165 protein-coding genes and 3 tRNA genes (1 of these 168 cut by a window edge) are annotated in these 165388 nt (G+C 65.7%); 89 read left to right on the forward strand and 79 right to left on the reverse strand.

Going from position 1 to position 165388, the window contains the following annotated elements; genetic code table 11:
• The 11 genes from pheA to rfaD form a co-directional block, all read left to right on the forward strand.
• Positions 1-999, forward strand: the 3' portion of a protein-coding gene (gene pheA / locus KHP16_RS16785; RefSeq protein WP_115952920.1) for a prephenate dehydratase. 162 nt of this gene lie to the left of the window's left edge; 999 of the gene's 1161 nt are visible here — the last part of the coding sequence; its start codon lies off the left edge, out of view; it ends in the stop codon at positions 997-999.
• A 10-nt stretch (positions 1000-1009) separates the two neighbouring features.
• Entirely contained in the window at positions 1010-1912 is a 903-nt protein-coding gene (locus tag KHP16_RS16790) for a prephenate dehydrogenase (RefSeq protein WP_109582585.1), read from the forward strand.
• Positions 1913-1961: 49 nt separating this feature from the next.
• The gene (gene aroA / locus KHP16_RS16795; protein WP_211960707.1) at positions 1962-3275 is read left to right on the forward strand and encodes a 3-phosphoshikimate 1-carboxyvinyltransferase; all 1314 of its coding nucleotides are present in this window, start codon (positions 1962-1964) and stop codon (positions 3273-3275) included.
• A 62-nt stretch (positions 3276-3337) separates the two neighbouring features.
• On the forward strand, positions 3338-3997 hold the full coding sequence (gene cmk, locus KHP16_RS16800; protein WP_109580386.1) for a (d)CMP kinase: 660 nt from the start codon (positions 3338-3340) through the stop codon (positions 3995-3997).
• Positions 3998-4164: 167 nt separating this feature from the next.
• Positions 4165-5859 (forward strand): 30S ribosomal protein S1, encoded by a 1695-nt coding sequence (gene rpsA, locus KHP16_RS16805; protein WP_109580387.1) that lies wholly within the window; start codon positions 4165-4167, stop codon positions 5857-5859.
• Positions 5860-5892: 33 nt separating this feature from the next.
• Positions 5893-6321 (forward strand): integration host factor subunit beta, encoded by a 429-nt coding sequence (locus tag KHP16_RS16810; RefSeq protein WP_109580388.1) that lies wholly within the window; start codon positions 5893-5895, stop codon positions 6319-6321.
• A 215-nt stretch (positions 6322-6536) separates the two neighbouring features.
• Positions 6537-6893 carry a LapA family protein gene (locus tag KHP16_RS16815; protein ID WP_115952661.1) on the forward strand — a complete coding sequence of 119 codons (357 nt, stop codon included), beginning with the start codon at positions 6537-6539 and terminating at the stop codon, positions 6891-6893.
• Positions 6894-6896: 3 nt separating this feature from the next.
• Positions 6897-8141, forward strand: coding sequence for a lipopolysaccharide assembly protein LapB (gene lapB, locus KHP16_RS16820; protein ID WP_211960708.1), 1245 nt, complete (start codon positions 6897-6899; stop codon positions 8139-8141).
• 42 nt (positions 8142-8183) lie between these two features.
• Positions 8184-9557 (forward strand): UDP-glucose dehydrogenase family protein, encoded by a 1374-nt coding sequence (locus tag KHP16_RS16825; RefSeq protein ID WP_211960709.1) that lies wholly within the window; start codon positions 8184-8186, stop codon positions 9555-9557.
• A gap of 14 nt (positions 9558-9571) precedes the next feature.
• Positions 9572-10510, forward strand: a complete 939-nt coding sequence (gene rfaE1 / locus KHP16_RS16830; RefSeq protein ID WP_109580392.1) for a D-glycero-beta-D-manno-heptose-7-phosphate kinase — start codon at positions 9572-9574, stop codon at positions 10508-10510.
• Positions 10511-10541: 31 nt separating this feature from the next.
• A complete protein-coding gene (rfaD, locus tag KHP16_RS16835; protein WP_109580393.1) occupies positions 10542-11549 on the forward strand; it encodes an ADP-glyceromanno-heptose 6-epimerase in 1008 nt (335 codons plus the stop codon).
• A gap of 18 nt (positions 11550-11567) precedes the next feature.
• On the opposite strand, the gene KHP16_RS16840 is transcribed toward rfaD, so the two are convergent.
• The 8 genes from KHP16_RS16840 to KHP16_RS16875 all read right to left on the reverse strand — a co-directional run bounded on the left by KHP16_RS16840 (position 11568) and on the right by KHP16_RS16875 (position 19864).
• Positions 11568-12200: a helix-turn-helix domain-containing protein gene (locus KHP16_RS16840; protein ID WP_373561884.1), complete on the reverse strand. Its 633-nt coding sequence runs from the start codon at positions 12198-12200 to the stop codon at positions 11568-11570.
• 91 nt (positions 12201-12291) lie between these two features.
• A complete protein-coding gene (locus KHP16_RS16845; RefSeq protein WP_121490605.1) occupies positions 12292-13593 on the reverse strand; it encodes a M20 family metallo-hydrolase in 1302 nt (433 codons plus the stop codon).
• A gap of 103 nt (positions 13594-13696) precedes the next feature.
• On the reverse strand, positions 13697-14995 hold the full coding sequence (locus tag KHP16_RS16850) for an amidase (protein ID WP_211960710.1): 1299 nt from the start codon (positions 14993-14995) through the stop codon (positions 13697-13699).
• Between the two features lie 37 nt (positions 14996-15032).
• On the reverse strand, positions 15033-15740 hold the full coding sequence (locus KHP16_RS16855) for an ABC transporter ATP-binding protein (protein ID WP_121490607.1): 708 nt from the start codon (positions 15738-15740) through the stop codon (positions 15033-15035).
• Positions 15737-16531, reverse strand: a complete 795-nt coding sequence (locus tag KHP16_RS16860; protein WP_121490608.1) for an ABC transporter ATP-binding protein — start codon at positions 16529-16531, stop codon at positions 15737-15739. Before KHP16_RS16860 ends, KHP16_RS16855 begins: the two co-directional genes overlap by 4 nt.
• A complete protein-coding gene (locus KHP16_RS16865; RefSeq protein ID WP_109580399.1) occupies positions 16528-17697 on the reverse strand; it encodes a branched-chain amino acid ABC transporter permease in 1170 nt (389 codons plus the stop codon). The genes KHP16_RS16860 and KHP16_RS16865 overlap by 4 nt, the downstream gene beginning before the upstream one ends.
• Before the next feature lie 4 nt (positions 17698-17701).
• Complete coding sequence (locus tag KHP16_RS16870; RefSeq protein ID WP_115952653.1) at positions 17702-18631, reverse strand: branched-chain amino acid ABC transporter permease; 930 nt, start codon at positions 18629-18631, stop codon at positions 17702-17704.
• A gap of 96 nt (positions 18632-18727) precedes the next feature.
• Positions 18728-19864 carry a branched-chain amino acid ABC transporter substrate-binding protein gene (locus KHP16_RS16875; protein WP_109580401.1) on the reverse strand — a complete coding sequence of 379 codons (1137 nt, stop codon included), beginning with the start codon at positions 19862-19864 and terminating at the stop codon, positions 18728-18730.
• Between the two features lie 339 nt (positions 19865-20203).
• Between KHP16_RS16875 and KHP16_RS16880 the strand changes: the two genes are divergently transcribed.
• The 3 genes from KHP16_RS16880 (at position 20204) to cysM (ending at position 23060) form a co-directional block, all read left to right on the forward strand.
• Positions 20204-20602, forward strand: coding sequence for a ComEA family DNA-binding protein (locus KHP16_RS16880; RefSeq protein ID WP_211960711.1), 399 nt, complete (start codon positions 20204-20206; stop codon positions 20600-20602).
• Between the two features lie 144 nt (positions 20603-20746).
• The gene (locus KHP16_RS16885; RefSeq protein WP_109580403.1) at positions 20747-22075 is read left to right on the forward strand and encodes a solute carrier family 23 protein; all 1329 of its coding nucleotides are present in this window, start codon (positions 20747-20749) and stop codon (positions 22073-22075) included.
• An 82-nt stretch (positions 22076-22157) separates the two neighbouring features.
• Positions 22158-23060, forward strand: coding sequence for a cysteine synthase CysM (gene cysM / locus KHP16_RS16890; protein WP_109582586.1), 903 nt, complete (start codon positions 22158-22160; stop codon positions 23058-23060).
• A 7-nt stretch (positions 23061-23067) separates the two neighbouring features.
• On the opposite strand, the gene mltB is transcribed toward cysM, so the two are convergent.
• The gene (gene mltB / locus KHP16_RS16895) at positions 23068-24186 is read right to left on the reverse strand and encodes a lytic murein transglycosylase B (RefSeq protein WP_109580404.1); all 1119 of its coding nucleotides are present in this window, start codon (positions 24184-24186) and stop codon (positions 23068-23070) included.
• A 94-nt stretch (positions 24187-24280) separates the two neighbouring features.
• Here mltB and KHP16_RS16900 point away from each other — a divergent pair, with 94 nt between their 5' ends.
• The 7 genes from KHP16_RS16900 to KHP16_RS16930 all read left to right on the forward strand — a co-directional run bounded on the left by KHP16_RS16900 (position 24281) and on the right by KHP16_RS16930 (position 31727).
• On the forward strand, positions 24281-25204 hold the full coding sequence (locus tag KHP16_RS16900) for a histone deacetylase family protein (protein WP_211960712.1): 924 nt from the start codon (positions 24281-24283) through the stop codon (positions 25202-25204).
• Between the two features lie 181 nt (positions 25205-25385).
• A complete protein-coding gene (locus KHP16_RS16905) occupies positions 25386-26420 on the forward strand; it encodes a methionine ABC transporter ATP-binding protein (protein WP_109580406.1) in 1035 nt (344 codons plus the stop codon).
• Positions 26410-27066 carry a methionine ABC transporter permease gene (locus KHP16_RS16910; protein ID WP_109580407.1) on the forward strand — a complete coding sequence of 219 codons (657 nt, stop codon included), beginning with the start codon at positions 26410-26412 and terminating at the stop codon, positions 27064-27066. The genes KHP16_RS16905 and KHP16_RS16910 overlap by 11 nt, the downstream gene beginning before the upstream one ends.
• 63 nt (positions 27067-27129) lie before the next feature.
• On the forward strand, positions 27130-27924 hold the full coding sequence (locus tag KHP16_RS16915) for a MetQ/NlpA family ABC transporter substrate-binding protein (protein WP_211960713.1): 795 nt from the start codon (positions 27130-27132) through the stop codon (positions 27922-27924).
• A 240-nt stretch (positions 27925-28164) separates the two neighbouring features.
• Positions 28165-28914 (forward strand): electron transfer flavoprotein subunit beta/FixA family protein, encoded by a 750-nt coding sequence (locus tag KHP16_RS16920; RefSeq protein WP_109580409.1) that lies wholly within the window; start codon positions 28165-28167, stop codon positions 28912-28914.
• A 17-nt stretch (positions 28915-28931) separates the two neighbouring features.
• Positions 28932-29867 (forward strand): electron transfer flavoprotein subunit alpha/FixB family protein, encoded by a 936-nt coding sequence (locus KHP16_RS16925; protein WP_109580410.1) that lies wholly within the window; start codon positions 28932-28934, stop codon positions 29865-29867.
• 90 nt (positions 29868-29957) lie between these two features.
• Positions 29958-31727 (forward strand): acyl-CoA dehydrogenase, encoded by a 1770-nt coding sequence (locus tag KHP16_RS16930; protein WP_211960714.1) that lies wholly within the window; start codon positions 29958-29960, stop codon positions 31725-31727.
• Positions 31728-31787: 60 nt separating this feature from the next.
• On the opposite strand, the gene KHP16_RS16935 is transcribed toward KHP16_RS16930, so the two are convergent.
• Positions 31788-33092, reverse strand: a complete 1305-nt coding sequence (locus KHP16_RS16935) for a D-amino acid dehydrogenase (RefSeq protein WP_211960715.1) — start codon at positions 33090-33092, stop codon at positions 31788-31790.
• A 117-nt stretch (positions 33093-33209) separates the two neighbouring features.
• Here KHP16_RS16935 and KHP16_RS16940 point away from each other — a divergent pair, with 117 nt between their 5' ends.
• Positions 33210-33713, forward strand: coding sequence for an Lrp/AsnC ligand binding domain-containing protein (locus tag KHP16_RS16940; protein ID WP_109580413.1), 504 nt, complete (start codon positions 33210-33212; stop codon positions 33711-33713).
• Positions 33714-33792: 79 nt separating this feature from the next.
• Positions 33793-34974: a PA0069 family radical SAM protein gene (locus tag KHP16_RS16945; RefSeq protein WP_211960716.1), complete on the forward strand. Its 1182-nt coding sequence runs from the start codon at positions 33793-33795 to the stop codon at positions 34972-34974.
• Positions 34975-34990: 16 nt separating this feature from the next.
• Here KHP16_RS16945 and KHP16_RS16950 read toward each other — a convergent pair whose 3' ends face one another.
• Both KHP16_RS16950 and KHP16_RS16955 read right to left on the reverse strand, forming a co-directional pair.
• The gene (locus tag KHP16_RS16950) at positions 34991-35473 is read right to left on the reverse strand and encodes an NINE protein (protein WP_115952919.1); all 483 of its coding nucleotides are present in this window, start codon (positions 35471-35473) and stop codon (positions 34991-34993) included.
• A gap of 143 nt (positions 35474-35616) precedes the next feature.
• Positions 35617-36030 (reverse strand): hypothetical protein, encoded by a 414-nt coding sequence (locus tag KHP16_RS16955; protein WP_211960717.1) that lies wholly within the window; start codon positions 36028-36030, stop codon positions 35617-35619.
• 329 nt (positions 36031-36359) lie between these two features.
• Here KHP16_RS16955 and rpsP point away from each other — a divergent pair, with 329 nt between their 5' ends.
• The 5 genes from rpsP (at position 36360) to KHP16_RS16980 (ending at position 39450) form a co-directional block, all read left to right on the forward strand.
• Entirely contained in the window at positions 36360-36620 is a 261-nt protein-coding gene (gene rpsP / locus KHP16_RS16960) for a 30S ribosomal protein S16 (protein WP_109580415.1), read from the forward strand.
• 18 nt (positions 36621-36638) lie between these two features.
• Positions 36639-37331 (forward strand): ribosome maturation factor RimM, encoded by a 693-nt coding sequence (gene rimM, locus KHP16_RS16965; RefSeq protein ID WP_211960718.1) that lies wholly within the window; start codon positions 36639-36641, stop codon positions 37329-37331.
• 48 nt (positions 37332-37379) lie between these two features.
• Positions 37380-38162 carry a tRNA (guanosine(37)-N1)-methyltransferase TrmD gene (gene trmD / locus KHP16_RS16970; protein ID WP_115952647.1) on the forward strand — a complete coding sequence of 261 codons (783 nt, stop codon included), beginning with the start codon at positions 37380-37382 and terminating at the stop codon, positions 38160-38162.
• A 73-nt stretch (positions 38163-38235) separates the two neighbouring features.
• Positions 38236-38631: a 50S ribosomal protein L19 gene (rplS, locus tag KHP16_RS16975; RefSeq protein WP_109580418.1), complete on the forward strand. Its 396-nt coding sequence runs from the start codon at positions 38236-38238 to the stop codon at positions 38629-38631.
• A 135-nt stretch (positions 38632-38766) separates the two neighbouring features.
• Entirely contained in the window at positions 38767-39450 is a 684-nt protein-coding gene (locus tag KHP16_RS16980; protein WP_211960719.1) for a CoA pyrophosphatase, read from the forward strand.
• A gap of 25 nt (positions 39451-39475) precedes the next feature.
• Here KHP16_RS16980 and KHP16_RS16985 read toward each other — a convergent pair whose 3' ends face one another.
• Positions 39476-40315, reverse strand: coding sequence for a sulfurtransferase (locus tag KHP16_RS16985; protein ID WP_109580420.1), 840 nt, complete (start codon positions 40313-40315; stop codon positions 39476-39478).
• Positions 40316-40478: 163 nt separating this feature from the next.
• Between KHP16_RS16985 and dnaE the strand changes: the two genes are divergently transcribed.
• On the forward strand, positions 40479-44003 hold the full coding sequence (dnaE, locus tag KHP16_RS16990) for a DNA polymerase III subunit alpha (RefSeq protein WP_121490616.1): 3525 nt from the start codon (positions 40479-40481) through the stop codon (positions 44001-44003).
• Positions 43996-45234: a glycosyltransferase gene (locus tag KHP16_RS16995; RefSeq protein WP_211960720.1), complete on the forward strand. Its 1239-nt coding sequence runs from the start codon at positions 43996-43998 to the stop codon at positions 45232-45234. The genes dnaE and KHP16_RS16995 overlap by 8 nt, the downstream gene beginning before the upstream one ends.
• On the opposite strand, the gene KHP16_RS17000 is transcribed toward KHP16_RS16995, so the two are convergent.
• Positions 45164-45949 (reverse strand): glycosyltransferase family 2 protein, encoded by a 786-nt coding sequence (locus tag KHP16_RS17000; protein WP_211960721.1) that lies wholly within the window; start codon positions 45947-45949, stop codon positions 45164-45166. The two genes, KHP16_RS16995 and KHP16_RS17000, sit on opposite strands and share 71 nt — an antisense overlap.
• Positions 45950-45962: 13 nt before the next feature.
• Between KHP16_RS17000 and msbA the strand changes: the two genes are divergently transcribed.
• Both msbA and KHP16_RS17010 read left to right on the forward strand, forming a co-directional pair.
• Positions 45963-47897 carry a lipid A export permease/ATP-binding protein MsbA gene (gene msbA / locus KHP16_RS17005; RefSeq protein ID WP_407935141.1) on the forward strand — a complete coding sequence of 645 codons (1935 nt, stop codon included), beginning with the start codon at positions 45963-45965 and terminating at the stop codon, positions 47895-47897.
• A 72-nt stretch (positions 47898-47969) separates the two neighbouring features.
• On the forward strand, positions 47970-48587 hold the full coding sequence (locus tag KHP16_RS17010) for a peroxidase-related enzyme (RefSeq protein WP_109580424.1): 618 nt from the start codon (positions 47970-47972) through the stop codon (positions 48585-48587).
• Positions 48588-48593: 6 nt separating this feature from the next.
• Here KHP16_RS17010 and KHP16_RS17015 read toward each other — a convergent pair whose 3' ends face one another.
• The 8 genes from KHP16_RS17015 to phnG form a co-directional block, all read right to left on the reverse strand.
• Entirely contained in the window at positions 48594-49109 is a 516-nt protein-coding gene (locus tag KHP16_RS17015; protein ID WP_109580425.1) for a hypothetical protein, read from the reverse strand.
• A 153-nt stretch (positions 49110-49262) separates the two neighbouring features.
• On the reverse strand, positions 49263-50495 hold the full coding sequence (locus KHP16_RS17020) for an alpha-D-ribose 1-methylphosphonate 5-triphosphate diphosphatase (RefSeq protein WP_211960722.1): 1233 nt from the start codon (positions 50493-50495) through the stop codon (positions 49263-49265).
• 25 nt (positions 50496-50520) lie between these two features.
• Complete coding sequence (gene phnL, locus KHP16_RS17025; protein WP_109580427.1) at positions 50521-51255, reverse strand: phosphonate C-P lyase system protein PhnL; 735 nt, start codon at positions 51253-51255, stop codon at positions 50521-50523.
• Positions 51256-51260: 5 nt separating this feature from the next.
• Positions 51261-52037, reverse strand: coding sequence for a phosphonate C-P lyase system protein PhnK (gene phnK / locus KHP16_RS17030; RefSeq protein ID WP_109580428.1), 777 nt, complete (start codon positions 52035-52037; stop codon positions 51261-51263).
• Entirely contained in the window at positions 52034-52975 is a 942-nt protein-coding gene (locus KHP16_RS17035; RefSeq protein ID WP_280528136.1) for an alpha-D-ribose 1-methylphosphonate 5-phosphate C-P-lyase PhnJ, read from the reverse strand. Before KHP16_RS17035 ends, phnK begins: the two co-directional genes overlap by 4 nt.
• Complete coding sequence (locus KHP16_RS17040) at positions 52972-54162, reverse strand: carbon-phosphorus lyase complex subunit (RefSeq protein ID WP_109580430.1); 1191 nt, start codon at positions 54160-54162, stop codon at positions 52972-52974. The genes KHP16_RS17035 and KHP16_RS17040 overlap by 4 nt, the downstream gene beginning before the upstream one ends.
• Before the next feature lies 1 nt (position 54163).
• Complete coding sequence (gene phnH / locus KHP16_RS17045) at positions 54164-54802, reverse strand: phosphonate C-P lyase system protein PhnH (RefSeq protein WP_109582590.1); 639 nt, start codon at positions 54800-54802, stop codon at positions 54164-54166.
• Positions 54803-54845: 43 nt separating this feature from the next.
• Positions 54846-55361, reverse strand: a complete 516-nt coding sequence (phnG, locus tag KHP16_RS17050; protein WP_373561885.1) for a phosphonate C-P lyase system protein PhnG — start codon at positions 55359-55361, stop codon at positions 54846-54848.
• Between the two features lie 201 nt (positions 55362-55562).
• Here phnG and phnF point away from each other — a divergent pair, with 201 nt between their 5' ends.
• The 4 genes from phnF to phnN all read left to right on the forward strand — a co-directional run bounded on the left by phnF (position 55563) and on the right by phnN (position 58983).
• Positions 55563-56297 carry a phosphonate metabolism transcriptional regulator PhnF gene (gene phnF / locus KHP16_RS17055; protein ID WP_109580431.1) on the forward strand — a complete coding sequence of 245 codons (735 nt, stop codon included), beginning with the start codon at positions 55563-55565 and terminating at the stop codon, positions 56295-56297.
• Between the two features lie 101 nt (positions 56298-56398).
• Positions 56399-57610 (forward strand): alpha-D-ribose 1-methylphosphonate 5-triphosphate diphosphatase, encoded by a 1212-nt coding sequence (locus tag KHP16_RS17060; protein ID WP_121490622.1) that lies wholly within the window; start codon positions 56399-56401, stop codon positions 57608-57610.
• Between the two features lie 12 nt (positions 57611-57622).
• Positions 57623-58366, forward strand: coding sequence for a DUF1045 domain-containing protein (locus tag KHP16_RS17065; RefSeq protein ID WP_211960723.1), 744 nt, complete (start codon positions 57623-57625; stop codon positions 58364-58366).
• Between the two features lie 95 nt (positions 58367-58461).
• Positions 58462-58983: a phosphonate metabolism protein/1,5-bisphosphokinase (PRPP-forming) PhnN gene (gene phnN / locus KHP16_RS17070; protein ID WP_244214529.1), complete on the forward strand. Its 522-nt coding sequence runs from the start codon at positions 58462-58464 to the stop codon at positions 58981-58983.
• Between the two features lie 52 nt (positions 58984-59035).
• Here the strand turns inward: phnN and KHP16_RS17075 are convergent, their stop codons facing one another.
• The 12 genes from KHP16_RS17075 to KHP16_RS17130 all read right to left on the reverse strand — a co-directional run bounded on the left by KHP16_RS17075 (position 59036) and on the right by KHP16_RS17130 (position 69905).
• The gene (locus KHP16_RS17075) at positions 59036-59593 is read right to left on the reverse strand and encodes a phosphonate degradation HD-domain oxygenase (protein WP_211960724.1); all 558 of its coding nucleotides are present in this window, start codon (positions 59591-59593) and stop codon (positions 59036-59038) included.
• A 31-nt stretch (positions 59594-59624) separates the two neighbouring features.
• Complete coding sequence (gene phnE, locus KHP16_RS17080; RefSeq protein WP_109580435.1) at positions 59625-60425, reverse strand: phosphonate ABC transporter, permease protein PhnE; 801 nt, start codon at positions 60423-60425, stop codon at positions 59625-59627.
• A gap of 146 nt (positions 60426-60571) precedes the next feature.
• The gene (gene phnD / locus KHP16_RS17085) at positions 60572-61573 is read right to left on the reverse strand and encodes a phosphonate ABC transporter substrate-binding protein (RefSeq protein WP_109580436.1); all 1002 of its coding nucleotides are present in this window, start codon (positions 61571-61573) and stop codon (positions 60572-60574) included.
• Positions 61574-61638: 65 nt separating this feature from the next.
• Entirely contained in the window at positions 61639-62493 is an 855-nt protein-coding gene (gene phnC / locus KHP16_RS17090) for a phosphonate ABC transporter ATP-binding protein (RefSeq protein WP_211960725.1), read from the reverse strand.
• A 61-nt stretch (positions 62494-62554) separates the two neighbouring features.
• Positions 62555-64018, reverse strand: a complete 1464-nt coding sequence (gene rng / locus KHP16_RS17095) for a ribonuclease G (protein WP_109580438.1) — start codon at positions 64016-64018, stop codon at positions 62555-62557.
• 16 nt (positions 64019-64034) lie between these two features.
• Positions 64035-64649, reverse strand: a complete 615-nt coding sequence (locus tag KHP16_RS17100; protein ID WP_109582593.1) for a Maf family protein — start codon at positions 64647-64649, stop codon at positions 64035-64037.
• A 44-nt stretch (positions 64650-64693) separates the two neighbouring features.
• Positions 64694-65170, reverse strand: coding sequence for a 23S rRNA (pseudouridine(1915)-N(3))-methyltransferase RlmH (gene rlmH / locus KHP16_RS17105; protein ID WP_109580439.1), 477 nt, complete (start codon positions 65168-65170; stop codon positions 64694-64696).
• Between the two features lie 38 nt (positions 65171-65208).
• Positions 65209-65982 (reverse strand): ribosome silencing factor, encoded by a 774-nt coding sequence (gene rsfS, locus KHP16_RS17110; RefSeq protein ID WP_211960726.1) that lies wholly within the window; start codon positions 65980-65982, stop codon positions 65209-65211.
• Positions 65983-65995: 13 nt separating this feature from the next.
• On the reverse strand, positions 65996-66733 hold the full coding sequence (locus KHP16_RS17115) for a nicotinate-nucleotide adenylyltransferase (protein ID WP_211960727.1): 738 nt from the start codon (positions 66731-66733) through the stop codon (positions 65996-65998).
• Positions 66730-67668 (reverse strand): oxygen-dependent coproporphyrinogen oxidase, encoded by a 939-nt coding sequence (hemF, locus tag KHP16_RS17120; protein WP_109580441.1) that lies wholly within the window; start codon positions 67666-67668, stop codon positions 66730-66732. Before hemF ends, KHP16_RS17115 begins: the two co-directional genes overlap by 4 nt.
• 164 nt (positions 67669-67832) lie before the next feature.
• Positions 67833-69101: a phosphoribosylamine--glycine ligase gene (gene purD / locus KHP16_RS17125; RefSeq protein ID WP_109580442.1), complete on the reverse strand. Its 1269-nt coding sequence runs from the start codon at positions 69099-69101 to the stop codon at positions 67833-67835.
• A gap of 78 nt (positions 69102-69179) precedes the next feature.
• Positions 69180-69905, reverse strand: a complete 726-nt coding sequence (locus KHP16_RS17130; protein WP_109580443.1) for a YebC/PmpR family DNA-binding transcriptional regulator — start codon at positions 69903-69905, stop codon at positions 69180-69182.
• A 150-nt stretch (positions 69906-70055) separates the two neighbouring features.
• Here KHP16_RS17130 and KHP16_RS17135 point away from each other — a divergent pair, with 150 nt between their 5' ends.
• The gene (locus KHP16_RS17135; RefSeq protein ID WP_115952629.1) at positions 70056-71630 is read left to right on the forward strand and encodes a helicase HerA-like C-terminal domain-containing protein; all 1575 of its coding nucleotides are present in this window, start codon (positions 70056-70058) and stop codon (positions 71628-71630) included.
• 6 nt (positions 71631-71636) lie between these two features.
• Here KHP16_RS17135 and upp read toward each other — a convergent pair whose 3' ends face one another.
• Together upp and KHP16_RS17145 are read right to left on the reverse strand one after the other, a co-directional pair.
• Entirely contained in the window at positions 71637-72287 is a 651-nt protein-coding gene (gene upp / locus KHP16_RS17140) for a uracil phosphoribosyltransferase (RefSeq protein ID WP_109580445.1), read from the reverse strand.
• 196 nt (positions 72288-72483) lie between these two features.
• On the reverse strand, positions 72484-73494 hold the full coding sequence (locus KHP16_RS17145) for a Bug family tripartite tricarboxylate transporter substrate binding protein (RefSeq protein WP_211960728.1): 1011 nt from the start codon (positions 73492-73494) through the stop codon (positions 72484-72486).
• Between the two features lie 191 nt (positions 73495-73685).
• Here KHP16_RS17145 and KHP16_RS17150 point away from each other — a divergent pair, with 191 nt between their 5' ends.
• The 3 genes from KHP16_RS17150 to KHP16_RS17160 are packed head-to-tail and all read left to right on the forward strand — an operon-like array spanning position 73686 to position 75884.
• Positions 73686-74624, forward strand: coding sequence for a DMT family transporter (locus tag KHP16_RS17150; RefSeq protein WP_415831110.1), 939 nt, complete (start codon positions 73686-73688; stop codon positions 74622-74624).
• A 38-nt stretch (positions 74625-74662) separates the two neighbouring features.
• Positions 74663-75451, forward strand: coding sequence for an SDR family oxidoreductase (locus tag KHP16_RS17155; RefSeq protein ID WP_109580448.1), 789 nt, complete (start codon positions 74663-74665; stop codon positions 75449-75451).
• 1 nt (position 75452) lies between these two features.
• Positions 75453-75884, forward strand: coding sequence for a methylglyoxal synthase (locus tag KHP16_RS17160; RefSeq protein WP_244835836.1), 432 nt, complete (start codon positions 75453-75455; stop codon positions 75882-75884).
• Here KHP16_RS17160 and KHP16_RS17165 read toward each other — a convergent pair.
• The 6 genes from KHP16_RS17165 to KHP16_RS17190 all read right to left on the reverse strand — a co-directional run bounded on the left by KHP16_RS17165 (position 75871) and on the right by KHP16_RS17190 (position 82267).
• On the reverse strand, positions 75871-76164 hold the full coding sequence (locus tag KHP16_RS17165) for a YkvA family protein (RefSeq protein ID WP_121490629.1): 294 nt from the start codon (positions 76162-76164) through the stop codon (positions 75871-75873). The two genes, KHP16_RS17160 and KHP16_RS17165, sit on opposite strands and share 14 nt — an antisense overlap.
• Before the next feature lie 118 nt (positions 76165-76282).
• Positions 76283-77425, reverse strand: a complete 1143-nt coding sequence (locus KHP16_RS17170; protein WP_211960729.1) for a BMP family ABC transporter substrate-binding protein — start codon at positions 77423-77425, stop codon at positions 76283-76285.
• Between the two features lie 54 nt (positions 77426-77479).
• On the reverse strand, positions 77480-78400 hold the full coding sequence (locus tag KHP16_RS17175; protein ID WP_109580452.1) for an ABC transporter permease: 921 nt from the start codon (positions 78398-78400) through the stop codon (positions 77480-77482).
• A gap of 14 nt (positions 78401-78414) precedes the next feature.
• Complete coding sequence (locus tag KHP16_RS17180; RefSeq protein WP_109580453.1) at positions 78415-79509, reverse strand: ABC transporter permease; 1095 nt, start codon at positions 79507-79509, stop codon at positions 78415-78417.
• A complete protein-coding gene (locus KHP16_RS17185) occupies positions 79502-81067 on the reverse strand; it encodes an ABC transporter ATP-binding protein (RefSeq protein WP_109580454.1) in 1566 nt (521 codons plus the stop codon). Before KHP16_RS17185 ends, KHP16_RS17180 begins: the two co-directional genes overlap by 8 nt.
• A gap of 261 nt (positions 81068-81328) precedes the next feature.
• Positions 81329-82267, reverse strand: a complete 939-nt coding sequence (locus KHP16_RS17190; protein ID WP_211960730.1) for a pirin family protein — start codon at positions 82265-82267, stop codon at positions 81329-81331.
• A gap of 562 nt (positions 82268-82829) precedes the next feature.
• On the opposite strand from KHP16_RS17190, the gene KHP16_RS17195 reads away from it, so the two are divergent.
• From KHP16_RS17195 to KHP16_RS17210, 4 genes are all read left to right on the forward strand, one after another.
• Positions 82830-83543, forward strand: a complete 714-nt coding sequence (locus KHP16_RS17195) for an ABC transporter permease (RefSeq protein ID WP_109580457.1) — start codon at positions 82830-82832, stop codon at positions 83541-83543.
• Between the two features lie 14 nt (positions 83544-83557).
• A complete protein-coding gene (locus KHP16_RS17200) occupies positions 83558-84532 on the forward strand; it encodes a glycine betaine ABC transporter substrate-binding protein (RefSeq protein WP_211960731.1) in 975 nt (324 codons plus the stop codon).
• A gap of 13 nt (positions 84533-84545) precedes the next feature.
• The gene (locus KHP16_RS17205; RefSeq protein WP_109580459.1) at positions 84546-85196 is read left to right on the forward strand and encodes an ABC transporter permease; all 651 of its coding nucleotides are present in this window, start codon (positions 84546-84548) and stop codon (positions 85194-85196) included.
• 68 nt (positions 85197-85264) lie between these two features.
• A complete protein-coding gene (locus KHP16_RS17210) occupies positions 85265-86413 on the forward strand; it encodes an osmoprotectant ABC transporter ATP-binding protein OsmV (RefSeq protein ID WP_211960762.1) in 1149 nt (382 codons plus the stop codon).
• A gap of 135 nt (positions 86414-86548) precedes the next feature.
• Here KHP16_RS17210 and KHP16_RS17215 read toward each other — a convergent pair whose 3' ends face one another.
• The 3 genes from KHP16_RS17215 to KHP16_RS17225 all read right to left on the reverse strand — a co-directional run bounded on the left by KHP16_RS17215 (position 86549) and on the right by KHP16_RS17225 (position 89374).
• On the reverse strand, positions 86549-88126 hold the full coding sequence (locus KHP16_RS17215) for an aldehyde dehydrogenase (NADP(+)) (RefSeq protein ID WP_109580460.1): 1578 nt from the start codon (positions 88124-88126) through the stop codon (positions 86549-86551).
• Positions 88127-88362: 236 nt separating this feature from the next.
• Positions 88363-89115, reverse strand: a complete 753-nt coding sequence (locus KHP16_RS17220) for a FadR/GntR family transcriptional regulator (protein WP_109580461.1) — start codon at positions 89113-89115, stop codon at positions 88363-88365.
• Between the two features lie 169 nt (positions 89116-89284).
• Positions 89285-89374, reverse strand: a tRNA-Ser gene (locus tag KHP16_RS17225).
• A gap of 226 nt (positions 89375-89600) precedes the next feature.
• Between KHP16_RS17225 and KHP16_RS17230 the strand changes: the two genes are divergently transcribed.
• A complete protein-coding gene (locus tag KHP16_RS17230) occupies positions 89601-90239 on the forward strand; it encodes a glycine zipper 2TM domain-containing protein (protein WP_211960732.1) in 639 nt (212 codons plus the stop codon).
• A 28-nt stretch (positions 90240-90267) separates the two neighbouring features.
• On the opposite strand, the gene hemW is transcribed toward KHP16_RS17230, so the two are convergent.
• From hemW to KHP16_RS17255, 5 genes are all read right to left on the reverse strand, one after another.
• On the reverse strand, positions 90268-91515 hold the full coding sequence (gene hemW / locus KHP16_RS17235; RefSeq protein WP_121490640.1) for a radical SAM family heme chaperone HemW: 1248 nt from the start codon (positions 91513-91515) through the stop codon (positions 90268-90270).
• On the reverse strand, positions 91512-92126 hold the full coding sequence (rdgB, locus tag KHP16_RS17240) for an RdgB/HAM1 family non-canonical purine NTP pyrophosphatase (RefSeq protein ID WP_109580464.1): 615 nt from the start codon (positions 92124-92126) through the stop codon (positions 91512-91514). The genes hemW and rdgB overlap by 4 nt, the downstream gene beginning before the upstream one ends.
• 17 nt (positions 92127-92143) lie before the next feature.
• Positions 92144-92860, reverse strand: a complete 717-nt coding sequence (gene rph / locus KHP16_RS17245) for a ribonuclease PH (RefSeq protein WP_121490641.1) — start codon at positions 92858-92860, stop codon at positions 92144-92146.
• An 84-nt stretch (positions 92861-92944) separates the two neighbouring features.
• Complete coding sequence (locus tag KHP16_RS17250; RefSeq protein ID WP_109580466.1) at positions 92945-93859, reverse strand: PP2C family protein-serine/threonine phosphatase; 915 nt, start codon at positions 93857-93859, stop codon at positions 92945-92947.
• A gap of 63 nt (positions 93860-93922) precedes the next feature.
• Positions 93923-94960, reverse strand: a complete 1038-nt coding sequence (locus KHP16_RS17255; RefSeq protein WP_109580467.1) for a serine/threonine protein kinase — start codon at positions 94958-94960, stop codon at positions 93923-93925.
• A gap of 212 nt (positions 94961-95172) precedes the next feature.
• On the opposite strand from KHP16_RS17255, the gene KHP16_RS17260 reads away from it, so the two are divergent.
• The 4 genes from KHP16_RS17260 to KHP16_RS17275 all read left to right on the forward strand — a co-directional run bounded on the left by KHP16_RS17260 (position 95173) and on the right by KHP16_RS17275 (position 99721).
• On the forward strand, positions 95173-96108 hold the full coding sequence (locus KHP16_RS17260) for a YicC/YloC family endoribonuclease (protein ID WP_109580468.1): 936 nt from the start codon (positions 95173-95175) through the stop codon (positions 96106-96108).
• 53 nt (positions 96109-96161) lie between these two features.
• A complete protein-coding gene (gmk, locus tag KHP16_RS17265; protein ID WP_109580469.1) occupies positions 96162-96812 on the forward strand; it encodes a guanylate kinase in 651 nt (216 codons plus the stop codon).
• Positions 96813-96919: 107 nt separating this feature from the next.
• Positions 96920-97123 (forward strand): DNA-directed RNA polymerase subunit omega, encoded by a 204-nt coding sequence (gene rpoZ, locus KHP16_RS17270; RefSeq protein WP_006578656.1) that lies wholly within the window; start codon positions 96920-96922, stop codon positions 97121-97123.
• A gap of 144 nt (positions 97124-97267) precedes the next feature.
• Positions 97268-99721: a RelA/SpoT family protein gene (locus KHP16_RS17275; RefSeq protein ID WP_109580470.1), complete on the forward strand. Its 2454-nt coding sequence runs from the start codon at positions 97268-97270 to the stop codon at positions 99719-99721.
• 27 nt (positions 99722-99748) lie between these two features.
• Here KHP16_RS17275 and greB read toward each other — a convergent pair whose 3' ends face one another.
• Positions 99749-100312, reverse strand: coding sequence for a transcription elongation factor GreB (greB, locus tag KHP16_RS17280; protein ID WP_109580471.1), 564 nt, complete (start codon positions 100310-100312; stop codon positions 99749-99751).
• Positions 100313-100436: 124 nt separating this feature from the next.
• Between greB and KHP16_RS17285 the strand changes: the two genes are divergently transcribed.
• From KHP16_RS17285 to KHP16_RS17300, 4 genes are all read left to right on the forward strand, one after another.
• Positions 100437-100513 (forward strand) — tRNA-Arg (locus KHP16_RS17285).
• Positions 100514-100687: 174 nt separating this feature from the next.
• Positions 100688-100957, forward strand: a complete 270-nt coding sequence (locus KHP16_RS17290) for a hypothetical protein (RefSeq protein WP_109580472.1) — start codon at positions 100688-100690, stop codon at positions 100955-100957.
• A gap of 158 nt (positions 100958-101115) precedes the next feature.
• Positions 101116-101361 (forward strand): hypothetical protein, encoded by a 246-nt coding sequence (locus KHP16_RS17295; protein WP_179593261.1) that lies wholly within the window; start codon positions 101116-101118, stop codon positions 101359-101361.
• A 64-nt stretch (positions 101362-101425) separates the two neighbouring features.
• Positions 101426-101502, forward strand: a tRNA-Met gene (locus tag KHP16_RS17300).
• A 104-nt stretch (positions 101503-101606) separates the two neighbouring features.
• Here the strand turns inward: KHP16_RS17300 and KHP16_RS17305 are convergent.
• Positions 101607-101864: a hypothetical protein gene (locus KHP16_RS17305; RefSeq protein ID WP_109580474.1), complete on the reverse strand. Its 258-nt coding sequence runs from the start codon at positions 101862-101864 to the stop codon at positions 101607-101609.
• 45 nt (positions 101865-101909) lie between these two features.
• Positions 101910-102209, reverse strand: coding sequence for a hypothetical protein (locus tag KHP16_RS17310; RefSeq protein WP_115952620.1), 300 nt, complete (start codon positions 102207-102209; stop codon positions 101910-101912).
• 325 nt (positions 102210-102534) lie between these two features.
• Here KHP16_RS17310 and KHP16_RS17315 point away from each other — a divergent pair, with 325 nt between their 5' ends.
• Complete coding sequence (locus KHP16_RS17315; RefSeq protein ID WP_109580476.1) at positions 102535-102864, forward strand: hypothetical protein; 330 nt, start codon at positions 102535-102537, stop codon at positions 102862-102864.
• A 149-nt stretch (positions 102865-103013) separates the two neighbouring features.
• On the forward strand, positions 103014-103916 hold the full coding sequence (lpxO, locus tag KHP16_RS17320) for a lipid A hydroxylase LpxO (RefSeq protein ID WP_109580477.1): 903 nt from the start codon (positions 103014-103016) through the stop codon (positions 103914-103916).
• 15 nt (positions 103917-103931) lie between these two features.
• Here the strand turns inward: lpxO and KHP16_RS17325 are convergent, their stop codons facing one another.
• Both KHP16_RS17325 and KHP16_RS17330 read right to left on the reverse strand, forming a co-directional pair.
• Entirely contained in the window at positions 103932-105437 is a 1506-nt protein-coding gene (locus KHP16_RS17325; RefSeq protein ID WP_179593263.1) for a sensor domain-containing diguanylate cyclase, read from the reverse strand.
• 130 nt (positions 105438-105567) lie between these two features.
• Positions 105568-107013, reverse strand: coding sequence for an aminotransferase-like domain-containing protein (locus KHP16_RS17330; RefSeq protein ID WP_211960733.1), 1446 nt, complete (start codon positions 107011-107013; stop codon positions 105568-105570).
• Between KHP16_RS17330 and KHP16_RS17335 the strand changes: the two genes are divergently transcribed.
• Entirely contained in the window at positions 107012-107599 is a 588-nt protein-coding gene (locus KHP16_RS17335) for a hypothetical protein (protein ID WP_211960734.1), read from the forward strand. The two genes, KHP16_RS17330 and KHP16_RS17335, sit on opposite strands and share 2 nt — an antisense overlap.
• The gene (locus KHP16_RS17340) at positions 107559-109178 is read left to right on the forward strand and encodes an NAD(P)/FAD-dependent oxidoreductase (RefSeq protein ID WP_211960735.1); all 1620 of its coding nucleotides are present in this window, start codon (positions 107559-107561) and stop codon (positions 109176-109178) included. Before KHP16_RS17335 ends, KHP16_RS17340 begins: the two co-directional genes overlap by 41 nt.
• Before the next feature lie 122 nt (positions 109179-109300).
• Here KHP16_RS17340 and KHP16_RS17345 read toward each other — a convergent pair whose 3' ends face one another.
• Positions 109301-110581: a TIGR03862 family flavoprotein gene (locus tag KHP16_RS17345; RefSeq protein ID WP_211960763.1), complete on the reverse strand. Its 1281-nt coding sequence runs from the start codon at positions 110579-110581 to the stop codon at positions 109301-109303.
• Positions 110582-110689: 108 nt separating this feature from the next.
• Here KHP16_RS17345 and KHP16_RS17350 point away from each other — a divergent pair, with 108 nt between their 5' ends.
• A complete protein-coding gene (locus KHP16_RS17350; protein ID WP_109580480.1) occupies positions 110690-111277 on the forward strand; it encodes a DUF1415 domain-containing protein in 588 nt (195 codons plus the stop codon).
• Here the strand turns inward: KHP16_RS17350 and KHP16_RS17355 are convergent.
• Positions 111268-112173, reverse strand: a complete 906-nt coding sequence (locus KHP16_RS17355; RefSeq protein ID WP_115952912.1) for a class I SAM-dependent methyltransferase — start codon at positions 112171-112173, stop codon at positions 111268-111270. The two genes, KHP16_RS17350 and KHP16_RS17355, sit on opposite strands and share 10 nt — an antisense overlap.
• Positions 112174-112469: 296 nt before the next feature.
• On the opposite strand from KHP16_RS17355, the gene KHP16_RS17360 reads away from it, so the two are divergent.
• Positions 112470-114080, forward strand: coding sequence for a DUF342 domain-containing protein (locus KHP16_RS17360; protein WP_211960736.1), 1611 nt, complete (start codon positions 112470-112472; stop codon positions 114078-114080).
• A 269-nt stretch (positions 114081-114349) separates the two neighbouring features.
• Positions 114350-114766, forward strand: coding sequence for a response regulator (locus KHP16_RS17365; RefSeq protein WP_179593268.1), 417 nt, complete (start codon positions 114350-114352; stop codon positions 114764-114766).
• A 9-nt stretch (positions 114767-114775) separates the two neighbouring features.
• Here the strand turns inward: KHP16_RS17365 and KHP16_RS17370 are convergent, their stop codons facing one another.
• The 10 genes from KHP16_RS17370 to KHP16_RS17415 all read right to left on the reverse strand — a co-directional run bounded on the left by KHP16_RS17370 (position 114776) and on the right by KHP16_RS17415 (position 123573).
• On the reverse strand, positions 114776-115150 hold the full coding sequence (locus KHP16_RS17370) for a hypothetical protein (protein ID WP_109580483.1): 375 nt from the start codon (positions 115148-115150) through the stop codon (positions 114776-114778).
• Positions 115151-115209: 59 nt separating this feature from the next.
• Positions 115210-115953, reverse strand: a complete 744-nt coding sequence (locus KHP16_RS17375; protein ID WP_167468391.1) for a DUF1120 domain-containing protein — start codon at positions 115951-115953, stop codon at positions 115210-115212.
• 199 nt (positions 115954-116152) lie between these two features.
• Entirely contained in the window at positions 116153-117829 is a 1677-nt protein-coding gene (locus KHP16_RS17380) for an L-lactate permease (RefSeq protein ID WP_109580485.1), read from the reverse strand.
• Positions 117830-118105: 276 nt separating this feature from the next.
• On the reverse strand, positions 118106-118750 hold the full coding sequence (locus tag KHP16_RS17385; protein WP_211960764.1) for a glutathione S-transferase family protein: 645 nt from the start codon (positions 118748-118750) through the stop codon (positions 118106-118108).
• 52 nt (positions 118751-118802) lie between these two features.
• Positions 118803-119990: an aminotransferase-like domain-containing protein gene (locus KHP16_RS17390; protein WP_109580486.1), complete on the reverse strand. Its 1188-nt coding sequence runs from the start codon at positions 119988-119990 to the stop codon at positions 118803-118805.
• Positions 119991-120037: 47 nt separating this feature from the next.
• Positions 120038-120493 carry a RidA family protein gene (locus tag KHP16_RS17395; RefSeq protein ID WP_109580487.1) on the reverse strand — a complete coding sequence of 152 codons (456 nt, stop codon included), beginning with the start codon at positions 120491-120493 and terminating at the stop codon, positions 120038-120040.
• Between the two features lie 10 nt (positions 120494-120503).
• Positions 120504-121487: a DMT family transporter gene (locus KHP16_RS17400; RefSeq protein ID WP_211960737.1), complete on the reverse strand. Its 984-nt coding sequence runs from the start codon at positions 121485-121487 to the stop codon at positions 120504-120506.
• 14 nt (positions 121488-121501) lie between these two features.
• Complete coding sequence (locus KHP16_RS17405) at positions 121502-122140, reverse strand: LysE family translocator (protein WP_109580488.1); 639 nt, start codon at positions 122138-122140, stop codon at positions 121502-121504.
• Positions 122137-122853, reverse strand: a complete 717-nt coding sequence (locus KHP16_RS17410) for an alanyl-tRNA editing protein (protein ID WP_109580489.1) — start codon at positions 122851-122853, stop codon at positions 122137-122139. The genes KHP16_RS17405 and KHP16_RS17410 overlap by 4 nt, the downstream gene beginning before the upstream one ends.
• 33 nt (positions 122854-122886) lie before the next feature.
• On the reverse strand, positions 122887-123573 hold the full coding sequence (locus KHP16_RS17415) for a VOC family protein (RefSeq protein WP_211960738.1): 687 nt from the start codon (positions 123571-123573) through the stop codon (positions 122887-122889).
• Positions 123574-123759: 186 nt separating this feature from the next.
• On the opposite strand from KHP16_RS17415, the gene KHP16_RS17420 reads away from it, so the two are divergent.
• The 6 genes from KHP16_RS17420 (at position 123760) to KHP16_RS17445 (ending at position 130143) form a co-directional block, all read left to right on the forward strand.
• Positions 123760-125184, forward strand: coding sequence for an aminotransferase-like domain-containing protein (locus KHP16_RS17420; protein WP_244214527.1), 1425 nt, complete (start codon positions 123760-123762; stop codon positions 125182-125184).
• Between the two features lie 102 nt (positions 125185-125286).
• Entirely contained in the window at positions 125287-127188 is a 1902-nt protein-coding gene (gene htpG / locus KHP16_RS17425; protein WP_109580492.1) for a molecular chaperone HtpG, read from the forward strand.
• 50 nt (positions 127189-127238) lie between these two features.
• Positions 127239-127739: a DNA-deoxyinosine glycosylase gene (locus tag KHP16_RS17430; protein ID WP_211960739.1), complete on the forward strand. Its 501-nt coding sequence runs from the start codon at positions 127239-127241 to the stop codon at positions 127737-127739.
• A 188-nt stretch (positions 127740-127927) separates the two neighbouring features.
• Positions 127928-128302 (forward strand): hypothetical protein, encoded by a 375-nt coding sequence (locus tag KHP16_RS17435; RefSeq protein ID WP_211960740.1) that lies wholly within the window; start codon positions 127928-127930, stop codon positions 128300-128302.
• A gap of 655 nt (positions 128303-128957) precedes the next feature.
• Complete coding sequence (locus KHP16_RS17440) at positions 128958-129644, forward strand: hypothetical protein (RefSeq protein WP_211960741.1); 687 nt, start codon at positions 128958-128960, stop codon at positions 129642-129644.
• 61 nt (positions 129645-129705) lie between these two features.
• Positions 129706-130143, forward strand: a complete 438-nt coding sequence (locus KHP16_RS17445) for a hypothetical protein (protein ID WP_211960742.1) — start codon at positions 129706-129708, stop codon at positions 130141-130143.
• Between the two features lie 336 nt (positions 130144-130479).
• Here the strand turns inward: KHP16_RS17445 and KHP16_RS28530 are convergent, their stop codons facing one another.
• The 4 genes from KHP16_RS28530 to KHP16_RS17455 all read right to left on the reverse strand — a co-directional run bounded on the left by KHP16_RS28530 (position 130480) and on the right by KHP16_RS17455 (position 132541).
• Positions 130480-131244: an IS3 family transposase gene (locus KHP16_RS28530; RefSeq protein WP_280528137.1), complete on the reverse strand. Its 765-nt coding sequence runs from the start codon at positions 131242-131244 to the stop codon at positions 130480-130482.
• Positions 131245-131319: 75 nt separating this feature from the next.
• On the reverse strand, positions 131320-131487 hold the full coding sequence (locus KHP16_RS28535; RefSeq protein ID WP_280528138.1) for a hypothetical protein: 168 nt from the start codon (positions 131485-131487) through the stop codon (positions 131320-131322).
• Positions 131488-131541: 54 nt separating this feature from the next.
• Complete coding sequence (locus tag KHP16_RS28540) at positions 131542-131709, reverse strand: transposase (protein ID WP_280528139.1); 168 nt, start codon at positions 131707-131709, stop codon at positions 131542-131544.
• 268 nt (positions 131710-131977) lie between these two features.
• Complete coding sequence (locus tag KHP16_RS17455; RefSeq protein ID WP_211960743.1) at positions 131978-132541, reverse strand: YniB family protein; 564 nt, start codon at positions 132539-132541, stop codon at positions 131978-131980.
• 359 nt (positions 132542-132900) lie between these two features.
• Here KHP16_RS17455 and KHP16_RS28695 point away from each other — a divergent pair, with 359 nt between their 5' ends.
• Together KHP16_RS28695 and KHP16_RS17465 are read left to right on the forward strand one after the other, a co-directional pair.
• The gene (locus KHP16_RS28695; protein ID WP_211960744.1) at positions 132901-133149 is read left to right on the forward strand and encodes a uracil-DNA glycosylase family protein; all 249 of its coding nucleotides are present in this window, start codon (positions 132901-132903) and stop codon (positions 133147-133149) included.
• 178 nt (positions 133150-133327) lie between these two features.
• A complete protein-coding gene (locus tag KHP16_RS17465) occupies positions 133328-134068 on the forward strand; it encodes an NYN domain-containing protein (RefSeq protein ID WP_179593275.1) in 741 nt (246 codons plus the stop codon).
• A gap of 176 nt (positions 134069-134244) precedes the next feature.
• On the opposite strand, the gene KHP16_RS17470 is transcribed toward KHP16_RS17465, so the two are convergent.
• Entirely contained in the window at positions 134245-134748 is a 504-nt protein-coding gene (locus KHP16_RS17470; RefSeq protein ID WP_179593276.1) for a hypothetical protein, read from the reverse strand.
• 213 nt (positions 134749-134961) lie between these two features.
• Here KHP16_RS17470 and KHP16_RS17475 point away from each other — a divergent pair, with 213 nt between their 5' ends.
• Both KHP16_RS17475 and KHP16_RS17480 read left to right on the forward strand, forming a co-directional pair.
• Positions 134962-135723, forward strand: a complete 762-nt coding sequence (locus KHP16_RS17475) for a tetratricopeptide repeat protein (RefSeq protein WP_115952611.1) — start codon at positions 134962-134964, stop codon at positions 135721-135723.
• Positions 135724-135759: 36 nt separating this feature from the next.
• The gene (locus tag KHP16_RS17480) at positions 135760-136638 is read left to right on the forward strand and encodes a class I SAM-dependent methyltransferase (protein ID WP_181366070.1); all 879 of its coding nucleotides are present in this window, start codon (positions 135760-135762) and stop codon (positions 136636-136638) included.
• Positions 136639-136671: 33 nt separating this feature from the next.
• Here KHP16_RS17480 and KHP16_RS17485 read toward each other — a convergent pair whose 3' ends face one another.
• Entirely contained in the window at positions 136672-138324 is a 1653-nt protein-coding gene (locus tag KHP16_RS17485; RefSeq protein WP_211960745.1) for an ABC transporter substrate-binding protein, read from the reverse strand.
• A 107-nt stretch (positions 138325-138431) separates the two neighbouring features.
• Between KHP16_RS17485 and trmB the strand changes: the two genes are divergently transcribed.
• A complete protein-coding gene (trmB, locus tag KHP16_RS17490) occupies positions 138432-139136 on the forward strand; it encodes a tRNA (guanine(46)-N(7))-methyltransferase TrmB (RefSeq protein WP_211960746.1) in 705 nt (234 codons plus the stop codon).
• Here trmB and KHP16_RS17495 read toward each other — a convergent pair.
• The 6 genes from KHP16_RS17495 to KHP16_RS17515 all read right to left on the reverse strand — a co-directional run bounded on the left by KHP16_RS17495 (position 139125) and on the right by KHP16_RS17515 (position 146482).
• A complete protein-coding gene (locus KHP16_RS17495) occupies positions 139125-140327 on the reverse strand; it encodes a DUF2863 family protein (protein ID WP_211960747.1) in 1203 nt (400 codons plus the stop codon). The genes trmB and KHP16_RS17495 overlap by 12 nt on opposite strands.
• Positions 140328-140456: 129 nt before the next feature.
• Positions 140457-140591, reverse strand: coding sequence for a hypothetical protein (locus KHP16_RS28545; protein WP_258307836.1), 135 nt, complete (start codon positions 140589-140591; stop codon positions 140457-140459).
• 182 nt (positions 140592-140773) lie between these two features.
• Positions 140774-143479, reverse strand: a complete 2706-nt coding sequence (gene acnA, locus KHP16_RS17500) for an aconitate hydratase AcnA (RefSeq protein WP_211960748.1) — start codon at positions 143477-143479, stop codon at positions 140774-140776.
• 172 nt (positions 143480-143651) lie between these two features.
• Positions 143652-144218, reverse strand: coding sequence for a hypothetical protein (locus KHP16_RS17505; protein ID WP_109580502.1), 567 nt, complete (start codon positions 144216-144218; stop codon positions 143652-143654).
• 187 nt (positions 144219-144405) lie between these two features.
• The gene (locus KHP16_RS17510) at positions 144406-145386 is read right to left on the reverse strand and encodes an HpcH/HpaI aldolase/citrate lyase family protein (protein ID WP_109580503.1); all 981 of its coding nucleotides are present in this window, start codon (positions 145384-145386) and stop codon (positions 144406-144408) included.
• 112 nt (positions 145387-145498) lie between these two features.
• Positions 145499-146482 (reverse strand): malate dehydrogenase, encoded by a 984-nt coding sequence (locus KHP16_RS17515; protein ID WP_109580504.1) that lies wholly within the window; start codon positions 146480-146482, stop codon positions 145499-145501.
• Positions 146483-146756: 274 nt separating this feature from the next.
• Here KHP16_RS17515 and KHP16_RS17520 point away from each other — a divergent pair, with 274 nt between their 5' ends.
• From KHP16_RS17520 to KHP16_RS17605, 18 genes are all read left to right on the forward strand, one after another.
• Positions 146757-147659 carry a GntR family transcriptional regulator gene (locus KHP16_RS17520; RefSeq protein ID WP_179593281.1) on the forward strand — a complete coding sequence of 301 codons (903 nt, stop codon included), beginning with the start codon at positions 146757-146759 and terminating at the stop codon, positions 147657-147659.
• Positions 147660-147997: 338 nt separating this feature from the next.
• Positions 147998-148408, forward strand: coding sequence for a succinate dehydrogenase, cytochrome b556 subunit (gene sdhC, locus KHP16_RS17525; protein WP_109580506.1), 411 nt, complete (start codon positions 147998-148000; stop codon positions 148406-148408).
• A gap of 13 nt (positions 148409-148421) precedes the next feature.
• Complete coding sequence (sdhD, locus tag KHP16_RS17530; RefSeq protein ID WP_109580507.1) at positions 148422-148787, forward strand: succinate dehydrogenase, hydrophobic membrane anchor protein; 366 nt, start codon at positions 148422-148424, stop codon at positions 148785-148787.
• Positions 148788-148790: 3 nt separating this feature from the next.
• Positions 148791-150569: a succinate dehydrogenase flavoprotein subunit gene (gene sdhA, locus KHP16_RS17535; RefSeq protein WP_109580508.1), complete on the forward strand. Its 1779-nt coding sequence runs from the start codon at positions 148791-148793 to the stop codon at positions 150567-150569.
• Between the two features lie 34 nt (positions 150570-150603).
• Positions 150604-151305 carry a succinate dehydrogenase iron-sulfur subunit gene (locus KHP16_RS17540; RefSeq protein WP_109580509.1) on the forward strand — a complete coding sequence of 234 codons (702 nt, stop codon included), beginning with the start codon at positions 150604-150606 and terminating at the stop codon, positions 151303-151305.
• A gap of 182 nt (positions 151306-151487) precedes the next feature.
• Complete coding sequence (locus KHP16_RS17545; RefSeq protein WP_109580510.1) at positions 151488-151769, forward strand: FAD assembly factor SdhE; 282 nt, start codon at positions 151488-151490, stop codon at positions 151767-151769.
• 41 nt (positions 151770-151810) lie between these two features.
• The gene (gltA, locus tag KHP16_RS17550) at positions 151811-153112 is read left to right on the forward strand and encodes a citrate synthase (RefSeq protein ID WP_109580511.1); all 1302 of its coding nucleotides are present in this window, start codon (positions 151811-151813) and stop codon (positions 153110-153112) included.
• A gap of 462 nt (positions 153113-153574) precedes the next feature.
• Positions 153575-154702, forward strand: a complete 1128-nt coding sequence (locus KHP16_RS17555) for a branched-chain amino acid ABC transporter substrate-binding protein (RefSeq protein ID WP_179593282.1) — start codon at positions 153575-153577, stop codon at positions 154700-154702.
• Positions 154703-154786: 84 nt separating this feature from the next.
• Positions 154787-155713, forward strand: a complete 927-nt coding sequence (livH, locus tag KHP16_RS17560; protein WP_211960749.1) for a high-affinity branched-chain amino acid ABC transporter permease LivH — start codon at positions 154787-154789, stop codon at positions 155711-155713.
• Between the two features lie 4 nt (positions 155714-155717).
• Complete coding sequence (locus tag KHP16_RS17565) at positions 155718-156953, forward strand: high-affinity branched-chain amino acid ABC transporter permease LivM (RefSeq protein WP_115952605.1); 1236 nt, start codon at positions 155718-155720, stop codon at positions 156951-156953.
• Entirely contained in the window at positions 156950-157717 is a 768-nt protein-coding gene (gene livG, locus KHP16_RS17570) for a high-affinity branched-chain amino acid ABC transporter ATP-binding protein LivG (RefSeq protein WP_109580515.1), read from the forward strand. The genes KHP16_RS17565 and livG overlap by 4 nt, the downstream gene beginning before the upstream one ends.
• A gap of 1 nt (position 157718) precedes the next feature.
• The gene (locus tag KHP16_RS17575) at positions 157719-158420 is read left to right on the forward strand and encodes an ABC transporter ATP-binding protein (RefSeq protein WP_115952604.1); all 702 of its coding nucleotides are present in this window, start codon (positions 157719-157721) and stop codon (positions 158418-158420) included.
• Positions 158421-158753: 333 nt separating this feature from the next.
• Positions 158754-160163: a 3-isopropylmalate dehydratase large subunit gene (gene leuC / locus KHP16_RS17580; RefSeq protein ID WP_109580517.1), complete on the forward strand. Its 1410-nt coding sequence runs from the start codon at positions 158754-158756 to the stop codon at positions 160161-160163.
• A gap of 48 nt (positions 160164-160211) precedes the next feature.
• Positions 160212-160343: an entericidin A/B family lipoprotein gene (locus tag KHP16_RS17585; RefSeq protein ID WP_109580518.1), complete on the forward strand. Its 132-nt coding sequence runs from the start codon at positions 160212-160214 to the stop codon at positions 160341-160343.
• A 31-nt stretch (positions 160344-160374) separates the two neighbouring features.
• Entirely contained in the window at positions 160375-161025 is a 651-nt protein-coding gene (gene leuD, locus KHP16_RS17590; protein WP_109580519.1) for a 3-isopropylmalate dehydratase small subunit, read from the forward strand.
• Positions 161026-161055: 30 nt separating this feature from the next.
• Positions 161056-162123: a 3-isopropylmalate dehydrogenase gene (leuB, locus tag KHP16_RS17595; RefSeq protein ID WP_109580520.1), complete on the forward strand. Its 1068-nt coding sequence runs from the start codon at positions 161056-161058 to the stop codon at positions 162121-162123.
• Positions 162124-162469: 346 nt separating this feature from the next.
• Positions 162470-163606 carry an aspartate-semialdehyde dehydrogenase gene (gene asd, locus KHP16_RS17600; protein ID WP_211960750.1) on the forward strand — a complete coding sequence of 379 codons (1137 nt, stop codon included), beginning with the start codon at positions 162470-162472 and terminating at the stop codon, positions 163604-163606.
• Positions 163607-163841: 235 nt separating this feature from the next.
• Positions 163842-165388, forward strand: a 1547-nt coding sequence (locus KHP16_RS17605) for a type IV pilus assembly protein FimV (protein WP_280528140.1), incomplete at its 3' end; no start/stop codon positions are given.

The following is a 165388-nucleotide window of genomic DNA, read 5'->3' on the forward strand; positions in this document are numbered from 1 at the left end:
CGCCGCGCGCAACTTGCGCTCGACGTGGGCGAGGTCAAGAAGAAGTACGGCGCGCCGATCTTCCGGCCCGAGCGCGAGCTGCAGGTCGTGCGCAAGGTGCAGGGCGCGAACCCCGGTCCGCTGCTCGGCGAGAGCGTGGGCTCGATCTGGCGCGAGATCATGTCCGCATGCCGCGGCCTCGAGAAGCCGCTGGAGATCGCCTTCCTCGGCCCGGCCGGCACGTTCTCCGAGCAGGCGCTGTACGCGCACTTCGGCCATGAAGTGACTGGCGTGCCGTGCCCGAGCATCGACGAGGTGTTCCGCGCGGTGGAAGCCGGCACGGTGGAATACGGCGTGGTGCCCGTGGAGAATTCCACCGAGGGCGCGGTGTCGCGCACGCTGGACCTGTTCCTGCAGACGTCGCTCAAGATCAGCGGCGAGATCGCGATCAAGGTGCATCATAACCTGATGGCCTCGACGCCGGACATGCAGGGCGTCAAGGCCGTGCGCGCGCATCCGCAGGCGCTCGCGCAATGCCAGCACTGGCTCACCGCGAATTATCCGCACCTCGAGCGGCAAGCCGTCTCGAGCAATGCCGAGGCCGCGCGCATGGCCAGCGAAGATCCGACCGTGTCCGCCATCGCGGCCGAAGCGGCGGCCAATCGCTACCATCTGCATATCGTGCGCTCGCATATCCAGGACGATCCGCACAACCGCACGCGTTTCGCCGTGATCGGCCGCTATGAGACCGAGCCGTCCGGCAGCGACCAGACCTCGCTGATCCTCTCCGTGCCGAACAAGGCCGGCGCGGTGTATCAGCTGCTGGCGCCGCTCGCGCAGAATGGCGTGTCGATGTGCCGCTTCGAATCGCGCCCCGCGCGCAGCGGCGCATGGGAGTACTACTTCTACGTGGACGTGGAAGGCCATCAGCACGATCCGTCCGTGGCGCGCGCGCTCGAGGAGCTGCGCCGCAATGCCGCGTACATGAAGGTGCTCGGCTCGTACCCGTCGAGCCGGTAACGGGGACATGATGGCGAATTCATTGCACTTTCCCCGTGTGGTCATCGTCGGCGTCGGCCTGATTGGCGGCTCGCTGGCCCTGTCGCTGAAGGAGGCCGGCGTGGTCGGCACCGTGGTCGGCGTCGGCCGATCGGCCGCGTCGCTCGAACGCGCGAAGGCGCTGGGCGTGATCGACGAGATCGCGCCGTCGATCGAAGCTGCCGCGCGCGGCGCGAGCGTCATCGTGCTGTGCGCGCCCGTAGCGCAGAACTTCACGCTGCTGCATGCGCTGGAGCCGCACCTCGAACCGGGCACGATCGTGACCGATGCGGGTAGCACAAAGTCCGACGTAATCGTTGCCGCCAAGACCGCGCTCGGCGACAAGGTTGCCCAGTTCGTGCCCGCGCATCCGATCGCGGGCCGCGAGCTCAGCGGCGTGGAAGCGGCGCTCAACGACCTGTATCTGGGCAAGAACGTCATGCTCTGCCCGTTGCAGGAGAACAGCCGTGCCGACGTGGCCGCGGTGCGGGCGATGTGGGAAGCCACGGGCGCGGAGTGCCATGTCATCTCGGCGGTCCAGCACGATGCGGTGTTCGCGTCGGTCAGCCACTTGCCCCACCTGCTCGCGTTCGCGTTCGTCGCACAGATCGCCAATGCCGAGGACGCCGCGATGAAGCTCGACTTCGCGGGCGGCGGCTTTCGGGATTTCACGCGCATCGCTGGCTCGTCGCCGGAGATGTGGCGCGACATCTGCATCGCGAACAAGGATGCGCTGCTGCGCGAGCTCGACACGTATGAATCCGTGCTCGGCCACTTGCGCAAGCAGATCCGCGAAGGCGACGGCGCCGCGCTGGAGCGCGTGTTCAAGCGCGCCAGCGAAGTCCGTCTCAAGTGGGGCGCCGCGCGCGCGGCCGTCCGCAATGTCGAACCTTAAGCCTCAACCCCCTAAGCCTCAACCGATCGAGCCTTCAGGCCTGCACACCATGGAACATCTCACGCTGGGTCCGCTGACCCGCGCCGCCGGCACGGTTCGCCTGCCGGGCTCGAAAAGCATCTCCAACCGCGTGTTGCTGCTGGCCGCGCTCGCCACGGGCGAGACGCGCGTGCGCGACCTGCTGGACTCCGACGACACGCGCGTCATGCTGGACGCACTGCGCGTGCTCGGCGTGACGTGGCGCCGCGAGGGCGGCGACTGCATCGTGACGGGCGTCGGCGGCCATTTTCCGAACAAGTCGGCCGACCTGTTCATGGGCAACGCGGGTACCGCGATCCGCCCGCTTACCGCGGCGCTCGCGCTGCAGGGCGGGCAATACAAGCTCAGCGGCGTGCCGCGCATGCATGAGCGGCCGATCGGCGACCTCGTCGATGGACTGCGCCAGATCGGCGCCAGGATCGACTACCTCGGCACGGAAGGGTATCCGCCGCTGGCGATTGGCGCGGCGCCCTTGAATATCGATGCGCCGATCCGCGTGCGTGGCGACGTGTCGAGCCAGTTCCTGACCGCGCTGCTGATGACGCTGCCGATGGCTGCGGCGCCCGCCGGGCGCATCGAGATTGAAGTCGTGGGCGAACTGATCTCCAAGCCGTATATCGAGATCACGCTGAACCTGCTCGCGCGCTTCGGCATCGATGTCGAGCGCCAGGGGTGGGAGCGCTTCGTGCTGCCGGCCGCCGCACAGTACCGCTCGCCGGGCGAGATCTACGTGGAGGGCGATGCGTCCACCGCGTCGTACTTTCTGGCCGCCGGCGCGATCGGCGGCGGTCCCGTGCGCGTGGAGGGCGTGGGCATCTCCAGCATCCAGGGCGACGTGCGGTTTGCCGACGCGCTGAACCGCATGGGCGCCAATGTGATGGCCGGCGACAACTGGATCGAGGTGCGCGGCACCGAGCGCGACGATGGCCGCCTCAACGGCATCGAACTCGACTGCAACCATATTCCGGACGCCGCGATGACGCTCGCGGTGGCCGCGCTGTTCGCCGAGGGCACGACCACGCTGACGAACATCGCCAGCTGGCGCGTCAAGGAGACCGATCGCATCGCCGCGATGGCCACCGAACTGCGCAAGCTCGGCGCCACGGTGGAAGAGGGCGCGGACTATCTGCGCGTGACGCCGCCGGCCTCCGCCGCGGACTGGCACACGCCGGCCGAGGGCATCGGCACCTACGACGACCACCGCATGGCCATGTGCTTCTCGCTGGCCGCGTTCGGTCCGCTGCCGGTCCGGATCAACGATCCGGGCTGTGTGGCAAAAACGTTCCCCGAGTATTTCTCCGTCTTTGCCGACGTGGCACGGTAGGCATACATTGATTGGGTCGGGGCGCATGAAAGGAGACGCCTCGCTCAAGCCGCTAATAACTAATGACTATTATTGACGTCATCACGATAGACGGACCAACTGCTTCCGGCAAAGGCACGGTCGCCCACCGGGTGGCCGACGCGGTCGGATTCCACCTGCTCGACAGCGGGGCGCTTTACCGGCTTGTGGCGCTCGCGAGCGACCGCGCCGGGGTGGCGCAGGACGATGTGGACGCCCTTGCAAAACTGGCCATGCGCCTCGATGTGAAGTTCGGCCCCAACCGGGTCTGGCTTTCCGGCGAGGAAGTCAGCCATGCGATCCGCGCCGAGGCGATCGGTAACCGCGCCTCCGCGATTGCCGTCTATCAGCCCGTCCGCGACGCGCTGACCCAGCTCCAGCGCGACTTTCGCAAACTTCCGGGCCTCGTGGCCGACGGCCGCGACATGGGCACCGTGATCTTCCCGGACGCCCGCCTCAAGGTGTTCCTGACCGCAAGTGTCGAGGCGCGCGCCCGGAGGCGCTATAAACAATTGATTGATAAGGGAATTTCTGCTAATATCGAAGACCTTTTGCGTGACCTCGAGGCGCGCGACGCGCGGGATCGTTCCCGTGCCGCCGCGCCGCTGCGTCCCGCAGAGGATGCGCGGCTGCTCGATACCTCCGACATGACGGTGGATCAATCGGTCGCGCAGGTGCTGCAGTGGTTCGCGGCTGTACGGTGACCAACTGACAGAAGAACCGCCGGCACCATGGTGTCCGCATACGGGTAGCAATCAGCAAGATTGCGTACGTGCGTGCGGATGTTGTTTCACCTGACCCCGCTGCACCTGGCAGACTGCGCGCGATTCTCGCGCCGGCCGGTGTACTGCGGATTGATAACCTTACGTTTATGTCCGACCTGCAATCCAACGAATCCTTTGCCGCATTGTTCGAGGAATCGATCGCCCGCTCCAACATGAAGGCTGGCGAAGTGATCTCCGCCGAAGTCGTGCGCATCGACCACAACTTCGTGGTCGTGAACGCCGGCCTCAAGTCCGAGGCGTTTGTGCCGGTGGAGGAGTTCCTGAACGACCAGGGCGAACTCGAAGTGCAGGCCGGCGACTATGTCTCCGTAGCCATCGATGCGCTCGAGAACGGCTATGGCGACACCATTCTGTCCCGCGACAAGGCCAAGCGCCTGGCGTCGTGGCTTAACCTCGAGAAGGCGCTGGAAGACGGCGAAATCATCTCGGGTACCGTGACCGGCAAGGTCAAGGGCGGCCTGACCGTGATGGTCAATGGCATCCGCGCGTTCCTGCCGGGCTCGCTCGTCGACGTGCGTCCGATCAAGGACACCACGCCGTACGAAGGCAAGACCCTCGAATTCAAGGTCATCAAGCTCGACCGCAAGCGTAACAACGTCGTGCTGTCGCGTCGCGCCGTGGTGGAAGCCACGCTGGGCGAAGAGCGTCAGAAGCTGATGGAAACGCTGAAGGAAGGCGCGATCGTCAACGGTATCGTCAAGAACATCACCGACTACGGCGCGTTCGTGGACCTCGGCGGTATCGACGGCCTGCTGCACATCACCGACCTGGCATGGCGCCGTGTCCGTCACCCGAGCGAAGTGCTGTCGGTTGGCCAGGAAATCACCGCCAAGATCCTGAAGTTCGACCAGGAGAAGAACCGCGTTTCGCTGGGCGTGAAGCAGCTGGGCGAAGATCCGTGGGTGGGCATCTCGCGTCGCTACCCGCAAGGCACGCGTCTGTTCGGCAAGGTGACCAACCTGACCGACTACGGCGCATTCGTGGAAATCGAAGCCGGTATCGAAGGCCTGGTCCACGTGTCGGAAATGGACTGGACCAACAAGAACGTGGCCCCGTCGAAGGTTGTCCAGCTGGGCGACGAAGTCGAAGTCATGGTTCTGGATATCGACGAAGACAAGCGTCGTATCAGCCTGGGCATGAAGCAGTGCAAGGCCAATCCGTGGGACGATTTCAGCCGCAACCACAAGAAGGGCGACAAGCTGACGGGCCAGATCAAGTCGATCACCGACTTCGGCGTGTTCATCGGTCTGCCTGGCGGCATCGACGGCCTGGTGCACCTGTCCGACCTGTCGTGGCAGGAAGCTGGCGAAGAAGCCGTTCGCAAGTACAAGAAGGGCGACGAAGTGGAAGCCGTGGTGCTGGGCATCGACGTCGACAAGGAACGCATCTCGCTGGGCATCAAGCAACTGTCGGGCGATCCGTTCAACAACTTCATCTCGGCCAACGACAAGGGTTCGCTCGTGCAGGGCACGATCAAGTCGGTGGATGCCAAGGGCGCCGTGGTGCAGCTGGCTGACGACGTGGAAGGTTACCTGCGTGCTTCGGAAATCTCCGCAGACCGCGTGGAAGACGCCCGCAACGTGCTGAAGGAAGGCGAGCAGATCACCGCTCTGGTCGTGAACGTGGACCGCAAGGCCCGCAACATCAACCTGTCGATCAAGGCCAAGGACAGCGCGGAGCAGCAGGAAGCGATGCAAAAGTTCCAGGCCGACACCGGCACGGCTGGTACGACCAACCTCGGCGCACTGCTGAAGGCCAAGCTCGGCCAGGACAACCAGTAATCACCGCAGGTCCGAACCCCGCGCGGAACCGCCATGACCAAGTCCGAGCTCGTCGAAAAACTGGCTGCCCGCTTCCCGCAGTTGTTGCTGCGGGATGCGGACATCTCGGTGAAAACGATTCTCGACGCGATGTCCGAGGCGCTGGCCGATGGCCATCGCATCGAGATTCGCGGCTTCGGCAGCTTCGGTCTGAATCGGCGGCCGCCGCGCGTGGGCCGTAACCCCAAGTCCGGCGAGCGCGTGCTGGTGCCCGAAAAGCGGGTGCCGCACTTCAAGGCCGGCAAGGAGTTGCGGGAACGTGTGGATCGTCCGATGCCGCCGCAGGGTGGCATGGTCAATGGCAAGACGCTTTCGTCGGTGGGTTTGTCCGCCGACAAGGCCGTCGCCCATGGGCCGGGCGGCCCGGCTGCCACGTCGGGTTCGCTCGACGAGGACAGCCAGCTGAACCTGGTGCGGTCCTGATATTCGCCGGACTTAGCCGTCTGCGATGCAGGTTGTCTGTGAAAAGCGCTCCTCCGGGAGCGCTTTTTTATTGGTGCCGCGTGCGCCGACGGACCTGCCGGGCGGAATCCACTGGTTACGATTAGCGAGAGGTGATTCCGCTACAATGCCGGGGTTCGCCGACCGCACCAGCAACCGCAACATCAACCGCACCGCCAACCGCGAGCTGCCACTGCATGAGACTAGTCGCCTGGATCATCCGCATCGTCCTGTTCGCCCTGCTGTTCGTGCTAGCGCTGCGCAATACCGATGACGCCACGCTCCAGCTGTTCTTTGGCGCGGTATGGCATGCGCCGCTGATTCTGATCCTGCTGGCCGCGTTCGGCCTCGGCATCGTCGCGGGACTCGCGGCGATCGCGCCCGGGCTCATGCGCCAGCGCATGGAGGTGGCGCGGCTGCGCCGCGCGCTGAACGACGCGCGGGCGAAGGCGCCCGCGGGCCCGCCGAACCCGGGTGGCCATCCGCCGCCGGAAGCGCAGGTATCGTCCAAAGTTCCTTATAACGTGATTGGCCCGAGCGGCCCGAGAGTCTGATCGATGATGTTCGAAACCTGGTGGCTGCTTGCGCTGCCACTTGTATTCGGCCTGGGGTGGATGGCCGCGCGCTTTGACCTGCGCCAGCTGCTGAGCGAGCAGGGCGCGTTGCCGCGCTCCTATTTCAAGGGCCTCAATTTCCTGCTCAACGAGCAGCCGGACAAGGCGATCGACGCCTTCATCGAGGTGGCGCGCCTGGACCCGGAAACCACCGAACTCCACTTCGCGCTCGGTGCGCTGTTCCGCCGCCGTGGCGAAACCGAGCGTGCGATCCGCGTGCACCAGAACCTGGCCACGCGTCCCGATCTGCCGGAACCCGAGCGTGAGCACGCGCTCTATGAACTGGGGCAGGACTTTCTGCGCGCGGGGCTGCTCGACCGCGCGGAGGAGTCGCTGCGCCGCCTGATGTCGGGCCCGTATGCGGCGTCCGCCAAGCGTGTGCTGCTGGAACTGTACGAGGTCGAGAAGGAATGGCAGAAGGCCATCGACGCGGCACGTGAACTGCAGACGCTCGAGCAGAAGGATTATCGCGTGCAGATCGCGCAGTTCTGCTGCGAACTGGCGCAGGACGCGCTGCAGCGCAAGAAGCCGGACGCCGCGATCGAATGGCTGAATCAGGTGGTGCAGGAGAATCCGGCCAACGTGCGCGCGCCGATGCTGCTCGGCGATGTGGCGCTGGCCGCCGGCGATGCGCGCGGCGCGTTGTCGCATTGGCTCGGCATCGAGAAGCAGGACGCGTCGTTCCTGCCGCTGGTGGCGGATCGTGTGGTCAAGGCGTACGCGACGCTGGGCGAGCAGGGGCAGGCGCTGGCCTGGCTGCGCGAATTGCTCAAGGGCAATCTGGCGGCAGAACTGCTCGACACGGCGTATCGCACCGAACTGGAACTGAACGGTCCTGTGGCGGCCGCCACGCTGATGCGCGAACAGTTGCGCCGTCAGCCGACGCTGCTGGCGCTGACCAAGTATTTCGAGGCCCAGGCCGCGCAGGCCAGTGCCGCAGCGCCCGCCGCGGTCACCGAAGGTGCTGCCGCGTCGGAAGATGCTGGCACGAGCGCCGACGTGGAGGTGAAGGACACCCAGGCGCAGGAAACCGCGGCGATTCGCGACCTGCTGCAGGCGCGCACGCGCAACCTCGCACGCTACACGTGCCGCGAGTGCGGATTCCGCGCGCGGCTGTTCTACTGGCAGTGCCCGGGCTGTAATCGTTGGGAAACTTATGCACCGCGTCGTACCGAAGCCCTCGGCTGAGCGTTATATGCACGTTAGCCATTTGCTTCTGGAGTATCTGTCATGAAAGTCACGATTATCGGTAGCGGTTACGTCGGCCTCGTTACCGGCGCATGCCTTGCCGAGCTCGGCAACTCGGTGTTCTGCCTCGATGTGGACGAACGCAAGATCGCGCTGCTCAATGTGGGCGGCGTGCCGATCTACGAGCCGGGTCTCAAGGAACTGATCGAACGCAACCGCGCGGCGGGACGCCTCACGTTCTCCACCGACGTGGCCGCGAGCGTCGAGCATGCCGACGTGCAGTTCATCGCCGTGGGCACGCCGCCCGACGAGGACGGCTCGGCGGACCTGCAATACGTGCTGGCCGCCGCCCGCAACATCGGCCGCCATATGACGGGCTTCAAGGTGGTGGTGGACAAGTCCACGGTGCCCGTGGGCACGGGCGATCGCGTCGCGGCGGTCATCCGCGAGGAACTGGCCGCGCGCGGGCTCGAAGACCTGCAGTTCTCGGTGGTGTCGAATCCCGAGTTCCTGAAGGAAGGCGCGGCGGTGGAGGACTTCATGCGTCCGGACCGCATCGTGCTCGGCTGCGACGCGAATGCCGCGGGCCGCCACGCGCAGGCGATCATGCGCCAGCTGTACTCGCCGTTCAACCGCAACCACGAGCGGACGTTCTATATGGATGTGCGCTCGGCCGAGTTCACGAAGTACGCGGCCAACTCGATGCTGGCGACGCGTATCTCGTTCATGAACGAACTGGCCAACCTCGCCGACGAAGTCGGTGCGGACATCGAACTCGTGCGGCTTGGCATCGGCTCCGATCCGCGCATCGGGTACAGCTTCCTGTACGCGGGTGCCGGCTACGGCGGCTCGTGCTTCCCGAAAGACGTGCAGGCGCTGATGCGCACCGCGTCGTCGTACGGCAAGCCGATGCGCGTGCTGGAGGCGGTGGAAGCCGTCAACGACAGCCAGAAGCAGGTGCTCGGCACGAAGGTCGTGGCGCGTTTCGGCGAAGACCTGACGGGCCGCACGTTCGCGGTGTGGGGGCTCGCGTTCAAGCCCAATACCGACGACATGCGCGAGGCGCCCTCGCGCGTGCTGGCGCGCGAGCTCGTGTCGCGCGGGGCGTCGCTGCGCGTGCACGACCCCGTCTCGATGGAGGAGGCGCGGCGCGTGCTGGAGGCCGATCTGGCGGATATCCCGGGCGGCATGGCGCGCGTACACTTCTGCCAGCAGCAGATGGATGCGCTCGACGGCGCCGATGCGCTCGTGATCGTGACCGAGTGGAAGGTGTTCCGCAGCCCGGACTTCGCGCAGATCCGCAGCCAGCTCAAGGAACCGGTCATCTTCGACGGCCGCAATCTCTATGAACCCGATGCCATGGTCCAGGCCGGCATCGAATACCACGCGATCGGGCGTCCGACCCTGGCGCGCTGATACGCGGACATCGCATGAGCAGAATCCAAATCCCGCAGGAACAGATTCAGCAGGCACAGGTGCTGGTGGTCGGCGACATGATGCTGGACCGTTACTGGTTCGGCAGCGTGGACCGCATCTCGCCGGAGGCGCCCGTGCCCGTGGTGCAGATCAAGCGCAGCGAGGAGCGCCTTGGTGGCGCGGCGAACGTCGCGCGCAACGCGGCCGCGCTCGGCGCGAGAGTCGGTATGCTGGGCGTGATCGGCGACGACGAGCCGGGCCGCACGCTCGAGGCGCTGCTCGCCGAAAGCCACGTGCAGCCGTATCTGCACCGCGACCCGACGCTCAACACCACGATCAAGCTGCGCGTGGTGGCACATCAGCAGCAGCTGTTGCGCGTCGATTTCGAGAACGCGCCGGCGACGGAAGTGCTCGCTTCGGTACAGGACCGCTATCAAGGCCTGGTCAACGACTATCAGGTGCTGGTGCTGTCCGACTACGGCAAGGGCGGCCTCACGCACGTAGGCCGTATGGTCGAGGCGGGACGCGCCGCTGGCCGGGCCGTGCTCATCGATCCCAAGGGCGACGATTACTCGCGCTATCGCGGCGCCACGCTGATCACCCCGAACCGCGCCGAGATGCGCGCCGTGGTGGGCGCATGGAAGACGGAAGCGGACCTGACCATCCGCGCCCAGAACCTGCGGCGCGCGCTGCAGCTGGAAGCACTGCTGCTCACGCGTTCGGAAGAGGGCATGACGCTGTACACGGAGGCCGAAGTGCTGCACGTGTCGGCGCAGGCGCGCGAAGTCTATGATGTATCCGGTGCGGGCGATACCGTGATTGCCACGCTGGCCACGATGCTCGGCGCGGGCGTGCCGCTCAAGGAAGCCGTGCAGCATGCCAACCGCGCGGGCGGTATCGTCGTCGGCAAGCTCGGCACTGCCGTTGTCACCTACCCCGAGCTGTTCGGTTGAACAGGCGGTTCGGTTCACTCAAGCATTCACCATGACCATCATCGTCACCGGCGCCGCCGGACTGATCGGCAGCAATATCGTCAAGGGTCTGAACGACCGTGGCGAGCACGACATCATCGCCGTCGATAACCTCACGCGCGCCGAGAAATTCAACAATCTCGTGGACTGCGAGATTGCGGACTACGTGGACAAGCAGGATTTCCTCGCGCGCTTCGCCCGCGGCGATTTCGGCAAGGTCCGCGCGGTGTTCCACGAGGGCGCGTGCTCCGACACCATGGAGACCGACGGCCGCTACATGATGGAGAACAACTACCGCTATACGTTGGCGCTGATGGAGAGCTGCCTCGAACAGGCCACGCAGTTCCTGTACGCATCGTCGGCGGCCACGTACGGCGCCTCGACGACGTTCCGCGAGGACCGCGAATTCGAACGTCCGCTCAATGTGTACGGCTACTCCAAGTTCCTGTTCGACCAGGTCGTGCGTCGCCGGCTTGCCTCGGCGCGCGCGTCGGGTATGTCGCAGGTGGTGGGCTTCCGCTACTTCAACGTGTACGGCCCGCGCGAGGCCCACAAGGGCCGCATGGCGTCCGTGGCGTTCCACAACTTCAACCAGTTCCGCTCGGAAGGCATCGTCAAGCTGTTCGGCGAGTACGGCGGCTATGGCCCCGGCATGCACAGCCGGGACTTCGTGTCGGTCGAGGATGTGGTGAAGGTGAACCTGTTCTTCCTCGATCATCCGGGCAAGTCGGGCATCTTCAACCTGGGCACCGGCCGCGCGCAGCCGTTCAACGATATCGCGCAGACCGTGGTGAACACGCTGCGCGAGGCCGACGACAAGCCGCCCCTCTCGCTCGAAGACATGGTGCAGGAAGGCCTCGTCGAGTACATCAAGTTCCCGGATGCGCTGCGCGGCAAGTATCAGTCGTTCACGCAGTCCGACGTGTCGCGCCTGCGCGAGGCGGGGTATGACGCGCCGTTCCTCACCGTGCAGGAAGGCGTTGCACGTTACTGCAAGTGGCTACTGGAACGCGCCGCCTGATAGTTCCGCCGGCAACCGTCAGAAGGTTGCCGGGGAATTGACCCAGAGCACGCGCGCGATGCCCGTGCCCACGTTGCGATAGCCATGCGCGACGTGGCTCGGGAAGTGGAACGCGTCGCCTGCCTCGATCAAATACGTCTCGTCGCCGAGCATCAGCTCGAGCGTGCCCTCCAGCACGTAGCCGACTTCTTCTCCCGCATGCACGATCTGCCCGTCGCTCGCCTCGCCGGGCGACACGATATGGATGTTCGCCTGGAGCAGGCCACCGCGCTGCGGCAGCACGAGCCGCTCCAGCGCGATGCCGCCCGCGCGGATCACGTGGCGCTCGCCCGCGCGGCGGATGGGGCTGTCGAGCGGGGCTTCTTCGCTCGTCAGGGCGGCGATGTTGGTATCGAGCGCCACGGCCAGCCTGTGCAGCATCGCCAGAGATGGCGTGGCCAGTCCGCGCTCGAGCTTCGACAACAGGCTCTCGGAGCAGTCGGCCTTGCGGGCGACTTGCAGCAGCGTGAGGCCCCCGACGAGTCGGGCGTGTTTGAGGCGCAAGCCGAGGGTCGCGGTGGGGCTGGGAGCCGAGGCGGCGGCCGGTGCCGATGGCTTGCGCCGGACCGCGCCCGTGGGCGCTTCCTTTGATGTCACCTTCTTCGATGCCACCTTTTTTGATGCCAACTTCTTCGCTGCCGGCGCGGCGGCGCTTGTAGTGGCGGACTTGGTGGCGGACTTAGTGGCGGACTGAGTGGCAGACTTAGCGGTCGGCATAGGCAAGCGCAGTGACGGTGTACGCAAGGGCCCGCGCGCCAAGCAACAGCGATGGCGCGTCGGTGAACTCTGCCGCATTGTGGCTGATGCCGCCTCGGCTCGGCACGAAGATCATCGCGGTAGGGCAGTGGGCGGCGAGGTACATCGCGTCGTGGAACGCGCCCGACGTTAGCCGAATGGGCGTGCCTAGCCCGCGCTGTTGCAGCGCGCGCGTGCAGGCCGCCTCCACCAGCGCCTGCATCGACGACGGAAAATGTGTCGGCGCCTGCCGGAACAATCCCTCCACCGTGATGTCCTGTCGCGGCGCGCGAACCTCGGCGATCGCCGCATGCAGTGCCTGTTCGAATCGATCGAGCACGGCCTCGTCCACACAACGCGCGTCGATCGTGAACGTGACGCTGCCCGGAATGGTATTGACCGAATTCGGCGCAACCAGCCAGCGCCCGAGCGTGAGCCGGAGCTGCGTCGCAGCCTCCGCGGCCACATAGGCATAGAGCCGATGCGCCAGCGACACTGCACGCGCCATCGCATCGGCGCGCTCGTCCATCGGCGTCGTGCCCGCATGCGCCATCTGTCCCATGCAGGTCACGCGGAACCAGCGCACGCTCTGGATGCCGGTGACCACGCCGAGTGGCACGTTCGCGCGTTCGAGCACGGGACCCTGTTCGATATGGAGCTCCACGCACGACGCCATCGGACGCGCCATCGGCAGCCGGGGCACATCGGGCACGTCGCCGAGCGCGGCGTCGAGCGCGTCGCCGAAGCGCACGCCATCGCCATCGGTCGAAGCGCGGAAGGCCTCGAGCCGCGAGGGTTCGACGAACGCGCTCGACCCCATGCAGCCCGGACCGAAGCGGCTGCCTTCCTCATTGGTCCACGCCACGACCTCGATCGGCCGTTGCGTGCGAATGCCCGCATCGTTGAGCGCGGCGATGACTTCGAGGCCGGCGATCACGCCATAGGCACCGTCGAGCTTGCCACCGACAGGCTGCGTATCGGCATGGCTGCCCGTGAGCACGGGCGGCAGCGTATCGTCGAGTCCCGGCCGGCGGAAGAACAGGTTGGCGCACGCGTCGATGCCGACTTCGCAGCCGAGCGCGCGGGCACGGTCGATCAGGTGACGGCGCGCGGCGAGATCGATCGGCGTCAGCGTCTGGCGCGAGACACCGCCATCGTCGCGCGCGCCGAATGCGGCGAGGTCGGCGATGGCCTGCTGGAGCCGGGCATCATCGACATGGTCCTGCGCGCGCGCGGCGACCGTGTCGTCCGTATCGTCCGTGTCGTCCATATTGTCGGCGTGGGCGTCGTGGGAAGGGGCGGGGAAAGTCAAACCGGAGACTCCATGGATGTCGCGTGGATGTCGGCAATGCGCGCTGGCGTCGCCGATGTCATCAAATTGCGTGGGCGAGGGCGCGTTCGAGCGCATGCGCTGCCGACAACGCGGCCGCATCGCCATACGTGGGGCCAATCACCGTCACGCCGACCGGCATGCCCGCGGCGCCGAGACCCGTCGGCACATGCACGCATGGCACGCCGAGCAGCGTCCACATGCGATTGAACAGCGGGTCGCCGGTGGCGTCGAGGCCGGCCGGCGCTTCGCCGGGCGCGCTCGGGGCGAGGAGCACATCGACATGGGCGAACGTCTCTGACAGCGCGTGGCGCACCCGTGCGGCGTGGGCGCGCGCGGCCGCGTGACGGGTGCCGTCGAGCGCGTTGCCGCTGGCCAGCAGCGAGGCGAATCCCGCGCTGAAACCCTCCGCGCGCGCGTGCGCCTCCGGGGCAAACGCGGCGGCGGCCTCGATGGCCATGATGTCGATCTGCGCCTGCGTAAGGTCGGCGGTGAAGGCGGGGATCGTCACGTCAGTGATGGTTGCGCCAGACCGTTCGAGCGCGCGCGCCGCGGCGTCGAATGCGCCGCCGCCGCTGGCATCGACGCGATCCCAGTGCGGCGTGCGGAACAGGCCCACGCGCAGCGCGCGCGACGCTTCCGGCAGGCTCGGCGTCAGCGGCAGCCGCGCAAGCGTGCCGATGAAGAACGCGGCGTCGTCCACGCCGCGCGCGAGCACGCCTACCGTATCGAGGCTCGGCGCAAGCGGCTTGATGCCCGCGAGCGGCAGCGTGCCATGCGTGGGCTTGTAGCCGACCACGCCGCAGAACGCGGCGGGCCGGATGATGGAGCCGGCGGTCTGCGTGCCGAACGCCAGCGGCACCATGCCCGCCGCGACGGCCGCGGCGGAGCCGCTGGACGAGCCGCCAGGCGTGCGTGGGGCATCGGCGGGCGCGCGGGGATTGCGCGTGGGGCCGGGCTGATAGGTGGCGAACTCGGTGGTCACGGTCTTGCCGAGTACCACCGCGCCCGCCGCCCGCGTTGCGGCGACCACCGCGGCATCGTATGCCGGACGATGGCCCGCATAGATGGGCGAGCCGTATGCCGTCGGCAGATCGGCCGTATCCATCAGGTCCTTCACCCCGATGGGCAGGCCGTGCAGCGCCCCCGTCACGGGGCCGGCATCCAGTTGCCGCGCGGCCGCGAGCGCGCCGTCCGCGTTGACGGCCGTCCATGCGCGAACCGTCGGCTCGAGCGCCTCGATGCGGTCGAGGCAGGCGCGCACGACATCCTCCGCGCGCGCCTCTCGCCGCGCGAGGCGGATGGCAAGCATGCGGGCGGGCAGGGTCAGCAGGTCATCCATGGCGTTTCCTTCGCTGCGGTGCGTCACAAGAACAAGCTCAACCAAAATAAGCGGCGCGCACTTCGTCGTTGCGGGCCAGCGCCTCGCACGTGTCGTGCGCGACCACGCGACCCTGCGACAGCACATAACCGTAGTGCGAGATCGCGAGCGTCTGCCGCGCGTTCTGCTCGACGAGCAGCACCGTGATGCCGAGCTTGTTGATGCGCTCGATTACCTTGAAGTTTTCTTTCACGTACAGCGGCGAGAGCCCGAGCGACGGCTCGTCGATCACGAGCAGGCGAGGCTGCGCCATCAGCCCGCGGCCGATCGACACCATCGCCTGCTCGCCGCCGGACATGGTACCCGCGAGCTGCTTCGCGCGCTCGCGCAGGCGCGGAAAGATCTCGTACACCTGTTCCAGGCGTTCGCGCACGCGTGGGGCGTCTTTCTCGAGGAACGCGCCGAGCGCGAGGTTCTCGGCCACCGTCATGCGCGGGAATACCTTGCGGCCCTCCGGAATGCAGGAGATGCCGCGCGCGATGATGTCGTGCGTGCGGCGGCCGGCGAGGTCCTGGCCATCCCATATCACCTGTCCCGCGCGCGGCGGCGTCAGGCCGAGAATCGCGCGGATCAGCGTGCTCTTGCCGGCGCCATTCGCGCCCAGGATGCAGGTGATCTTGCCCTCGGGCACGTCGATCGACACGTCGTGCAGCACGTTGACCTTATCGTATCCCGTGGTCAGTCCACGGACGTTGAGCGTGCTCATGCGGCATCCTCCCCGAGGTAGGCGGTCTGCACCGCCGGGTCGGCGGTAATCTCCGCGTACGTGCCCTCGGCAATCTTGCGGCCATAGTTGAGCACCACGCAGCGGTCGGTGATGCGTTCGATCACGTTCATCTCGTGCTCGATCAGCACGACGGTGAGGTTGCCGAGCTTCGCGCGCACGTCGAGGATGTCGCCCATGAGCGCATGGGTCTCGTCGTGGGTCATGCCAGCCGACGGCTCGTCCAGCAGCAACAGCCGCGGCTGGCTGATGAGCGCGCGGCACACTTCGATGCGGCGGCGATCGATCATGCTGAACGTTTCCACCGGCTCGAACAATCGCGCTGCCAGCGGCGGGCTGAAGATGCGCAGCAGCTCCAGCACCTTCTCCACGTACATGTCGTACTGCGCGCGAAACGCCTTGCGGCGCAGCAGATTGAACACGAGCCCGTGATCCATGCGCTGATAATCGCCGATGACGATATTGTCGAACACGGTCAGCGGCAGCGACAGGCGCGAACGCTGGAACGTGCGCGCGACGCCAGCGCGATAGACCTCCTGCGGGGTCTTCCCGATGATGTTGCCGCCGTCGTACGTGATGGTGCCGCTGGTGGCCTTGTAGAGGCCCGTCAGCACGTTGAAGAAGGTGGTCTTGCCCGATCCGTTCGGGCCGAGCAGGCCGAGCACCTCGCCGGTGTGGATGGTCATGTTCAGACCATCGAGCGCGGTCAGGCCACCGAAGCGCATCGTGAGGCCGCTGACTTCCGCCAGCACTGGGGACGAAGCTGGAGTCATTTTGCGTCTCCCTGCGGCGCGCGCGCACCGAAAAACAGCCGGGTGCGCCGCGGCAGCAGCCCATCGGGCCGGAACAACAGGATGACGATCACCAGCGCCGCATAGAACAGGAAGCGGTACTCCTGGATGAACTGCAGCTTTTCGGGGAGCACGAGCACGATGATCGCGGCCGGTATCAGGCCCACCGCATTGCCGAGCCCGCCGAGAATCACGATCGACAGCATCAGCAGCGAGTCCGCGAACGTGAAGTTGTTCGGCGCCACGAAGCCCGTGACCATGCCGTACACGCTGCCCGCCACACCTGCGAAGAAGTTGCCGAGCATGAATGCGACGACCTTCCAGCGCGCGATATGCAGGCCGAACGTCGCGGCGGCCGTTTCGTCGGTGCGCACCACATCCATGGCCAGGCCAACCCACGATCGTTCGAGCGACTTCACGAGCGCAAACACGCCCGCGCAGATGCCGAGACTCAGCAGTGCATAGCTGACGTAGAACGAGGCCTCCATGCCGAATAGCGTGAAGCCGTCATTCCACGCATGGCCGAAGGTCGTCATGCCGGGCACCTGCATGCCCTGCGGGCCGCCCAGCACGTCGTTGACCTCGATAAAGGTGCGGAACAGGATGCCGAACGCGATGGTGACGAGCGCCGCGTAGTGGCCACGCGTGCGCAGCACGGGCGTGATCAGCAGCGAGCCGACGAGCGCGGCGAACAGGCCGGAGATCACGATGATGAGCAGTTGCGGCAGACCGGTGTGCGTGGCGAGCACCGCCGTGGCATAACTGCCGATACCGAAGAACGCGGCACCCGCGAAGTTCGCCACGCCCGAGAAGCCGAACTGCAGCGTGAGCCCGAGGCACGCCGTCGTGAAAAGCAGCACCGTGCAAAGCATGAGCAGCGCGAAGTGCGTATCGAAGAACGCGGCGATGAGCGCGAGCGCGCCGCCGATCGCCCACAGCGCGGCGAGTCCGGGGCGCTGCGCGCCGGCCTGCTCGATCGCGGCGATCGCGCCGAAGCGGCGTCCGGCCAGGGTTGCCGCGGCGGCTACCGCGAGCAGCACGCCCACGGCGACCTGCGACTCGGCATGCAGGAACGACCACAGGTAGGCCGTGAGCACGACGCACGCGAGCGCCAGCACGGCCTGGGGGGAGAGAGAGGATGCCCGCATGATGTCAGACCCGTTCACTGGATTTTTCGGCGATGAGGCCCGTAGGCTTCCACGCCATGAGCAGGATGACGGCCGCGAACGCGAACACGTCCTTGTACGCGCTGGGGATGTCCGGCACGATCGCCGGCAGCAGCGCGCTGCCGAAGACCTGTAGCGCCGCGAAGAGAAAGCCGCCGAGGATGGCGCCGTAGATGTTGCCGAGGCCGCCGAGGATCGCCGCGGCAAAGCCGATCACGCCGAGCAGCAGCCCGACGTTGAAGTTGATCTCGTTGTAGTAGAGCCCGTTCATCACGCCGGCCAGCGCGGCCATCGACGAGCCGAGCGCGAAGGTCAGCAGCACGACGGCCTCGAAGTTGATGCCCATCAGCGTCGCGGTTTCGCCATCCTGCGCCACCGCGCGAATGGCCATGCCGAAGCGCGTGCGCGTGATCAGCAGATGCACGCCCGCGATGATGGCGATGCCCGTGCCGAGCAGGATCACGTTGTCCGCGCGTAGTGCAAAGCCACCGAGGTCGATCGACGCGGTGGGCAGCAGCGGCGGAAACGGCTTCGGGTTCGAGCCATCGGGATAGAACAGCCGCACGCATTCGCGCAGCACTGTGCCGAGCATCAGCGTGGCGAGCAGGGTGTTGAGCGGCGGCGCCTTGCGCAGCGGCAGGATCAGGAAGCGCGCGATCACGGCGCCGAGCAGGCCGGTCACGCACACCGCGCACACGACCACGGCCAGCAACTGAAGCCATGGCGCGTCGACATGCAGCATGACCATGCCGGCCGACGCGGCAAGACCCGCGAACGCGCCGACCATCAGCGTGTCGCCGTGCGAAAACTTGATGACGTCGAGCACGCCGAAGAACAGCGTGAAGCCAACGGCGACCATTGCGTAGATCATGCCTAGCATCAGGCCGTTGAAGACGTATTGGGCAATCAGGCTCATTCGGGATTCCGAAGGATGACGTCCACCCGCCGGTGGAAGGATGCGAGGGGGCGGGCACGCGCCGCGGCGCGCGGCGCGTGGCCACCCGACAGGGATTTACAGACCGGCGAGCTTCTTCTTGCCCTTGCCGTAGCTGCTGTCCTCCCAGATCACCCACTTGCCGTCCTCGACGACATACTTGGTGACCAGCGGCACGACGTTCTGGCGATGGTCGTCGAACGTGACCTTGCCGATCACGGTTTCCGCATCGCGCGTGCCGTTGAGCACGTCACGCACCTTCTTGCGGTCCGGGCCGACCTTCTCCACCGCGTCGATGATGAGGTTCGTCGCGGCGAACGCGAATACGCCGTAGGCCTCGGGCGGCTCGCCATACTTCTGTTGCTGATACTTGCCCGTGAAGAACAGGCCGCCGGGCAGCTTCTCCCACGGCGCGCCCTCGATGAACGCGAGCGAGCCTTCGGACAGCTGCTTGCCCGTGCCTTCGATATACGCGTCGGACTTGATGCCCGAGGTACCTTCGAATTGCGCCTTGATGCCGAGCTTCTCCATCTGCGTCCGGATGCGCACGCCGAGCGGCGTCAGCCCGCCGAAGTAGACGACGTCCGGCTTGAGCTCGCGGATCTTCGTCAGTTCGCTGGTGAAGTCCTGCTGGTCCGCGGTGACGCCGAACGTGCCGACGACGGTGCCGCCGTCGCGCTTCAGGAACTCGCTGAAGTATTTGTTGTGGCCTTTGCCGTAGTCGGTGGTGTCATGGATGATCGCCCACTTCTTGTACCCGAGGCCCGTCATGAACTTGGCGGCCACTTCGCTCTGGTTGATCATCGTGCCGTTGACGCGATGAATCTCCTTGAAGTTGTTGCCGTACGTGATGTCCGGCAGCACCGCGCCCCACACCACCACGGGCAGGCCGAAGCGGTTGTACACGCCTACGGTGCCCATCGCCACGGCCGAGCAGAAGTGCGTGACGCCCGCGACGATGCCGCGGTCCGCGCTGATCTTGGTGGCCACCTGCACGCCGACGTTCGGCTTGCATTCGTCGTCCTGCGTGACGAGTTCATAGGTGTACTTTGACTTCGGATCCGCATTGCGCAGCTTGACCGCGAGGTCCGCCGAGTTGCGGCCGCCGAGGCCGATCGACGACACGCCGCCCGTGAGCGGTCCCACGAACGCGATCTTGACGACATCCTTGGCCGACGCCGTCATCGACGCCATGGCCATGGACGTCCCGAGCATTGCCGCTACCACTCCGTACTGAATCTTTCGCACGCTGCTCCCCTTGATCGAGAATGGACTCAAGCGACTTGCGTTGAAGTACAGAGACATTCAAGCCATTCAAGTCACTTGAATGCGAGCATTTGCACGAAACGTGCCACGGGTTTTCGTGTCGTTGTGCACAACGGCGAGGCGTGGATCGACGTGACCGGGCGTCGCCGGGCATGGCGTGCACCGGTCTCGGGCAGACACATGTCCGCATCGCGTGCGTGGCGGCTTGTGTCGGAAGCGTTCGATGGGGACGGGTCGGCGCTATGCTGAGTTGCGCCCCGTTGAACCTAATGAAAGGAGATCTTTCCGATGATCAATGGATGCAAGAGGCGGTTTCGCCAGGGCGTGATGATGGCATTGCTGTGGTGCGCGGGCGCGGTGCTGCCGACGTTCGCGGCGTCTGCCGCGGTGGACGTCAATACCGCTACCGAGGCGGCGCTGACGGAGGTGCGCGGGATCGGCCCGGCGATGGCGCGCCGCATCGTCGAGGCGCGCGCGCAGGGCGGGGCGTTCCGCGATGTCGACGATCTGGCCGATCGCGTTCCCGGCGTCGGGCCCAGGTCCGCGGCGAACCTGCAGGCCGCCGGGCTGACGTTCGGCAAGACGGGCGCCGCGGCGAAAGCGGAGAAAGCGGCGAAAGCGGAGAAAGCGGCCGGGGGCGGGAAGCCCCCGAAGGGCGCGACGCCGGTGGCGGGCGACAAACGTTGATGCGCGCGGCGGCGCGGCGCGGGTACGTGTTGTGCTTCGCTGACGCGCGCCCGCGCGGGCGCGCGGTATCATGCGGGCGCATCGGCCGGGGCGATCCTCCGCGCCGGATCGCATCATCATAGCCAGCGAAGACAGGGAGAGAACATGAGCAATGGCGAGCGCGTAGAGCGTCCAGGGGATAGCGGTTTCCTGCCCACGTGGCGGCTCAAGACCGAGGGCGTGATCGCACCAGACGAGCGCCTGCCCGCGGGGCAGACCATCCTCGCCGGCATCCAGCACGTGGTGGCCATGTTCGGCTCCACCGCGATCGCGCCGATCCTGATGGGCTTTGCGCCCAATATCGCCATCCTGTTCTCGGGCATCGGCACGCTCATCTTCTTCCTGTGCGTGCGCGGCCGCGTGCCCAGCTACCTGGGCTCCAGCTTCGCGTTCATCGCGGTGGTGATCGCGGCGACGGGTTACGGCGGCAGCGGTCCCAACGCGAACATCCCGCTCGCCCTCGGCGGCATCATCGCGGCCGGCGCGTTATATACGGTGATCGGCCTGATCGTGCAGGCCATCGGCTATGGCTGGGTCGAACGCCTGATGCCGCCGGTGGTGACGGGCGCGATCGTCGCGGCCATCGGTCTCAACCTCGCGCCCGTGGCGGTCAAGGCCGTCAGCGCCGCGCCGCTCGACACGTGGATTGGCCTGCTGACCGTGCTGGCCGTGGGTCTGGTCGCGGTGCGCGCCCCAGGCATGGCGGGCCGTCTGCCGGTGCTGCTCGGCGGCCTTGCCGGATACCTCGCGTACTACGTGGCCACGAACCTGATGGGCATGGGCAAGCCGATCGATTTCTCCGGCGTGGCCGCCGCCGCGTGGTTCGGCATGCCGGCGTTCACGGCGCCCGTGTTCGATGCGAGCGCGATGCTGCTGATCGCGCCGGTCGCGGTGGTGCTCGTGGCGGAGAACCTCGGGCACATCAAGGCCATTGGCGTGATGACCGGCCGCAATCTGGACCCGTACATCGGCCGCGCGTTCATCGGCGACGGCATCGCGACCATGCTGTCCGCGAGCGGCGGCGGTACCGGCGTGACGACGTACGCGGAGAACATGGGCGTGATGGCGGTGACGCGCATCTACTCGACGCTGATCTTCATCGTGGCCGCGATCGTGGCGATCCTGCTCGGCTTCTCGCCGAAGTTCGGCGCGCTGATCCTGACGATTCCGGGCGCCGTCATCGGCGGCCTGACGATCGTCGTGTTCGGCCTGATCTCGGCGACGGCGGGCCGCATCTGGGTGCAGAACAACGTGGACTTCTCGAGCTCGCGCAACCTGATTACCGTGGGCGCGACGCTGACCGTGGCGGCCGGCGACCTCACGCTCCGTCTGGGCGGCCTGACGCTCGGCGGCATCGGGACGGCCACGTTCGGCGCGATCCTGCTGTACCACGTGCTCGGCGAAGGCAAGTCGGCGAAGGACGCCGCGCTGTAAGGCACGTGTCCTAAAGCCGCGTCGGCAGCGGGGGCGTCGGTGGTGCATTACAATGGCCGCCGAACCCCCATATCCGCGCATCATGGCCTACAAGACGATTGAAGACACCATTGGCAATACGCCGCTGGTCCGACTGCAACGCATTCCTGGCGCCGCTCTCGAAGCGCGCGGCAATGTGATCCTTGGCAAGCTGGAGGGGAACAATCCCGCAGGCTCGGTCAAGGACCGGCCCGCAGTCTCGATGATCCGCCGCGCCGAAGAGCGCGGCCGCATCAAGCCCGGCGATACGCTGATCGAAGCGACGTCCGGCAATACCGGCATCGCGCTCGCGATGGCCGCCGCGATCCGCGGTTACCGCATGGTCCTGATCATGCCCGAGGACCTGAGCCTCGAGCGCCGTCAGAGCATGGCCGCGTACGGCGCGGAGATCATCCTTACGCCGGTCAAGGGCGGCATGGAATATGCGCGCGACCTCGCCGACGCGATGGAGCGTGAGGGCAAAGGCGTGATCCTCGACCAGTTCGCCAATCCGGACAATCCGCTCGCGCATTACGAGACCACCGGTCCTGAAATCTGGAAGGACACCGAAGGCCGCATCACGCATTTCGTGTCGGCGATGGGGACCACGGGCACCATCACGGGCGTGTCGCGCTATCTGAAGGAAAAGAACACGGCCATCCAGATCGTCGGCGCGCAGCCGGCCGAAGGTTCGCGCATTCCGGGTATTCGCAAGTGGCCGGAAGCGTACCTGCCGAAGATCTACGATCCCACCTTCATCGACCGCACGGAACCCGTGAGCCAGGCCGACGCCGAGCACATGGCCCGCCGCATGGCGCGAGAGGAAGGCATCTTCTGCGGTATCTCCGCCGCGGGCGCCCTGTGCGTGGCGCTGCGTATCGCCGAAGAAGTGGAAAACGCGACGATCGTGTTCGTCGTCTGCGACCGTGGAGACCGTTACCTCTCCACGGGCGTGTTCCCGGCCTGACGCCGCATCAGCCCATCGCCGCCTTCACCGCCTCGCCGAGCTGATACACGGCGAGCGCGTAGAAGAAGCTGCGGTTATAGCGCGTCAGTACATAGAAGTTGCGCAGGCCGATCAGATACTCGGTCGGCTGGTCCGGCGTGGGCAGGTCCACGACCAGCACGCCGGTCTCGCCTTCGCGCGCGACGTCGATCGGTTCATCCACACGCAGCCCCGCGCGCGTGAGCTGATTGAGCGTCCGCGTCGGCCACGGCTCGCCGTCCGCCGCCGCCGTCGCGACGCCTAGGCTTCCCGCATCGCCGGCGATGCGCCACGCCACCGGGCGCCCCTGTTCCCACCCATGCAGCTGCAGAAAGCGGCCGACGCTGCCGATGGCGTCGACCGGACTGTTGCGCAGGTCGATGTGGCCATCGTTGTCGTAGTCGATCGCATACTCGCGCAGGCTCGTCGGCATGAACTGCGGAATGCCGATGGCCCCCGCGTACGAGCCCGTCACGGAAAACACATCGGTGCGCGTGTCGCGGCACCACAGCAGATAGTCGGCCAGCTGGTCGCGGAACAGTTTCGTGCGCGCCTCGCGGTTCGGCGTATCGGGATAGTCGAACGCCAGCGTCGAGAGCGAGTCCATGACGCGGAACGAGCCCATGTCGCGGCCGTAGATCGTCTCCACGCCGATGATGCCCACGATCACGGAGGCCGGTACGCCGAACTCGGCTTCCGCGCGGCGTAGCGTCTCGCGGTTCTGCTGCCAGAAGCGGACGCCCGCGTTGATGCGGATCGGTTCGATAAAGCGGGACCGGTACGCGCGCCAGCTCTTCTTGCCGGGCGTGGTGGGCGGCAGGATGAGCCGCGCGACGGTGGCCGAATACGCGGTCTGCGCGAACCAGTTGTCGAGGTCGGCGCGGGCCAGGCCATGGCGCGAGACCATCTCGTCGATGAAGGCCCGCGCCTGGGGATGATTCTGATAACGGCCGGGATCGATTTCTTCTTCCCGCACGCTGACGCGGCGCTTGCCCGCGGCAAGCAGGGTGGGGGAGATGCCGCAGAGGCCCAACGCGGCAGCGCTGAGTGCGGCGCCCATCAACACGCGTCGGGGCGGACGCCGCAGGGATCGCTGTTTCTCGGTCATGTTGTCCTTTGCCAGTCGCGGACGAGTATAACGGACCCGTCCGACGTCCTGTGCTAACGTAACGTTCGGAGACAAACTTGAACCCACAAACACGATGCCAACGGGCTATTACACTCACCCGGCGTTTCTGTTGCACGAGATGGGGCACTTCCATCCCGAATGCCCGGAGCGGCTGCAGGCGATCGAGGACCATCTGATCTCGCATGCGATCGACGGCCTGCTGGATCGCCGCGAGGCGCCCGCCGCCACCGCCGAACAGATCGAGCGCGTGCACCGGCCCGACTATGTCAGCGGGCTGGCATCGCTGAGCCCCGCCGCGGGCTACCAGCAGATCGACCCCGACACCTCGATGAATGCCCATACGCTGACGGCCGCATCCCATGCGGCCGGCGCGGCCGTGGCGGCTACCGACGCCGTGATCGCGGGCGAGCTCGAGAACGCGTTCTGCTGCGTCCGCCCGCCTGGCCATCATGCCGAGCCCGGACGCGCGATGGGGTTCTGCTTCTACAACAACGTGGCGATCGCCGCGCGCCATGCGCTCGCCGCGCACGGGCTCGATCGCGTCGCGGTCATCGACTTCGACGTGCACCATGGCAACGGCACCGAGGCGGCATTCCGCAACGAGCCCCGCGTGCTGATGTGCAGCTTCTTCCAGCATCCGTTCTATCCGTACAGCGGCACCGATCACGTGGCGCCGAACATGTCGAACATCCCGCTGCCCGCGTACAGCAACGGGCTGGCCGTGCGCGAGGTGGTGGATACGATCTGGCTGCCGCGGCTCCATGACTTCAAGCCGGAGATGATCTTCATCTCGGCGGGGTTCGACGCGCATCGCGAAGACGACCTCGGCCAGATGGGGCTCGTCGAGCAGGACTACGCGTGGATGACGGCGCAGCTGATCGCGGTGGCGCGGACGTATGCGCGGGGGCGCATCGTCAGTTGCCTGGAAGGCGGCTACAACCTGAGCGCGCTGGGCCGCAGCGTGCTGGCGCACCTGAAGGTGTTGCTCGAAACGTAAAGTTATTTTTAACGCACTTTATGGCGTTTTATATGCCATGAGCGCATAAGGCCATCGAAAAAATCTCGTTTGAAGGGGCATGGCGTTCGCATAAAATGCGGACTTCGCCAAATTCCTGCGCGGCAACAGTGCTCGAGCCCGTCTCGCCTGTTGCCGTTTTCATTTCCCGTTTTCCTTTCCTATGATCGAACTGCAAGGACTCTCGCAGCGCTTCCCCGGAGGTTCGGGTGAGGTCCACGCGCTGCGGGACGTCAGCCTCGGCATCGCCGCGGGCGAGATCTTCGGCATCATCGGCCGCAGCGGCGCGGGCAAGAGCACGCTCGTGCGTGCCATCAACCTGCTGAACCGCCCGACCGCGGGACGCGTGATTGTCGACGGCCAGGACCTGACCGCGCTCGATACCGGCGCGCTGCGCGAGGCCCGTCGCGAGATCGGCATGATCTTCCAGCACTTCAACCTGCTGTCGTCGCGCACGGTCTACGACAACGTGGCGCTGCCGCTGGAACTCGCCGGCAAGTCGAAGCAGGAGATTGCCGCGACGGTGCTGCCGCTGCTCGAACTGGTGGGGCTGTCCGCATTGCGCGACCGCTATCCCGCGCAGATCAGCGGCGGGCAGAAGCAGCGAGTGGGCATCGCCCGTGCGCTCGCGAGCAAGCCCAAGGTACTGCTCTCCGACGAAGCCACGTCCGCGCTCGATCCGGAAACGACGCGCGCGATCCTCGAACTGCTGCGCAAGATCAATCGCGAACTCGGCCTGACCATCGTGATGATCACGCACCAGATGGAGGTCATCAAGCAGGTCTGCGACCGTGTGGCCGTGCTCGAAGCCGGCAGCGTGGTCGAGACCGGACGCGTGATCGACGTGTTCCTCCGGCCCCAGCACGCGGTCACGCGCGCGATGATCGGCGATGTGATCGCGCAGGAGCTGCCGCAGAGCGTGCTCAAGCGCGTGGAGTCGCGGCTCGGCAACGGCCGCGATCACGTCTACCGCCTTGCCTTCACGGGAGAGAACGTGGATCAGCCCGTGCTCGCGCAGGCGATCCGGCAGCATGGCCTCGACTTCAATATCCTGCATGGCCATATCGACGAGATCCAGGGCCAGGCCTTCGGTTCGCTGGCGATCATGGCGACCGGCGAACCCGACGACGTGCGGGCGGCGATGGAATACCTGCGCGCGCAGGGCGTCGTAGTGGAGGAGATCGACCATGTGGTCTGAAGAATTGCTGGACCTGTTTCTCGGATCGTTCGGCGAGACCCTGCTGATGGTGGGCATCTCGGGCGTGGTCGGGGCGTTGTTCGGCGTGCCGCTTGGCGTGCTGCTGCACCTGACCAACCGTGGCGGCGTGCTGTCGCATCCGCTGTTCAATCGCACCATCGGCGTGGTGGTCAACGCGGTGCGCTCGATTCCGTTCATCATCCTGCTGGTGGTCGTGATTCCGTTCACGCGCTTCATCGTCGGCTCGTCGATCGGGACCACGGCGGCGGTCGTGCCGCTGACGATCGCGGCGGTGCCGTTCATCGCCCGCCTGGTGGAAGCCGCGCTGCGCGAAGTGGACAAGGGCCTCGTCGAGGCCGCGCAGGCGATGGGGGCGACCACGCGCCAGATCGTCTGGAAGGTCCTGCTGCCTGAAGCGATGCCCGGCATCGTCGCGGGACTGACCATCACCTTCGTAAGCCTCGTCGGCTATTCGGCGATGGCGGGCGCGATCGGCGGCGGCGGTCTCGGCGACCTCGGCATTCGCTACGGTTACCAGCGCTACATCACGGAGGTGATGGTGGCGGTGGTCATCATCCTGATCGTGTTCGTGCAGGCCGTGCAGAGTTTCGGCGACTGGCTGGTCCGCCGGATCAGCCATCGCTGATCGTTACCTGACAACATCAACATTCAACATTCCAGTCACGCTGGAAACGCGAGAGAAATCGACATGCAACGTCGCAACATGCTGAAGACCATTGCCGCGCTGGGCGCGGCGTCGCTGGTGCTGGGCGCCCACGCGCAGGAAAAGCCGATCAAGGTCGGCGTGACCGGCGGCCCGCACGCCCAGATCATGGAGCAGGTAAAGAAGGTCGCCGCGAAGGATGGCCTGAACATCCAGGTGGTCGAGTTCAGCGACTACATCCAGCCGAACGCGGCGCTGCAGGCCGGCGACCTCGACGCCAACAGCTATCAGCATCTGCCGTACCTGGAAGCGCAGATCAAGGACCGTGGCTACAAGTTCAGCAACGTGGGCTTCACCGTGACGTTCCCGATGGGCGTGTACTCGAAGAAGATCAAGTCGCTCGACCAGCTCAAGAACGGCGCACGCGTCGGCGTGCCCAACGACCCGACCAATGGCGGCCGCGGCCTGCTGCTGCTCCAGGCCAAGGGCCTGATCAAGCTGCGTCCGGACGCGGGCCTGAAGGCCACGCCGCTGGACATCATCGAGAACCCGCGCAAGATCAAGATCGTCGAACTGGACGCCGCGCAGCTGCCGCGTTCGCTCGACGACCTCGATGCCGCCGCGATCAACGGCAACTATGCGGAATCCGCCGGCCTCTCGCCGACGCGTGACGCCATCGCCACGGAAGGCCCGAAGGGTCCGTATGCCAACCTGCTGGCAGTACGCACGGCGGACAAGGACAAGCCCTGGGTCGCCAAGCTGGTGAAGGCCTACCACTCGCCGGAAGTGAAGCAGTACATCACGACGACGTTCAAGGAGTCGGTCATCGCCGCCTGGTGATATCCCCGCCACGAGCCTCGGGTTTTCCCTGACGATGACCGAGGTTTTCGTCGAAACGCTGTCCTTGCGCCGGTTCCTGCGGCACAATGGTCGGCAGATTTCGGACTGCCGGGCGATGCCCGGCAATCTTAGGCGAAAAAATAGTACGATCGTTCGTAAAACCGGATCGGCCCAGGGCCGATGGGTATAATGGCGAGCGATTCAAATCTTGGACTATCCAGCAATCAGTGGAGTGAGCGCATGAAAGTACTCGTCGCAGTCAAGCGGGTGGTGGACTACAACGTGAAGGTCCGCGTGAAGTCGGATGGCTCGGGCGTGGACCTGGCCAACGTGAAGATGAGCATGAACCCGTTCGACGAAATCGCTGTGGAAGAGGCGGTGCGTCTGAAGGAAGCGGGCGTCGTGACCGAAGTCATCGCCGTGTCGTGCGGCGTGACGCAGTGCCAGGAAACGCTGCGTACCGCGATGGCCATCGGCGCCGATCGCGGCATCCTGGTGGAATCCGCCGAAGACCTGCAGCCGCTGGCTGTGGCCAAGCTGCTCAAGGCGCTGATCGACAAGGAACAACCCCAGCTGGTGATTCTCGGCAAGCAGGCCATCGACGACGACTCGAACCAGACCGGCCAGATGGTGGCCGCGCTGGCCGGCCTGCCGCAGGCGACGTTCGCCTCGAAGGTCGTGGTCGCGGACGGCAAGGCTTCCGTGACGCGTGAAGTGGACGGCGGTCTGGAAACCGTGTCGGTGACGCTGCCGGCCGTGGTGACTACCGATCTGCGCCTGAACGAGCCGCGCTACGTGACGCTGCCGAACATCATGAAGGCGAAGAAGAAGCCGCTGGAGACGGTCAAGCCGGAAGACCTCGGCGTCGACGTCAAGCCGCGCCTCTCGACCGTGAAAGTCGTGGAGCCGCCGAAGCGCAGCGCGGGCGTGATGGTGCCGGACGTGGCCACGCTGGTGCAAAAGCTGAAGAACGAAGCCAAGGTTATCTGAGCGCGGAGAGAGGAAACATGACTGCACTCGTCATTGCTGAACACGACAATCAATCGATCAAGGCCGCCACGCTCAACGTCGTGACGGCTGCCGCCCAGTGCGGCGGCGACGTTCACGTGATCGTCGCTGGCGCCAATGCCAGGGCCGCCGCCGATGCCGCCGCGAAGATCGCGGGCGTGAGCAAGGTCCTGCTGGCCGACGCGCCGTACTTCGCCGACGGCCTCGCCGAAAACGTGGCCGAGCAGGTGCTGGCCATCGCGAGCGACTATTCGCACATCCTCGCGCCGGCAACGGCCTACGGCAAGAACATCCTGCCGCGCGTGGCCGCCAGGCTCGATGTCGCGCAGCTGTCGGACATCACCAAGGTGGATGCCCCCGACACCTTCGAGCGTCCGATCTACGCGGGCAACGCCATCGCCACCGTGAAGTCGGCCGACAAGATCAAGGTGATCACCGTGCGCGGCACGGCGTTCGACCCGGCTGCCACCGAAGGCGGTTCGGCCAGCGTCGATACGCTGCAGGCCGTGGCCGATGCGGGCATCTCGCAATTCGTGTCGCGCGAAGTCACCAAGAGCGATCGTCCTGAACTGACCGCCGCCAAGATCATCGTGTCCGGTGGCCGTGGCGTGGGTTCGGGCGAGAACTACACCAAGGTGCTGACGCCGCTGGCCGACAAGCTGAACGCGGCGCTGGGCGCCTCGCGCGCGGCCGTGGACGCGGGCTTCGTGCCCAACGACTATCAGGTCGGCCAGACCGGCAAGATCGTCGCGCCGCAGCTGTATATCGCGGTGGGTATCTCGGGCGCGATCCAGCATCTGGCCGGCATGAAGGACTCCAAGGTGATCGTCGCGATCAACAAGGATGCCGAGGCGCCGATCTTCTCGGTGGCCGATTACGGTCTGGTGGGCGACCTGAACACCGTGGTGCCGGAACTGGTGTCCGCACTGGGCTGATCTCCCCGCACAAGAAGAAAAAATCAGCCGTTCCGGGCCTGTCCCGCGAACGGCTTTTTTGTATCGCATACCGAGGACGAGGAGACATCGATGACCTATCGCGCACCGCTCAAGGACATGCTGTTCGTCATGAACGAACTGGCGGGACTCGACGCCGTGAGCCAGCTGCCGGGATACGAGGATGCGACCCCGGATATCGCGCAGGCCGTGCTCGAGGAAGCCGCGCGCTTCAACGAACAGGTGGTGGCGCCGCTCAACCGCATCGGGGATACGGAGCCGAGCAGCTGGAAGGATGGCGAGGTGAAGACCACGCCGGGCTTCCGCGATGCGTTCCGCCAGTTCGGCGAGGGCGGGTGGCAGGGCGTGCTGCATCCGGCCGAGTTCGGCGGGCAGGGTTTGCCGAAGCTGGTGGCCACGCCGTGCAACGAGATGCTCAATACCGCGAACCTGTCGTTCGCGCTGTGCCCGCTGCTGACCGATGGCGCCATCGAGGCGCTGCTGACGGCTGGCACCGACGCGCAGAAATCGACGTACCTGCCCAGGCTGATCTCGGGCGAGTGGACCGGCACGATGAACCTCACGGAGCCGCAGGCCGGTTCCGACCTCGCCGCCGTGCGCACGCGCGCCGAGCCGCAGGGCGACGGTACGTACAAGGTGTTCGGCACCAAGATCTTCATCACGTACGGCGAGCACGACATGGCGAAGAACATCGTGCACCTTGTGCTCGCCCGCACGCCTGACGCGCCGGAGGGCGTCAAGGGTATCTCGCTGTTCATCGTGCCCAAGTTCCTCGTCAACGACGACGGCAGCCTCGGCGCGCGCAACGACGTGCATTGCGTGTCCATCGAACACAAGCTCGGGATCAAGGCGAGCCCGACGGCAGTGCTGCAGTTCGGCGACCACGGCGGTGCGATCGGCACGCTGGTGGGCGAGGAGAATCGCGGCCTCGAGTACATGTTCATCATGATGAATGCCGCCCGCTTCTCGGTGGGCATGCAGGGCATCGCGGTGTCCGAGCGCGCCTATCAGCAGGCCGTGGCCTATGCGCGCGAACGCGTGCAGAGCCGGCCCGTCGATGGTTCGGCGCGCCAGGCCGTGACCATCGTCCATCATCCCGACATCAAGCGCATGCTGATGACCATGCGCGCGCTGACGGAAGGCGCGCGTGCCGTGGCTTATGTGGGCGCCGCGGCGAGCGATGCCGCGCACCATCATCCCGATGCGGACGAGCGCGCGCGCAGCCAGGCGTTCTACGAGTTCCTCGTGCCGGTGATCAAGGGCTGGAGCACGGAGATGTCGATCGACGTGACGAGCCTGGGGGTGCAGGTGCATGGCGGGATGGGCTTCATCGAGGAAACGGGTGCGGCGCAGCATTATCGCGACGCGCGCATCCTGCCCATCTACGAAGGCACGACCGCCATCCAGGCCAATGACCTCGTCGGGCGCAAAACGCTGCGCGACGGCGGGGCCGTGGCCCGCGACATCCTGTCCCGCATCGCCGAAACCGAGGCCGCGCTGAGCGGGCATCCTGCGGTGCGCACCCAACTCGCGCGGGCGCGCGAGGCGCTGGCGGACGTGGTGACGTTCGTAGTGGAGAACGCCAAGACCGACCCCAATGCCGTGTTCGCGGGCAGCGTGCCGTATCTGCGGCTATGCGGCATCGTGTTCTCGGGCTGGCAAATGGCGCGCGCGCTGCTGGCCGCCGAGGCACGTCGTGGCGACGATCCTTCGTTCTACGATGCAAAGATCGCGACGGCGCAGTTCTACGCGCAGCATTTGCTGCCGCAGGCAGCGGCCCTGCGCGATGCGATCGTCGAGGGCGCGGCTTCGGTCAACGCGTTGACCGAAGACCAGTTCTGACGCGCGTTCCCCAAAGACAAAGGGCCCCGCAAGGGGCCCTTTGTCTTTCAGCGGGTCTTGTCAGGCCGGGACCGGGCGCAGATTGCCCTGCGAGCGCGGCACCTTGCGATACCGATCCACCGACAGATCGTCGGCACGGATCGCCGGACGCGTGCCCGACACCAGATCCGACAGCAGCTTGCCCGACCCGCAGGCCATGGTCCACCCCAGCGTGCCATGGCCCGTGTTGAGCCACAGGCCGCGGATACCAGCGGGGCCGACGACCGGCGTGCCGTCCGGCGTCATCGGACGCAGGCCCGTCCAGAACGTCGCGCGGCTCACGTCGCCGGCGCCCGGGAAGAGGTCGGTCACCACATGCTCGAGCGTGCGGCGCTTGGCGGGATCGAGCGAGCGGTCGTAGCCAACAATCTGCGCCATGCCGCCGACGCGGATGCGATCGTCGAAACGCGTGATGGCGACCTTGTACGTTTCATCGAGCACCGTCGACACGGGGCTGCGCGACGCGTCGGTCATCGGCACCGTGATCGAGAAACCCTTGAGCGGATAGACGGGCAGGTTCGACAGACCCGGCAGCACGTGCCGCACGAAGGGCGTCGACCAGCTGCCAAGCGCCACGACGACGGCGTCGGCATGCATCGGCTTGCCTTCGATCAGCGCGCCGGTGATGGCATCGCCTTCGGTCAGCAGGCCGTCGATGGAGCGGTTGTACTGGAACGTGACGCCGATCGACGCGGCCATCGCGGCCAGGCGCTGCGTGAACAGCTGACAGTCGCCGGTCTCGTCGTTCGGCAGGCGCAGGCCGCCGGCGAGCTTGCCATTCACCGCGGCCAGCGCAGGTTCGCAGGCGGCGAGTTGTTCGCGGCTCAGCAGTTCGTAAGGCACGCCCGCTTCTTCGAGCACCGCGATGTCCTTGGCGGCGCCTTCGTATTGTTCGGCCGTGCGGAATAGCTGCAGCGTGCCCTGCTGGCGGCCCTCGTACGAGATGCCCGTTTCCGCGCGCAGCGCGCGGATGCAGTCGCGGCTGTACTCGGCCAGACGCACCATGCGTTCCTTGTTCACGGCGTAGCGGTCCTCGGTGCAGTTACGCAGCATCTGCCACATCCACTGCAGCTGGAACAGCGTGCCGTCCGGCTTGATCGACAGGGGCGCGTGTTCCTGGAACATCCACTTGATGGCCTTGAGCGGGATGCCCGGCGCGGCCCACGGCGACGCATAGCCGGGAGAGATCTGGCCGGCGTTGGCGAAGCTCGTGCCCAGCGCGGGCGCCGCCTCGCGATCGACCACGGTCACCTCGTGACCCGCGCGGGCCAGATACCAGGCGCTCGTCACGCCAATCACACCACTGCCAAGGACCAGAACTCGCATGTTTTCTCTCCCGACCAGGCTGCCAGGGTTTAGGGGTCATAAATAGGAAACATCTCTATGTTATTGAGTTCAATCCAGTTAGAGTTACCGTATTTATCAGGGAAACAGGAATAATTCATGAGAACGAGCCGCCAACCCGTACGGAGCCTCGACAAGCTCGACCGGCGCATCCTTACGCTGCTGCAAGGCGACGGGCGCATGTCCATGAAGGACCTCGCCGAGGCGGTGGGTTTGACGATCACGCCCTGCATCGAACGCGTGAAGCGGCTCGAGCGGGACGGCGTCATTATGGGTTACTACGCGCGGCTCAATCCGACGTTGCTCGGCAGCGGGCTGCTCGTGTTCGTGGAGATTTCTCTGGGCAACAAGGCGGGCAACATGTTCGACAAGTTCCGCCGCGAGGTGCTGCGGATTCCCGAGGTGCTGGAGTGCCATCTGGTCTCTGGCGACTTCGACTACCTGATCAAGGCCCGCATCCGGGAAATCGCGGAGTACCGGCGGTTGCTGGGCGACATCCTGCTGCAGCTGCCCGGCGCGGCGCAGTCCAAGAGCTATGTGGTGATGGAAGAGATCAAGGAGACGCTCGAGATCATGGTGGAAGGGCGTGAGGCGCCACAATAGGCGCCACAATAGGCGCCACAATAGGGGCCAATAACGCGGGGTGCTTGGATACTGTATAAACATACAGTATCATCGGTGCATGGATGGATATGACGACCTTCCCCATACTCCGGGATCGGCGCCTGGTGCGGCACCCTCCGCACCCTCGGCACCCTCGGCACCCTTGTCCGCAAAGAAGGGCAGGGGCGCGGTGACGAACCTGCAAGGCCGCTTCGAGCGCGACGCCCGCGAGCGCTTCGATGACGGCTGGGCGGAGGCGGCACAGGAATCTCAGGACTCGCCGCGGCTGGTCACGCAGGTGTCCATCGAACGCGCGCGCTCGATTCTCACGCATAATGCGTCGCCCGATATCCCGTTCGACACCTCGCTCAATCCCTACCGGGGTTGCGAGCATGGTTGCATCTACTGTTTTGCGCGCCCCACCCATGCGTACCTCGACCTGTCCCCGGGCCTCGACTTCGAATCCCGATTATTCGCCAAGGCCAACGCGGCCGAACGGCTTCGCGAAACACTGGCCAGGCCGTCTTATCGATGCGAGACCATCGCGCTTGGCGTCAACACCGATGCGTATCAGCCGATCGAACGCGAGCATCGCATTACGCGCGGCGTTCTCGAGGTGCTGCACGAGTGCGACCATCCGGTCGCGCTGATCACCAAGTCCTCGCTGATCGAACGCGATATCGATCTGCTGGCGCCGATGGCGCGGAAGCGGCTCGCGGTTGCGGCGCTGACCATCACCACGCTCGATGCCGGCATCGCTCGCACGCTGGAACCGCGCGCGGCCACGCCGAGCCGGCGCCTGCGCGCGATCCGCACGTTGTCCGAGGCTGGCATACCGGTGGGCGTGAGCGTGGCGCCGGTGATTCCGTTCATCACGGAGCCCGACCTCGAACGCATTCTCGAGGCCGCGCGCGAGGCCGGCGCCGTGTATGCGAACTACATCGTGCTGCGGTTGCCATGGGAAGTGGAGCCGCTGTTCCAGCAATGGCTGCAGGCGCATTTCCCCGATCGCGCGGAGCGCGTGATGAACCGCATCCGCGACATGCGCGGCGGCAAGTCCTATGACGCGGACTTTGCCACGCGCATGCGGGGCAGCGGCATCTGGGCGGACCTCATGCGTCAGCGCTTCTACAAGGCGGCGGACAAGCTCGGATTTCGCTACGACCGTTATGGGCTCGATACCACGTTGTTCCGGCCGCCGGCGCGCGCGCCTCGCGCGAAGCCCGGCGCGGCGAACGACACGCAGGGCTCGTTGTTCTAGCTACTGCGACAACGCCTTACTGCGACAACGCCTTGGCCGCTTCCACCTGCGATTCAAAGAAGGTCTGGAAGCTGATGGCCAGGCCGGCCATGAGCAGGCCCGTGCCGATCAGCAGCGACAGGATCACGAGGATCACGACGGGCCAGCCCGAGCGCGTCGGCTTGCCGTGCGGGTTGTAGCGTGCATCCCATTTCTCGTCGGGGCGCAGCCCGAATACGATGGCCGTCAGGAAAGCGCCGATGACGGAAATGCCGCCGGCGACGGCGAACGTCCAATTGAGCGCGGTGTCGCCGGTTTCCAGCAGCAGCGAGGTAAAGCCGATCGCCCCGGCGAGCGTGGCCAGCAGATGTAGCCAGCCAAACTTGTCGCCGAACCCCTTGAGATAAAACCGGTGCGCGCCGAGGCTGCCCGCGACGAACGCGAGCGCGACGGTGATGAGCTTCGATTTGCCGCGCGGGGTGGCGGCGGGCGCAAACGCGGGGGAGGATACGGCGGGCATCGTTGCGTCGGGGAGGAGCGCCGCCAGCGCGGCATTGGCGCACATTGTACGCCCGCGCATGCCGTGATCGAGGGGGTGGCTACAGGCCAGTGTTACAGCGCAGCACTACCGGGTAGCACTACCGGGCAGCACCACGGGCAGCACTACCGGCCACCGTCGCGGCTGCGGGCCTGCCAGCCCGGGCCCATGCCTGTGGGCCGCGGGTCGTTGCCGGCCTGGGCATCGGCCTGCGACGCGCGGTCGGGGTTGCGCGCGGCGCGGCCATCGCCGCGGCCATCGTCGCGGCGGTCCGGATCAGGCCGGCCGCTTAATCGGTCGTCGGCGCGGGCGCGTGCTTCCATGCGTTCGATTTGGGCGCGCACATGGTCGCGGCTTTCCGCGCGGACGCTGGCGACTTCCATGCCGCCGGCCACGCGGGGCCCATGCGCCGAGTTGCCTACGGCGCGAAGGTGCTGCCAAAAGGAAGCTTGCGCATGGCTGGCGGCAATACCGCCGAGCAGCCCGGTGGCGACCAGGCTGCCCGCCACCAATCTGCGCAGGCGAGAGCGGTCAAGCATGCGAAATCCCATAAGCCCGCGTCAAATATCCAAAATGAAAAAATCGGGCGATGGGTTCATGTTACGCATCCGTCCGCGTGACCGCCTATGCCAATCCCGTTACCGGTGTAACGGATTGTTTCCCCCGGTTCACGGGGCGTTTGGCGCCAATGACGCCCGCATGGAGGGCCGTCGTTCCAGCGCGACATCTCCCGATCCGTTGTCGCCTATGCGGCGCATCGGCCGCGGCTGCCGGCGTCCGAGAGGCTATTTGTTTGTTCGGGTTCGGTTAATGGGCTATACTCTTGCGTTTCGTGTTCGCACACCCCGTTTTTTTCGAGGAATAACCCATGGTCGTAATCCGTCTGGCTCGCGGCGGCAGCAAGAAGCGCCCGTTCTTCAACATCGTTGCCGCTGATTCGCGCAACCGTCGTGACGGTCGCTTCATCGAGCGCATCGGCTTCTACAATCCGCTGGCTTCCGACAAGGAAGAAGGCCTGCGCGTCGCGCAAGACCGCCTGACGTACTGGGAAGGCGTTGGCGCGCAACTGTCGCCGACCGTTGCCCGTCTGGTGAAGCAAGCCGCCAAGGCCACCGTCGCTGCTGCCTGATTGGTCTAAGGCGCGTTCGTGTCGGTTTCGGAAAGTGGGCGCCCCGCGCGCAAGCCACTGAACCTGGCGCCCCGGTCTGCCGCGGGCGAGGATCGCGCAAGCGGTCAGCCGAGAGCGTTGCCTCAGGCATTGTTGTACACGGAGCCGTTGCCCGATGATCTGATCGAGGTCGGCTACGTCGCCGCCGCGTATGGCATTCGGGGCTGGATCAAGGTTCAGCCGCACGCGGACGACGCCTCCGCGTTGCTCCATGCGCGTCGCTGGTGGTTGCTGCCGGCCCCCGCGGCCGGAGCGATCGCACCGGCAACCCCCCGTACGGAAGCTGGCGTCCAGGTAGCGTTGAAGATCGCGCAATCGCGCGAGCACAGCGGTACCGTCGTGGCTCAGGCCACGGGCGTCTCGGACCGCAATGTGGCCGAAGCGCTCAAGGGCCGCCGCGTCTGGATCCGGCGGTCGGACTTTCCGGCCCCGGAAGAAGACGAGTTCTACTGGGTCGATCTGATTGGCTGCGCCGTGTCGAACGAACAGGGCGAAGCGCTCGGCCAAGTGTCCGGGCTGATCGACAACGGTGCGCACCAGATCCTGCAGGTCGCTTACGATCTGCCGGAGGGCGGTGCCGGCGAACGTCTGATCCCGTTCGTGGACGTCTACCTGCGCACCGTGGATATCGCTGGCAAGCGGATCGTGGTGGACTGGGGACTCGATTACTGAGGCGTTGCATCGCCGCCAGCCGGCGCGGTGTGAAACTGGGAGGCGCGGATGCAGTTCGATGTGATCACGCTGTTTCCCGAGATGTTTCGTGCGCTGACCGACTGGGGCATTACCAGCCGGGCGGCCAAGCAGCAGCGGTACGCGCTGCGAACGTGGAATCCACGCGACTTTACCGTAGACAACTACCGGACGATCGACGATCGGCCGTATGGTGGCGGTCCCGGGATGGTCATGCTGGCCAGGCCGCTCGAGGACGCGATTGACGCGGCCGGCGCGGCGCAGGCGCAGGCCGGCGTGGACAAGCCCCATGTGGTGCTGATGTCGCCGCAGGGCGCGCCGCTGACGCATGCGAAAGTCATGTCGCTGGCACAACGGCCCGGACTGGTGCTGCTGTGCGGGCGCTACGAGGCGATCGACCAGCGACTGATCGACCGTCGCGTGGACGAGGAAATCAGCCTCGGCGATTTCGTGCTGTCCGGGGGCGAACTGCCCGCGATGGCGCTGATCGACGCGGTGGTGCGGCATCTGCCGGGGGTACTCGGCGATGCGCAGTCGGCCGTGCAGGACAGCTTCGTCAACGGACTGCTGGACTGCCCGCACTACACGCGGCCGGAAGAATACGAAGGCGTGAGGGTGCCCGATATCCTGCTGGGCGGCCATCATGCCGAGATCGAGAAATGGCGGCGCCAGCAGGCGCTGGCCAATACCGCGCGCAAGCGTCCCGATTTGATCGAGGCCGCGCGCGGGCAAGGTTTGCTGACCCGTGCCGACGAGAAATTCCTGTCGGAATGGGCTGCGAAAGAAGGGTGGGAGCCCGCTCCCGCCAAGTAATAACCCCATCCTCTACCGGGGCCCGGCAACGACCGGGGCATTGAACGCCGGCATGATGGTTAAGGAGAAAACGATGAACATCATCGAGCAGATCGAGAAGGAAGAGATCGCCCGTCTGACCGCCAACAAGACCATTCCGGCATTCGCCCCCGGCGATACCGTGATCGTCAGCGTGAACGTGGTCGAAGGCAACCGCAAGCGTGTGCAGGCTTATGAAGGCGTCGTGATTGCCAAGCGCAATCGTGGCCTGAATTCGTCGTTCATCGTGCGCAAGATCTCGTCGGGCGAAGGCGTGGAACGTACGTTCCAGCTGTACTCGCCGCTGATCGCCGGCATCGAGGTGAAGCGTCGCGGCGACGTGCGTCGCGCGAAGCTGTACTACCTGCGTGAGCGCTCGGGCAAGTCCGCGCGTATCAAGGAAAAGCTGGTGTCGAAGGCTGCTGCCGCCGCAAAGGCTGCCGCAGAGTAAAGACCGGCATCCCCGCCGGGCAACCGGCGGCGCATGGCGTTGCGAAAGGCACCTTCGGGTGCCTTTTTTGTTGCCTGCCATGTGGGCGCCGAGCCGCCCTGCAAGCATGGCGGCGCTCTGTCATACTGCGCCGTTATGCGTCCGATATTCGATCCCGAAACGCTGCCTGTCATCGACACCGACATTCGCGGCATTCCCCTGTCCCCCGCCCGCATGACGCCCGAATTCATCCGGCGCCGGCTGCAATCGCCTCCGCCGGCCTGGGAGCCGTTGCTGACGGACGAGTCGCGGGTGTACGACAAGACGCGGGCACTGCGCGATGCTTCGGTGCTGGTGCCGCTGGTGACGCGAGAGGATGGGCTCTGGGTGCTGTTCACCCAGCGCAACGCGAACCTCAATGCACACGCTGGGCAGATCAGTTTTCCGGGTGGACGGCAGGAGGCCTACGATGCGGACCCTGTCGCCACGGCCCTGCGGGAGACGGAAGAGGAGATCGGCGTCGGCCCCGACTACGTCGAGGTGCTCGGCGCGCTGCCGGACTACATCACCGGGACGGGTTATCACGTGAGCCCCGTCGTCGGGCTCATGCGCCCGGGCTTCACGCTGCGCCCCGATGCGGGGGAGGTCGCCGAGGTCTTCGAGGTGCCGCTGGCCTTCCTGATGGATCCGACGCGGCACGAGCGGCGGCTATTGCGGTGGGTCGATGGCGAGCGAAAGTTTTATGCGATGCCGTATCCGCGGGAGGGCGGCGGCAATCGCTTTATCTGGGGAGCGACCGCGGCCATGTTGCGGAATCTGTATCTGCTGCTGGCCGCTTGATGGCGCGCCACGCAAGGTCGCGTCTTCAAGCCGCGGCGGCGCTGGCACACTGCGGACAGCTCTTGCCCACGACGTAGGCCGGATCCTGCTGCTGTTCGGCGGTCACCACGGCACGGCAGGCGAAGCACTGCACCGGGCCCGCCGGCTCGAGGCTGGGGTTCAGCGCCGTCCGGTAGTCGAACACGAAGCAGTCGCCGCGATAATGGCTGCCGCCGACCTCCTCGAAATACTTCAGGATGCCGCCTTCGAGCTGATAGACGTTCTCGATGCCCACTTCCTGCATGTGGATCGCGGCCTTTTCGCAACGGATGCCGCCCGTGCAGAACGACACCACGGTCTTGCCCTCGAAATCGGCGCGATGCTCGGCCACGGCCGGCGGGAAGTCGCTGAACTTGGCGATGTCGTATTCCACCGCATCCTCGAACGTCCCCACGGCCACCTCGAATGCATTGCGCGTGTCGAGCATCACCACCGGGCGCCCCGCGTCGTCGTGGCCCTGATCGAGCCAGCGCTTCAGGTCCGCGGGGCTGACGGAAGGCGCGCGTCCGGCTTCCGGCCGGATCAGCGGCATCTTCATCGTGATGATTTCCTTCTTGGCGCGGACCAGCATGCGTTTGAACGGCTGGTTGTCGGAGAGGCTTTCCTTCGGCGCGATGTCCGCGAAGCGCGGATCCGCGTGCAGCCACGTCATGAAGCCATCGATGGCCTCGCGGGGGCCGGCCAGGAACATGTTGATGCCTTCGGGCGCCAGCAGGATCGTGCCCTTCAGCGACAGCGCCTCGCAGCGCGCGCGCATTTCCGAACGCAGCGGTTCGATATCGTCGATCGAGACGAATTTGTAAGCGGAAATGTTGACGATCTGCATGGTTCGACTGCTCGCCTACGCGCCTGCGCACGTAGTAACTGCCTGATTGGAAACGCGAAATTATACGCCCCGGGCGCGCCCGCCGCATGATCCCGGACAAAAATCGCGATCCCCGCGCGCGAGGCCTGCCGGTACAATGTCGGGCTAGATTCCCTGCCTGCCAATGTCCGCGCTCCGCTACGTCCACCTCCGCCTGCATTCCGAATACTCCATCGTGGACGGCATCGTCCGCCTGGAGGACGCCGTCAAGGCCGCCGCCGCCGATGGCATGGGCGCGCTCGCGCTGACCGACCTGGCCAACGCCTTCGGTCTGATCCGGTTCTACAAGGAAGCGCGGGGCGGCGGCGTCAAGCCGATCGTCGGCGCCGACGTGTGGATCGCCAACGGCGACGACCGCGACAAGCCCTCGCGGCTGCTGCTGCTCGTGCAGGACAAGCGCGGCTACCTGAACCTGTGCACCATGCTGTCGCGCGCGTGGCTGGGCAACCAGCACCGCGGCCGCGCGGAACTGGAAGCGGGCTGGTTCGACGAGCCAGGCGAGGAGGGCCTGCCGCTCTCCACGGGCCTGATCGCGCTGTCGGGCGCGATGGGCGGCGATATCGGCCTCGCGCTGGCGAACGCCAACGTCGAAGGCGCGCGCCGCGCGGCGCAGCACTGGGCGCGCGTGTTCCCGCAGCGGTTCTACATCGAACTGCAGCGTGCGGGCCTGCCGGGTACCGATGCCTACGTGCAGCAGGCCGTGCAGCTGGCCGCTTCGATGCAACTGCCTGTGGTGGCCACGCACCCCGTCCAGTTCATGACGCCCGACGATTTCACCGCGCACGAGGCGCGCGTGTGTATCGCCGAAGGCGAGCTGCTGGCCAACCCGCGTCGTGTGCGCAAGTTCACGACGGACCAGTATTTCAAGACGCAGGACGAGATGTGCGAGCTGTTCGCTGACATCCCGTCCGCGCTGCAGAACGCCGTGGAAATCGCGCGGCGCTGCAACCTCACGCTCGAGCTTGGCAAGCCGCGGCTGCCGCTGTTCCCGACGCCCGATGGCATGTCGCTCGACGACTACCTCGTGCTGATGGCGCGCGAAGGCCTCGAGCGCCGGCTCGAGGTGCTCTATCCCGATGAAGCGGTCCGCGCGTCCCGGCGCGACGAGTATCACGCGCGTCTGGATTTCGAGACGGGCACCATCATCAAGATGGGCTTCCCCGGCTACTTCCTGATCGTGGCGGACTTCATCAACTGGGCCAAGAACAACGGTGTGCCGGTCGGACCGGGCCGGGGTTCGGGCGCCGGTTCGCTGGTGGCCTACGCGCTCGGCATTACTGACCTCGATCCGCTCAAGTACGCGCTGCTGTTCGAGCGTTTCCTGAATCCGGAACGGGTCTCGATGCCCGACTTCGATATCGACTTCTGCCAGCACGGCCGCGATCGCGTGATCACGTACGTGAAGGAGAAGTACGGCAAGGACGCGGTATCGCAGATCGCGACGTTCGGCACGATGGCGGCGAAGGCCGCCGTGCGCGACGTGGGTCGCGTGCTCGACCTGGGCTACGGCTTCGTCGATGGCGTGGCCAAGCTCATCCCGTTCAAGCCTGGCAAGCTCGTGACGATCGAGGAGGCCAAGAAGGAAGAGCCGCTGCTCACCGAGCGCGAGAACAACGAGGAAGAAGTCCGTCAGTTGCTGGAACTCGCGCAGCGCGTGGAAGGCATGACGCGTAACGTCGGCATGCACGCGGGCGGGGTGCTGATCGCCCCGGGCAAGCTCACCGACTTCTGCCCGCTGTACACGCAGGGCGCGCAGAACGACGGCATGAGCGGCGTCGTGAGCCAGTACGACAAGGACGACGTCGAAGCCGCCGGCCTCGTGAAGTTCGACTTTCTGGGCCTGACCACGCTGACGATTCTCGACTGGGCCGAGCGTTATATCCGCCGGCTCGATCCGTCGAAGGCCGACTGGAACTGCAGCCATATCCCGCTCGACGACGGCCCCGCGTTCGACATCCTCAAGACGGCCAACACGGTCGCCGTGTTCCAGCTGGAAAGCCGCGGCATGCAGGGCATGCTCAAGGACGCCAAGCCTGACCGCTTCGAGGACATCATCGCGCTGGTGGCGCTGTATCGTCCGGGCCCGATGGACCTGATCCCGAGCTTCTGCGCGCGGAAGCACGGCCGCGAGAAGGTCGAGTACCCAGATCCGCGCGTGGAGCCCGTGCTCAAGGAGACCTACGGCATCATGGTCTACCAGGAGCAGGTGATGCAGATGGCGCAGATCATCGGCGGCTACTCGCTCGGCGGCGCCGATTTGCTGCGTCGTGCGATGGGCAAGAAGAAGGCCGAGGAAATGGCCAAGCATCGCGAGCTGTTCCGCGAGGGCGCCGCGAAGAACGGCCTCTCGGCGCAGCAGGCCGATGACATCTTCGACCTGATGGAGAAGTTCGCGGGCTACGGTTTCAACAAGTCGCACGCGGCCGCGTACGCGCTGCTCGCGTACTACACGGCGTGGCTCAAGGCGCATCATCCCGCCGAATTCATGGCCGCCAACATGTCGCTGGCCATGGACGATACGGACAAGGTCAAGATCCTGTACGAGGACTGCCGCGTCAACGGCATCAAGGTGGATCCGCCCGACGTCAACGCCAGCGAGTACCGCTTTGCGCCGACGGACGCGAAGACCATCCGCTATGGTCTCGGCGGCATCAAGGGCTCGGGGCAGGGCGCGATCGAGGACATTCTGCGCGCGCGCGAGGAGGGTCCGTTCCGCGATCTGTTCGACTTCTGCGAGCGCGTGGACCGTCGTCAGGTGAACCGCCGCACGATCGAGGCGCTGATCCGCGCGGGCGCGTTCGACAGCATCAACGACAACCGCGGCCAGCTGCTGGCGTCGGTGTCGATCGCGATGGAAGCGGCCGAGCAGAAAGCCGAGTCCGCGAACCAGGTTTCCTTGTTCGACCTCATGGACGATGCCTCCGCCGAGGCGCACCGGCCCGAACTCGTCGATGAGCCACGATGGTCGATGAAGCGCACGCTGCAGGAAGAGAAGCAGGCGCTCGGCTATTACTTCTCCGGCCACCTGTTCGACGCGTGGCGCGACGAGGTGCGGCGCTTCGTCAAGGGCACGCTCGCCAATCTCGAGAAGGAAGTGCAGGGCAATGGCGGCGGCTATGGCCGCGACGTGCGCGGCAAGACCATCGCGGGCGTGATCGCGGGCATTCGCACGCAGATGACCCAGCGCGGCAAGATGCTGATCGTCATGATCGACGACGGCACCGCGCAGGTCGAGATGACGGTGTTCAACGAGCTGTTCGATGCCAACCGCCATATGTTCCGCGAGGACGAACTGCTGATCGCCAAGGGCAACGCGCGCCATGACACGTTCACGGGCGGCGTGCGCTTCACCGCCGAGTCCGTGATGGACCTTGTCTCCGCGCGTGCCGAGTATGCCGATGCCGTTTGCCTGCCGTTCAACGGCAATGCATCGACCGAGCGCTTGCGCGAACTGCTGACGCCGTATCTGGCGAACGTCGCGCGCACGCCCGGCGTGCCGGTGGTCATCCGCTACACCAACCGCGCGGCGCAATGCGAGGCGAGGCTCGGCGCGCAATGGCAGATTACGCCGTCCGACGACGCGCTGACCAGCCTCCGCAATGCCCTCGCCAGCGACGGGGGCGACAGTGTGCGCATGATCTATGGCTGAAGCGCAACGCCGCACGCGCATCCTGTTCCACGTCACGCATTTCCTGCATGGCGGTATCGAGACCGCGCTGGTCTCGCTGCTGGCATCGCTCGATCCCGCGCGCTACGAGGTCGGCCTGACCGTGACCTATCCCTCGGAGGCGCTCGAGAACCACTATCGCGCGCGGTTGCCTGCCCATGTCAAGGTGCATGTGCTCGCGCCCGAACGGTGGCTGTCGCATTGCCGGCAGCTCAAGAAGGCGCGCAAGCTCGGGCCGCTGGGGAAGCTGTACGAGGAAGTTCTGCTGCCGCCCGTGCGCAAGCCGCTGATGAATCGCCGCTTCCGTCGCTTCCTGGCCGAAGGCGAGTACGAGGTCGTGGTGGACTACGACATGTCGCTCTCGCGGCTGACGGGGCGGCTGCCCGTGCCGATGATCGGCTACCAGCATTTCAGCGTGGCGCACCTCGCGCAGGGCCATGGCCGCAAGCTGCGCAAGCTGCGGCATCAATGCCGCGTGGACTACGACCGCGTGGTCATGCTCAACGAGAGCATGCTGGCGGATGCGAAGCGGCTGATCCCCGAGGCGGCGGACAAGTTTGTGAAGCTGTACAACGCGTTCGATCTCGCGCGTATCCGCTCGCTGGGGGATGCGGCGCTGACCGGGTTGCCGGACGCGCCGTATATCGTATCGGTGGGGCGGCTCGAAGAGAGCCAGAAGGACTTCACCACCCTGCTGAAGGCCTATGCCCGGCTCGTGCGGGATGGCATTGCCGAAGATCTCGTCATCGTCGGCGAGGGCGCGTCGCGCGCCCAGCTGGAGGCGTTGACGCGCGAGCTCGGGCTCGCGGAGCGCGTGCGGTTTGCGGGCTTCCAGTCCAATCCGTTCGCATGGATGCGTCATGCAAGACTGATGGCGTTCAGCTCGCGCATGGAAGGGCTCGGAAACGTGCTGGTGGAAGCGCTGGCGCTCGATCAGGTGGTGGTGAGCACCGACTGTCCCGTGGGCCCGCGAGAGATGCTCGACGATGGCCGCGCGGGGCTGCTGGTCCCCGTCGGCGACGTGGACGCGCTGGCCGATGCGATGACGCGCGCGCTGCGCGATGCGGCGTTGCGCGAGGCGCTCCTGACCCATGCGAGGGGGTTCGTGGCGGGCTTCGGGCTGGTGCCCACCGCCGAGGCGTTCAGCCGCGTGGTGGCGTCGCTGACCGGTTGTCCTGTTGCCGCGCCTGCTGGCACAGCAGCCACAGCTTGACGTACTTGTAGTAGCTCGCCTGGCCGTTCATCAGCGCCACGCCGAGCCCTTGCGCGCCATCGAGGAACCCGCGCCGGAATATCCACGTGCGCAGGAACGCCCAGAAACCGTGGCCGAGCGCACCCGCCACCGTGGCCGTCTTGCCGCGGCGGAAGGCCTGCTGGGCGCCGAGGGTCGAGTATTGGTCGATCTTGCGCAGGACCTGCGAGAAATCGTCGTAGGTGTAGTGCAGCAGCGGCGTGCGCAGGCGCGCGACGGGGCTATCGGCGACGACGTTCTCGTGCACAAGGTCGTCGGTGAAGCGGGCCCTGCCGACGCGGAACACGCGCGTCAGGTAATCGGGATACCAGCCGGCATGGCGGATAAAGCGGCCGCAGAAGCGCGAGAGGCGCGGCATCTCGTAGGCGTCCGCGTTGCCGGATTCGATCGCGGCAAGGATCTCGTCTCGCAACTCGGGCGTGACGCGTTCGTCGGCGTCGATGGAGAGCGCCCATTCGGTCTGCACCTTGGACAAGGCGAGGTTTTTTTGCGGGCCGAAGCCGGGCCACGTATCGGTCTGGTAGACGTCCGCGCCCAGCGAGCGCGCGATCTCCACGGTGCCGTCCGTGCTACCCGAATCCACTATAATCGCGCGGTCGCACCAGGAAACGGACGCCAGGCACTCGGCGATGTTGTGAGCCTCGTTCTTGGTGATCAGGACGGCAGAGATTTTCATAGAGATGGTGGCGATGGAGCCCGGCCGACCGGTTCGGCGAGGGCGCTCCCACAGACCCGCTATTCTAGCGGGACTTGTGTCCTCCACCGCGCCCCTGCCATCGGCCATCGGCCAATGCCCCCGGATTGAGAAGCACTCCCCGCGCAAACGGGGTGGAGTCAATGTGAAAGATAAGCAAGCACAATCATCGCTGGTCAAGACCTCGCTCCAGGAGCGCGACACGCTGCGGCGCGTCTGGACCTACCTGAAGCCCGAGCTCCGCACCTTCCTCCTCGCGATTCTGGCGATGGGCGTGGTCGCGGCCAGTGAAGGCATCATCCCCAAGATCGTCAACGACCTGCTCGACAAGGGCTTTGGCGGCGCGTACGCGGGCAAGCTCTGGCACGTGCCCGCGCTGCTGACCGGCGTGGCGCTGATCCGCGGCGTGGCGCAATTCACCTCGGGCTATCTGCTGAGCCGCGTGTCCAACAACGTGCTCAAGACGATGCGGCTGCAGATGTTCGAACGCATGCTGCATGCGCCCGCACTGTTCTATCACCGTAACACCGCGGCCTCGCTGATCAATGCCGTGGTGTTCGAGGTGAACCAGGTCATGCAGATCCTGACGGGCGTGCTGATCACGCTCGTGCGCGACTCGCTGACCGTGCTCGCGCTGCTGATCTACCTGTTCTACACGAACTGGCGTCTGACGCTCGTCGTGGCCGTGCTGCTGCCGTCGATCGGCTTCGTGATGTCGCGCGTGAACCGCCGCCTGCGCAAGCTCAATCGCGAGCATCAGGCGATGACGAACACGGCCGCCTATGTGGTCGAGGAAGCGGCCGGCGGCTACAAGGTCGTCAAGCTGCACGGCGGCGAGGCCTATGAGATGGATCGCTTCCAGAACATGGCCGAGCGCCTGCGCGGCTATTCGATGCGCATGGCCGTGGCGGGCGGCCTGAACCAGCCCGTGACGGCGTTCCTGGCATCGCTGGCGCTGTCGGTGATCCTGACCATCGCCGTGGTGCAGTCGCAGGCCAGCCAGACCACCGTGGGCGGCTTTACGGGCTTCGTGATGGCGATGCTGCTGCTGATCTCGCCGCTCAAGCACCTGACCGACCTGAACCAGCCGTTGCAGCGCGGCGTGACGGCCGCGGAGATGATCTTCGGCCTGATCGACGAGCCGATCGAGCCGCGGCAGGGCGGCCTGCCGCTCGCGCGCGCGAAGGGCGACCTGGCCTTCGAGCACGTTGGCTTCCGCTACGGCGATGCCGGACGCGCGGCGCTGACCAACGTCGCGTTCCGGGCCTCGGCCGGGGAGGTCGTGGCACTCGTCGGGCCGTCGGGCAGCGGCAAGACCACGCTCGTCAACCTGGTGCCGCGCTTCTTCGATCCGACCGAGGGGCGCATCCTGCTGGATGGACAGTCCATCGATGCGTTCGCGCTTGCGGACCTGCGCCGCCAGATCGCGTTCGTAAGTCAGGATGTGGTGCTGTTCAACGACACCGTGGCGGCCAACGTGGCCTATGGCGTGCATCCGGGCGAGGCGATCGACATGGCGCGCGTGGAGCGTGCGTTGGCGGCGGCCTATCTGACGGATGTGGTGAAGGGACTGCCCGAAGGGCTGGAGACCAACATCGGCGACAACGGCATGAAGCTGTCGGGCGGCCAGCGCCAGCGTCTGGCCATCGCGCGCGCGATCTACAAGGACGCGCCGATCCTGATCCTCGACGAGGCCACGTCGGCGCTGGACTCCGAGTCCGAGCGCCAGGTGCAGGCCGCGCTGGAATCGCTGATGGTCGGCCGGACCACGCTGGTGATCGCCCACCGGTTGTCGACGATCGAGAACGCGGATCGCATCGTGGTGCTCGAGCACGGGCGCGTGGCGGAGCAGGGCAGCCATGCCGAGCTGCTCGCGGCGAACGGTCTCTATGCGGGGCTGCATCGGATCCAGTTCGCAACGCAGCAGTAAGCCGCAAGCTGGCTGGAGGGGATGGCGGTAAGATGTCTGTGCAGACGGGGACGATACCCCGAGGAGACGCGCATGACAGCCACCCCCCAAGCCACCGCTCAAGCCATCCCCCACGCCATCAGCCGGTTTCCGGTCCCGGCGCTGAAGGACCTGCCTGACGACATCCGCGCGCGGATCGTCGAAGTCCAGGAGAAGGCCGGCTTCGTTCCCAACGTCTTTCTTGCCCTCGCGCACCGTCCCGACGAATTTCGCGCATTCTTCGCGTATCACGACGCGCTGATGCTCAAGGAGACGGGCAGCCTCACGAAGGGCGATCGCGAGATGATCGTGGTGGCCACGTCGGGCGCGAATCAATGTCTCTATTGCGTGGTGGCCCATGGCGCGCTGCTTCGCATCTACGAGAAGAAGCCGCTGATCGCCGATCAGGTGGCCACCAACTACCGCAAGGCGGATATTGCACCGCGCCAACGCGCGATGCTCGACTTCGCCATGAAGGTGTGCGATGACGCGCGCAGCGTGGAGGAAGCCGATTATGCCGCGCTGCGGGAGCACGGCTTCAGCGACGAGGACGCCTGGGATATTGCCGCCATCACGGCGTTCTTCGGCCTCTCGAATCGGATGGCCAATACCATCGCCATGCGTCCGAACGACGAGTTCTACCTGATGGGCCGCGTGCCCAAGGCCAAATAGCCAGCGCTACTTGATGTCCGCGCAGTTGCCGCTCCGCGGGTCGAACAGCACGGGCCACGCCTGCTCGTAGATGCCGGCGGTGCAGTGCTTCTCGCAGCGCGCGTGAGCGAGCGTGACGCGGCGCGGATCCTGCCAGACCATAAGCTTGCAGCCGCTGCCATCCAGCGCCACGAGCTCGATATGCGGTGTCTGCTGCGTCTGTTTGAATTCGGACAGATTGAATTCGCACGAGCCGCGCTTCGATACCCATAGCTTCCAGCTGAGCGTCTTCACGTCGTTGTGAGAGACGCGCATCATCGCTTCTTCCCGGAAGCCGTCCTCCTCCGTGCGCTTGCAGTCGCCGGCCATGTCGATCGCGCGGGCGGGGATGGGCGTCGAGCGGGTTTCAGGCGCAGGGGGGTAGGGCTTGGGCGCTGTCGGGCCCTGCATGGGCTTCGCGCGGTCGGCGAGCATTGGCGGCGTGCAGGCCGCGCAGAGCAGTGTGGCCAGCAGCATCGCTGGCAGGGTGATGCGGGATGACATGGCGACTCCTCTGCGGGCCCTACCTGATTAGTTATAGGGGACCGGCAGAGGAACGTGATTGGTGCAAGTCCCGAGAGCGGCGTCAGGGTTGCGGTCTATAGTCAGAGAATGGACCGCGGCCGATCGACCGATCCACCGATCGACCGATCGGCATCAGGCGATGGCGGCCTGCGGCGCCGGCTGCCGCGCGCGGTCGTGGGGATGGTCCCGATCGGCGTCGATACGGGTGTTTGGATATCCCGCCGCGAAGACGAGCCGTCCCGCCGACCACGTATGCGTGACGAGCGGCTGGCCCGCCACGGTGCTGACGGCGATGACGTCCGCGCGCGCGCCCGGGCGCAGGCGGCCACGGTCGGTGAGCCCGCAGGCATCGGCCGGATTGGAGGTTACGAGCCTGAGGGCCTCGTACAGCGGCATTTCCGCGAGTCGCGCCCCGGCGAATGCGGCGGCGATCAGCGTCGAGGGCTGGTAGTCGGAGCACAGGATGCCCGCCACGCCCGCGAGGATCGCATCGAGCGCACGCATCGAGCCGCTCTGGCTTTTTCCGCGCAGCACGTTCGGCGCGCCGAGGATCGTCGGCAGGGCCACGTCCGTCGCCGCGCGCGCGGTCTCCACGTTGATCGGAAACTCGCTCATGCGCACGCCGAGCGCATGCATCGCAGCGATGCGCTCGGGCGAATCGTCGTCGTGGCTCGCGGTCGGGATGCCGTGCTGACGCGCGCGCGCGAGCAGGCGGTTGACGCGCTCGGGCGCGCCGTCGAGTTCGGCCTGCTTCTTTGCCACCGCGTCCGCCGCTTCCTCGCGCGTCATGCCGTGGTTGCCCATCATGTAGGCCAGATACGCCTCCACGGTCTTGAACTGGCCCTGGCCCGGCGAATGGTCCATCACGGAGAGCAGATCGACCACGCCTTCTTCCATCAGCGCCTCCAGCACGGGCACCGCGGCGGGGTCCGTGACTTCGTAGCGGCAGTGGATGCGGTTATCCACGAGGGCGTGATCGTTGAACGCCGCCACCGTGCGCACGAGCGTGGCGGCGGTGTCGTTGTTGCGCACGCCGAACTGATTGCTCGCGAAGGACAGCGCGTGATACGGCGTGGTGATGCCCGCCGCCGCATTGCGGCGATCGACCTGCGCCACCGCGAAGTCGAGCGGGAACAGCACGCCCGCGCGCGGCTCCACTTCTTTCTCGATGGCGTCGCAGTGCACGTCGATCAGGCCGGGCATGACCGTATGGCCGCGCAGATCGATGACGTTCGCGCGCGACGGCACCTGGGCGGCATCGGGTTCGATCGCGACGATATGGCCGTCCTCGATCAGCAGCGCGCTGTCGTCGAGCAGGCGATCCGGCAGCACGAGGGTCGCGTGCGTAAGGTAGCTAGTGGACATGTCGGAAGTCCGAAGAGAGTGAGAGTCAGGCCGCCGCGATGGTGGAATGGACAGCGGGCTGCAAAGGCAGCAGGCGCGTGGCCACCGCGTCGCGCACGGCCTCGTCGTGGAAGATGCCGATCAGGCAGCGTCCCGCATCCAGAGCCTCGCGGATCAGCGCCACCACCACCGCGCGGTTGTCGGCATCGAGCGAGGCCGTCGGCTCGTCGAGCAGCAGGATCGGATGGTTGCCGACGAGGCCGCGCGCGATGTTCACGCGCTGCTGCTCGCCGCCGGAGAACGTCGCGGGCGGCAGGTCCCACAGGCGGCGCGGGACGTTGAGGCGCGCCAGCAGTTCGGCCGCGCGTTCGCGTGCTTCGGCCAGCGCGGTGCCGCGTTGTTGCAGGGGCTCCGCCACCACGTCCAGCGTGCTGACGCGCGGAATCGCGCGGAGGAACTGGCTCACGTAGCCGATGACGTCGCGGCGCAGGCGCAGGATGTGCTGCTCGGGCGCGCCGGTCAGTTCGATCCACGGGGCGCCGGCGGCGCTGGTGTCGCGCAGGCGGATCAAGCCTTCCGTGGCGAGGTAGTTGCCATAGAGGCAGCGCAGCAGCGTGCTCTTGCCCGTGCCCGAGGGGCCCGACAGCACGAGGCATTCGCCGCGCGCGGCGTCGAAGTCTATCGCCTGCAGAACGGGCAGCCGGATGCCGCCCTGGTTGTGCAGCGTGAACATCTTGCCGAGGCCTCGGACCTCGAGCATGCGTTGGGAGTCGTCGTGCATTGCGATCAGCCTTGCAGGATGGAGGACACGAGCAGCTGCGTGTACGGATGTTGCGGATCGTCGAGAATCTGGTCGGTCAGACCCTGCTCGACCACGCGGCCGCCCTGCATCACGATCGTACGATGCGCGAGCAGCCGCGCGACGGCGAGGTCGTGCGTGACGAGGATCGCGGCGAGGCCGAGGTCGTTCACGAGCCGTCGCAGCAGGTCGAGCAGACGCGCCTGCACCGAGACGTCGAGCGAGGCGGTCGGTTCATCCATGAACACGAGGCGCGGATGCGTGACGAGGTTGCGCGCGATCTGCAGCCGCTGCTGCATGCCGCCCGAGAACGTCGCGGGAATGTCGTCGAGACGCGCGAGGTCGATCTCCATCTTCTCGAGCCAGGCGCCGGCGATCTCGCGCAGGTCGCCGTAATGGCGCTCGCCCACGGCCATCAGGCGCTCGGCGATGTTGGCGCCCGCGCTGACCTGCATGCGCAGGCCGTCGCGCGCATGCTGGCGCACGAAGCCCCAGTCGGTGCGCGCGAGCAGCCGCATGCGCGCGCTCGACAGCGTGGCGAGGTCGGTCAGGCCGTCCTCGCGTACGTCATACCAGACGCTGCCGTGTTGCGGCGGGGCCTGCATGGAGAGCGCCTGCAGCAGCGTGCTCTTGCCGGAGCCGGACTCGCCGACCACGCAGAGCACTTCGCCCGGATACAGGTCGAAGCTGACGTCGTGGCAGCCGTGGAGGCCGTCCCACGTGCGGGTCACCCCGCGGACGGAGAGCAGGGGCGTGGCGCTCATGCTGCGGCTCCTTCGGATGCGCCGTGGCCTGACGTGTGGCCTGACGTGTGGCCGGACTCACGCCGGTCCGCGCAGTACTCGGTGTCCGAGCACACGAACATGCGCGTGCCCGTATCGTCGGTGATGATCTCGTCCAGATAGCTGTCGGTGGCGCCGCATTGCGCGCAGCAACTCGACCACTTCTCCACGGTGAACGGATGATCGACGAAGTCGAGGCTCTTCACCGACGTGTAGGGCGGTACCGCGTAGACGCGCTTCTCGCGGCCGGCGCCGAACAGCATCAGTGCCGGGCTGTTGTGCAGCTTGGGGTTGTCGAACTTCGGAATCGGCGAGGGACGCATCATGTAGCGCTGGTTGACGATGACCGGGTAGTCGTAGGTCGTCGCGATATGCCCGTGGTGCGAGATGTCTTCGTAGAGCTTGACGTGCATCGCGCCGTATTCCGCGAGCGAATGCATCGTGCGCGTTTCCGCCTCGCTCGACTCGAGCCATCGCAGCGGCTCGGGAATGGGCACCTGGAACACCATGACCTGCCCCGCGCGCAGCGGCGTCTCCGGGATGCGGTGGCGCGTCTGCACGATCGTCGCTTCCCGCGTGCGCTCGGTGGTGGCGACGCCCGTCACGCGGCCGAAGAAGCGGCGGATGTTGATGGCGTTTGTCGTATCGTCGGAACCCTGATCGATGACCTTGAGCGTGTCGCGCGTGCCAATGATGGCGGCGGTCACCTGGATGCCACCGGTGCCCCAGCCGTAGGGCAGCGGCATTTCCCGGCTGCCGAACGGGACCTGATAGCCGGGAATGGCCACGGCCTTGAGCAACGCGCGCCGCAGCATGCGCTTGGTCGATTCGTCGAGGTAACCGAAGTTGTAGTGCGCGTCGCGCGCCACGGCGGTCGCCGCGGCTTCACGATCGCTGAATGGACTCACGGACGGGGTCATGCGAGCGTCTCCTCTTGAGGCTGGGGAGCGATGGGTGTATCGGCAACCTCCGCGGCCGCGTGCTGCGCGGCTGGCGCCGATGCGGTCTGTTCCGCGCGCAGGCGGCGCAGCAGTTCGAGGTTGGCCTGGAAGTCGACGTAGTGGGGCAGCTTGAGATGCTGCACGAAGCCGGACGCCTCGACGTTGTCGCTGTGGTAGAGCATGAACTCGATGTCGTTGGCGGGCGCGTCACCCGCCTCGCCGAGTTCGGCCGCGCGCATCGCGCGATCGGCCAGTGCCATCGACATTGCCTTGCGCTCGCCGTAGCCGAACACGAGGCCGTAGCCGCGCGTGAAGCGGGGCGCTTCGTTGGCGCTGCCCGCGAACTGGCTCACCATCTGGCACTCGGTCACTTCGATCTCGCCAATCGTCACGGCGAAGCCGAGTTCTTCGACGAATAGTTCGACTTCGGTGTTGCCGTATCGGATCTCGGCCGCGAACGGGTGCGTGTTGCCGTAGCCGCGTTGCGTCGAATACCCCATCGACAGCAGGAAACCTTCGTCGGCGCGCGCGAGGTTCTGCAGGCGCGCGGCGCGGCCGGCGGGGAGGGTCAGCGGTTCGCGGGTAAGGTCGGGTGGAGCCGGATCGCCCGGCGGGATGGCATCGGCTTCCACCAGCGATTCGGCTTCGAGCAGGGACGTCACGCGCGGCATGGCGGGCGCGGGTTTGCCTGTCGTGGCGTTGGCATTGGCATTGACATCAGCGGTCGGCGTATCCGCCGCGGGGCCGTCATTGCTCCCTTCCACTTCCAGCGAAAAATCGAGCAGCCGCTGCGTGTAGTCGTAAGTCGGCCCAAGCACCTGCCCCCCGGGCACATCCTTGAAAGTGGACGAGATCCGGCGATGCAGCCGCATGGCCCCCGTATCGAGCGGCTGCGTATAACCGAAGCGCGCGAGCGTGGTGCGGTAGGCGCGCAGCAGGAAGATCGCCTCGACCTGATCGCCCGCCGCCTGCTTCAGCGCCAGCGCCGCGAGGTGCGGATCGTACAGCGAACCTTCCGCCATCACGCGCGAGATGGCGAGGGGCATCTGTTCGCGGATCTGCGCCAGCGTGAGTTCGGGCACCGCGGCGTTGCCGCGCCGATAGGCGTCGAGCCGGCGATACGAGTTGAGGATGGCGCGCTCGCCACCCTTGACGGCTACGTACATGTCAGGCCTCCAGATGCGTGGTGCGCGGCAGCGCGCAGAAGCAGTCGCCAGCGGTCAGCAGCAAATCCACGCCGAGCGGAAAGCCCGCGTTATTGGCGCGCCATTGCGCTGGGAAGTCGTTGGGCAGGCCCACGGTGTGCAGCGTCTGCGTGGTTTCGATGCCGGGGCCGCGCAGGATGTAGCGGTCATCGTGCGCGTTGGCATTGTGAAGGGCGGCCACTTCGATGAGCAGCGTCGCCGAGCGATCGGGATAGGCGGGGTCCCCCTGCGCGCATTGCGCGAGGGGCGGCATCGCATAGCCCGCGGGCACGCAGACGAACGTCGCCTGCGCAAGGGTCTCGGCCAGCGGGCAGCCGCAGTGGAAACGCAGGAATGCGCGGGCGGCCGTGCCGATATCGGCGGGCAGCCAGACGGGCGTGTCGCTGTCCGCGAGCGTGAGCAGTAGTGCGGTCATGGCCGGGGAGAGGCCGTCGGGCAAGCCGGTGCTCGCAACGGGCAGCGGCTGAACGGTGCCGGGATGTGCGAACGCATCGAGCGCCGCGCGGAAGACCTGTTGCGCGTTATCGACGGGATCGTCGAAGCCGGGCAGCAGCGACGGACCCGAAGCAGCCGTGAGAGTCTGGGAATTCAGGGTGGCCATGGTGGCGTGTGCGGGAGTATTGGGCGCGATGCTGGCGGTCATGTCAGTCCTCGCCGCGCGCCATCGTGAAGAACTCGACGCGCGTGCGCGCGGCCTCGGCGGCTTCGCGCGTGGCGCGGGCCGCGAGGGCGGCGTCGAGCGGCGCGATGACGGCGGTGTGCACGCGGTCGTGCCATGCCGGCAGTTGCAGCAGCGCGTCGAGAACGGCCGCGCGTTCCGCGTGGCGCGCGCCGCGGCCGCCGCAACCCTGAAGGTAGGCCACGCCCGCGATGCCATCGGCGTCCAGCACGACCGCGCAGCGCGTGACCGACATCTCGCCGAGATTGAACTGCGCGCCGGTGCCGCCGGCGCGGGCGCGTACCATGGCCATGCCGCTCTCGGGCTTGCGCAGGAAGCGGTAGGTGGGCATCGGCGCGCCTTCGCCAGGGGAGGCGTCCCACAAGCGGTCCCATGCGGCGTCCAGCGCGTCCGGGCCGGAGAGCGCGAGGATGCGCATCCATGCGGCGCGGGCGCTGTTTGCGCTATCGGCCATCCCGCCGGTATCCTGGGTCTTCATCATTTACCCCTATACGTCTATACGTTTAGATGTACACTAACACAACTGGGCGCTACTAGACCACACGCGGATGACGCTTTGATGACGCGCCGGATGATGCGCTCCACCTCACAATCCACCCCGCACATCGGCTCGCGGCCCGCGCCGCGCTGAGGCACAATCGCATGGTTTTGATGAATGCTTGATGACACGAGGCGGGACGAGATGTCTGAACGGGAAGTCGAACGCGGCTCCGGGGTGGCCGTGTGGCGCCAGATCGGTGAAGCGCTGGCGGATGACATTCGCAACAAACTGTATGGGCCTGGCGAGCAGCTGCCGCCGGAGCCCGAGCTGGCCACACGATTCGCGGTCAATCGCCATACGATTCGCCGTGCGATGGGCGAGCTGGAGCTCAGCGGGCTGGTTCGCATCGAGCAGGGGCGCGGCACGTTCGTGCAGGAGCATGCGATCGACTATGCGATCGGCCGGCGCACGCGTTTCTCGCGCAACCTTGCGGCGCAGGGCATGCGGGGCCACCTGGAGATCGTCGAATCGCAGTTGCTGCGGGCGCCGGAGGTCGCGAAGCATCTTGGCCTGTCTCGCACGGCGCAGATCCTGCATGTGCAGATGATTGGCAAGGCCGAAGACCGGACGATCGACGTGGCGGAGCATTATTTCGATCCCGCGCGGTTTCCGGAACTTGCCGAACGGCTCCACGAGACCCACTCGATCTCGCGCGCGCTGTCGCATTACGGCATTGCGGACTACACCCGCAAATGGTCGCGCATCACGGCAGCCATGCCCTCCGCACCGGTCGCGCGCCTGCTGAGCCAGCCGAAGACGCGGCCCGTGTTGCAGGTGGAAGCGCTGAACGTGGACCTCGATGGCGAGCCGCTGCAGTACAGCATGACGCGGTTTGCGGGCGACTGGGTGCAACTGACGGTCAGCGACAACGACTAGTAACGAACGAATGGTAATTTGGGGGCGCGCGGGATGTGTGGCGGGCCTGGCTTAATCGTCTAGACATCTGTTTGTCATGTCTCAACGGTAACGTGACGTTCATGCATACGACCTCCTACACCCATCCGCCGCTCGCCGGCATCACGGGCCGCCGCGTGCTGGGCACGGGCGGTATCGCTCCCGCAACGCTCGGCATCGACGGGACGCGCCTGGCCGAACAGCCGTCGCGCGGCGGCGCCTGCATCGACGCGGGCAACCTGCTCGTGCTGCCGGGCATCGTCGATATCCACGGCGACGCATTCGAGCGTGCGGTCATGCCGCGCCCCGGCGTGAGCTTTCCGTACGCGAGCGCGCTGATCGACGTCGATCGCCAGCTGCTCGCGCATGGCATCACCACCGAGTTTCATGGCGTTACGCTGTCGTGGGAAGGCGGATTGCGGGGAGAAGCCTACGCGCTGCGTATGTTCGACGCGCTCGCACAGCTTCAGCACACGCTCGGCGCCTCGCACCGCGTGCATCTGCGCTTCGAGGCGTACCACCTGTCCGGCCTGGACACCGCGATGTCGTGGATTGCCGATGGCCGCGTGGGCCTGCTTGCGATCAACGACCATCTGCCGACGACCGCGCGCCGCATGACCGACGAGCGCAAGATGGCCCAGTACGCCGATCGCGCCGAGTGCGACGTGGAGACGTTCCGCGAACGCCTGCGCGCGGCCAGCCGCAATGCGCCCGACGTGCCCGCCGCGATGGCGCGCCTGATCGCCGCCGCGCGCGCGGCCGGCCTGCCCGTGGCCTCGCACGATGACCCGGATGTGGCCACGCGTCAGCATTACCATCAGCAGGGCTGCGCGATCGCCGAGTTTCCGCTGACCGTCGACGCGGCGCGTTCGGCGCGCCAGCTTGGCAACGAGACGGTGTTCGGCGCGCCGAACGTCATGCGCGGGCAGAGTCATACCGGAGCGCCCAACGCGACCGAGATGGTCGGTGCGGGGCTGTGTACGGTACTGGCCTCCGATTACTACTATCCCGCGCCGCTGCAGGCTGCCTTCAAGCTTGCGCAGCTTGGGGTGGTGGACCTCGCGAGCGCGTGGAACCTCGTGTCGCGCAATCCCGCGCGCGCGGGCGGGCTCACCGACCGCGGCGTGCTGCTGCCGGGCCTGCGTGCCGATGCCATCCTCGTCGATGACAGCCTGCCGGGGCTGCCGCGCGTGTGCGCCGCGATCGTCGGCGGCCAGTTGCGGCACGCGACGCTGCCGCTGACGCTCGTCGATGCGGACACGCTCGCCACGGGCCGCGCCTCGCTCGCGGCTTAAGCGGGGCGGGGCATGCAGGCACATCGCTACGCGATCTATCTTGCTCCTGCGGAACCGTTCCGCACGCTTGGGGCGCAATGGCTGGGGCGCTGCCCGGACAAGGGACTGGATGCTGGCGCGCTCGTGTCCGCGCCCATCCCCGTCCCCGACGATCCCCGCCGGAAGGCATGGGTCGGGGCGCCGGCGCATTACGGGCTGCACGCCACGCTGAAGCCGCCGTTCCGGTTGGCCGAGGGCACCGACGCCACGATGCTCGATGCCGCCGCGCGTGCCTTCGCGCAGGGCCGCCCGGCGTTCGACGTGCCCCTCGCGCTTCGCGCTTTGCGTGGCTTTATCGCATGGTGCCTCGCTGAACATCCCCATGGCAGGCAGCAGATGCATGCGCTGGCCGACGATGCCGTCCGCGCGTTCGAGCGTTTTCGTGCTCCCGCCACGCCCGAAGAGATCGCGCGGCGCAACCCCGCGCGGCTCGGCGATGCGCAACGCGACATGCTTGCGCGGTGGGGCTACCCCTATCTCTTCGAGACGTTCGTGTTCCATATCACGCTGACGGGCATGGTGCCGGAGCCGGAGTTGCGCGACGCCATGTCGCTGCTCGAGCGCCTGGCCGCTCCCCTGCGCGATGTGCCACTGCATGTCGACGGCATCGCGGTGTTCGTCCAGCCAGCGCGCGGCGAAGACTTCCTCGTCGCCCGGCACTACGGGTTCGACGGCTCCGTCACCGATGGCGCGGGCGCCGCGTACATGGCGCCATGATGCCCGGCATGTCGCGGCGCGCTGGCGTCCCCGCTGTTGTTCCGGCTGTTGTTCCCACCCATGGGCCCCATCGGGGCAGCGGACTGTTCTACGTGATGGGCCCGTCGGGCAGCGGGAAGGACTCGCTGCTGCGCGCCTTGCGCGAGCGGCTGGGCCACGACGACCGGATCGTGATCGCGCATCGCTACATCACGCGCGAGGCCGACGCCAACGAAGCTTCGGTGGCGCTGTCGACCGAGGAATTCCAGCGGCGCGAGGCGCTGGGCTGCATGGCGCTGCACTGGCAGAGCCATGGCCTGCACTATGGCATCGGTATCGAGATCGAGGCATGGCTCGCGCGAGGCCTCCGCGTGATCGTCAACGGCTCGCGCGAGTATCTGCGGCATGCGGTGGCGCGCTATCCGGCCTTGGTCGCCGTGCATGTGCGCGTGCAGCCGGAGGTGCTTGGCAAGCGGCTGCGGCAGCGCGGCCGCGAATCCGAGTCCGCGATCGCCGCACGCCTGGCGCGCGCGACGCAGCCCTTCGATGTGCCTGCGGATTGCCGCCTTGTCGAGCTCGACAACAGCGGCGCGCTCGACGACGCCGTCGCGCGGCTGGCGACGATCGTCGCCGGTTGATGCCTGAACGTTGTAGGCGCCCTCTCCGAGCAGGAGAGGGCAGGTGTGTGCGTTATGCCGCGGCGTTCGCCCGCGTGCAGCGCGCGGCCATCGCCATGTAGTGCGACAGCGGCGGCGTCTCCAGACCGACGACCTTTGCCAGGTCGTCATAGCGCCGCAACCGCACGGCCGCCAGCGCATGCGGCTGCTGCGCAAAGGCATCGGCCTTCGTCTCGTCGAACGGTCCCCCCTGGAGCACGAGGCTATGCACCGAAGCCGGCGACAGCGTATCGTGATAGCCCGCATCGCGCGCGCAGAGATAGCGCTTGGCCGCCACATGCAGCCGCACGGGCTCCGTCACCGCATCGTCGAACAACGCGGCCAGCGCGCCCGCGGCGGCCTCCTGATGGCGCATGTCCGTCGTCGAGCTCTCGGCCAGCATCAGGTGCCCCACATCGTGTAGCAACGCCGCGACGATCAGCGCTTCCGGCTCGCCGGCCTGCTCGGCCAGTTGCGCGCATTGCAGCGCGTGCGCGGTCTGGCTGATGGCCTCGTCACCGTAGTAGTTGGTGCCGTGGTTCGCAAACAGCGTTTCGATCTGCGCGAGCGTGAGGGTCGGGGTTGGGGTCATGAACGTGGCGATGTGAAAGAGGTCGTGTGGCTCAGACGAGCACCTTGCGAATCTGCGCGGACAGCATGTCGATGGCGGTCACGAACAGCACGATGATGATCATCACCGCGCAGGTCTGCCCATACTGGAAGCTGCGGATGATCTCCCACAGCACGGTGCCGATGCCACCCGCACCGACGATGCCCACCACCGAGGCCGATCGCACGTTCGATTCGAAGCGATATAGCGCGAACGAGAGCCACAGCGGCAACACCTGCGGAATCACGCCATAGACGATCTCCTCGATCGGGCCCGCGCCCGTCGCGCGCACGCCTTCGACGGGACGCGGATCGATCGCCTCGACCGCTTCGGCAAACAGCTTGGCAAGCACGCCCGTCGTATGCACCCAGATCGCGAGCACGCCCGCGAACGGGCCGAGGCCGACGGCCACGATGAACAGCATCGCGAAGACCATCTCGTTGATGGCGCGGCACGCATCCATCAGGCGACGGGCCGGTTGGTAGATCCACGGCGGCACGATATTGGCCGAGCAGAGCAGGCCCAGCGGCACGGCCATCACGACCGCGAGCGCGGTCCCCCAGACGGCGATCTGCACCGTGACGAACATTTCGTCGAGGTAGTGGCGCCACTCGCGGAAATCGGGCGGGAAGAAGTCGGCGGCAAACCTGGCCATGTTGCCGGAGTCGTTCAGCAGGTCGAGCGGACGCATGTCCGCGCCTTTCCACGACACGGCGAGCGTGGCCAGCAGGATGGCCCAGATCAGCATCACGGCGAGCGACGTGCGCGGCGGCCGCACAGTCGTGGGATTGGTGGGCGTGGCGGAGAGGGACATGGCGGGAATAGGGGTATACGGGTGAGACGGTGCGGACCGCGATGCGCGAAGCCGGCGACGTATGTGCCTATAAGACATATGCGCCTATAAGACATACGCGCGTATAAGACATATGCGGCCGGCTTCGCGCGGGGGGCGGCGCCTGGTTACTGCGCGCTGGCGGCGAGCTTGTCGAGCTCGGCCAGACGGCGCGAAACGTCAGCGAGTTGCTTTTCCTTGTCGGCGGCAGCCATCGACGTATCGGCTTCGATCTTCGCCTTCTCCTTGGCGAGGTCGAGCTGGCGAATCGGCACGAGCTGCGCATCCGTGGAAGGACGGAAGCCTTGATACGTCAGCGCGGAGAGCAGCTGCTTCTCGCGCGCCGCGTCAGGGCCCTTGCCGTAGTTCACGAAGAACGTCTTGATCCTGGCCTTCGTGTCGGCCGGCAGGTCCTTGCGGTAGACGAGCGGATCCGCCGGAATCAGCGGCGACTTCCACAGCACGCGCACCTGATCGAGGGCGTTCTTGCCGGTGCTGATGCGATAGCGCTCGATGGCTTCGGTGTTGGCCACCGCCACGTCCACCTGCTTGTTCATCACCGACAGCAGGTTGGTTTCATGGTTGGCGATGCGCACGGCCTTGAACAGCGTCTTCGGCTCGACCTTGTTGGCGGCCCACAGGTAGTAGCCCGGCACCGCGGTGCCCGACGTCGAGTTGGGATCGCCGGCGCCGTAAGACAGGTCCTTGCCGCGGCGGATCACGTCCTCGACCGACTTCAGGTCGCTGTCCTTGTTGACCAGCAGCACCGACCAGTAGCCCGGGTTGCCGTCCTTGTCGATGACCGACGCGAACACTTCACCGTTGGCGCGGTCCACGGCTTCGATGGCCGACTTGTTGCCGAACCAGGCGACCTGCACCTTGTTGAAGCGCATGCCTTCGATGATGCCGGCGTAGTCCGACGCGAAGAACGGCTTGACCTGCACGCCGAGCGCCTTGCTCAGGTCGTCGATCACCGGCTGCCATGCATTCTTGAGGTTCGACGACGATTCCGTCGAAATGAAGCCGATATTGATGACCTTGGCGTCCTGAGCCAGCGCGGGCGTGGCAACGGTGCCGGCCACCACGACGGTCATGGCCGCGGCGGCGGCGAAAAAGGTTCTGCGAAGCATGGGGGACTCCGGATGTGAAAACGTTGAGTGAAAAGCGCGGGAAAAATGCGGAATCGGGCGGCGGATCAGACGGCGGCCATCACGGCGGGCGCGGTCACGCGTTCGTCGGCGCCGGCCTTGCCGTCATGCGCGCCGTGGTGTGTGTCGTGCAGCAGTTCGTCGGCTTCCGTGCCGTAGAGATCGCGCAGCATCGACGCGGTGAGCGCGGCGGAGGGGCCGTCGTAGACCACCTTGCCGTGGCGCAGCGCCACGACGCGGGGGCAATAACGCATGGCCACATCCACCTGGTGCAGGGACACGACCACGGCCACCTTGCGCGTGCGATTGATCTGCGCCAGCAGCGTCATCACGCGGCGCGACGATTCCGGATCGAGCGAGGCGATCGGCTCGTCGGCAAGAACCACGTTGGCGTTTTGCACGAGCGTGCGCGCGATCGCGGCGCGCTGCTGCTGGCCGCCCGATAGCGTCGAGGCGCGCTGAAACGCATAGTCGTCTATACCAACCTGAGCAAGGGCTTCCAGACCGGCCTGCACTTCGTTTGCCCGGAAAATGCGCAACAGGCTGCGCCATTTCGGCACGCGCGTCAGCATGCCGACGAGCACGTTGGTCAGTAGCGGCAGGCGGCCCACCAGGTTGAATTGCTGGAAAACGAAGCCGATTTCGGCACGCACGGCGCGCACATTGCGCGCCAGGCGGCCGTTACGCTGCACCACGCGGCCATTGACGAGAATTTCGCCAGCGCCGGCATCGCCCGTGACGAATCCCGCCACGTGCCGCAGCAGCGTGGACTTGCCGGAGCCCGAGGCACCCAGCAATGCGACCATCTCGCCCGGTGCCACCTGCAGCGAGACGTCGTCGAGTGCCTTGCGATCGGCCCGGAAAGTTTTCGAGAGCCCGCGGACCTCGATTGCATGCGTCATGTCCACTCCTCGTTGAATGACACGGCGCATTCTGGAGGGGGTGGATGACAGAACGATGACGCTACATCAGGATGATGTCGTACTGCTCCTGATGAAACGTCGACTCCACTTGCAGGGAAATGGGCTTGCCGATGAAATCCCCGAGCATCGCCAGATGCTGGCTTTCTTCCTCCAGGAACAGGTCGATGACTTCCTGCGAGGCGAGGATGCGGAATTCGCGCGGGTTGAACTGGCGGGATTCGCGCATGATTTCGCGCAGGATGTCGTAGCACACCGTGCGCGGCGTCTTGACCTGGCCCTTGCCCGTGCAGACGGGGCACTGTTCGCACAGCACGTGGGCGAGCGATTCCCGGGTGCGCTTGCGCGTCATCTCGACAAGGCCGAGCTGCGAGAAGTTGTTGACCGTGATGCGCGTGCGGTCGCGGGACAGCGCCTTCTTGAGCTCGGCGAGCACCTGATCGCGATGCTCGGCGTTCTCCATGTCGATGAAGTCGATGATGATGATGCCGCCGAGGTTGCGCAGACGCAGCTGGCGCGCGATCGTATGCGCGGCTTCGAGGTTCGTCCGGAAGATCGTGTCGTCGAAATTGCGTGCGCCGACGTAGCCGCCCGTGTTGACGTCGATCGTTGTCATCGCCTCCGTCTGGTCGATCATCAGATAGCCGCCGGACTTCAGGTCCACGCGGCGCGACAACGCGCGTTCGATCTCGGCGTCGATGTTGAACAGGTCGAAGATCGGCCGTTCGCCCGTGTAGTGCGACAGGCGCGGCAGCACAGCCGGCGTGTATTCCTGCGCGAACTCGACGAGCTTTACATAGTTCTCGCGCGAGTCCACCTGGATGGAGCCGGTGGCGTCGCTGATGAAATCGCGCAGCACGCGCTGCGCGAGGTTCAGATCCTGATAGAGCAGACTCGGCGCGGGCAGCGTCGTCGCGTTGAGCTTGATCGCCGACCAGATCTTGCGCAGGTAAGCGATATCGTTGCCGAGTTCATCGTCGCTCGCTTCTTCCGCGATCGTGCGCACGATGAAACCGCCGCGTTCGTCGGTCGGCACCAGGCCCTGCACGCGCGCGCGCAGCGCTTCGCGATCGACTTCGCCCTCGATGCGCTGCGAGATGCCGATATGGGGGTCCTGCGGCAGATACACGAGTGTGCGGCCCGCGATGCTGACCTGCGTCGAGAGCCGCGCGCCCTTGGTGCCGATGGGGTCCTTGATGACCTGCACCATCAGCGCCTGGCCCTCGTACAGCGTCTTCTCGATGGCGAGGTGGACGCCGTTCTTGTTGTCGGGATCGCGGGGGTGCCAGATGTCGGCGACGTGCAGGAAGGCGGCGCGCTCGAGTCCGATATCGATGAACGCCGACTGCATGCCGGGCAGCACGCGCACGACCTTGCCGAGGTAGATGTTGCCGACGAGCCCGCGCGTGAGCGTGCGCTCGACGTGCAGTTCCTGGACGGCGGCCTGCTGCACGATGGCGACGCGGGTTTCCTGCGGAGTGATGTTGACGAGGATGTCTTCAGTCATGGCGATGGCAATCTTCTCAGAACCGCAATCCCGCCTCGCGCAACAGCGCGGCCGTCTCGAACAGGGGCAGTCCCATGATACCCGAATAGCTTCCCGAGATACGTTCGATGAACTCGGCCGCGCGGCCCTGAATGCCATAGGCACCCGCCTTGCCGAGCGGCTCGCCGCTGGCGGCGTAGCGATCGATCTCCTCCCCGCTAAGCGTGCGGAAAGTGACCTCCGAGATCGACAGCGCATGGTGCGTGCCGGCCACGGAGACCACGGACACCGCCGTCAGGACGCGGTGCGTGGTGCCGGAGAGCGTGGCGAGCATCGCGGCCGCCTCGGCCGCATCGGCGGGCTTGCCCAGGATGTCGCCGCCGCGGCAGACCGTGGTGTCGGACGTCAGGATCGGGCGCGCGGGCAACCCTCGCCGCTGGCGGCGCTGCAGCGCGGCCTCCGCCTTGAGCGCGCACACGCGCTGCACGTAGGTGTCCGGCGACTCGCCGGGCAGCACGGCCTCGAGCGCCTCGGCGTCCTCGGCGGCATCGGCGAGCAGCAGTTCGTAGCGCACGCCCAGCTGCGTGAGGAGTTCACGGCGGCGCGGGCTCTGGGAGGCGAGGTACAGGATGTCGTAGAGGGACAGGTCCATGGGCATGGGGAGGGGCTGGGCACCACGCCGGGCGGACAGATGCCTCAGACGCGGTGATAGGGGTGGTTCTGGGTCACGGACCACGCGCGATAGAGCTGCTCGGCCAGCAGCACGCGCACCATGCCATGCGGCAGCGTGAGGCTGGACAAACGGATCAGCGTGTTCGCGCGCGCCTTCAACGCGGGATCGAGCCCATCGGCACCGCCGATGAGAAAGGCCACGTCGCCGCCTTCACGCTGCCAGCCGGTCAGTTGCTCGGCCAGTTTGACGGTGGTGAGGTCCTTGCCGCGCTCGTCCAGCGCGACGATGCGCGGACGCGTCAGCGGGGCGAGGGCGGCCTCGATGCGGGTCGCCTCGCGCTGCATGACCGTCGCGGCGTTGTTGCTCGACGACCGTGCCTCCGGCTTGATCTCGCGCAGTTCGATGCGCAGCTCGGGCGGCATCCGCTTGGCATACTCTGCAAAGCCCGATTCGATCCACGCTGGCATCTTGTGGCCGACGGCCACGATCACGAGTTGCATGCAAAAATCGCCCGGTCGTTACGGATACCGCCTGCCGATCAGGCCGAGCGCTTGCGCGCGGCGGTCTTCGCGGCGGTCTTGGCCGCGGTTTTGGTCGCGGTTTTTGTTGCAGTCTTCGTGGCGGTCTTGGCTGTGGCGGTCTTGGTCGCAGCAGTCTTGGTCGCAGCGCTCTTCGTCGCCGTCTTGCGCGTCGCCGTCCCGGTCGTCTTGCCAGCGGTCTTGCGCGCGGGCGCCTTCGCCGGAACGCCCGTGGACGCCTTGCGCGTGACGGGCTTGCGGCCCATCGTGGCCAGCGCGTCCGGATCGGTGTCCTCGTGGCCCATCGGCGGCGAGGGTTCCTTCATGCCCTCGGGCAGGCGAGCCAGCGCCGGCTTGAGGTTGGTCGCGCGCTTCGCGCGCGGGGCGCGTTCGGCCGCCTCCTCGTCCTCGTCGTCCATCGGCTCGCTGGCCTTGGCCAGGCCCTTGCCGGTGGAGAGCTTCATGCGCACCGGCTTGTCGCCCCAGATTTCCTCGAGGTTGTAGTACAGGCGCAGCTGCGGCTGCAGAATGTGGACGACCGCGTCGCCGCAGTCGACGAGCACCCATTCGCCCGTCTCCAGACCCTCGACAGCGACGATATGGCCGCCGGCGTCCTTCACGGTGTCGCGGACGGAGGCGGCGAGCGCCTTCGTCTGCCGATTCGAATTGCCGCTGGCGATCACCACCCGGTCGAACAGCTCGGTCAGGTGAGTGGTGTCGAACACCTTGATGTCCTGCGCTTTGACATCCTCGAGCCCGTCGACGATGGCGCGTTGCAGTTTCTTAATATCCATGGTGTGTTCTTGTTCAGCCTTGATTCGAGTTGGGAGGCGAGTCGCTCCGGGCCTTGTGATAAAGACCGTGACTCGCGATGTAGTGTGCCACGCCCTCGGGCAGCTGGTCATCTGCCTGGGCATCCGGCGTGTCGCCACTGGCCAGACGGGCGCGCAGGCCGGTGGACGACAGATCGACGGCAAGCGTCTGGTCGAGCCACATGCGGCCGGAGGGCGTGGATTGTATCAGGTGCTTGTCCGCCAGCCGCGCGGCCATGCTGGCGCGCACGGGACCTTCCAGCGTGGCGAGGTCGAAGCCCGGCCGCGTGGCCACGCACAGGTGCACATGCTCGAACAGGTCTTCCCATCCGTGCCACGTGTGCAGGCGCAGCAATTGGTCGGCGCCCATGAGCCACGACATCGACGCTTCGGGGCCATATTGCTCGCGCAACTGGCGCACCGTATCGATGGTATAGCTGGGGCCCGCGCGATCGACTTCCATGCGGCTGACGCCGACTTTGGCCGCGGTATCGCCGACGGCGGCCGCGGCCAGTTCCGTCATCGCGAGCCGGTCGGCCGCGGGCGTCACGTCGTCGCCTTTCTGCCAAGACTGGCCCGTGGGAATCCAGACGAGCTCGTCGAGCCCGAGATGTTCGATGAACAGTTGCGCCAGGGCGACGTGGCCGCGATGGGGCGGATCGAACGTGCCGCCGAGAATGCCGAGACGATAGGGGCGATCGAAACGATGGGCGGCTGTCACGGAAATGGTCATTGCGCGCCGCCGTTTCCCGCCATGCCGAGCCAGTCCTTCGGCGGCAGGAAGTCGCTATACAGGGCGGCTTCCGCACTGCCCGGCTCCGGTTTCCAGTCGTAGCGCCAGCTGACCTGCGGCGGCATCGACATCAGGATCGATTCGGCGCGGCCGCCCGACTGCAGGCCAAACAGCGTGCCGCGGTCGAACACCAGATTGAACTCGACGTAGCGGCCGCGGCGATACGCCTGGAAGTCGCGCTCGCGCTCGCCATAGGGCATGTCCTTGCGCGCCTGCAGGATGGGCAGGTACGCATCGAGGAATGCATCGCCCACGGACTGCATCATCGCGAAGCTGCGATCGAAACCGAGCGCGGAAAAGTCGTCGAAGAACACGCCGCCGATGCCGCGTGCCTCGCCGCGGTGGCGCAGGAAGAAATACTCGTCGCACCACTGCTTGAAGCGCGGATACAGGTCATCGCCAAACGGATGCAGCGCCCGTTCGCAAGTGCGATGGAAATGCACGGCGTCGCGCGTGTCGCCGTAATAGGGGGTCAGGTCCATGCCGCCGCCGAACCACCACACGGGTTCCGCGTCGGGCTTCACGGCCACGAAGCAGCGCACGTTCATGTGCACGGTCGGCACATACGGATTGCGCGGATGGAACACCAGCGAGACGCCGGTCGCCTCGAAGCTGCGGCCCGCGAGTTCCGGCCGGTTGGCGGTGGCGGAAGGGGGCAGCGTGTCGCCGCGCACGTCGGAGAAGCCCACGCCCGCGCGTTCCATCACGGCACCGCCTTCGAGGATCCGCGTCCGGCCGCTGCCGCGCAGGCGCTCGGTGGGCGGCTTCTCCCAGGCGTCGGTGAGGAACGCCTGGCCATCCACCGCCGCAATGGCGTCGGTGATGCGGTCTTGCAGACCGAGCAGATAGGCACGGACTGCCTGGGTATCGATCATGATCGGGAGATCGTATGGGCTCGTAGGGCTCGTATGGGCCGGTAACAAAACCGCCGACGGTCGGTATCAACAACGTCGGCGGTCATCGTGATGTCATGTCACGATTGTACCGGCTGGCTGCGCGTCACGGGTCGTGTGGCGCCAGCCGGGGGAGGAGGGAAGCCTCAGCGGCGGATGGCCCGGTAGCCAATGTCGGTCCGGTACTGCATGCCGTCGAACCGGATCTGTTCCACCGCGGCATACGCGTTCTTCTGCGCGGCCTTGACCGTGTCGGCGAGGCCCACCACGCACAGCACGCGGCCGCCCGAGGTCAGCAGCTTGCCATCCTGGAGCGTGGTGCCTGCGTGAAACGTCACCGCATCGGGCGTTTCCGCGGGAATGCCGGTGATCTCGTCGCCGTTGCGCGGCGTGTCCGGGTAGTTGTACGCGGCCATCACCACGCCCAGCGCGGTCCGGCGGTCCCAGTCGAGCTCGACTTCATCGAGGCGCATGGTCACCGCGGCTTCCATCACATCGACGAGGTCGGTCTTGAGGCGCGCCATGATCGGCTGCGTTTCCGGATCGCCCATGCGGCAGTTGAACTCGAGCGTCTTCGGGTTGCCGTCCTTGTCGATCATCAGGCCCGCGTACAGGAAGCCCGTGTAGGGAATGCCGTCTTTCTCCATGCCGCGCACGGTCGGCATGATGATCTCGCGCAGCGCGCGGGCATGCAGCGCGGGCGTGACCACCGGCGCGGGCGAGTAGGCGCCCATGCCGCCCGTGTTGGGGCCGGCATCGGCGTCCAGCAGGCGCTTGTGGTCCTGGCTCGTGGCCAGCGCGAGCACGTTCTTGCCATCGACCAGCACGATGAAGCTGGCTTCCTCGCCCTCGAGGAATTCCTCGATCACGACGCGGGCGCCCGCATCGCCAAGCTTGTTGCCGTCCAGCATCATGTCCACGGCCGCATGCGCTTCCTCGAGCGTCATGGCCACGACCACGCCCTTGCCCGCGGCGAGGCCATCGGCCTTGATCACGATCGGCGCGCCCTGCGCATCGATATAGGCATGCGCGCGCGCGGCGTCGGAGAACGTCTCGTACGCGGCGGTCGGGATGTTGTGGCGATGCATGAAGGCCTTGGCGAAGTCCTTCGACGACTCGAGCTGCGCGGCGGCGCGCGTCGGGCCGAAGATGCGCAGGCCGCGCGCGCGGAACACGTCCACGATGCCGCGCGCCAGCGGCGCCTCGGGGCCCACCACGGTGAAGGCCACGCCCTCGCGCTCGGCGAACGCGGCAAGCACCTCGGGGTCGGTCAGCGGCACGTTCTGCAGGCGCTTGTCGAGCGCCGTCCCGCCATTGCCGGGCGCCACGTAGACGACCTGCACCTTGGGCGACTGGGCCAACTTCCAGGCCAGCGCATGTTCACGGCCACCGGAGCCGACTACCAATACTTTCATGTTCCACTGCCAGATGAGAAACGGATGCGGGCCGCGGCCGTTTCGGGAGTTTTCGGGGGTTCGAGTCGCGCCGAGGCGTTACTCCTCGATGACCGCGTTGGTGAAGACTTCCTGCACGTCGTCGAGATTTTCGATGGCGTCCAGCAGTTTCTGCATTTTCACGGCATCGTCGCCCGTGAAGCTCACCTCGTTCTGCGGCTTCATCACGACGTCCGCCACTTCGGCCTTGAAGCCGGCCGCTTCCAGCGCGGCCTTCACGGCGGAGAAGTCGTTCGGCGGGCAGGTGACTTCGATCGAACCGTCCTCGTTGCCGACCACGTCGTCGGCGCCCGCTTCGAGGGCCGCTTCCATGAGCTTGTCCTCGGGCGTGCCCGGCGCGAACAGGAACTGGCCGCAGTGCGTGAACATGAACGCCACGGAGCCTTCCGCGCCCATGTTGCCGCCATGCTTCGAGAAGGCGTGGCGCACTTCCGCCACGGTCCGCGTGCGATTGTCGGTCAGGCAATCCACGATGATCGCGGCACCGGCCAGGCCGTAGCCTTCGTAGCGGATTTCTTCGTAGTTGGCGCCTTCCAGACCACCCACGCCACGCTGGATCGCGCGCTGGATGTTGTCCTTGGGCATGTTCGCGTCCATGGCCTTGTCGATCGACAGGCGCAGGCGCGGGTTGGAGTCGGCATCGCCGCCGCCGAGCTTGGCGGCCACGGTGATTTCCTTGATGAGTCGCGTCCAGACTTTGCCGCGCTTGGCGTCAGCGGCGGCTTTCTTGTGCTTGATGTTGGCCCATTTGGAATGACCGGCCATGATTCTTTTCTCCGAGGCGGATGCGCGGTGGTGCGAAGCAATGTCCCTGCACCATGTGATGGATGTGCCAGCCTGCTGGCTATAATCAGCGCAGGATTTTATCACGCGGTCACCTTGCCCTGACGGCCGCCTGTGCTAACCGAGACTCCCATGGCCGATCCCATCCTCCTAGCCAAGAACGCCGACCACGAACTGGTGCTGCTGCCCGAGATGGGCAACCGGCACGGCCTCATCACCGGCGCGACCGGCACCGGCAAGACCGTCACGCTGCAGACGCTCGCGCAGGGCTTCTCGCGCCTGGGCGTGCCGGTGTTCATGGCGGACGTCAAAGGTGATCTGACCGGCATTTCCCAGCCGGGACAGGCGTCCGAGAAACTCAAGGCGCGGCTGGCCGAGCATGGCCTGCCGGAACCGGTCTGGGGCGGCTGCCCGACGACGCTCTGGGATGTCTTCGGCGAGAAAGGCCACCCCGTGCGGGCCACGGTGTCCCACATGGGGCCGCTGCTGCTGTCGCGGATGCTCGAACTCAACGACACCCAGCAGGGCGTGCTGAACCTCGTGTTCCGCATCGCCGATGCCAACGGCCTGCTGCTGCTCGACGCCAAGGACCTGCGCGCGATGCTCCAGTACGTCGGGGACAACGCCTCGCAGTTCACCACGGAGTACGGCAACATCTCGGCGGCGTCGATCGGCGCGATCCAGCGCGGACTTGTCGCGCTCGAGTCGCAGGGCGCCGACCAGTTCTTCGGCGAGCCGATGCTGAACCTCGAGGACTTCATCCAGACGGAAAAGGGGCAGGGCGTCGTCAACATCCTCGCCGCCGACAAGCTGATGAACGCGCCGCGCCTTTACGCGACGTTCCTGCTGTGGATGCTGTCGGAACTGTTCGAAAAGCTGCCCGAGGCGGGCGACCTCGACAAGCCCAAGCTCGTGTTCTTCTTCGACGAGGCGCACCTGCTGTTCAACGATGCGCCGAAGGGTCTGCTCGACAAGATCGAACAGGTGGTTCGGCTCGTGCGTTCCAAGGGCGTCGGCGTGTACTTCGTCACGCAGAATCCGCTCGACATTCCCGACACGGTGCTCGGCCAGCTCGGCAATCGCGTCCAGCACGCGCTGCGCGCGTTCACGCCGCGCGACCAGAAGGCCGTCAAGGTGGCCGCGACGACGATGCGCGCGAATCCGAAGCTGTCGCTGGAGCAGGTCATCGGCGAGCTCGGCGTGGGCGAGGCGCTGGTCTCATGCCTCGATGGCAAGGGCATTCCGGGCATTACCGAACGCGCATGGGTGCTGGCGCCGGGTAGCCGCATCGGGCCGATCGACGACGCCGAGCGGAAGCAACTGATCGCCACGTCGCTGGTCGCGGGCACGTATGAAAAGGCAATCGACCGCGAGTCGGCCTACGAGAAACTGCGCGGCGACGCGGGGCATGCCGCGCCGGCGGATGGCAATGGCGGTGGGGGCGAAAAGAGCCGCAGCGGCAAGGCGTCAACCGTCGGCACGCCGCCCGGTGCCCCCACGGACGCGCCGGCGGAGCAAGGCGGCTGGCTCGGTCAGGCCGGCGATATCTTCGGCACGCTCACGCGCGGCACCGGCAAGAGCGGCCGCGGCGACTCGATCCTCGAGTCCATGGCCAAATCCGCGGCGCGCACGGTCGGTTCGCAGGTAGGCCGCGAGTTGATTCGCGGCGTGCTGGGCAGTCTGCTGGGTTCCGGACGGAAAAAGTAACGCCGCTCAGTTCTTGGTGCCGAACAGGCGGTCACCGGCGTCGCCGAGGCCCGGCACGATGTAGGCGTGCGCGTCGAGGTGGCTGTCCAGCGACGCGACGAACAGCTTCACGCCCGGATGCGCCTTCTGGAAAACTTCCACGCCTTCCGGCGCGGCGACAAGCGCGACGAACGTGATGGCGTCATCCTTCACGCCGCGCTTCTTGAGCACGTCCACCGCGTGCGCGGCGGAATAGCCCGTGGCGACCATCGGATCGCAAAGGATGAAGCTGCGGTCTTCGAGGTCCGGCAGGCGCACGAGGTATTCCACGGGACGATGCTGCTCGTCGCGGTACACGCCGATATGGCCGATACGCGCCGACGGCACCAGTTCCACGAGGCCGTCGCTCATGCCCACGCCCGCGCGCAGCACGGGCACGATCGTGAGCTTCTTGCCGGCGATGACGGGCGCTTCCAGCGGGGTCAGCGGGGTCTCGATATGGCGCGTGGTCAGCGGCAGGTCGCGCGTGATCTCGTAACCCATCAGCAGCGTGATCTCCCGCAGCAGCTCGCGGAACGTGCGCGTGGACGTTTCCTTGTCGCGCATGTGCGAGAGCTTGTGCTGGATCAGCGGGTGGTCGAGGATGAACAGGTTGGGGAAGCGCGGATCTTGTTTCATGCTGGCAGTCTGGAGTCCCGCCGAGGGGACTCGGCAAATGAGGGGCGGGCGCCGCGCGGCTCGGCCGGCGCGGACCCGATGCAGCGCGATTGTAATGGCATTGGCCGCCGGCCGGTCACGACCGCGCTGTCCGGTCTTCTCCCCACCCCTCGGTTGACGCTCGGTTGGCCACGCGGTTGGCCACGCTGTTGCGCGCCTAGTCCACGGTAATGGCCGCTTCCTTCGCGACCTTGCCGAAGCGGTCGTACTCGGTCTGCGTGAGCGACTGCAGTTCGGCCGCGCTCGACCCCTTCGGATTGAAGCCGGCCTGCACGAGCTTGTCGCGCACGTCCGGCCGCGCGAGCGCTTCGACGAAGGCGGCATTGAGCGCCTGTACCACGGGCGCCGGCACATTGGGCGGGCCATACACGCCAAACCACGGCTCCACCGAGTAACCGGCCAGACCGGCCTCGGCAAGCGTCGGCACGTTCGGCAGGGACGGGGATCGCGTCTTGCCGGCGACCGCCAGCGCGCGGAGCTTGCCCGCCTGGATATGCGGCAGGGAGGCCGGCAGGTTGTCGAACATCACCTGCAGATGGCCGCCGAGCATGTCGTTAATGGCCGGGCTGCTGCCCTTGTACGGCACGTGCACGAGTCCTGTCTGCGTCATTTGCGAGAACATGGCGCCGGCGAGGTGCATCGAGGTGCCGGTGCCGGCGGTCGCATAGGTCAGTCCCGGATGCGCCTTGGCGTAGGCGACGAGCTCGGGCACCGTCTTCACGGGCAGGCTTTCGCTGACTTCGAGCACGATGGTCGAGGTGCCCAGCAGGCTGATCGCGGTGAAGTCCTTGCGCGGGTCGAACGGCACGTGCTTGTAGATATGCGGGTTGAGCGCGTTGGTCGAGATGGCGCCGAAGCCGATCGTGTAGCCGTCGGGCGCGGCCTTGGCCACCGCGTCCATGCCGATATTGCCGCCCGCGCCGGGGCGGTTCTCGATGACGACCGGTTGCCCGAGCTTCTCCGCCACGCGCTGGCCGACGGTGCGCGCGACGAGGTCGGTGGTGCCGCCGGCCGCGTAGGGCACGACGAATCGGATCGGCTTGGACGGGAAGGCATCGGCGGCCTGCGCGGTCGGGAGCCCGAGGGCGAGCGATATGGGGAGGCTAAGGACGGATGGAATCAGGACGGACTGAATCAGCCTGCGGCGGAGGCGATGGGTGGACGGCATGACGCGAATGTCTCCAATGATGGCAATCTGGTTATCGTGGCGCCGGCCGCGCTTGTGACGCGAACCGCGCGCGAGCCATTGTAGGGGAGGGGGCGTCTTCGTGCTTGCGCCTTTTGACATACAATCGGCGGGTTCCGGCGCAAGGCGTCCCCACGCGCCTGCGCCGCCGGCCCGCATCGCAGACCGTCCCCGTGACCGCTTCCCAGAAATCCGTCTCCCCATCCGTTCCGCAACCCGCGGACGTTGCCGCCGCGCAGCGCTACGGGTTGGCCGTCGCCGCCGTCGGCGCCGTGCTGTTCTCCGCCAAGGCGATCGTCGCCAAGCTGATGTACCGCTACGACGTGGACGCCGTGATGGTCATCACGCTGCGCATGCTGTTCGCGGTGCCGCTATTCATGGCCATCGGCTGGTGGCAGGCGCGCAAGCTGCCCGCGCTGTCATGGGCCGATCGCGGGCGCGTGGTGTTTCTGGGCTTCATCGGTTATTACCTGTCGAGCTTCCTCGACTTCATCGGCCTGCAATACATCACGGCCGGCCTCGAGCGCCTGATCCTGTTCCTGACGCCGTCTTTCGTGCTCCTGACCACCGCGCTGGTGTTCCGCCGGCCGATCCATGCGCGCCAGTGGATCTCCCTGCTGCTTGCCTATGCGGGCATCGTGCTGGTCTTCGCGCATGACCTCGACGTGAGCGGCGCGCAGGTATGGCTCGGCGGCGGACTGGTGCTCGGCAGTGCGTTGTCGTATGGTGTGTACCTGATTCTGAGCGGCGAGCTCGTGCGGCGCGTGGGTTCGCTGCGGCTGGTCGCGTATGCGATGTGCGTATCCACCGCCTGCTGCGCGATCCAGTACGTGGTGCTGGGCCGTCCGTTCGCCGAACTGGTGCAGCCGGCGCCGGTGATGTGGCTGTCGGTCATCAACGCGGTGTTCTGCACCGTGCTGCCCGTGTCGATGACGATGGTCGCCGTGGCGCGCATTGGCGCGCCAATGGCGTCGCAGGCCGGCATGATCGGCCCGGTGTCCACGCTGGCGCTCGCGTTCTGGCTGCTTGGAGAGCCCGTCACCGGCGTGCAGCTCGCCGGCAGCGCGCTGGTGCTCGGGGGCATGTATTTGCTGTCCGCGCGCAAGACCTGATTGAATCAACCACACAACACCCAACGGAGAGAGAAGACATGGATTTCGGATTGCGCGGTAAGCATGCGCTGGTGTGCGGCGCGAGCAAGGGTCTCGGGTTTGCCTGCGCGGATGCGCTCGCGGCCGAGGGCGTCGACGTGGTGATCGTCGCGCGGGGCGCGGAGGCACTGGAGAAGGCCGCGGCCGATCTGCGCGCGCGCCACGGCCGCCGCGTGATCGCGGTGGCGACCGACATCACCACGCCGGAGGGCCGCAAGCTCGCGCTCGACGCGGTGGCCAAGCTCGGCAACCTCGACATCCTCGTGAACAACGCGGGCGGCCCGCCTCCGGGCAACTTCCGCGACTGGCAGCGCGATGACTGGATCGCCGCGATCGACGCCAACATGCTGACGCCGATCGAACTGATCAAGGCGACCATCGACGGCATGATCGAGCGCAAGTGGGGCCGGGTGATCAACATCACGAGCGGTGCCGTCAAGGCGCCGATCGACGTGCTGGGCCTGTCGAACGGCGCGCGTTCGGGCCTGACCGGTTTTATCGCCGGCCTCGCGCGCGAAGTGGCACAGCACGGCGTGACCGTGAACAACCTGCTGCCCGGCCCGTTCAATACGGACCGCCTCTACAAGACGATGGAAGGCGCGGCCAAGAAGGCCAACCTGACCATCGACGAAGTATCGGCACGCCGTGCCGCCGCCAACCCGACCCGCCGCTTCGGCGAGCCGGCCGAGTTCGGCGCGGCCTGCGCGTTCCTCGCAAGCAAGCAGGCGGGGTTCATCACGGGCCAGAACCTGCTGCTCGACGGCGGCGCCTTCCCGGGCACGATGTGACATGGCGTCCGCACCCGCCGCGTCATCCGCATCGTCTTCCGCATCGTCTTCCGCATCGGTCGTTCGTATTGCGCTGATCGCCCACGATCACAAGAAGGACGACATCGTGGCGTTCGCGGAGCGGCATCGGGCGTTCCTCTCGCAGTGCGAGCTGCTGGCCACCGGGACGACCGGCGGCCGCATCGCCGACGAGACGGGACTCTCGGTGACGCGCATGTTGTCGGGCCCGTGGGGCGGGGATCTGCAGATCGGCGCGCAGCTTGCGGAAGGGCGCGTTACCGCGGTGATCTTCCTGCGCGATCCCATGACGCCGCAGCCGCACGAGCCGGACATCAACGCGCTGGTGCGGGCGTGCGACGTGCACAACGTGCCGTGCGCGACCAATCTCGCGACGGCCGAGCTGGTGCTCGCGCAGCTGTCTACCGCGGCCTGACCGTCGTCGCGGTGGCGCGCAGGCTGGCCTGCCGCAGGATGTGGGGCGGCAGGCGCTTCAGCATCAGATGGACGGCAAGGGGAATGAGAACCACGTCGTCGACGATGCCGAGGCCGGCGACGAAGTCGGGAATCAGGTCGATCGGCGACACCGCGTAGACCAGCAACGCGATGGTGGCCGGACGCAGCCAGACGGGCGCGTCAGGGTGCCGCAGCGCAAACCACAGCATCCGCCCGTCGCGGCGGATCATGGTCCACAAGGCGGAAAAGCGTTTCCACATGGAAGGGCCTCCTCGATCACGCGGACCGCGCAACGCACGCGGCCCAAGCAATTAGCTTGGGCCGTTCTTTCCCGCTTCAAGTTCCGCCGGGTTTTACCCCGGCGCCAACCACAACGCGTCAGCCCGGAACGTTGCCTTCCACGCCTTCCACGTAGAACTTCACGTTATGCAGGAACGCGTCGTCGGCCGTCTGGCCCGCGGCAACCTGTTCCTTGCCCGCGTTGTCCTTGATCGGACCCTTCCAGATCGGCGCGGAGCCGTCGACAATGCCCTTCTTGCGTTCTTCCACGAGCGTCTTCACGTCGGCCGGCACGACGCCGTTGAAGCCCTTGAGGTCGATCATGCCTTCCTTCAGGCCCCACCAGATCGTGCTGTTCTTCCACTGCTTGTTCAGCACGTCGTCGACGACCTTGGTGTAGTACACGCCCCAGTCGATGACCGACGCCGCGAGGTGCGCCTTCTCGCCGAACTTGCTCATGTCGCTGTCCCAGCCGAAAGCGTAGACGCCTTTCTCCTGCGCGGTCTGCACCACGGCCGCCGAGTCCGTGTTCTGCATCAGCATGTCCACGCCCTGGCCGATCAGCGTGGTCGCGGCTTCACGTTCCTTGCCCGGATCGAACCACTTGTTGACCCACACGACCTTGACCGTCGCCTGCGGATTCACGCTGCGCGCGCCGATCGTGAACGAGTCGATGTTGCGGATGACCTCGGGAATAGGCACCGATGCCACCACGCCCATCTTGCCGCTCTTGCTCATCTTGCCCGCAACCACGCCGGCGAGATAGGCGCCTTCATAAGTGCGCACGTCGTACTGCGCGAGGTTGTCGGCGGTCTTGAAGCCCGTGGCGTGTTCGAACTTCACGTCCGGGAATTCCTTCGCCACCTTGAGCATCGACTCCTGATAGCCGAACGTGGTGCCGAAGATCAGCTTGTTGCCCTGGCTGGCCAGATCGCGGAACACGCGCTCGGCGTCGGAGGCGGACTCGGGCACGTTCTCGACGTACGACGTCTTCACCTTGTCGCCGAACTTCGCTTCCACCGCCTTGCGGCCGGCGTCGTGCGCGAAGGTCCAGCCCGCATCGCCGACCGGGCCGATGTAGACGAACGCGACCTTGAGCGGTTCGCCCGCCGCGGCGGCGGCCGGTGCGGAGGCGGGGCCTGCCGACGCGGCCGGGGCCTCGTCCTTCTTGCCGCAGCCCGCCAGCGCGAGGACGGTGGTGGCCGCGATGGCCGCCAGTGTCGTTCTGCGTGTAACGTTCATGATCTCTCCTTGTGCGATGGTCTTGGTTGTGTTGTGGATGGCGTTACTACGGTGTCATGCATTGCCGGGGCGGAATGGCTTGCCCAGCGAGGCCGGCATATTGAGGCGAATCCATGCGGGATTGCGCGAGATCAGCGCGAGCACCACGATCGTCGCGGCATAGGGCAGCATCGACAGGAACTGCGGCGCGACCGCGATGCCGATGCCCTGCAGATAGAACTGCAGGATCGTCACGCCGCCGAACAGCCAGGCGCCGATCAGCACGCGGCCCGGACGCCAGGTCGCGAACGTCGTCAGCGCGAGTGCGATCCAGCCGCGGCCCGCCACAAGGTTTTCGACCCACATCGGCGTGTACACGAGAGACAGATACGCGCCGGCAAGGCCGCAGCAGGCGCCGCCGAATAGCAGCGCGCCGAAGCGGATCCATCGCACCGGATAGCCGAGCGCGTGCGCGGATTCCGGCGACTCGCCGATCGCACGCAGCGTGAGGCCCGCGCGCGTCCGGAACAGGAACCACATGATGGCGCCGCACAGCAGCAGGCTGAAGTACACCATCCAGTGCTGCTGGAAGAAGGCCGGGCCGATGAACGGAATGTCCGCAAGGCCGGGCACGGCCTTGGCCTGCGCGGGCATGGCATAGCCGACGAAGCGCTGGCCCATGAAGGCGGACAGGCCCGTGCCGAAGATCGACAGGGCGAGACCCGTCGCCACCTGGTTGGTGGCCAGCACGAGCGCCAGCCACGAGAACAGCGTGGCCATGAGCATGCCGGCACCGGCGCCCGCGAGGAAGCCGAGCATCGGGGACTGCGTCTGGTAGCCGACCATGAAGCCGAACACGGCAGCCACGAGCATCATGCCCTCGGCGCCGAGGTTGAGCACGCCGGCGCGCTCGTTGACGAGCAGGCCGAGCGCGGCCAGCAGCAGCGGGGTGCCGGCATTGATGGCGGTGGCGATCAGGGGAGCGAGTTGTTCCATGTTTTGTGGCTCCCTTAGGCGGCCGTGGCGCGCCAGCGCAGGCGGTTGTCGATCAGCGTGTCGCACGCAAGCAGGAAGAACAGCAGCATGCCCTGGAACACCCAGCCGAGCGCGGAGGGCAGGCCGATGCGCGACTGCGCCATTTCGCCGCCGATATAGAACAGCGACATCACGATGCCACCGAACACGGTGCCCACCGGATGCAGCCGGCCGACGAACGCGACGATGATGGCCGTGAAGCCATAACCGGGCGAGATCGAAGGCAGCAGTTGGCCGATCGGCCCCGTCACCTCGAACGCGCCCGCCAGGCCGGCGGTGGCGCCCGAGATCAGCAGCGCGCTCCACAGCGACCCGCGCGCCGAGAAGCCCGCATAGCGCGCGGCGAGCGGCGCGGTGCCGCCCACCTGCAGGCGGTAGCCGGCAAAGCTGCGGAACACGAACACGGTCATGACGGCCACGAGCACGAGCATCACCGCGAAGCCCGCATGCAGGCGCGAGCCCGACAGCAGATTCGGCAGCAGGAACTCGGACGAGAACACCTTCGACTGCGGGAAGTTCATGCCTTGCGGATCCTTGAGCGGGCCGTTGACGACCCACAGGATCAGCTGCTGCGCGATGTACGTGAGCATCAGGGAGACGAGGATCTCGTTGGCGTTGAAGCGATCGCGCAGCAGCGCCGTGATCGCGGCCCAGAGCATGCCGCCGACGACGCCGGCCAGGGAGGCCAGCACGAGCACGGGCAGGCCGCCGATCGTGTGGCCGGGCGTGTCGAAGTACAGCACCGTGGCGCCCGCGAAGATGCCGCCGAGAATCAGCTGGCCATCGGCGCCGATGTTCCACACATTGGCGCGATAGCAGACCGCGAGGCCGAGCGCGCAGAGTACGAGCGGCACGGTCTTCAGCAGCACCTCGCCGATCGCGCGCTTGTCGCGCAGCGGATCGACGAGGAAGACCTTCAACGCGGCCATGGGCTCCTTGCCGAGCGCGACGAACAGCAGCGCGCCGAACAATAACGTCAGCGCCAGTGCGATGAACGGCGACGCATAAGCCATCGTGCGGGACGGGGCGCCACGCGGCGCGAGCGACAGAGGCAGGCGGAACTCAGCCATGGCTCACCTCCGCTTCGGTCTTGTCGCGCTCTGTGGCGGGTCCTCCTGACCATAATCCGCTCATCCAGAGGCCCACCTGCTCTCGCGTGGCGGTCTCCACGGGAATCGACGGCGACAGATGGCCCTTGGCGATGACGTGCAGCCGGTCGCAGATGGCAAACAGCTCGTCGAGTTCTTCCGATACGACGAGCACCGCGCAGCCGGTGGCCTTGAGGGCAAGTATCTCGTTATGGATCTGCGCGGCGGCGCCGACGTCGACGCCCCACGTGGGCTGCGCGACGATCAGCACCTTCGGGCCGGAAGCGATCTCGCGGCCCACGATGAATTTCTGGAGGTTGCCGCCGGAGAGGCTGCGAGCCAGCGCGTCGGGGTTGTTGGCCTTGACGCGGAAGCGCTGGATCACGCTGGCGGCGAGTCCCGCCGCGGCCTTCGGCGAAATCAGCCCCCCGCGCACGAACGGCGGCGACTGATGGGAGAGCAGCGTATTCGCGGCAAGGCTCATGCCGGGCACCGCGCCGCGGCCGAGGCGTTCCTCGGGCACGAAGGCGAGGCCCGCGCGGCGGCGGTCGCGCGCGCCGAGCCTGCCCACCGCGCGGCCGTCGATCTGCACCGCGCCGCCGGTTTGCCGCCCATCCTCTCCGGACAAGGCCGCGAGCAACTCCTGCTGGCCGTTGCCGGACACGCCCGCGATACCGACGATCTCGCCGCCATGCACGTCGAGCGCGATGCGTTCCAGCGCGGTGCCGAATGCGTGCGAGCGCGGCAGCGACAGGTCGCGAACGGCCAGCCGCAGCGGTCCGCGTTCTGCCGCCACGCGCGCTTCGCGCGGCGGCTCGCCGCCGATCATCAGACGGGAGAGGGATGCCGCGCTCTCCTCGCGCGGATCGCACACGCCCGTCACGCGGCCCATGCGCATGACCGTCGCGCGATGGCACAGCGCGCGAATCTCGTCGAGCTTGTGGCTGATGTACAGGATGCTGGTGCCTTCGGCCGCGAGCTGGCGCAGCGTGACGAACAGCGTCTCCACCGCCTGCGGCGTCAGCACCGACGTGGGCTCGTCGAGGATCAGCAACTGCGGATTGGCCAGCAGCGCGCGCACGATTTCCACGCGCTGCCGCTCGCCCACGGACAGCGTGTGCACGTGGCGATGGGGCTCTAGCGGCAGCCCATAGCGTTCGGCCGTCGTGCGGATGCGTGCCGCCAGCTGCTTCATGTTGCCCGCGTCTTTCGGAGGTAAGCCGAGCGCGATGTTCTCGGTGACCGTGAGCGTGTCGAATAGCGAGAAATGCTGGAACACCATCGCGATGCCCAGGTTGCGCGCATCGTGCGGGCTCGCGATCGAGACCGGCGCCCCGTTGAAGTGCACCTCCCCGGCGTCGGGTCGTACCGCGCCGAAGATGATCTTCATGAGGGTGGACTTGCCGGCGCCGTTTTCGCCGAGCACGGCATGGATTTCGCCGGGCGCGACGGAGAGGCTGACGTCGTCGTTGGCGGTCACGCCGGGATAGCGCTTGGTGATGTGGGCAAGCGCCAGCCTGGTAGGAATGTGTAAGGTCACTGAAGCGGCTCGAATTGTTGTGGCAGCAACGTTAGGTCAGAAACCTAGGGCCGGACGTGCGCGCCATCATCATGGCGGCCGTATGCCCGATATTTGCTCCGGATTATATAAGTGTGCGGGGGTCCGGCCGCCCGTTTTACACGATGTGGCGCGCCCCGCAACGGTTGGCGGGTGGTTGCAATTCGCATGCCGGAAAAGAAAAAGGCCACGGCGTGGTGCCGTGGCCTTGTGAGGCGGCGCAGCCCGGGGAGGCGGCGTCCGTCAGCCGTGATTTTCGGCCGGGATCTTCGCGAAGCGGCCGTCGCGATAGTCGGCCAGCGTCTGGTAGATCTGGTCCTGCGTGTTCATCACGAACGGACCATACTGCGCGATCGGCTCGTTGAGCGGCTGCCCCGCGATCAGCAGGAAGCGCGCTTCCTCCGTGGCGTGGATCACCACGCCGTCGCCGCGGCCCGTGTTATCGAGCACGCCCATGCGCTGCGCTTCGACCACGGCGGCGTTCTCGTCGTCACCGACCTTTACCTCACCGCGATACACGTACAGGAACGCGTTGTGTCCCCCCGGCAGCGACTGCGCGAATCGCGCGCCCGCCGGCAGATGGACGTCCAGGTACAGCGGCTCGGTCACCGGCCGCGTGACGGCGCCCGCGACACCGTGCGAGGCGCCCGCGATCACGCGCACCGTTCCGCCCGCCGATCCGCTTGCCGACTTGTCATCGGGCAGGGCGACGGTCGGAATGTCGCGCGACGGCACATCGCGATACCACGGCGTGGTCATCTTGTCGGCCGCGGGCAGGTTCAGCCAGAGCTGAAAGCCTTCCATGCGGCCGTCTTCCTGCTCGGGCAGCTCCGAATGCACGACGCCCGAGCCGGCGACCATCCATTGCGCGCCGCCGTTCTCGAGCAGGCCTTCATGGCCCGCGCTGTCGCGATGCCGCATGCGGCCGGCGAGCATGTACGTGATGGTCTCGAAGCCGCGGTGCGGGTGGTCGGGGAAGCCGCCGATATAGTCGTCGCGATTGTCCGTGCCGAAGGCGTCCAGCATCAGGAACGGGTCGAGACGGCGCTGCAGGTTCTGCGTGAGGACGCGGGTCAGCTTGACGCCGGCGCCATCGGACGTGGCAATGCCGCGCACGACGCGATCGACCGTGCGCGAGCGCGTGACGGTCTCTGCGGCGGTGGCGGGGGTGCGGGTTTCCATGTCGTTCTCCGGTTGAATGGCTTGCATACCCATGCAATGTAGGGGTTTGGCAAAAATCCGGTAGAGGTCCGAGGGGCAAAAGATTGTTCCGTTTGCGGAACGCCCGCACCCCGGATCGAGCGTCGGAACAGAACGCTGAGCCGCGCCGCACCGTGCGTTGGGCAGGCGACGCGAAGCGCGCTTTTACGCCCGCCAAAACCTCGAAATGACAGGATCGCAGAACTTGTGTAGAATAGCGGCCTGTTTGTCACACGTTGCGCAGAGATCGCAACAATCCAATAGGCCATCGAGGCCGGCCCGCCTGTGCGCGTTGCCCGGTTTCTTGCGCTGCTACCGGATCGCCCGTTATCCCGGCGTTCCATCAATGAGGTGCTTCCGCGCTTGATTGCCGAGCCACGAAGCCCCGATAGTCCGTCCGCCGGCGCTCCTGCCGGTCATGGCGGCAATGCAATCTGAACCGGCTCCGGCGGACGCGTCCGCTCCGGACCCATTGTTTTTCGCTTTCGTCGTGTGGCGTTCCATGCTCATGGCCGCCATGGACCCCCTTTGAGGAAAAGGACCCATGAACCGACAAGCCGTACGCCTCGCCTGGGGTGTGCTCACTGCCATTGCGCTCGCAGGGCTGATCGCCTGGATCGGCCCGGATGTCATCGCCACGCATCGGGACCGGCTGCTGTACGACCTCGCCGATCACCTTCGCCTCGTCGCGGTTTCGATGGCCCTTGCGCTCGCCACCGGCATCCCGGCCGGCATCGGCCTCTCGCGGCCCTGCATGCGCCGCTGGGCGGACCGGCTGATGCAGATCTTCAACATTGGCAACACGGTGCCGTCGCTCGCCGTGCTGGCACTAGCGCTCGCGGTGCTCGGCATCGGCGAACGTCCCGCGATCCTCGCCTTGTGGCTCGCGTCGCTGCTGCCGATCGTGCGCAACACGTACGAAGGGCTGCGCAACGTGTCGCCCGCGCTGCGCGAGGCCGCGCGCGGCATCGGCATGACGCCGCTGCAGCGGCTCGTGCGCGTGGAGTTTCCCAATGCGCTGCCCGTGGTGCTCGCTGGCGTGCGCATCAGCCTGGTGATCAATGTCGGCACGGTGCCCCTGTCGTTCCTCATCGGCGCCAACAGCCTTGGCGAATTGATCTTCCCGGGCATCTACCTCAACAACCAGTCGCTGCTGCTGCTTGGCGCGGCCGCCACCGCGCTGCTCGCGCTCGTGCTCGACGCGCTGTTCGCGTATGCGGGGCATGTGTATCTGCGCCGCCGCGGGCTGGCGAACTGAAGGAGTCGGACCTCATGGCATGGAATCCCGAGAAGGAGCGCAGGGCGTTCTGGATCTTCGCGGTCGTCGGCGCGATCCTGGCCGCGGTGCTGCTGGGCACCGCGCCGGCGCATGCGCAGGCATCGCAACCGGCATCCGAAGCGAGCACCGGTTCCGGAACCGGCGCCGCGCCACTGCGCGTGGGCGGCAAGAATTTCACCGAGCAGCTGATCCTGTCGTCGATGACGTCGCAGTACCTGCGCGCCAGGGGCTTCGGCACCGAGCTGACGGCGGGACTCGGCAGCACGCTGATGCGGCAGGCGCTTGAGTCGGGGCAGCTCGACGTGGTGTGGGACTACACCGGTACCGCGCTCATCGTCTTCAACCATGTCGAGGACAAGCTCGACGGGCCCGAGAGCTACGCCCGCGTGAAGGCGCTCGATGGCGAGAAGGGGCTCGTGTGGCTGGCGCCGTCGCGCGTGAACAATACCTATGCGCTGGCGATGCCGCGCGCGCGCGCGGAAGCGGCGGGCGTGACCACGCTGTCCGCGCTCGCCGCGAAGATGCGCGCCCATCCCGACGACAAGCATCCGTTCGCGGTGGACATGGAGTTCGCCGCCCGTCCCGACGGTCTCGAGCCGCTCAAGGCCGCGTATCAGCTGCCCTTTGCGCGCAAGGACATCATCCAGCTCGACCCGGGTCTCGTGTACACGGCGCTCAAGAACGATCAGGTCGAACTGGGCCTCGTCTACACGACCGACGGCCGCGTGAAGGGCTTCGACCTCGCGCTGCTCGAGGACGACCTGCACTTCTTCCCGCCGTACAACGCGGTGCCCGTCGTGCGCCGCGCGGTACTCGACGCGCATCCGGAAATCGCGGGGCTGCTCGACGCGTTGTCGTCGAAGCTCGACAACGCCGCCATGACGGAGATGAACTATCAGGTCGATATCGGGCAGCAGCCCGTGGACAAGGTCGCGAGCGATTTCCTGCGCGCGAACGGCCTGCTCTGACGAGAGAACCCATATGGACCTGATTGCTTACCTTCAACATAGCTGGCCTACGCTGCTGCGGCTCACGGGGCAGCATCTCGCGCTCGTCGGCGCCGCCGTGACGCTGGCCATCGTCATCGGCGTGCCACTGGGCATCCTCATCACGCGTCATCGCTGGCTCGCCACGCCGCTACTCGCGCTGGCCACGATCGTGCTGACGCTGCCGTCCATCGCGCTGTTCGGATTGATGATTCCGATCTTCGCGCGCTTCGGCCACGCACTCGGCTACCTGCCGGCGGTGACGGCCGTGTTCCTGTATTCGCTGCTGCCGATCATGCGCAATACCTACACCGCGCTCGTGAACGTCGATCCCGGCATTCAAGAGGCGGGCCGCGGCATCGGCATGACTACGTGGCAGCGTATGCGTCTTGTCGATCTGCCGCTTGCGGTGCCCGTCATCCTCGGCGGCGTGCGTACGGCCGTGGTGATGAATATCGGCGTGACCACGATCGCCGCGCTGATCGGCGCGGGCGGCCTGGGCGTGCTGATCCTCCAGGCCATCAGCCAGAGCAACATGAGCAAGCTTGCGGTCGGCGCGGCGCTCGTGAGCGCGCTCGCCATCGTCGCCGACCTGTGCCTGCAGCGCTTGCAGCGGGCCCTGACACCGAAAGGAATCCGACTATGACCAAGAACCCAACCGTGTCCATGAATGTGGCGATGCCGACCACCGCGGCGGCGTCCGCGGGCGTGCCGATGATCCAGCTCGACAAGCTGACCAAGACGTTCTTGCAGAAGGACGGCACGCGCTCCAATGCCGTGGACGCCGTTTCGCTCGATGTCCCGCGCGGCGAGATCTGCGTGTTCCTGGGCCCGTCCGGCTGCGGCAAGACCACCACGCTCAAGATGATCAACCGGCTGATCGAGCCGACCTCGGGCACGGTGCGCATCGATGGCGAGGACACCGCCGGCATCGACGGCGTAGCCCTGCGACGCAAGATCGGCTACGTCATTCAGCAGATCGGCCTGTTCCCGAACATGACCATCGAGGAGAACATCATGGTCGTGCCGCGCCTGCTGGGCTGGGACAAGGCGCGCAGCCGCGAGCGCGCGCGCGAACTCATGGCGATGGTGCAGCTGGATCCGGACCGCATGCTCGGCCGCTATCCGCGCGAACTATCGGGCGGCCAGCAGCAGCGTATCGGGGTGATTCGTGCGCTCGCGGCCGATGCGCCGGTGCTGCTGATGGACGAGCCGTTCGGCGCGGTGGACCCGATCAATCGCGAGAGCATCCAGAACGAGTTCTTCCAGATGCAGCGGGCGCTTGGCAAGACGGTGATCATGGTGTCGCACGACATCGACGAGGCCATCAAGCTCGGCGACAAGGTCGCGGTGTTCCGCCGCGGCAAGCTCGTGCAGTTCGATCATCCGGACGCGCTGCTCGCGCATCCCGCCGACGATTTCGTGCAGGCGTTCGTGGGACACGACAACACGCTGAAGCGACTGCTGCTGGTGCGCGCGGGCGATGCGGCCACGATGCCGCCGAGCGCGGCGCCGGGTACGACACTGGCGCAGGCATTCGGCGTAATGGACGACGCGGACGTGCGGCATCTGCCGGTGGTCGATGAGGCGGGGCGCGCGGTGGGATATGTCTCGCGGCGCGATGCGCGCGCGGGGCTCACCGGCGGCGGCACGTGCGCGGAGGTGCTGCGTCCCTTCGCGGCGACGGCCGCGTTCGACGAGCATCTGCGCATCGTGCTCTCGCGCATGTACCAGCACAACACGAGCTGGCTGCCCGTGGTCGATGCCGATGGCGCATACCTCGGCGAGGTCACGCAGGAGTCGATCGCCGACTACCTCAGCTCGGGCAAGTCGCGCGGCGCAAAGCTGGCGATGAGCGCCTGATTTCTGGCCGTCCGCGAAAAAAAGCGAGGGCGGCGGCCTGCGCGCACGCGCATACCGTACCCTCGCCCTGAGCGCTTCGTATGCGCTTCTTATGCGCTTCGTATGCCCTCCCGCAACGGGAGGGCGTCACGTCAATCAGGCGTGACCGAGCTCACCATCCTTCAGTCGCCACAGCTTCAGCGGATTGCCATCCTTTACCGCCTCGGGCAGCAGATCCGCCGGCAAATTCTGATAGCACACCGGTCGCAGGAAGCGATCGATCGCGGTGGTGCCCACCGACGTCGTGCGCGTATCGGACGTCGCCGGGAACGGCCCGCCGTGGACCATCGCGAAGCACACTTCCACACCGGTCGGATAGCCGTTGAACAGGATACGGCCCGCCTTGCGCTCGAGCGTCGGCAGCAGGCGCGCCGCCAGTGCGTGGTCGCCAGCATCGGCCTGCACCGTCACGGTCAGCTGGCCTTCGACGGCACGCGCCACGGCCACGAGGTCATCGGCGTTGCGGCAAGTCACGAGCACGGTCGAGGGGCCGAACACTTCGGCATGCATGCGCTCGTCGGCGAGGAACTGCTGCGCGGAGGCTTCGAAGAAGGCCGGACGGGCCTGGTTCGGGCCCGTGGCCTCGAGGCCGCAGCCCACCTGCGACAGGCCGTTGATGTCGGCCAGCTTCGCCACACCCTTCGTGAACGCACCGTGGATGCCCGGCGTAAGCATCGTCGCGGCCGGCTTGCCGCCGATGGCGGCGACGGCTGCCGCGCGGAACTTGTCCAGCGACGGTCCTTCGATCGCGAGCAGCAGGCCGGGATTCGTGCAGAACTGACCCACGCCCATCACGAGAGAGTCCACCAGATCGCGCGCGATCGTCTCGCCGCGCGCGGCCAGTGCCTCGGGCAGCAGGAATACGGGGTTGATGCTGCTCATCTCGGCATAGACCGGAATCGGCTGCGGACGGTTGTTGGCGACCTGCGTCAGCGCGAGGCCGCCGGTGCGCGAACCGGTGAAGCCTACCGCCTGAATCGCGGGGTGCGCCACGAGCGCGGTACCCACCGCGATGCTCGCGCCGCCGACCATCGAGAACACGCCTTCCGGCAGGCCGGCATCGGCCACGGCCTTCTGGATCGCGCGGCCGACCAGCTCCGAAGTGCCCGGGTGCGCGGGGTGCGCCTTCACGACGACGGGGCAGCCCGCGGCCAGCGCGGACGCGGTATCGCCACCGGCCACCGAGAAGGCCAGCGGGAAGTTGCTGGCGCCGAACACGGCCACGGGACCGATCGCGATCTTCTGCATGCGCAGGTCCGGACGCGGAGGCGTGCGCTCGGGCAGCGCGCTGTCGATCGTGGCGCTCTGCCAGCGGCCGTCGCGCAGCAGGCGCGCGAACAGGCGCAGCTGGCCCGTCGTGCGGCCACGCTCGCCGGTCAGGCGTGCCAGCGGCAGGGCGGTCTCGGCGTTCGCGCGTTGCAGCAACTCGTCACCGATCGCTTCGATGTTGTCCGCAATCCGTTCGAGGAACTGGGCACGCTGCTCCGGCGAGGTCGCGCGGAACGTGTCGAACGCGGCTTCGGCCAGGGTGCAGGCGCGGTCCACGTCGGCGGCGCCGCCACCATGGAACGTCGGAGTCAGCGCTTCGCCGGTGGCCGGGTTGATCGCTTGGAACGTGTCTTCGGTGCCGCGCACTGCGCTGGCGCCGATCAGCATTTCGCCGGTAATCGTCATGATGGGAAGTCCTGCTGGAAGAAAGGGGAGGGAATCGGAAGCGGTTTCGCGTCGGGGGAGAGCATACCCCGACCTCGGGAATCTGTCGGGTCGGCCGGGAAAATCAGCTTTGCATTTTTGGCATCGCGACGTACGAGAATCGCGATGTCATAAGACATCATACGACATCTTATGACATGCCGCGCGGTCCCGCAACCGCGGGTAGCGAAGCCATGCCGGGGAGGGTGCGGGTACGCTCAGGCCCCCGTGCCAGCCGCCATGGACGACGCCTTGCGCAAACGTTCCCGGCTGTTGGTCAGGTGCATGCGCATGGCGGCCTTGGCGGCTTCGGGGTCACGGCGCTCGATCGCATCGTAGATGCTCTCGTGCTCGAAGCTGACCCGCTCCAGGTATTGCTCGCGCTCGGGGGTGCTCACCTGCAGCCGGCTGCGCGGAATCACCATGGTGCCCAGGTGCCCCATGATGTCGGTGAAATAGCGATTGCCCGTCGCGCGCGCGATCGACAGATGGAATTCGAAGTCCGAGCGCACCGCGTCATTACCAGCGGCCGCATTGCGCTTGAGTTCCTCGAGCGCGCGGCGCATCGCCGCCAGATGCTCGTCGGTGCGGCGCGACGCCGCCAGGCTCGCGGCTTCGGCTTCCAGGCTCACGCGGAATTCGAGCATGGCCAGCACGTCCATCGCGGTGATCATCGCCGACGGGTCGATACGGAAGGGCGACTGGGTGTCCGCCGCGCGCGCCAGCACGAAGGTGCCGATGCCGTGGCGAGTCTCGACCATGCCGCTGGCCTGCAGCCGCGACAGCGCTTCCCGAACCACCGTCCGGCTCACGCCCAGCGTGGCCATGATCTCGGATTCGGTCGGCAGCTTGTCGCCGGGCTTCAGCTGGCCCTGCTGGATGCTTTCCGAGAGATTGCCGACCACTTCCTCGGCAAGCGTGCGGCCGCGGCGGCGCAGCGGTGCGGGAGGGGCGATCGTGGCGTTGGACATGATATTCAGCGGAGGTTCGGCGAAGGCCTGCTATGGATGGCGACCGGAATTGCGCTCCATTATACGGTCCCGATTGTTATACGACGACCGATAACGCACACCTAGCGTATGCGCGATCTTGCCGCGTGGCAAGCTTTATGGCAACGGGGGAGCCGGAGGACAAGAGAGGTGGCGGAAGCGGTGAGATTCGAACTCACGGATGGGTCACCCCATCGGCAGTTTTCAAGACTGCTGCCTTAAACCACTCGGCCACGCTTCCGTCGGGACTGCGGGAAGAGCGCGCATTATACAAGCTAACGCAGCAACAAAAAGTTGCAGCGTTAGCACAATCGTTTCCCCTCGGACGGCCGCATGGTGTTTGACTGGCGGCATGTCGGTGTCCGTCGGACAGCGCGGAACCTTGCAGGGCCCTGGGGCCTCATATGCCACGAGATGTCCGCATGCGACCAGGACATCGCGCATATTTCAAACAGAGGAGGATTCCCATGAACGCAATTCGTCAATCCAGTCAATCCAGTCAATCCAGTCAATCCAGTCAAACCAGTGCCACGACCCGCAGTGCACTGACCCGTGGCGCCATTCTCGCCGTGACGGCTGTCGCGGCCGCGCTTGCTGGCTGCGCGCAGCCGGGCTACAACCAGCCGTATGGCAATACCGCGTATAACGCACCGCCGCCGCCGGGATACAACCAGCCCGGCTATCAGCAGCCTGGCTACCAGCAACCGGGTTATCAGCAGGGCGGATATCAGCAGGCCCCCAACACCTATCAAGCGCCCGCGGGCTCGGTCTTCACCGGCCGCGTGGAATCGATCGAGCCGATCACCACCGAGCAGAACAGCTCGGGCATCCTCGGTACCGTCATCGGCGGCGCTGCGGGCGGTCTGCTGGGCAACCAGATCGGCGGCGGACGCGGACGCACCGCGGCCACGATCGGCGGTGCCGTGGTCGGTGCCGTCGCGGGCAATCAGGTGGAGAAGCGCACCGGCAGCAATACGCAGACCGTGTATCGCGTGAACGTGCGCCTGGACGATGGTCGCATGGCCAGCGTGACGCAACGCGACGTCGGCGCGCTGCGCATCGGCGACCGCGCGCGCGTGGCCAACGACATGGCCATGCCTTACTGATCGGCAATCGGCGTTGCCGTCGAACGGCCTACAGGAACATCTCCTGCAGGTCGTTCAGGAAGCGCCGGCCCAGCTCGGTCGGGCGGATCGTCGTCAGGTCCGCCTCGAGCAGCCCCTTCTTCTCCGCCGCCGCCAGCTGCTTGCTGATCGTATGCAGCGGCAATCCCGTGTAGTCGTGAAAGCTCGACGCCGGCACGCCATCGGTGAGCCGCAGCGCATTGAGCATGAACTCGAACGGCAGTTCGCTCGCCGCGACGTCGCGCGCTTCCTGTACGGCCTCCCCGGCTAACGCGCGTTCCATATACGTGGCCGGATGCTTGTATCGCATCTGACGCAGCACGCGATGCGGGAACGACAGCTTGCCGTGCGCCCCCGCGCCAATGCCGAGGTAGTCCCCGAAACGCCAGTAGTTGAGGTTGTGCCGCGCCTCGCGGTGCGGCCGCGCATACGCGGACGTCTCGTAATGGCGGAACCCGGCCTGCGCGGTGCGCGCTTCGATCAGGTCCTGCATCTCGTACGCGATGTCCTCGTCGGGCAACGCGGGCGGATACTTCGCGAACAGCGTGTTCGGCTCGAGCGTCAGGTGATACATCGACAGATGCGTCGTGCCATACGACAGCGCGGACTCGAGGTCGTGCAGGCACTCGTCGAGCGTCTGCTGCGGCAGCGCGTACATGAGGTCGAGGTTGACGTTGTCGAAGTGTCGCAGTGCGATGTCGATGGCCGCGCGGGCCTCGCGCTCGCCGTGGATCCGGCCCAGCGCCTGCAGATGCCGGTCGCTGAAGCTCTGGATGCCGATCGACAGGCGGTTGATGCCGCTGGCGCGGAAGCTCGCGAAACGCTCGGCCTCGAACGTGCCGGGGTTTGCTTCCATCGTGATCTCGGCATCCGCATCGAGCGGAAGCAGCGCGCGGATATCCGACAGGAGCCGGTCCATGCCGGCCGCCGACAGCAGGCTCGGCGTGCCGCCGCCGATGAACACGGTATGTACGGGACGCCCCCACACCAGCGGCAGCGATTGCTCGAGGTCCGCGCGCAGCGCATCGAGGTACCTGTCCTCGGGAATCTCGTGCGAACCGCCCGGCGCCGCGTGCGAATTGAAATCGCAATACGGGCACTTGCGTACGCACCAGGGGATATGCACGTACAGCGACAACGGAGGGGAGCCCGGCAGCGAGATCTGCCCGGGCTTGAGCCACAGCTGCTGATTGTCGGCGGGTGAGGGCGTCGCGGGCTTGCTGCCGCCGGCGGAGCCGGCAGGGATGATCGGAATCATGTGCCGATCCGCATGCCATGCGCCTGCAGGCGGGCCACAAGGCCCCGCAGCGCCAGCGCGCGATGGCTGACGGTGTTTTTCTCTTCCGCGCTCAGTTCGGCGGCGGTCTTGCCGATGCCGGGCAGCATGAAGTGCGGGTCGTAACCGAAGCCGCCGGCACCGCGCGGCGCGTCGACGACTTCGCCGGCCCACGTGCCTTCCGCGATCAGCGGGCGCGGATCTTCCGCATGGCGCACGAGCACGAGCACGCAGTAATACTGCGCGCGGCGATTGAGCTTTCCTGCCAGCTGCGAGATCAGATGCGCGTTATTGGCCGCGTCCGACTTGGGCTTGCCCACGCATTGCGCATAACGCGCCGAATAGACGCCGGGCGCGCCGTCAAGCGCGTCCACGCAGATGCCGGAGTCGTCCGCCAGCGCGGGCATGCCCGCGAGGCGGCTCGCATGCCGCGCCTTGGCCAGCGCGTTCTCGATGAACGTCGCATGCGGCTCCTCGGCCTCGGGAATGCCGAGCTCGCCCTGCGGCACGACGTCAAAGCCGAATGGCGCGAGCAGGGCGCCGAACTCGCGCAGCTTGCCGGCGTTGTTCGAAGCGAGGACCAGACGTTGCATGTTGCCTCCCACGCGTTTCAGAGTCCCAGCGCCTGGCGCTGATGGCGGACCAGTTCGGCGATGCCGGCTTCCGCGAGCCGCGTCATCGCATCGAGGTCGGCACGCACGAACGGCGCGCCTTCGGCCGTGCCCTGAACCTCGACGAAACCGCCGCTGCCGGTCATGACCACGTTCATGTCGGTATCGCAGGTGCTGTCCTCAGCGTAGTCGAGGTCGAGCACGGGAGCACCGTCGACCATGCCGACCGACACCGCCGCCACGAAGTCGCGAATCGGGCTCGCGGTAATCTGACCGGCGGCGATCATCTTGCTCACGGCATCGTGCGCGGCCACGAACGCGCCCGTGATGGCGGCCGTACGCGTGCCGCCATCGGCCTGCAGCACGTCGCAATCGAGGTGAATCGTGTATTCGCCCAGCGCGGAGAGATCGAAGACCGAGCGCATCGCGCGGCCGATCAGGCGCTGGATTTCCTGCGTGCGGCCGGTCTGCTTGCCGCGGGCGGCCTCGCGGTCGGAGCGCGTATGCGTGGCGCGGGGCAGCATGCCGTACTCCGCCGTGACCCAGCCTTCGCCGGAACCCTTCTTGTGCGGCGGCACCTTGGCCAGCACGCTGGCCGTGCACAGGACTTTCGTGTCGCCGAAGGCACACAGCACGGCGCCTTCCGCATGGCGCGTGTAATGACGGGTCAGGGTGACAGGTCGCAGCGCATCGGCTGCGCGGCCGCTCGGTCGCATGGGGGAGTCTTTCGTGGAATCGGATAAGACCGCGATTCTAACGCCGCCCGGGGATGCGCGTGGCCGGGCATATCCCGACCCCGCCTAGCGCATGAAATTGCTGGTCTTGTCGATGGCGGCGCGGATCTCGGCAATCGACCGTTCGATTTCTTCCTCGGACAGCAGGTCGTTGTCGTTACCCGTGCGTTCGAGAATGGACGTGGTGAACGCGTTGAGCGGCAGCGTGTCGGTGAGCACGGCTTCCTCGCTCGGCGTGGCCGTGTCCAGCTCCCACATCATCGCGATGGCGGTGGTGTTGTCCGCGCCTTCGCCCGCATTGAGCAGCGCCTGCTCGATCAGATCCGGAATCGCATGCACGACCGACAGGTTGGTGACCTTGTCCACGATGAGGCGTTCCTCGAGGCTGCCCCACAGCCCGTCCGAGCAGAGCATCGCCACATCGCCCGGCTCCAGCCGCACCGGACCGCCGATATCGATCAGCGGCAGGTTCGGCGAGCCCAGGCAGTTGTAGAGCTTGTTGCGTTCCGGATGGTTGGCCACGTCCATCGGCAGCACGCGCTCCTGCTGCAGCAGGTTTTCGATCTTCGAATGGTCGCGGGTGCGCGTCAGCAGGGCGCCCTTGCGCACGAGGTACAGGCGCGAGTCGCCCGCGTGGGCCCAGTGGATCTGGCCCTGCTGGATCAGGCAGCAGACCACCGTCGTGCGCGGAATATCCGCTAATCGATTGGCTTCCGCGTACCGATGGATCTCGCGATGCGCGAGCATGATCGTGTCCTGCAGGAAGTCGGCGGGATTGCGGATGGCCGGGCGCGCCTGCGCCTGAAACTGGCGGGCGAGGGTCTGCAGCGCCTGCTGCGCGGCGACCTCGCCGAGCGCGTGGCCGCCAAGGCCATCGGCCAGTACCATCAGCAGGGCGTCGCGCGTGAAGCAGTAGCCCATGCGGTCCTGGTTGATGCGGCGGCCGCCTTTTCGGCTTTCCTGATAGACGGAGAATCGCATGTTGGCTATTCGGTAACGTTCTGGCGCGGTGATGCAATCGGCGCTTCGCGCCGGTGCGCGGGCTTAATCGGTTCCCACCTCGCGGCGGCGCAGCAGCGTCATGAAGCGGCTGGTCGCGCCCTGGCGCTCGGTCATGGGCTGCGTGACGGGCGCGGCGGAGGCCTGCGCGGCGGCCGACTGCTCGCCGAGCGCATTGCTCTGGTCGCGCAGCTCCTTCTGCAGCCGGAATACGCTCTGCGGGCGCTCGGACGGCGTCAGCCGCAGGCACCATTCGACGAGGTCCACGAGCCCATTCGTGTACGTGCTGCGCAGCCGCGACATCGCCTCGCCCATACGGTCGTCCTTCTCGCGCTGGTTCGCTTCCTGCGGCGGCATGCCGGCCATGCACGCATAGAGCGTGGCGCCCAGGCTGTAGATGTCCGTCCACGGGCCGAGTTCGGAGTGCTTGCCGTACAGTTCGGGCGCGGCAAAGCCGGGCGTGTACATCGGCTGGAAGCGCGCGGCTTCCATCGTCAGGATTTGCCGCGCGGCGCCAAAGTCGAGCAGGATCGGCGACTCGTCCTCGCGCAGGTAGATGTTGCCGGGCTTGATGTCGAGGTGCAGCAGCTTGTGGATATGGACTTCGCGCAGCCCGCTCATCAGGTCGTGGAACACCTTGCGGATGAAGCGTTCGCGCAGGACCTTGGCGCGGCCCTGCTGCCGGGCCTGCAGGATATGCTCCTGCAGCGTCTTGCCCAGCTCGTAGTTCATGACCATGTAGACGGTGGAATTCTCGCGAAAGAAATTCACCACGCGCACCACGCTGGGATGAGAAATTCGGGCGAGCGACCGGCCCTCTTCAAAGAAATACTTGAGGCCAAGCCGGAATGACGCGGCATTTTCCTCGGGGACGACCGGAATCAGTTCGCCCGGGCTGCGGCGCGCGAGCGAAGAGGGCAGATATTCCTTGATGGCGACCGGCGCGCCGGTTTCGTCGGTGGCGAGATAGACGAAACTGAACCCTCCGCTGGCCAACTTCTTTACAATGCGGTAGTTGGCAAGCAGCGTGCCGATTGGCAGCGGCGCACTCTTGGGTGGGTTAGCGCCCTTGGACTCTGTCATAGGATTCGGGACCGGATTTGCTCACGGATTGTCCGGGCTAATCGGTCACTTGTAAAGGAACGTGTAGCGGGGTGTTGTGGCGCGGTGTCGCCATTATCCAACCCTCGTTGTATTTCATTCCGGACCGCTGTTTTGCGTAGCGATTTCCCTGATTTTCGATGTCGCGTGGCCGCATTTCGGGCGGGCCACCGACCCACTCGCGAGATGACCCAATGATTCACAGCATGACAGGTTTTGGTTCGGCCACGCGGCAGGCGCCGCTGACGAACGCGCAGGGCGAGCCCAGCGGGCGGACCGCTTCGGTGTCGGTCGAATTCCGGACTGTCAATTCACGTTTCCTCGACCTGCTGTTCCGTGCGCCGGAGGAGTGCCGCGCGTACGAGCCGGCCCTGCGTGAAATGCTGATGGGCGAACTGTCCCGCGGCAAGCTCGAATGCCGCATCAACCTGCAGCGCACCGACACGGGCGGCGCCACGCTCGCGCTGAACCAGGGCCTGCTGGACCAGATCCGCGCGCTGGAAACCACCGTCAGCGCAACGTTCGCCGGCGCGGGTTCGCTGCGCATGGGCGAAATCCTCCGCTGGCCCGGCGTGCTGGTGGAGCCGGAGCTGTCGCAGGACGCGCTGCGCGAGGCCGTGATGGGCGCCGCGCGCGATGCGCTGAAGCAACTGCTGGAAGCGCGCCGCCGCGAGGGCGAGGCGCTCAAGGCCACGCTCGAGGAACGCGTCGATGCGATGCTCGCGATCGTCGAGCGCCTGACGCCGACGATTCCGCAGCTGATCGCGCATCATCAGGAGAAACTGACCGAGCGGCTGCAGGAGGCGTTCAACCTCGCCGCGCCGGCCGGCATGCCGTCGATGAGCCGCGACGAGATCGCCGAACGGATTCGCCAGGAAGCCACGGTCTATGGCATCCGTATCGATATCGCGGAGGAACTTTCGCGCCTGCAGGCGCACCTCAACGAAACGCGGCATATCCTGAAGAAGGGCGGCCAGGTCGGCAAGCGCCTGGACTTCATGATGCAGGAGCTCAATCGCGAGGCCAACACGCTCGGCTCGAAGGCGGCCGCGAAGGAGCTCTCCGATGCCTCGATGGAGCTCAAGCTGCTGATCGAGCAGATGCGCGAACAGATCCAGAACCTCGAGTAACACCCGGCGATCCACCCGAGCGATCCACCCGATTCAAACGATTCACGATCATCATGAGCGATTCGACCCATACTGCCATCGACACCGCCTACCCCGGCAACCTGTTCATGGTGGTCGCGCCCTCCGGGGCCGGCAAGTCCACGCTGGTCAATGCGCTGCTCGCGCAGGACCCGGCCATCCGCCTGTCCATCTCGCACACGACGCGCGCGCCGCGTCCCGGCGAGCAGAACGGCCGCGAGTACCACTTCACGACCATCGACGCGTTCCGCGCCGCGCGCGACCGCGGCGATTTCCTCGAATGGGCGGAAGTCCACGGCAACTACTACGCGACGTCGCGCGTGTGGATCGAGGAACAGATGGCCCAGGGCAACGACGTGCTGCTGGAGATCGACTGGCAGGGCGCGCAGCAGGTGCACAAGCGCTTTTCCAACGCGATGGAGATCTTCATCCTGCCGCCGTCGCTGACGGCGCTCGAGGAACGGCTCAAGAAACGCGGCCAGGACGAGCCGAACGTGATCGTGCGCCGCCTGCTCGCCGCGGGTAGCGAAATGGCGCACGCGAGCGAGTCCGATTACGTGATCATCAACGAGGTCTTCGACGACGCGCTGGAACAGCTCAAGAACGTCGTTCGCGCGACACGTCTGCGCTTTTCGTCGCAGAAGGCACGTCACGCGGAGCTCTTCATCGAGCTCGGAATCCACTGAGAAGATTCGTCTTCGAGGGGGTCAACGATGCGCGGCCGGCCCCGATCTGGCCGCGTGCTGTAAAATGGCGGCCTGTCGAACAGGTTTTATCCCAAGGTGGATTTGATATGGCGCGTATTACCGTCGAAGATTGTCTGAAACACATCCCGAATCGTTTCGAGCTCGCGCTGGCCGCGACGTACCGTGCACGCCAGCTCGTGCAGGGTCACACGCCCAAGGTCGAAGCGAAGGACAAGCCCACGGTCGTGGCCCTGCGTGAAATCGCCTCGGGCCAGGTGGGCATCGAGATGCTGAAGAAGGTCCCGACCTGATCGTCAGGCGGCCCATCGTGCGTCCTCGCTATCAGCCGGATTCCATAGGCCGTCATCATGTCTTCCCTGCCGCCTGCACCCCCCGGTTCCTCCGGGCCTTCCGGTCCCCCCGGACGTAGGCAAGGCAACCCCGGCTCGCCCTCCGTGACGGCACGCACCGGCGCTCCCAATCTCCCCGATCCGCTCGGCAACGATGTTGTCGGGGAGCGGGCCGTCGTCCCGCCCATCGCCCAGGCCAAGGCCCAGACGAAGGCGCGGGAGGAGCGGGTTCGCGAGGAGAGCGCGCTGAACAACGAACTGCTCGCCGAACCGCCCGCGAGCGTGCCGCCGCCGGCGCCGGGCAGCGATCTCTACATCGATGCGGTGCTGGCGCAGTCCTACCGGCACTTCTTCGGCCCCACGTCGCAACCCGCGGTCCCTCCGCGTCAGCAGGTCATCTCGATCGCGCGGCTCATGGAAAAGCTGGCTTACCTCAAGCCGGCCGACCAGGCCATCGTGCGCGAGGCATTCCAGTTCTCCGACGAGGCGCACCTCGGCCAGTACCGGCAGAGCGGCGAGCCGTACATCACGCACCCGGTCGCGGTGGCGGAACTGTGCGCGGAGTGGAAGCTCGACGTGCAGTCGATCATGGCCGCGCTCCTGCACGACGTCATCGAGGACCAGGGCATCACCAAGAGCGAGCTTGCCGAGAAGTTCGGTCCCAAGGTCGCCGAACTCGTCGATGGGCTGACCAAGCTCGACAAGCTCGAATTCCAGAGTCGCGAACAGGCGCAGGCGGAAAGCTTCCGCAAGATGCTGCTCGCGATGGCGCGCGACGTGCGCGTGATTCTCGTCAAGCTGGCCGACCGCACGCACAACATGCGCACGCTCGGCTTCGTGCCGCCCGAGAAACGCCGCCGCATCGCGCTCGAGACCATGGAGATCTACGCGCCGATCGCGCACCGTCTCGGTCTCAATACCGTCTACCGCGAACTGCAGGAGCTGTCCTTCAAGGTCGGCTCGCCGTTCCGTTACGCCACGCTCGAGAAGGCCGTGAAGGCCGCGCGCGGCAATCGCCGTGAAGTGGTCAAGCGCATCCTCGAGGCCGCGCAGCATGCGCTGGCCGACGCGGGCATTGTTGCCGAGCTATCGGGGCGCGAGAAGACGCTCTACAGCATCTATCGCAAGATGCACGACAAGCAGCTGTCGTTCTCCCAGGTGCTCGACGTGTACGGTTTCCGCGTGGTCGTGGAAACGCAGATGCACTGCTACATGGCGATGGGTGCGCTGCACGGGCTGTACAAGCCCATGCCGGGCAAGTTCAAGGACTACATCGCCATTCCGAAGATCAACGGCTACCAGTCGCTGCACACGACGCTGGTGGGTCCGTTCGGCACGCCGGTGGAGTTCCAGATCCGCACGCGTGGCATGCACCAGATCGCCGAAGCCGGCGTGGCCGCGCACTGGATGTACAAGCATCAGGCCGACCACGCCAACGATATCCAGCAGCAGGCGCACCAGTGGCTGCAGTCGCTGCTCGATATCCAGAGCCAGACCGGCGATTCGCAGGAATTTCTCGAGCACGTCAAGATCGACCTGTTCCCGGATGCGGTCTACGTGTTCACGCCCAAGGGGCATATCCGTGCGCTGCCGCGCGGCGCCACCGCGCTCGATTTCGCCTATGCGGTGCACAGCGACCTCGGCAACCAGTGCGTGGCCGTCAAGATCAACAACGAGTTGCTGCCGCTGCGCACGGAGCTCAAGAGCGGCGACATCGTCGAGGTGGTGACGGCGCCGTATTCCAAGCCGAATCCGGCATGGCTCGCGTTCGTGCGCACCGGCAAGGCGCGCGCGGCCATTCGACACTACCTCAAGACGACGAAGCTCGACGAGGCGATCCAGCTCGGCGAGCGCCTTCTCGAGCAGGCCGCGCGCCAGCTCGGCATCGAGCTCAAGGCCGTGCCGCAGGCGGTGTGGGATCGCATGATCCAGTGGACCGGCAACAAGCACAAGGAAGACATCTTCGCCGACCTCGCGCTCGGCCGCCGCGTGCCGGCGGTCGTTGCGCGGCGCATGGAGATCCTCTTGCAGGAGTTGTCGGGCGACGTCGACAGCGCGCTGCTCGCCGCGGTGCAGACGTTCGCGGGCGAAGAAGCGCCGGCCGTTGCGATTACGGGCGACGAAGGCATGTCGATGATTTTCTCGGCGTGCTGCCGCCCGATTCCCGGCGACTCGATCGTTGGCTATCTGGGCAAGGGTGAAGGGCTGCAGATCCACGTGCAGGATTGCAAGGTGGCCAAGCGCCTGCACAGCAAGGACCCCGAGCACTGGATCGAAGTCATGTGGGCGAAGAAGACCACGCGCGCGTTCGACGTGTCGATCAAGGTCATGGTCCACAACGTGAAGGGCATCGTGGCGCGCGTCGCCGCGGACCTGACGTCGGCGGATGCCAACGTCGCGCATGTGTCGATGGAGCAGCAGCAGGGCGGCCATCAGGAAGCCACGTACATGCAGTTCGTGATCCAGGTGCAGAACCGCCTGCACCTGGCCAACGTCATGCGCGCGCTGCGCCGCAACCCGGACGTGATCCGGATCTTCCGCGACCGCAACGACGGCTGAGCTGTCCGTCGATATGTCGGCTGTCCTTCAGCCTTCGCGCGGCGGGTACTTTACTTCCAGGATATCGATCTGCTCGACGCCGGCCGGCGTACGCAGCGGCACCGTGTCGCCTTCGCGCGCCTTGATCAACGCCTTGGCGATCGGCGAGATCCAGCTCACGCGGTTCGTGTCGAGATCGACTTCGTCCATGCCCACGATCGTGATGGTCGTCTCTTCGCCGGCCTGGTTCGCATAGGTCACGGTCGCCCCGAAGAAGATCTGGTCGTTGTCGCCCTGCAGGGAGGGATCGACGACCTCGGCCTTGTCGAGGCGGCGCGTGAGGAAGCGAATGCGGCGATCGATCTCGCGCAACCGCTTCTTGCCATACAGGTAGTCACCGTTCTCCGAACGGTCGCCATTGGACGCGGCCCACGACACGATCTGCACGACATCGGGACGATCCACGTCGATCAGATGCATGAGCTCGTTGCGCAGCCGGTTGTAGCCCGTGGCCGTGATGTAGTTTTTGGTGCCTGCCGGGATCGGTGTGGCGCCTTCCGGGAGGTCGTCGTCGTCCTCGTCGGACGACTCTTTGACAAATGCCTTGTTCATGGTCGGGATCACTTCTTCAGGCTGTCATTATAGAAAGTTGCGGCTCGGCAGCCCTGCCAGCGAAAAAAATGCACGAAGGGGCTTCCCAAAAATCAAAACTTCTATATAATCTCTTTTCTCGCGTGCGGCTGTAGCTCAGTTGGATAGAGTACTTGGCTACGAACCAAGGGGTCGTGGGTTCGAATCCTGCCAGCCGCGCCACCTATCAGGACGAGGGGCTTCCGGAAACGGAAGCCCCTTTTCTTTTGTCCTGTCCTTTTGCCTCGCGCCTTTATTCCGCGCTTTCCTCTCTCCTTGTTTGTCCTCCGGAACACCTGCTCGTTCCCACGCTCCAACTTGTGTCACTCGTTCACACACACACACGGGAGAGCCCTCATGGCAAGCGAAGACTGGCGTGTCGAAAAGTACCGCGGCAAGGACGCATACGTCCTCGTGACGCCGCAGCGCGAGAGCGTCGCGGGTAGCGTCGACGAAACGCAGCTCTGGACCTACCAGATACGCATCGCGGAAGAGGGCACCGATCCCGCCGATGCCGGTGAAGCCGAAGTGCTCGAAAGCGGCAACCACGTCTTCGCGACGCGTCATGCCGCGGAGACCGCGGCTTTCGCCGCTGCGTACGCGCAGATCGACAAGCTCCTCGCGTAACTTCCTCGCGTAACGTTTTGCGCGCCATTGCGAGATCCGCAATGGCGCATGTCGACATCGATTGCCCCGCGTTTGACGCGGATCATTTTTGTCCCGAAGGGTCGGACCTACGCTGAATTCGGACGCGGAGTTGCGCGTCGCAGTGGCAGGAGCCAACCATGAAGGCGTTGAACGGATACAAGATCCTCTATGAAGTGATCGCCATGCCCAAGGGCAAGTGGGCCATCATGATCGAGGTCATTCATCGCGAGAGCGGCACGATCGTCGCGCAACGGCACAACCCGTTTCCCGTGCATGGCTTCGATACGAAACTCGAAGCGCTCGGCCATGTGAATCGCCATGTCGAAACGCTCATCGACGACGATGTGCAAGAACGCGATGCACGAAGGCGGCGCATCGTATGAACCATCGCTGTGCAAATAAAGATTGCGTGAGCGAAGGCTTTCAGTCATAATTGCCTTCTTCAGACGCGGGGTGGAGCAGTCTGGCAGCTCGTCGGGCTCATAACCCGAAGGTCGCAGGTTCAAATCCTGCCCCCGCAACCAATCCTCTGCAGTACAGCACCGCTCGGGTGCAGCAAGTTTCCTGCGAACGTCTTCGCAAATTCCCCGGCAGTTTTCCCCAGCAGTTATTTCCAGGTCGTCGCGATCTACTTCGCCAGCGTCACCGCTTTCGCGAACGTATCGCGCACGAGCGCCTGTCCTTCGCGTTCGGCCGCTTCCACGCGTTCGCGCAGCCGCTGCGCGAGTACCTGTAGCGTGGCCGCGTCCGCGCGCGACGTCGCTTCGCGCATTGTCTGCGCAAGCTCGCCGCTCACGTCGGCGCCATCGAAGGCGCTGACGGAGAGGGCGGAGATCCGTTCGAGGAAATGATTAACCAGCGCCTCATCGTGTTTCGGTTCAGACATGTTGCATGCTCCTGAAAAGATGACGGCGCCGAGGGAAGGACGGAATCAGTCGCGCGGCTGGGGCAACTGGACAGGGTAGCTGGCGGCAACGCGGCGGCGTGCCGGTTTCATGGCGCGCGCGGGCCACAGCACGTAGTTGGTATGCGGGTCCAGCGGCTTGCCGAAATAGGACACCCACACCTGCACGCCATGCTCCGTTTCCGCGACGATGGCGGAGACGGCGCGCGCCGCGACGGACGGCGACTTCAACAGATCGGCCAGCGCTTCGACGCCCTGGACCACATGATGCTTCACACCCCTGAACCACACGTATTGACGCATGGCAGCAAGAAAACCTTTGGTCATGTTTTGACTCTTCCTGTGTCTATGCGATGTTCTATGCGTTGTTTGAGACCGCAGCTTACACAAGAAGTTGTGACCGTTTTGTAGGGGAGCGTCTGATTCTTTTCGGGCGCGCCCGATGCGTCACACCCCGCTGTGTGGGCTGTCAAATTGACAATCGCAAGGCCTTGGATTACGTTCGATTCACATCGAGCCCATCATGGAGGCGCCGTGGCGATCGACGTGAACCGAGGCCTGTCGCAAGGGCGAACTGCCCGCGCGCACCGATGAGGACATGGCCGCGGAGTTCAGGGGTTGATGAAGGGTTCGAGATGACGGGAGCTTGCCAATGACCGAGGAAATGCTGCTGCAACTGATGGCCGAAGTCGAGAAGGAAGATCCAATCGATTATGCGGACCTGCCGTTCGACGACGCGGGACTGCGCGAGATCGCCTGCCGCCTGATCGCGGCGCGCTCGCAGGAAATCGAGGCGTCCGGCATGTCCGTGGATGCGTTGCTGGCCACGCTGTGGGCATCGACCGCGAAGCTGGTGCTCGAGAACATCGTGCTCAACGCCCGGCTGCTGACGCTGCAGGGCGCGCCCGAGGACGCGCGGGCGCTGATCGACCGCATCGCCCGCCAGTCGCGCGACAAGCCGCCCGGATCGGAAGGCGGCTGAGGGCGCGTTGCGGCGATATCTCGCGGCGCCGCGCCATATGCTCCATAAGGCACGGTGCGGCACCGCGGGCATTTCGCTTAAAATACCGGCTTTCGCCGGGGACGCCTTGTCAGGCCGGGTCTCGCGGTGCCTGACTGGAGGATTCTCGGGTGATCAAGTGGATAATCGTCGCCGCCTATGCCGGCGCCATTCTGTACGTGCATCTGCGCGGCAAGGTAAGACTGCCGTTCATGCGCCAGTTGCTGGACCACTCCGCCCTGGTCGCGCCGGTGAACTGCTTCATGTACATGTTCTCGGGCGTACCGACGACGCCGTACATTCCGGTCGAGCGCTTTCCCGACCTCGAAAAGCTGCGCGCCGCATGGCCGCAGATTCGCGACGAGGGCCTCGCGCTGATCGCGATGCGCAAGATCAAGGCCGCGGACAAGAACGATGACGCCGGCTTCAACTCGTTCTTCAAGTACGGCTGGAAGCGTTTCTACCTGAAGTGGTATGAAGCGCAGCATCCCTCGGCGGAAACGCTGTGCCCCAAGACCGTCGCGCTGCTGCGCGAACTGCCGACCGTGAAGGCCGCGATGTTCGCCGAACTGCCGCCGGGCGGCAAGCTCAACCCGCACCGCGACCCGTTCGCGGGCTCGCTGCGCTATCACCTTGGACTTTCCACGCCGAACGACGACCGCTGTTTCATCGAAGTCGATGGCGAGCGCCACAGCTGGCGCGACGGGCAGGGCGTGGTGTTCGACGAGACGTACCTGCACTGGGCGGAGAACAAGAGCGATACCGATCGCCTGATCCTGTTCTGCGACATCGAGCGCCCGATGCGCTATCGCTGGGCCGCGGCGTTCAACCACTGGATGGGCCGCAAGGTCATGACGGCGGCCAGCTCGCCCAACGACGAGGCCGACCAGACCGGCGCGATCAACAAGCTGTTCCGCTTCGTGTGGCTCGGCGGCCAGTATCGCCGCCGGTTCAAGTCGTGGAACAAGAACCTGTACTACGTAACCAAGTTTGGCCTGATCATCGGCGGCGTCGCGTTGATCGTCTTCCTGTAAGCCACCGCCACCGCCTCAGACGTCGCCAGATTGGCGGCGTTCGCTGCCGAGCTTCGTGTAGTGCGCGCGCTTGGCCTCGTACATGCGCGCGTCCGCGACCTTGCAGGTGTCCGTCAGGCGCTCGCCCTGCGCACAGGTGGCGGCGCCGATCGAGAACGACAGCCGCACGCCAGGGTAGAAGCTGTTGTTGAGCTCCACCACCTGCTCGATCTGCTCGACCACCGTTGCGGCGCCGCGCTCGTCGCGTCCCGGCAGCAGCACCATGAATTCGTCGCCGCCCGTCCGGGCCACGCAGGCCTGTTCCCCCACCGCTTTCTTCAGGACCTCGCCCGTGCGGCGCAGCAGCGCGTCGCCGTCGCTATGGCCGAACTGGTCGTTGACGACCTTGAGTCCGTTGAGGTCCACCGCGATCACGCTGATCGGCCACGGTCCCTTGCGGCCCAGGCGCGCGAGTTCGTCCTCGTAGTACGCGCGGTTGAACAGCTTGGTGAGCACGTCGTGCTTGCCGAGGAATTCGACATAGGCCTCGGCCTTCTTGCGCGCCGTGATATCCGTGAGCGAGACCAGCACCTGATCCCAGTCCGCCTCTCGGCCCGGAAATACCGACCATTGCATGAACACGTCGACGGCGCGGCCATCGAGCGCGTAGTTGATGACCTCGCGCTGTTGCCAGAGTTTCTCGTGCCACATGTCGACGAGTTGCTCGGCAAAGTGGATGCGCATGTCGTCGCGGAACACGTCGCCGAGCCGCGAGAGCAGGACCTCCTTGCTCGGCGCGCTGAACATCGACAGCGTCTGCTGGTTGACGTCGAGCACGCGGATCTCCTGCATGCAGCGCGTGACGAAGTCCGGATGCACGTTCAGGAACGTGCGGAAGTCGGTGATGCCCGCCGCGCGCACTTCGTCGAGCAGCATTTTCACCGCACTGAAATCTTCCACCCACAGCGAGACCGGCGAATGTTCGAACAGTCCCACCGAATACTGCTGGCTGCGGCGCAGGTCGCGCTCCGTGCGGACGCGCGCGGTGATGTCTTCGATCGAGAGCAGCACGCGCGACCAGTCGGTTTCGTGACCCGGCATTACGCTGGCTTCGAGCCGGATGTCGAGCCGCTCGCCGTCGAGCGTGTAGTTCACCGTCTGGCTCGTGAAGTGGTTACCGCCGTCCCAGAGCTGGGCCAGTTCCTCGACATGCTGGTCGAACATGTCGTCGCGGAACACCGCGTCGAGGTTGGCCACGAGGTCGTCGAAGTCCGCGGCGCGGAAGAGCGTGAGCGTGCGGCGGTTGACGGCGATGACCCGGATCAGCGCGGAGCAACGCGCGACTTCGGCGGGGTTCGCGCGCAGATAGGCGCGCAGGTCGGTGACCCCCTCGGCGCGCAGCCGTTCGAAGGCTTCGCGCACGGCGCTGAAATCCTCCAGCCACAGCGACACCGGCGCGAGCTGGAACAGCGTTTCGTAGTCGTTATCGATCGTGGCGTTGGTGCTGTGTTCGAGCGGCGTGGCAGCGCGTTCGCTTTGCAAATCTTTTCTCCCGGAATCCGCTGGGGCGGTCTGTCTGTCCTAGCGCACTAGGATAGGCGAGCACGCCCGATCGAGGGAGAAAAACTTGCAAGTTCGATGCCTGCTTCCAACACTTTCAGCCGGCACCGGTTCAGCGTTCATCCCGCATGACGATCGCCGCGAGGCGGTCGAGCGCGCGTTCGATAGTGTCCGAGCGCGGCGTTCCGCAATTGACGCGCAGATAGCCGTCGTAACGCGTGGAATTCGAGAACATCGCGCCTGGCAGCACGCGAATGCCCTCTTGCAGCGCGCGGTCCGCGATGCGCGAAGAAGACAGGCCTTCCGGCAGCGCGATCCACAGATGCATGCCGCCGCGCGGCAGCGTCAGCCGCGTGCCTTCGGGAAACGTGCGCGCGATCTTGCCGGCCACCCATTCCCGCTGTCCGCGCAATTGCACGCGCAGGCGGCGCAGATGGCGCTCGAACGCGCCGTCGTGCATGAAGTCCGCGGCGATGATCTGCGGCAGCAGTTCGTTGGGCCGGGACATGTTGATCTTGAGCATTTCCACGCGCGCCTGCCATTTGCCGGCGGTCATCCAGCCGAGCCGCAGACCGGGCGCGAGCACCTTGTTGAGGGACGCGCAGTAGATCACGTTGCCGGTGGTATCCCACGCCTTTAACGCGGCGAGCGGCACGTCGTCATCGACGGTGCCCGAGAAGCAGTCGTCCTCGATCAGCGGGAGCCCGCGCTCTTCGCACCATGCGACCAGCCGCGCCTTGTTGGCGTCCGGCATGATGCAGCCGAGCGGGTTCTGCAGGTTCGGCACCACGACCAGGGCCTTGATGTCCGCGTGCGTGCGCGCGGCGAGCTCCAGCGCCTCGAGCGAGATGCCGGTCTGCGGGCTGCACGGCACCTCGACGGCGCGCAGGCCCAGGCTCTCCAGCGTCTGCAGCAGACCGTAGTACGTCGGCGATTCGACCGCGACCGCATCGCCGGGCGAGGTCACCGCGCGCAGCGCGACATGCAGCGCCTCCGTGCAGCCATATGTGATGGCGATGTCTTCGGGCGCGATGCGGATGCGCGCGCGCATCGCGTGACGGGCCACGGCCACGCGGAAGGGGGCGTGGCCGTCCGCCTGTACCACGTGACCATAGAGATCGGGGTAGCGGCGCATGGCGCGCGTGGCGGCCGTGCGCAACGCTTCGTTCGGATACAGCGCGGGCGCGCAGAAAGCGCCGCCGAAATCGACGTGGATCTCGTGGCGCTGCCAGCTGGCCATGATGGACGAGATGCGCGCATGGATGCCGGCGAACTGGCCCGCGAGCAGATCCGCGTCGGGTAGCGAGAGGTCGGGTTCGGCGAGCGGCCGCAGCGCGGGCCGCGCGGGGGCGCAGACGAAGTACCCGGAACGCGGGCGGGCTTCGAGCAGCCCGGCCGCTTCCAGTTCACGGCAGGCCTGGAGCGCGGTGGACAGGCTGACCTCGTGCAGGCCCATCAGCGTGCGGACGGACGGCATGCGGTCGCCGGGCGCGAGCGTGCCGGCGTGGATGGCCTCGCGATAGCGGGTGGCGAGCTGCTGGTAGAGCGGGTCGGGCATGCTGGCGATGATCGGCGGAGGGGGCCGGGAGAAACAGATACAGAAGCCGGTGTCCTGTATCGTAACAGAGCAGTTTTTTTCGATCTGTTCTGGTTTGGCATGCGAACCCTTGTGCCTGTTAGGTCCGGCGGTGCGCCGATACGCTGAAGTCCATGCTTCATCACCGGAGAACCCCATGGACAGGCCACCGCGACCTACCACCCAACACATCGACCTTGCCGCGGGGCAGGTGCTGCGTACGCATCTTCCACGCGGCGCGGTCCTGCATGTGGCGGCTGGCCGCATCACGCTGCGGGGCGCGCCAGCCTGGCATGCGGAGACCGTGCTGCGCGGCGTCATGACGCTCGGCGAGGGCGCGGCCGAGGTCGCGGCGGATAGCGGCTGGGTCACGATCGAGGCGGCCCGTGTCGCATCGCTGCGATTGATTCGGCCGCCATCGCATCCGTGGTGGAGCGCGCTGATAAAATCGCGGCTTGGCCGTTCTGGACTCCTGCCGGGTAACTCCTGGCCACCAGACACACAGGCCGATGTTTCATCAGGTCCCCATGCTACGAATCAGCGAAGTAAAACTCGCGCTCGACCATGACGAGGGTGCGATCGAGGCCGCCGTGCGCGCGGCGCTCGCGCAGATCGGCGTCAAACACGACGGTCTGGTCGGGTTCACGGTCTTCCGCCGCGCGCACGACGCGCGCAAGCGCTCCGACATCAAGCTCACCTACATCATCGATATCGAGGTGAAGGACGAGGCCGCCGCCGTGCGCCGCATGGCTGGCAAGCCGAACTGGAGCATTACGCCCGACATGACGTACCGCTTCGTGGCGCAGGCGCCCGCGGGCGGGCCGGCCACGCGTCCCGTGGTCATCGGCCTCGGTCCGTGCGGACTGCTGGCCGGGCTGATTCTCGCGCAGATGGGGTTCCGTCCGATCATCCTCGAACGCGGCAAGGAAGTGCGCGAGCGGACGAAGGACACCTTCGGCCTGTGGCGCAAGAGCGTCCTGAACCCCGAGTCGAACGTGCAGTTCGGCGAGGGCGGGGCGGGCACGTTCTCCGACGGCAAGCTGTACAGCCAGATCAAGGACCCGAAGCACTATGGACGCAAGGTGCTCGAGGAGTTCGTGCGCGCGGGCGCGCCGGAAGACATCCTGTTCAAGGCGCGTCCCCATATCGGCACGTTCCGTCTCGTGAGCATGGTCGAGAAGATGCGCGCGGAGATGCTGTCGCTCGGCGCCGAGATTCGCTTCGAGACGCGTGTCGACGATTTCGACATCGACCATGGCAAGCTGCGCGGTCTCAAGCTATCGACGGGCGATTACCTGCCGTGCGAGCACGTGGTGCTCGCGGTCGGCCACAGCGCGCGCGACACGTTCGAGGTGCTGCACGAACGCGGCGTGTTCATGGAGGCCAAGCCGTTTTCGCTGGGCTTCCGCATCGAGCATCCGCAGGGCATGATCAACCGCAGCCGCTTCGGCAAGTTCGCGGGCAACAAGCTGCTGGGGGCGGCCGACTACAAGGTCGTGCATCACTGCAGCAATGGCCGCGCGGTGTACAGCTTCTGCATGTGCCCCGGCGGGACGGTGGTGGCGGCCGCTTCGGAGCCGGGCCGGCTGGTTACCAACGGCATGAGCCAGTATTACCGTGCCGAGCGCAACGCCAACGCGGGCATCGTGGTGGGCATCACGCCCGAGCGCGATTACCCGGGCGGTCCGCTCGCGGGCATCGCGTTCCAGCGCAAGTGGGAAGAGCGCGCGTTCGAGCTCGGCGGCAGCGACTATCGTGCGCCGGGCCAGCTCGTCGGCGATTTTCTCGCGCGCCGTCCTTCCACATCGCTCGGCTCGGTGGAGCCGTCGTACAAGCCGGGCGTGACGCCGACCGACCTCAGCACCGCGCTGCCCGACTACGTGATCGACGCGATTCGCGAGGCGCTGCCCGAGATCGACAAGAAGGTGGCGGGCTTTGCGATGCACGACGCGGTGCTGACGGGCGTGGAAACGCGCACGTCATCGCCGCTGCGGATCCAGCGCGACGACAGCTACCAGAGCATCAACGTGAAGGGGCTGTATCCCGCCGGTGAGGGCGCCGGTTACGCGGGCGGCATCTACTCCGCGGCGATCGACGGTATCGAGGTCGCGGAAGCGGTGGCGCTGGCCATCACCCACGGGGCATAACCTGCGCGCGTTCCTGCGCCTTTGCGGCGCGAGATAGCGGCCCGCGTGGCCGTTATCTTGCGGCCGTTATCTCGCCGCCCTTATTTCGCCGCCCTTATTTCGCCGCGGTTATTTCGCCACCGTTAGCTCGTCAGATAGTCCGCCGCGCCCATGCCCGCCACGCGCCCGCTGCCGAAGCACGCGGTGAGCAGGTAGCCACCGGTCGGCGCTTCCCAGTCGAGCATTTCCCCGGCGCAAAACACGCCCGGCAGGGCGTTCAGCATCAGGCGATCGTCCATCGCCTCGAAGCGCACGCCGCCAGCCGAGCTGATGACCTCGTCGATGGGCCGCGCGCGGTCGAGCCGCAGCGGTAGCGCCTTGATGGCCGCGGCCAGCGCGACGGGGTCGTGCATCGCTTCCTTCGACAACACCTCACGCAGCAGCGCCGCCTTGACGCCGGCGATTCCGAGCCGGCTTTGCAGATGGCTCGACACCGAGCGCGATCCGCGCGGCCGGCCGATCTCGCGCGCGACGTCCTCCGCCGTGCGCCCCGGTGCGAGGTCTAGCATGATCGTCGCATGGCCGTCGGCCTCGATGCGATCGCGGATCGGCGCGGACAACGCATACACGAGGCTGCCCTCGATGCCCGTCGCGCTGATCACAAATTCGCCGATGCGCTGCCAGGGCGTGCCGTCGATGGCGGTTAGCGACATGCCGACCGACTTTACGGGATCGCCCGCATGACGCTCGCGCATGATGTCGCTCCACGCAATCTCGAAGCCGCAGTTCGCGGGACGCAGGGGCGCCACATCGATACCGCGCGCGGCGAGGAGGGGGACCCACGCGCCATCGGAACCCAGGCGCGCCCAGCTTCCGCCGCCGAGGGCCAGTACCAAGGCGCGCGCATGGACGACGGTCTCGCCATCGCGCGTGGCAAAGCGCAGGGCATGCGCGCCCGGCGCTGCGTCGCTGGCGTCGAACCCTGTCCAGCGATGCCGCATGTGAAAGCGCACGCCGCGTTCCCGCAGGCGATGCAGCCACGCACGCAACAGCGGCGCGGCCTTCATGTCGGTCGGAAACACGCGGCCCGAGCTGCCGACGAAGGTATCGATGCCGAGCGCATGCACCCAGTCGCGCAACGCCTGCGCGCCGAACGCATCGAGCCACGGCGCGACGTTCGCGGCGCGGTGGCCATAGCGGCTTACGAACGCGTCGGGGGCTTCCGAGTGCGTGAGGTTCATGCCGCCCTTGCCGGCCATCAGGAACTTGCGGCCCACCGACGGCATGGCGTCGTAGACGTCGACGCGTTTGCCGCTTGCCGCCAGCATCTCGGCGGCCATGAGGCCGGCCGGGCCCCCGCCGATGACGATGGCGTCGATTCGATCGTCGTCAGTGTGAGAGGCGGGGGAGGCGGCAACGGGCATGTGGGCGGGAGGGCGAGGCGATGATCGGAGGGCGAACGGATTATAAGCGCTCATGACGCTCGCCTCCGGGGGCGGCAGTAGAATGGCGTTTTGCCGCGCCGCACGACCATGTCCTCACACACGCCCACCCCCACGGACGAACACATCGTCACCGAAACGCGCCACTGGCTTTCCCGCGCCGTCATCGGCCTGAACCTGTGCCCGTTCGCCAAGAGCGTCTATGTCAAGGACCAGGTGCGCTACGTGGTGAGCCGTGCGGCCGACGAGGGCGCATTGGTCGATGACCTCGAGCGCGAACTGCGCTGGCTCGCGGAAGCGGATCCCGGGCAGACCGATACGACCCTGTTGATCCTGCCCGACGTGCTGCAAGACTTCCTCGCCTACAACGATTTTCTGTATCTCGCCAACAGCCTGCTGCAAAGCCTCAGGCTGGACGGCGTGCTGCAGATCGCGAGCTTCCATCCGCAATACCAGTTCGAAGGCACCGGCCCCGACGATATCGAGAACTTCACGAACCGCTCCCCGTGGCCGATCCTGCATCTGCTGCGCGAAGACAGCATCGAGCGAGCCGTGGAAGCGTTCCCCGACGCGGCCGATATCTACGAGCGCAACGAGGCCACCATGCGGAAGCTCGGCCGGGAAGGCTGGGACAAATGGATGGCCGCGGATGACGGCGGCCGTGGCGATCAGGCCTGAGCCGTAAAGAACCGCTCGCGCATCTCCTGCAGCCCAAGCGTTTCCAGCACGTTGTCGAGCCGCTCGGCCGGCCGCCGGCGCGGCAGGTCCTTGTACTGCGCGACGATCAGCTCGTTCTTCATCGAGTGCTCCCACCCAACGAGTTCGGTCACGCTGACCTGATAGCCGTGCGCCTCCAGCTGCAGGCAGCGCAGCACATTGGTCACCTGGCTGCCGAACTCGCGCGTATGGATCGGATGCCGCCAGATCTCCGTCAGCGGATTGCCGGCCAGTTGCACGCCCTTGTTCTTGCGCAGCACCGCGGCCACCTCGGCCTGGCAGCACGGCACCAGCACGATATGGCGCGCCTGCTTGGCAAGCGCAAAGCGGATCGCGTCGTCAGTGGCCGTATTGCACGCATGCAATGCCGTGACCACGTCGATGGTCTCCGGCAGGGACGGTGAGGTAATCGAGTCCGCGACGGAAAGGTTCAGGAACGACATGCCGCCGAATTCGAGGCGCTCAGCGAGTTCGCGCGACGTGGCGACGAGTTCTTCGCGGGTCTCGATGCCGTAGATGTGCGAGTCATCCCGCAGCGCCTTGAAGAAGAGGTCGTAGAGGATAAAGCCCAGATACGACTTGCCCGCGCCGTGGTCGACGAGCGACACGCGGCCCTTCGAAGCCTTCACGTCCTCCAGCAGCGGTTCGATGAACTGGAACAGGTGATAGACCTGCTTGAGCTTGCGCCGGCTGTCCTGATTCATCTTCCCGTCGCGCGTCAGGATATGCAGCGCCTTGAGCAGTTCGATCGACTGGCCGGGACGGATGTCGTTGGGGTCCGTCCACGCGGACGTGGCGGGCGCGGAAGGCTTGGCGGGCTTGCCGGATTTGGCGGGCTTGGGGGATTTGGCTGGCATGGCGAGGCGGGAATACAAGGGCGACAGTTTACCGAAGTCCCGCGCCGCAGGCGGGCGGCGATGCATATATGACATAAAAAGCACATTTTGCCACCGTGCTTTCCGACATTCCATCGCGCATCCCCTCCGTTTGTGGGCTCAAGTTCACCCGCCGGCGACCGTCAATCAAAGATCGACGACAACTATTAGCCGGGCTGAGGTGGCGACACCCGCGGTGGACCCCAAAGCGGAAGGGGCATGGGCCGACAAGGCCCGCACCGGCGTCTGGCATGGCCGGAAAGAGAAGCGGGGACACAATGATTGCCGACGGGGTTTTGCGTCTGGAATTGAGTCAGCCTGGCGAACAGATACGCGCGTGCTTCGCGCCGGTGGCGGATCGCATGCCGCCGGACCGCGCCATGCTGCAGGAAAGCCTTGCCGCCCAGGGGTGGCAGGATGCGCGGCTCGATGCCGATGCGGTCAACGCGTTCCTCGCGCAATGCCAGGGCGCCGAACACGAGATCGATGCGGTCGTGGGCACGCTGCTCGACGGCGAGTTCGAGCTCGATATCTCCGATGACAAGCTGACGCTGCGGCTGACGGTGGTGGCGCCGGAAGGCGGCAGGCCGATCGAACTCGAGGATATCCGCGCCGCCGTCACGGGGCTTCAAGTCACCGCACCGCTCGACGAACCGGCCATCGCGTCCGCGCTCGCCGCCGGCTCCTGCGAGAACGTGGAGATCGCAAGGGGTACGGCGCCCAGGGCCGGCACGCCGGCGCTGTTCTCCAGCATGGTGCAGGCGCGCAAGCCAATGGTCACAGAGGAGGAAGACGGCCGCTTCGACCTGCGCGATCTGGGCAGTCTTTTGCTGGTCAATCCCGGCACCGCGCTGATGCGCCGCACGCCCGCCGTGCCCGGCCGCGACGGCGTGGATCTCTTCGGCAAGCCCATTCCCGCGGAGGCCGTGGAAGACGTGCCGTTCGACGACGGCCTGACCGGCGCGGCCTCCGATCCGAACGATCCCAACCTGCTGCTCGCGGTCATCGCCGGCTCGCCGAAGGTCATGGCGCGCGGCGTGAGTGTGAGTCCCGTCGTCGACGTGGACGCGGTGGATCTGCATTCGGGCAACGTAACGTTCGACGGTTCGCTGCGCGTGTCCGGCGACATTCGCACGGGCATGTCCGTCAAGGTGACGGGCGACGTGGTGGTCAACGGCACGATCGAGGCCGCGCATGTGGAGGCGGGCGGCGATGTCATCGTCAAGGGCGGCATCATCGGCAAGGCCGAGACCGCGCATGGCGACAGCGACGAGATCGCAAGCGTGCGCAGCAAGGGTGCGGTGCATGCGCGGTACATCCAGAACGCGATCGTCGAGGCCGTGACCGAGGTGATCGTGGAGAGCGGCATCCGCCAGAGCGACGTCTCGGCGGGCGAGCGTGTGGTCGTGGGCACGCCTACGGGACAGGGCAGCATCAGCGGCGGCCGTACGCGCGCGATGACCACCGTAAGCGTCGCGACGCTCGGCGCGCCGGCGGGTACCGCGACAGCGGTGCAGGTGGGCCTCAATCCGTTTGCCGACCAGCAGCGCGCCGACCTGGAAGCGCAGCGGCGCAAGGTGCTCGAGGATCAGGCCAAGCTCCAGCAACTCGTGGCGTTCTTCGCCAAGCATCCGGAGCGTGCCACCGGCGAGGTCCGCGAGAAGGCGCGCGCGACGATGCACAAGATCAACCGCGACCTGTTCGAACTCGAGGCGGAAATCGCGCGCATGACCGAACAGATGAAGCCCGCCGCCGACGCGGTCATCGTGACGGGCCGCCGCATTCATGGCGGCGTGACGCTGCAGGTCGGGCACAAGGTGCTCAAGGTCATGGAAGACAAGCCCGGCGGCCAGGTGCGGGTGGTCGACGATCGCATTCAGGTGAGCTGACGCGCGGCATGTTACGGCGGGCGGTGACACGTTACGTTGGCCCGTAACGTTGCCCGTTACGTTGGCCCGTAACGTTCCGCACGGAGACGCCTGCCGTCGCCCCATGCGCGGGGGAGCGTCATGAACGCCTGAAAGGCTTATGCCGCAACGCTTTGCGGGCAGCGAAGCTCGATCGGAGCCCGATCGAAGCGCACGTGCCGGAACATGGCGCTGCGCCTGGCACGGCGTTTGCGCTCTCCTCGTACACACTACAACTACGGGGAGCCACCATGTCGACGATCGTCATCGAATCGCAACCGCTCGTGCGCCTGGGCATGCAACGCATGCTGGAGCGCATGCCCGGTGTCGGCGCCGTGCGGAGCCTGGAGCCCAATGCCGTGCTGAGCCTGCGCGAAAGTCACGAGGAGGCGGTGGTGATCTTCGGGATGTCGCAGGACGCAATGGACAACTGGTATCTGCTGCGCCGCCTGCATCAGGCAATGCCCAACGCGCGCATCCTGCTGATGTCGGACAACATGTGGCTGCATGTGCCGTCGTCGCTGCAAAACTGCGGCGTGGTGGAGCATCTGCCCAAGTCCGCATCGATCGAACGCATGGAAGCGGCCATCCGCAGGATGCTCGACGACGACTATGTGCCGGTCACTTTGCCCGGCCAGCACGCGTGGCGGGCCATGCAGCATTCGTGACGGGCCGGTTCACTTTTGCCACACCACGTGCGCGACGGCGGCGCAGGTCGCCACCGCGCCGGTCCACTTTCTTTCCGTCACGGTACGGATCTGTTGCGCCTCGGGCATGACGATCGGCCGCTGGCGCCGTTCGGCGAGATTGTTCGCGATGTTAGTCGCGACGGTCCGGCACTGCGCCTCGGCGGTGCTACGCCGCAGCACGAAATCCGGGTAGCGATAATTCATCGTCAACATGAAACCGTCCGCGACGTACTCGACCGTGTATTCGGTGGACATGTCGTACGTCGACATCTGACGCGTGGAGGCCGGCGGCGGGGGTGTCGTCGTGCTGCATGCCGCGGCCACCAGGCAAGCCGTTGCGGCCAGCGCCAATCTCGTCTTCACTGCGGGGCTCCTCGTTGTCTGCCATCAGCACGCGATGGTAGCAGCAACGCCCCTTGCGGTTACAGGTAGCGCAGCGAGATCGTGGCGAACCCGTCGATCTGCACCTCCTGGTCGAGCGGGGGCAGGTCGCCGGTCTTGCCCAGCGCGAGCGTAACCTTGATCGGCTGCGTAATCAGCTTGTACGCGGCCGGAGGGCTGTCGGTGGACGGCGACCAGCTATGCAGGCGCACGCCGGGCTGCGCGGGCCCGAGCAGCGAACTGATCCACTGTTTGCCGCCGTCCTGCGAATAGATCGCCGTCACGCTGGCGCCATCGGCTGTGGCCTGCACGCCGGCATTGCTGCCGAGCATCAGCGAATACGCGCCGATGGTCTTGCCACCGATCTCGCCCACGCCGAAGGTGTAGCCCGGCGTGGAGATGAGCGCGTTGCTGGCGGCTTCGTTGACGGTGCCGCCGCGGTTGTCGGCCGTGCTGATGCCGACCTTGGTGGCGGTGTCGCACGCGATGGTCAGCGTGACAATGCGCGGTGGCAGCACGGTCGCCGCCGTGGCACTCAGCGTGCGCGCGGAAATCGTGCCGAAGTCCGCGATCGCGCCGCCGGACAGGCTGGCGCTGCAGGCGGAGGGCCGGATCACGCCCTTGACGGCGAGGTCCACGGTCTCGGCCGCATGGGCGCCCGGGAAACATGTGGCGGCGATGAGCAGGGCGGCGGCCACCCGCGCGGGACGCGGGCGGCTGCGGAAGGCGGAGAAGCGACGGACAGGCGCCGTCGCGAGGCTGGGGGCGGGTAAGCGTGTGTTCATGATCGTGCGGGAGCGGTAAGCGTGTGGAGCGGTGGAGATTGGCGTTGACCTTTCCATTCTGGGTGCCGCCGCGCTCGCAATGAATCGCTGTTTCTTTAAAACAAGGCCGATCCGACGCGCAAACAAAAATGCCGCCCGGCGCAAACCGAGGCGGCATCGAAGGTCATCCCCTCGCCAGCGCGAGGAGGAAAGTGCGATTTCAGTGAACGACCATGTGCGTGAACGGCGGGACGTAGGCCTGCAGCGTTACGAAAAGTCCGACCAGAATCGCCAGCACGATCGAGTGGAAGAACACGTAGCGCAGGATGTCGCCCTCATGCCCATACCACTTGGTGGCGGTGGAGGCGACCACGATCGACTGCGCGTCGATCATCTTGCCCATCACGCCGCCCGAGCTGTTGGCCGACGCCATCAGGATCGGCGACAGGCCCAGCTGCTCCGCGGTGGTCTTCTGCAGGCCGCCGAACAGCACGTTCGAAGCCGTATCGGAGCCGGTCAGCGCCACGCCGAGCCAGCCCAGCATCGTGCCGAACAGCGGGTAGAACACCCCCGTCTGCGCGAATGCGAGGCCGAGCGTCGCGTCGAGGCCCGAGTAACGCGTGAGATAGCCGATGCCGAACATCGCGCAGATCGTCAGGAGCGAATAGCGCGTGAGCTTGATGGTCTCCCAGTACTCCTTGAACAGGCGCGGCACGGAGTAGCCCATCAGCAGGCCGCCGACGATGGCGGAGACCAGAATGCCGGTGCCGGCCATCGACAGCACATTGAACGTGAAGACCGCGCCCTCGGCGATCTCCTTCGGCACCACCGGCGGACCCTTGACGATGGCCTTGTCGAGGCCGGGGATCGGAAACTTCCACTGCCAGATGCCATCGACGAGCTTCTTGAATTCCGGAATACCCCAGATAAACACGAAAACCGTAAGGATGATCCACGGCATCCATGCCTTGATGACCGAGACGCCGGCGGACGCGGCCGTCGCCCTGGCGTCGGCTTCGAGCGCTTCGGGATGATCGACCCTGGAGTCGTCGTGGCGGCCGAGGATCTTGGTCGAGGTCCAGATTTCCTTCGGTTGCCAGATTTTGAGGAAGCCCGCGAGGCAGCCCATCGAGATCAGGGCCGAGATCACGTCCACGAGCCAGGGGCCGTGGAAATTCGACACCAGGAACTGCGGAATCGCGAAGCTGACGCCGGCCACGAGAATCGCGGGCCAGATGGCGATCATCCCGCGGAAGCCCGCGAACGCCCAGATCAGCCAGAACGGCACGAGCACCGAGAAGAACGGCAGCTGGCGGCCGATCATCGCGGAGAGCTGGAGCTGGTCGATGCCCGTCACCGACGACAGGCCGATGATGGGGGCGCCCAGCGCGCCGAATGCCACGGGCGCGGTGTTGGCGATCAGGGCCAGGCCCGAGGCGGCCAGCGGCGAGAAGCCGAGGCCGATGAGGATGGCGCCCGTCACCGCGACGGGCGTGCCGAAGCCCGCCGCGCCTTCGAAGAACGCGCCAAAGCTGAAGGCCACCATCAACAGTTGCAGACGGCGGTCTTCGGTCACGTGAGAAATCGAGTTCTGCAGCACCTTGAACGACCCGTTCAAGGTCGTGAGCCGATGCAGGAAGATGATGTTGAGCACGATCCATCCGATCGGGAACAGCCCGGCGACGATGCCGAACCCGGCCGCCTTGCCGGCCATCTCGACGGGCATGCCGAACACGAACGCGGCCACGACGATACCGACCACCAGCGCGATGCCGGCGGCGAAGTGGGCCTGCAGATGGAAAAATGCGAGCGCCGCGAGCAGCACGGCGACAGGGATACCCGCAGCAATGGTCGACAGCGCCATGTTGCCTAGCGGGTCATAGACTTGACTCCACACGATGACTCCTCCTCTGGTGTTGGCCGGCCGCCTTGCCTCTGTGTGCGCGTGCGACCGTTCTGCCACGTGCGGCGACCGCCGCTTGTATGGCAAATGACGGGATTGTAAGGAGCGTGCCGTGCCGCAATGCTTAAATTCCGATCACCGACCCGATGAAACGGATTCACGGATCAGGGTTTGTTCGGAGGGGCGAGGGCAGCGCGACGCACGTTCAGAAGACCCAACGGGAGGGTACTCCTCAAACGTGCGTTCGACCTGGAGGCTCGCTGCGGAGGCTTACTGCAAAGGGAGGATCAGGATGCCAGTCGCGGCCGGGCGCGCGCGCATGGCCGCGAGCCAGCGTTCCAGATGCGGACGTTCGGTATGCGGTACCGGAGAGCCGAACCAGCGGTGGGCGGCGCAGGCGAGCGAGATATCGGCCATCGTGAAACGATCGCCGCCGATAAACGGCTTGTCCGCGAGCGCGGCGTCCAGCATGGCCGCGAGCGGCTCCGTACGCGCGCACGACGCCGCGATCGCCGCTTCATCGCGCGCTTCCAAGGGACCGCGGACCGTCTGCAGGAATGCGCCAACCATGGCGGGACTGAAGGCAGTGGTCTGCCAATCCATCCAGCGGTCGGCCGAGGCGCGCGCCTTGACGTCTGCCGGCCACAGCGTGCCTTCCCCATAGCGCGCGCACAGATAGCGCACGATCGCGTTCGATTCCCACAGCACGAAGGGCTCGCCGCCCACATCGGTGCCGCGGAAGTCCTCGATGACTGGGATCATCCGGTTCGGGTTGAGCCGGACATACGCTTCGGTATCGAGCTCGCCGCGGACGTGGCCGATATCGATACGCTCGTGGTCGAGGTGCAGCTCGCGGGCGCACCAGACCACCTTCTGCACGTTGATCGACGACAGCCGGCCCCAGATGCGGAGCATCCCCTGGCCCTGGCCGTCATCGGAAGCGAGGTCTGGATACGCCATCTTGCGCTCAGGCCGCGCGAGGTTGGGGCGACGCCTGCGCGATGGCTTCGCGGAACAGCTCGCCGAGGATCGTCACGCCCTGCTCGATGCGCTCGGGCGGCACCGTCACGAACGCGAGGCGAAGCGTGTTCTTGCGCGGCGCGCCCGCGTAGAACGGCGCGCCCGGCACGTAGGCCACGTTACGGCGCACGGCTTCCTCGAGGATCTTCATGCTGTCCAGGCCTTCGGGCAGCTCGACCCAGATGAACATGCCGCCTTCCGGGCGATTCCACGTGACGCCGGCCGGCATATGGCGCGTCAGGGCGTCCAGCATGACCTCGCACTGCTTGCCGTACAGGTCGCGAATGGTCGGGATATGGCGCTCGAGCAGGCCGTCGCGCACGCTCTCGTAGGCGAGGCGCTGCGTGAAGCTCGGCGTATGCAGGTCCGACGCCTGCTTGGCCTGGCACAGCTTGAAATGCAGCTCGGGCGGCGCGATCACGAAGCCGAGGCGCAGGCCCGGGGCGAGGATCTTCGAGAACGAACCCATGTAGATCACGCCATCCGGGTTCATCGACAGCAGCGTCGGCAACTGGTCGCCCGTGTAGCTGAGTTCGCCGTAGGGATCGTCTTCGACGATGAGGAGGTCCAGTTCCTTCGCGCGCGCGATCAGCGCCTGTCGGCGCTCCAGCGGCAGGCGGCGGCCGGTCGGATTCTGGAAATTCGGCAGCGCGTACAGGAAGCGCGCGCCGTGGGTCAGTTCACGCGTCAGCGCATCGGGCAGCAGGCCGCGTTCGTCGGTCGGCACCGACACGAATTCGGGTTCGAACAGCGAGAAGGCCTGCAGCGCGCCGAGGTAGCTCGGCGTCTCGACCAGCACGGGGCTGCCCGGGTCGATCATGACCTTCGCGATCAGGTCGAGCGCCTGCTGCGAGCCGGTCGTGATCAGCACACGTTCCACCCCCACGTTGTAGCGTTTCGCCACGAACTCGCGCAGCGGCAGATACCCCTCCGTGGAGGCGTACTGCAGCGCGGCCTGCGGGTTGTCGGCGAATACACGGGCTACCGCGGCTTCCATCGCCGCTACCGGGAACGATGCCGGAGAGGGCAGGCCGCCGGCGAAGGAAATGACTTCCGGACGCTCGGTGACCTTCAGGATTTCGCGGATGGCCGAGCTGGTGAGTTGCTGAGCCCGGCGGGAGATAGCCCATTTCATGATGTGTCTCTACTGGTCGTGGGGGTGAATCGTATGGGGGTGCTACGTTACTTGACTTCGACGATCATCTCGATCTCGACGCATGCGCCAAGCGGAATCTGCGCCACGCCAAACGCGCTGCGCGCGTGCTTGCCCTTTTCGCCGAACACTTCCACGAGGAATTCCGAGCAGCCGTTGGTGACCAGATGCTGTTCGGTGAATTCGAGCGTGGAATTGACGAGGCTCATGACCTTGACGATGCGCGTGACGCGGTTCAGGTCGCCGACATGGGCGTGCAGCGTGGCCAGCAGGTCGATGGCGATGGCGCGCGCGGCCGCCTGGCCGGTCGGGACGTCGATATCCTTGCCGAGCTTGCCGACCCAGGGCTTGCCATCCTTCTTCGCGATGTGGCCCGACAGGAAGACCGTGTTGCCGGTCTGCGCGGCCATCACATAGGCGGCGGCCGGTGCGCCCGCGTTGGGCAGTTCCACGCCGAGGCGCGAGAGGGTGTCATAGACGGACATGCATTCTCCTTCAGTGAAAACGTCCCGGGGCGGTGGGATTCGTGCGCGCGGGGGATGCCGGGGCTGCCGACGCAGCCGCTCTGGGCGCCGTCGCGCCGGTCACGGCGGCACGCCGGCCTAGCGCCACGACGGCGATCACGGCCATCGCAAATCCGACCGTCGCGGCATCGAGCGGCTCGCCCAGAATCAGTGCGCCGCCGGCCAGTGTGAGAAACGGTTGCAGCAATTGTATCTGGCCGACGCGGGCCACGCCGCCTTTTGCCAGTCCGGCGTACCAGAACAGGAAGCCAACGAACATCGAGAACACGGACACATACGCCATGCCCAGCCACGCGCGCGGAGAGGCGGCGGCGATGGCGGCGGCGTCCGCATGGGCGAGCCAGGCCACCACGGGAACGAGCACCGGCAGCGAAACCACGAGCGCCCAGCTGATGGTTTCGAGCCCGCCGAGTTCGCGCGAGAGCTTGCCGCCTTCGGCATAGCCGAGCGCGCCGAGCACGACGGCCGCGAACAGATACCAGTCCGCGTGCTGCAGGCCGCCCGCGCCCTGCCACAGCGCGAAGCCGACCACGAGCGCGCTGCCCGCGAGCGCGGACAGCCAGAAGGCGAACGACGGCCGCTCCTGCCCGAACCATGCCGCGAACACGGCCGTGGCGAGCGGCAGCAGGCCGATGACGATGGCGCCGTGCGCGGCGGGGACTTCGCGCATCGCGAGCGACGAGAACACAGGGAAGCCGACGACCACGCCAATGGCGGTGACGATCAATCGCGGCCACTGACGGCCGCGCGGGCGACGGTCCGCGGCCAGTGCGCCGCGTATGGCCAGCAGGCCCAGCGCGAGCGCGGCGGCAATGACCGCGCGGGCGAGCGCGACGAACAGCGCGTCGAACTCCGCCACGGCCATGCGCGTGAAGGGCAGCGTCTGGCTGAAAATGGCCACGCCGATGAAGCCGAGCAGCATGCCGCCGGCAGGGGGTTGCGAGCGTTGGGTCATGGCGACTCCCTCGGTCAATGGGCGCCCGGGCGCGCGCCCACGGCGATCCAGACGGCGGTGAGGCCGAGCGCGAGCCCCATCACGCGGTTGAACCATGCCACGCGGTTGCCATGCGCGAGCCAACGGCGCAGAGAGGCGCCCAGCACGCCATAAAAGCCGTTGCTGATAAAGCCGAGCGTCGCGAACACCGCGCTGACGAGCAGCGCGCGATGCAGCGCGGACGGCGCGCCGGCCATGTACGACGCGGCCACAGCTAGCGACAGCATCCATGCCTTGATGTTGGCGTATTGCAGCGCCGCCGACTGCCAGACGGTCAACGGCCGCAGCACCTGCTTTTCCGATAGCGCGCTGCTGCGCGCGATGCGCAAGGCCAGCCAGAGCAGATAGATCACGCCCAGCACATGGATCAGCGTGGCGAGCCATGGGCTTGCGAGGATCAGCGCGCCGACGCCGGCCGCGCACAGCGCGACGATGCTCGCGAAGCCGATCGACACGCCGACGCTGTGCGGCAGGGTGGCGCGCGCGCCGAAATTCGCGCCGGTGACGGCGGCAATGGTGGTATTGGGGCCGGGCGTGAACGTGCCGGCGACCAGCAGCGTGACGAGCGCGATGAATTGTTCGGCGGGCAGGCCGGTGAGCCAGACGTTGTTCATGCGAAATTCACGACCACGCGGCGGTTGGTGCGGCTTTTCTTTTCGATCTTCGTGACGACGATCGCGCCGATCTCGCGCGTGTTGGCCACATGCGTGCCGCCGCAGGGCTGCCTGTCGACGCCGGGGATATCGATGATGCGGATGGTGTCGGTGCCGGCCGGCGGCGCGGCGCCGATCGTGCGAACGAGGTCCGGCTGCGCGGCCAGCGCTTCCGGCGTGATGCGGTCGATGCGGATGTCCGTCTGCGCGTCGATCAGCGCGTTGAGGCGCGTGGTGAGGTCCGCCTTGTCGAGCGTCGATTCCGGCAGATCGAAGTCGATGCGCGCCGAGTCCGGCGAGATACCGCAGCCCGTCACGGGCACGGGGATCAGGGAGCCGAGCAGATGCAGGCACGTATGCAGCCGCATCAGGCGATGGCGCCGCGTCCAGTCGATCGTCACGGTCACGCGATCGCCCACCGCGGGGCGCGCCGAATCGGGCGCCAGCACGTGGACGATGCGCGTGCGGTCGTCGGCGTAGACGGTGTCGGCGATGGCCACGGTGCTGCCGTCCGCGAGCGTAAGCGTGCCCGTGTCGCCGGCCTGTCCGCCGCTGCGCGCGTAGCACACGGTCTGGTCGAGCTCGATGCCGTCGTCCCCCGCCGCGATGACCGTGGCTTCGCACGCGGTCAGGTAGGCGTCATCGTCGAATCGCTTGCGGGTGGGGGCGGGCATCGGGGGTCTCCGGGGTCTTCTTTGAGGGGTGGCCTACTGCAGCGTTTTCACGCCATCTTTGGTTTCGATCTCGGCGCGCAACCATGGCACGCCTTCGGTCTGTTCGATCGCGATGAGATGCTCCGCGCCGATCCATGCCAGGCCCTGTCGCAGCAGTTCCGCGTGCGGATGGCTGCCGTGCAGCCTGCGCAACGCGAGGTCCTGCCGCGGCAGGGTCTTGCCGGGATAGTCGGGCACGTCCCACTGGATCAGCGTGGGAAACACGCCGTCGCCCGCGCTGGCTGCTTCGCCTTGCCATGCGGGCAGCGCACCGTCATCGGGCACGGTCAGGCGCCAGTGCAGGTTGCCGCGCGACATCGGGATGACCGGCGCGATTCGCTCCGGATACTGGGCCTGCCAGCGCGACAGGTCGGCTGGGCGCTCCACGCGCGCCGCCCAGTGCAGCAGGAACGGGCCATCGCGCAGGCGCTGCCGCACGAGTTCGCCGTCGAGGCCGAACCAGCGCGGCCGCTGGGGTGCGTTGTCTCCCGTGGCTGCCGGGTCGATCGCAATGACTTCCAGATAGATGCCGCCATACATGCCAAGCACGCGGTTGTGCGTGCCCATGCGCGCATGCGCGCCACCGCCGGCCGGCGCAACGCCGAGCCTGGCGGCAACGTACTCGGCGCCGGTGTCGAGGTCCGGCGCGGCAATCACGAGGTGGTCCAGGGCGAGTGTCATCGTGGGTTGATGGTAGACAAGGTTCTCGGTACAGTACCGGTACAGTTCTGCGGATCGTATTCTGTACAGTTGCGGGAGCACCACATGGAAAGCATCCAGGACGGCACCGAGCGTGCCGGCCAAGACCGCAAGGATAGTGACAAAGGCGGCGGAAAAGCTAGCGGCGCGAGGTCCTTGCGGCTCGTCATGCCGGGGGCGGATCGGTTGCCCGACCCCGTGCCATCGGCACAGATGACGCTCGTCGAGCAGCTCACCGAATGGGCGCGGCTCCGCATCGACGAGCGCGTGTTCCGGGCCGGTATGCGGATGCCCTCCATCCGGCAGCTGGCGCAGGAGAAGGGCATCTCGCGATTCACCGTCGTGGAGGCCTACGAGCGGCTGGTGGCGCTCGGCTACCTCGAATCGCGCCGCGGCTCGGGGTTCTACGTGCGCGAGCGCGCGGGCCAGCACGCGGCCGCCATTGCCGCCACCCCGCCGACCTCGCGCGCCATCGACGTCACGTGGCTGCTCCGCAGCATGTTTCACTCGGCCGAGCCCCACAAGGCGCCGGGCTGGGGCTTCCTGCCCAACGACTGGCTCGACGGCGAACTGGTCGGCAGCGCCTTGCGCGGGCTGGGAAGACAGCCGGGCAACCACTTTCTTGCCAGCGGCACGCCGCAGGGCTTTCTCCCGCTACGGCAACAGTTGCGCACGCGGCTGGAGGAGCTCGAAATCGGCGTGACGCCAGAACAGATCGTCATGACGTCGGGCATTACGCAGGCGTTCGACCTCATCGCGCGGCAATTCCTGCATCCGGGCGATGCGGTGCTCGTGGGGGATCCCGCGTGGTTCGTGATGTTCGCGCGCTTTGCCGCGCAGGGCGCGCAGGTGATTGGCGTGCCGTACACCCAGGACGGCCCTGACCTCGAGGCGCTGGAGCGCATCGTGCAGGCGCATCGGCCCAAGCTCTTCGTCGTGAATTCCGTGCTGCACAACCCCACCGGCACGTCGCTCTCCGCGGCGCGGGCGTTCCGGCTGCTGCAACTGGCCGAGCAATACGACTTCCTGATCGTCGAGGACGACATTTACTGCGACCTCTGCCCGCCGGGCCATGCGGCCACGCGGCTGGCCAGCCTCGACCAGCTGCGGCGGGTGATCTACCTCGGCAGCTTCTCCAAGACGCTCGCGGCCAACCTGCGCGTCGGCTTCCTCGCCGCCAGCCCGGAGCTGGCGGTCACGCTGACGGACAGCAAGCTGCTGACCGGCATGGCGACGCCCGAGATCAACGAGCGCGTGCTGTACAAGGTGCTGACCGAGGGCCATTACCGCAAGCACGTGGAACGCGTGCGGACGCGGTTGGACCGCGCGCGCGACGACACCCGCCGCGCGCTCGAGGATCTGGGTTTGCGCATGTTCCCCGGACAGTCGGCCGGCATGTACCTGTGGGCCGATACGGGCCGGGATACCAACGCGATCGCCACCGCCGGGCACGAGGAGGGCTACCTGTTCGCCCCGGGCAGCCTGTTTTCGCCGTCGCAGCTGCCGTCGGGCTGGATGCGATTCAACGTGGCAAGCAGTTCGGACCCTGGGATGCTGCGGTTCCTGGCCGGCCAGCTCGACCGCCGGCCTTGAAATCTCCGGGCCGCGTCCCTATTTCACCGCACATCGACCCCGCGCCGCTTTGACCGGCCGGGGCATTGACCTGTCGATTGTTTCGTTTTCAAGAGGAGAACCATGACCGCGCCGCACGAGACGATGAGCTTCCAGGCGGAAGTGAAGCAACTGCTGCACCTGATGATCCACTCGCTGTACAGCAACAAGGAAATTTTCCTGCGCGAGCTGGTATCCAACGCCTCCGACGCCACCGACAAACTGCGTTTCGAGGCCATCGCCAATCCGTCGCTGCTCGAGAACGATGCCGACCTGGCCATCAGGATCGAAGCCGACGCCGCGACCCGCACGCTGAAGATCACCGACAACGGTATCGGCATGAGCCGCGACGAGGCCATCCGCAACCTCGGCACGATCGCGCGTTCGGGCACCAAGGAATTCTTCCAGCAGTTATCGGGCGACCAGCAGAAGGACGCCGCGCTGATCGGCCAGTTTGGCGTGGGCTTCTATTCGGCGTTTATCGTTGCCGACAAGGTCACGGTGGAAACGCGCCGCGCGGGTCTTGGCGCGGACGAGGCCGTCCGCTGGGAAAGCACGGGCGATGGCGAGTTCACCATTGACGCGATTTCGCGCGCCGAGCGCGGCACCACCATCACGCTGCATCTGCGTGAAGGCGAGGACGACTTCCTGTCGTCGTATCGCCTGCGCCATATCATCCAGAAGTACTCGGACCATATCTCGCTGCCGATCCGCATGCCCAAGGAAGAGTGGGACGCGGAGTCGAGCACTCACAAGGCCACGGGCGAGTGGGAAAGCGTGAACCAGGCGAGCGCGCTCTGGACGCGCAACAAGAGCGATATCACCGACGAGCAATATCAGGCGTTCTACCAGCACCTGTCGCATGACAATCAGGCGCCGCTGACGTGGACGCACAACCGTGTGGAAGGCCGCAGCGAATATACCCAACTGCTGTACATCCCCGCGCGCGCGCCGTTCGATCTGTTCGATCGCAATCACAAGGCTGGACTGAAGCTGTACGTGAAGCGCGTGTTCATCATGGACGATGCGGACCAGCTGCTGCCGGCGTACCTGCGCTTCGTCAAGGGCGTGGTGGACTCCGCCGATCTGCCGCTGAACGTGTCGCGCGAACTGCTGCAGGAATCGCGCGACGTGAAGGCGATTCGCGAGGGCTGCACGAAGCGCGTGCTGTCGATGCTGGAGTCGCTGGCGGACAGCGAAGACGAAGCCGATCGCGCCAAGTACACGACCTTCTGGGAGCAGTTCGGTCAGGTGCTGAAGGAGGGCGTGGGCGAGGATCATGCGAACGCCGAGCGCATCGCCAAACTGCTGCGCTTTGCGTCGACGCACGCGGACACCGCGGAGCAGTCGGTGTCGCTTGCTGCGTACGTCGGCCGCATGAAGGAAGGGCAGGACAAGATCTACTACGTCACCGCCGACACGTGGGCGGCCGCGAAGTCGAGCCCGCACCTCGAGGTCTTCCGCAAGAAGGGCATCGAGGTCCTGCTGCTGACGGAGCGCGTGGACGAGTGGATGCTGTCGTTCCTGCGCGACTTCGACGGCAAGGAACTCGTCTCCGTGGCACGCGGCGATCTGGACCTCGGCACGCTGGCCGATGCAGAAGAGAAGGCCGAGCAGGAGAAGGCCGAAACCGAATGGAAGGAAGTGGTCGACCGCGCGAAGACCGTGCTGGAAGGCAAGGCCAAGGACGTACGGGTGACCCTGCGCCTGACCGAATCGGCCTCGTGCCTCGTGTCCGATGACGGCGACATGAGCGGCTACCTGCAACGCCTGCTGAAGCAAGCTGGCCAAAAGGCCCCGGACGCCCAGCCGATCCTCGAATTGAACCCCGAGCACGCGCTGGTGAAGAAACTGCGCGACATCCCGGATGGCGACGCCTTCGGCGACCGCGTGCGGGTGCTGTTCGATCAGGCACTGCTGGCGGAAGGCGGCATGCTGGACGATCCGGCGGCTTATGTGCAACGGGTGAATCGTTTGCTGGCCTAAGGGTTTGATCCCCTCTCCCTCGTCGGGGAGAGGGGTTGCAACGCGACCACGTGACCACCAAGCGCTGCTTTCCCCCGGTCGTAGACGCCAACACCCGCGTCCTCATCCTCGGCAGCCTGCCGGGCGAGGTCTCGCTTGCGCAGAGCCAGTATTACGCGCACAAGCAAAACCGCTTCTGGCATCTGGTGGGCGAGATCCTCGAACGCGATCTCGTCAACATGGAGTACGCAAGTCGCCTTCAGACGCTCTTACAGCATCGCATCGGGCTTTGGGATGTCGTAGCGGAAGCGCAGCGCACAGGCAGTCTGGACAGCAGCATTCGCAATCATGCTAGCAATGATCTGATTGCATTAATCGAGACATTACCGAATCTGGAAGTGGTTGCGTTCAATGGCGGCACCGCGGAGAAGATCGGCACGCGCGCGCTCGGGTCGCTGACGGAGCGCTATAGGGTCATGCGGTTGCCGTCCAGTAGTCCCGCTTACGCGGCGGTGCCCTATCAGGCGAAGCTGTCGGAATGGCTTCGCTTGCGTGCGTGTCTTGCCGCGTGACGCGACTGTAGCTTCGCACCCTCGGGACGGACTGCCGACTGGAAGAGGTTACTTTGCCTATACACCTTCTCCGTAGCCTCTGCGCGGAGATCGCGGGGCAACCATTTCTCCACGACTCCAACGCGTTCCAGTAGACCGGTTGCGTCGTTGTTTCTTACAACATCCGGCGGCTCGAACCTGAGTTCATTATGTTCACGCTTGAACTGGATCGTCGTCGAGCCCGTGGGGACGCATCCGGTGACAACGAGGTGCGACCGAGGCTGGTCAGTCTAGATGCCCGCAAGGCCGTCGTCGAAAAGATGCAGGCCGGGATCAAGAAATCTATTGACGGATATCGAAACTGGCGGCGATTGGCCGATCCTTATCGGGAGATTGCGGGTTGGGCGGCTCAGCTTAGCGACTCAAAGAAGCAGCGACTTGCTCCGCAAAGCGAAATCCAGATTTCGTCGAATGCCGCTCGGGACGAACAGGCGTCGCTTGACATGCTGAGCCAGCGAATAGAGCAGCTCGAATCCAAGAAAACCGGCCTCCATGAAAGCTGCGGCTGCGATTCCAGATGCTGAGTGAGGTGCAGAATGTTGTGCCACCGACTTGACCTGTTCCCCGGTGGCCGCATGCTCGCGTCAGACGAGATCGAAGTATTGCGTGGTCAGTTCAAGGCGGGTGGTTTCGACGGTAGCCACGTAGAGTTTTTTTTGCAGCCACCTCTTAAGTCTGATTGGAAAACATGCTATTTCGTCGCACATCAGCGGAACGGCATCAGGCGCACTGTTACCCAAGGAGCGGCTTTGGAGAGTACCCATTGCGGTTTTGTGGTGGATTGTTCTTAACAAACGAACAGAATATTTCCGCGCGAGCCTAAAAAAATGTACACCCAGGGGCAGGGTAACGCAGGGACGGCCGGGCGGCCGCTCCTGCGTTAATCCGTTGGGTCTCTCCGCCCGGCCGTCCCGGGCGGAGACTTGACGGCTAGAGCTGGAGACCAGGGGCAGCAACATACTTTGTGTCCCTTCGAACTCCATACTGGCAGAATGGATTTCTTCCATAGAAACAAGGATAGTCGCCATGAAGTTTGAGGGGTTCATGTACTTAGACGTTGATGATCCGATCGTCGCTTGGAACACCTACCGCGGAGTACTAATAAGTCAAAAGTTGGTGCAGAGGAATAAGTGCGGGGGATTCGTTTCCGCCGTTTCAGTGACGGCTGCGAGAATGCTCATGAGCAGGAGCTGGGAGCGATTGAAGTTTGAGCAAGAGTTGGAGAATGCAAGGGCGGCTACTTTTCCCGATAGGGTGTCACGTATCACTGGTCTTTATGTTTTCGACACGCCGGAATCTGCGTTAGCTGCAACCGAGGGATGGGGCGGACATATCAATCATGAAAATCTCACCGATGTAGGAGTCTCTGCGGCGCCAAACAAGACGCGTGTAGATGCGAACTGGATAACCTGGATGCTTCGTGAGTATGAAGCGCGCAACTCCGAATGGGGGCACGGGATAGACCGGTATTGGGGCGGCGAGCCATGTCCATTCTTTCCGGAGCCGATATGGGAAGTATTACTTGATGGTGCCGTTACGATTTGGGGAACGCGATTGAGGCGCCGAGCATATGACCTCATTCGTGAGCTGTCGCCGATGTCGCTGGCGCTTCTAGAGCAATCGAGGTTGGCGGCAACTCTAGGTTCTGATCTCGGGCATATCACCGCACTGCTTACCTTAGAGAATGACCGGCCATTGATGTCGTTCCACACAGATATGCGGGACGCCCAAAACTCCGAATACACGGATAGATTGCACAAGCACATTGCCGCACACCCTGAGCTTGTGAATCATCACGATCTGACAATCGGTGGAGGTATTTTCAGAATGCCTAACTTCGCATCCTATTCCTACGCCTTCGAGTAATCCCTATAGGGGGGGCGTTTGATCAAGGCGGGCCAATTGAATGGAAGAACGGATAGTTAAGATGAGCCTCACTGCTGCGGAAGTCTTCGAATTCAAATCCGAGGCGACTCGTGGACGGCCCTATGCAGCGCGGATAAGTATTGCGATGGCTGTGAGGCTGCTGGACCGAACCGACCGCTACTTCGATCCATTTGCTGTGCTGGACGAACTCGATTACCTTGAAGGCATACGCCCGATATCTCGAACGAAGCCTGAATCACCCTTTAAGGGTCCACACCTTCAGCCATTTTGGCACAAGCATTTTTCTTCTAGCCGCCATCTGTTAAAGAACATCGGAGTACGGTGGGATCTCATCGGAGGCGGGAATAGAGATCTCGATCGGATGATTCTCGACGTAGCCCAGAAACACGGCGAAGATCCGATCCAGTGGATAAACGACTTGATGCACCGCCTCATTGTGGGTGGTTATGAGGAAAGGGCCGTGAGGGGGCTTACATGAGATTGGATTATCTACGCGAAGCACGCCGGAGCGAACTCCTATTTGGATCTCGCTACGCATGACGAAGGTAGAGCCGAACGCGCCGAGCTGTTGGCCCATAAGCTACGCAGTGGATGCTTTGCTGAGTTTCCCTTCGTCTTCGGATAGTCGATACGCTTGCCTTCCGCGAGGACGCGTTGGTTGGTCTCCGCCGAAGTCACAATGGCGACAAGCTGCCAAGATTATGGGGCTCGGCTTCCTAAGTAGGTCGAGCTCTTCCATCGCTAGTACGGTCAGGCTCGATTTCACAGTGCGCTCAATGGATTTGCCCCCGTATCCCCGGACACGGTCACACCGTTAAATTGATAAGGCCATTGCAAGACTGAACTCCCGCGGGGAGCGATAATTCAGCGCGCTATGGGGGTGCTGCTCGTTGTAGTGCTCAAAGGCGATTGCCATGTTGCGAGCCGCCGTTTGCGCATCAGGCTTTGGCATGAACGCGACGTAGTCGCGCTTCATAGTCTTCACGAAGCTGTCGGCCATTCCGTTGCTCTGCGGACTGCGGACCGGCGTGGTCAACGGCTTTAAGCCGATCGCCGACGCAAACGCCTTGGTCTTATCGGCCGTGTAGCCCGAGCCGTTGTCAGTTGGCCATTCGATTTCCGCTGGAGCTCTCATAGCGTTGCCGAAGCGACTCTCAACGGCAGCCAGCATCACGTCGCGGACCACGTCTCCACTATGCCCACCGTTAGTTGCCGCCCAGCTCATGGCCTCGCGGTCGCAGCAGTCCAAAGCGAACGTCACGCGAAGTGGCTCACCGTTGTCGCAGCGGAACTGAAATCCGTCGGAACACCAACGCTGATTCGTCTTATCCACAGCGACCTTACCGTCGTGTCGTCGTCGAGGCCTAGGTCGAATCGATCTGCGCTGCAGCAGCAATCCATGAATACGCATGATCCGGTAGACGCGCTTCACGTTCACCGGCGGCGCACCGTGGCCCTCGCGCTTGCGGCGCAATACGCCCCAGACCCGCCGATAGCCGCAACTGGGCAGATGTGCCACCGCATCGCGGATCTCTTCGACGCAGCCCTGCGTCGTCGGTTCTTCTCGCGGCGCGTCCATCCTGGCAGTCGGCAGGACGAGCCACCTTCTCTGCCACATTCGAGCGCGCTACACCGAGGACTTCACAGACCCGCTTCACAGGTCGTACCCGGGCAATGGGGGTGAGCGCGCAATCCATTTTCGCGACTTCATCACCTCCACCGCCTCGCGGAGAATCTCGTTCTCCATGGTCTTCTTGCCCAGCAGGCGCTGCAGCTCTCGTATCTGCTTGAGCGCATCGCCCAGTTCGGAAGCAGGTACCACTTCCTCGCCAGCGCTGACTGCAGACAGACTACCGTCCTGATGCAGCTTGCGCCATTAGAAGAGCTGATTGGGATTGAAGCCATGCTGACGCGCAACCATCGATACCGTCTTGCCTGGCTCGCAGCTCTCGCGCACCATCGCAAGCTTCTCTTCGGGCGACAACCGCCGCTGGCGCTCCGGCCCCGTCAACACTTCCACCAATTCCTGCTTCGTTTTAGTCATAAACACAATCGTATGCCTATCCGCTATTGTAAATGGGTGACTGTGTCCGGCGATTCAGGGGGGGCTGCTCCACTCAACCACTCGGGTCGTAGAACGTTCGCCATAATGTGGATTGAGAAGAGTATTGACATCAAGGCGGTCCCGACCCTGGTTGGGCCAAACTTCGACCGCCATGACAGAACAGTATGTGGAAGGCAACCCGGTAAGATTGACTCAGATCAGGCGATTCTGTTGTGATCAGTTTATGGGGGACTACTATCCTCAAAGGCTACGTCACAAGCCCGAATTTGAGATTTGCAAACTGACCGAGAACTGTAATTGCTACCCCCAGCAAGATGAGGCCGATGGGGCGCTTATACCACTGATCCTTTTGATCCAGTTCGATATTGATCTGCATTACATCCGGCTTGCTACCAAGCACCATACCTTGTTGCGCCGAGAGTGATTGCTCCCATTCGAATTCCTCGACGCGCTGAATAGTTTTGGCGATTCTTGATGAAAGATGGGAGGCGCTGTCCAGCATCGTTCGACCGATAGCCCCAGCAAGAACAATGAGGAGGAAGCCAAAATTGCCTGCCGTGTTGAAATCTCGTGGGTTGACGGCTGGAGCTATTTCCCAAGCCAACCCGGCAAACTGTGTCTTTTCATAAGTGAGGTAGATAAGGTGTTGCACTGCAAGGCTGATCGCGGAGAGCGCGGTCCGATCTTCCGACATCGCGAAATAAAGGGTTTTTAGTGCCGCGACGACGAATAGCGCGAGCGAGCCAACCAAGAGGATGAGTCCGGCGATACGGAGGTTTATTACGCGCTTCTTTGCTTCAATGATCTTCATTAGTGAGTGCGACCTATCTCAAACAGGCTAACAGCTTCTTCCCCGCTCGTCGCCGCTCAAGCCTTGAACACAAGATGCTAAGCACGCTTCCTCTTGAAAAGGGAAACTGGTTCTGTATGATAGCCCTGTTGTCGTGAAGGACGTGACCCGCCAACTGGTCTCTGGGCTCTTAAAGTACTAGATACCTGATTCGCGGTCGGGGCGTCGAATTGACCAAAACGCCAACAGGTTCTGGCGCCCGATTGCCGAGGTCATCGCGCAAGACCTCGTGTCGATACCGTACGACGAGCGTTTGAGGCGCGGCTCGCCCACCATTGGGTCTAAGGGACGTCGTAGCGGAAGCCAAATGCGAGAGTAGTTTGGACAGCAATATCCGCGACCATGCAGGCAACGCCCTCCTTGGCTTGATCGCCTCGTTACCGAATCTGAAGGCCATCGCGTTCAACGGCGGCACGGCCGAACGCATCGGCATGAAGGCACTCGCCACGCATGGCGACCGCCACCATATCGTCAAACTCCCTTCGAGCAGCCCGGCTTATACGGTGGCGTATGCGCAGAAGCTGACGGCATGGCGGCAACTCCGGGATTGGCTGGTGGCTCCTCGATAGCGGTTCTACGATTCTATGGATCTTCGGCGACGTAGCGTGCCCAAGGGACTTGCTCTCGCGGCGCCGGCTTCAGTACAATTCATCGCATCCCGCCCCTGGCAGTAAGCCGTCCCACTCATCCCGGACGAGCCGACCCCTGGGGCGTTTTCATTTGTGCGTCCAACACTTGAGAGGGACTATGCCGACGGCCATCCTCATTGACGGCGGATACTTCATCAAGCGTTTTCGAGCCATCGAACCCCAGAACGCGATGGATGCTGGCCGTGCTGCGGATTGTGCGTTTCGTTGGGCTTGCGCGCACCTGAGTCCAAAGGCGGCGGGTCATAGCGGGGATCGCAAGGATGCTACTCAGCAGTCTCGGCGCGAGCTGTATCGGATCTTCTTCTATGACTGTCCGCCGCTGATCAACAAGTTGCACAATCCAATAACGAAGCGCGTCGTTGATTTCTCAAGATCGGATGAAGCGCAGTTTCGTCTGGAGTTGCACAGGCGTCTCCGCTCGATGCGCAAGGTGGCGCTTCGCCTTGGACATCTATCGACGCATGTTCAGTGGACGATCAAGCAGGACAGGATTACCGACATGCTGAAGGGGAAGCTTAAGCTGGAGGAATTGACCGAGCATGACGTCATCCCGAACGTTCGGCAGAAGGGCGTGGACATGCGCATCGGTGTCGATGTGTCTTCGCTGGCGTTCAAGCGGCAGGTAGATCAAATCGTCCTACTTGCTGGCGATGCCGACTTTGTTCCGTCCGCTAAACAGGCGCGTCGCGAGGGCATCGATTTCGTTCTGGACCCGATGTGGGCCCAGATTTCCGAGAGTTTGCAGGAGCACATCGATGGTCTGCGGTCTACTTGCCCACGGCCGCGTCCGAAGCAACCCAAGGCGATACTCCAGCCTGCAGTCGATTTGGTCGTCTAGCGGAGCGCGTCCTGGCACGTCGCATGGGCACCCCTTAAGCAGCCTTCGCGCCGCGCGCGGGGTCCACGAGAGGCGCTGGGGTGAGGCGCAGCGTGGGCGCCACGCTTTGGCGCCGGGGTGATGCCACCGCGGTTATCCCACCGCGGTAATGACACTATGTCGCGTCAGGACACCAATCACGCCGTCGTATCGACGTTGTTCCCCACCAAGCTGCCGCTTTCCTCCTGAATCGCTTCCGCCAGCTTGCCCATGGCTGCCTGCAGTGCGCCTTGCAGCGTGTTCGCCTGCGCCTGAAGGCCGCCCAGTTGGGCCGCTTTGGTGCGGTCGTCGGTGTTGCTCGACTGGATGCTCTGGATCTGCTGCTGTACCACCGCCAGTTGCTTCTGGATCTGCGCGATCTGTTCCTTGATCGTTTTGATCGCGACCGAGTCGCTGCTTTCTTCGTCGCTCTGCGCCGCGCCGCCTGCCGAGGTGGCGTTGCCGGAGAGGGAGGGGCCCTGGATGCGCGTGCTGTGGTCGGCTTCGTTGGTGGTGGTGCCGGCCGAACTCGTGGTCTGGGCGGTGGAATCCGCGTCCGCAGTGGGCGCTGACTTTTCCGCCTGCCGGGCGGAGATGGTGTCGCGCGGGGTGATTACCTGCGGCGTGATGTTGGCGAGGCTGGTGCCGGAGAGGCCGTTCATTGTTGTTGTCCTGTCGGAAAAAGAGCCTGACATGGAGAACGGCAGCAAATTGCCCAAACTTTAGTGACGAGCCGATGCTCCAATGCAGGGGCCGGGCGTCTGGGAGGCTGCCTCGCGCCCGCATCTGTCACAATCGCGTCCGTGGCGCCGCTTTCGGGTATTCCGTGAGGTATTCCGTGGCGCGCCGCGCGCTAAACCGATTCGGATCGATTCATGTCTTCTTACCTCGGCTTCGGTGGTATCGGCCTGCATGTCATCGTGGCGATCTTCTTCGCCGTGCATGCGGTGCGGACCCACCAGAACATGTACTGGCTGCTGTTGCTGTTCATCTTCCCCGGCCTCGGCAGCATCGTGTATTTCTTTGCGATCTACCTGCCGGGCCTGCGCCAGACGCGCGGCGCGCGGGCGGCTGGCCGCGCGATTCGGCAGATCGTCGATCCGAACCGGGCCGTGCGCGAGGCGCGCGACGCGTTCGATCGGGCGCCGACTGTCGACGCCCGGATGCGTCTGGGCGCGGCGCTGCTCGACGCCGGAAACGCCGCCGAGGCGCTCGAACACTATCAGGCAGCCGCCAATGGGCCGTTTGCGTCCGACCCCGCGTTGCTGCTGGGGCTCGGCCGCGCGCAGTTCGCGACGGGCGATCACGCCGCGGCGCGGCAGACGCTGGAGCGGTTGTTCGAGGTCAATCCGATCTCGCGCGAGCAATCGGATCCCACGCTGCTGTATGCGCGCACGCTCGCCGTGCTCGGTGCCGACGGCACGCGCGCCGCGTTCGAGCAGGCGCTGACGAGCGCGAGCGATGTGGCGGCGCGTTGCCTGTATGCCGACTGGCTCGCCGGGCAGCCCGATGCGGCAGATCGCGAGCGCGCGAAGTCTCTATACACCGAGATCGTCCACGACGCGCGCCATTGGCCGCGTCATGCCCGCGAGCACAATCGCGAATGGCTGCAGCGCGCGCAGGCGGCGCTGGGCTAAATGATTCCACGCGCCGTTGGCGCTTTTCTCCGCAATATGACGCTTCTGAAACGCAAATCGATCGAGGCGGTGGCCTCCCGCCGTCCGGCGCGGGGCAACCGCGAGTCCCGTCAATCCGGTCACGGCTTCGACGACGAATCCCGCATGACGCCGCGCTTTGCGCCGGTGACGTTTTCCGAGATGGATGGCGTGCGCTATCTGCATTTCGGGACCGAATGGGTGCAGGGCGCGATGCGCCTGCGCAAGCCCGATGCCATCGAGCTTGAATATGCGCAGCAGATGATGGCATGGCTGCTGTTCCAGTCGCCATCGGCGGAAGGCTTCCATGTGGCGCAACTCGGGCTCGGCGCCGCGGCCCTGACCAAGTTCTGCCATCGGTATTTTGGAAAGGCGAAGGTGACGGCGGTCGAGCTGAACCCCGCCGTGATCATTGCCGGCCGCAGCATGTTCGGGCTCCGCGAGGACGACGCGCGATTGACGGTGCGCGAGCAGGATGCGTGGGACTTCGTGATGGACGGCGCGAATACCGCCAGCATCGATGCGCTGCAGGTGGATCTCTACGACGCCACGGCGCGCGGTCCCGTGCTCGACACCACCGCGTTCTACAACGCGTGCCGGCGCGTGCTGAAGGCGCCGGGCGTGATGACGATCAACCTGTTCGGGGACCACGAAAGCTTCCCCAAGAATATCGTGCGGATTTGCGACGCGTTCGACAACCGGGTGCTCGTGTTCCCCGAGGTGCATGACGGCAACATCATCGCCATGGCCTTCAACGGCCCTCGGATCGATGTGTCGTGGGACACGATCGAGGCGCGGGCAGCGGTGGTGGAGGCCACGACCAAACTGCCGGCGAAGGATTGGGTCAAGAAGCTGCGCGAAGCGAATGCGCGGCAGGAAGGGCGGTTGGTGATTTAAGCGGGGAGGGCGCCCGCGATGGGCCCCCCTTCCTCACTCCTTGTGGAAGAACTGCGCCAGCGACCATTCGTCTGTGCGCGCTTCGTACCGAACCCCCTTCCGCATCGCCCACATCGCCAGCTGGCTATGCGAAGGAATGATCGCGTGGTCATCGAGCGCGAACCTGGCTGCCGCCCGCGCGTTCTCCTCGCGGGCCTTGTCGCTGCTCACCGTGGTCAACGAGGTCTCGATCAGCTTGTCCAGTTGCGGATTGCTGTACTTGCCCCAGTTCCATGTCCCGAACCCCGTCTGCGGGTTAGGCGTCCCCGTGATGGAGCGTAGTGCCACGTCCGCCGCCGCCGAGCCCCAGCCCAGCATCTGGAACGAGAACTCGCCCTGCCGCGCGCGCGTGAAATACGCCGCCACGGGCATCGTCTCCACCTTCGTCTGAATGCCGATGCGCGTGAGCATCGCGGCCGTGGCCTGCGCCACCGCGTTGTCGTTCAGATAGCGGTTGTTCGTCGCATGCAGCGTCAGCCCGAAACCGTTCGGATACCCGGCCGCGGCCAGCAGCTTCTTCGCGCCTTCGGCATCGTAGGCCTCCGGCTTGGTCCCGGGATGCCCAAAGATCTGCGGCGACACGATCGACGATGCGGGAACGGCCAGCCCCTCCATGATCCGATTGACGATCGCATCGCGATTGATCGCCTTGCTGATCGCCGCCCGCACGCGCGCATCCTTGAACGGGTTCTTGCCCAACGGCTTGCCAGCCTTGTCCGTGACGAACGGCGGGTTGTCGCGCGACTGGTCCATCTGCCAGAAGATCGTGCGCCACGATACCTGCTGCTCGATACGGTATTTCGCATCCTTCTTGAGCCGCGCCACGTCCGCGGCCGGCACCGATTCGATGACGTCCACGTCGCCCGACAGCAGGGCAGCCGTACGCGCGCCGTTGTCGGTCAGGATGCGAAAGGTCACGCGATCCCAGTCGACCTTCGGTCCCCAGTAATCGGGGTTCCGCTGCATCACGATTTCCTGCCCGCGCGCAAAGCGCACGAACTTGAACGGACCCGTGCCGATCATCGCCTTGCCCGAGTCGAAGTCCGCCTGAGTCAGCGTGGCGGCTACCGCCTTCGGCATGATGGGCACGCTGTTCAGATCGTTGGCGAGGTTCGCGTAGTTCTGCACGCTCATCGTCAACCGCACCGTGAGCGCATCGGGCGTGTCGATCTGCTTGATCGGCTTGGTGTAGCTCGTGAAGGTGCCGGGACTGTTGACGAGTTTCTCCGGACGTTCCAGCGACGCCTTCACATCGGCGCTCGTGAATGGCGAGCCGTCATGCCATTTCACGTTGGGCCGCAGCTTGATCTCCCACGTGGTGGGATTGATCGGCTTCCACGAGAGCGCGAGGCCCGGAATGTACCGCGCGTTCTTGTCCATGAACACGAGCGATTCAAACACGTGTAGCGCGATCGCATTGTTCGGGCCCGCGTTGTTCCATTGCGGGTCCATCGAGGTGACGTCGGCGGCGAGGCCCACGCGCAGGTCCTCGGCCCTCGCCGCATGCGCGGGCGCAAGGGTCAACGCCGCGGTGCCCAGCGCGAACGATGCCGCGGCGCCGAGCCGCAGCCATGCGCGGCGCGAAAGGCTTGCGGGCTGGCCGGCATTCGCGCGGGCCCGGTCGTAGACGCGTTGGTGGATGGTCATCGGAAGCTCCTCTGCGGTCGTCAACACGGCATTGTGCCGCCAAACTTACATCGGTGCGAGATCGGACGCGGATTCGCCCGCCCCGGATGCCGGTAAAATCCGCACCCATGTTCGCCAACTCCCGCACCATCGCTTCCGCGCAGACCGATATCCACGATCATCTGGCCGCGCGCGTCCAACGCCACCTCGCCGAACCGTTCCGCAAGCCGATCGGCGATGCCAGCCGTCATGCCCTGGACGAAGCGCTCGCCGCCTGGCGCGGCGCGGGAGGTGGGGGCGGCGGAGGCGGCAAGGTGCCGCTGATCCTCGATGCCGGATGCGGTGTCGGCGAGAGCACGCTGCGCCTGGCGCAAGCGTTTCCCGACCACTTCGTGATCGGCGTCGATCAATCGGAGAAGCGACTCACCGCGGGCAAGGACTGGTGGGAAGGGGAGATGCCGAAAAACTTCCACTGGGCGCGCGCCGATCTCGTCGACGTCTGGCGCATGCTCGTGGACGATGCGGTGCCCGTGGCGCGCCACTACGTGCTGTATCCCAATCCATGGCCGAAGATCGGGCATCTGGGGCGGCGCTGGCAAGGGCACGCGGTGTTTCCCGCGCTGGCGGCGCTGGGCGATTATCTCGAATGCCGCAGCAACTGGAAGATCTATATCGACGAGTTCGCGGCCGCGCTGGAGATGGTGGGCCGCCCGGCGGTCACGGAACCGTGGCTGCCCACCGTTCCGATGACGCCGTTCGAGCGCAAGTACGGCGCATCAGGCCACGATCTGTGGCGCTGCGTGAGCATCCCAACGCGTGCCTCAGTGAAATAACGGCTGCTGCGTCGGCGCGTCTTCGGGCAGCTCCGCATGTACGATCTCGCCAGAGCGATCGGCATAGAGGGGCGTGCCGCAGTCCTCGCAATACTCGGGATCGAACAGGGCGGCATGGCGGAAGATGTCTTCCACGCCCGCGTTGCGCAGTTCCTCGCAGATCTGCTCGAGCGGATTGCCCTTTTCCTCGGCATCCACTTCGCCAGCCTCGCGGCCATACACCGGCCACACGATGCCGTAGATCACGTCCTTCTCGCCACGAACCGTGAAGCCGACGCGGTATTCCTCGACCATTTCCTCGCCGAACGACGCCACCACCGCGGCCAGCTGGCCGGCGGGCATGTCAAGCGTGCCGCTCAGGTAGTTGACGGCCGCGCGCACGGTCAGCGGACGGATGCTCTTGTCGGATTCGCGGCAGGAGAGGAAGAACGCATCGGGCAGCAGCAGCTCGAATTCGCAACCCGGCAGCATCATCGCTACCGACGGTTGCACCTGCGTGCGCCATTGCTCGAGGCAGACCGAACGCTCGGCATGGTGTTCCTTGGCGTCTTCCTGCCAGCGGAACAGGGCGCCTTCGTGCGGGGCCACGACCACGGCCAGCAGGTAGCGCGGATCGGCGAGGATCGGTGCGGTCTCCGGCAGGTCGCGCAGATCTACCTTCGGCACGGTGCCGGCCAGCGCGGCGGCGGCCAGCTTGTGCGTGAGCGCGAAGGTGTCGCTATGCGTGCGCGGCAGCTGGTCGATGCTGTAGAGATACGGCGACAGCGCGACCTTGGTGCCATTGGCCAGTACATGGGCTTGCAGATGCACGGACAGTGTCTGCGCCACGTCGCTCTTGAGCGCGCCCGAGGGAATCGCGTAACGGGTGTGCGCCAGGATCGGCGCGGCGACCAGCAGCGCGTCGTAGCGCACGCCGTCCGCCTCGAACGTGGCGGACTCCGCCAGCGTCTCGGCCTGTTCCGCGAGCACGTCCGAGGCATCGGCATTGTGCTTGAACAGGTGTTCGAGCGCCGCGTCGAGCGCGGTCTGGCTGCCGTTCTTCAACAGCCGCCCGAGGCGCTGAGAGAGACGGCGCTCCCAATAGCCGTCCTCCATGCGGCTGCCCGAGGCGTCGAGCGCCAGTGCATCGGCCACGAGCCGTTCGGCGTCGGGCGAGAGTCGGGGGGAAGCCTTGGGACGAAAACCTGCCATAGATAGAAACCGTCTGTTTTTTGCGTAAAACGGTATTCTACTCGCTGCGTTGATAAAAGAAGGCCTCACATCGGACCTCCCGTGCATTGGGCGGTCCGGGAAGCGGCCGCACCATGGCAGCCGGCGCGATTATTTCTGCGTGGCGGGCGCGTGGGTCTCGGTGCCGTGCTGTTCGCCGGCGATGGACACGTCGTCTCCGCCCTTCGTGAGCAAATAGAGCGCGGCGCCCGCGACGACGACGAAGGCGATCACAATCTTGACCATGCTGTCTCCTGGCTAATCGTTATGTTGGCAGGAAGCAGTCTGGCAGGGCGGGCTTGCGTGGAACTTACGCGGTGCACCGCGAAGCCTCGGGGAAATCCCTTAAGAAAAATCCCCTTCCCGGGGCCCGTCGCAGGCCCCGGAGAAGGGGATTTTCAGCCGTTTCAGCGGTCGATGCAGACCGATCAGGCCGCCAGCAGCTGACGCAGCACGAACGGCAGGATGCCGCCGTGGTTGTAATAGTCCACCTCGATCGGGGTGTCGATGCGCAGCAGCACCGGCACGCGCTGCGTGTCGCCATTGGCCCGATGGATCACCAGCACCACATCCTGCTGCGGCTTCAGTTCGCCCTCGATGCCTTCGATATCGAACGTCTCGTTGCCGATGATGCCGAGCGACTGCGCGCTGTCCGTGCCCTTGAACTGCAGCGGCAGCACGCCCATGCCGACGAGATTCGAACGGTGGATCCGCTCGAAGCTGCGCGCGATCACAGCCTTCACGCCCAGCAGCTGCGTCCCCTTCGCCGCCCAGTCGCGCGACGAACCCGTGCCGTACTCTTCGCCGCCGAATACCACCGTGGGCGTGCCCTCGGCGATGTACTTCATCGCGGCGTCGTAGATCGACATTTCATCGCCCGTCGGCTGGTGCAGCGTGATGCCGCCTTCCACGCGCGAACCGTCTTCCTTCGGCGGGATCATCAGGTTCTTGATGCGCACGTTGGCGAACGTGCCACGCATCATCACCTCGTGGTTGCCGCGGCGCGAACCGTAGCTGTTGAAGTCGGCCTTCAGTACGCCGTGCGACAGCAGGTATTTGCCCGCGGGTGAGGTGTCCTTGATCGAGCCGGCCGGCGAGATATGGTCGGTCGTCACGGAGTCCCCGAACACGCCCAGCGCGCGCGCGCCGCGCACGCTGGCGCTGGCCGCCTTCGGCTCGATGTCGAAGTCCTGGAAGAACGGCGGCTCGGCGATGTAGGTCGAGTCCGGCCAGTCGTAGACCTGGCCCGTCGTGCCCTTGATCTTGGCCCACAGCGGGCTAGGGTCCTTGACCTTGCCGTAGTTGTTCTTGAAGACCTTGGCATCCAGCGCGAACTTCAGCAGGCCGTGGATCTCTTCCGAGGTCGGCCAGATGTCGCCGAGCCATACATCCTGGCCATCCTTGCCCTTGCCCACGGGCTCGGTCATCAGGTCGCGCGTCATCGTGCCCGCGATCGCGTAGGCGACCACCAGCGGCGGCGAGGCCAGGAAGTTGGCGCGGATGTTCGGGTGGATCCGTGCTTCGAAGTTACGGTTTCCGGACAACACGGCCGCGGCCACGAGGTCGTTCTCGACGATGGCCTCGTTCAGCGGCGCGCTCAGGTCGCCCGCGTTGCCGATGCAGGTCGTGCAGCCATAGGCCGTGACGCCGAAGCCGAGCTGCTCGAGGTACGGCAGCAGCTTGGTCTTGGTCAGGTATTCGGTTACCACGCGGCTGCCCGGGGCCAGCGACGTCTTGATGTGCGGCGCGACGGTCAGGCCGGCTTCCACGGCCTTCTTGGCCAGCAGGCCGGCGGCCAGCAACACGCTCGGGTTGGACGTGTTCGTGCAAGAGGTGATGGCGGCGATCAGCACGTCGCCGTTCTTCACGGGAATGCCATCGGAGGTCTCGTACTGCGCGGTCAGTTCCTCGGCCTTCTTGTTGAAACCGTTCTCGGAGACGGGCTTCGTGAACAGCGAGGCAAAGGTGTTCTTGACGTGGCCGATCTCGATACGGTCCTGCGGACGCTTCGGGCCCGCCAGCGACGGCGCCACGCTGCCCAGGTCCAGCGTCAGGTTCACGCTGTAGTCGATCTCGCCCGGGCCGGCCACGCCGAACAGTTCCTGTGCGCGGAAGTAGCCTTCGAACGCGGCGATTTCCTCGTCCGTGCGGCCTGTGCCCTTGAAGTAGTCGATGGTCTTCTCGTCCACCGGGAAGAAGCCCATGGTCGCGCCGTATTCGGGCGCCATGTTGCCGATGGTCGCGCGGTCCGGCACGGCGATGTTCGCGGTGCCTTCGCCATAGAACTCGACGAACTTGCCGACGACCTTCTCGCGGCGCAGCATTTCGGTGATCGTCAGCACGAGGTCGGTGGCGGTCACGCCTTCGCGCAGGCGGCCCTTGAGCTCCACGCCCACGACGTCCGGCGTCAGGAAATACACGGGCTGGCCCAGCATGCCGGCCTCGGCCTCGATGCCGCCCACGCCCCAGCCCACCACGCCGATGCCGTTGATCATGGTCGTGTGGGAGTCGGTGCCCACGAGCGTGTCCGGATAATAGACATCGCCCTTCTTGTGCACGCCGCGCGCCAGATACTCGAGGTTGACCTGGTGGACGATGCCGAAGCCGGGCTGCACCACGCCGAACGTGTCGAACGCCTGCATGCCCCACTTCATGAATTGGTAGCGCTCGTTGTTGCGCTGGAACTCGAGCTGCATGTTCAGGTCGAGCGCCTTCTTCTCGCGGAAGTGGTCGATCTGCACCGAGTGGTCGACCACGAGGTCCACCGGCACCAGCGGCTCGATCTTCTTGGGGTTCTTGCCCATCTTCTCGGCCACGTTACGCATGGCGGCGAGGTCGGCGAGCAGCGGCACGCCCGTGAAATCCTGCAGCACCACGCGGGCCACGACGAACGGGATCTCGTCCGCGCGGTCGGCGTTGGGCTGCCAGTGAGCCAGTTGCCGCACGTGTTCCTCGGTCACCTTCTTGCCGTCGCAATTGCGCAGCACGGACTCGAGCACGAGCCGAATCGACACAGGCAGGCGCTCGATCGCCACGCCGAGCTCCTTGCCGAGCTGCGGCAGGGAATAGAACTGACCGCTACCGTTGCGGCCGATCTTGAACGACTTCAGGGTATTTTTGAGATTGTGGGGCATTGCCTGACTCCAATGAATGACTCGGGTACTTCGGCTTCTTGTTCTTCAAAGACCCCGATGGGCGCCGGAGGTTCGTCATCCGGCGCCCATCGTCACAGCAGACATTGTGCGCGAGGCGAAGAAACTCCGCCACGCAGCAACACATCGTATTGCGGGTACTGCGGTACGGCGTTTATGGCTTCGGTGCGGCTTGCAGGGTCGCCGGCTGAGCCTGGGCTTCCGGCTGCGGGGCGGGGGCCGGCGCGGCGGCCGGAGCCGCCAGCAGCGGCGTGGCCACCGGGGCGCGCAGCGCGCCGGCGACGGTCGGCGCCGCGCCACCGGCCTGCATGTCGGCGTTCTGGCATTCGTCGGCCAGGCGCTGGCCCAGGTTCTTGTTGAACAGCATGGCCTTGCTCGGGATCACGACGAGGTCGAGGCCGCTGCGGGCGTCGAAGTAACGGTCGGCGCCGGTCACGGTAGCCTGACGGGGCAGGCGGTATTCCTTGGCTTCCCAGTTCACGACGATGACTTCGTCGCGGCGCATGTCGCCGGAGATGTAGATCGCATGGCCCAGTTCGCATTGCCACTTTTCGCCGTTCGGCGTCGCGGGCACTTCGGCGACCGGGGTCGCTTTCTTGGCGGACTTCTTGGCGGGCGCTTTCTTGGTCGCGGCCGGTTTCTTGGCGGGTTCCTGAGCCAGCGCCGCACCGGCGGTCAGGGTCATGGCGCCAATGCAGGCTGCGAGCACGAGGTGTTTCATTGCTGGTTCCTTTTCGGATATCAAAATAGTAGACCGCTGAATCGATGGGGCGCGGGGAGTGGCAGTGACTTTCCGCCGCTATTCTCTACGATTTGCATAGGTCGGCGTAGTACATCATGGGATGGTTACACAATTGCACAGATTCGGATCACATCGCCCTTCGCATGTGCGCGGCAGCGGTGCCGGATCACGCGAAGAACAGCTCGGCGGCCGGGGCGGGCAGGGCGGTACCGGTCGCCTGCGCGCGCTGGAGCAGCGACCAGTAATAGCGATAGCTCGCCCGGTCGTGCAACTGCCCTTCATGGCGGATCGGCGCCCAGTTGTTGCGGTGCGCGGCAAGCAGGATTTCGCTGGCCGCGCCGATCTCCGCGTCGCTGGGCCGGAAAGCCGCGACGATCGGGGCGATCTGGCCCGGATGGATGCTCCATTTGCGCAGGTATCCGAATTCCGTGCGCGCGCGCAGCGCATCGTCGCCGGCGCGCTGCGGGTTCTGGACGTCCGTGCTCACGTTGTGCGAGGGCACCTTGCCGTGCCGATGGCAGGCGGCGGAGATCTCCAGCATCGCGCGACGGATCAGCGGCTGCTCGAATTGCTGCGGCGAACGCATCGCCTCGCCGGGGATTGCCCCATGATGCGCGGAAACAAAATCCATCAGGCCGAACGATAAACATTCCACCTGCACCAGCGCGGCGATGTCGAAGGCCTGTTCGAGCGCGGCATGCGTCTCGATGAGGACGTGGATCGGGATATGGCGCGCGATGCCGGCCGTGCGCGCGGCGTGGTTGACGTGGTCGGTGACGCGGGCCACCTCCACCACGTCCGTCACCTTCGGCACCACGACGTAGGCCAGCCGCGCACCGGCCGCGGCCACGAGGATGTCGATGTCCTCGCGCCATGACGGGTGCGCCGGGTCGTGGATGCGCACGCCCACGCGGTTGAAAGCGTTTTCGGGGCTGTTGATCAGCTGCGCGCAGAGCGCCGCGTGTTCGCGTTCCTGTCCGACGGCGGCGCCGTCCTCGCAGTCGAACGTGATGTCGAACACGGGGCCAAGCTCTTGTTGCAGGCCCAGCGACTTGCGCATGAGCTTCTCGCTGCCGGCATAGTGGTCACAGACCGGCAGTTGCACCGGAATCGCTTCGCCCTGGAACAAGACCTCGGATGGATGCACGTTGATCGAAAGAAAAAGAAACCGTCAAAACAAAAAAACCGGGGCCCGCGCCGATTCGAGAAATCCTTGAATCGATGCGAAGCCCCGGTCAGTCATCGGAGGCGACTGGCGATCAGCCCAGCAGGTGCTGCACGCCGGCACGCTCTTCTTCGAGTTCCTTGAGCGTGATGTTGATCTTCTCCTGGCTGTAGGCGTCCACTTCGAGGCCCTTCACCACTTCGTACTTGCCGTTGACCGTGGTCACCGGGAAGCCGAACATCGTGTCTTGCGGAATACCGTAGTCGCCGTTCGACGGAATGCCCATGGTCACCCACTTGCCGTTCGAACCCAGCACCCAGTCGCGCACGTGATCGATGGCGGCGTTGGCGGCCGAGGCCGCCGACGACAGGCCACGCGCCTCGATGATCGCGGCGCCGCGCTTGCCAACGGTCGGCAGGAACACGTCGTTGTTCCAGGCGTGGTCGTTGATCAGTTCCTTGACGTTCTTGCCGTCAACGGTCGCGTAGCGGTAGTCGGCGTACATGGTCGGGCTGTGGTTGCCCCACACGAACAGCTTCTCGATCGCCGACACCGGCTTGCCGGTCTTGGCGGCGATCTGCGACAGCGCGCGGTTGTGGTCCAGGCGCAGCATCGCGGTGAAGTTCTCGCGCTTCAGGTTCGGCGCGGACTTCATGGCGATGTAGGCGTTGGTGTTGGCCGGGTTGCCGACCACCAGCACCTTGACGTCGCGGCTGGCCACTTCGTCCAGGGCCTTGCCCTGCACGGTGAAGATCTGGGCGTTGGCTTCGAGCAGGTCCTTGCGTTCCATGCCCTTGCTGCGGGGACGCGCGCCCACCAGCAGTGCCACGTCGGCGTCCTTGAATGCAACCTTGGGGTCGTCGGTGATCACGACGCCGGCCAGCAGCGGGAACGCGCAGTCTTCCAGTTCCATCACGACGCCCTTGACGGCGGCCTGGGCTTGCGGAAGGTCGAGCAGTTGGAGGATGACCGGCTGGTCTTTGCCGAGCATGTCGCCGTTGGCGATGCGGAACAGCAGGGAATAGCCGATCTGGCCAGCGGCGCCGGTGACTGCGACGCGCATTGGGGCTTTAGCCATGAGAAAGTCTCCAAACGATGAAAAGGGGTTCGCCGCGGGGTATCGCCACAGGGGGCAGGGGGGCCGTCCGCCGACAAGGCGTAAGTCTACTACTGCTATGTGACGCGCCGCATCCCACCGGAGCACCAGAGTGACCGGCGAAGAGCGACGGCGCGGGGCTGCGCGAGTGTAGGACGGCGGCCCGGACCCTGTCAATTAATATGTCTTATATAAGACATAAGACATTTCATAGTCTGCTGGACGCGTTTCTCGCTTTTGTGGTGAAATCCGGGCTATGTCAACCCTGCCCACGTCCCTGGCCGCCGCGACCGCCAATGGCGCGCCGGACTCTGGCGCCGCTCCTGCCGGTGCCGGGACGCCGGCGTCCGCCCCGGCCGCGCCCTCCAGTGCGGCTCCGGCTTCCGCCCCGGCTTCCGCCCCGGTTTCCGCACCCGTCGCCGCGCCGCCGGCCGTTCCGCCGTCGCCCACGTTCAGTCCGCTGTACCAGCAGATCAAGGCCCTCATCATGCAGAGCCTGCAGTCGGGCGAGTGGAAGCCGGGCGACATGATCCCGAGCGAGATGGAGCTGGCCGCGCGCTACAAGGTGAGCCAGGGCACGGTCCGCAAGGCCATCGACGAACTGGCGGCCGACAATCTGGTGGCGCGCCGCCAGGGCAAGGGCACCTTCGTCACGACCCATCACGAGGATGTGGTCAAGTTCCGCTTCCTCCGGCTGGTGCCGGACGAGGGGGAGCCGCACTACGGCGCGAGCCGGGTGCTCGAATGCAAGCGCCTGCGCGCCCCCGCGGAGATCGCGCGGCTCCTGGACCTGCGCACGGGCGACAGCGTGGTGCAGATCCGGCGCGTGCTCACGTTCTCGGGCGAAGCGACCGTGCTGGACGAGATCTGGCTGGTCGGCGCGAGCTTCAAGGGCCTGACGGCCGAGAAGCTCACGGAATGGAAGGGGCCGATGTACGCGCTGTTCGAGGCCGAGTTCGGCACGCGCATGATCCGCGCGACCGAGAAGATCCGCGCGGTGGCCGCCGACGACACGGCGGCCTCGCTGCTATCCGTTGCGACCGGCTCACCGTTGTTGTCGGTCGAACGGGTGTCGTTCACGTATGGCGACCGTCCGGTGGAAGTCCGCCGGGCGCTGTATGTCACAACCCGCCACTACTATCAGAACGACCTGAGCTGATCGTGGGCCGACTCGCTGAAATGTTGAAAGACCACGCCGTTAATCCGGGATTGCCGCGGAATTTGCCGCGTTCCAACTTGGTGCGCGGCGATGTGGCGTGCGATTGTCGCGCACGCCGTGGTGGTGCGTGATAGCTGAAAATTATTGGTGCGCTGCGCAACAAAGGCGCTAAAATCATGTGGATTTGCCCCAGTGCATTCCTATGTATGCAGTGCCGTTTTGCATGAATGCACCCGCGCGCGGGTGCCGGTCATCGTGACGCGACGACCGGCGATTCGCAAGGGGTGATGGCAGTTTCGTTCTTTGCAGTTCTTTTCTTACCGCAAATGGGGTCTCGCATGGCTGAAGCCGTCAAACAAGCCAGGCCGGAGTTCCGGAACATCCATGTCGCGCAACTCGCGCGATACAGGTTGCCCTGGGCCGGCAAGGTATCCATCCTGCATCGCGTGAGCGGTGCATTGATGTTCCTCCTCCTTCCGTTCGTTCTCTTCCTGTTCGAGGCGAGCGTCACGTCCGAAATCAGCTTCGCCCGCTTCTCGAGCCTGCTGTCCAACGGTTTCGTCAAGCTCGTCGTGCTGGCCCTGATCTGGGGTTACCTGCATCACTTCTGTGCCGGTATCCGCTTCCTGCTGCTCGATCTGCACGTGGGCGTGTCCAAGCCCGCTTCCGGCAAGTCTGCCATCACCGTGCTCGTCGTCAGCCTGCTGCTTACCCTGATTTTCGGGCTGAAGCTTTTCGGCCTGTTCTGAGGAGAGTATTCAAGTGGCAAATAACAATATCGGTCCCAAGCGCCTCGTCGTCGGCGCGCACTACGGTATCAAGGACTGGCTCGCGCAGCGCGTGACTGCGGTGATCATGGTGGTGTTCACCGTGGTCCTGGCCATCGCCTTTCTCGCCTTTGGCAACCCCACGTATGAAGGCTGGGCAGGTCTCTTCGCCAACCAGTGGATGAAGATCCTGACTTTCCTGACCATCCTCTCGCTGCTTTATCACGCCTGGATCGGCGTGCGCGACATCTGGATGGATTACGTCAAGCCGATGGCCGTGCGCCTCGTGCTGCAAGTACTAACGATTCTGTGGCTCGTCGGTTGCGCGGGCTACGCTGCTCAGATTCTCTGGAGGGTGTAATAAATGGTCGCAGTCAAGACTGGATTGCCGCGTCGTCGATTTGACGTGGTCATCGTCGGGGCGGGCGGCGCCGGGATGCGCGCATCCCTCCAGCTCGCGGAAGCCGGCCTGAACGTGGCCGTGCTGTCCAAGGTTTTCCCCACGCGCTCGCACACCGTGGCCGCGCAGGGCGGTATCGGCGCCTCGCTCGGCAACATGAGCGAGGACAACTGGCACTATCACTTCTACGACACCATCAAGGGTTCCGACTGGCTCGGCGACCAGGATGCGATCGAGTTCATGTGCCGGGAAGCGCCGAAGGTCGTGTACGAGCTCGAACACTTCGGCATGCCGTTCGACCGCAATGCCGATGGCACGATCTACCAGCGTCCGTTCGGCGGCCACACGGCCAACTACGGCGAGAAGCCCGTGCAGCGCGCCTGCGCCGCGGCCGACCGTACCGGCCACGCGCTGCTGCACACGCTGTACCAGCGTAACGTTCGCGCGAAGACCCACTTCTTCGTCGAATGGATGGCGCTGGACCTGATCCGCGACCAGGACGGCGACGTGCTGGGCGTGACCGCGCTGGAAATGGAAACGGGCGAAGTCTATATCCTCGAAGCCAAGACCACGCTGTTCGCCACGGGCGGTGCCGGCCGTATCTACGCCGCATCGACCAACGCCTTCATCAACACCGGTGACGGCCTGGGTATGGCCGCTCGCGCCGGCGTGCCGCTCGAGGACATGGAGTTCTGGCAGTTCCACCCGACCGGCGTGGCCGGCGCGGGCGTGCTGATCACCGAAGGCGTGCGCGGCGAAGGCGGTATCCTGCGTAACAAGGACGGCGAGCGCTTCATGGAGCGTTACGCGCCGACGCTGAAGGATCTGGCGCCGCGTGACTTCGTGTCGCGCTCGATGGACCAGGAAATCAAGGAGGGCCGCGGCTGCGGTCCGAACGGCGACTACGTGCTGCTGGACCTGACGCACGTCGGTGCCGAGACCATCATGAAGCGCCTGCCGTCGATCCGCGAAATCGGCATGAAGTTCGCCAACGTGGACGCGATCAAGGAACCGATCCCCGTCGTGCCGACCATCCACTACCAGATGGGTGGTATCCCGACGAACTACCACGGTCAGGTGGTGGTGCCGAAGAACGGCAACCCCAACGAAGTGGTCAACGGTTTCTACGCGATCGGCGAATGCTCGTGCGTGTCCGTGCACGGCGCGAACCGCCTGGGCACGAACTCGCTGCTCGACCTCGTGGTGTTCGGCCGTGCCGCCGGCAACCACATCGTCGCCAGCGCGCTCAAGCAGAAGGAACACAAGCCGCTGCCGGCCGATGCCGCCGACCTCGCGATGTCGCGCCTGGCCAAGCTGCAGGCGACGTCGTCGGGCGAGTACACGCAGGATGTGGCAAACGACATCCGCCGCAACATGCAGTCGCACGCGGGCGTGTTCCGTACGCAGAAGCTGATGGACGAAGGTGTCGAGCGCATCCTCGAAGTGGCGGAACGTGCCGACAACATCCACCTGAAGGACAAATCGAAGGTCTTCAACACCGCGCTGGTGGAAGCCCTCGAAGTGGCCAACCTGGTGGAAGTGGCCAAGGCCACGATGATTTCGGCCGCGGCACGCAAGGAATCGCGCGGTGCGCACGCGCACAGCGACTTCCCGAACCGCGACGACCAGAACTGGCTGAAGCACACGCTGTTCTACAGCGAAGGCAATCGCCTCGACTACAAGCCGGTGAAGATGGAACCCCTCACGGTGGAATCCGTTCCGCCGAAGGCGCGTACCTTCTGAGCACCGCATCGTAGAGAAAACAGGACCCACAGAAATGAAGCGTATTTTCGAAGTCTACCGCTACGATCCGGACAAGGATGCCGCCCCGCGCATGCAGACCTACGAGGTCGAGCTGGACGGTCACGAGCGCATGCTGCTGGACGCGCTGGTCAAGCTGAAGAAGCTGGACGAGACCATCTCGTTCCGCCGTTCGTGCCGTGAAGGCGTGTGCGGTTCGGACGCGATGAACATCAACGGCAAGAACGGCCTGGCCTGCCTGACGAACCTGCGCGAGCTGCCGGACCGCATCGTGCTGCGTCCGCTGCCTGGCCTGCCCGTCGTGCGCGACCTGATCGTCGACATGACGCAGTTCTTCAAGCAGTACAACTCGATCAAGCCGTTCCTGATCAACGACGAGCCGCCGCCCGAGAAGGAGCGTCTGCAGTCGCCGCAGGAACGCGACGAGCTGGACGGCCTGTACGAGTGCATTCTGTGCGCGAGCTGCTCGACGTCGTGCCCGTCGTTCTGGTGGAATCCGGACAAGTTCGTCGGCCCGGCCGGCCTGCTGCAAGCCTATCGCTTTATCGCGGACAGCCGCGACCAGGCGACCGGCGAGCGTCTGGACAACCTGAACGACCCGTATCGCCTGTTCCGCTGCCATAGCATCATGAACTGCGTCGATGTGTGCCCGAAGGGTCTGAACCCGACGAAGGCCATCGGCAAGATCAAGGAACTGATGGTTCGCCGCGCGGTGTAAGCGGGTGTAAAGCGGCCGTGGCGGAAGCGGTCTACACTGTCTTTCGCCACACCGCTCCCGCGTAGTGAGCGTCGTAGCAGCGTAGTAGAAGCGTAGTTTTAGCGAAGTAACGAAGCAGTAAGCGGTGTGCAAGCCTCGGGGGTTATCGTCGGGGTTCGCGCGCCGCAGCATGAAGGCTGACCATGAGTCTTTCCACCACTTTCTCCCATCAGGCTGACCCGCACAAGCGCGCGCGGCTTCGCTGGCGTGCCCGCCGCGGCCTACTGGAGAACGACATCATCGTCGAGCGATTCTTCAACCGTTACGAGGAAACCCTGTCCGACGAGGACGTGGCGGCACTCTCCGAGCTCTTCGAGCTCAGCGACAACGAGTTGATGGACCTGCTGCTTGCCCGCAAGGAGCTTGACGGTGAGCTCGACACGCCCCCGATGCAACGGGTGATTGGCCTGTTGCGTTCGGTCTGAGTTTGGTCAACATATTATTCACAGCATTTGAAGGAACCGACATGACGCCGTCCGATGTGAAAGCCACGCTATCGTTTTCCGATGGTTCCCCCAGCGTTGAGCTGCCGATCTACAAGGGTACGGTTGGCCCGGACGTGATCGACATTCGCAAACTGTACGGTCAGACCGGCAAGTTCACCTACGACCCGGGGTTCATGTCGACCGCTTCCTGCAACTCGAAGATCACCTACATCGACGGTGACAAGGGCGAGCTGCTGTACCGCGGCTACCCGATCGAGCAGCTCGCGCAGAAGTGCGACCACCTCGAAACCTGTTACCTGCTGCTGAAGGGCGAACTGCCGAACGCCAAGCAGAAGGAAGAGTTCGTGGGCAACGTCATGAACCACACGATGGTTCACGAGCAGCTGCAATTCTTCATGCGCGGCTTCCGCCGCGACGCCCACCCGATGGCCGTGCTGACGGGCCTGGTTGGCGCCATGAGCGCGTTCTACCACGACGCGATGGACATCGACGATCCGCACCAGCGCGAGATCTCGGCCATCCGCCTGATCGCCAAGATGCCGACGCTGGTCGCCATGGCGTACAAGTACAACATCGGCCAGCCGTACATCTACCCGCAGAACGACCTGTCCTACTCCGGTAACTTCATGCGCATGATGTTCGGCACGCCGTGCGCGCCGTATCACGTGAACCCGGTGCTCGAGCGCGCGCTCGACCGCATCTTCATCCTGCACGCCGACCACGAGCAGAACGCGTCGACCTCGACCGTCCGTCTGGCCGGTTCGTCGGGCACGAACCCGTTTGCCGCCATCGCCGCTGGCGTGGCCTGCCTCTGGGGCCCGGCCCACGGTGGCGCGAACGAAGCCGCGCTCAAGATGCTGGAAGAAATCGGCAGCGTGGACAACATCAACGAGTTCATCAAGCAGGTCAAGGACAAGAACTCGGGCGTGCGCCTGATGGGCTTTGGCCACCGCGTGTACAAGAACTACGACCCGCGCGCCAAGCTGATGCGCGAAACCTGCCACGAAGTGCTGAACGAGCTGGGCCTGCACAACGACCCGCTGTTCAAGCTGGCGATGGAGCTCGAGAAGATCGCGCTGGAAGACGAATACTTCGTGAGCCGCAAGCTGTACCCGAACGTGGACTTCTACTCGGGTATCGTGCAGCGCGCGCTGGGTATCCCGACCTCGCTGTTCACCTGCATCTTCGCCCTGGCGCGCACGCCGGGCTGGATCTCGCAGTGGGAAGAAATGATCACCGATCCCGAGTACAAGATCGGCCGTCCGCGCCAGCTGTTCAACGGCGCCTCGAGCCGCGACGTGCCGGACATGGCCAAGCGCTGATCGGATTTTCCGGCATGAAGAAGCCCCGACTACGGTCGGGGCTTTTTTTTGGTCCGAACCGGTTGCGACAGGTCGGGGGCGTTAGCGCAATTAAATGCGCACCACAATCGTGATATGCCGATTCTGCGCCTTATTGTGCCGTTCAAAGGTTGCAATCGTCGGCATTTATTGTGCAAATTTCCCAGAAGCTGGGAATCTTTGCTTCAAGGCGGTGCAACTTCTCCCTATAATGGCGACTTGCTTCGCCGATGGCAGCCGGGCCACCCTTCCGGATCCTGACCTTGCGGCCTGGCGGGGCAGGCGACGCGCTTGCCAGCAACCACCGCACCACGCCGGGCCGCGCATCTCCACGCTTCGTGGCTGGCCCTTGCAGGCCCTCGCAGGCCATATCCCCTTTCGCGTGCGCGGGTCATTCGACCCTGTCCGGTGGATCCATACATACCCAGAACAGAGGAGCTCCTGATGACGTTTTCCCGTCTCACGTCCATCTCCGTCGCTGCTGCCATGGCGACGGCCGGCCTTTTCGTCGCGTCGCAGGCCAGCGCGGAAACCGTCAAGATCGCCATCGCCGGTCCGATGAGCGGTGCGGTCGCCCAGTATGGCGACATGGTGAAGGCCGGTGCGCTCACCGCCATCGAGCAGATCAACGCCGCGGGCGGCGCGGGCGGCAACAAGCTGGAGGCCGTGCTGATGGACGATGCCTGCGAGCCGAAGCAGGCCGTGGCCGTCGCCAACAAGATCGTCAGCCAGAACATCCGCTACGTAATCGGTCACGTGTGCTCTGGCTCGACGATTCCGGCTTCGGACATCTACGAGAACGAAGGCATCGTGATGGTCACGCCGTCGGCCACCGCGCCGCAGCTGACCGAGAACAAGAAGCGCAAGTTCATCTTCCGCACGATCGGCCGTGACGACCAGCAGGGTCCCGCCGCCGCGCAGTACATCATCGGCAAGGTCAAGCCCAGGAAGGTCGCGATCCTGCACGACAAGCAGTCGTATGGGCAGGGCATCGCCAGTTCGGTTCGCAAGGATCTGGAAGCGGCCAAAATTCCCGTGGCCCTGTTCGAAGGCATCAACGCCGGCGACTCCGACTATTCGGCCGTCATTACCAAGCTGAAGTCGCAGGGCGTGGATTTCGTGTATTTCGGCGGCTACCACCCCGAAATGGGCCTGCTGTTGCGCCAGGCGCGCGAGCAGGGCGTCAAGGCCGCGTTCATGGGCCCCGAAGGCGTGGGCAACAAGGACGTGACGGCGATCGCCGGTCCCGCTTCCGAAGGCATGCTTGTGACGCTGCCGGCGGACTTCTCGGCCGATCCCGCGAACGCGGGCCTGGTCAAGGCGTTCGCGGACAAGAAGCGCGATGCCAATGGCGCGTTCCAGATGCCGTCGTACGCGGCCGTGAAGATCATCGGCGACGCGATCGCCGGCGCGAAGAGCACGGACCCCGCCAAGGTGGCCGCCTACATGCACAAGAACGCTTTCCAGACGCCGATCGGCAATGTCGAGTACGACGAGAAGGGCGACCTGAAGGCGTTCAAGTTCGTCGTGTACACGTGGCACAAGGACGCCACGAAGACTGCCGCCAACTGAGCTGCTGACCCGGCAGCGAGCTAGCCGCCAACCACGCCGGCCGGGGCCCGTGTCCCGGCCGGCGTGTAGCAATGGACGCGCACCATGAATGAATTCCTCCCACAATTCACCCAGCAGCTGGTCAACGGCCTGACGCTGGGTGCGATCTATGCGTTGATCGCCATCGGTTACACGATGGTCTACGGCATCATCGGCATGATCAACTTCGCCCACGGCGAGATCTACATGATCGGCGCCTACGTGGGCCTGGTCACGCTGACCGCCATCGGGGCGCAGGCGGGGTATCCGCTGCCCCTCGTGCTCGGCGCGGCGCTCGTCGTCTCCGTCGCGGTCACCGGCCTGTATGGCTTCGCGGTCGAACGCGTTGCGTACCGCCCGCTGCGTGGCGGTCCGCGGCTCGTGCCGCTGATCTCCGCCATCGGCATGTCGATCTTCCTGCAGAACTATGTCCAGATCGGGCAGGGCGCGCGCGACGTGTCCGTGCCGCTGCTGATCTCGGGTGCCATCGAATTCCAGATGGGCGGCGATTTCACGGTCACGGTGCCGTACTCGCGGCTACTCATCGTCTGCGTGACGCTGGTCCTGATGATCGCCCTGACGCTGTTCATCGGACGTTCCCGCATGGGCCGCGCGTGCCGCGCCTGCGCGGAAGACATGCGCATGGCGAACCTGCTCGGCATCGATACCAATCGCGTGATCTCGTTCACGTTCGTGCTCGGCGCGATGCTGGCCGCCGTGGGTGGCGTGCTGATCGGCCTGACCATCGGCAAGCTCAACCCGTTCATCGGCTTTATCGCGGGGATCAAGGCCTTTACCGCCGCCGTGCTCGGCGGCATCGGCAGCATTCCGGGCGCGATGCTCGGCGGCGTGCTGCTGGGCCTGGCCGAAACCTTCGCCTCGGGCTACATGCCCGCCGAGTACAAGGACGTGGTCGCGTTCGGCCTGCTGGTTCTCGTGCTGCTGTTCCGTCCCACCGGCCTGCTCGGCAAGCCGGACGTCGAGAAGGTGTGATCCGATGACGCTATCCCTCAAGAACGCCGTCACCGCCGCGGTGATGACGGCCATCCTGACCATTCCGATCCTCGGCCTGCAGCTGAAGCTCGAGGGCTACAAGGTCGTGCTCGAACCGCACTGGCAGCCGGTGTGGATCGCCGTCGGGGCGGTCTTCCTGTTCCAGTTGTTCCGTCCTCTGCTGGCGCGCGCGGTGGGCGCCGTCAAGCTGCCGTCCCTATCATCGAAGGTGCAGCTCGGCACACGCCAGCAGCGCGTGGCGATCTGGGTGCTGCTCGCGGTGGGCCTCGTGTTTCCGTTCCTCGGTTCGCGTGGCGCCGTCGACGTGGCGACGCTCGCGCTGATCTACGTGATCCTCGGCCTCGGCCTCAATATCGTGGTTGGCTATGCGGGCCTTCTCGACCTTGGCTACGTCGGCTTCTATGCGGTCGGCGGCTACACGTACGCGCTGCTGAACCAGTACTTCGGCCTGACGTTCTGGGAATGCCTGCCGCTCGCAGCCGCGCTGTCGGCGGCGTTCGGTTTCGCGCTCGGTTTCCCCGTGTTGCGCCTGCGTGGCGACTATCTGGCGATCGTGACGCTCGGCTTCGGCGAGATCATCCGCCTGCTGCTCAACAACCTGACGAGCCTGACCGGCGGGCCGGATGGCGTGTCGGGCATCCCGAAGCCGACGGTGTTCGGCATCGAGATGGCCCGCAGCGCGAGCGTGGAGGGCACGAAGACGTTCCACGAGCTGATCGGCCTCGACTACAGCGGCCAGCACATGGTCATCTTCCTGTACCTGCTGGCGCTGCTGCTCGTGGGCTTCACGCTGTTCGTGACGAGCCGCCTCGTGCGCATGCCGATGGGCCGCGCGTGGGAAGCGCTGCGCGACGACGAGATCGCGTGCCGCTCGCTGGGCCTCAATCCCACGCGCATCAAGCTGTCGGCGTTCACGCTCGGCGCGTCGTTCGCGGGTCTCGCGGGCGCGTTCTTCGCGGCGCGCCAGGGTCTGGTCAATCCGGAGTCGTTCACGTTCATCGAGTCCGCGCTGATTCTTGCCGTGGTGGTGCTCGGCGGCATGGGCTCGCAGCTCGGCGTGATTCTGGCCGCGATCCTGCTGACCGCGCTGCCCGAAGTCGCGCGCGGCTTTGCCGAATACCGGATGCTGATCTTCGGCCTGGTCATGGTGTTGATGATGATGTGGCGTCCGCAGGGCCTGCTGCCCGCGAGCCGTCCGCACGTGGAGCTGCCCCGATGAGCGCGGAACTGCTGAAAGTATCGGGCCTGCAGATGCGCTTCGGCGGCCTGCTGGCCGTGGACGGCATCGACTTCGATGTTCGCCGAGACGAGGTCTTCGCGATCATCGGGCCCAACGGCGCCGGAAAGACCACGGTGTTCAACTGCGTCGGCGGCTTCTACAAGCCTACCGCGGGCGACGTGTCCCTCGACGGCGACGCCATCGCGGGCCTGCCGAGCCATCTCGTGGCACGGCGCGGACTGGTGCGCACGTTCCAGAACATCCGCCTGTTCAAGTCGCTGACCGTGGTGGAGAACCTGCTCGTTGCCCAGCATCTGCAGGTCAGGTCGGGCCTGCTGCGCGGCCTGTTCGCGACGCCCGGATACCGCCGTGCCGAACGGGAGGCGCTGGAACGCGCCGCCGTCTGGCTCGAACGGATGAACCTGACCGCCGTGGCCAACCGCGAGGCGGGCACGCTGTCGTACGGTCATCAGCGCCGGCTCGAGATCGCGCGCTGCATGATCACGAAGCCGCGCCTGCTGATGCTCGACGAACCGGCAGCCGGCCTCAATCCGCAGGAGAAGGTCGAACTGCAGCAGCTCATCGACGGCCTGCGCCGCGAGTTCAACATCTCGGTGCTGTTGATCGAGCACGACATGAGCCTCGTGATGGGCGTGTCCGACCGCATCCTCGTGATGGAGCATGGCCGGCCGATCGTCATCGGCGAGCCGGAGGCGGTGCGCAACGACCCGCGCGTGATCAAGGCCTATCTGGGAGAGGACTGAGATGCTGAAGCTGGAAAACGTCCACACCCATTATGGCGCCGTGGAAGCGCTCTCGGGCGTGTCGATCGAGGTCAATCAGGGCGAGATCGTCACGCTCATCGGCAGCAACGGGGCGGGGAAGACCACGCTGATGATGACCGTGTGCGGCACGCCGCGCGCATCGAGCGGCCGCGTGCTGTTCGAGGGGCAGGACATCACGCGCATGGACACGCACCGCATCATGCGGCTCGGTATGGCGATCTCGCCCGAGGGCCGCCGCGTGTTCCCGAGCCTGACCGTGCTCGACAACCTCAAGATGGGCGGGTTCTTCTCCAATCGCGAGGAGATCGAAGCGGGCATCGCGCATGTGTTCAAGCTGTTCCCGCGGCTGGAGCAACGCGCGACGCAGCGCGCCGGCACGATGTCGGGCGGGGAGCAGCAGATGCTGGCGATCGGCCGCGCGCTGATGAGCCGGCCGCGCCTGCTGCTGCTCGACGAGCCGACGCTCGGCCTCGCGCCGCTCGTCATCGCGCAGATCTTCGACATCATCCGCACGATCCGCGAGGAGGGCGTCACCGTTTTCCTCGTCGAACAGAACGCCAACAAGGCGCTGCAGGTGGCCGACCGTGGCTACGTGCTGGAAACCGGCCGTGTGGTACTGGCCGATACCGGCGCCAACCTGCTGGCCAACGACCGCATCCGCGCGGCCTATCTGGGTGGCTGAAATCGTCGCTGAAGTGGCGGCGGACCGCTGAGGCTGGTAGCAGAGATACCAGCCTCAGGCATCTTTTCGCCAACCGCGAAATCCCCCTTTCGCCAAACACATTCGGGTGGAGCGCCCATGGGCCTCCGGCTGGCCGCTGCATGGGCGCATGACGTGGCATAATCGCTTGCGATGTCAAGCAATCGCCGCCGCCGCCGAAATCGCTGCACAATTGGGCTGCACGATTGCGCCGCTGACCCCGGCGATGGCATCGCGCTAAGAACAATCCCCTGCAAACCACATTGCGGATCGGTTTCGTCCCTTGCCCGGACGTGACGGTTCGCCCCCCGCATCATGGCCAAGACGCTCTACGACAAACTCTGGGATGACCACACCGTCCACGTCGAGGAAGACGGCACCACGCTGCTCTACATCGACCGACACCTGCTGCATGAAGTCACGAGCCCGCAGGCGTTCGAGGGCCTGAAGATCGCATCGCGTCCGGTATGGCGCATCAGCGCCAACCTGGCCGTGTCGGACCACAACGTGCCGACGACCGATCGCACCGAAGGCATCGCCGACCCCGTATCGCGCCTGCAGGTTGATACGCTCGACGCCAACTGCGACGCGTTCGGCATCACGCAGTTCAAGATGAATGACCACCGCCAGGGCATCGTGCACGTGATCGGGCCCGAGCAGGGCGCGACGCTGCCCGGCATGACCGTGGTCTGCGGCGACTCGCACACGAGCACGCACGGCGCGTTCGGCGCGCTCGCGCACGGCATCGGCACCTCCGAGGTGGAGCACGTGCTGGCCACGCAGACGCTGCTGGGCAAGAAGGCCAGGAACATGCTGATCCGCGTGGAAGGCAAGCTGCCGCGCGGCTGCACGGCCAAGGACATCGTGCTCGCGATCATCGGAAAGATCGGCACGGCAGGCGGTACCGGCTACACGATGGAATTCGCAGGCTCGGCGATCCGCGACCTGACCATGGAAGGCCGCATGACCGTCTGCAACATGGCGATCGAAGCCGGCGCGCGCGCGGGCCTCGTCGCCGTGGACGACGTCACGCTCGAATACGTGAAGAACCGTCCGTACGCGCCGCAGGGCGTGGAATGGGATCAGGCCGTGAGCTACTGGCGCACGCTGCATTCGGATGCCGGTGCCCATTTCGACAAGGTCGTGGAACTGCGCGCCGAAGACATCCGTCCGCAGGTCACCTGGGGCACGTCGCCCGAGATGGTCGTCAGCATCGAAGACCGCGTGCCGGATCCGGAGAAGGAGAAGGATCCCGTCAAGCGCCACGCGATGGAACGCGCGCTCGAGTACATGAACCTCCAGCCGAACGTGCCGATGGACGCGATCCAGATCGACAAGGTCTTCATCGGTTCCTGCACGAACAGCCGCATCGAGGACATGCGCGCCGCCGCATGGGTCGTGCAGAAGCTCGGCCGCCGCGTGGCGTCCAACGTCAAGCTGGCCATGGTCGTGCCGGGCTCGGGCCTGGTCAAGGAACAGGCCGAGCGCGAAGGGCTCGACAAGGTGTTCAAGGCCGCCGGTTTCGAATGGCGTGAGCCGGGCTGCTCGATGTGCCTGGCGATGAACGCCGACCGTCTGGAGCCGGGCGAGCGCTGCGCCTCCACCTCGAACCGCAATTTCGAGGGCCGTCAGGGCGCGGGCGGCCGTACCCATCTGGTAAGCCCCGCGATGGCTGCTGCCGCAGCGATCGAGGGCCATTTCGTCGATATCCGCAGGCTCGGCTGACCCCCGGGCCCTCCCATCACCTGTCAACGATATCGAAAGGTCATTGAGATGAAGAAGATCCTGATCGCACTGGTCACGTTCGCCGGCATCCTGCAGCTGACGGGCTGCAACACGGTCGCCGGATTCGGCAAGGACACCCAGGCCGCCGGCCACGCGCTCGAGCGCGCGGCCAACAAGTAACGCGCGGCTACCAAGCGAGGCACTCCGCACCATGGAAAAATTTACGGTTCACAGCGGCCTGGTTGCGCCGCTCGATCGCGAGAACGTCGACACGGACGCGATCATCCCCAAGCAGTTCCTCAAGTCGATCAAGCGCACGGGCTTCGGCCCGAACCTGTTCGACGAATGGCGCTATCTGGATGTCGGCCAGCCCGGCCAGGACAACACGAACCGTCCGCTGAACCCGGACTTCGTGCTGAACCAGCCGCGCTACCAGGGCGCGTCGATCCTGCTGGCGCGCGACAACTTCGGCTGCGGCAGCTCGCGCGAGCATGCGCCGTGGGCCCTGTCGCAATACGGCTTCCGCGCGATCATCGCGCCGAGCTTCGCCGACATTTTCTTCAACAACTGCTACAAGAACGGCCTGCTGCCCGTGGCGCTCACCGCGCTGCAGGTGGATCACCTGTTCAACGAGACCAACGCGTTCAACGGCTACAAGCTGACGATCGACCTCGACAAGCAATTGGTGATCACGCCCGATGGCACGAGCTATTCGTTCGACATCACGCCGTTCCGCAAGTACTGCATGCTGAACGGCTTCGACGATATCGGCCTGACGCTGCGCCAGTCGGACAAGATCAAGAGCTATGAGGCGGAGCGCATGACGCGCATGCCGTGGCTGGGCAACCGCCTGGTCGGCTGACCGCACCTATCCAGCACAGGAATCAAGAAGATGAAGATTGCAGTCCTGCCGGGCGACGGTATCGGCCCCGAAATCGTTGCGGAAGCCGTCAAGGTCCTTGGCGCGCTCGACGAGAAATTCGAACTGGAAACCGCGCCCGTCGGCGGCGCGGGCTACGAGGCCGAAGGCCATCCGCTGCCGGACAACACGCTGAAGCTGGCCAGGGAAGCGGATGCCATCCTGTTCGGCGCCGTGGGCGACTGGAAGTACGACAAGCTCGAGCGCGCGCTGCGTCCCGAGCAGGCCATTCTCGGCCTGCGCAAGCACCTGCAGCTGTTCGCGAACTTCCGCCCGGCGATCTGCTATCCGGAACTGACGGGCGCCTCGAGCCTGAAGCCCGAACTCGTGGCTGGCCTCGATATCCTGATCGTGCGCGAACTGAACGGCGACATCTACTTCGGCCAGCCGCGCGGCTTGCGCGAAGCGCCGGACGGCCTGTTCAAGGGCGCGCGAGAAGCGTTCGACACGATGCGCTACAGCGAGCCCGAGATCCGCCGCATCGCGCACGTGGCCTTCCAGGCGGCCGCCAAGCGCGGCAAGAAGCTGTGCAGCGTGGACAAGGCCAACGTGCTCGAGACGTTCCAGTTCTGGAAGGACGTCGTCATCGACGTCAGCAAGGAATATCCGGACGTCGAGCTGTCGCACATGTACGTGGACAACGCGGCCATGCAGCTGGTCAAGGCACCGAAGAGCTTCGACGTGATCGTCACCGGCAACATGTTCGGCGACATCCTGTCCGACGAGGCCGCGATGCTGACGGGCTCGATCGGCATGCTGCCTTCGGCGTCGCTCGATGCCAACAACAAGGGTCTGTACGAACCGTCGCACGGCTCCGCGCCCGACATCGCGGGCAAGGGCATCGCCAACCCGCTGGCGACGATCCTGTCGGCCGCGATGATGCTGCGCTACTCGCTGAACAAGGCCGAGCAGGCGGACCGCATCGAGAACGCGGTGAAGAAGGTGCTGGCGGAAGGCTACCGTACCGCCGACATTCTCACGCCGGGCTGCAGGCAGGTTGGCACGCGCGAGATGGGCGAAGCGGTACTGAAGGCGCTGTAAGCCGCGTTGATCGGTAGCAGTACCGGAAGTAGTCGCGGTACCGGCGGGGCGGGCCTCAGGGCCAGCCTTGCCGATGATTCCCCTGCGGCATTGCCGCAAAATCGTGTAGACTCCCCCGCATGGCCCGAATCTCCCAGTCCATCCTGACTGCATCTTCTATCGCTGCCGTTGCTACCCGCAACGTGGCCGGCGTGGATTCGCATGGCCCGGCGGTTACCGCAACGACGATTAAAACCATTACCAAAACGATCCCGTAGATCGTTCGTCGTGCCTGCCCGTCTTCCCCGCGCAGCCACGCCGGGCGAGGAAAATGGCGGGGAAGTTCACATCACATCCGAGGTTTGTCATGATTGTAGGTCTCGTCGGTTGGCGGGGAATGGTTGGCAGCGTCCTGATGCAACGCATGCAGGAAGAGCGCGATTTCGACCATATCGAGCCCATCTTCTTCAGCACGTCCAACGCTGGCGGCAAGGCGCCGTCGATGGCGAAGAATGAAACCACGCTCAAGGATGCCAACGACATCGAAGCGCTGAAGAAGTGCGACGTGGTGCTGACCGCCCAGGGCGGCGACTACACCAACGACGTCTTCCCGCGCCTGCGCGCGGCCGGCTGGAACGGCTACTGGATCGACGCGGCCTCGTCGCTGCGCATGAAGGACGACGCGATCATCGTGCTCGATCCGGTCAACCTCGGCGTGATCAAGGATGCGCTGGGCAAGGGCGTCAAGAATTTCATCGGCGGCAACTGCACGGTCAGCTGCATGATGATGGGCCTCGGCGGCCTGTTCCAGCACGACCTCATCGAGTGGATGACGTCGATGACCTATCAGGCGGCTTCGGGCGGCGGCGCACAGCACATGCGCGAACTGCTGACCCAGTTCGGCACGCTGAACGCGGCCGTCAGGCCGCTGCTCGACGATCCGGCTTCGGCCATCCTCGAGATCGACCGCCAGATCCTGGCGACCCAGCATGGCCTTTCCGCCGACGAGACGAAGCAGTTCGGCGTACCGCTCGCCGGCAACCTGATTCCGTGGATCGACAAGGACCTCGGCAACGGCGTGTCGCGCGAGGAATGGAAGGGCGGCGCCGAGACCAACAAGATCCTCGGCCGTGGCGAAGGCTTCGTCGGCGCGACCGGCGCGGGCCCGATCGCCGTGGACGGCCTGTGCGTGCGGATCGGCGCGATGCGCTGCCACTCGCAGGCGCTCACGATCAAGCTGCGCAAGGATGTGCCGCTGGACGAGATCGAGGGCATGCTGGCCGCGAACAACCAGTGGGCCAAGGTCGTGCCCAACACGCGTGAAGCAAGCATGACCGACCTGACGCCGGCCGCGGTGACGGGCACGCTGACGATTCCGGTGGGTCGCCTGCGCAAGATGCAGATGGGCGGCGAGTACCTCTCGGCCTTCACCGTGGGCGATCAGCTGCTGTGGGGCGCGGCCGAACCGCTGCGTCGTATGCTGCGCATTCTTATCGAAGCGTGACCTTTCCGAGCCGCTAGCCGCTTTCGTTGCGGCCAGGCAACAGAATCGGTCACTTTCTCCGCAACGCCGCGCACCCGCGCGGCGTTGTTACGTTCCGGTGCGTTTTTTTTGCGGGGTTGCGTCACAATACAGCCGGCATCCGCTTGATGCCGAGGGGCGACGTCACCCTCGCTCAGGCGTGCTTGCTTTGGGGGTCGGGTCAATTCTGTTCATTAGAAAACAAACGGAGCACGAGGTGAGTGTGAACCTACATCGCCGGAAAGATGCGCCTACTGTCCGTCAGCGCTGGTCAACGCTGGCCGTGACGGCTCTCGGTCTGCTGCTCGCGCAGCCGGCCGCGTATGCCGCAGGGTTTGGACAACTACGGGTCCAGTCGAACCTGGGGCAACCGCTCCAGGCTGAAATCGATATCAGTGGGGTCGCGCCGGAAGAGGCGGAGAGCCTCGTCGTCAAGCTCGCGTCCCCGGCTGCCTATGCGCGTGCCGGCCTGACGTACCTGCCGGCCGTCGGCAGCGTGCGCGTCAACGTCGAGCGCCGTCCGAACGGCAGCTACGTCGCCTACGTGCGTTCCAACCAGCCCATCAGCGAGCCGTTCGTCGACATCCTCGTCGACATGGCATGGTCCAGCGGCAAGGTGACGCGCGCGTACACCTTCCTGCTCGATCCGGCCGGCAGCAAGTCCGCGCCGCAGTCGTTCGCGCCGACCACGGTCGTGCAGGCCGCGACGCCGGATGCGTCGCCCGCCGAGAATACGGTCGCACCCGCACCGCTGGCCGCGCCGGCCCCTGTGCCGTCCGCCGCGCCGAGCGCCGCAGCCACGGCCGACAATGCCCCGGCGCGCCCGCGCCCCGCGCCGCGCCGCGCGCAACAACCTGCAGCGCCGGCCGCGACAGATGGCGCCGCGCCCGCCGGCAGCTACACCGTGCAGCGTGGCGACACGTTGTCGTCCATCGCCGGCGAAGCGACGCAGGGCGCGGAGTCCGTGTCGCTCGACCAGATGCTGCTCGCGCTGTACCGGAACAATCCGAACGCGTTCATCGGCGGCAATATCAACCGCATCAAGTCGGGCGCGGTCCTCAAGGTCCCGACCGCCGAACAGGCGCAGTCCGTTAGCCCGCGCGAAGCGCGCCGCGAAGTGGTCGCGCGCACGCAGGGCTTCGACAGCTATCGCGCGCGCCTGGCCGCGGCGGCCGCAGCCAAATCTGTCGAAGGGGGTACGGGCCGCGAGCAATCGGGCGCCGTGACCGCACGCGTGCAGGAGCAGGCCGCGCCGGCCGCCGGCCCGCGCGACGAACTCAAGCTCAGTAAGGGTGAGCGCGGCGCTCAGGCCAAGGCGAACGCCCAGGCGGAAGCCGGCGTCGCCAACGAGCGCAAGCTCAAGGAAGCCGAGTCGAAGCTCGCCCAGCTCGAGAAGAACGTCTCCGATATGCAGCGCCTGATGGAGCTGAAGAATGCGGAGATCTCGAAGCTGGCGCAGTCGAACGAGGCGGCGAAGTCCGCAGCGACGGCCCCCGCGGCCGGCAGCCCGTCGTCCGCGGCTTCTCCCGCCACATCGACCAACGCCGCCGCCGCCGCGCCGGCACCGACGGTGATCCCGGCGGAACCGGCCAAGGCCGATGCCGCCACGACGGCAGGCACGCCGGCGGCGCCGGTTGCCGGTACGACGACGAGCGCGACCACCACGCCTGCGACCGCGCCTTCGTCCCTCACCGCGGCGGCCTCCGATGCCGCCGCGCCGGCACCGGCCGTGACGGCCGCGGCCGCTTCGGCGCCGCAGGCAGC

The organism is Cupriavidus plantarum (genome assembly GCF_905397285.1).
Lineage (GTDB): Bacteria > Pseudomonadota > Gammaproteobacteria > Burkholderiales > Burkholderiaceae > Cupriavidus > Cupriavidus plantarum.

Coding starts and splice junctions, on each gene's coding strand:
- KHP16_RS16790 (WP_109582585.1), top strand. CDS start 1,010: ATGGCGAATTCATTGCACTTTCCCCGTGTGGTCATCGTCGGCGTCGGC.
- aroA (WP_211960707.1), top strand. CDS start 1,962: ATGGAACATCTCACGCTGGGTCCGCTGACCCGCGCCGCCGGCACGGTT.
- cmk (WP_109580386.1), top strand. CDS start 3,338: ATGACTATTATTGACGTCATCACGATAGACGGACCAACTGCTTCCGGC.
- rpsA (WP_109580387.1), top strand. CDS start 4,165: ATGTCCGACCTGCAATCCAACGAATCCTTTGCCGCATTGTTCGAGGAA.
- KHP16_RS16810 (WP_109580388.1), top strand. CDS start 5,893: ATGACCAAGTCCGAGCTCGTCGAAAAACTGGCTGCCCGCTTCCCGCAG.
- KHP16_RS16815 (WP_115952661.1), top strand. CDS start 6,537: ATGAGACTAGTCGCCTGGATCATCCGCATCGTCCTGTTCGCCCTGCTG.
- lapB (WP_211960708.1), top strand. CDS start 6,897: ATGATGTTCGAAACCTGGTGGCTGCTTGCGCTGCCACTTGTATTCGGC.
- KHP16_RS16825 (WP_211960709.1), top strand. CDS start 8,184: ATGAAAGTCACGATTATCGGTAGCGGTTACGTCGGCCTCGTTACCGGC.
- rfaE1 (WP_109580392.1), top strand. CDS start 9,572: ATGAGCAGAATCCAAATCCCGCAGGAACAGATTCAGCAGGCACAGGTG.
- rfaD (WP_109580393.1), top strand. CDS start 10,542: ATGACCATCATCGTCACCGGCGCCGCCGGACTGATCGGCAGCAATATC.
- KHP16_RS16845 (WP_121490605.1), bottom strand. CDS start 13,593: ATGGACGACACGGACGATACGGACGACACGGTCGCCGCGCGCGCGCAG.
- KHP16_RS16850 (WP_211960710.1), bottom strand. CDS start 14,995: ATGGATGACCTGCTGACCCTGCCCGCCCGCATGCTTGCCATCCGCCTC.
- KHP16_RS16855 (WP_121490607.1), bottom strand. CDS start 15,740: ATGAGCACGCTCAACGTCCGTGGACTGACCACGGGATACGATAAGGTC.
- KHP16_RS16860 (WP_121490608.1), bottom strand. CDS start 16,531: ATGACTCCAGCTTCGTCCCCAGTGCTGGCGGAAGTCAGCGGCCTCACG.
- KHP16_RS16865 (WP_109580399.1), bottom strand. CDS start 17,697: ATGCGGGCATCCTCTCTCTCCCCCCAGGCCGTGCTGGCGCTCGCGTGC.
- KHP16_RS16870 (WP_115952653.1), bottom strand. CDS start 18,631: ATGAGCCTGATTGCCCAATACGTCTTCAACGGCCTGATGCTAGGCATG.
- KHP16_RS16875 (WP_109580401.1), bottom strand. CDS start 19,864: ATGCTCGGGACGTCCATGGCCATGGCGTCGATGACGGCGTCGGCCAAG.
- KHP16_RS16880 (WP_211960711.1), top strand. CDS start 20,204: ATGATCAATGGATGCAAGAGGCGGTTTCGCCAGGGCGTGATGATGGCA.
- KHP16_RS16885 (WP_109580403.1), top strand. CDS start 20,747: ATGAGCAATGGCGAGCGCGTAGAGCGTCCAGGGGATAGCGGTTTCCTG.
- cysM (WP_109582586.1), top strand. CDS start 22,158: ATGGCCTACAAGACGATTGAAGACACCATTGGCAATACGCCGCTGGTC.
- mltB (WP_109580404.1), bottom strand. CDS start 24,186: ATGACCGAGAAACAGCGATCCCTGCGGCGTCCGCCCCGACGCGTGTTG.
- KHP16_RS16900 (WP_211960712.1), top strand. CDS start 24,281: ATGCCAACGGGCTATTACACTCACCCGGCGTTTCTGTTGCACGAGATG.
- KHP16_RS16905 (WP_109580406.1), top strand. CDS start 25,386: ATGATCGAACTGCAAGGACTCTCGCAGCGCTTCCCCGGAGGTTCGGGT.
- KHP16_RS16910 (WP_109580407.1), top strand. CDS start 26,410: ATGTGGTCTGAAGAATTGCTGGACCTGTTTCTCGGATCGTTCGGCGAG.
- KHP16_RS16915 (WP_211960713.1), top strand. CDS start 27,130: ATGCAACGTCGCAACATGCTGAAGACCATTGCCGCGCTGGGCGCGGCG.
- KHP16_RS16920 (WP_109580409.1), top strand. CDS start 28,165: ATGAAAGTACTCGTCGCAGTCAAGCGGGTGGTGGACTACAACGTGAAG.
- KHP16_RS16925 (WP_109580410.1), top strand. CDS start 28,932: ATGACTGCACTCGTCATTGCTGAACACGACAATCAATCGATCAAGGCC.
- KHP16_RS16930 (WP_211960714.1), top strand. CDS start 29,958: ATGACCTATCGCGCACCGCTCAAGGACATGCTGTTCGTCATGAACGAA.
- KHP16_RS16935 (WP_211960715.1), bottom strand. CDS start 33,092: ATGCGAGTTCTGGTCCTTGGCAGTGGTGTGATTGGCGTGACGAGCGCC.
- KHP16_RS16940 (WP_109580413.1), top strand. CDS start 33,210: ATGAGAACGAGCCGCCAACCCGTACGGAGCCTCGACAAGCTCGACCGG.
- KHP16_RS16945 (WP_211960716.1), top strand. CDS start 33,793: ATGGATGGATATGACGACCTTCCCCATACTCCGGGATCGGCGCCTGGT.
- KHP16_RS16950 (WP_115952919.1), bottom strand. CDS start 35,473: ATGCCCGCCGTATCCTCCCCCGCGTTTGCGCCCGCCGCCACCCCGCGC.
- KHP16_RS16955 (WP_211960717.1), bottom strand. CDS start 36,030: ATGCTTGACCGCTCTCGCCTGCGCAGATTGGTGGCGGGCAGCCTGGTC.
- rpsP (WP_109580415.1), top strand. CDS start 36,360: ATGGTCGTAATCCGTCTGGCTCGCGGCGGCAGCAAGAAGCGCCCGTTC.
- trmD (WP_115952647.1), top strand. CDS start 37,380: ATGCAGTTCGATGTGATCACGCTGTTTCCCGAGATGTTTCGTGCGCTG.
- rplS (WP_109580418.1), top strand. CDS start 38,236: ATGAACATCATCGAGCAGATCGAGAAGGAAGAGATCGCCCGTCTGACC.
- KHP16_RS16980 (WP_211960719.1), top strand. CDS start 38,767: ATGCGTCCGATATTCGATCCCGAAACGCTGCCTGTCATCGACACCGAC.
- KHP16_RS16985 (WP_109580420.1), bottom strand. CDS start 40,315: ATGCAGATCGTCAACATTTCCGCTTACAAATTCGTCTCGATCGACGAT.
- dnaE (WP_121490616.1), top strand. CDS start 40,479: ATGTCCGCGCTCCGCTACGTCCACCTCCGCCTGCATTCCGAATACTCC.
- KHP16_RS16995 (WP_211960720.1), top strand. CDS start 43,996: ATGGCTGAAGCGCAACGCCGCACGCGCATCCTGTTCCACGTCACGCAT.
- KHP16_RS17000 (WP_211960721.1), bottom strand. CDS start 45,949: ATGAAAATCTCTGCCGTCCTGATCACCAAGAACGAGGCTCACAACATC.
- msbA (WP_407935141.1), top strand. CDS start 45,963: ATGGAGCCCGGCCGACCGGTTCGGCGAGGGCGCTCCCACAGACCCGCT.
- KHP16_RS17010 (WP_109580424.1), top strand. CDS start 47,970: ATGACAGCCACCCCCCAAGCCACCGCTCAAGCCATCCCCCACGCCATC.
- KHP16_RS17015 (WP_109580425.1), bottom strand. CDS start 49,109: ATGTCATCCCGCATCACCCTGCCAGCGATGCTGCTGGCCACACTGCTC.
- KHP16_RS17020 (WP_211960722.1), bottom strand. CDS start 50,495: ATGTCCACTAGCTACCTTACGCACGCGACCCTCGTGCTGCCGGATCGC.
- phnL (WP_109580427.1), bottom strand. CDS start 51,255: ATGCACGACGACTCCCAACGCATGCTCGAGGTCCGAGGCCTCGGCAAG.
- phnK (WP_109580428.1), bottom strand. CDS start 52,037: ATGAGCGCCACGCCCCTGCTCTCCGTCCGCGGGGTGACCCGCACGTGG.
- KHP16_RS17035 (WP_280528136.1), bottom strand. CDS start 52,975: ATGACCCCGTCCGTGAGTCCATTCAGCGATCGTGAAGCCGCGGCGACC.
- KHP16_RS17040 (WP_109580430.1), bottom strand. CDS start 54,162: ATGTACGTAGCCGTCAAGGGTGGCGAGCGCGCCATCCTCAACTCGTAT.
- phnH (WP_109582590.1), bottom strand. CDS start 54,802: ATGGCCACCCTGAATTCCCAGACTCTCACGGCTGCTTCGGGTCCGTCG.
- phnG (WP_373561885.1), bottom strand. CDS start 55,361: ATGATGAAGACCCAGGATACCGGCGGGATGGCCGATAGCGCAAACAGC.
- phnF (WP_109580431.1), top strand. CDS start 55,563: ATGTCTGAACGGGAAGTCGAACGCGGCTCCGGGGTGGCCGTGTGGCGC.
- KHP16_RS17060 (WP_121490622.1), top strand. CDS start 56,399: ATGCATACGACCTCCTACACCCATCCGCCGCTCGCCGGCATCACGGGC.
- KHP16_RS17065 (WP_211960723.1), top strand. CDS start 57,623: ATGCAGGCACATCGCTACGCGATCTATCTTGCTCCTGCGGAACCGTTC.
- phnN (WP_244214529.1), top strand. CDS start 58,462: ATGGGCCCGTCGGGCAGCGGGAAGGACTCGCTGCTGCGCGCCTTGCGC.
- KHP16_RS17075 (WP_211960724.1), bottom strand. CDS start 59,593: ATGACCCCAACCCCGACCCTCACGCTCGCGCAGATCGAAACGCTGTTT.
- phnE (WP_109580435.1), bottom strand. CDS start 60,425: ATGTCCCTCTCCGCCACGCCCACCAATCCCACGACTGTGCGGCCGCCG.
- phnD (WP_109580436.1), bottom strand. CDS start 61,573: ATGCTTCGCAGAACCTTTTTCGCCGCCGCCGCGGCCATGACCGTCGTG.
- phnC (WP_211960725.1), bottom strand. CDS start 62,493: ATGACGCATGCAATCGAGGTCCGCGGGCTCTCGAAAACTTTCCGGGCC.
- rng (WP_109580438.1), bottom strand. CDS start 64,018: ATGACTGAAGACATCCTCGTCAACATCACTCCGCAGGAAACCCGCGTC.
- KHP16_RS17100 (WP_109582593.1), bottom strand. CDS start 64,649: ATGGACCTGTCCCTCTACGACATCCTGTACCTCGCCTCCCAGAGCCCG.
- rlmH (WP_109580439.1), bottom strand. CDS start 65,170: ATGCAACTCGTGATCGTGGCCGTCGGCCACAAGATGCCAGCGTGGATC.
- rsfS (WP_211960726.1), bottom strand. CDS start 65,982: ATGGATATTAAGAAACTGCAACGCGCCATCGTCGACGGGCTCGAGGAT.
- KHP16_RS17115 (WP_211960727.1), bottom strand. CDS start 66,733: ATGACCATTTCCGTGACAGCCGCCCATCGTTTCGATCGCCCCTATCGT.
- hemF (WP_109580441.1), bottom strand. CDS start 67,668: ATGATCGATACCCAGGCAGTCCGTGCCTATCTGCTCGGTCTGCAAGAC.
- purD (WP_109580442.1), bottom strand. CDS start 69,101: ATGAAAGTATTGGTAGTCGGCTCCGGTGGCCGTGAACATGCGCTGGCC.
- KHP16_RS17130 (WP_109580443.1), bottom strand. CDS start 69,905: ATGGCCGGTCATTCCAAATGGGCCAACATCAAGCACAAGAAAGCCGCC.
- KHP16_RS17135 (WP_115952629.1), top strand. CDS start 70,056: ATGGCCGATCCCATCCTCCTAGCCAAGAACGCCGACCACGAACTGGTG.
- upp (WP_109580445.1), bottom strand. CDS start 72,287: ATGAAACAAGATCCGCGCTTCCCCAACCTGTTCATCCTCGACCACCCG.
- KHP16_RS17145 (WP_211960728.1), bottom strand. CDS start 73,494: ATGCCGTCCACCCATCGCCTCCGCCGCAGGCTGATTCAGTCCGTCCTG.
- KHP16_RS17155 (WP_109580448.1), top strand. CDS start 74,663: ATGGATTTCGGATTGCGCGGTAAGCATGCGCTGGTGTGCGGCGCGAGC.
- KHP16_RS17160 (WP_244835836.1), top strand. CDS start 75,453: ATGGCGTCCGCACCCGCCGCGTCATCCGCATCGTCTTCCGCATCGTCT.
- KHP16_RS17165 (WP_121490629.1), bottom strand. CDS start 76,164: ATGTGGAAACGCTTTTCCGCCTTGTGGACCATGATCCGCCGCGACGGG.
- KHP16_RS17170 (WP_211960729.1), bottom strand. CDS start 77,425: ATGAACGTTACACGCAGAACGACACTGGCGGCCATCGCGGCCACCACC.
- KHP16_RS17175 (WP_109580452.1), bottom strand. CDS start 78,400: ATGGAACAACTCGCTCCCCTGATCGCCACCGCCATCAATGCCGGCACC.
- KHP16_RS17180 (WP_109580453.1), bottom strand. CDS start 79,509: ATGGCTGAGTTCCGCCTGCCTCTGTCGCTCGCGCCGCGTGGCGCCCCG.
- KHP16_RS17190 (WP_211960730.1), bottom strand. CDS start 82,267: ATGGAAACCCGCACCCCCGCCACCGCCGCAGAGACCGTCACGCGCTCG.
- KHP16_RS17195 (WP_109580457.1), top strand. CDS start 82,830: ATGAACCGACAAGCCGTACGCCTCGCCTGGGGTGTGCTCACTGCCATT.
- KHP16_RS17200 (WP_211960731.1), top strand. CDS start 83,558: ATGGCATGGAATCCCGAGAAGGAGCGCAGGGCGTTCTGGATCTTCGCG.
- KHP16_RS17205 (WP_109580459.1), top strand. CDS start 84,546: ATGGACCTGATTGCTTACCTTCAACATAGCTGGCCTACGCTGCTGCGG.
- KHP16_RS17210 (WP_211960762.1), top strand. CDS start 85,265: ATGATCCAGCTCGACAAGCTGACCAAGACGTTCTTGCAGAAGGACGGC.
- KHP16_RS17215 (WP_109580460.1), bottom strand. CDS start 88,126: ATGACGATTACCGGCGAAATGCTGATCGGCGCCAGCGCAGTGCGCGGC.
- KHP16_RS17220 (WP_109580461.1), bottom strand. CDS start 89,115: ATGTCCAACGCCACGATCGCCCCTCCCGCACCGCTGCGCCGCCGCGGC.
- KHP16_RS17230 (WP_211960732.1), top strand. CDS start 89,601: ATGAACGCAATTCGTCAATCCAGTCAATCCAGTCAATCCAGTCAATCC.
- hemW (WP_121490640.1), bottom strand. CDS start 91,515: ATGATTCCGATCATCCCTGCCGGCTCCGCCGGCGGCAGCAAGCCCGCG.
- rdgB (WP_109580464.1), bottom strand. CDS start 92,126: ATGCAACGTCTGGTCCTCGCTTCGAACAACGCCGGCAAGCTGCGCGAG.
- rph (WP_121490641.1), bottom strand. CDS start 92,860: ATGCGACCGAGCGGCCGCGCAGCCGATGCGCTGCGACCTGTCACCCTG.
- KHP16_RS17250 (WP_109580466.1), bottom strand. CDS start 93,859: ATGCGATTCTCCGTCTATCAGGAAAGCCGAAAAGGCGGCCGCCGCATC.
- KHP16_RS17255 (WP_109580467.1), bottom strand. CDS start 94,960: ATGACAGAGTCCAAGGGCGCTAACCCACCCAAGAGTGCGCCGCTGCCA.
- KHP16_RS17260 (WP_109580468.1), top strand. CDS start 95,173: ATGATTCACAGCATGACAGGTTTTGGTTCGGCCACGCGGCAGGCGCCG.
- gmk (WP_109580469.1), top strand. CDS start 96,162: ATGAGCGATTCGACCCATACTGCCATCGACACCGCCTACCCCGGCAAC.
- rpoZ (WP_006578656.1), top strand. CDS start 96,920: ATGGCGCGTATTACCGTCGAAGATTGTCTGAAACACATCCCGAATCGT.
- greB (WP_109580471.1), bottom strand. CDS start 100,312: ATGAACAAGGCATTTGTCAAAGAGTCGTCCGACGAGGACGACGACGAC.
- KHP16_RS17290 (WP_109580472.1), top strand. CDS start 100,688: ATGGCAAGCGAAGACTGGCGTGTCGAAAAGTACCGCGGCAAGGACGCA.
- KHP16_RS17295 (WP_179593261.1), top strand. CDS start 101,116: ATGAAGGCGTTGAACGGATACAAGATCCTCTATGAAGTGATCGCCATG.
- KHP16_RS17305 (WP_109580474.1), bottom strand. CDS start 101,864: ATGTCTGAACCGAAACACGATGAGGCGCTGGTTAATCATTTCCTCGAA.
- KHP16_RS17310 (WP_115952620.1), bottom strand. CDS start 102,209: ATGACCAAAGGTTTTCTTGCTGCCATGCGTCAATACGTGTGGTTCAGG.
- KHP16_RS17315 (WP_109580476.1), top strand. CDS start 102,535: ATGACCGAGGAAATGCTGCTGCAACTGATGGCCGAAGTCGAGAAGGAA.
- KHP16_RS17335 (WP_211960734.1), top strand. CDS start 107,012: ATGCTGGCGATGATCGGCGGAGGGGGCCGGGAGAAACAGATACAGAAG.
- KHP16_RS17330 (WP_211960733.1), bottom strand. CDS start 107,013: ATGCCCGACCCGCTCTACCAGCAGCTCGCCACCCGCTATCGCGAGGCC.
- KHP16_RS17340 (WP_211960735.1), top strand. CDS start 107,559: ATGCTACGAATCAGCGAAGTAAAACTCGCGCTCGACCATGACGAGGGT.
- KHP16_RS17345 (WP_211960763.1), bottom strand. CDS start 110,581: ATGCCCGTTGCCGCCTCCCCCGCCTCTCACACTGACGACGATCGAATC.
- KHP16_RS17350 (WP_109580480.1), top strand. CDS start 110,690: ATGTCCTCACACACGCCCACCCCCACGGACGAACACATCGTCACCGAA.
- KHP16_RS17355 (WP_115952912.1), bottom strand. CDS start 112,173: ATGCCAGCCAAATCCCCCAAGCCCGCCAAATCCGGCAAGCCCGCCAAG.
- KHP16_RS17360 (WP_211960736.1), top strand. CDS start 112,470: ATGATTGCCGACGGGGTTTTGCGTCTGGAATTGAGTCAGCCTGGCGAA.
- KHP16_RS17365 (WP_179593268.1), top strand. CDS start 114,350: ATGTCGACGATCGTCATCGAATCGCAACCGCTCGTGCGCCTGGGCATG.
- KHP16_RS17375 (WP_167468391.1), bottom strand. CDS start 115,953: ATGAACACACGCTTACCCGCCCCCAGCCTCGCGACGGCGCCTGTCCGT.
- KHP16_RS17385 (WP_211960764.1), bottom strand. CDS start 118,750: ATGCTCCGCATCTGGGGCCGGCTGTCGTCGATCAACGTGCAGAAGGTG.
- KHP16_RS17390 (WP_109580486.1), bottom strand. CDS start 119,990: ATGAAATGGGCTATCTCCCGCCGGGCTCAGCAACTCACCAGCTCGGCC.
- KHP16_RS17395 (WP_109580487.1), bottom strand. CDS start 120,493: ATGTCCGTCTATGACACCCTCTCGCGCCTCGGCGTGGAACTGCCCAAC.
- KHP16_RS17400 (WP_211960737.1), bottom strand. CDS start 121,487: ATGACCCAACGCTCGCAACCCCCTGCCGGCGGCATGCTGCTCGGCTTC.
- KHP16_RS17405 (WP_109580488.1), bottom strand. CDS start 122,140: ATGAACAACGTCTGGCTCACCGGCCTGCCCGCCGAACAATTCATCGCG.
- KHP16_RS17410 (WP_109580489.1), bottom strand. CDS start 122,853: ATGCCCGCCCCCACCCGCAAGCGATTCGACGATGACGCCTACCTGACC.
- KHP16_RS17415 (WP_211960738.1), bottom strand. CDS start 123,573: ATGACACTCGCCCTGGACCACCTCGTGATTGCCGCGCCGGACCTCGAC.
- KHP16_RS17420 (WP_244214527.1), top strand. CDS start 123,760: ATGCCGGGGGCGGATCGGTTGCCCGACCCCGTGCCATCGGCACAGATG.
- htpG (WP_109580492.1), top strand. CDS start 125,287: ATGACCGCGCCGCACGAGACGATGAGCTTCCAGGCGGAAGTGAAGCAA.
- KHP16_RS17435 (WP_211960740.1), top strand. CDS start 127,928: ATGTTCACGCTTGAACTGGATCGTCGTCGAGCCCGTGGGGACGCATCC.
- KHP16_RS17440 (WP_211960741.1), top strand. CDS start 128,958: ATGAGCAGGAGCTGGGAGCGATTGAAGTTTGAGCAAGAGTTGGAGAAT.
- KHP16_RS17445 (WP_211960742.1), top strand. CDS start 129,706: ATGAGCCTCACTGCTGCGGAAGTCTTCGAATTCAAATCCGAGGCGACT.
- KHP16_RS28530 (WP_280528137.1), bottom strand. CDS start 131,244: ATGGACGCGCCGCGAGAAGAACCGACGACGCAGGGCTGCGTCGAAGAG.
- KHP16_RS28540 (WP_280528139.1), bottom strand. CDS start 131,709: ATGACTAAAACGAAGCAGGAATTGGTGGAAGTGTTGACGGGGCCGGAG.
- KHP16_RS17455 (WP_211960743.1), bottom strand. CDS start 132,541: ATGAAGATCATTGAAGCAAAGAAGCGCGTAATAAACCTCCGTATCGCC.
- KHP16_RS17465 (WP_179593275.1), top strand. CDS start 133,328: ATGCCGACGGCCATCCTCATTGACGGCGGATACTTCATCAAGCGTTTT.
- KHP16_RS17470 (WP_179593276.1), bottom strand. CDS start 134,748: ATGAACGGCCTCTCCGGCACCAGCCTCGCCAACATCACGCCGCAGGTA.
- KHP16_RS17475 (WP_115952611.1), top strand. CDS start 134,962: ATGTCTTCTTACCTCGGCTTCGGTGGTATCGGCCTGCATGTCATCGTG.
- KHP16_RS17480 (WP_181366070.1), top strand. CDS start 135,760: ATGACGCTTCTGAAACGCAAATCGATCGAGGCGGTGGCCTCCCGCCGT.
- KHP16_RS17485 (WP_211960745.1), bottom strand. CDS start 138,324: ATGACCATCCACCAACGCGTCTACGACCGGGCCCGCGCGAATGCCGGC.
- trmB (WP_211960746.1), top strand. CDS start 138,432: ATGTTCGCCAACTCCCGCACCATCGCTTCCGCGCAGACCGATATCCAC.
- KHP16_RS17495 (WP_211960747.1), bottom strand. CDS start 140,327: ATGGCAGGTTTTCGTCCCAAGGCTTCCCCCCGACTCTCGCCCGACGCC.
- KHP16_RS28545 (WP_258307836.1), bottom strand. CDS start 140,591: ATGGTCAAGATTGTGATCGCCTTCGTCGTCGTCGCGGGCGCCGCGCTC.
- acnA (WP_211960748.1), bottom strand. CDS start 143,479: ATGCCCCACAATCTCAAAAATACCCTGAAGTCGTTCAAGATCGGCCGC.
- KHP16_RS17505 (WP_109580502.1), bottom strand. CDS start 144,218: ATGAAACACCTCGTGCTCGCAGCCTGCATTGGCGCCATGACCCTGACC.
- KHP16_RS17515 (WP_109580504.1), bottom strand. CDS start 146,482: ATGGCTAAAGCCCCAATGCGCGTCGCAGTCACCGGCGCCGCTGGCCAG.
- KHP16_RS17520 (WP_179593281.1), top strand. CDS start 146,757: ATGTCAACCCTGCCCACGTCCCTGGCCGCCGCGACCGCCAATGGCGCG.
- sdhC (WP_109580506.1), top strand. CDS start 147,998: ATGGCTGAAGCCGTCAAACAAGCCAGGCCGGAGTTCCGGAACATCCAT.
- sdhA (WP_109580508.1), top strand. CDS start 148,791: ATGGTCGCAGTCAAGACTGGATTGCCGCGTCGTCGATTTGACGTGGTC.
- KHP16_RS17540 (WP_109580509.1), top strand. CDS start 150,604: ATGAAGCGTATTTTCGAAGTCTACCGCTACGATCCGGACAAGGATGCC.
- KHP16_RS17545 (WP_109580510.1), top strand. CDS start 151,488: ATGAGTCTTTCCACCACTTTCTCCCATCAGGCTGACCCGCACAAGCGC.
- gltA (WP_109580511.1), top strand. CDS start 151,811: ATGACGCCGTCCGATGTGAAAGCCACGCTATCGTTTTCCGATGGTTCC.
- KHP16_RS17555 (WP_179593282.1), top strand. CDS start 153,575: ATGACGTTTTCCCGTCTCACGTCCATCTCCGTCGCTGCTGCCATGGCG.
- livH (WP_211960749.1), top strand. CDS start 154,787: ATGAATGAATTCCTCCCACAATTCACCCAGCAGCTGGTCAACGGCCTG.
- KHP16_RS17565 (WP_115952605.1), top strand. CDS start 155,718: ATGACGCTATCCCTCAAGAACGCCGTCACCGCCGCGGTGATGACGGCC.
- livG (WP_109580515.1), top strand. CDS start 156,950: ATGAGCGCGGAACTGCTGAAAGTATCGGGCCTGCAGATGCGCTTCGGC.
- KHP16_RS17575 (WP_115952604.1), top strand. CDS start 157,719: ATGCTGAAGCTGGAAAACGTCCACACCCATTATGGCGCCGTGGAAGCG.
- leuC (WP_109580517.1), top strand. CDS start 158,754: ATGGCCAAGACGCTCTACGACAAACTCTGGGATGACCACACCGTCCAC.
- KHP16_RS17585 (WP_109580518.1), top strand. CDS start 160,212: ATGAAGAAGATCCTGATCGCACTGGTCACGTTCGCCGGCATCCTGCAG.
- leuD (WP_109580519.1), top strand. CDS start 160,375: ATGGAAAAATTTACGGTTCACAGCGGCCTGGTTGCGCCGCTCGATCGC.
- leuB (WP_109580520.1), top strand. CDS start 161,056: ATGAAGATTGCAGTCCTGCCGGGCGACGGTATCGGCCCCGAAATCGTT.
- asd (WP_211960750.1), top strand. CDS start 162,470: ATGATTGTAGGTCTCGTCGGTTGGCGGGGAATGGTTGGCAGCGTCCTG.